Consider the following 230,686-nt stretch of genomic DNA (forward strand, 5'->3'; position numbering starts at 1 on the left):
GAAACGTTGTAGCGCCGATGGTAGTGTGGGGTCTCCCCATGTGAGAGTAGGGAACTGCCAGGCATTAAATAAGACGAGAAAGCCAACCCAATGGGTTGGCTTTTTTGCATTTAGAGTTTAGTGAATTTTAAGTACTATACTAAATTCTAAATATAAAAATGCCCTAATTTAGGGCATCTTTTATGATCTTTTAGCAAAAATTATGACGAGAAAATGCAGCAAGGACTGTTCTTTCTGATATTTCTAAATAGTCCTCCATTGCTGTTGCTGCTTCTTGGGCTTTTCCATCCATTAAAAGTGTTAAAATCTGTTCATTCTTCTCAATATACGGTGCATGTAGTAATTGAGGATCGTTTAATAAACCGAAGGCTAAACGTAACTCTGCTAAAATAAGTTGGTATTGTTTAAACAATCTAGGACTATCTGAAAGCTCAACAATCGCGGTATGAAAATGCATATTACAGGTTCCTACACCACTCCAATCTTGTTGTTCTTGAAAGACTTTTGCTTGGTTAACACTATCTTGCATTCTAACAATAGCTGGATGCATAGGATAAGAATGTCGCAGAGCATCACATTCAATTAATCGTCTTACACGATAAATATCCATAATACTTGCCATATCTGGCACAGAAACAAAAACACCACGATTAGGTTTATAAGTTAAAAGCCCTTCTTGGGTAAGAACGCGAAAAACCTCTCTTAAAGTATTACGCGATATCTCTAGCGTTTCGCTTAATGCAGTTTCTGACAATCTTTCACCAGGAGGTAATTCTCCAATAGTGATTTTTTGCCGAATAACATTTGCGACTTTTTGAGAAAGAATTTGTGGAGATGTTTTTTTCTGCATTATCTTCTGCTATTAGCTTAATAGAAGCGCCTATTCTATCAGTGTGTTTTGTAATATATAACCTCTATTGTGTCACTCTGTCGTACTTCTCACTGTATAAAGTATGACTTTCTGTTTATTTCCATCAAAAAAACTTAATTTTTTATCACGATATTTTAGTGATTAAACTTATTTTTCCTTCGATCTTGTGCACTATTTTTGTGCATCTCATCTTTTTATGCTGCATTTAGGTGCATATTCATTACTTACTAATTAATAATAATTGTCAATAAAATGTTAAAAATGCGATCTTCACTGCACTTTTATCATCCCATATTTAAATCTATTTGCTTATTTATTCATCTATTATTATTAATTGTTCAACAATCTAATATCAGGTGATTAACAATTACGTATTCATGCTCAACAATGGCATGCTAATTGCCTTAGTAATAATAATTAAAATAATGATGATAAAGGGGGTAGCTCATGGCTACACAAGATTCTGCAAACACAACATCAAGTTCGTTTATAAAAAATAGACGCTCTTCATTGATAGCTGCCATTTTTTTAATGGCGACATCAGCTATTGGTCCGGGTTTTATTACTCAAACTGCAACCTTTACTGCCACTATGGGGGCAGCATTTGCATTCGGTATTTTGGCATCAATCATCATCGACTATGTTGTTCAGCAAAGTATTTGGCGAGTGATCACAGTTACCAATATGCGAGCTTCAGACATTGCTAACAAAGCAATACCCGGTAGCGGTTACTTACTTGCGGTATTAGTTATTTTTGGCGGTTTAGTGTTTAACGTGGGTAACATTGCCGGTGCTGGTTTGGGGCTTAATGCAATGGTGGGGCTTGATCCTAAATGGGGTGGGATCTTAAGTGCTTTACTTGCGATCTATATTTTCTCATCACGCAAAGCCAGTAACTTTATCGATCGTATGATTATCGTTCTTGGCATTGTCATGATCTTACTGACTGTTTTTGTGATGTTTGCCTCTAATCCTCCAGTAGGTGAAGCATTAAGACAAACTGTTTTACCTGATGCGATTAACTTCGCAACGATCACTACAATTGTCGGTGGTACTGTGGGCGGCTATATCTGTTATGCCGGAGCTCACCGTCTTCTCGATAAAGGAACTACGGGCATTGAGAACATTGATGCTGTATCAAGCGCTGCAACCAAAGGAATTTTAGTGGTTGGATTAATGCGCTATATCCTGTTCCTTGCCATTTTGGGCGTAGTTGCCAGTGGCGTAACATTAGATATTTCTAGTCGCGCGGCTAACCCTGCATCTCAAGCATTTCAACACGCGGCAGGTTTAACTGGATTACGCATCTTTGGTCTTATTTTATGGGCAGCTGCATTAACAAGTGTAATTGGTGCTGCTTATACCTCAATGTCATTTATTACAGTATTTAAAAAAGGTGTTACTGAGCGTCAACGTAATATCGCAACCATTATTTTCATCGCTATTTCACTTGTCATTTATATGGTTATGGGAACAGCGCCGGCTGCATTATTAGTCTTCGCCGGTGGTTTTAACGGTCTGATTTTACCTATTGGTATGACACTATTTATTTTTGTTGCATGGCGTCGCCAAGATCTCATGAATGGCTATAAATATCCTGCATGGTTACTGTGGTCAGGTATTTTGGTCTGTGCGCTGACTTGGTATATGGGCATTATGTCCGTGGGTGCTATTTTCAACTACCTCAACATTGCTTAAGAGAACAATAATGATGATAAAAGCAGTCGATTTAAATAGTGATTTAGGTGAGAGCTTCGGTCAATGGACGATGGGCAATGATGATGCGGTGCTTGAAATTGTCAGTAGCGCTAATATCGCTTGCGGTTTTCATGCAGGTTCACCGGATGGAATTTTAAAAACATTAAAAGCGGCGAAACAGCGTAATGTCGCGATAGGTGCGCATGTTGCTTATCCTGACTTAGTCGGTTTTGGTCGTCGTAATATGGATATTGCCAGTGATGAATTAACCGCAGATGTAATTTATCAAATAGGTGCTTTACAAGGATTGGCTAAAGCAGTGGGTTTAAGTGTGACCTATGTTAAGCCTCATGGTGCGCTTTACAACACAATTGCTCATGATAAACGTCAAGCACTTGCTGTTATTGAGGCGATACTTGCTGTAGATCCTCAACTGACATTAGTTGCTTTAGCGGGATCACCTTTGATTACATTTGCGAAAGAAAAAGGTCTTCGAGTAATCGCAGAAGCCTTTGCTGACAGAGCTTATCATGCTGATGGTACGCTAGTTTCTCGTAAAAAAGAGGGAGCTGTTTTACATGATCCTGAACGTGTTGCTCAACGCATGTTGCAGCTTGTGCAAGAAGGTGGTGTTGAGTCCATAGAAGGCATTTTTACTACGATACAAGCCGATTCTATTTGTGTTCATGGTGACAGTCCAGATGCCGTAGCCCTCGCTAAAAGTGTAAAAGAAATTTTAATTAATCATGGTGTTAGCATTAAGCCTTTTGCACCTCTGCCTCTTAAAAAGGAGGTTCAAAAATGACTAATTTAATGCAAGCAACCGCGGATGCAATTGCTAATGCACAAGAAGCTCGATTAGCTATTCGCAATGGTTTAGCCATACCAACCGCCGGTATGGCTAAAGGTATGACGCAAGCTAATATGATTAGTTTACCTCGTGATTGGGCATTTGATTTTCTGCTCTATGCTCAACGTAACCCGAAAAGTTGCCCAATATTAGATGTTTGCGAATCAGGTAGTTATCACACTGTTTTAGCGAAAGACGCCGATCTGCGTACTGACATTCCTCTTTATCGTGTTTGGGAAAATGGCAAATTAACGGGTGAAATTACGGATGCCACCAAAATTTGGGCACAACATCCCGATCTTGTTACGTTTCTTATTGGTTGTAGTTTTACTTTCGAAACACCCATGTTAGAAGCGGGTATTGAAATTCGCCATATCACAGATAACTGCAATGTTCCGATGTATAAAACCAATCGTTTATGTCGCCCAGCAGGACGATTAGAAGGTGAATTAGTGGTTTCAATGCGCCCTATTCCAGCTGATAGAGTCGCTGATGCGGTGATGATCAGTGGTCGTTTCCCTTCTGTACATGGTGCTCCCGTACATATTGGCTCGCCCGACACTTTGGGTATTAAAGATATTATGTCGCCAGATTTTGGCTCACCAGTGAGAATTGAAAAAGGCGAGATCCCCGTCTTTTGGGCTTGTGGTGTGACGCCTCAAGCGGCAGTGATGCGTTCAGGTGTTCCTTTCGCACTTAGCCATGCTCCGGGGCATATGTTTATTACCGATGTGCCTGATGAAGCTTATCACGTATAAGGGAGGAAGATACTTTGCGCTTTTTACCCGTTAACCTATCTCATTTACTTGTTGAGCTTTCCTCTTTAAAAGAGACGCTCGCATTGTATGAATCCGTTAAACAAGCGGATATTGCTGCTATTCAAGATATTGTACCTGCGGCGAAAACACTCTTAATTCATTATACGCCGTGGCTAATCACAGCTGAAGAGCTTGTGCTTCAGCTTCGACAGTTAGAAGTTAAAGCGGTATCAGCACGTCAAATACAATCATTAACGATCCCCGTTCATTATCAAGGTGAGGATCTTAATGAGGTCGCTGAATTATTAGGGATCGCTACCAGTGAAGTGATCCGCAGACACACAGAACAAACCTATCAAGTTGCATTTACTGGTTTCGCCCCAGGCTTTGCTTATTTGATTGCAGATGAAACCCAGCTTTATGTGCCTCGTCGTAAAACGCCTCGTACACGTATCCCCGCAGGTTCGGTCGGATTAGCTGGCGAGTTTAGTGGTGTTTATCCGCAACAAAGCCCCGGTGGTTGGCAACTTATTGGTACCACTGAAATAAAGATGTGGGATCTCTCACGTGAACAACCTGCTTTTTTATTACCGGGTAATGAAGTGCATTTTGTTGATGCACAAAAGTCACCGATAACTGTTTCACTACCGGAGAAAAAAGCCGTAGTCGCTTCCTCGCTCTCATTGAATGATAAAGGGCTATATGTTATTTCAGCAGGACTACAAACTTTATTTCAAGATGAAGGGCGTATTGGTGCTGCATCAATGGGAGTATCTGCTTCTGGCGCACTTGATAAACCCGCTTTACATGCGGCTAATCGTTTAGTGGGTAATCCTGCAACCTTTGTTGCACTTGAGATAACCCAAGGTGGACTGACACTTAAAGCACGACAAGATTGTGTGATCGCTTTAACTGGGGCGGATTGTTCCATTACGCTAAGACATGAGTCGGGTGAGACTGAATTCTTATCTGGTTATCAACCTATCGATGTTCGCTGTGGCGATGAAATTATTTTAGGTATGCCAAAAACAGGTGTACGTAGCTATCTTGCCGTGAGAGGTGGGTTTGAATTACCAAAGGTGTTAGGGAGTTATGCATTTGATACCTTGGCACAAATTGGCCCTAATGCTTTGCAAGAAGGAGATGTACTTCATTTAAATAATGAAAGCACCTCAAACGGTATTCTTGCGGATGAACTGCCGACATCAACACTGCCAAAACAAGGTGATATCGTCACTCTTGATGTTGTTTTAGGTCCCCGCACTGACTGGTTTACTACTGAAGCTATAAAGACATTAGCCTCTCAATTATGGCAGGTGACACCACAATCTAACCGTATTGGGTTGCGTTTACTGGGCGAAACCCCTCTTGCTCGAGAACAACAACAAGAGCTATCGAGTGAAGGCACTTGCATCGGTGCAATACAAGTTCCGATTAATGGGCAACCTGTTTTGTTTCTTAACGATCACCCATTAACAGGAGGATATCCTGTTATCGGCGCTGTTGCTGAATATCACTTACCACTTGCAGGGCAGATCCCTGTTAACGCTAGAATTCGTTTTAATCCAATTACCGAATTTCAAGAATATTGATAGGAGAATGCCACTCATGACAACAATTAACCAAAAACAACGAGTGAAGCATAGAGTACTTATTGCAAACCGAGGTGAAATTGCGGTTCGTATTATTCGTGCTTGTCAGGATCATGGTGCGACTTCGATTGCCATTTACGCTAATGATGATATTGATGCGCTACACGTCCGTCTTGCTGATGAAGCTTATGGACTCAATGGTAATTTGCCGAAAGAAAGCTATCTAGATATTAAGAAAATTATTGATATTGCCCATAAAGCTAATGCCACAATGATCCATCCCGGCTACGGTTTTCTTTCCGAGCGAGCTGATTTTGCAAAAGCGGTACAAGACGCAGGATTTATTTGGATCGGCCCTAACCCAGAAACGATTGAAGTGCTTGGTGACAAAGTGAAAGCACGTAAAATTGCACAATCTGTTGGTGCACCTCTTGTAAATGGTACGTCTGATCCCGTTAATGACGCCAAAGAGGTTATCGATTTTGCTAAACAGCATGGTCTACCTGTTGCCATTAAAGCCGCTTTTGGTGGTGGTGGGCGGGGTTTGAAGATCGCACATAAAATGGAAGAAATTGAAGAGCTCTACCATTCTGCTGTACGAGAAGCCGTAACTGCATTTGGTCGTGGTGAATGTTATGTTGAGCAATTCCTAGATAAACCTCGCCATATCGAAGCGCAAATTATCGCAGACAAACTGGGCAATGTTGTTGTTGTCGGAACACGAGATTGTTCGTTACAGCGACGTAATCAAAAGCTTATTGAAGAAGCGCCGGCACCTTATTTGACAGACGAACAACGTGAACGTATTCACCAATCAGCTAAAGATATTTGTGCGAAAGCGGGTTATGTGGGTGCAGGCACCGTCGAGTTTTTATTAAGTGCAAATGGCACTATTTCATTTCTAGAAGTGAATACACGCTTACAAGTAGAGCACCCTGTTACTGAAGAGACGGCAGGTATTGATTTAGTGATCGAGCAGTTACGTATTGCTGAAGGTTTACCGCTAAGTATTGATAAAACACCTGTTCCTCGGGGACATTCTTTTGAATTTAGGATCAATGCAGAAGATCCTGCTAAAGGTTTTTTACCTACACCAGGTTTAATTACACATTTCTCTCAGCCTTCAGGCCCTGGAGTTCGTGTAGATAGTGGTGTTGCCGAAAATAACCAGGTTTCACGCCAATTCGATTCTATGATGGCAAAATTGATAGTGACAGGTGCAACTCGTGAACAAGCTATTGCCCGAGCTCGTCGAGCATTATCTGAATTTAAAATTGAAGGGGTAGCAAGTGTATTACCTTTCCATTGTGAAATGATGGAGCATGCCGATTTTACTGAAGATTTCAAAGTGCATACCCGTTGGATTGAAACAGATTTTCAGGCAAAAAATACACATTTTCCTCGTAGCACGCCTGCAAAAAATGAAGAGCTTGTTCGTACTTTTATTGAAATTGATGGTCGTCGTCATGAACTTGCTTTACCAGCTCAATTACTGTCACTCTCCGCGGTAATACCAACAGCAATTAATGCCAGTCATGAGAAAGAAGAGAATGAAAAAGCCGTCACGGCACCCATCTCTGGCGTATTACATAGCTGGATCTTAGCTGATGGCGATAAAGTCAAAGAAGGTGATGTTATTGCTATTATGGAAGCGATGAAGATGGAAGTTCAGGTAATAGCTTCTTGTGATGGAGTACTACTGCAAAAAGCGAAAACAGGTGATTATTTTTCAGCAGAATCGGTCTTAGCTGAAATAAATTAAATATATTAAAAGTATCATATTGATTAATAAAAATAATATCTATCATTAATATCGGCCCTTTAATATGAGGTAATTTCATATTAAGGGGCTTTTTTATAATAACTTTATTTATATTCCTATTTGTTATATCTAATTCCTTTTGGTTATAAGTTATTTTGCCTATAATCGAAGCTTGTTAAATTTTAACCCAAAAGGAAATAAGATGTTGCTTGTAACACAACTACTTATCGGCGCTGCAATCGGGTTAGTTATTACAACGACCGGTGTAGGTGGTGGTGTTATTTTATTACCTGTTCTTATTTATCTTTTTGGTATGAATGCATTAGCTGCGGTTGCGACAGCAAATTTACTCTCGATGCTAATGAAGCTCTCATCTTCTTATATTCATTTTCGGTTAGGTAATATCCCATTAAAACCCGCACTATTGATCTTAGGGATAATGTTTCCGGCAACATTTTTAGCGAGTTATGGTGTGACATGGTTGGGATCGCAACCTCAATATTACGATCGTGTTGAATCGGCGATTAATATTTTAATGATCGTTGCTATCGTGTTTTCATTGATCTTGTTTTTACAGCGAATGGTAAGAAGATCAGCAATTTCAGATCCCTTAATTTCTTTACCTCCGCCTTCTTCAGTGACTTTTTCTTCCCTATTTGTACCGGGAGTCAGTGCAGGTTTTGTACTTGGTGCGACGGGTGTTGGAGGGGGGTTAGTGGTGTTGCCTGTGTTAATGCGTTTTGCACAAATGGGTATTAAAGAGGCAATCGGCACATCTATTTTTATTACCACGATCCTTTCTGGTGGCTCTGCTATTGCTTATAGTGCTGGTGGTTATACCGATGTTCACACAGCACTTATTCTCTGCTTAGGCTCATTACTTTCCATTCCATTAGCTCGCTATTTACTTGTGTATTTATCAGAGCGTTTTTTCCAATATTTAACACTGTCTTTTATTCTGATCAGCATCATTATGATGAGTTGGAAGTTAATAAATTAACGTAATGGAATATCGAGTGAGTCAATCTTTCTCTTATTGCCTTTGGTTAGACTAAACTTATTCTATCATCATTAGATTAACTACTAAGAGTAAGTATAACGAGATGAATATTAAAACAGGTGATGAGTTTTTGGTTTATATGGCGCTGGGTGAAGAGAGCTATATGAAAGAGTATTACCGTGTGATTGAAATTGATTCAACACTTTCTCAAGTGACGGGTAAATTACTAAGAAGAACAACGGCTGATGACAAAAATATTGGATTAGGTCGTTGCGAGCTAGAAGGTGGTATTGAGCAATTTGCGTTAGAAGATATCTATCCTGTTAAAGAGTGATCCATTATTGGGATCACTCTCCTTACTTTATTTGTTGCTTAGGCTGCGGGTGCATTCTCAGGTAATGCAGATTTTGGTAAGCCAAAAATTTTGTCAAATACCCAGTTATAAACGAAGGTATAACAAGGGATGATGATGATCAGCGCAAAGTCCATAACTAATGCTTGCCACAATGAAACATTAAGCCACCATGCAATCAGTGGAATTAAATAGAGCACCAGTGTTAGCTGAAATCCAATTGCATGGACTAGACGGCGTCTAAACGTTCGAATTCTTGAAACCTGCCTACTCTCCCAAAATTCAAATATACAGTTATAAATAAAATTCCAACTTACTGCGATTGTTGTGATCACCAGAGCTAATGGACCTGTTACTGCTGTTGAGCTATCAGCCAAAAGTGCAAGCCCGACTGATGAAATAACCCAGCCAAAAATTTCATAAGCTGTCACGTAGACAATTTTTCGTTTGATACCTTGCATTGTGCTCTCTTTTTCTGTGGATCTGTGTCGTTAAGCATCGTAAGATAAATCAGCAAGAATGATAGAAAAAGTTAGCTAGTATCAATTTTATTGAAACATCAGGAGTGAACATGCAGTTCTCAAGTGAACATATTGCGATATTTTTAGCAGTGATGGATAAGGGATCTTTCTCTGCGGCTGCACGTTCATTAAAACGCGTTCCATCAGCAGTCAGCATGGCGATTGCTAATATGGAAGCTGAATTAGGTTATGCACTTTTTGAACGTTCATCACGAGAGCCTCAGCCAACTGAAAAAGCCAAAGCACTTGAGCCTCATGCCAGAATGATCGCAGAGCAATTAAAATTATTACAAGTGCATGCACAAGAGCTTTCAATGGATCTCGAAAGTGTCTTAAATATTGGTGTTGCGGCTGATATTAATCCTGATTATCTATTACCTGCGCTATCTGAATTAACGCAACGTTATCCATTACTTAATGTGAATGTGATAACCGCGGCACAAGATGACATTATTGAGATGTTGCATTCACATAAAATTCAATTAAGCCTAGTTTATGGTGGCTTGTATGTGAATGGCGATGAGCAATTTCAATATCTAGGCTCTGAGTCATTGGTCGCAACAATATCAGCAAGTCATATTGCATTGGCACATCCTGCAAGTGTGTTTATTGAAGATCTTGTGAATGTTCGCCAAATTATGATCGCAAGCCACACTAAAGAGCTAAGAGATGAACGCTCATTAGTGGCGACGAATTATTGGCAAACAGATAGCTTTCAAATGGCGTTGGGTATGGTTGAAGCAGGGATGGGATGGGGTAATTTACCGTATTCGTTGATTTATACTCAATTGCAAAAAGGTAAATTAAAACAGCTTCAGTTTAAGAATACGAAAAATGAATTACGATTGCCTATTCATGCCATGTGGCTAAAAGGGGAGTCGTTACAGAAAGGAGCAAAAGAGTTAGTTGAGCTGATGAGTACCCACCAGCCCATCGTACCTAACTTTAATTAATCGACACGTTGTTGATGAACCCAAACAGCAACTTCAACACGAGATTTTAGCTTCATCTTTTTCAGTAGATGTTTTACATGCACTTTGACTGTACTTTCTGTGATATCAAGCTTACGGGCGATCATTTTATTTGATAATCCTTGCGCTATCAGTTTTAAAATATCGCGTTCACGCGGGGTGAGTTGTTCAATATCACGCTCACCTTCAGAACGATCTTCACGTAAGGATTCGGCTAAAATAGGGGTTAACGCAGGGCTGACGACCATTTTTCCGGCAGCTGCCTGTTTTAGAGCCGCAAGTAATTCTTCAGGCTCCATATCTTTTAGAAGATAACCATCTGCACCACGTTTTAATGCTGTGACTAAATCATCACTATAATTTGATACACTGAAAACAACGATCCGACCTGATAATGACTTTAATCGCAGTTGATCGAGTGTTTCAAAACCATTCATTCCTGGCATATTCAGATCCAGCAAAATTAAATCAGGATCTAATTCTTCAGCTAGCTTCACACCTTGAATACCATCTCCCGCTTCCCCAACGACAGTTAGTGTTGTATCAAGACTTAAAAGTTGTTTTACACCATTGCGTAGCATCGGGTGATCATCAATGAGTAAAATTGTCGCTTTTTCTGTGGGGGAACCCATATTATTCATTACGACTTGCTCCAATTTAGACAGGGTCTTTATGAGTAGTTATTAATGGAAATTTAACAAACACTTGAGTACCGCCCTGTTCGCGTACTTTTATAGTATAAGAACCATTTAAGCTATTTGCGCGTTCACGCATAATAATAAGGCCATAATGATTTAATTTTTCAGGATTAGGGCTAATTCCTTCACCATTATCATTAATTTTTAGTTCGACCATGCCATTATTTAGAGATAAAGAGACTTCAGCCCAATTGGCATTGGCATGTTGCAAAATATTATTTAATGCTTCACGGACAATTTGAACAACGTGAATGCTTTGATGTGAATTTACACATTTTGCGGGTAATTGATAGTCAAAATTAATAGAGAAACCAAGGCGTTGATTAAATTCAGTCAGTGTACTTTCTAACGCGGCAAGTAAACCTGGCTCAGTGAGTTTTAAGCGAAATGTGGTTAACAGTTCTCTTAATTGGCGATAAGCGACATTCAGCTCTTCTCGCATCTCTTTTAGTAGCTTTTGGCAATTATCCGGTAAGGTTTCTGACTGCATCTGTAAATAGCTAACTTGCATTTTTAAACAAGAGAGCGATTGAGCAATAGAGTCATGTAATTCGCGTGCAATCGCCGAACGCTCATCCATTAACAAAAGTTGCTGTTGTTGTTCGTTTTGCTGTTCCATTGCCAGCATTGCTGAAATCTGTTTTGTCAGTAATAGCATTAAATTATTCTGTTCATCCGTTAGGGCGGTATGTTCAGGTAATTGCATAACAAATAATCCATAGCGATGGATCTGATCGGCTAATTCCCAATGCAATAGTTCACTGCGTAGTGGAATAGTGGCTGAAGCGGTTTCATCACAACGTTCACATTGTGGATCAGGACAATGTTCAGGGCGTGGTTGAGGTTCTAAACTGATCTCATTAAAGAGTGTGTGATGATTATCTTCATATAAACGTATCTGCAAATAGGCATCAGGAATGATTTGTTGAAGCTCAAATAATATTTGTCTTAATCGGGCACAAAGTGGCGCAGGAGAGTGTAATTGTTGGCTTGAATGATAGAGGTAAGAGAGCACTTTATTTTTCTGTTGTAAGTCGTGTGTTTTTTCAACCACTCTTTTTTCTAATTCGCTATACAGCGTAGAAAGCTCTTCTGACATGGTATTGAGTGCAATACCCAATGTGGCAATTTCATCATGGTGTGTACGCTGGTGGAAACGGGCTGAAAAATTACCATGACCAATCGAATTTGCCATTGCCATAAGTTGTTGCCAAGGATGTAATAAACGGCGACGGAAATGCCAAACAGAGCCAAACAGCAATAACAGTGTCAGTGCCGTAAAAATAAGCTGGGTATAAGCCACCAGCCTGATTTTTTGCTCTGTAAGTTGATCGATACTTAATACTAATTTATCTAGCTGTGAAACAAAAAAGGCAACTTCTTGTTTGGCTTCATCGCGTTGTTGCGCATAAAGTAAAGTTGGCTTTAAAGTATCCTTCCAATAAGTATTTAATTGAGCATATTGTGATTGCAGTGATTCATTGCTTAGGACTTGAAGTAACTCACCACTGTCTAAGTCGGTTTCTAACTCGTGAAGATAATAACGATGTTGCTCATCTAGGGGTAAAGCAGATAACAAGCGATAGCTTTGCATCCGTAGCGATCCAGACTTATTAATCGCATGAGCATTACCTTGTACACTCAAAATAATATGGTTAGAAATCGCCATTCCTACCACACCCAATAGAGTGAAAAGTAACATTAATATCGCTATCTGATTAATAATTGAAAAACGGTAGTGCCATTGGATTTTATTTGTACTCATCGTTATTTTTCCAAATTTATTCTGGCGCTATATTGCCTTAAAAAGACACCAAATGTCATATACCACTAAAGTATTACCTCCAAATATCTGACGGAGGTAATTTCACTTCTAAATTATAGCGTTTTTAATTTAACTCATTAATTTAAAATGAAAAATTAAGGATAATCCTATTAACACTTAGGTATAAAGAGTGACTTTAGCTTAAAAATCAAACAAATCTTTGCTTGATGCAGATCATGACTAATTAACAATTCTAATCGTACAAAGGTGCCAATCTAACCGTTAATCGAGGTTGTTATGGCACTCACTCAACACCCAGAAAAAATGAGAAAAGGGGTGATCGAAGATTGGCATCCTGAAGATAAAGCTTTTTGGGAAAAGACTGGTCAAAAGATCGCTTCACGCAATTTATGGATTTCTGTTCCTTGTTTACTTTTATCGTTCTGTGTATGGATGCTTTTTAGTGCCGTTGCAGTAAATTTGAACAAAGTAGGTTTTAACTTTACCACAGATCAGCTGTTTATGCTGACTGCACTGCCTTCAGTCTCAGGTGCTATTTTACGCGTTCCTTATTCTTTTGTTATTCCTATTTTTGGCGGTCGTCGCTGGACAGCAATCAGTACTGTCTTTCTTATCATTCCTTGTATCTGGCTTGGTTTTGCAGTGCAAGACACCACAACGTCTTACTCAACCTTTATTGTGATTTCACTGCTATGTGGTTTTGCAGGTGCAAACTTTGCATCCAGTATGGCAAATATTAGCTTTTTCTTCCCTAAAGCACGTCAAGGTGGTGCATTAGGATTAAATGGCGGATTAGGCAACCTGGGTGTTAGCGTTATGCAATTGGTTGCGCCATTAGTGATTGGTGTTGGCGTGTTTGCTATGTTTAGTGGCCCCGGTGTTGTTCAGCCTGATGGTTCACGTTTATGGCTAGAAAATGCGGCATGGGTTTGGGTTCCTTTCTTACTTATTCTGACCTTTGCTGCTTGGTTTGGCATGAACGATCTGGCGGCTAACAAAGCCTCTTTAAGCCAGCAATTACCCGTATTAAAACGGGGTCACCTTTGGTTATTAAGTATTTTATATCTGTGCTCTTTTGGTTCATTTATTGGTTTCTCTGCGGGTTTTGCAATGCTTTCTAAAACCCAATTTCCAGATATCGTCATTCTACATTATGCGTTCTTTGGACCTTTATTAGGTGCATTAGCTCGCCCTGTAGGTGGTGCTTTATCGGATAAATTTGGTGGTATTAGAGTCACACTGATCAACTTTATCATCATGGCAATTTTCTCTGCTCTGCTTTTCTTAACACTGCCTGTCAATGGTGCTGGTGGCTCATTTATTGCCTTCTTCGGTGTCTTTATGGTGTTGTTTTTAACTGCCGGTTTAGGAAGTGGTTCTACATTCCAAATGATTGCGGTGGTGTTTAGAAAAATCACGATTGATCGCATGAAAGCACAAGGTGCCACAGACGAAGCCGCTCAAAAAGAAGCGGTGACTGAAAGTGCAGCGGCGCTTGGCTTTATCTCTGCTATTGGTGCAATTGGCGGCTTCTTTATTCCTAAAGCCTTCGGTACATCATTGGCTATGACTGGCTCTCCTGCCGGTGCCATGAAAATCTTTGTTCTATTTTATATCGCCTGCGTCTTGATCACTTGGTTGGTCTATGGACGTAAACACAATAAACAATAATGACGAATTATACGCAATGTGAGAGCGCTCGCGCGCATTGGGAGAGTATCTGATGAGTAAGTTTCTCGATAGATTCCGCTATTTTAAGCAACTTGGTGATACCTTTTCAAAGGATCATGGCCAAGAGCTAAATGTTAACCGTGATTGGGAAGATGGTTACCGTAGTCGTTGGCAACACGACAAAATTGTTCGTTCTACTCACGGTGTAAACTGTACCGGCTCTTGTAGCTGGAAAATTTACGTCAAAAATGGGTTAGTGACATGGGAAACCCAACAAACGGATTACCCACGTACACGTCCTGATTTACCAGATCATGAGCCTCGTGGCTGTCCTCGTGGTGCAAGCTATTCATGGTATTTATATAGCGCGAACCGCGTTAAATACCCAATGGTACGTAAACGCCTAATTAAATTATGGCGTGAAGCAAAAGCACAACATAGCGATCCTGTTGATGCATGGGCTTCTATTGTTAGTTCACCAGAAAAAACTAAAAGCTATAAGCAAGCACGTGGGCGTGGTGGTTTTGTTCGCTCGTCATGGTCAGAAGTGAATGAAATCATTGCTGCTTCTAACGTGTTTACAGCAAAAGAGTTTGGCCCTGATCGTATTATCGGGTTCTCGCCAATTCCGGCTATGTCGATGGTCTCATATGCTGCGGGTGCGCGTTATTTATCTCTGATTGGTGGCGCATGTTTAAGCTTCTACGATTGGTATTGTGATTTACCACCTGCATCGCCAATGACTTGGGGTGAGCAAACCGACGTTCCTGAATCAGCAGACTGGTATAACTCTTCTTACCTGATTGCATGGGGTTCTAACGTACCGCAAACACGTACACCAGATGCCCACTTCTTTACAGAAGTTCGTTATAAAGGGACTAAAACAGTTGCGGTAACACCTGATTACGCTGAAATCGCAAAACTCTGTGACCAATGGTTAAATCCAAAACAGGGTACTGATAGCGCAATGGCAATGGCGATGGGACACGTTATTCTTAACGAATTCCACGTTAAACGCCAAACTGAATACTTTAGTAACTACGTGCGCACTTACACTGACATGCCAATGTTGGTGATGTTAGATAAACACGACTCAGGCAAGCTAGTTGCAGGTCGTATGTTGCGTGCTTCTGATTTAGTGAACAATCTGGATCAAGAGAAAAATCCAGAGTGGAAAACTGTTGCTATTGATGAAAAAACACAGCAATTGGTTGCTCCTCAAGGTTCTATGGGCTTTCGTTGGGAAGGTGCAGCTAAATGGAACCTTGAGCCTAAAGACGGCAAAAGTGGCGCAGATGTCACTTTACAATTAGGTCTTTTAGATAACCACGATGATATTGTTGATGTAGCATTCCCTTACTTTGGTGGGATCAAGAGTGAATACTTTGAAGGTGTTGCCCTTGATGATGTGATTGTTCATAAACTGCCTGCTAAGCGTATTACACTTGCGAATGGCGAAGAGAAATACATCACAACTGTTTATGATTTATTGTTAGCTAACTACGGTGTAGATCGTGGTTTAAATGATGAAAACTGTGCATCAAACTACGATGAAATCAAAGCATACTCACCAGCATGGGCTGAAAAAGTGACAGGTGTAGGTCGCCAAGATATCGCTCGTATTGCACGTGAATTTGCGGATAACGCAGAAAAAACACACGGTCGTTCGATGGTGATTGTGGGAGCCGGTATTAACCACTGGTACCACATGGATATGACTTATCGTGGCATTATCAATATGCTGATTTTCTGTGGTTGCGTCGGTCAAAGTGGTGGTGGCTGGGCACACTATGTTGGACAAGAAAAACTGCGTCCACAAACTGGTTGGTTGCCATTAGCCTTTGGTCTTGACTGGCAACGTCCGCCTCGCCATATGAACAGCACATCATTTTTCTATAACCACTCAAGTCAGTGGCGTTATGAAACCGTATCACCAACAGAGCTGTTATCACCATTAGCCGATAAATCTCGCTTTAGCGGTAGTTTGGTCGATATGAATGTGCGTTCAGAGCGTATGGGATGGTTACCATCAGCGCCTCAATTAAATCTAAATCCTCTATCTATTGCGAAAAAAGCGCAAGAAGCGGGTATTAGTGCCGCTGATTACACGGTTAATGCATTGAAATCAGGTGAAATTCGCTTTGCAGCTGAGCAACCGGATAATCCACAGAACTTCCCACGTAATTTATTTATTTGGCGTTCTAACTTATTAGGCTCTGCGGGTAAAGGGCATGAATATTTACTGAAATACTTGCTGGGAACTGAAAACGGTTTACAAGGTAAAGACTTAGGTGAGCAAGGCCAAGTTAAGCCACAAGAAGTGGAATGGCAAGATAAAGGCGGCGAAGGTAAAGTTGATTTAGTGGTGACTTTAGACTTCCGTATGTCAAGTACCTGTCTCTTCTCCGACATCGTTTTACCAACCGCTACATGGTATGAGAAAGATGATATGAATACTTCGGATATGCATCCATTTATTCATCCATTAACTGCCGCGGTTGATCCTGCTTGGGAATCTAAAACAGACTGGGAAATCTATAAAGGTATTGCTAAAACCTTCTCTAAATTGTGTGTTGGTCATTTAGGGGTTGAAACGGATTTAGTTACATTGCCTATTCAGCATGACTCTGCCGCTGAAATGGCACAGCCTTTTGATGTGAAAGATTGGAAAAAAGGTGAATGTGACCTTATTCCGGGTAAAACAGCACCACACCTTATTCCTGTTGAGCGTGATTATCCAAATACCTATGCTCGCTTTACCTCACTTGGCCCTCTGATGGACAAATTAGGTAATGGCGGTAAAGGGATCAGCTGGAATACACAGACAGAAGTCGATTTTCTGAAAAAACTCAACCGTGTCCGTCATGATGGTGTGGCAAAAGGTCGCCCTGCTATTGAAACGGCGATTGATGCAGCCGAAGTTATTCTCTCTTTAGCACCTGAAACTAATGGTCAGGTTGCTGTAAAAGCGTGGGATGCACTCAGTAAAGTGACAGGACGCGATCACACTCACTTAGCCAAAGTGAAAGAAGACGAAAAAATTCGTTTCCGCGATATCGTTGCTCAACCTCGTAAGATCATTTCAAGCCCAACATGGTCTGGTCTTGAAGATGAGCATGTCTCTTATAACGCCTGTTATACCAACGTTCACGAGATGATCCCTTGGCGCACTTTAAGTGGTCGCCAGCAGTTGTATCAAGATCACGAGTGGATGCGTGCTTATGGTGAAAGTTTAGTGGTCTATCGTCCACCGATTGATACCAAAGCTATTGATGCCGTTAAAGGTAAAAAACCAAATGGTTTCCCTGAGAAAGCACTGAACTTCCTGACTCCTCACCAAAAATGGGGTATTCACTCAACGTATAGCGATAACTTACTGATGTTAACGCTAGGTCGCGGTGGCCCTGTGGTTTGGCTGAGTGAAGATGATGCTAAAGAGATGGGAATTAGCGATAACGATTGGGTTGAAGCGTACAACAGTAATGGTGCGTTAACAGCAAGAGCCATTGTCAGTCAACGTATTCCTGATGGCATGATTTATATGTATCACGCACAAGAGCGCCAAATAAATCTGCCGGGATCGGAAATAACAGGAATGCGTGGTGGTATTCACAACTCAGTGACGCGTGTTTGCCCTAAACCAACGCATATGATTGGTGGATACGCTCAATTGGCTTATAGCTTTAACTATTACGGCACAGTGGGCTCTAACCGTGATGAGTTTGTTGTGGTGCGTAAAATGAAACAGATTGATTGGCTTGATGGTGAAGGTGATGCTTATCAACAGACCCTGAATGGACAGGAGAAGGCATAATGAAAATTCGTTCACAAGTCGGTATGGTACTGAACCTCGACAAATGTATCGGTTGCCATACCTGTTCAGTAACCTGTAAAAATGTTTGGACTAGTCGCGAAGGTGTTGAATACGCATGGTTCAATAACGTTGAAACAAAACCGGGTACAGGGTATCCACAAAATTGGGAAGACCAAGAGAAGTGGAAAGGTGGTTGGATCAAAAATATCAAAGGTAAATTAGTGCCAAGAATGGGTAACCGTGTTGGTCTATTATCGAAAATTTTTGCCAACCCTGATGTTCCTGCATTAGACGATTACTATGAGCCCTTTGATTATGACTACGAGCATTTAAAAAATGCTCCAGAAGGCTCGTTACCGACTGCACGTCCTCGTTCGTTGATCACAGGTCAGCGCATGACCAAAATCGAAAAAGGCCCAAACTGGGAAGACGATTTAGGGGGCGAATTTAGTAAACGTGCAGCGGACAAAAACTTCGCCAACATGCAAAAAGAGATGTATGGGCAGTTTGAAAATACATTCATGATGTATTTACCTCGTTTATGTGAACACTGCTTAAATCCTGCTTGTGTTGCGACATGCCCAAGTGGTGCAATTTATAAACGTGCTGAAGACGGTATTGTGCTTATCGACCAAGATAAATGCCGTGGATGGCGTATGTGTTTAACAGGATGTCCATACAAAAAAATCTACTTCAACTGGAAAAGCGGTAAGTCGGAAAAATGTATTTTCTGTTATCCACGTATTGAAGCAGGTCAGCCAACACTGTGCTCAGAAACTTGTGTAGGACGTATTCGCTATCTGGGTGTGATGTTATATGACGCAGATAAAATCTCACAAGCCGCCAGTGCGGATAATGAAAAAGATTTATACCAAAGCCAGTTAGATATCTTCTTAGATCCATTCGATCCTGAAGTGATCAAAGCCGCTGAAGAGCAAGGTATTCCGTTAAGTGTGATTGATGCAGCACAACGTTCACCTGTCTACAAAATGGCGGTGGATTGGAAGCTGGCATTACCACTGCACCCTGAATATCGCACCTTACCAATGGTTTGGTATGTGCCACCTTTGTCACCTATTCAGTCAGCTGCCGATGCGGGCGTGTTACCGCATACCGGTGTATTGCCTGATGTAGAAAGCTTACGTATTCCTGTTCAATATTTAGCTAACTTACTGACAGCGGGCGATACAGCACCCGTGTTATTAGCATTAAAACGAATGCTTGCGATGCGTCATTACAAACGCGCTGAAACCGTAGAAGGAAAAACAGACTTAAGTGCATTAGAGCAAGTCGGTTTGACTGAAGCACAAGCACAAGAGATGTATCGCTATCTGGCTATTGCAAATTACGAAGATCGCTTTGTTATTCCATCAAGTCATCGCGAACTCGCAAGAGAAGCTTTCCCAGAACGTAATGGTTGTGGTTTTAGCTTTGGTGACGGTTGTCATGGTAGTGATAGCAAATTTAATTTGTTTAATAGTCATCGTATTGATGCGATTGATATCACATCAAGAACACCTCAGGATGAGCGTCGTTCAGAGGAGAAAATATAATGATCTCTCTGAAAATCATTTCCCATCTCTTAGATTATCCCACACAAGAATTGTGGGATAACCGAGGCGAACTGCTCAATGCATTACAGGAAGCCGATGAGCTTCCTGTGACTCAAGTTGCTAAATTAATGGCATTTATTCATGCCTTAACGCAGCAAGAGTTGTTAGATGCACAATCCAATTACAGCGAACTTTTTGATCGAGGTCGGGCGCGATCACTGTTGTTATTTGAACACGTTCATGGTGAGTCTCGCGATCGTGGTCAGGCAATGGTTGATCTACTCAATCAATATCAACAAGCAGGGATCACATTAAGTAGTCGTGAACTTCCTGACTATTTGCCTACTTACCTCGAGTACTTAACACTTTTACCTACAACCGAGTGTATTGAAGGGCTAAATAACATTGCGCCTATTTTGGCTCTGTTAGGTGAGCGTTTAAAACAGCGAGGCAGCGATTATCACGCTCTCTTTGATGTGTTGCTTTGTCTCTCACAAAGTGAATTAGAAGCATCACAACTGACTGCTCAAGTAGAGAAAGAGCCTTTAGATGATACACCTGCTGCATTAGATGCTGTGTGGGAAGAAGAACAAGTGACGTTTCTTGGAGAAGGTACGCAATGTGGTAGTGGCAAGATCAGCCAACATCAGCGTCGTTTTGCACAAGAGACCGCAGTTCAATATCTCAACGTGGGGAATTCGTTGGATACGGGAGCACAAAAATGAATTACATCAATATGTTATTTTTTGATATCTATCCCTATATTGCTGGTGCCGTTTTTATTATTGGTAGCTGGTTACGTTATGACTATGGTCAATATACATGGCGTGCTGGCTCTAGCCAGATGTTAGACAAGAAAAACATGCGCCTTGCCTCTAACTTATTCCATGTGGGGATCCTCGGTATTTTTGCTGGCCACTTTCTGGGGATGTTAACACCGCATTGGATGTATGAATCTTTCTTGCCGATTGAATATAAGCAAATTATGGCGATGGTCGGTGGTGGTACTTGTGGTGTGTTAATGCTGGTGGGAGGTGTAATGCTATTAAAACGCCGTTTAACCAACCCACGAGTAAGAGCCACATCTTCATTTGGTGACATCATGATTTTAACGCTGCTGGTTATTCAAGTCGCGTTAGGTCTGCTGACTATTCCTTTCTCGGCCCAACATATGGACGGTAGTGAAATGATGAAGCTGGTGGCTTGGGCACAATCTATTGTGACATTCCACGGTGGCGCTTCAGCAAACCTTGAAGGTGTTGCATGGGTATTTAAATTGCACATCTTCTTAGGAATGACGATTTTCTTATTATTCCCATTCTGTCGCTTAGTTCATATTTGGAGTGTGCCAATTGAGTATTTAACTCGTCGCTATCAAATTGTGCGTAATCGTCATTAATGACTGCTCGATCTCCTGATAGTAACTTAGAGACCTTTTAGTTGCGCTTATCTCACCCCCGCCCGCGGGGGTTTTTTTATCTCTTTTTCCTCTCCTAAAACATCAACAAAATTTTTGAATGGTTAAAACAATAATCTTTAGATTCATTTAAGCAAGATTGTACTTATAATTCTTTTCAACAAAATGAATAAATTTATATAAACAAATAAGCAGTTAATTAAATATCGTGATATTTAATTAAATTTAAAGGTTTACAATCGATTATTTATTATTAATAAATACATTCAAATGTAAATTTAAAAGGTTCTGCGTATTGTCATATAAATTTGGTGCTATGATTTAATTGAGTCTTACCTCTATTATACTATCGGAGATTATTATGAGCTTTAAATATCATCGTATCGATAAAAATAATGCTGCTGTTCTGTTGGTAGACCATCAAGCTGGGTTACTTTCTTTAGTCAGAGATATCGAGCCTGATAAATTCAATAATAATGTATTAGCATTAGCTAACGCCGCTAAATACTTTAATTTACCTACCATTTTAACGACTTCTTTTGAAGATGGTCCTAATGGTCCTCTAATGCCTCAACTTGTTGAAATGTTTCCAGATGCGCCTTATATTGCACGTCCTGGTCAAATCAACGCGTGGGATAATGAAGACTTCGTCAAAGCGGTTAAAGCAACAGGTAAAAAACAACTGATTATTGCGGGTGTTGTGACTGAGGTTTGTGTCGCATTCCCTGCATTATCTGCACTTGAAGAAGGTTTTGAAGTCTTCGTGGTAACCGATGCTTCAGGAACTTTCAATGCCATTTCTCGTGACTCTGCATGGGATAGAATGTCAAAAGCAGGGGCACAATTAATTAACTGGTTTGGTTTAGCTTGTGAATTACACCGTGATTGGCGTAATGATGTCGAAGGATTAGGTACGCTCTTTGCAAATCATATTCCAGATTATCGTAATCTTATGACAAGCTATAATACTTTAACAAAAAAGTAAGCGGTTAATTTAAGTTTTATCTAAAAATAGGGCTTATATTATTTTTTGATAAATATAGTTTAATTGAATTTTGAATTTATTAAATTATAGATATAAGCCCTTAATTAATAAATGGATCTAAAATGAAAAGTAAAATATTAAAAACCACTGCTATTGCGATGGCATTAAGTGTGGGTGTTGCACAAGCAGCTGAATATAAAGCAAGTACCGCAGAAGGCCCAATAAAAATAGTTAACTTAAAGGCGATGGAAGCACAAGTTCAAGCGAATATGGATAAAGGGGCTTTCGGTTATATTCGAGGTGGTGCTGAAGACGAAAATAATTTACGTTCAAACACAACGGCATTTGATAAAAAATATATTATGCCTCGTTCATTACAAGGCATCGAATTTTCTGACTTAGATTTAAAAACAGAATTTTTGGGTATTAAATTAGATACGCCTATTATTCAGGCACCGATGGCAGCTCAAGGGCTTGCACATCAACAAGGCGAAGTCGCCACAGCAAAAGGTATGGCAAAAGCAGGCTCTATTTTTTCATTAAGTACTTATGGTAATAAAACCATTAAAGAAGTGGCAGATGCTCAACCGGGTTATCCTTTTTTCTTCCAGTTGTATATGAGTAAAAATGATGCCTTTAACGAGTATATTTTATCTCAAGCAAAACAGTATGGCGCTAAAGGTATCATTTTAACTGTTGATTCACCTGTCGGTGGTTATCGTGAAGATGATATTAAAAATAGCTTCCAGTTCCCACTAGGTTTTGCCAACTTAGAAGCATTTGCAAAAATTAGCGATGATAAATCTAAGACAGGTAAAGGTGCGGGTATTAGCGAAATTTATGCTCAAGCTAAACAAGCCTTCACACCAGCAGATATTCAGTATGTGAAAAAAATGTCTGGTTTACCTGTGATTGTAAAAGGTATCGAATCACCTGAAGATGCAGATATGGCAATTAAAGCAGGCGCAGATGCTATTTGGGTTTCTAACCACGGTGGTCGTCAATTAGACAGTGCGCCAGCAACGATTGATGTCTTACCTGCAATTGCTAAAGTGGTAAATAAACGTGTTCCTATCGTTTTTGATAGTGGTGTACGTCGTGGCTCACATGTCTTTAAAGCATTAGCCAGTGGTGCAGATGTTGTCGCTGTTGGTCGTCCAATTCTTTATGGATTAAATTTAGGGGGCGCTGAAGGTGTAAATTCAGTTATCCAACATTTAAATAAAGAATTAAAAATTAATATGATGTTAGGCGGGGCGAAAACAGTAAAAGATATTCAAGCCACTCAACTTTATACTGATGCCAGTTTTAATCAATAATTAGTTTATTTAAGTTAAAAATAATAAAAAACCCCATGCTTGATATTGAGCATGGGGTTTTGTCTATTGGTTATTACGAAAATTTAATTTTGGGTTGATGGCATATCACCAAAACAGAGGTTATTTTGATTATTAATACCGCCATCTGGAGAGGAATAACCCAAGCAACCTAACATCGAATCAAAAATATTATGATGATAGAACGTGCGCTCTGCATCTTGATTACGTTTTAGGTTATCAAATAATTGCTTATTTTCAGGCTCTGCTAAATAGCTATCTGACATCCAAACTAAGAAAGGCACTTTAAATTGTTCTGGTGGTGCAATTTCTTTTGGTGTTCCGTGTAAACCACCTTTCTCTGAAATAGATTCACCATGGTCGGAGGTATAAAACACAATGGCTTTTTTATCGCGTAATGTGTCGAGTATGCCATCAATAAAATAGTCGGTATAAAGAATAGAGTTGTCATAAGCATTTACTAACTGCTCTTTAGTACACTCATCATCCACATTTAAACATTCAGGTTGGTATTTTTTGAAGGATTCCGGGTAACGCTGTGAATACATAAAGTGTGAGCCTTTAGTATGTAAAATCACTAAATGATTTCCCTTTGGATGCTGAGAAACCGCATTCGCTGTTTCAGAAATTAATAAAGTATCATCAAGCTCTTTACCAAAGTTGCTGTTTTTGGCGGTCATCATCTCTTTCATTGCGTAGTTATCTAAATCAAGCTTATTGTAAAACCACAATTCGCTTTGCATTGAAAAGAGTTCTGATGACATACCTAGTTGGCTTAATACTGAGAAAATATTGTTCTCTTTTAATGTCCGCTGATCGTTACTTTCTGTTCCGTCTTCTCGTACAAACATACATTTTAAAGAGAGCTTTGTTGCGGTATCGCAAGAAATACCTTTAAAGGCTACGAGGTTTTTCTCTTGGCTTAAAAGAGGATTCGTTTGACGTTCATATCCTAACAATCCCATATGATCCCATCTTGCTGTTTCACCAATAATAAAGACGACATATACATCTTCATTAGCCTTTGAGGGCTGATAAGTGAAGTGATCGGCAGGATTAAAAATATTCTGGTTATTAAACGTATCGTCATATTGCGTTATTGCATATTGGAATAATGGAATAATCCAATTTGTAGGTAAATAAGCATAACTTAAGCCACCACTATAACTTGGCAAATCCAAATTATTTTTTATTTCATAGGCTTTTTGTCTTGAATCGAGTGTTTTCAAATAGGTAAAAACAGCCAGCGCAATCACCAGCATTTTGGCAGTGTTTTTTATCCAGATTTTTTTCTTTTGTTGAGTCGTTAGATTTTTCTCTGGTTTTTTACATAGCCAAATAAGCGCCAATGGCAAAATAGACAAACCAATAATCCAAAGAATGACATTTGGGCTAACTAGCTCTTTAGATAAATCCGTATCTGTAGTGAGTGTTGAAATGATAATGCCGTATCCAATGACAACGTCATAAAAAGAAATATAGTAACTAGCACAAACACTCACGACGAGAATAAAGGAGGCTACTATTTTAAAGAAGAGAGTGCCGAAGAAAGAGAGTAGTCGTAATAGAAAGAAGGTAAAGGCAATATTAACGGCAATTTCACCTAGAATATATAATGCATCAATGAGGGGGTTGTTTGTATTCTGTGTGCCGTATCGACCAATGTAAACGGAAAGATTAAGAAAAAAACCAAGGTAGACAGCTAAAAAAAGGGCAATATTTTCTTTCGAAAACCTTAAAAACTTTAATTTTTGCATGTTCAATTATTATCAAAATGTATGGTGTAGAGGTCTTTAAGACCACGAAGTTATTTTCAGGTTCAGTATTATGTGCTTTTTTTTATTGAAGTTTAAAAATTTTTTATTTGAATTGCATTAATATCAAAATTATTAATTTTAAATAGTTCTAGTAGATAGGAATATTGATAGAAATATTAGCAGGTTGTCATCATTATATACGGTAAGACTCTGATAAAGGCAGATAAGAAAGCGTATTTATTATTTTGATTTCTCAGATGAAATGAATAAGTATAATTACGTTATAAGTCTTAATTTATAACGAATTTTGATAGAAACACAAATCGACATAAATATCGTCATTAGTGTCGAGCACTTCCTATTGTTTTAGTTTTCATTGTTTTCTTACTCACTCAATGTTTTTTATTTTTCTTTATTTTTCATTGCGTTGTAGAAAAGTAAAAAAGCGTGCTTATTTGGCACACTCTCTGCATAGATAGAGGAGAGAATCAGGTAATAACCTGAAAGTTGATGAACACAGGAGCAATGTTGATGAAAAAAGTCATCACGGTCTGTCCGTATTGCGCCTCAGGATGCAAAATCTACCTGAAGGTGGAAAACGGTAAAATCATTGGCGCTGAAGGAGCCAATGGTTTAACAAACCAAGGTGAGCTGTGTCTGAAAGGGTATTATGGATGGGATTTTATCCATGATACTAAGATACTGACTCCACGTCTTAAAACACCTATGATCCGTCGTGAAAGAGGCGGAAAATTAGAATCGGTTTCTTGGGAAGAAGCGATTGAGTTTGCGAGTAGCAAACTTCTTGCTATCAAAGAGAAATACGGTGCTAAATCTATTATGACAACCGGCTCTTCACGAGGCCCAGGTAACGAAGCTAACTTCGTTATGCAGAAATTTGCTCGTGCGGTTATCGGAAATAATAATATAGATTGCTGTGCTCGTGTCTGACACGGCCCTTCGGTTGCAGGTCTGCAGCGTTCGGTCGGTAATGGTGCTATGAGCAACTCAATCGTTGAGATTGAGGATACCAAATGTCTATTTGTCTTCGGTTATAACGCCGCAGACTCGCATCCTATTGTTGCTCGCCGTATTGTTAAGGCGAAAGAAAAGGGTGCCAAAATTATTGTATGTGACCCTCGTTACATCGAAACAGCACGTTTAGCCGATTTACACTTAGGCTTAAAAAATGGCTCTAACATTGCGCTATTAAATGCAATTGCGCATGTGATTATTGAAGAAGGATTGCATGATAAATCCTTTATTGAAAATCACACCGAGCAATTTGAAGAATATTGTAAATTAGTTGAAAGCTATACACCTGAATCAGTTGAAGAAACAACAGGTTTAAGTGCTCAAATTATTCGTGAAGCTGCGCGTATGTACGCAAAAGCAGAAACAGCAACAATTCTTTGGGGAATGGGTGTCACTCAGTTCTACCAAGGTGTTGAAACAGTTCGTTCACTGACTAGCTTGGCATTATTAACCGGTAATTTAGGTAAAAAATATGTCGGTGTTGGCCCTGTTCGTGGTCAAAATAACGTACAAGGTGCGTGTGATATGGGTGCATTACCTAATACACTGCCGGGTTATCAGTACGTTACTGACGAAAAAGCGCGTGAGAAATTTGCTAAATTCTGGGGCATTGAATCCATGCCTGATGAAGTGGGCTATGCGTTAAGTGAAGTCCCTCATAATATCGATCACGGCTTATTAAAAGCTCACTATGTAATGGGTGAAGATCCACTGCAAACTGAGCCTGATTTAGCAACCATCCGTAGAACGTTTGAAAAACTGGATCTACTGATAGTACAAGATATCTTTATGACCAAAACAGCAGCGATTGCTGACGTTATTTTCCCTGCAACATCATGGGGTGAGCATGAAGGTGTTTATACTGCGGCAGACCGTGGCTTCCAACGTTTCTATAAAGCGGTTGAACCTGTTGGTGATGTGAAAACAGACTGGCAAATCATCAGTCTGATGGCAACAGCAATGGGTTATCCAATGCATTACAACAATACCAAAGAAATTTGGGATGAGTTGCGTGAGTTATGCCCAATTTATTATGGTGCGACTTACGAAAAAATGGCGGACTTGGCTTATATTCAATGGCCTTGCCCAACAGAAGATAGCCCAGGTACACAATATCTGTACGAAGGCAGTAAATTTGATACCCCTAACGGTAAAGGTCAATTCTTTACTTGTGAGTGGGCACCACCAATTGACAAACTGTCTGATGAATTCCCAATGGTACTGGCAACAGTCCGTGAAGTTGGGCACTACTCTTGCCGTTCAATGACAGGTAACTGTAAAGCATTGGCAGCATTAGCAGATGAGCCAGGTTATGTTCAGTTAAATACTGAAGATGCCAAACGACTGGGTATTAAAGATCAAGAGTTAGTTTGGATACGCTCTCGTCAAGGTAAAGTTATTACGCGTGCTGCGGTCAGTGATAGACCAAATAAAGGCGCGGTATATATGACTTACCAGTGGTGGATTGGTGCTTGTAACGAACTCGTTGCAGAAAACTTAAGCCCAATTACTAAAACACCTGAGTATAAATATTGTGCAGTATGTGTTGAGCCAATCAAGGAGCAGGCTCAGGCAGAACACTATGTGAAAACGGAATATAGCAATATTAAACGTCGTTTAAGAGAAGCCGCCGAGGGCTAATCTAACCTAATTAGTATTGTTTTTCTGCCTTAAGACCGAGTTTATTAACCTTGTGTTAGTAAGCTCGGTTTTTTTATGATTTTTTATTGTTGTCTGGACTTTTTCTCTTCTGCTTATCGTCGAAAAATCACTAAACTTTTGTCTGAATATTCACCATGCGTTGGCTCACAATAAAAAAAGTAACATGTTACTTTTAACGTAATCCGTTTCTAAATCAAGTGGATAAATTGCTTTTTATTTAATGCCAGCGCAGGATGCTGTCATGGAAATGAGTGTAAGAAAACAACAACGAGATACCGTATGAAAAAACTCATTAATGCCCTACAAGCGTTTGGTAAATCCTTATATGGGCCAGTCTTGATATTGCCTATTGTCGGTTTATATATCGCTTTAGGTAATGTCTTTGGCAATGGCAATCTTGCGGAATATATTCCGTTTTTAAATCACCCGGTTATTCAAAGTATTGGGCAATTGCTCGCAAAATCATCTGTTGCTATTTTAATCAATCTGGCACTGATTTTTGCTGTGGGTATTCCCGTTGGTTTAGCGAAAAAAGACAAAGGTTACGCTGGTTTAATTGGCCTAGTGGTGTTTGTTATTTTCACGAATGCCATGAATATTACGCTAACGCTACAAGGTAAACTGGTTAGCGCAGAAGAGATGCGAGCTGCTGGTCAAGGCATGGTATTAGGCGTCCAAGTCCTAGAGATGGGCGTATTTGCCGGTATTTTAACTGGGGCAATATCAGGGTGGCTTTATAATCGTTACTCAGGTCGTCAGTTTAACGGCATTATGGCTATCTACTCTGGTCACTGCTTTGTCGCCATTATTGCTATTCCATTCACCATTGCACTTGCTGTTTTAATGTGTGAAGTCTGGCCTTTTGCTCAGGCAGGTATTACTAAGATGGCGCTTGTTATTCATGATTCTGGTGCTTTTGGTGCACTGATTTATGGATTCTTAGAACGTATTCTTATCCCAACTGGATTACACCATTTAGTCTATACCCCATTTTTGTATACCGAACTAGGCGGTGTTGCTGATGTTTGCGGCACAACTTATCAAGGTGCAAGAAATATCTACTTTGCTGAAATGGCGTGCCCTGAGGTTAAACAACTCAGCAGCACTGTGATTTGGGATGCGCGCGGTATTGCTAAAATGTTCGGCTTAACTGCCGCAGCAGCTGCCATGATCTCTGTGGCTAAAAAAGAGAAAAAGCAGATGGCGAAGGCGATTTTAATTCCTGCGGCTGCGACCTCTTTCTTACTTGGTGTAACAGAGCCTCTTGAGTTTTCCTTCCTATTTGTTGCCCCTGTTTTGTTTTTAGTTCACGCCGTATTAACCGGTATTGGCATGATGTTGTTCTACCTATTAGGTGTTCATGCGATTGGTGCGAACGGTGTCATTGATTTCATTCTATATAACTTGCCGTTAGGCACTGAAAAATCAAATTGGCCTATGTATATCGTAGTGGGTTTGATTATGTCAGTTCTCTATTTCGTTATCTTTAGAACCTTGATTTTAAAACTTAATCTTAAAACACCAGGCCGTGAAGATGATGATGAAGAGACGCGTTTATACAGCAAAGAAGATTACAAGAAAAAAGCAGAAGCAGTTACTGCCTCTGAAGAAACTACTCAAACTATCAATGAGTTAGGTGAAGAGATTATTGAAGGACTCGGTGGACGTGACAATATTGAAGTGGTTGATAATTGTTATACCCGCTTAAGAGTCATTGTTAAAAATGTCGATGCAATTCATGAAGATATCTTGAAGAAAACCGGTGCTAAAGGCGTTGTGCGCCACGGTAATAATGTTCAAGTGGTTTATGGATTACATGTGAAAAAAATGCGTGAAGCGGTCGAAGCCGCACTTTAATAGGAGAAAGAAAGATGACTAAATCACCCTTTATCTTAAGTATTGCAGGCGGCGGAAGCACCTATACACCGGGAATTGTTAAAAGCTTAATGGTACGTTTAGAGGATTTCCCACTAAGTGAAATTCGTTTATACGACATCGATCAAGAGCGCCAAGATACCATCGCCCCTGTCGTTGAAAAAGTGATCCGTGATCATAGTGATACCATTAAATTTACAGTGACAACGGATGCAAAAACCGCATTTGATGGTGCTCATTTTGTGTTTGCTCAAATGCGTGTGGGTCAATACAAAATGCGTGAGCAGGATGAAAAAATTCCATTACGTCATGGTGTTGTAGGGCAAGAAACCTGTGGACCTGGCGGGCTTGCTTACGGTTTACGTACTATTTTACCTATGGTTGAATTAATTGATTTAGTTGAGGAATATGCCTCTCCTAAAGCATGGATTGTAAACTATTCAAACCCAGCGGCGATTGTTGCTGAAGGTGTACGTCGTTTACGTCCTAATGCTCGAGTATTGAATATCTGTGATATGCCTGTTGCGGCGATGCGTAATATGGCAGCCGTATTAAACGTTGATCGCCATGATTTAGATGTGGATTATTTTGGTCTAAATCACTTTGGTTGGTTTACTTCTGTACGTGTAAAAGGTGAAGAGAAACTGCCTGAATTACGTGAACATATCGCTAAATTTGGTCTTTTAACTGAAGATGCAGCTCAAACTGATCCACAACACTCTGATCCATCATGGGTGAAAACATGGCGTCATATTCAGCCATTAATGGAAGCATTCCCTGAATATATTCCAAACCCATATTTGCAGTATTACTTGATGCCAAATTATATCGTTGAGCATCAAGATCCAGATTACACCCGTGCGAATGAAGTGATGGATGGTCGTGAAAAACGCTTATTTGAAGCTGCGCGTGAATACAAAGAGACCGGTATTTTACCTGATGCTTTCCACGTTGGCGTTCATGGTGCCTTTATTGTTGATGTAGCATGTTCTTTAGCCTTTGATTTACGTCAGCGCCATTTAGTGATTGTTGAAAATAAAGGTGCGATTGCAGATTTACCTTATGATGCAATGGTCGAAGTGCCAGCATATATCACTTCTCACGGACCAGAGCCTATTCGTGTTGGCGACATCCCGCGTTTCCATCGTACTTTGTTAGAGCAACAATTGGCATCAGAGCAATTGTTAGTGGAAGCAACCCTTGAAGGTAGCTACGAGAAAGCACTTGAGGCGTTCACACTGAATAAAACAGTGCCAAGTGTGATCCACGCTAAGAAGATCCTCGATGATATGATTGAAGCAAATCGAGAGTATTGGCCTGAATTACGTAAAGCTTATGTAAATGGTAAGCGTGTTTGATCTCAAGACTTGCTGTTAATGAGTAATTGAATAAGAATGCTGTTCTATCACCAGAACAGCATTTTCCTTTTATGTTGGTAAGGACGATGTATCAATTAAGGTAACAGGTATGTCGGCACGATTATCATCTTTACTATCAAGAGCAGCAGAATTAACCCGTGCAGAATATCGCATCCTTTCCTATCTAATTGATAATCCGACACAAGTCGGCAAGCTTACCATTAGAGAACTTGCACAAGCCAATTTTGTTTCGACAACCACCATTATGCGTCTTTGCCAGAAATTAGGTTTTTCTGGTTATAGTGAGCTGGTGTATTACTGCAAACAGTTGTTATCTACGGCTGAAAAATCCCATCAACTGAAAAGTGATGAAAATGAGGTAGCAGAGCCTCTTTTTGATCAGTTTTTGGCGAACTATTTAAAAACTTTCACCTTAATTTCAGATGAACGAAGACAAGCTTTTGCTGATTTAATTAACAGTAAGAACTCATTTTTTATTTATGGTGCAGGTTTTTCTCATATATTTTCAGAATATATCAGTAAGCGGTTACAGTTGATTGGTAAAGATGCTTTTCTTTCTGGACTGAGTGACAGTAAGAATATCTTTATTAATAATGCGTCACGCTATACGGTTTTTATTGCGATATCTCGTAGCGGAGAGACAGAACAAGTTGTTGAAAAGGCGAGAATAGCCAAAAGTATTGGTATGAAGATTGTTGCCTTTACTCGAGCAAGTGCCAATCCGTTGGCTGAACTTGCTGATATTCATTTCCCCATTTATGACGATGCAGTGAATTATCATTGTGACACTATCGAGAGCTCGTCTTTTGAATCAAACCTTGTCTTGATGATTGATTTATTACTCAGCCGAGCTCAACGATTTTAATTTATGCGATGATGCTTTAACTAAGCGACTGACTGATTTAAATAAAGCGTTAAAGGTAAGTCAGGATGTGAATTCATCGAATCAAATTTATGTGATGGGTGAGAATCAACGGTTGGATAGCGAGATAACAAAACGATAAAATCTTGGTAAGCCTGATTTTTATTATCATGAGTAAAAATAGGTGTACCGCTATGATTTAATTCATTATCTGCAATTAATAGAACATCAAGATATTGCGCATTATTGTGTTCATAAAGCACATTTTTAGGGTTAATTTCTTGCCAAGGTGTTCCTATGGCTTCTTTCGGTGAATGAACACGCAAAGCACCTGTATTATCTTTAACGTTATTCTTATTCATCATCACAATCATGGTGTGATCAACGCCATCTTTATGAACTCCTTCAATTGAAAGTTCACTTAAAGAATCTGGTTGGGCAATTAACCTTAAATGGAAAACAGTAGATATTGATTTAGGCGAATTTTGATCTGTTAAGTGACGTGGTGTAAATGTATTACCCTGAATTAATAGCATTTTTAATTTTAATAACGCTTGATAAGCTGTATTGCTCTGCCAGCGATCATCAAGTGCTCTAAAATGCCGTTGAGCGCCACTATCTTCACGAATAAATCCATCTTCTTCAGTGAGAACAAAAGGTTGATACTCTAGTCTGGAGATCGTTGCTATATCATTATCAAAAAGGTAGCGTCCAGTTCGAGAATGACGAAATGAAAGCGTTGGATCTTGTGCTAAATAGTCACCATATTCCATTAGTGCATTAATATCTTTTTCTTCAGCACCTAATTGTTTTATTAAATCAATGACAATATCTTGAGGGATAAAAACATATTTATTATTTTTGTATTCTTTTCTTATTTCACTAATTTTATTTATAAGCAGGCTATTCATATAATATGCTCCATTGATGGTTTATATTATTAATAATTAATTAGAGGGATAACTAATAAAATATAATCAACTAGATTATAGATAGAGATTAATAAGTTTCAAATGGATAAAAAAAAGAGTGTAATTAATTTATTACACTCTTTTTAAATAAGTAATTATTTCAGAATTAAAGTATTTCTGGAATTGAAATGCCTAAACGTTGCATCCGTGATAATAACGTTGTTCTTTTTAATCCTAATTTTAAAGCAGCGCCTCTAGCACCAGCAACCACACCATTGGTTTCTCTCAATGCTTGAATTATCCTTTCTCGCTCCTCATCATCACTTTCTGGCGCACTAGTTTGCATACGCTTTTCAATAGATGAAGGTTGAGATAGCACCTGTTTTAAACGAGAGGGCTTATTAATATGAAGCTCTTTTAACTGAAGATTTAATGTTGATCCTCGCGTTAAGATAACTGCGCGTTCAATAATATTTTCAAGTTCACGAACATTACCCGGCCATGGATAAAGTGTTAATTGTTCCAATGCATTAGCTGGAATACAATCTATTTTTCTATCCATTCTTCGCGCAATTTTTTGCGTGAAATGTTTTGCTAAAAGCGGAATATCTTCAGGTCGCTCTCTTAGGGGAGGAATAATAATAGGAAAAACATTAAGGCGATAATAAAGATCTTCTCTAAATTCACCTTCATCCGTTAAATCATGGAGATCTTTATTGGTTGCCGCGATAAGTCTAACATCCACAGGAATAACTTTATTACCACCTAATCTTTCTATTTCACGCTCTTGAAGTACACGAAGCAATTTAGGTTGTAATTCAATGGGCATATCACCAATTTCATCTAAAAATAGCGTACTTTTATCCGCCATTTCAAATCGACCAATATGCGTATTTGTTGCACCTGTAAATGCACCTTTATCGTGACCAAAGAGATCGCTTTCTAAAAGACCAGAAGGTACTGCTGCACAGTTCATTTTTATCATCGTCTTATTTTTTCGCTGACTTAGACGATGAATAGCGCGTGCAATTAATTCTTTACCAGTACCCGTTTCACCTAATATAAGAACGGTACTATCACTTTGTGCTACTAACTCAATTTGTTCGAGCACATTATGCATAGCATCGCTTTGATAAATAATCTCACTAAAGCATGCATTATTATCTATCTGTTCATTAAGCCAAATATTTTCATTCTTTAAACTATCTTTTAAATGCGTTATCTCTTCATAAGCGGCGGCATTTTCAATGGCAATACCAATACGTGCCGCAATTTGTTGAAGCAATTGACAAGTATCGTTAGTAAAAACGCTTCCTATTTCATGCGCTAAAATTAATAAACCGAGAGGTTTATGATTAAAAGCCAGTGGCAATAACAAAGCCGTCTGCATATTTTGCTTAACTAGACGCTTAATCAAAACATCTTCCTGATCTTCTTTATTAATATCAATTAAGACAGGTTTATTCTGATTAATAATTTCTTCGGCTTTGTTATTCGCGCTACTAAATTTACGTTGTTGGCGAATGACAGATTTCCCAGTCTGATAACGACTAGAATAAAGAATACCTTCATTACTATTTTGTGATGAGGTACGGCATAACATAAGACTAATATGGTTCAGTCCAAAAAAACGATGTATTTCTTTAGAGACTTCAGAAATAAGACCATCCATGTCTAGATGAGCTAATACAGAATTTGTGATATCAACCAATATTCGATATTGGTTACGCTCATTACGAAGGCTCTCCATAGTTTCAGCATTGTTACTGCTTAATTTCATGACACCACCGATTGCCCTAAAAAATTAGCTATATTGTAGTAGGTTTATAATAAATTTATATCAATGACTGAATCATTTTTGATCCAACCCGCTATTTTTGTATATGTAATGAAACTTAAGAATATAAACGTATCAAATCACTATATAATCAAATATATAGCGATTTATTTTATCGTCAAAATTGTCGAATAATTTGACGAAGTGACTTATTTATTAATTAATAATCATTTTTATTTGAAAATTATTTAATTGAAAAATAAGGAATAGTTACATCAAAAATATATTGGCATGAACCGTGCTAGATTCATTCTATTGATACTCTAATTATTACTCTTAATTAGAATAACTCGTTGCATTTATCGCCATATATAACGGCTATATATAACAGCTATATATAACAAAAAGCAGGAGAATATGATGAACCGTTTCATCATTGCAGACCCTAAAAAATGTATTGGTTGCCATACATGTGAAGTGGCTTGTGTCGTATCACATCAGCAAGCAGACCAAGATAATTTAGCCATTGACCAAATTAGTGAGCAAAATTTCCAACCTAGAATTCATGTGATCAAAGGGTTCTCAATCAGTACAGCAGTTGTTTGTCACCAATGTGAAGATGCCCCTTGTGCCAATGTGTGCCCAAATGGCGCTATTATTCATAACAAAGATTATTACTATGTCGATCAGGAAAAATGTATCGGCTGTAAAACCTGTGTACTGGCTTGTCCTTATGGCACGATGGAAGTGGTTTCTCGTCCTGTTATGCGCAAATCAACTGCACTTAATGCGATTGAAGCATTTAAAGCAGAAGCAAACAAATGTGATTTATGTCACCACCGTGAAGCGGGCCCTGCATGTATTGAAGTCTGCCCAACTCACGCTTTAGTGTGTATTGATAGAGATGCACTTGAAGAAATGGTTAAAGAGCGTCGTCGTAAAGCTGCTTTTGACACCGGTGCTGAATTGTTGTTCTAAGATCAATAATAAAGCAACTATGTACTGATACTATAGTTGCTATTATTTATCCTGCTTCAATAAGGTATCGACATGCATGAAATCACGCTTTGCCAGAGCGCATTTGAGATAATAGATTCTCAAGCTAAATTAAATAATGCAAAAAAAGTAAAAAGCGTATGGATGGAAATTGGCGCATTATCTTGTGTTGAAGTCAGCGCACTTGAATTTTGCTTTGATATTGTTTGCAGAGACACCCTTGCCCAAGGCTGTGAATTACATATTGAGGTTATCCCCGCAAAAGCATGGTGTTGGGATTGTCATCAAGTTGTCACTGTTTCAACCTTTAATGCAGGTTGCCCATCTTGTGGTAGCCAGAATATGCGCGTTGAAAATGACGATGCAATGCGAATAAAGCAAATAGAGATCGAATAGGGGTTGTTATGTGTCTTGGTATTCCAGGTCAGGTTGTTGAAGTTGGAAAAACAATCACTGAAAATGCGATGGTCGATGTTTGTGGCGTTAAACGAGAAGTGAATATTGCGCTAGTCTGCGAAGGTGAGCCTCATACGATGATTGGCAAATGGGTGCTGGTGCATGTTGGTTTTGCCATGAGTATTGTCAACGAGGAAGAAGCAAAAGAGACTCTGGATGCTTTGATGGCAATGGGCGAAGTGGAAGATGATGTCTCTGCTTTTCTTTATGGTGAAGAGGGCGCACCGAAGAAAAACTGAGTTAGTTTTGTACTATTGCACGATTAATTTCTTTTTCTTATACTTGACCTTCATCTTTCGAAAGCTGGGACGACCCAGCTTTTTGTCTTTGTATTCAGGGGACGACCCCAACTTATCGAGTAGGGGAAGTTATGTCTTGGATTATTCTTTTTATCGCGGGTTTATTAGAGATCGTTTGGGCTGTTGGTCTTAAGTACACACACGGTTTTACGCGTCTAACACCCAGTATTATTACTATTAGTGCTATGGTTGTGAGCATGGGGATGTTGTCTTATGCCATGAAAGGCTTACCTGCGGGTACAGCTTACGCAATTTGGACGGGTATTGGTGCAGTGGGTACCGCAATCTTTGGTATTTTGGTCTTTGGTGAGTCTGCGAATATCTATCGTTTACTCAGTTTAGCCATGATTATTTTCGGTATTATTGGGCTGAAATTAGCGAGTTGATTGTAATTAGTTTTTCATAAAAAAACCCTCAATGTGGTGTTTAGCGTTGGGGGAATTTTGCTTATCCTTTCTTTTAGTTATTAATCATTAATGACTGAGCTACATTCTTAAATGAGGCAAAGCAGGTATCGAAATTAGGCCTTTCGGTATTAAACACCATTGGTATGACGAAATTTGTAAACCTTTGATAATGTAGTGGATTAAATTCTAACTCTTTCAAACCTAGTTGTAATTCTTGAATTGGGTTAATAACAAATTCTGAATGTTGATTGCCAAAACGCCTCACATCTTCTTGTAACACAATTTGAAAAAGAGGAACTAGGTCTTCAAAATCAAGATGTTGGTCTATATTAATACAATGTATATCGTAAATATGGCGTACTAGCGTCGGATCGTCTTTACGTTTAGGGTCGCGTTTAATTTGCATGGTACGTCGTAACATAGAAATAACTTTTTCAACTAATGTAGATTGTACTGTGACGCAGGCAAATTTGTGGACTTCTTGAGTCTGGCGATATAACTGTGAAACGAGTGATTGAATACTACGATATTCAGCTTGAAGTGGAAGAATAGTTTCTATTAGCTCTAGTTTGATTATCGGACGTAAACAGGGGGCTTGGTTAAATTGTTGTGGGTATCTTAATTGATATTCAATGTAGCGATATTCATCGCGAACTATTTTTTCTTCAATAGAAAAATTGCTTGATTGATGGGTAAGGAGATTTTCAATTTCTTCTGATAAAGCTTTACGTTTCGCTTTGCGTTTATCATGGGCAAGAGAATTAAAGATAGTCGTTGGAATAAGTTTGATGTCAACATCTTCCGACATCCTAAATATTCTCACATTGGATTTAGCGAGAGCTGTTCCGCCAGAAAAGACCATTTGGTGTGTGTCAAAATTAAGTGTGACTAATTGAGCTAATAAAGCTACTACCCAGTAATCCTTTTCAGGAATAGCTGGGTTTCCGAGTGATAAAGCATCGGAAACCTCTAAAAATTGATTTTTTAGTTTTTTCATTTATGACTTGATGAAGTAAGTACTCGATTACCAATAACTAGCTTACGATTAAATTGTTTTGGGTCCCACGAATACCTTATAGATGAAGGGATTTGTGTACTATTACCAGCAAGACTTTGCAAAGATAGGGCATCTATTTCAAAGTTGACACCTCTCATCTTAAGAATTTCACGTAAGAGTGCATCTGTACCACCAGGATTAGTGGGCATTAGACGACCAGTGAGGCTGTTTTTCTGCGCTTTGGTATAGAGACCATACCCGATTTTCATCAGGTTACCTTGTTTGATCAATTGATTAAGCGCGCGACCAATTTGGTCATAGCTGGCAATATCTTCAAAATCTTTACGTTCAAAGACATAGCGCCTTGAACGTTTTAATTTTTGGTTAATCTGATTTGCGGCTGTCATAGAACCTCCTTTTATGTACAGAAAGCATACACTAGAGAAAACTCTATGGGAAGAAATGCGGCATTTTTTAAATAATAAATGCGGCATAAAAATAAAATTAGTGTAAGTAATAAGTTGATAATAAATAATTATTTTATAATCTTTAATTATGAGCTCATTAATTTAAATGCAATGACCTATTTTGAGAGCGGAATCTACTAAACTTAGGACAAATGATTCGGATGCTTGCTTTATTAAAGAATTTTTTAATAAGATAGATGTAATTAAAAAAATTGTTGCCTACGGTATTGTGGTGATATAACTGTGATATAGCCTATTGTGTGGCTAAGGATTTCGAAGGGATAGAAGAATTTATAATGTATTACAATACCTAACGAATTAAGACTAAGTTAAAAAGACCAAATCCTAGTAAATATAAAATTAGCTCTAGCCAGTTAAACCTGAATTTTACCTATAAAAAAGCCACTCAATTTAAAAATTGAGTGGCTTTTTATCTTACGTATTAATCAATTACAGTGTAAATACACCAATGATAGCGATAACGCTGATAATTGCTGCTCCACCATAAAATACCCATTTGCTTGCAGGTACATGCACTTTAAAATCGTGCAGAGTATGGTGAATACGGTGTAATGCACACCAAACTGGTAGAACAATCATTAGCAGTAAGAACAGACGACCAATGATGCTTTGGCTAAATGCCATAATACGTTCGTAAGTAAATGCTTCTGGCGCAATACCCATAGGGATTAGGATACCGAGCAGGATGATGATTGCTGGAGAAACAATCGCACTCCACATACCACCTGCACCAAATAATCCCCAGAAAATAGGTTCATCAGAGCGCTTAGGAAGTTGATTCTGATTCATTATTTCCTCCTGGGTTAAATTAACGCCACTGCCAGAATAGCGGCAGTAACAACGATAGTGACACCCCAGAAACCACGAACGATAGGTTCTTGTGGCATTTTTTCATCTTTAACAACGATAACCACTGCTTTTGGTGCAAGTTTGAACCAAGTCGCAGAGTGGAAGACCGTTGCAATAAGGGTCACAATGTTAATCAGCATTACAATTGGGTTGCTCAGGAATCCAACGAAACCTGCCCAACTTTCTGGTCCATTTTTCAGTGCGAATACACCAAACAGTACAACCAGACTGAACCAAAGTTGTGGAAGACAAGTCCCTTCACGGGTGATGTAGAAACGATAGAATCCAAGTTTCGTCCACCAGTTTGGTTGCATGCCACGAACATAAGGCTTACGTTTTGTTGTCATGTCTTGTTTCCTCCTTAACGTGGTTTCAGCATCGCAATGACAAAGTCTTGCGCACTGGCTGCTTTACCTTGCTGAATAGCGGCAGCAGGGTCCACATGTTTTGGACAGACTTCAGAACAGTAGCCAACAAAGGTACAAGACCAGACACCGTTCTCACCATTTAACTGAGGCATACGCTCTTTTGCCCCATGGTCGCGACTATCTGTGTTGTAACGTTGAGCTAATGTAATCGCTGCTGGGCCAATAAACTCTGGGTTTAGACCAAACTGCGGACATGCTGCATAGCAAAGACCACAGTTGATACAACCAGAGAATTGGTGGTATTTCGCCATTTGAGCAGGAGTCTGTTTATTCGTCCCTTCTGAAGGCTTACGATCATTACCAATGATATAAGGTTTGATCGCTTCTAAGCTTTCAATAAAGTGAGTCATATCGACAACAAGGTCACGCTCAACTGGGAAGTTACCCAGTGCTTCAACTCTTACACCGTCTGGATATTCACGAATAAACGTTTTACAAGCTAATTTAGGCACTTTGTTGACCATCATGCCGCAAGAGCCACAAATCGCCATACGGCAAGACCAACGGTAAGAAAGATCAGGCGCTAAATTGTCTTTAATATAACCCAATGCGTCCAGTAATGAGGTTTGCTCATCATAAGGAACATCATAAGTGACGAAATGAGGCGCTTCGTCCGTTTCTGGGTTATAGCGCATGACTTCCATTTTAATGTGCTTCATGTCATCAGCCATTCGCTTTCTCCTTATTCTGCTTGTCTTGTGCAGTCGCTTCACCACCATAGACACGTTTAGCAGGAGCAGATTTCGTGATCTTCACATCGCTATATTCTAAACGAGGGGCACCTTCTGGGTTATAGAACGCCAGAGTATGCTTCAGGAAGTTCACGTCATCACGCTCAGTACAACCTTCGTCAAGACGTTGGTGTGCACCACGAGACTCTTTACGATTGATTGCGGAATGAGCCATACATTCAGCGACATCTAAACCAAAGCCAAGCTCAATTTTGTACAGTAAATCTGTATTAAAGACGCTACTGGTGTCTTTAATTTCAACGCGTTTGAAACGTTCTTTTAATTCAGCCAGTTTATCAACGGTTTTTTGCATTAATTCAGGTGTACGATAGATACCGCAACCTTCTTCCATTGATTCACCCATTTCATCGCGAATTTGTGACCAGCTTTCAGAACCTTTTTGGTTCATCAGTTTTTTCAGGCCATCTTCGATATCACGAGTACGAGCATCTAATGCTGATGCGTTAGCAGGCGCTGCTTCTTGTGCACAACGAACCGCTTCTTCACCTGCAAGACGACCGAATACAACCAGTTCTGCCAGTGAGTTAGAACCTAAACGGTTAGCGCCGTGTAAGCCAACAGATGAACATTCACCCACCGCAAACAGACCTTTAATACGAGTCTCAGTTTGTTGGTTAGTTTCGATACCACCCATCGTGTAGTGAGCAGTAGGACGAACAGGGATTGGTTCATTAACTGGGTCAACACCCACATACGCTTTTGCCAGTTCACAAATAAATGGCAGACGTTCATGAAGTTTTTTCGCACCCAGATGACGTAAATCAAGATAAACAACGTCACCACGGTGTGTTTTGATGGTACGGCCTGCGCGCCACTCATGCCAGAAAGCTTGAGAAACTTTATCGCGAGGACCTAATTCCATGTATTTATTTTCTGGTTTACCTAATGGGGTTTCTGGTCCTAGGCCGTAATCTTGCAGATAACGATAGCCATCTTTATTAACCAGAATACCACCTTCACCACGACAACCTTCGGTCATCAGGATACCTGAACCTGGTAGGCCAGTTGGGTGATATTGAACAAATTCCATATCACGCAGTGGAACGCCATGACGTAAAGCGATACCCATACCATCACCAGTAACAATACCGCCATTGGTATTGAAACGATAAACGCGTCCTGCACCACCTGTTGCCATAATGACAGCGTTAGCACGAATTTGAACTTTCGTACCTTCCATCATATTAATCGCAACAAGACCACGAGCGTGACCTTCATCAACAAGAATATCGAGAACGAAATGTTCGTCGAAACGTTGAATTTGTGGATATTTTAAGGATGTTTGGAACAGGGTATGTAGCATATGGAAGCCGGTTTTATCGGCTGCGAACCAGGTCCGTTCGATCTTCATCCCACCAAAACGTCGGACGTTGACTGACCCGTCTTCTTTACGGCTCCAAGGACAGCCCCAGAGTTCTAGTTGAGTCATCTCTGTTGGACAATGCTCAACGAAGTAATCTACGACATCCTGTTCACACAACCAGTCACCGCCTGAAACGGTATCATTGAAGTGGAAATCATAGGAGTCGTGAGCCTGAGTCACTGCTGCTGATCCGCCTTCTGCTGCCACGGTGTGGCTACGCATTGGGTAAACTTTTGAGATCAGAGCAATTTTCAGTTGAGGATTCGCTTCCGCTGCAGCTATTGCTGCTCGTAAGCCTGCGCCCCCGGCTCCGATTATCGCTATATCGGCATTAAAGGTTTGCACTGCGCTTCTCCATTGTTCAAGTGAAAATTGGAATAATTGTCTAGAATTCAATTCACTGACATTATTAATTTGTAATGCTATTTTTTTAAGCTATCCGTAACGAAATTGTTTCACTGCCTTGTGACTGCGCTTGATAACATCTTTATTATCATTGACTGTAATTTTAGTATAACGAAATGTAGGGCACCGAAATTTGATATGAATGATGGTTTTCCCGTATTTCGCAAAAAAAGTGTGATCCACACCAAGAATTCTGGGTTTTGATAATAAGCTGCCAGAGAAACTTGAAGATCAAATAGAATATATTTTTCTAAATTGAAAATTATAAATAGTAATGAATAACCTGTTTTGAAAGTATAGATAACTTTAATTGAAAATGACAATGATTTTTTATTAAATGTTGATTTTAAAGGGTAAATGTTTTTATCTTTCTTAAGTCTAATTTAAATTAATAAAAACACATTCCAAATTTTAAAATAAATTTTTTACTATTTATCTAAAACAAATCGGTTTGTCTTGTTAATTGTTAATAAAATATTAATAATATTTCTAAAGGTTTTTAATACTAATCAAAATACGTAGATTTAAATAGAAAGTTAACTTTGAAGTTTAGATGAATTTGGCTATTTAAATATAAGCATAGTGTTAGTTTATTGTTATTTGTAATTGAGAAAAAGAATTATTCCAATTAACTCTTATTATAAAAATAGCGAAAAATCACTGAGTTTCTTACTTTGAATTGATGTTTATTTAAACGATAAAAAGTGCCAAAAAATAGATGTTTTGTAGAATTACATTTATTTGTCTTATGTGTTTTTACTTAAAAAAAGAAAAGATTGGTGAAAAAATATAAAATAAAACCTCTCTTTATTAGGGGAAATTTGTCTGTTGAAGAGGATGCGAGTAAACTGCATGCTTTGTTTTCTGTTGGAGTTTTTCGTTCATGAGTGAAATCGCGGATTGGCAGCCAAGCGCCTCAATCGCCAACTTGCTAAAAAAGGCGAAAATAGTCAGTAATATTAGGCGTTTTTTCGCTGATCGTGGTGTGTTAGAAGTTGAAACACCTATGATGAGTCAGGCTACCGTTACCGATGTTCATCTTTACCCATTTGAAACCCAATTTGTGGGGCCTGGCGCTTCTCAAGGGCTAAAACTTTATTTGATGACAAGCCCTGAATACCACATGAAGCGTTTATTAGCTGCAAACAGTGGGCCAATTTATCAAATGGGGCGTTGCTTCCGTAATGAGGAAGCCGGTAGATATCATAATCCGGAATTTACGATGCTAGAGTGGTATCGCCCTTGTTTTGATATGTACCGGTTGATGAATGAAGTCGATGATCTACTGCAAGAAGTCTTAGATTGTGATGCATCAGAGTCACTCTCTTATCAACAAGCATTCCTGCGTTATCTCGATATCGACCCTTTATCTGTTGATAAAGAAAAATTACGTGAAGTGGCTGCAAAACTGGATTTATCAAATATTGCAGATACTGAAGAAGATAAAGATACGTTACTTCAGTTGCTATTTGTTTCTGGGGTTGAACCTCATATCGGTTTAGAAAAGCCAACCTTTATCTATCATTTCCCTGCATCACAAGCTTCATTAGCTGAAATTAGCTCTGAAGATCATCGTGTAGCAGAGCGTTTTGAAGTTTATTTTAAAGGTGTTGAGTTAGCGAACGGATTTCGTGAGCTGACGGATGCACAAGAACAACGCCATCGTTTTGAACGCGATAATCGTCAGCGAGTGGCAATGGGATTACCAGAGCAACCTATTGATGAGCGCTTTTTAGCGGCGCTTGAAGCCGGATTACCAGAGTGTTCTGGTGTGGCTTTAGGGGTTGATCGTCTCATTATGTTGGCGCTTGGTTTAGAGCATATTAGCGATATAATTGCGTTTCCTGTTTACAGGGCATAAGTTCATCTATCGATGAGAATTAAAAAAGAGAGCCTAGGCTCTCTTTTATTTTTTTGATTTTCGGTTTTGTCTTCGCTTTTCTTCTGCTTCAAGCGCTTTTTCTTGAAACTTCGCAAATTTATTCCCTGTTACGTCTTTCATATAGCGATAATTAATAAACCAATATGTAATACATGAAAATAAAATAACCCACCAGATTAAGAGTAGTTTTAATGCAGAATTAACACCGAGTATTAAATTAAAACTAATCAAGACCATTAAGCTGACAAATACCGAGCTAAATAACCCGCCTGCAATTTGTGGCATATATTTTTTTAAAGGAGTGATACTTATTAATGGCAAAATAATCGCCATTGAAAATAACGTACCAAATGTGGCAAGCATAATAATCATGATGGGATCACCAAGACCTAATATCCAATCGGTGATACCAAAAAATGAAAAAGGAATTTCTATCATAAAGTTGCCTCCCTACTTGGATAGAAAAGAGGGATGTCTTTAAAATTAAAAATCAATTTAAACAATACATTAGGAAAAATATGTATTTCAGTATTATAGAGTGTGACGGATTGATTAAAAAACTCTCGTCTATCTGCAATACACTCTTCTAATTCTTTAGCTTGTGCTTGTAATACGTGTAAGTTTTTTCCGCTGATAAGTTCTGGGTATTTTTCAGCAATGATAAGTGATTTTTTTATTTGAGGTAACAACTGATTAGCTAAATCAACTTTTTGGTCTAATACATCTGCGCATAAATAGTGTTCTCTATTTTCAGCTAATTTTTCAAATAAGACTTTCTCATGATCCATCGCTTTTTGTGTAATCACTATCAACATGGGGATCAAGTCGGCTTGTTTTTTTAATAAAACATCAATATTTGCAAAGGCTTTATAGCAATTGTTCTTTAGCATCACCATGTTGTTATAAATCATCACTAATTGGCGTATTAAAAAATAAACCAAAGCGAGAATAAAAATGATGAAAATAAGCCATTCCATATTAATCAATTACCAAGATGAAGAGGTGCTATTAAAATAAAGTGTTAGTATGCCGTTTTGGTAATCCATTGGTATCACGAGAATGGATAAGATAACAAAAAGAGCAATAATAACGATGATGGCCGAGTTACGACGAAAGGGGCGTGCTTTGTTCCAACTAACAACATAATCTTGTGGTGATAAACCTAATAGATAGTGAGGAGGACTGTGTGTGATAACAACTTCATCATTGATAGGTTCTGCATTCCCAATTAATAAATAAGTGGTATCAGCTTCTAAGATGTACTCCTTAAAACGTTTATTGTTATATTCCAGATCTTGGTGAGGATCGATACCAAGATGAATTAAAGGTTTGTCAGCTGCAAGAATTTGAACCGAACCGGTATCATCTGTCATCGTGAAATTGTTGATCTTTTTGTCACAGAGTGTTTGGCGATAGCTTTTCTTACCTTCTTTATTTGTGGATATGTCATATTCATAATAGCAGTAGCCATAGCACTCTTTTTTGCCTAGGCGACTTGTTAGTTTTTTGCCCGCAGTTATCTTGCCTTCAATTTCAACAAGCCCAATGGCTAAAGAACGAATTTTAGATGTCGCTAGAATTTTTTGAAAACGTAAAAAACGCTTTTCAGGTGTTTTTTTGGCAATTTGATAAACGAACATTAAAACGAAACTTAAAAAGAACAATCTATGGTCAATAAAAAAGCCAAAGCTTAAAAAGAGTAGCAAAAGGCTAATAAATACGGTGTTAACAAGTGCCGAAAACTTAGACTCACCTTCCATTTGTAATTGATGATAATTTTTTATCGCCTTTTCACCAATATTTCCAATATGATTTGAAATACCATAGGAAAATATCAAAATGACAGCGAATGCAATGCAGGAGATAAGATTAACAACAGAGTCTTCACCGCTAGGATAAAGGTCATTTCCTCGCGAAAAAAACAGATAATTTCCAGCAGCAAAAGCAATCCCTAAAAAGGGAACAATACCCAAATTGTTCTTCTTTTCTTGAGAGCGTTTACTGCGTAAAAAATAGATTAATGCGCCCACAGCACAGCCGATAAAAAAATAAATTAACACTGCAATTTATCCTTAATGCGGTTATTTAACTTATTGTTATTTAAATTTGATGCCTTCAAATTTCATTTCTTCTTTTGGTATTTCGAGTAATTGCATACGTTCAAAGCGGAAAAGACCGGCAATTAAGCTATCAGGAAACATCTCTATCGCAGTGTTGTAGTGAGTTGTTGCATCATTAAAACCTTCACGACGTTGAGCAATTTTATTTTCTACGTCACTAACGGCTGTTTGAAGTAATGCGAGTTGTTCACCTGAAATTAACGTCGGATAATTTTCAGCAAGGGCAATCATGCCTCGTAGTGCCGTATTCATCTCATTTGTAGCGCTAATTTTTTCATTAATATTTTGTGCTTTAAAATAGCGTTGTCTTGCGTCACTTAATGCAATAAATACACTTTTTTCGTGCTCCATTGCTTTTTCAGCTACCGCCATTAATTGAGGAATTTGGTCAGCTCTCTGTTTTAAAATAACGTCAATATTCGCAAACTGATTACTTACTTGATTACGTGTCGCAATAAGACGGTTGTAAATTGAAATTCCCCAACCAATAAAAAGAACGATAAGAATAAGTAAAATAATAGCCATTATTGTCATAGCGATCCCTTCCTCTAAATATTTAATAAATAATGATAGCTAAATTAAAAAGTAATTATGATTTTTAATTAAATTATCAGGATAAGTTAGAGAAAGATGAAGAAATATACAATCAGAAAGGGCGCAATTATCCTACTCTTTTACAAGAAAGAGCAGGATACTTGTCATATTTCAAGTTGCAGCGTTGTTGACTGTATTCATTCGCTCTCGTCACATACTTATGTATGTTTCTAGAGTCTCATTCATTTGTCGCCTAGCTGCACCTTGAATTATTTAGAGCATAAATAAAATGTTATGAATTATTTAGCCTGTTTTTGTAAGAACTTAACCCCTAAATCAGGGAAGTCTGTAAAGACACCTTCAGCACCTGCTTGGTTATAAATAATGTCGTAAAGCTGATCACCATCTTTTGCGTATTTAGGTAGTTTATCAATACGAACAGTAAACGGATGAATGGTCAGTTTATTAGCATGAGCATCAGCAGACATACCTGTTAAGGTGATTTTTTCTGGTGTTGAATCTTTTTCAACTAACATATGGTAATCAGGGCCGATAGCATCAGCATAAGTTGCAATTTCTTTCATTGCACCCGGCTTAAACATCCACTCATAGCTGTAGTTTGTCCATGTACCATCAGGCTGTTTCTCATACGTCTCATTCCAGTCGGTATAAGCAATTAACTGAACAAGTTTTAGATCCATGCCCATTTTTGGCATCAATTCTGTTTTGATGCGTTTTAGGTCGTTAGCATCAAATGATTGTAGATAAACATTGTCGGTTTTTTTCGTATAACCGTACTGTTTAAGCACTTCCAGTACTTTGGTGGTAATGTCTTTACCTTCTTGTTCATGGAACCAAGGTGCTTTGATTTCAGGGTAAATACCAATATCTTGGCCTGTTGATTTGTTTAGACCTTGGATAAATTCAATTTCTTCTTGGAAAGTATGTACACGGAAATCCGATTTACCCATAGGGAAACGGTTTGGATAACTTTGGACTTTTTTACCGTCGACAATGTCAAAACCTTCGGTAAATTTCAGTCCCTTAATTTCCTCAAGGGTAAAGTCGATAGCGTAGTAACGGCCATCTTTTCTTGCTCTATCAGGGTAACGATCGGCCACATCTGTTACACGATCAAGATAGTGGTCATGTAAAACGACTAATTCGTTGTCTTTGGTCATCACCAAATCTTGTTCTAGATAATCTGCGCCTTGGGCATAAGCTAATGCTTTGGCAGGAAGCGTATGTTCAGGCAAATAACCACTTGCACCACGGTGAGCGATAACGACCTTATCACTTGCCGCTTGTGCGATTGCACTTAAAGATAGAGTTAAAAGAACGCCTGCAACTAACGGTTTTATTCTAAAAGATGTACTCATAAAGCTGCTCCATTTTAATTCTACGTACAACAAAGTTATGTACAGTTGGCAATAAAAAAGCCACATCAAAACAGTTGATGTGGCTTGGTTTTTAGAGATGAGATTTAACTAATTTCATAAATAATCAGTTAGCGATTATTCGTACTTCTGAAGCATTTCACGTTTGTGTTTGGTTTCAGTAACCATCACGATAAGTAATAACACAACAGACAGTGCACTACCGCCGATCATGACCATAAAGCCACCATCCCAGCCGAAGTAGTCAACGGTGTAACCTACGATAGCACTCGCCGCAACAGAACCACCTAAGTAACCGAATAGACCGGTAAAGCCCGCTGCTGTACCCGCTGCTTTTTTCGGTGCAAGCTCAAGAGCATGCAGACCGATCAGCATAACAGGACCGTAGATTAAGAAACCGATGATTAACATACACGCCATATCAACATTCGGGTTACCCGCTGGGTTCATCCAGAATACGATAGTTGCGATAGTTACTAAGGTCATGAAGAACACACCTGTTGCACCACGGTTACCTTTGAACACTTTATCCGACATCCAACCACACAGCAGTGTGCCCGGAATACCTGCGTATTCGTATAAGAAGTAAGCCCATGATGATTTATCCATTGCGAAGTGTTTTACTTCACGCAGATAAGTCGGTGACCAGTCCAGTACGCCGTAGCGCAGTAAGTAAACGAACACGTTCGCGATTGCAATCATCCACAGAAGTTTGTTAGGGAACACATACTTCATAAAGATTTCTTTTGCAGTCAGTTCTTGTTCGTCAGTTTCTTTATAATCAGGTGGATAGTCGTTTTTGTACTCTTCAATTGAAGGTAAACCACATGATTGAGGGGTATCGCGCATTAATGCGAATGCAATCATTGCAACTAAGATTGCCGCAAATGCTGGCATATATAACGCTGCTTTCCAGTCGTTAAACCACGCCATACCTAATAAGAATAGTAATGGAGGTAAACCACCACCGACGTTATGCGCACAGTTCCAGATAGAAACGATACCGCCACGTTCTTTCTGTGACCACCAGTGCACCATGGTACGTCCACAAGGAGGCCAACCCATACCTTGGAACCAACCACAAAGGAACAACAGAACGAACATTACCATAATGCTCGAAGTTGCCCATGGTACAAAGCCCATAAATAGCATCACTAAAGACGCTAAAATAAGACCTGCGGGTAAGAAATAACGAGGGTTAGCGCGGTCAGAGAACGAGCCCATGATAAACTTAGAGAAACCGTAAGCAATCGAGATCCCTGATAAAGCAAAACCTAGGTCACCTTTAGAAAACCCTTCTTCTACAAGGTAAGGCATTGCTAACGCAAAGTTTTTTCTTACTAAATAATAAGCAGCGTAACCGAAGAAAATCCCCATAAAGATCTGCCAACGCAGACGACGATAGACAGGATCTATCTGCTCTTTTGGCAAACGCGCTTTATGTGGCGCAGGTCTAAACAGACTTAACATATTAGCCTCCGATGGCTTTTATTTTAATATGTTGATATTAAATAATGACAAAACGAACAGTGAAGTTATCAAAAAATTTTCTTTAACGAACTTAATAGTAAACTTATACAATCAAATTTACTGTGAGGTATTACTCAGTTGTCGAATAATTTTTCAAGATGTGCAATTTTGAGTGATATGTTAACTTTATCAAATACTTTTTGTTAAATAATTTGTGATTAGTATCACAGATGTGGTTTTAATTTTTCACTCGTGAGCGTTTCTCTTTCGTTTTTGCTCATTATCAAACATTAACCACATTTTTTGTGTATCTTATACACTATAATTAACGCTAAAGAATAAATAAGCGTTTGCTGAATGTAATGTGAGAGGGCATCTCTATGATGAGCGGTTCACCAGTGACAGAAACTGATGTCATTATTATTGGCGGGGGAGCAACCGGTGCTGGCATGGCAAGAGACTGTGCACGCCGTGGGTTACGTTGCGTCCTGCTAGAAAGACATGATATTGCAACCGGTGCAACCGGTCGAAATCATGGATTGTTACACAGTGGTGCGCGTTATGCAGTAACAGATCCTGAGTCAGCGCGTGAGTGTATTGAAGAGAACATGATTTTAAAAAGGGTCGCTCGTCATTGTGTTGAAAAAACGGATGGCCTTTTTATTACCCTACCTGAAGATTCTTTAGAGTTTCAACAGACCTTTATTCAATCTTGCCAAGCGGCAGGTATTGATGCTCAAGCGATTTCACCCGAAGAAGCTATTCGCTTAGAGCCTTCTGTTAACCCTAATTTAATCGGTGCAGTTAAAGTGCCAGATGGTACTGTCGATCCTTTCCGTTTAACTGCCGCAAATATGTTAGATGCCCGCGAACATGGCGCTCAAGTACTGACTTATCATGAAGTCGTTGGACTTATTCGTGAAGGTGACCGTGTTAAAGGCGTGAAAGTTTACGATCATCAAGCGAAAAAACTGTATGAAATTCGTGCACAAATAGTGGCGAATGCAGGGGGAATTTGGGGACAAAAAATCGCTGAGTATGGCGAGTTAAAAGTGCGTATGTTCCCAGCCAAAGGTGCATTGTTGATTTTAGGTCATCGTATTAACAATATGGTGATCAACCGTTGTCGTAAACCTGCGGATGCCGATATTTTAGTTCCTGGCGATACAATTTCATTGATTGGTACAACATCAACACGTGTACCTTACGATGAAATCGACAATATGTATGTGACCCCTGAAGAAGTCGATATTCTTATCCGCGAAGGTTCAATGTTAGCGCCAAAACTGGCTCAAACTCGAATTTTACGTGCTTATGCAGGTGTGCGTCCTTTAGTTGCCAGTGATGATGATCCATCTGGTCGTAATGTTAGCCGTGGTATTGTTTTACTCGACCATGCGCAACGTGATGGATTAGAAGGCTTTATTACCATTACTGGCGGTAAATTAATGACTTACCGTTTAATGGCTGAATGGGCAACAGATAAAATCTGCGAAAAATTAAATGTCTCTGCAAAATGTACAACAGCAGAAGAAGCCTTACCTGGCTCTCGTCAGTCAGCAGAACAAGCATTACGTAGCGTTGTTTCATTACCTGCGCCAATTCGTGGTTCTGCGGTTTATCGTCATGGTGATTTAGCCAATAAATTATTGAGCAATGAGCGTAGCGATAAGAGTTTAGTTTGTGAATGTGAAGCCGTTACTGCGGGGGAAGTTCGCTATGCTGTTAACTCTTTAACAGTCAATAACTTACTTGATTTACGTCGCCGTACTCGCGTGGGTATGGGAACATGCCAAGGTGAACTTTGTGCTTGTCGTGCAGCGGGTTTATTGAACCGTTTACAAGTCACTACTCCTCACGAGTCAGAACAACAGCTTGCCCATTTCTTAAATGAGCGTTGGAAAGGTATTCGACCAATCGCTTGGGGTAATGCATTACGTGAAAGTGAATTCACCAGTTGGGTTTACCAAGGTTTATGTGGTTTAGATGCTGATATGATTGAAAAAACAGCTTCAGCGGAGGCAGATAATGAAATTTGACGTCATCATTATAGGTAGCGGACTTGCAGGTTTAACCGCAGGTATTCGTCTTGCTGAAGCCGGTAAGTCTTGCGCAATTATCAGCAATGGTCAAAGCGCACTACATTTCTCATCAGGTTCTCTGGATCTATTAACTCATCTTCCTGATGGTTCATTAGTGACTCAGCCTAAGAAAGCTTTAGCAACATTGGCTGAACTTGCCCCTAAACATCCTTATAGCCGTATGGGTGAAACGCAGGTTTCAACTTTAATTGAGCAGGCTCAAGCATTACTGACTAGTACAAAAGGCCTTGAATATCAAGGTAATGGTGATGAAAACCATTATCGTATTACACCTGTTGGGCGTTCACGTATGAGCTGGATGAGTCCAAAACGTGTGCCAATTCATGGTGTTAATCAAGCACTGCCGTGGAAAAAGCTGGCGGTTGTTGGAATTGAAGGCTTCTTAGATTTTCAGCCACAATTTGCAAGCAATACGCTGAATGAGCAAGGTGTTGAGTCTATTCCTTATCATATTCACTTACCGTTATTAGATAGATTGCGTGATAACCCTAGTGAATTTAGAGCAGTCAATATTGCGCGCTATCTAGATAAGCCTGAAAACACCAAAGCGTTAGCAGAAGAGCTGAAAAAACATATTGATGACAGTGTTGAAGCAATTATTTTACCTGCATGTATCGGGCTAGATGCAGAAGAGCCTGTGACGCTACTTCAACAACTTGTAGGCAAACCTATCTGTTTATTACCGACATTGCCACCATCACTATTAGGTATTCGCTTACATCAAGCATTAAAACTGCGTTTCCAAAAAGCTGGCGGTTTAATTATGCCGGGCGATCGTGCAGAACAAGTTGATTTAATTGGTAATAAAGTTACAGGTATTCACACTCGAAACCATACTGATATTCCTATTCGTAGCGAACATGTTGTATTGGCAACAGGGAGTTTCTTCAATAATGGTTTAATCGCAGAGTTTGATCGTGTCTATGAACCTTTGATGGAACTTGATTTGCTAGAGATGTTACCACGCAATGAGTGGACACAAGTAAATGTCTTTGCAAAACAGCCTTATATGCGATTTGGTGTTGATACAGATAGCCAATTAAGACCGATGAAATATGGTGAAGTCTTAGAGAATGTTTACGCCGTAGGTGCTGTATTAGGTGGATTTGACCCGCTTAATGAAGGTTGTGGCGCAGGTGTTTCAATGCTCAGCGCACTTTATGCAGCGCAACAAATTTTACAGCACAATACATCAGAACAGACCACATCTGCGGTTGTGGAGGCAGCACAATGAGTTTACATGATAACAGTTTTGAAGCGTGCATTAAGTGTACTGTTTGTACTACTTACTGCCCAGTTGCAAAAGTAAATCCACTTTATCCTGGCCCTAAACAAGCGGGGCCTGATGGTGAGCGTTTACGTCTAAAAGATCCGATGCTTTATGATGAAGCATTGAAATATTGCACTAACTGTAAGCGTTGTGAAGTTGCTTGTCCGTCAGATGTGAAGATCGGTGACATCATTTCGCGTGCGAAACTGAACTACAATACGAAAACACCAAAACTTCGTGATGCTATTTTAAGTCATACGGATTTAATGGGAACATTATCAACGCCGATGGCGCCGATAGTAAATACTATTACAGGATTAAAACCTGTACGTAAGATCTTGGATAAAGCACTTAAAATCGACCATCGTCGCGAATTACCAAAATACTCTTTTGGTACATTTAGAACATGGATGAAAAAACAAGTTGAAGAGCAAGCGCGTTTTAAAGATCAAGTTGCCTTCTTCCACGGTTGTTACGCTAACTATAACCACCCACAATTAGGGAAAGATTTAGTTAAAGTATTCAATAAAATGGAGATTGGTGTTCAGTTATTAAAACGCGAAAAATGCTGTGGTGTTGCATTAATTGCGAATGGTTTTGTTAAACAAGCCAAAAAACAAGCCGCAGTAAACCTTGAATCGCTGACAGAAAAAATTGTTGAAAACAATATTCCAGTCGTTGCAACATCATCAACTTGTACTTTCACTATTCGTGATGAGTATGAACATATTCTTGATGTTGATACATCAAAAGTACGTGAAAATATTGAATTAGCGACACGCTATATTTATCGTTTATTAGAAGAAGGTCGTGAGTTACCACTGAAACATACTCCGTTAAAAGTGGCATATCACACACCTTGTCATATGGAAAAAATGGGATGGACAGCCTATTCCATTGATTTAATTAAACGTATCCCTGGTGTTGAGGTCATTGTTTTAGATTCTCAATGCTGTGGTATTGCCGGAACTTACGGTTTTAAATCTGAAAATTACGATGTTGCTCAAGGTATTGGCGCAGGCTTATTCCGTCAAATTGAAGAGAGTGGCTGTGATTTGGTGATTACAGACTGTGAAACCTGTAAATGGCAAATTGAGATGTCAACGACGAAAAAATGTGAACACCCCATTAGTTTATTGGCAAGAGCATTATAAGTATTGCCTATTAGATAATAAAAAAGTAATTGATTACTAAGATAACAAGCAGCTAGGGAATAAAAGAGGATCTTTTATTCCCTTTTTTTATTTTTAGTAAAAAAGGGATGAAATATAAGATAATAAGGAAATTAAATAACCTGACACTGTGGTTTACAGGTTATTTAAATACTCTTATTTTTAATGAGAGATATAGGTATTTTGATAAAGCCAAATATTTTGGACTTTTTTAAGTGTGATATTTTGCCCATCAGTCAGCGAAAGAGCTTGTCTTCCCGCCTCGTTAATAATTGGAATATCTAATGCATTAGCTAATACGGTGGTATTAGATAATGGGTTTCCATGACTTAATAAAATCCCTTTGATCTTGTTGGTATCGAGAGCCATTAATGTTGAAGGGTGAAGCTGTTTTGTCACTAGAATTGCATTTGCATAAGGAGGATGTGTGATTGGAGGGGGGGCAGAAGTTAAATAGCGTAGTAATCGAGATAAAATATCATCTAAATCACTTTCACGAGCACGCATATTATCATCATCCATTTGCGCGTAAGTATCTATTAAATCAATAAATGTCTGCTGTAAGGCAAATTCTGCATTGCAGTGATGTTTACTTATCATGCTACATACGGTCAGTTGTAATTCGGTATTTTCTAATAAGAAGCGATGACTCGAAAAAATATGGGCATATTGCTCTCCAATCTTGCGATAGGCTTCTTCAGTTAACCAGTCTATGTCCTTTTTGGATCGCTCAATCGCTTTAATGAGGCGTTTTTGCTCTTCAAGCAATAAATGAGAGGATATTTTTTTACGAGGGATCACGAAACGATGATAAGGGTATAGCCAAACAGGTGCGGTGATAATTCGGACGGGTTCGTAATTTGTATTTTTAGGGTGAATATTAAAATTAGGAAGATTTTCGCCTAATTGCAGTTTTTTAATTGTAATGGTTTTATGTGCTGCTTTTTCTGCTTCTTCAAGTGAAGCGCCTAGTGCAATACTATTGGCGGCAGCCAAGGTACCTTCAACAATCGGAGCCGAACTTAACGCGACATTTGTGGCAACGTTATGCTCAAGATTAGCGATGGCGAGTGCTGCATTTTGTGCTGAATGATAAGTATCGAGTAAAACGAGTACACCTTGCTTGCTATAACACTTTTTAATTGCTGAAAGTATGGTTTCTGGTGACACTTCATTAGCAAGATCAGAAGGTGTTTGATAGTTGGTCGCAATGGCAATTTTTACTTGGCGATCTACAGTCTGATTAACGAGCTCTTTGATACCATTGGCGAGCGTAAGGCTCTTTGAAACTAATACGATACTGACCATAAAACACCCTTTTTTGTAAATGCAAACAGGGAGATAGGCACTCCCTGTTTACTCAGGCTTTAATAAAGCCATTCCCGTCCTAATTGGTCGGCAGTTAAAATCGCGGCATAAACCTTATCGGAATCGATATCAAATGGCATGTTGTAAATTGTCTCACCTTCAGCACAACTTAACTCAGCAACTGCCATGATTTTTTCATTTAATTCATCGCCTGTTGCATTGATACCCAACTCTTCTAAAGTGACAGGTAGCCCGACTAAAATACAGAAATCAAGGAACTCTTCTAACTCTTCTAATGGGCTGTTTTCTAGTACTAATTGGACTAATGTACCAAAGGCAACTTTTTCACCATGATACATGTTGTGACACTCTTCTAATGCCGTAAATCCATTATGAATGGCATGAGCTGCCGCAAGACCTGCACTTTCAAAACCAATACCACTTAAGAAGGTATTTGCTTCAATAATATTTTCTACCGCAGTTGTACAAACACCTCGGCTTACTGCGAGTTTTGCTTTATAGCCATCTTCTAAAAGGGTGTTATAGCAAAGTTCAGCCAAAGCTAGGGCGGCAAGTGTCGATTTACCTCCTGCCATGGTCTGTTTTTGCGCATGGCTACACGCTCTTGCTTCAAAGTAGGTTGCTAAAGCATCTCCCATTCCTGCCACTAATAAACGAGCTGGTGCAGAAGCGATGATGTTGGTATCCATCACGACAACGTCAGGATTTGTTGGGTAGAAAAGATAACTATCAAATGCGCCTAATTCAGTATAAATCACAGAAAGTGCGCTTGTTGGTGCATCAGTGGAAGCAATGGTTGGGGAAATAACGACAGGAAGTTGGCATTTATAAGCAACAGCTTTGGCAGTATCAAGTGTTTTACCACCACCAACGCCGATGATCACAAGAGAGGCTTGTGCTTTTGCAAGTTCAGATAGTCGATTGATTTCGTTGTGTGTGCATTCACCATTAAAAAGTTCGAAGTGCCCATTAACTTCATATTGAGACATACTATCTTTAACGGTACTACCGACGAGTTCCATCACAAATTTGTCGGCAATAATCAGTGCTCTATCACCAAACGGCTTCGCGTATTTACCAATATGATATAGCGCGTCTGGCCCTTGAATATACTTAGCGGGGGATTGAATAACTTTTAACATAATAGACTCCTACTATTCGCAAAAGAGAGTAAAAAATCCTTATGGTGAGACTCGTCATCCCAACTGACATATAACAATATGGAGACGTTCTAAGAATACATTAACAGTTTAATGGGTGAATAAAATAATTTATTGTAAATAATTAAGACTTTTTATATTAGCATGTGAAAAACATCCTAATAATGATATTTAAGCAATATTTCGTGAGTTGTTTAACTAATCATGCTAATTAATTACCATGCGAAATATCTACGTAAAATAATAAATTATTCGAATCAGAATAAAGCTTCATAAAATTGGCTTATGAAGCTTTATTGTTTGAATTATGACATTTATGTCATTGTTTTTTTGCGAGGTGTGCCAGATTATGAGCGAATTTCAGCATAATCTTGTTTTTTGTTTTCTTGTGCGAAAAAGTGACGCAAAATAAAATTCAATAAGACACCATAAGCAGGTAAGAAGAACAGCATACAAATGGTTAATTTAAACACATAGTCAACTAATGCAATTTCAACCCAATTCTCCGCCATAAATGCGTCAGTACTACGATAAAATGCAATAAAGAAGAATGCGAGTGTGTCGAGTAAATTACCGAAGAACATTGCTGCACTTGGCGCTACCCACCATTTTTGTTGTTGTCTTAAACGATTAAAGACAGACACATCCATGATTTGACCTAACACATAAGCCATAAAGCTCGCTGTCGCAATTCTTGCCACCATGATATTAAAATCAGCTAATGAGGCAAAACCCTGCCAACTGCCTTGGAAAAAAAGCGTTGAGATCAGGTAAGAAATCGCTAATGCAGGTAGCATAACGGCGGTAATAATGCGTCTGGCAAGTGGTGCGCCATAAATACGAACCGTTAAATCTGTTGCCAGAAAAATAAACGGAAAGGTAAAGGCACCCCAAGTGGTATGGAAACCAAAAATGGAAATAGGTAATTGCACAAGATAGTTACTAGAGGTAATTATCAGGATGTGGAACAAAGAAAGCCATAACAGCGCCACCGCTTTTTGGCGGGGAGTAAACGTATACATAAATTGTACCTTTTTAGTGATTGGGGTGAGGGAACCCAATAAAACAGTGATTTCTCTCTTAAATGAGAGGATGCGCATAATACGCCTGTTGCGCAACAAAAGCAAAGGTTAGGGGGAATACCTTTGTGCTTAATGTGCCGTGATGTGAACACGAAAGCGAGATATAATAACGAAATCTGTCAGTGTAAGAAGAATGGTTAATAGAATGAATGCTCAATTTGATGATGCAACCAAGACATTAGATACGCTAGGACTACGTTGCCCTGAACCTGTGATGTTAGTACGTAAAACCATAAGAAATATGGCATTAGGTGAGACGTTGTTAGTGATTGCTGATGATCCTGCCACAGTGCGTGATATTCCTGGCTTTTGCCGATTTATGGAACATGATTTATTAAATCAAGAGACGCAATCTGCACCTTATCGTTATCTTATCCGTAAAAAAGAGAGCAATCTGTAATTTATACTGTAAATATTGCTTATCATCGCACTAAAAAATAACCCAAACCCCACATACTGAGGTTTGGGTTTTGTTATTTTAGTGTGCTTACTCTTTGTTTGAGGCGCTAATTTTTACTCTTAACAGTCTTACGGCATTGGCTGTTACCAGTGCTGTCGCTCCAGAGTCAGCAAGAACAGCAACCCAAAGCCCAGTAATTCCTAATAAGCTTGTTACTAAAAATATCGCTTTTAAACCAAGTGCTATCGTGATGTTTTCACGGATAATTTTACGTGTTGCACGAGATAACTTAATAATTTCAGGTAAGCCAGTTAAACGGTTATGCGTTAATGCTGCATCAGCTGTTTCAAGTGCAACGTCAGTACCGCTTCCCATCGCGACGCCAATGGTTGCTGCCTTCATTGCTGGTGCATCATTGATACCATCACCCACCATCATTGTGTTATGTGTTTTACTGATTTCCATTACTGAAGTTACTTTATCTTCAGGCAGTAATCCTGCTCGGAAATCCATACCTAATTTTTTCGCAATAGCCGCGGCTGCTCTTGGATTATCACCTGTTAGCATAACGGCATTGATGTTCATCTTTTTCAATAACTTCATTGATTCGACAGCATCACTGCGTAAGGTATCTTGCATAGCAATAACACCGATAAGCTGACTCTCTTTTAATACGACAACCACGGTTTTACCTTCATCTTCAAGGCGCGCAACTTCTTGTTGCCACTGAGAAGAGAGTGATGTGGCTTCTGATAATTGAGTAGGCGCACTTACCAGAATATGTTGGCTATTTAAATAACCTTCAATTCCTTTACCTGCTAGCGCTTTACGATCTTCCGCTTCAACAACAAGTACACCTTCATCTTGTGCTTTATTGATAATGGCTTTTGCTAATGGGTGATGAGAGCCAATTTCTACGGATGAAGCAAAAGTCAGTACCTCTTTTTCATTAAATCCGGTTTCAGCCACAACATCAGTAACTTGAGGTTTCCCTTCTGTTAATGTGCCTGTTTTATCTAATGCAATAGTATTAACTGTGCCTAATTGCTCTAATGCTGCGCCACCTTTGATAAGCGCTCCGCGTTTAGTTGCAGCCGCTAATGCTGACGTAATGGCGGCTGGTGTTGAGATAACCAAAGCACAAGGACAACCAATCAGTAATAGAGTCAAGCCGCGATAAATCCATGTTTCCCAAGGTTGTGAGAACAACAGTGGTGGAACAATGATAACCAGTGCAGAGAACAGCATAATCGCAGGTGTATAGTAACGACTAAAGCGGTCAATAAAGCGTTCAATTGGGGCTCTACGCTCTTCAGCCTCTTCAATCAATTGCAAAATACGGTCGATAGCGTTTTGCCCTTGTTCAGATACCACTTTCATCTGTACAGATCTATCGACAGATAAACAACCAGCAGCGACCTTTTCGCCTTGTAAACGCTCTACGGGTACGGATTCACCCGTTAATGCACTTTCATCAAAGCTTGCAAATGCACTAACTAGTTCGGCGTCTGTTGGTAAACGCGAACCCGGCGCAATTTCAATAATGTCGCCCGGACGTAATTGCGCAACAGGAACTATTTGTTTTTTACCGTCTTTGACTAATGTTGCTTCTTCCGGCACTAATGCCATTAATGCGCTCACACCTCGACGAGCACGTCCTGCGGCATAAGACTCCAGCATTTCACCAATCATAAACAGCAAGATAACCATTGCTGCTTCTTCGGTTGCATTAATAAATAGTGCGCCAATTGCAGCAACACTCATCAATGTTTCAATAGCAAACGGCGTACCACTGCGAATAAGTTGTAAGGACTTTTTCACAATGGGGAATAGACCAATTAAGGTTGTTGCAAGAAAGGCGGCTCGACCTGCTTGGGGATCAATAAACTCAGCACCCCAGCTAATCGCCATTAAAAGCGCCAGAACAATCACAAATGAGCTTTCTTTTAAGAAGCTCTGCTTCACCACTTTTTGGGATTGGGGGGATGAGAGATCAAAAAGCTCAAAACCAGCACTGTTAATGGCTGCAATCACATCAGCACGTAGATCGCTATCAGCATCAACGACTAATTTTTCGGTGGCAAAAAGGACTTTTGCTTGTTTTACACCTGTAACTTTGAGTGCTGCTGTTTCAATTTTTTGAGCGCAACTTGGACAATCCATACCTTGCACTTTCCAGCTAAAGCGCTGTTGTGCAATCTTTTCTGGCTCAATATTAGAGACAGGGGCGTTGATATCACAGCTTCCATGAGCGTGATTGTGCCCATCATGGCTATGGTCGTGGTCATCATGATCATGTTGGTGATCATGTTCGTGGGAGTGTCCGTGGTGGTGCTCATCCTCGCATTCAGGATCACTTTTATCTATTTTGGTGTGAGAATGTCCACTTTCAGTATGTGAGTGCGTACTATTCTCTGAGTGACCTGAACAGCATTGAGAGCTTGAGCAGCAAGCATCGGTATGTTTATGATTATCGTGTTGATGAGCATGTTTAGTCATAACTGGCTCTCCTTGTTCAACAAAGTAAAGTCTAAATTTATCTATCTGATAAGTACTTTACAGCTTGGAGTAGAGTCCAGAGTCAAGATACCGAAGGCATATTCATTGGCAAAAAGTGCGAATTAGGTCAAAAAATTAACCCCTTGATTTAAATGTTTAAAACAAGGGGCTGGATTTAAACTAAAGGAACAGAGCTCTGACAATAAAGAAATGGCCAATAAAATAACAGGCGCTGACAAGTCCTTTAGACGCTGAAAATGAGAAGCGGAAGCGGTTGATTAGCCATACTGAGTAAGCAATCACTAACAATAATGAGCCAATCATCACTGATAAGTTGTAATCATTACTTAAGTAGAAGAATTTTTCACCAGCAATCCAAAACATAGCAAATGCGGCTAGTAAAGTTAAAGAAGCTGGAATGGCTAATTTATCGAGCTTAGTCCAAACAATGGCTAGAATGATGATAAAAGCAAGAATCACGAACCCAAGTAAAGGAAGATAGAAAGAGAGTTGGAGTGGTAATAAAAAGCTCACCATATAAAGTATGTAGCTTAGAAAAACTAAGGCAAGAGAAGGTAGTAAATACTTACCATCAAACATTCTTAAAATATCAGAAAGCAAAGTCGCTAATAATGCACCTACAATTAGGTAACTATTAATATTGTGCTCGGGAACTTGCCATGCCCAGAGTAATAAAAGTAGTAGCGTGATAGGACGGAATAGCCATCGTTGCCAATTAGGACCTCGATATGCGGCGTCGATATAAAGCCATCCGGAGAATAATACGGCGAGAAAAGGCCAACTCATAATATCTTCCTTATATTCAGAACTGTTTTATTATTCATAACAGAAAGATTAATTTAAGAATAGCGGTTAATGACGAAACTGATGGACTTATTAAAATAATATAAAGCACACTGTTTTTTAATCCATATAACGATAGGAATTAATGTAATGAATAAAGCGGCTATTTTAGGAATTGCGGTACTGGTGATTATTATAGCGTCAGCAACTTATCGTTTCTTCGAACAAAGAAAACAGCGGATAAGTGACGATAATTCACCTGTTATACTCTATATGGTTGAAGTAATTGACAAAAAAGAAGTTGCAGCAAATGAACGGCGTTCAAGAGAAAATGATGTAAATGGCCCAGAAACAATACATTATTATCAAGTGACCTTTCGTTTAACCACTGATGATCGTAAAGACTTAGTGTTAAGAATGGATAAATCAGCTTATCAAGATATCGAACCTGAAATGAAAGGGCGTTTGTTTATGCAGGGTAGTCGTTTTGTAAAGTTTGAAACCGATATGCCAAGTGATGAGCCAAGTAATAAATAAGACCGAATATTTATTATTTGGCAACCTCTGGGGTTGATTATCGACCCCAGATAATTGCGAGGATATAACAATATTTACGGCTGTGGTTTAGTTTTATTCTTCTGTTTTTCTTCGTATTCTTTGCGCAATTCTTTTTGTATTTTTAACAGCTCAAAGATCCCAAAGAAGAAAATACGAAATTGTAATGCCGTTGATGGTTTTTGATCTTTAGGTTGTCCTGCTTTATACATAACAATTTGTAATCCATGCATAATCACCATAAAAATCAATGCAATATCCATAAAATATTTTAGAGGCTTAGGAAATGGGGAAATAATATTTAAAAACAGAAAGCCCCAAACACCGACCATTAAAAATCGGCCAAAAAAGATTAACATAGCAGCTCCATAAAAAATTAAGCAGATAAACTGCGAATATAAAGACGATACGCGACTTGCCCTGCGATCTTTTCTCTATGTAATGTCCAATGAGTCGGAATTGTATAAGTCTGTGCTTTAACTTCTTCCTCAATATAAATATAGCAATCTTGCGCTAACCAACCGTTATTTTCTAATAATTGGATAGTGTCTGACAACATGCCTTTATGAAAAGGAGGATCTAAAAAAACGACATTATAAGGCGAACCTTGTTTAACAAGATATGACAATGCACTGTCTTGAATGACATGCCCATTCTCGGCATTAAGTAAGGTTAAATTTGCGGTAATTTGTTGGGCAACTGCACGTTCATATTCGATAAACGTGGTTTCAAGAGCATAGCGAGAAAGGGCTTCAATGCCTAAACCACCGCTTCCTGCAAAACAGTCAAGGCAACGGGCATTTTGGATAACGGGCATTAGCCAATTAAAGAGCGTTTCTTTTACTCTATCCGTTGTTGGTCGTAATCCTTGGCTATCGAGAACCGGAAGTTTACGACCACGCCATTTTCCCCCAATTATTCTGATTTGTCCCATTGGGGCTTTTTGTGGTTTTTTGGCCATATTATTTTGATTTATATCGTTTAAACGTGAGTTTTGGAGTGTCTTTTGGAATAAGGAATTCGTGTCTGTTGTTATCTTGATGACTTCCCTTGATTTAATCCGGAATAATTTACCATAAAATTCGTATAAAAGATGCGTTTATCCATGATCAAATGATAGACTTCATTATTATTTTCAATATCGTCAATGTAATCGCGCCATGATTTAGTGCGAGGAGTTTAGTAGCTAATGGCAAAAGAAAAAAAAGGTTTTTTCTCGTGGCTCGGTTTTGGGCGTAACAAAGAAGAAAATATTGAGCAAGAGAAAGAACAGCAACGCTTAGAAGAAGAGCGTTTAGAACAAGAACGTTTGGCAAAAGAAGCCCAAGAAGATGCGGCTCGCCAAGCGCAATTACAAGCAGAGCAAGAACGTTTAGAAGCAGAGCGCCAAGAAGCGCAACGTGTTGTGCAAGATAGATTGGCACAAGAGGCTGAAAAACAACGTTTAGAGCAAGAACAAGCCCAGCGACAAGCAGAAATAGATGCAGAGCAAGCGCGTCTAGAGGCAGAACATGCAGAACAAGCTCGTTTAGCTCAAGAAGCACAAGCCCAACGCCTTGCGCAAGAAGAAGCTCAGCGTCAAGCTGAACTTCAAGCGGAGCAAGAACGTTTAGCTCAAGAAGCCGAAGCCCAACGCCTTGCGCAAGAAGAAGCTCAGCGCCAAGCTGAACTTCAAGCGGAGCAAGAACGTTTAGAAGCAGAGCGCCTAGAGCAAGAACGCTTGGCTCAAGAGGCCGAAGCTCAACGTTTAGCGCAAGAAGAGGAAAACGAACGTCTCGCTATTGCGCAAGCAGAAGCTGAAGATATTGAATCTTTACGCGAAGAAGTGCTGGCAGATAAAGTTGTTGAACAAGAGAAACCTAAAAAAGAAGGTTTCTTTAGCCGACTGAAAAAAGGCTTACTGAAAACTCGCCAAAACTTAGGTTCAGGATTCCTTGGTCTATTTCGTGGTAAGAAAATTGATGATGAGCTGTTTGAAGAGTTAGAAGAGCAACTCTTAATTGCTGATGTGGGCATGGAAACCACAACTAAAATCATCACTAGTCTGACTAAACACGCTACTCATAAAGATCTTAAAGATGCTGAAGCCCTTTACGGTAAATTACGTGAAGAGATGGGCGATATTTTAAGTAAAGTTGATAAACCATTAAATATTGAAGGTAAAAAACCTTTTGTTATTTTAATGGTTGGTGTTAACGGTGTTGGTAAAACAACCACAATCGGAAAATTAGCGCGACAATACCAAGCTGAAGGTAAATCTGTCATGTTAGCTGCGGGTGATACATTCCGTGCGGCAGCGGTTGAACAGTTACAAGTTTGGGGTGAGCGTAATAATATCCCTGTTGTGGCACAACATACTGGCGCTGATCCTGCATCTGTTATTTTTGATGCGATTCAATCAGCCCAAGCAAAAGGTGTCGATGTTCTTATTGCTGATACCGCAGGACGATTGCAGAATAAATCCCATTTAATGGAAGAGCTGAAAAAAATCGTTCGTGTTATGAAGAAATTAGACGAAGAAGCACCACATGAAGTGATGCTGACGTTAGATGCAAGTACCGGACAAAATGCAGTTAGTCAGGCAAAACTCTTTAATGAAACAGTTGGGCTAACTGGATTAACATTGACTAAACTCGATGGTACAGCAAAAGGGGGCGTTATCTTCTCCATTGCTGATCAGTTTAGTATTCCTATCCGTTATATCGGGATAGGTGAAGGTATTGAAGATCTACGTCCGTTTAAGGCCGACGATTTTATTGAGGCTCTGTTTGCCCGCGAGGAGTAGTTTTAATGATCCGCTTCGAACACGTCAGCAAGGCTTATTTAGGTGGAAGACAAGCATTACAGGGGGTTGATTTTCATCTTCGCCCTGGTGAAATGGCTTTTTTAACGGGTCACTCTGGTGCCGGTAAAAGTACATTGCTTAAGTTAATTTGTGGAATAGAACGCCCAAGTGATGGTGCTATTTGGTTTGCTGGTCACGATATCAGTAGACTAAAAAATAGTGAGATCCCTTTTCTGCGTCGTCAAATTGGGATGATCTTCCAAGATCACCACTTATTGATGGACAGAACGGTTTATGACAACGTTTCTCTTCCCCTGATTATTGCTGGCGCGAGTGAAGAGGATATTCGGCGAAGAGTTTCCGCTGCTTTAGATAAAGTGGGGCTATTGGATAAAGCTAAAAATTATCCTATTCAACTCTCTGGTGGTGAACAACAGCGTGTCGGTATTGCGCGCGCTGTTGTGAATAAACCGACTGTTTTACTCGCAGATGAACCAACAGGTAACCTTGATGGCGAGCTTTCAGAAGGTATTATGCGCCTTTTTGAAGAGTTCAACCGTGTTGGCGTAACCGTGTTAATGGCGACGCACGATATGTCGCTGATAGAACGTAGAAATTATCGCATTCTTACATTAGGGCAAGGCAGAATGGTGGGAGGACAAAATGGCTAAAGCAAAAAGTTCCCGTAAATCAATGCCAACGCCGGGTGCAAAAACCAAGGCGCTAAAAGGGGGAAGACGCGAACAGTGGCGTTATGCATGGCGTAACACGATGGCAGATTTTTTACGCCAACCGCTCTCCTCTTTTTTAACGGTAATGGTTGTCGCGATATCTCTTACCTTGCCTAGCATCTTTTATATTGTGTGGAAGAATGTCTCAACAGCGGCAGAACAATGGTATCCAACACCACAATTAACTGTTTATCTCGATAAATCACTTGATGATTCATTAGCTGAAGCCACAATCAAAAAAATTGAAGCCTTAGAAAAAGTCGAAGGTGTTAACTACCTTTCACGACAAGATTCGCTGGTGGAATTTCGTTCTTGGGCTGGCTTTAGTAGTGCGTTAGATATGTTAGAAGAAAATCCATTACCTGCTGTGGCGATTGTGACACCCGTTATGGAGCCTAGCGATCAACAATTAATGGTAAATCTGCGTGATACAGTAGCGAAAATACCTGGTGTTGATGAAGTCAGAATGGATGATAGCTGGTTTTCTCGGCTTTCAACGTTAACGTCATTAGTTGGGCAAATTGCCTTGGTGATTGGTACATTGATGGTTGTTGCTTTGTTACTGGTGATTGGTAACAGTGTGCGTCTCAATATTTTCAGTCGCCGTGACACCATTAATGTGATGAAGCTAATTGGTGCAACTGACGGCTTTATTATGCGTCCTTTCCTTAATTGGGGATTAATTCTAGGCTTTATTGGCGCTGTATTTGCTCTGATTTTTTCAGCTTTACTGGTGTGGAAACTCTCTGATGTAGTTACTCAAGCCGCGACCGTGTTTGGGACTTCATTTTCTATTTCAGGATTAGGTTTTGATGAATCTATCATTCTTATTCTTGTTGCTATGACAATTGGTTGGCTTGCTGCATGGTTGACGACAATGCAACATTTACGTCAATTCACACCAGAATAATCAATTAGAGCACTTTTGTACTTATCCTCTAAATAATGAGAAGATATTTTTTATCAGGCTGGGTTACGTTAATATCGTCACCCAGCCATTTTATCAACGCCCCGTCTCTGGCATAATAATGCGCGCACTCTTTTCTACGGTAAGGCAACTGTCATATTTGCTTCAGTGATAGAAAAGTACAAAGATATGTAAACATAGATGCGAGATGAACCTTTAGTCTTTATGCTGGTCGAATAGTCGTTATGATAAAAATACATCGTAAAAAACCTTCACTGACTTCCTATTTAAGCTATATTTAGAAGGCTCATCTACTTTCCCTTACAGCGATAATTTTAATTATTTATTTGATTTTCATGAGGATTTGAATGACAAAAGAAATGCAATCCTTAGCATTGGTTCCGCAAGGCAGCATCGAAGCGTATATACGTGCAGCCAATTCCTATCCGATGTTAACCGCAGAGGAAGAAAAGGAACTCGCTGAACGGCTGCATTACGATGGTGACTTGGATGCGGCAAGAACGCTTATCCTTTCACATCTGCGCTTCGTTATTCATGTTGCTCGCAGCTATTCAGGTTATGGCTTACCACAAGCAGATCTTATCCAAGAAGGTAATATTGGTTTGATGAAAGCGGTTCGTCGTTTTAACCCAGAAGTGGGTGTTCGACTAGTCTCTTTTGCTGTGCATTGGATCAAAGCTGAAATTCACGAATATGTGCTACGTAACTGGCGTATCGTGAAAGTGGCGACCACAAAATCACAACGTAAACTGTTTTTTAACCTGCGAAAAAATAAAAAGCGTTTAGGTTGGTTTAATCAAGATGAAGTGGAACTTGTTGCAAGAGAATTAGGCGTATCAGAAAGTGATGTCCGAGAAATGGAGTCACGAATGTCAGCACAAGATATGGCATTTGATATGACGGCTGATGATAGTGATGATTCACATCCTATCGCCCCTGTACTCTTCTTAGAAGATAAATCTTCTGACTTTGCCGACGGCATCGAAGAAGATAACTGGGATAATCATGCAACGGATAAACTAACATCAGCAATTGAAACCCTTGATGAACGTAGCCAAGATATTATTCGTGCTCGTTGGTTAGATGATGATAACAAATCGACATTGCAAGACTTGGCGACAAAATACGGTGTTTCTGCTGAACGTGTTCGCCAATTAGAAAAAAATGCGATGAAGAAATTGCGTTTAGCGATTGAAGATTAATCACATTTCAGACCAAGCACACTCTCTCATAAAGTAGAGTATGTTATAAAAGCGATATGAAAATATCGCTTTTTTATTGCTTGGAGAAAAGAATGTGAAAATAGTTATCGCCCCTGATTCTTTTAAAGAAAGTTTAAGTGCAAAAGATGTTGCGATGGCAATAAAACAGGGTTTTTCACGTTATTTACCCAATGCGCAATATTGTTGTATTCCTATGGCTGATGGTGGCGAAGGAACGGTGACATCGCTGGTGGATGCAACGCAAGGCCGTTTTATATCGACACAAGTGTGTTCACCTTTAGGTAAACAAGTGACTGCAACTTGGGGGCTTTTAGGGGATAACACCACTGCCGTGATTGAAATGGCACAAGCTTCTGGTCTTCATCTTATTCCTTCATCTCAACGCAATCCCAATTTAACGACCAGTTATGGTACGGGTGAATTAATTAATGCTGCACTAGAAATGGGCGTTAAAAAAATCATATTGGGATTAGGTGGAAGTGCTACAAATGACGCGGGTGCAGGAATGATGCAAGCGCTTGGTCTAGGTCTTAAAGATAAGTTTGGTACATCTCTGCCTTTTGGGGGACTTGCCTTAGCACAACTTCACTCTATCGATATGACAGCCCTTAATCCTAAACTAAAAAATGTTGAAATTGAGATTGCCTGCGATGTAACAAATCCGTTGTGTGGAGAAAGAGGGGCATCCACTATTTTTGGTCCTCAAAAAGGAGCGACTAAAGACGATATTACGCAACTTGATAACGCATTACATCATTTTGGTACTTATCTTGAGAAAATGACGCAACGTAGTCTTATCAATATTGTAGGAAGTGGTGCTGCAGGTGGATTGGCTTTACCTTTGCTTGCATTTACGCAAGCAACACTTTCTCAAGGTGTTGAATTGGTGGCTAATGCTGTTGAATTAGAAAAACAGTTAATTGATGCGGATTTGGTAATAACTGGTGAAGGTCGAATGGATAGCCAATCGGCACAAGGTAAAACTCCAACGGGCGTAGCCTTGCTCGCAAAAAAATACCATCTTCCTGTCATTGCTTTGGTTGGTGGTTATTTACCTGATTATGATGTAGTTCATCAGCAGGGTATTGATGCTGTTTTCTCTATTGTGCCGGGTGTTTCTACACTGGCTGATGCTCTTCATAATGCGCAAAAGAATCTTAGTGAGACGGCTTATAATGTGGCTAGACTTTATACTATTCGTTCTCGTCATACTTCAAGTTGTAGCGTTGTTGACTAATATTCACTCGCACTAGTCACATACTTATGTATGCTCCTAGCAGAACGGCTGACACACTAGATTCAGCGACAGGAGCAGAATCGAAGTCGGGATTTCTGTATCGGTTTCTAATGTTAAGAATGTTGATTTGTGACCACAATGGGTGCACAATAACTGTAATTTAACAGGAGTTTCGGTATTAACTCCTGATTATTTGGGAGGTTATTACTATGATAGCTGATGCCACAGTTAAAGCCCGGATCCCGCAGGATGTTAAAGACCGTGCGGTACAGGCACTTGAAAAGATGGGACTGAATACTTCGGATGTGATCCGTATGGTCATGATACGTGTTGCTGACGAGGGTAAACTTCCTTTTGAGGTAAAAACACCGAATAAAAAAACGCAAATCGCCATGTCTGAATTAGATTCAGGAAAAGGTCAGCATTTTGATTCTGTTGATGATCTTTTTGATGATTTGGGTATCTGATGCTTATCCCTGTACAGTCCAGTGCCTTTAAGTCGGATGTAAAGAGACAAAAGAAACGCGGTAAGGATATGGGGAAGTTAAAAACACTTATTGAATTACTGGTTAATGAGGACAATATACCACCGGAGTATGTTGACCATCCTTTGTCAGGGAACTGGCGGGGGTACCGTGATGCTCATATTGAAGGTGACTGGTTACTGATTTATAAGGTTGATGGTGATGAATTAAGGCTTGCCAGAACTGGTACGCATCAAGACATTTTTAGTAATTATTAACGCTCCTCTGAGAGCGTTTTTTGTTCTCAGGAGAAGCCACAAACAAGTTTGCGAGTTGCAGATCGGCAGGCGTGATACCAACATAGCGATTTATTCGCTTGTTGTTGAATTATTTAGAGTAAGAACACTGTCAAATATTTAGGGTATAAATATTTGACAGTGGTGATGCACTAAATTGATGGTGTGCTAAAAAAGCATGAGCAATATCATACCCGCTTTCTTCCGCTGATAAGCTTATTGCCTGCCAATGGTGAATATCAGGATAGGCAGATAAGCATTGTGTCAGTAAATAATGTCCAACACCGCGACGGCGTGTTACTTCTCTTACCATAAAATCAGAGATAACAGCTTTCTCATTCGATAATTTCACCCAGCAAGCGGCTAACAATCGTTCGTTAAATCTTGCCACAAAGAGTACATTCTCGTTGCTGATCTCATTTTTTAGGGCTGATTGATAACGTGCATCTTGCCAAATTTTGCCTAAATCAATACGGTCTTGTTCAGAGGGCTGTGTCAGTTTTTCAATGGTCAGTTTCATTAAATATCCTGTTAGTTTGCAGTTTGTTTTTTTTCTTTTAATGAAGACATTAAGGTCTTAATGGTGAAACACAATGCCAAACTCGTTAAGATCACACAAGAATAAAAGACATATTCATAATTATTGCCAGTCACAAAATAGACTGAAATCATAGGTCCCGCAGCCATTCCACAATAACGAATAAAGTTATAAATCCCCATTGCCGTTGCTCTCATCGAGCCAAAATAACTTGCCAATAATGTCGTGTGCGTTGGCATGGTTAAACCTAAAGAAAACCCATATAACACGGTTAAACCAAGCATTATCGGTAGTGAGATTTGCCAAAGTAGTGCAAATAACATCAACATAATCAAATTGATACAAGAGGTGAATATCACTCCATATTCAACACTAAATAGATGGCAAACTTTACGATAGAAATAGCTACCTAAAATAAGTGCAATCGACATTGGTACATATAATCCGCCAATTTCAGTACTGTTTAATTGATAGAGGTGAAAGGCAATCAAGGGTAAAAATACCAAGAGGCAAAAATAGTTATAAAACACCATAAAACTTATTACAAAAACGGATTTACCCGCAGGTGCAGTGAGCACTTGTTGCATTGCAGATAAGCTTTTAAAGGGATCTTTTTGCTCAGGACGTGTTTCTGGTAAATAAAAGAGATGGGTAATAAGCAATATGACACCTATAACCGCCAAGAAAATAAAGATGCCTTGATATTGGTAGTGTTGCGCTAAATATCCCCCTAATAAAGGACCACAAGCCGGCGCTAGCGCTAATAGCATTTGATACGATCCCATTGCTTTAGCACGATCGTTTCCTTGATAAAGATCGCCAAGAATAGTGGCGGCAACCACAGGGATAGCGGCGATACCTATAGCTTGGATCACACGCCAAAAAATTAATAAATTTATAGAATCAGACCAAACACAACCCAATGCACCCACAATAGAAACAGCTAATCCACTGAGTAAAATCGGTTTTCTTCCCCATTTATCAATCAATGAACCATAAAATAGTTGCATAACAGCCATCGCAAAAGTAAATGCAGATACCGTTAAATTAACCAATGATAACGTGGTATTAAATTGCTGCTGGACCAAGGGAAGTACAGGGGTATAGATATTTTGTGCCAAAGAGCCTAATAGTGCGCTAAAGCAAATAAGATAAAACAGACTGCGGATTGATAATTTCATTATATTGCCTCTCATTATTTTTGTTTCCATGGAAACAAAATAGATAATAGCGATATTTTGATTGTTGTAAATACTTTTGGTACTATTTTATAAAATATTTTTTCCAAGGAAACAAAATGGCAAAAGAGAGTGTAACAACACAAGATTTACTAAAAGGGTTAAGTGATTTTTTGCATCTTAAAGATGAGCGCACAGATAGCAGCCATAAAAAAGTATTAGAAGAGAATGGGTTAGATAATTATTCACTTACTGAACTGCATGTGATCCATTGTATTGGTGAAGAGAGTATGAGAAATCTCACAACCATCAGTGAATATATGTCTATGACACGAGGGGCTGTCTCAAAAATTTGTAGTCGCCTACAAAAGAAAGGAGCTATTGAAAAAATAAAGTTAGCAGATAATCAAAAAGAAATATTTTTTATCTTAACTGCTGAGGGAGAGCGTCTTTTTCATGCTCATGAGGTGTTGCATCAACAATCTCAAGCAAAATGGTCTGCACTATTTGAGCAATATGATCAGCAAGAAAAACAGGCAATTAAACGCTTTTTTAGCGATGTTGTGGATAGTTTTCGTCAGTCGCAATAAATAAACCTGAAAAGAAAACCCCCATACCATGAGATATAGGGGCAAGATAATTATTTCTTATCTTCAGCGATGCGATTACGCATATTATCCGCACGCTCTTTTGATGGTGGGTGAGAAGAGAACATACTTGATTCTCCGCCACCTAATTTAGCGAGCTTATCAAAAGCTGTGACTAAACCAGCAGTATTCACACCGCGTTTTTTCAGCAGATCGTAAGAGAAATTATCAGCTTCTGATTCTTGATGTTGAGAGAACTGGGCGTTAATTAATTTTTGACCCATTTCTGCTAATTGAGAGCTACTTAATTGTGCCGCTACGCCACCTGCTGATGCCGCTGCTGTACGTGCAGCAACTGTTGCGTGAGCAACTTGGATTGCTTTACGAGTATGACCTAAGGCAACGTGACCCATTTCATGACCTAAAACGCCTTCTACTTCGTTATCTGTCATCAGATCCATTAAGCCACTGTAAACACGCACACAACCGTTAGCCATTGCCCATGCATTCACTTCTTTATCCATATAAACTTTATAGTTTACAGGTGTACCATTAACTTCATTACCTAATGCTTTAGCGATGTTATTTAAGCGTTTGGTGTAGTTGCTATTTGCAGGAGCAACTTTATTTTGTGCATCCATTTCTTTACAAGCATCATTCGTTAACGCTTTGATATCGTCATCACTTAATGTCGCTGCTTGGAAAAGTTGAGTTCCTGATTTGGTCAGCATATCCGTATTCATGTTTTGGCAACCAGAAAGTAGCGCTGCTGATACCATCACCGTAGCAAGTAATTTAATTTTCATTTTTAATTAAGTCCTTTTCTGCTTTGCAGTTTATATAATTGCAGATTAAATTCGAGCAGAAGAATAACAGCGCTTATCTATCGGTGCAATATAAGCATTTTATGTGAGAAATATTATCTCAATATATATTCTTCGGTTTTCAGTAGAATTGAATTATTTTTTATCTCCTTAATAGAAAATAAAAAATGAATTAATAATTTTAACTTCTTTAAATTTAAGAGAATTAATTGATAAGTTAAACTTGGAAAGGTAAGTTTTCTTGATATAAATATTATATACATCATTTAATTGTACTTACTTTAAGAGTGAGTGATCTTGTTTTTAATTTATTTGGAATAATATAAAAGCAACAGTCTGTTTAGATATAGTTTTTATTTGTTTAATTCTGACAAATTTTATATTTTTAATATTTATTGCTTAATGGTAAATAAATAGCGACGTTTAAAACATCGCTATTCAGATTAAACCGAAAATGAATCAAGCGATATCAGCACGTTATGACACCATTAATTCACTGATGAGCATAAAAGGGCGATTAATACGCTTCCCTGATTGTTGATTAAAGAAATGAAGATTTTCTGGGTGAATGGTAAGACCTATTCTATTACCAACTTTCACACCATGATCGTTTGGTGCACGAATAACGAGTGGTTGTTTCTGTTTATCGCAAGTAGTGGCATAAATCAAAACATCTGCACCAAGTGCTTCAATAAATTCCACATCAACATGAAAAAGAGGATGTTGATGACTAATAATCAAATGTTCAGGACGTAAACCCAATTTAATAGCTTGATAAGAAAAATGCTGAGATGAAACGGCAATATGCCCATCAGCGACTTCAATCACACCATGATTAATCGGAGTATCTAAGATATTCATTGCTGGCGAGCCCATAAATGTAGCTACAAACACAGAGGCTGGGCTTTCATAAATATCTAAGGGTGTGCCTACTTGCTCTATATTTCCTTGATTTAAAACCACCAGCTTATCGGCTAATGTCATTGCTTCCACTTGATCGTGTGTTACATAAATAGAGGTTGTGGAGAGTTTTCGCTGTAATTTTTTGATCTCCAGACGCATCTGTACCCGTAATTTAGCATCAAGGTTAGATAGAGGTTCATCAAATAAAAAGACTTTAGGATCACGAACGATGGCTCTTCCCATTGCGACACGTTGGCGTTGCCCACCTGAAAGCTCTTTAGGTTTTCTATTAAGCAAATGGCTGATTTCTAGCATTTGGGCGGCATTGGTAACGAGTTCTTCAATCTTTGCTTTGGGTGTTTTTCGATTACGTAAACCATATGCCATATTGTTATAGACCGACATATGAGGGTAAAGAGCATAGTTTTGAAACACCATGGCAATATCACGTTCACTAGGTTCATGCTCATTAACCCGTAAATTATCAATAAATAAATCACCTTGTGTAATGGTTTCTAACCCTGCAATCATTCGCAGTAAAGTCGATTTACCACAACCACTTGGGCCGACTAACACCACCATTTCACCTTGCTCAATAGAAAGATTTAATTTTGAAATAGCTTGATGACCATTTGGATAACACTTTTCTAAATTTGTGAGAGTGACGGTTGTCATGTTATTTCTCCGTATCAATAAAGCCTTTTACAAAGGCTCTTTGCATCAAAATGACAATAAGGACGGGAGGCAACATTGCAATTAACGTGGTTGCCATGATCTTATTCCACTCAACAACACCATCAGAAACCGCAACCATCTGTTTAATGCCCATGACAATGGTGTAGTAGTGAGTATCGGTTGTGATCAACATTGGCCAAAGATATTGGTTCCAGCCATAAATAAAAGTGATAACAAATAAGGCGGCTATATTGGTGCGAGAAAGAGGAAGTAAGATGGTGAAAAAGAATTTAATAGGGCCTGCTCCATCAATTTTAGCGGCTTCAATTAATTCAGGAGTGATAGTAAGAAAAAATTGGCGGAATAAAAAAGTGGCTGTGGCGCTAGCAATTAATGGAATAGTTAAACCTGCATAAGAGTTCAACATATTGAGATTAGTGACAACCTCAAATGTAGGCATAATGCGAACTTCAACAGGTAGCATTAACGTAAAAAAGATAGTCCAAAAGGCGAGCATTCTTCCCGGAAAACGAAAAAAAACGACGGCGTATGCCGATAAAATCGAGATTGTTAATTTCCCTATGGTGATAACTAACGCCATAATCAATGAATTCAATAACATGCTGTTAATTGATATGGCGCTATTTTGTGTGGTTCCTGCCTGTGAAAATATCGATTTAAAAATATTGAAGCCTTCAGTGCCGAACCAAAGAGGAGAGCCAGTAGCAAATTCAGTGTTTTGATGTGTTGTTGCCACAAGTGCAATCCAGACAGGGAATGCAACAGAGAGAATGCCGACAATAAGAACAAAGTGGCAAAAAGCATGAAATAAAGGTCTATGTTCAACCATCAGTAAGCCACCTTTTTCTCAACATAGCGAAATTGAATAATGGTTAAGATCGCGACAATAAACATCAAAATAACGGATTGTGCGGCGGAAGAGCCTAAATCTAATCCCACAAAACCATCGTTATAGACCTTATAAACCAGTGTTGATGTGCTACTTCCGGGGCCACCTTGTGTCATCGCGTGAATAATGGCGAAAGTATCAAAGAAGGCATAAGCAAAATTAACCACGAGTAAGAAAAAGGTGGTAGGAGAAATTAAAGGAAAACTGATCGTTATAAAGCGCTTAATCGGACCACTACCATCGATAGCCGCCGCTTCTAAAAGCGATTTAGGTACAGATTGTAAGGCGGCGAGAAAAAACAGAAAGTTATAACTCACTTGTTTCCATGTTGCCGTTAAAATCACCATCCACATAGCATGATGTGTATTAAGTACAGGGTCCCAATTAATGCCTATTTTCTTTAATTGTTGGCTTAATACGCCAATCGTGGGATCAAGCATAAATAACCAAAGAAAGCCTGCAATAACTGGCGCAATGGCATAGGGTGAAATTAAAATGGTGCGATAAAAAAGTTTACCTCGCAAAATTTGTTCGGCAATGCCAGCCAAAACCAGCGCTGATAACATAGATAAAAATACAACGCTGGTACTGAAAATAAGCGTCGTGATCAAACTATCAAAATAATAACGATTGCTAAAAAGTCGCTGAAAATTTTCAAAGCCAACAAATTCTCGACTCAGTCCAAATGCATCTTCTAATTGAAATGACTGAAAAAAAGCTTGCCCAGCTGGCCAAATAAAAAAGATAAGTGTGATAGCCAATTGAGGAAAAATCAGCGCTAGAGGTAACCATTTTTGTTTGAAATAAATGGATTGAGAAGCCATACAATATCCAGTAAATCGATAAAAATAGAAGGCGAGCTATTTTGCTCGCCTAATACAAGTGACTATTGTTGAGTACGTTCAAAACGGCGTAACTGCTCATTTCCTCGTGTAACCGCATTATCTAACGCAACTTGAGCACTCTGTTTTCCTGACCACACTTTCTCTAACTCTTCATCAACGATTTCTCGAGTTTGTAGGAAATTACCAAAGCGTAATCCTTTTGAGTTTGCAGTAGGCTCTGAGGTTGTCATTTGTAATATTGCAGTGTCAGCCCCCGGATTTTGCTGATAAAAACCCTGTTGCTGTGTTAATGCATAAGCCGCTTTAGTAACTGGCAAATAACCCGTTGCTTGGTGCCAATCGGCTTGAACTTCAGGACTTGAAAGATAGGTGAAAAATTTGGCAACACCGTTATATTCGGCATCTGGTCGCCCAGACATAACCCATAATGATGCCCCGCCAATAATGGTATTTGCTGGTTTTTGTACAAGAGTATCGTCGTAAGGCAATTGGCTAACGCCAATATCAAGACCTTTCATGTTCTCTTTAATACCCGCAAAGCCCGCGGATGATTCCATCACCATGGCACACTCTTGGGTATAAAATAGAGGCATTGCATCTGATTGGCGTCCACCATATTTGAAAATACCGGATTTCGACCAATCTGCCATTTGTTGAATATGCGCGACGAAAGGTGCCTTATTAAATAAGAAGGTGGTATCAAAACCATCGAAACCGTTATTTTTTGTCGCTATAGGTAAATTATTGCGTGCGCCAAAGTTTTCGATTTGTGTCCACGATTGCCATGTAGTGGTAAATCCACATTTAACACCAGAATCGAGCAGCTTTTGAGACACGGTTTCCATCTCTTTCCATGTCTTTGGTGGTTGTTCTATGCCTGCTTTTTTAAAGAGTGTTTTGTTGTAGTAAAGCACCGGAGTCGAACTATTAAATGGCAACGACATCATTTTGCCGTCGCTGGTGGTGTAATAACCCGTGACAGTTGATAAATAACTATTAGGATCAAAAGGCTCGTTAGTTTTTTCCATTAATTGATAAACAGGAAAAACAGCTTTTTTAGCCCCCATCATACTGGCTGTACCCACTTCAAATACTTGCACGATAGCGGGTTGGTTTTTAGCACGAAATGAAGCCACAGCACTGGTCATCGTTTCAGCGTAAGTGCCTTTATAAACAGGTTTTATCTCATATTCAGATTGACTGGCGTTAAAATCAGAGGCGATTTGATTGACTTTCTGACCAAGCGCGCCTCCCATTGCATGCCACCATTCAATTTGTGTTTTTGCGTGTGTAGGAGAAGTAAATAACGCCATCGCAACAGCAAGACCTGTTATTGATTTTATCGACATGCAGAATTTCCTTTTTAATCGAAAGTTAAAGGTGCAATCTAATCTGTGAATTACCCTAGATGTTATTTATGACAAATGGGTGACAATTAAATGAAGATATATTGATGGCATGACTGTCAAATTGCTGTCATAAATGGTTGTCATGATGTCGGCACAAATGAAAAGGAGAGAGAAATGAAGATAGCTGCTCACCGAGGTTTTTCTGGAAAAGCCCCTGAAAATACACTGGCTGCGTTTAAAATGGCGATTGATTTCGGATGCGAATGGATTGAAACGGATGTGCAATTAACCGCGGATCATGTTCCTGTGCTTATTCATGATAAAACAGTTAATCGTTGCACGAATGGGCAAGGTGCTGTGCGTTTTCATACCTTAGACGATTTACATCGCCTTGATGCAGGAAGTTGGTTTAGTTCACTCTATCAAGGTGAGAAAATTCCTTCTTTAAGACAAGGATTGCAGCTCATTAAGCGTTCAGGAACAAAGCTTAATATTGAGCTGAAAACGTGGCCCGATGATGATGTTGAGCGTTTATGTTTAGCGGTTTCTGACATGATAAAAAGTGCAGATATTCCGAATGAGCAAATTCTATTTTCTTCTTTTGATACACATGCTCTTATCGTTATGAAACGATATTTGCCTTTTATTCGTAGAGGGCAATTATGGGATGAGATCCCTGATAATGCGCTAGAAACGCTAAAAGCAATTGATGGTTTTAGCGTGCATTGTAATTATAAGTACCTTACGCAAGAACAAGCGCAATGGTTAAAACAAGCAGGCTATGAAATTTATTGTTATACCCCGAATGATCCTGAAGAGGTGAAAGATTTTGAGCAATGGGGTGTTGATATGCTAATTACTGATATGCCTGATGTTTATCAACCGGATGTTTATCAAATAGCAAAATGAAAAAGTACTAACTATCCCACTTATTTGTACTGAATAAGGCGTTATTGATGTGTTTGATGACGCCTCTCATCTCCTTTCTTCCTTATTCCATTTACAGAAATTAAATAAGAGGATCGTTGAGTAATAGGTGTTTTATTTACATTCTCTGCTATTATCCTGCGCAATTAATGAATAGATATTGTTCAACACAATAATGTTTATCTCATTAAAAATAAAAATGGGGAAAATGGTTAGCGAATATGGCGACCTTATCAACCCAACCTCTAAGAGTAGAGGCGTGTTATTTCTACTTTAATTGCCAATAATATAATTGAGAGTGAAATATGAAAGAACTCGTTGTTGTTGCCATTGGAGGCAACAGTATTATTAAAGACAATGCTAGCCAGTCTATCGCTCATCAAGAACAAGCAGTACAAGAGGTTGCAGCCCATATTAGTGATATGGTGGCTGAAGGGTATAATATTGTTTTAACACATGGTAATGGGCCACAAGTAGGGCTTGATTTACGTCGCGCTGAAGTGGCACATGTGCAAGAAGGTTTACCGTTAACACCATTAGCCAATTGTGTTGCAGATACACAAGGCGGTATTGGTTATTTAATACAACAAGCGTTAACGAATAAGCTTCGTGTTCAACATAATAAACAAGCAATCACCCTTATTACACAAGTTGAAGTCGATAAAAACGATCCAAATTTTGTTTCTCCAACAAAACCTATTGGTGCATTTTTCTCAGAACAAGAGATGCTGCAATTAAAGCAAGAAAATCCTCAATGGCATTTTGTTGAAGACTCAGGTCGTGGTTATCGCCGTGTTGTTGCCTCTCCAATCCCACAACATGTTATTGAATCTAAGGCAATTAAATCACTATCAGAATGTGGCTATGTTGTGATTGCGGTAGGCGGTGGCGGTATTCCAGTTATCAAAAATGAACATGGCAATTACCAAAGTGTTGATGCAGTTATTGATAAAGATCTGTCATCGACATTGCTCGCAAAAGAATTACATGCAGATATTCTTATTATCACAACGGGTGTTGAAAAAGTCTGTATTCATTTCGGTAAACCAGAACAAAAAGCATTAGGTGAAACGTCGGTTGAAGAAATGACACAATATATGCATGAAGGGCATTTCCCTCCGGGCAGCATGCTTCCTAAAATTGAAGCTAGTCTCTCATTTTTAGCTGCTGGTGGAAAAAGAGTGATTATCACAACGCCAGAAAAATTGGCTTCAGCCTTAAAAGGTGAAACCGGAACACATATCGTTGCTTAATTATCTCCATCAGTAATATTCGATTATCTCTTTAATAAGCGCCTTATCTGTAAAAAGTAAGGCGCTTATTTTATATGAGTCTTAAATATAGGGCGTTATTGCGTAGGATGATTTGCGGGATAGGCTTTCGCATAATGACGAGGATTTAATCGTGCAAATAATCCTATAGTCACAATTACTAAAATGGCATGAAATGCCCATGCATAAGTAAAACTTCCATCAGGCTGGCGTAATAGCACTGCAATTAATGGGCCGAAAGCAGCAATAATAAAGCCACCGCCTTGCATTAATGCTGACAGAGCACCAGCTTGTGCTGGATCAGGAATATGATCGAGAGCGACAATCATCATCATGGAAAAACATCCCCCCAAACCACAGCCTAAGAAAATACTCCAAAGATAAGGGGCACTCATCGGAATAGTCATGATTGCGCCGAAACCGATAAATTGGCTTATTAATGTTATCGTAAGCCAAAAACGCCTGTCGTGATTTTTAGCTGCTAAGAAAGGAATAATTAAAGCGGCAGAAGCTTGGAAAAGAGAAAGAATAGCGACAAGTGAGCCACTTTGGGCGCTTGGCATTCCTAAAGATTGGTAGAATGGCGCTAACCATGTCACAACAGAGGCATAACCTGCATTAACGCAACCAAATCCTAAGATAAGCAATCCTGTTCTAGGACGCCAAATTAAGGCATTTAGTGATATTTTATTTGCAGATGAGGCACTGTTTTGAATTGAAAAAAGAATAGCGATAAATGCAAAGCCTGCGGGGAGAGCAAACCACGCTAAAGCGCTTTGCCAATGTCCATAATTCGCAGTAAGAAGAGGGGATAATTGCGCCCCGAGTGCGCCTCCACCCATTAGCATAGCGGAATATAAACCCATCATGATAGGCGTTCGATTTCCAAACCACCCTTTAATAATGCCGGGAAATACTGCTTGAATATAGGCGACGCTTAAACCACAAAAGAGTGCTGTCAGTAATAGCTGGTTGCCATCAGAAACATAAGCTCGAGAAAAAGAGCCCATCAGAAGCATTAGCATTGCGACTAAAAGCCCTTTACGTACTTGAATATAAGGCTGTAAGAAGGGAACGATTAATGCGCCTATTCCCATTAAAAGCATGGGTAATAGTGTGAGTAATGAGACTTGGCTATAACTCATTCCTGTTGAAGCAATAATATTGTCAATAACAGGACCGGGACCCGTTAAGAAAGGGCGTAAATTTATCCCAACTAAAATAATAGTGAGGACAATCTGCCATGTTTTTTTTCTTGGTAAGGCAGTCATTGTAATTCCCTGATAAACATAAATATTGTCTATTGTATAGACAATATCTGTATAAACAAATGGCTATATTAATAATTTAGGTTTTATTTACTGCAATTGAATGTGGGCTAGATGCATTGTTAGGAACATCAACTCAGAATATTGGTAGCGTATCTAATCGAAGATAAAGAGGCTCAATCATAAAATAAGGCAATGCACAGATTTAAAATATGTGCACTGCCTTAATAAGAAAACGAGAAAATAACGATGGTTATGAAAGACAGCTAAATTCACGAATAAGTTGCGCTATTTTTTCTGCGCCTTTATTCGATTGAGTCAGTGTAATGGTATAAATTTCGTTATTTTTATCAGTAATAACAATCTCTTTAGAAATTTTTCCTTTTACAATTACATTCTCAATATCATCATAAGGAAGGTAAAAGGAGTCATATAATTTACTTAAAACGCAGTAAACGCCATCTTCAGTTAAGACAACGCCGTGATCACCTTTACCAAAAACCGTTTCATCAAAATAGTAACGAATATCATTTTTATTGAATAAAGGCTCACCCAATACATTCATGGCTTTTTGAAAGAAGTGGGTGATTTTTTTATTATCTAAATCACTATGATGATAAAAATGCTGGTCTTTATTAGTTTCAAATTCAGTGACTTTAGCAAGAGACATATAGGTCACTTCAGGTAACTCTGGTGATGTGGTGTTTTGCTGTTTAGGTGTGAGATTGCCTGCAACAGATGCAGTCATCGCGCCAGCCCCCGGCAATATCGAGGTTGTGGTAGTGGTAATTGTTCTGGAGACTTCACGAGTGTAATTACTGACAATAGTGTCACCACGTACATAGCCTGAGACGTTTTGGGTAACTCGGATAGGTGATGTCGTTGTGCTGATCACGGTTCTAAAGGCTGAACGTACCGCAGAAACAATGGTGATAATTAATATGGCGATAAGAGGCGCAGAGATCCACATTAATGAAAGTTTAAAGAGTTGGTCTTTGGTTGATGAAGCTTGTTTTTTTAATCGATTATTGTAGTTAAATGCGACAACAACATAAATAAGCCCCGCGATTATACGAGGAATATAATTAACTTCATGGCGAGTTGCTAAGAAATCAATTAAGGGATAAGCCAAGCAAGCATAGAGAATGATGCTAAAAATAGCTTCAGGGAAAAGACTTTTTATACTGTCTACTGCTTTAGCAATATTATAGATTATCCAGCCAATCAGGATAATCGGGCCAATAAAAGGAATAATGCTGGCAATAATAATGATCAAAAAGCCTTTTAATATTCCCCATACTATCTCTGATGCATGACCTTCAGAAATAAGAAAATAGATAAAATAGGCAGCGGACGAAAACATGATAATAGGTAGAGTAATAAATGAAAACTCTGGCGCGATAAAGCTAGGTGCCCCTATTAATAGCATGATATAAAAACAGATATTTTTTGATTCATTATTGGAATAGTCAATTTCTGAATTGCTAGACATTATAGTACCTAAGGGGAGGATAATAATGGCAAAGATAATACATGATATTGGCTTTTAATAGATACTGTTTAATTACGTATTTTTTAAACCATGATTTAAGTAATAAATATCTAATATAAATAAAATATAATTTTTATTATTTGAAAATTATAGGTGATAAATATTTTTAATAACATAACAGAGATAAAATGTGAGTCATGACTTTATATCACTGATTATTCTCTGTATATCTTATAAAAGATAATGCTAATTATAACTAATTGATAAAGATAAACATTGCCTGTTATTAAAGGAATGTTTATCTAAATAGAATATTGATGCCAGTGTTAGGCTTAGGTGATTTTACGGTTGAGTCTCACCTATATAACTCAATTTCCACTGTTTTATTTGGCTTTGGGGGTTAATTAATGTGAATTCATAGTGTTCAAAATGAGAAAGCACTTTTTTAAATTCAACCGTCGCTTTATCTAAATCCCATGTTTTAGGGAAATAAAAACCATCAAAAGAAATATTTTCTAATCTTGCAATAAATTGATGGATAAACTCATCAAATCCACCATAAGTTAGTGCGATTTTTCCACTCCAATTAATGTGATAAGTGTTATTTTGTTGACGCTGGAAGTGAATTTGATGATTTTTACACTCATCATGTCCTAATAAATAAATACTGAATGCGGAGATTTCTGTTGGCTCATCCTCATCCTCAGAATGATTTATTTGTGGTGCAGTATCAAGATTAAATTGGTGCGTGATAAAATTGTCAAAATCAAAAGGAACTTCGCCTGTACTCAGTAAAATACCTTTTTCATCTGACCAAAATGTTGAAGAGAGAGTGCAACGATGATAATTATCCCAGACAATCCTAGATTGCCAATCAACAAGACTGGTATATTCTTCCTCATCATCTAGCTCATCTTCATCTATATCATCAGGATAATCCTTACCTTCACTTAAATAGTAGCTGGCACTTCTAAGATGCAGATCAAACCAAAGTTGGCCATGTTTATCTAATCGCCCAGACCAGACAAATTCTTCAATGTTATGAGGTTTAGGGTAAGCGCTATCAATAAATGTAATGGTATGTGAAGGTGTTGTCATGATTATCGTCTTGTTGGTATCGGATTTTTATCACGTATCTAGAGTGATAGAAATTAGCGAAGTTATGATAAAAATAAGGTAAAGATAAAATACCATAAATTGAGCGATAAAATGGAAATCAAATCAGAGAGGATAGAATGTTAACAACATTAAATCAGTGGCTACCAATACCTTTATGTCAGATAGAACGAGGAGAAGATAAGGAATGGCTGCTTATTGATAATCGATACACCTTTCCTCAAGACTATATTGAATTTGTCACGCAATATGGTTCAGGGCACATAGCCAATTTTATTACGTTATTTAATCCATTTAGTGAGAATGAATATCTTAATTTCTTTCAGCAAAAAGAGGCAATCCTTAAGGATTTTGATTCGTTAATACAGGACGATCCTGATTATTATACTTTTCATCTGTACCCTAAAGATAATGGACTTTTGCCTATTGGAGTGACAGATAATGGAGATACTCTGTTTTGGGTTGTTTCATCCAATGATAGCAGTTTATGGACAATAGCAATTATTCCATCCAGAGCCTCTGAAGTAGAATTTATTGCAGAAAATCTGACAGGGTTTTTAGAAGGAGTGCTATCAAAACGAATCCGTTGTCAGTCATTTCCAGCAGGGTTTCCATCAGAGAATATAACGTTTATTTCAGACAGTTGATGGGTTATTTGCCTATGGGTAATTGAGTTACCAGGTATGTTATGGCAAGCCCAGTAAGGATGGAGATGCTAAAGCTAATAAGTGTACCCAACATAACATATTCTGTTAGTTTTTTATCTTGGTCATTTTGTAACTCACCAAATCTAAATATAGATTTGGCTGCTAATAAAAAACCAATTGCTGCAAATTGGTTTAAAAGAATGAAAGTTAAAATAAGCATTCTTTCCAAATAACCAATAGATTGACCAGCAGAAACGAGTGTTGAGCCTTCTTCTGCGACAGGTGTCCATTTTTTGAGTAACATATAAATAAGGATGGAAATCGGCTTTAAAATAATGATGTAGGAAAGAATAACAATCAAATATTTATAGTTAATGTTTTTAAAACTAAGATCATGGAATATCTGAGTATTTTGATCAATCAATATTATCCATAAAAAGGTAATTACGAATAAATGAAGAGCTTGATCAGTAATAAACCATCTTAAAGAGTTATCAGTATAGGATTTTCCAAGATCAAAAAGATAGTGTGTTATTAATACAGTTACACTGTAAATAAAAATAGAACCAAAACTTAGCTCCGTCATTAAAACTAGAATAATAAAGGTTATCCCACCTTGCAGTAGCGAGTGCAAGTAAAGCTCTTTAGATTTGTAATGTAGAGTATTTCGCGCTTCTATCCATGCTTTAGGTTGTAAATAAAAATCAAAAGCAATATGAGCAATATAGAGAGAAATAAGAAGTGTGAAATTATACATATAAATAAGCCTTGTTAATTAAATAATTAAAGTATTGAATATATTCATCTATTAACTGGTAGTGGCTAGCATTTAATAATCTAGTAATATTACTTCTCGATTTTTTTAATTCATCAGCGATAGCATAGTGAGATTTATCTTTATTGACCATGTATTTAAGTAAAACTTGCGCTTGTGCTCGAGTAATTTCTTTGAGTTGTATATTTAAATACTTAGTGACTAAGGTAATATTTTGTTGAAAGTCTGAGCTAGATGCCGATATTGTCAAAATTTCACCTTTCATTTTATCGAGTCCTTCGCCAGATAAAATAAAGGCCTCGCCAATTGAGGTTCTTACATCATTACGCAATGAGTCAATTTTGCCGATGCCAATACTTTGACGAGCACTGATTTCTAGATTTGACGTTTTTAGTGCTAATTGGATGACGATAGCGACTTTGATAGCATCCCCTGCTTGTAAGCAAACAATCTGGAAAGAATCACCGCGGTATCGATCATATTTAATGGGTAACTGTTCTGAGAGTAATTGAACTGTCTGCTCCAAAGTGTAGAGCATAAGGTCATAGTTTGGGACGGGGATATTTTTAGAATCGATAATATCGCCTGTAATGACACTTACGATGTCTTTATTCATCTTTTGGCTCTTATGGTTTTATGGGAGGAGTATCATGTTACCAAATTTGGTAACATATCACTATGTTACCAAATTTGGTAACATGCACATTAACTTTATAGAGAAAGTATGAAAAATAAGCAACAAAAAAGCCTTTTCTGGAAAACCAGAAAAGGCTTTTTATAAAAATAGACTTAACTGACTAGGATCAGTTCATGCCGTATTTTTTCAGTTTCTTACGCAGTGTGCCGCGGTTAATGCCCATCATTTGCGCTGCACGCGTTTGGTTGCCACGGGTGTACTGCATTACCATGTCCAACAATGGCTGTTCAACTTCAGCCAATACTAGCTCATATAAGTCATTAACATCTTGACCGTTTAATTGAGCAAAATAGTTCTTCAGTGCTTGTTTAACTGAGTCACGTAAAGGTTTTTGGGTCACCTGATCTTGTGAATTTACGGTGGCAACTGTTAGTACGTCTGAATTTACGCGTTGTTCGAACATAGTTCTGTCAGCTCTTTTATTTATTTACGCAAAAAATTTTCGAAATATGCTTCCAACGCCTCCAGCTGTTCGCTGGCATCCTCTATGGCGTTGAAGGAGCGCCGAAACTGGTCATCAGGGGCATGTTCCTTGAGATACCAAGAGACATGCTTGCGTGCAATGCGAGTTCCTTTGCCTTGACCGTAAAAGTCGTGCAACTCACGCACATGCTTTTGCATTATTTGTTGTACCTCTGCAATCGGCAGAGGGGGCAACAGTTCACCTGTGTCCAGATAGTGCTGGATTTCCCGAAAGATCCAGGGTCTTCCCTGAGCAGCGCGACCGATCATCAAAGCATCGGCTCCAGTGTAGTCTAATACTGCTCTGGCTTTTAGCGGGTCTGTTATGTCTCCATTCGCAATAATGGGAATAGAAACACTCTGCTTAACTGTCCGAATGCTGTCGTATTCGGCTTCCCCTTTGAACAAACACTCGCGTGTACGCCCATGAATAGTAAGAGCCTGAATACCACAACGTTCAGCCAATTTGGCAATCTCTACACAGTTACGTTCATCAGGTGACCAGCCAGTACGGATCTTGAGAGTAACAGGAACATCTACCGCGTTAACCACAGCAGAGAGGATCTCTGCGACAAGGTCGGGATGACGAAGTAGTGCTGAACCGGCTAGCTTTTTATTCACCTTTTTTGCAGGGCAACCCATGTTAATGTCGATAATTTGAGCGCCACTATCTGCGTTTATTTTCGCAGCTGCCGCCATATCAACGGGATCACTTCCTGCAATTTGTACGGAGCGGATCCCCAATTCATCACTATGTACCATTCGTAACCGAGACTTGTCTGTCTGCCAAACCTGAGGGTTGGAAGAAAGCATTTCAGAAACTGTCATACCCGCACCCATATCATAGCAAAGCGACCGAAAAGGTCGGTCTGTAACGCCAGCCATGGGAGCCGCGATAAGGCAATTTTTTAACTGATACTGTCCGATTCGCATAGATGAAAAGAGGGCCAAACTGTGACTGCAAGGGCGCGTATATTACGCATTTTTTGCCAGATATGAAAGGACAAAGTTTAACCAAATTGCGAAAAAAAGTTACTTTTTTACACTTGATTTTTTATAAATTCATTATTTAATCAATAAAAACATAATGTTATGTGTTTTTAAAAAAATAAAAATTGATGATATAGAATTGATAAACAAGTGAAACTAAGTAGAGTTTATCAGGCAAAAATGTGATTAATGCCTGATAAACAATAATTAAGTGAAATTTTAACGCAATGAGATCATCTCATTTTGGTTAATATTTGTTCAGTGTTATTTTTTCACACCGGTAATACGACACCACTCTTCTTTTTCAGCAACAGGATCTAAGTTAAATAATCCTTCATAGGCGGCTGCTACACCTTCTGCTTGTGTCGCCAACACACCTGAAAGACCCAGATGTCCACCTTGGCGAGGCAGTGTGCTGATAACAGGTGCTAGTTCACGTAATGGACCCGCTAAAATATTGGCGACTACAACATCAGCACTGAGGTTATCAGGCTGGTCTTTTGCAAGATACAGTGTGAGTGCGTCAGAAACACCATTACGCTGTGCATTATCACGACTTGCTTGGATAGCTTGAGGATCGATATCAATACCAATCGCTTTTGCTGCACCCAGTTTTAATGCCGCAATAGCTAAAATGCCAGAGCCACAACCGAAGTCGATAACCGTTTTACCCACTAAATCTAAACCATCAAGCCACTGAAGGCATAATGAGGTGGTAGGGTGGGTACCTGTACCAAATGCAAGGCCAGGGTCTAGCATGACGTTAACAGCGTTAGGATCAGGTACTTCACGCCAGCTTGGGCAAATCCATAAACGCTCGCCAAAACGCATCGGGTGGAAGTTATCCATCCATTCACGTTCCCAATCTTTATCTTCGAGTTGTTCAATTTTGTGCAGGAAACCTTGACCGAGTAATGGCGTATTTTCTAACATCGCCACAACGATTTTCATGTCAGTTTCTGCATCATATAAACCGATAACGTCAGTATCACCCCAAAGACGAGTTTCACCCGGTAAAGGTTCAAAAATAGGGGTATCGTGACTATCTTGGAAAGTCACTGAAACGGCACCGCTTTCAACCAATTCATCACCAATAGCTTCTGCATTAGCGGCGGTTGCATTAAGTCTTAATTGTATCCAAGGCATAATTAGTCTCTTTAAAAACGAATTCACTGTAATGATGCTGATTGGGGCAGAGTATGCTCTCCAAATCGATTAGCCACAAGAAACGCAACTAAGCTCAATAACAGTGATGGAACAATGGGGTGGAATCCAGCTATCTGGATATTAAATGTCGCAAGGGTGGCATAGAGTGTGGCACCAGTGATCATGCCCGCAATCGCGCCATAACGGTTGGCTTTTTCCCAATAAAGCCCAAGAACTAAAGGCCATAAGAAAACCGCTTGTAAGCCACCAAAAGCCAGTAAGTTAAGCCAAATAATCATTGATGGTGGGTTCCATGCTGCAAACAGCAGTAACACACCTAAAATCAAAGTCGAAAGGCTCGATAAACGAGAGATACGTTTCTCATTTGTGATCGCATGTGGGACGATATTGAGATAGAGATCTTTGACCAACGTTGCTGACGATTGTAACAGCTGCGCATTAATCGTTGACATAATGGCAGCCATAGGTGCCGCAAGAAAAATACCTGCTGCAATAGGCGGTAATACTTCAACCATCAGTGTTGGAATAACCTGATCAGGAACAGTCAGATCAGGAATGATCGCCCGACCTAATGCGCCAGCAAAGTGCATACCAAACATCAATAATGACATCACAATGGTGCCAATGATGATCCCTTTATGCATGGCTTTACTGTCTTTGTAAGAGATGCAACGTACCGCAGTATGTGGCAAGCCGATAACACCAAAACAGACCAGTACCCAAAATGAAGCCATAAATGGACCACTTAAAATACCATCTGCCCCCTGTGAGGATGTTAATGCAGGATCGATAGCATTGAGTTTTTGTATTGCAACATCTAATCCGCCTGCTTTATAGATAATGGCAAACAAGAGAATAAATGTCCCAAGTAGCATGACAAGGCCTTGTAAGGCATCGTTTAACACGCTGGCTCTAAATCCACCAATTGCAGTGTACAGTGCAATAGAGATCCCAAAGATCAGTAAGCCGAATTCATAGGGAATGCCTGCCGCGGTTTCTAATAAACGCGCTCCACCAATAAATTGCACTGTCATAGCGCCGACAAAAGCGACTAACAGGCTTAAACTGGCAAACCAGACCAGAAAACGGCTTTTGTAACGCGCATAAAGCATATCGTTTAAGGTAACAGCATTATAACGGCGCGCTAAAATGGCAAATTTTTTCCCTAAAACACCCAGAGAGAGCCAAATAGCGGGAAGTTGGATCATCGAAAGTAATACCCAACCAATACCGTATTTATAGGCAGCACCCGGTCCGCCAATAAAGGAGCTAGCGCTGACATAAGTGGCAGTGATAGTCATGGCTAGCACGAAACCACCCATTGAGCGGTTACCAAGAAAATATTCGTTAAGAAACTCGCCTTTTTCGCGCTTACGATAAGCATAAGCCGATAGCAGAAAGACCAGAAGAAGGTAGCCAATCAATGGCACTATGACCTCAGTTTGCATCGTCATGCTCATCTCCTAACGGCATATCTTTGAAAAAGTAGCGCACCATCAGATAGCACAACAGAAAAAACAAAACAGGTAGGAATAAGCATGAAAGCTCAAACCAAAGAGGTAAACCAGTAATGCCCAGTGTGTTATCAGGTAAATAGGCGGTCATTAACCAACCTAACAAATACATAAAAGTTAAAATTAGGGCCCAAAGGGCTTCTTTGTGGGCCTGAACAAAACGTTTGTCCATCTGTTCTCCCAATCTTAATAGGGTTAAAAATGAATGGGAGGATTGTACGGGAAAGTGAGTATTGATTCAGTGAAAATTAATCACAAAGTCATAAGGGAGTATTAAAAATAGATTATCTTATTGTTTTAAAAGGATTAGTGATGGGTTTCTATTTAATGGAATAATAAAAATAGAGATGAAATTTTATATTATTCAACCAATAAACTGTTGAAATAATCGCCACAAATAGGATGCTTAAGGTAATGGAAATAGGAAAAAAGAAGAGCAGACACTGAAATAAATTAATCAAAAGTGGTGCTCTTCTTTGTTTTACTCATCTCATAAATTAAAAATTAAAGTGCATTCTTTATTCTTTCTAAGCCCTCTTTGATAATGGCGCGAGGGCAAGCAAGGTTAATACGAATATAGTTATCGCCATTACTTACAAACATATTTCCACCTTCTAATAAAATGCCCGTTTTATTAGCAAAATAGAGTGAAAGTTGTTGGTTATCGACATCTTCAGGTAAATAATCTACCAAATTAATCCATGCTAAATAGGTTGAATCAGGTATTTTAAAGTTTGCTTTTGGAAAATGAGTCTGAGTAAACTCTTGTACTAATTTAAAGTTATCATCGAGATAGTTTCTTAGCTCTTTTAACCATTCATCACATTGAGAATAAGCCGCTTTTGTTGCAACTAAACTTAATGGTGAAATAAAGTCATCATAAAGACGAAGCCACTCTTTTTTTACTTCTGCATCTTTAATAAAAATATGAGACATCAGATTACCTGCAAGATTAAATGTCTTGCTTGGAGCCATGCAGGTAACAATTTTCTCATAATGAGGAAAGAGTTTAGCGATAGGGGTGTGCGTCACTCCGTTACGTAATAAATCGCAATGTATTTCATCTGATATCATCCAAATATCATTTTCAACACAGAGTTTCCCCATCTTAATTAGCTCTTCTTCAGTCCATACTTTACCGGTTGGATTTTGAGGATTACATAAAATAAAGAGCTTAATATTAAGTGAGTTATCTTTAATTTTGCGTTCCATATCGGCAAAATCAACAGCGTAATCACCGTCTTTTTCTAATAAATCAGAGTAGATCACTTGGCGAGAGTTATAATCTCCTGCTTGTTTAAAGGGGGTATAAGAAGGTGTTTGAATAAGAATACTTTCATCTTCTTTTATTAATAAAGGCACTAGGCGATTTAATGCAGGAATAATACCCGGTGATAATACGATTTCATGTGGATTAATTTCCCAATCATAATGTCTTTGGCACCAATCTTTAAATATTTGGTAATACTCGTCATCATACACTTTGGTATAACCTAATATTTTTCTATCAAGGCGCGCTTTAATGGCATCAAGCACTTCAGGTGGAGTAGAGAAATCCATATCTGCAACCCACATTCTAATAAACTCATTATCAGCGAAGGCAAATTGAGCGTCTTTCTCTGCTTTAAAAATATACTGACGCCAACCATCATAATTTAACGCATCGGTATCTTTTCTATCTATAATTTCATCAAAGTTATATTTCATGGTTAAGCCTTTAATACATCTAATTTAATTAAATAAATTTTAAGAAAGGAGAAATACAAAGCAGGATGCCCGTAAAAATAATTAAATACAGTGATCCACCTTTATAGCGGTGCAATGAAGGTACTTTGTAAACTAAATAAGCGGGAATAAGACAACCTACAATCCCGAAAATAGGGCTACATATTGAAGTGAACATCAATACTGGAAGATTAAGAACAATAGCTCCCCACGCAATAACGACAGTGAAAATGACAATACAGAGCGAGAGGACTTTCTGATTGATTTTTTCTGCAGGAATAATACGAGTAAGAGCATTCATGACTAAGCCTTGTACTGCTTCTTTAAAGCCAAGATAGACACCAAAGAATGCGGTCATTAATGCAAATATATTGAGTGCCACACCGACGGGAGTCACGTATTTAGCCGCATCACCTTCAATAAATTGTGCCGCGATCGCTAGTGCAGAAATATTCTGCTCATAGGCTTTAACTGCTTCATCATGTCCAATGGCAAAAGTAAAAGAAATAGCATAGAAGAAGACAACACAAAATAGTGTACCAAAAGAGATATTCATGGCTCTTAGGGCTTTGTAGCGAGCGACTTCAATCGACTTATTTTTAGCACGATAAGAAATTACCATTGGGCTAAGGGATTGAATAAAGAGTATAGAAGTGAGTGTAAAAGGTAGGGTAATAATAGCGTTTTTAATTAATAGGCTAAAAGGCGGGAAGGTATCGATATTTTTCGACAGATCCCACATGCTGATCATCATGACACCCAGCGCAAACACAACCAATAATTTAGATAACACCATAAAGCTTGAGATTTTAAATAACAGCTCTTCGCTTCGCGATGCAATTAATACGAGAAATGAGATAAGAATTAGGCCATAGAATGGATTTTCTGACAGTAATCCTTCTGTGACACCAAAGGTGTGTAGATAAGAGGCAGTATCATTGGTAAGTGCAGTCGGATAAGCAAAAATCCATATCACCAACATTAAGAAATAAAGTAAACCTAAAAACATTCCCCAGTTTTTACCAAGATAGCCTTCGATAACACTTGGGTAGTCTTTACATTCTTTAGAGTCGGCAAGGGTATTGATAAATAGGCGTTGAAAGAGGTACATGGCAGGGTAGCCAATAATAGAAGAGAGTAAAAATACCCATAACCCAATTAAGCCAACTTGTACGGGTAAAAAAACAATACCTGCACCAATTGCCATACCGATACTGATAATAATCCACCCCATATCGGTATTATCAAATCGAGTTAATTTTTTCCATTCTTCTTTTGAGAGAGAGGCCCTATCAACTTTTTGTTCTAATAAGGTCATACATGTAATCCCATGTGAAAGTAAAATTTATAGTATTTGTTTTGTTAAGTTTATTTTTGGAACATGATTTCTAATCATTTTGTATTAGCTGAATAACGATACTTCGAGGATGATTTTAGCAATTAGTGTGATTAATTATTTCTTCATATTGGAAGCAATACAGACTTATTTATTAATAAAATTCGCTAAAATTGAGCTATAAATTAATTATCTTTGATAAAAACGTTATTTTGATTAATGTCACAGAGGTGCAAATAGGATGGATCTTGACAAAACGGATATGGGGATACTTAAGTTGTTACAAGAAGAAGGGCGATTAAATAATGCGGAAATTGCTAAGCGTGTTTTTTTATCCCCACCGGCTTGCTGGAAGCGACTTAAGGCATTAGAAAAGGGAGTGATAAAGAATTATCGAGCAATAATTGAACCTAAGCATTTAGGGTTTAATTTTTATGCATTTATGAATATCACGTTAGATCTGCATTCTGAAGATAATATGGCGCATTTTGAACAAGAAATAATGAAAATTGATAATGTGATTTCTTGTCATAATATCTCAGGACGATATGACTATATACTGCAACTGGTCGTTAAAGATATGGAAGATTTTCATAACGTTTCAATGATGAAAGTGCGAGCCATTGGCAATATTAAAGAGATGAACACCAGTTTTAGTATTCGAGAAATAAAACCTTTTAAAGGGTTTCCTATTAAATAAATACCCATCAGAAAATCTGCAATAAAAAAGGCATAGTGAATAAACTATGCCTTTTCTTGTTAAGCGAGAACGATTATTTCTCAGCTAAACCTAAACGTTTTTCAAGGTAGTGAATGTTTGTACCACCTTTTTGGAAATTCTCATCATTCATAATGAACTGGTGCAGTTCAATATTGGTTTTAATACCATCAATGATAAGTTCCGCCAACGCATTTTTCATGCGAGAGATCGCGATTTCGCGTGTTTCACCGTAAGTGATCAATTTACCAATCATTGAATCATAGTGAGGTGGAACAGTATAACCAGCGTAAATATGCGATTCCCAACGTACACCAAATCCACCTGGTGAGTGGAAGCGAGTGATTGTACCCGGGCTTGGCATGAAGGTTTTTGGATCTTCTGCGTTGATACGACATTCAATTGCATGACCATGAACGTTAACTTGATCTTGCGTTACTGATAAAGGTAAGCCAGATGCAATGCGTAACTGTTCTTTGATTAAGTCGATGCCAGTGATCATTTCTGTTACTGGATGTTCAACCTGAATACGGGTGTTCATCTCAATAAAGTAGAATTCACCATTTTCATACAGGAATTCGAATGTACCTGCACCACGATAGCCGATTTCAATACATGCGTTCGCACAGCGTTCGCCGATATTTTTACGGATCTCAGGGGTAATACCCGGTGCTGGTGCTTCTTCAACCACTTTTTGGTGACGACGTTGCATTGAGCAATCACGTTCAGCCAAATAGATTGCATTACCTTGACCATCAGCCATGACTTGAATTTCAACATGGCGTGGGTTTTCAAGGTATTTTTCCATGTATACCATGTCGTTGCTAAATGCCGCTTTTGCTTCCGCACGCGTCATTGTAATGGATTGTTCTAGATCTTTTTCAGAACGAACAACTCGCATACCGCGTCCACCACCGCCACCAGAGGCTTTGATGATAACTGGGTAGCCAATACGTTTAGCAATTTCAATATTTTTCGCAGTATCGTTACCTAAAGGACCGTCTGATCCTGGTACACAAGGAACACCTGCTTTTTTCATCGCTTCAATAGCAGAAACTTTGTCACCCATTAGGCGGATGGTTTCAGCTTTTGGGCCGATAAAAATAAAGCCTGAGCGTTCAACTTGCTCTGCGAAATCAGCATTTTCAGACAGGAAACCGTATCCTGGATGAATGGCTTGTGCGCCACTGATCTCAGCCGCTGCAATAATTGCAGGGATATTTAGGTAACTTTTTGCTGAAGCAGCGGGACCAATACAGATAGTCTCGTCTGCCAGCAGAACGTGTTTTAAATCACGGTCTGCCGTGGAGTGAACAGCGACTGCTTTAATCCCAAGCTCTTTACATGCTCTTAGGATACGCAGTGCTATCTCACCACGGTTGGCAATGAGGATTTTTTCTAGCATGGACCTGCCTCGTTATTCGATAACAAAGAGTGGAGCGTCAAACTCAACGTTGTCGCCGTCTTGGCAAAGGATAGATTTAACAACACCCGCTTTGTCAGATTCAATCTGGTTCATCATTTTCATTGCTTCAACGATGCACAGAGTATCGCCTACATTGACTTGCTGACCGACTTCAACAAATTTCTTAGCTTCAGGGCTTGGTGAGCGGTAGAACGTTCCGACCATTGGTGAACGAACAACATGACCGCTGATTTCTTGCGCTGGTGTAGCTGCTGGTGTTTCTGGCGCTACAGGCGCAACTGCATTTGCTAATGCAGGTTGAGGTGCCACTGGTGCCGCAAAATATTGCTGAGGAGCCATTTGACCCTGAAGACCAGAGTTACGACTAATACGTACTGACTCTTCACCTTCAGAGATTTCCAGTTCAGAAATGCCAGACTCTTCGACTAGCTCGATCAGTTTTTTAATTTTACGAATATCCATGAGTTGATTCCGTACTCTTTTTGATGTTTTTTATTAAGACAAGCGGCTGACCGCTGCCTGTAAAGCAAACCGATAACCTTCTGCACCTAATCCACAGATTACGCCTGTTGCGATATCAGAGAGATATGAATGGTGACGGAAAGGCTCCCGACTGTAGACATTGGACAGGTGAATTTCAATAAATGGAATATTCACCCCTAATAATGCATCACGCAGTGCAACACTGGTATGCGTGAAAGCTGCAGGGTTGATTAATATATAATCGACATTACCCCGAGCTGCATGAATTTTATTTATCAGCTCAAATTCAGCGTTAGACTGAAAATGACTGAGTTTCACATTTAATGCCTGAGCATCTGCTGACAAACTTTGAACGATATCATCCAGAGTTAAGTGTCCGTAGGTTTCCGGCTCTCTTGTTCCAAGCAGGTTTAGATTCGGACCATTCAGGAGCAAAATATGAAAATTTTCCGACATTATGCTTCTATCTCCGTCAATTCGTCAACGAAATGACAAAATAACCTGTGCTTTTCGTTTTGTCATCTTTTATTGTATCCAATGCTACGATACATATCACAAAGTCCGACATTATAGACATTTCACAGAAGATAACAGCAAAATACTGGTCTAATCAGGGAATGAAGGGTTTATTTTGATGAAAAGTTAAAAGTTTTTACAAGATTGTAAACGCGAGAAAGCAAAATAAACAGGTGTCTAAAAAATAATCATAACACTACGTTATTTATTGATGTCACTGGAAATCTGAGCTTCTTTGAGACTAATCATCAATATATATCATAAATGTGATCTGCATCACAATTCAATATCACTTTCACACACAAAGAAGCTTATTCTGGCACTAAATAAGGTGAGTTAATGCCAGAAATAAGCAGATAAAAACCGAAATTTAGAGTTTTACTAAGGTTCTGCCTGTTACCTGATTATCCATAATCATTTGGGCATAACGAGGAACCTCATCAAGGGTAATTTCTGTTGTCGCTTGTTGATAGAACGTTTCTGGCAGTAATTTTAATAAACGTTGCCAAACTTGAGCGCGTTTTTCTGCTGGAAAATAAACAGAATCGACACCCTGTAAGCGAACATTACGTAAAATAAAAGGCATGACTGTCGTTGGTAAAGAGAAACCACCTGCTAATCCACAAGCCGCTACGGTTCCGTTATAGTTTGTTTGTGACAGAATATTGGCAAGAATTTGCCCACCTACGGTATCAATTGCACCCGCCCAGCGTTGTTTATCTAAAGCTCTACCCGCAGGTTCAAACTCTTCACGAGTGATAATATTTTTGGCACCGAGTTTGCGTAAATAATCATGGTTACTTGCTCTGCCACTTAATGCGGTAACTTGGTAGCCTAATGCCGTTAGTAAACTAATAGCGGTACTTCCGACACCACCACTGGCTCCTGTGACTAAAATATCACCGCTTTCAGGAGTGATACTGCCTTGTTCTAATGCCATTACACAAAGCATGGCAGTAAAACCGGCAGTCCCAATTGTCATGGCATTTTTTAAAGAGAGCCCTTCTGGCACTACAGTTAGCCAATCACCTTTTACACCCGCTTTTTGTGCAAGACCACCCCAGTGGTTTTCACCTACACCCCAGCCAGTTAATAAAACATGTTGACCAATATGGAAGCGAGGATCTTCGGTGTGATGAACAACACCAGAAAAATCAATACCCGGCACCATTGGGAATTGGCGCAGGATTTTTCCTTTACCTGTGATCGCGAGTCCATCTTTATAGTTAAGCGTTGAGTAATGGATGTCGACAATAACCTCATGAATAGGCAGTGTTTTCTCATCAACACTTTGTACGCTGGCACTGAGTTTATTGTCATTTTGTTCTACTAATAATGCTTTCATCTTGACCCCTCATCGATTTCTATTTGTGTCATGATAGGTGATTTTTTAGATCTCGTCGTGATTGTGCACAATATCTATTGTAATAATGAGACAAATAATCCTTTTTTAGTGTATAAACGGGGGTTCTACGTTTATTGGTGCAGAGATTATTCTGAGTTTTATATCTTGGTTATTAGATAACACCGTTAATGGTTTACGATTGGATAAAAATTAGCATTTCTCTTTATTGCTCGAAATAAAGATAATGTGTTGCCTTAGAAGTATTCGAGGTGGGTACTCTGGTTGTTATCTCAGTCAAATTCTGCCGGTGAAACACCATTTAATATCAATAGAGTGATTGTGCTTATTCAAATGAATAAATTTTATTTGAACTTGCAACGAGACTTTTGAGTCACAGTTTGGCAACGAAGTGAGATTTTTCTTTATTGATGTGAACGTTGTTTGTATTGTTACATAACTTAAATATGAACAGCGTAGGATCGAAATTATGCGTTAATCGTTCTAATTAGCCCATTTTTATGCAGTTTTTTTCTGCTCCAATTGGGAAAAGTAACGTAGAATATTGTGCCTTTATGATTATTTACGTGTCCACTTTAATTTAAGTAGTGAATCGCGCCTTGTCGCTGCTTATTGTGGTTGATAGAGTAGACGGATTTTTCCGTCCCGGCTTGCAGGATTATCCTTTCGTATGTTTAAAAAATTTCGTGGCATGTTTTCCAACGATTTGTCTATTGACTTGGGTACCGCCAATACCCTTATTTATGTCAAAGGACAGGGTATTGTTCTCGATGAACCCTCCGTTGTCGCTATTCGTCAAGATCGCGCTGGCACATCAAAAAGTGTTGCAGCTGTAGGGCATGAAGCCAAACAGATGTTAGGGCGTACACCTGGGAATATCGCTGCTATCCGTCCAATGAAAGACGGTGTGATTGCTGATTTTTATGTAACCGAAAAAATGCTTCAGCACTTCATAAAACAGGTTCATAACAATAGCTTTATGCGTCCAAGCCCTCGTGTATTAGTCTGTGTACCAGTAGGGGCAACTCAAGTAGAACGCAGAGCTATCCGTGAATCAGCATTAAGTGCAGGTGCTCGCGAGGTGTTCTTAATTGAAGAACCTATGTCTGCGGCAATCGGTGCAGGTCTACCTGTTTCTGAAGCAACAGGCTCAATGGTGGTTGATATTGGTGGTGGTACAACAGAAGTTGCCGTGATCTCATTAAACGGTGTCGTTTACTCTTCTTCTGTTCGTATCGGCGGTGACCGTTTTGATGAAGCTATCATTAACTATGTGCGTCGTAACTACGGCTCACTGATTGGTGAAGCAACCGCAGAACGTATCAAACACGATATCGGTTCAGCTTACCCTTCTGATGAAGTCAATGAGATTGAAGTTCGCGGTCGTAACCTTGCAGAAGGTGTACCTCGTAGCTTTACATTAAACTCTAATGAAATTCTTGAAGCCTTACAGGAACCATTAACAGGTATTGTAAGTGCGGTCATGGTTGCATTAGAACAATGCCCGCCAGAGTTGGCTTCTGATATTTCAGAGCGCGGCATGGTATTAACCGGCGGTGGTGCGTTATTACGTAACCTAGACCGTTTATTAATGGAAGAAACAGGTATTCCGGTGATTGTGGCTGAAGATCCACTGACTTGTGTTGCACGTGGTGGTGGTAAAGCATTAGAAATGATCGATATGCACGGTGGCGATCTGTTTAGCGAAGATTGAGATTAATTCTAACAAGGGAGAATGGATTCCCCCTTGGTGAGAATATTAACACCTGTTCTTTTACTTCTCCGTGTGAGTGATCTTAGAGTTTATGAAGCCAATTTTTAGCCGGGGCCCTTCCCTGCAACTAAGATTAATAATCGCCGTGGTTGTCGCTATCTCTTTATTGATTGCAGATAACCGTATTGGCGCATTTTCTAAAGTCCGCCAGTATCTTGATACTGCTGTTAGCCCCTTCTATTTTCTTGCAAATGGTCCACGCCGTTTCCTTGATCAAATTTCAGAAACATTTGCCACGCGTGAGCGTTTACAATTTGAGAATCAAGCGTTAAGAAAAGAGTTGTTAGTTCGCAGCGGAGAAAGCCAATTACTTGAACAATTTAAGCAAGAGAATGCCCGTTTACGAGAATTACTTGGTTCACCACTGCGCCAAAATGAACAAATGACAGTGACACAAGTGCTGTCTGGTAATAGTACGCCTTATCGAGATCAAGTGGTTATTGATAAAGGAACCAATGATGGCGTCTATGAAGGACAACCTGTTATTAGTGATAAAGGTGTTGTAGGACAAGTTATTGCCGTAAGTGAGCTTACGAGTCGTGTTCTATTAATATGTGACACTTCTCATGCATTACCAGTACAAGTTTTACGTAACGATATTCGTGTTATAGCTTCTGGTGCGGGTTGTGCCGATGATTTATTGTTAGAAGCATTACCTGCCAATATTGATATTCGTGTAGGCGATGTTTTAGTGACATCAGGATTGGGCGGTCGTTTTCCTGAAGGTTATCCGGTTGGTGTGGTGTCTTCCATCAAAGTGGATAATCAACGGGCTTATTCCGTGATTAATGTTCGTCCATCAGCTGAGCTACAACGTTTACGCTATTTGCTTTTATTATGGAATGCATCAGATAAAACGGGAGAGCCCCCTCTGCCTTCAGAGGTTTATCACGCCGCCAATGAGCGTTTAATGCAACTGATGCCTCAAGTTTTACCTAATTATGAACAAGCAGGGCCACCGCTTCCTCGTTCTATGTCTCAAGAGCCGTTAGATAATACGGCTGAAGGAACTAACGGAACTGAGACACCAGCGACAACGCCTGCTACAACAAATACACCTGCAAATACCAATAGAAGTAGGTAGACACGATGAATCCATATCAAAGTCGTGGGCGTTGGGTAGTTTGGCTCTCTTTTCTTGTCGCATTAGTTTTACAAATTATGCCGTGGCCAGAACAGTTAGCAGTGTATCGACCTATTTGGCCTATGCTGTTTCTTATTTATTGGATAACAGCTATTCCTCATCGTGTCAGTGTCGGAACTGCATTTGTCTTGGGGATGATTATGGACTTAGTCCAAGGAACGACCTTGGGTGTCAATGCACTGGCTTATACTTTAGTGAGTTATGTCATCGCCTTTAAATATCAGCTTTTTTGTAATTTAGCGTTATGGCAACAAGCCTTAGTGGTGATGTTAAGTGTTGTCGTTGTTGATCTTACTGTATTCTGGGCGGAATTTTTACTTTCACCTGTGACTTTTCACCCTCAAGTATTCTGGAATAGCCCAGTCAGTGGTATTCTTTGGCCATGGCTTTATTTTTTGCTTCGCAAAATCCGTCACCAGTTTTTAGTTCACTAAGTTATTGGATCATGGCGGTCACTTTTGCGTTACCGTCATGAGGACATTATTTGTGACCACGCTTTACCTTGCTTCCAGCTCACCAAGAAGACGTGAACTTCTCGCGTTATTAGATATTGAATTTAGTATTATCACGCCAGCAATTGATGAAATTTGGCAACAAGGTGAAAAGCCAGAAGAGTATGTTCTTCGTTTGGCAAAAGAAAAATCACAAGAAGGTGTAAGACAAGCACCTCATGATTATCCCGTTTTGGGCTCTGATACGATTGTGGTTCATGATGGTCATATTCTTGAAAAGCCCCGTGATAAAACTCATGCCGCGCAAATCCTACGTTCACTTTCAGGCGCAACACATCAAGTGATGACGGCAATTGCTATCTCTAATAGAACACGTACATTGAGTCAATTAGTCGTCACACACGTCACTTTTAGAGAGATGACAGAGAGTGAGATTAGCGCGTATATTGAGTCAGGAGAGCCAATGGATAAAGCTGGCGCTTACGGTATTCAAGGAAAAGGAGGCCGTTTTGTTCAACGGATTGAGGGGAGTTATCATGCTGTTGTCGGATTGCCTCTTGTTGAAACCGAAGCGTTGATAGCTCAATTTTCGTCTCTAGCTAATGAGAAGGAGATTTCATGACAGCTGAGTTATTAGTGAATGTGACGCCATCTGAAACTCGTGTTGCCTATATTCGTGGCGGCATACTTCAAGAAATTCATGTCGAAAGAGAAGCGAAACGAGGTATCGTCGGAAACATCTACAAAGGTCGGGTAAGTCGCGTATTACCCGGGATGCAAGCTGCATTTATTGACATCGGGCTGGATAAAGCCGCTTTTCTACATGCTTCTGATATTATGCCTCACACTGAATGCATTGCGGGTGAAGAGCAGAAAAAATTTAATGTTCGTGATATTGCGCAATTGGTGCATCAAGGACAAGACTTAATTGTACAAGTGGTTAAAGATCCTTTAGGAACTAAAGGCGCTCGCCTTACCACTGATATTACATTGCCTTCTCGTTATTTAGTGTTTATGCCTGGTGCATCTCATGTGGGCGTTTCTCAGCGAATTGACAGTGAAGAAGAGCGTGAGCGTTTAAAACAACTCGTTGAAGAGTATTGCGATGAAAATGGCGGTTTTATTATTCGTACAGCCGCTGAAGGTGTTGGCGAGAATGAAATTAAGCAAGATGCCGCTTTTCTTAAACGCCTATGGAATAAAATCATCGAGCGTAAGAAAAGAAATAAAACTCGCATTCAAATTTATGGCGAACTGGCTTTAGCACAGCGTATTTTACGTGATTTTGCGGGTTCTGAGTTAGATAGCATACGAGTTGATTCTAAATTAACCTACAATCAATTGCAGGAATTTATTGGTGAATATATTCCTGAATTAACCGCTAAACTTGAATTACACCAAGGCAATCAGCCTATTTTTGATCTCTATGGTGTAGAAAGTGAAATTCAACGGGCTTTAGAGCGTAAAGTTGAATTGAAATCAGGTGGTTATCTAATTATCGATCAAACTGAAGCAATGACCACTATTGATATCAATACAGGGGCATTTGTTGGTCATAGAAATTTAGAAGAAACGATTTTTAATACTAATATTGAAGCAAGCCAAGCCATTGCTCGTCAATTACGGTTACGTAATTTAGGCGGTATCATCATTATTGACTTTATTGATATGAATAATGATGAACATAAACGCAGAGTATTGGCATCACTTGAACAAGCACTAAGTAAAGATAGAGTGAAAACAACGATTAATGGCTTCTCTCAACTTGGCTTAGTGGAAATGACTCGTAAAAGAACTCGAGAAAGTCTCGAACATGTTCTTTGTGATGACTGCCCAACTTGCCAAGGGCGAGGTACGGTAAAATCAGTTGAAACGGTTTGTTATGAGATTTTACGTGAAATAGTGCGCGTGCATAAAACGATTGATGCAGATCGCTTCTTGGTTTACGCCTCTTCAGCAGTGGCAGACACATTAAAAGGCGATGAATCACATGCATTAGCAGAGGTTGAAATTTTTGTCGGTAAACAAGTGAAAGTGCAAACTGAGCTACTCTATAGTCAGGAGCAATTTGATGTGGTGATGATGTAATGGATTCGCCTTCCTAATGAATATGATGGCAGAAAGGAGACAAAAATGAAGCGGCTGCCTAAATACCTGTTAGTGATAACAGTTTTTTGCCTCATCGTTTTTGCCTTGGTATTAAGCGGATTTCGTTACTTTCTGCCTCGCTTAGATAGTTATCGTCCTGAAATAGAATCGTATCTTACGAAGCAACTCAATAGCCCTGTTTCCATGACAAAAATCATGGGGGAGTGGCAGAATTTTGGTCCTGATATTCAAGTTGAAGGACTGAATATTACCAATAAAGATGTGAACGTTACGGCAGAAAAAGTGACTTTTTCTTTTGACGTTTGGCGTTCATTATTCGCTTTTCGCCTTCATTTTCGTGAACTGACCTTTGAACAGTTATATGTTAATTACCATAGCCCTATTTTTACTGGGCAAAGTGGGGATATAACGTTAACTAAACCTGATGATATTTCTTCCATTTTCCTTGAACAGTTTGATCGCTTTAAACTGATTGAAAGCCGTTTTGTTTTTTTAACCCCTTCAGGAGACACCAGTACATTACATGTGCCTGAATTGATGTGGTTAAATCAAAAAAATCGTCATCGTGCTCAAGGCGAAGTCACTCTTGATACACCGATTAATCATTATGGTGGCTTAAAGGTACGTCTTGATCTCTATACCTCAGAGAACGGTTTAATCGATAACGGTAAGGTATTTCTTACCGCAGATGATATTGATATCTCTCCTTGGCTTAGTCAGTGGGTAAAAAATAATAGTGGGGTAGGCGAAGCCAAAGCGAGTTTATCTAACTGGATTGAAATTACGCAAGGGCGTATTACCGGAAGTCAGTTGCAAATTCATCAAGGTGAAATGGACTGGAGTAGTGATGGAACCTCGCATGCATTAAAAGTTGAAGACTTAATATTGCGGATGAGAAGGCAAGAAAATGGTTGGCTTGCAGATATTCCTTATACTCGAAAAATTGTAATGGATGGTGAAGAGTGGCCTGATGGTTATTTAGCTGTTCTTTATCAACCAAAAGAAAAACAACATGACGAAGCATGGCGTATTCGTGCCAAAAATATTGAGTTAGATAGGCTATATGCTGTATTGCCATTATTCTCTTTTTTAACACCTGATTTTGTTCGTCAATGGCAGTATCGCCAATTCTCTGGGGTAGTTAATGATTTTGCATTAGATCTCACACCTGAGCATTTCGAGCAAAGCGCGATTAATCTCTCTTGGGAAAATGTGGGTTGGAAGCGTTGGCAAGAGATCCCTTCCGTACAACATTTCAGTGGGCAATTAAAAGGCAGTATGCAACGCGGTGAGCTTAATTTCACTCTAGCAAACAGTGAAATAGATACTGGCGAATTGTTTAAAGCGCCGCTGAATATTGAGAAAGGGAAAGGAGCAGTTTATTGGACTCATTCTGGAGATGACTTATCTCTTTGGAGTGAAGGATTAGATGTTCAAGCTACATCAGCATGGGTTGCGGGTGATTTTCGTTATGAGAAACAAGGTGAAGATCAGCGCCTTTCTATACTCTCAGGTGTAAGAGTTACAAATGCAGGAGATGCATGGCGCTATCTGCCAGAAGAGTATGTTGGTAAAGAGCTGACACAATACCTCTCAGAGGCGATTATTGCGGGTAATATCGATAATGGTACCTTTATTTTCCATGGCGATCCCGCCGATTTTCCTTTTGATAATCACAAAGGGTGGTTCCAAGTTTATGCTCCTGTCAAACACGCCACCTTTAAATTTGATAGCGAATGGCCTGCATTATTCGATCTAGATATTAATTTAGATTTTAAAAATGATGGGCTATGGATGTCTTCTGCACAAGCGAAAGTGGGTAAAGCTACTGCCACAAATTTAAGTGCGGTGATTGAGAGCTATCGACAAGAGAAGATCTTAATTAATGCGGATATTCAAGCCACAGGCGACGAGCTGAAAGAGTATTTCTTAGATTCTCAAATGGCGAGTATTGGTCATACACTTGAAGAGCTTAAAGTCGCAGGGAAAATCAATGGTACATTGAAATTAGATATTCCTTTGGGTGGTGAAGATGTGGTTGCTTCAGGTGATATTAATTTAAAAAATAATGATGTCACATTGAATTTTATGGATACCACCTTAAAAGACGTTAGTGGACAATTTCGTTATCACAATGACAAACTTGAGAGTGATACATTAACGGCTAATTGGTTCGGGCAGCCTCTCGCTTTCTCATTTACAAGTCACAATGATACGGATAATTATCAGGTCGATGTCGGCTTGAAAGGTCAATGGGATATTCAAAAAATTCAAGGATTGCCTAGCGATATTCAACAGAAATTTAGGGGTGTATTTCCTTGGAGTGGCAACGTTAATGTTAAGATCCCCGAAAAAGGCGATGTTGATTATCAAGTTGATTTAACCGGGAATATCAATGCATTAAGTAGCAAATTAACCGCGCCTGAAACACTAGATTTAAAAAATTCACCGCCTATTGTTATTTCTGCAAAGGGTAACAGTGAAACCTTAAGCGTGAATGCAAGTGCTGAGAAACAGTGGAAGCTTAATAGTCAGTGGGCATTAGGAAAACAGTTACGATTATTACAAGGTAACCTTGTTTCTTCTTCTCTTAAATTGCCAGAATTGAGTTCACAACAACGCTTAACTATTGCCCTTAAAGGATTAGAAGGTGATAAATGGTTGCCAACATTAATGGCTTTTTCGTCTTTAACGCCGTCTGAAAATGAAGTCACTTTTCCTGATAATGTGCATATTAGTTTGCCTGATTTAAATTTTGCAGGGCAAAAATGGCGTGATCCTCAAACTGAAATTATGCGCATTAGTGAAGGTGTAAAATTTGCATTTTCAGGAAATGAATTACGAGGCGATGTGTTTATTCCTGAAGCATCAACACCTTGGCAAGTGAATATTAATTATCTCTATTTTAATGGTGTCTCTTCTACCCAAGAAGAAAAAACGTTAAAAATGGCGAACACTACTGATCCTAATGCATTGAAATTTTCTGTAAAAAACATCCCTTCTATTGATTTTGAATGTCGAGAATGTTGGGTAAATGGTCTGCTTTTAGGACAAATTCAAGGTTCATTAAAGCAAAGTAATGGCACATTGCTTTTAACTAACGGTAAATTAGTAAATAGTAGCGGTGAGCTACATGTTAATGGCGAATGGTCGGACGATATCGCAGGAAACAACACCACAAAGCTACAGGGTAAGCTAAAAGCAGATGAAATTGATGAAATGGCAGCTTACTTTGGTTATATCGTTCCTATTTTGCAATCTCCTCTTTCTGCTGATTTTTCATTACAATGGCATAATACACCGTGGAATTTTGATCTTGCGACCTTAAATGGCGATATCAAATCTACTTTAGGTAAAGGGCGGATAGAAGAAGTGAATGTCGGACAAGCCGGTAAGTTACTTCGCCTTGTGAGTTTCGATGCACTTTTACGTAAATTACAGTTTGATTTTAGAGATACTTTCAGCGAGCATTTTGAGTATGACTCGATTAAGAGTGAAATTACGATTAATCAAGGTATTATGAATGCTGATAGTGTCCGAGTTGATGGTGTTATTGCCGATATTGCAATCAGTGGGAAAGTTGATTTACTTGAACGTAAAATGGACCTACAAGTTGTGGTAACGCCAGAGATTTCAGCAACAGTCGGTGTTGCTACTGCATTCGCTATAAACCCAATTGCAGGCGCCGCAGTGTTTGCGGCATCAAAGGTTCTGGGGCCACTTTGGAGTAAGATTTCAGTTATCCGTTATCATGTGACCGGAACTATGGAACAACCCAAAATTGACGAAGTACTGCGTCAGCTTAAGGAGAATCAGGCGTTATGAAAAAAGTTAATGTCGCACTTTTGCAACTTTGTAGCGGTAAAAACACAAAAAATAATCTGGCGCAAATTGAGCAACAGATTAAGCAATTACCCGATTCAGTGAAGCTTGTATTAACACCTGAGAATGCGTTACTTTTTTCAAACTCTAAAGATTACCATAAACACGCTGAAATTCAGGGCGATGGGCCTTTACAAAATGCTATCGCTAAAATGGCTCAGCGTTACAAAGTATGGATCTTAGTCGGTTCTATGCCATTGATTAGTCGAGACTCTCCAGATCAAATTACCAGCAGTAGCTTGGTGTTTGATGATGAAGGTGTTATTCGCGCTCGTTATGACAAAATCCATATGTTTGATGTCAGTATTGATGATGAGCAAGGCGAATATAACGAGTCTTCTATTTATCAACGTGGTGAGCGCCTAACCGTCGTTGATACTCCCGTTGGAAAATTAGGCTTAACTATTTGTTATGACTTACGCTTCCCAGGTATTTTCCAAGCATTAAGAGAAAAAGGAGCAGAGATAATCTCTGTGCCAGCTGCTTTTACCCGTTTAACAGGAAAAGCACACTGGGAACCTTTATTACGTGCTCGTGCCATTGAAAATCAGTGTATTATCTTAGCGCCAGCACAAGTGGGTACACATGATACGCGCCGGACTTGGGGCCATACCATGGCGATTGATGGTTGGGGTAAAGTCTTGAAAAAGAACCCAGATGCTGTCAGTGCGCTAACGCTGAATGTTGGCGTCGAAAGTTTACACGGTATGCGTGAACAGATCCGAGTTGTAAAACATAACCGTTTTCGCCCGAAACTGACCCACTTAATCAAAAAAGTTAAGGATAAAGAAGAATTATGAGTTTAGCTGTTGTCAGCGAAAGTCTGTTGGAAGCAAACAAACTTAGTTTAGATGATTTAGCATCAACACTAGAGCAGCTTGCACAGCGTCAAATTGATTATGGTGATCTTTATTTTCAGTCAAGTTATCACGAGGCTTGGATCCTCGATGACCAGATCATTAAAGATGGCTCTTACAATATTGATCAAGGTGTTGGCGTTAGAGCAATTTATGGTGAAAAAACCGGTTTTGCTTATGCTGACCAACTAACGCTTAACGCACTTAACCAAAGTGCTCATGCTGCACGAAGTATTGTTCAGGCTAAAGGTAATGGTCGTATCCATACTTTAGGTGCTATTCAACATTCTCCGCTATACAGCTTAAATGATCCTCTGCAAAGCCTCTCTCGTGAAGAGAAAATTGCATTATTGCATGAGGTAGATAAAGCCGCTCGTGCTGAAGATAAACGCGTTAAACAAGTTAATGCGTCATTAACGGGTGTTTATGAGCATGTGTTGGTTGCAGCAACCGATGGTACGTTAGCCGCTGATGTACGTCCTTTAGTTCGCCTTTCTGTCAGTGTGCTGGTGGAAGAAGATGGCAAACGTGAGCGTGGCGCAAGTGGTGGCGGTGGTCGCTTTGGTTATGACTATTTCTTAACTAAAGCAGATGGTGAAAGCCATGCAGTTACTTATGCTCGTGAAGCGGTACGTATGGCATTAGTGAATTTATCAGCGATTGCAGCGCCAGCGGGAACAATGCCTGTAGTATTAGGCGCAGGATGGCCAGGTGTATTATTGCATGAAGCTGTGGGTCATGGTTTAGAAGGTGATTTCAACCGTCGTGAAACCTCTGTATTTTCTGGTCGCCTTGGTGAGAAAGTCACTTCCGAGCTTTGTACTATTGTTGATGATGGCACTCTTGAAGGTCGTCGAGGCTCTGTTGCTATTGACGATGAAGGTGTTCCGGGTCAATACAATGTCTTAATCGAAAACGGCATCTTAAAAGGCTATATGCAAGATAAGATGAATGCTCGTTTAATGGGGGGTGCACCAACAGGAAATGGACGTCGTGAGTCTTATGCGCATCTTCCTATGCCTCGTATGACAAACACCTATATGCTAGCAGGGAAATCTTCACCTGAAGAGATTATTGCCAGCGTTGATCGCGGTATTTATGCACCAAACTTTGGTGGCGGTCAGGTTGATATTACATCGGGTAAATTTGTTTTCTCAACCTCAGAAGCTTATTTAATCGAGAATGGAAAAATAACAAAACCAATTAAAGGGGCAACTCTAATTGGTTCAGGTATTGAAGCTATGCAACAGGTCTCTATGGTGGGTAATGATCTCGCTTTAGATAAAGGAGTTGGCGTTTGTGGTAAAGAAGGACAAAGCCTCCCTGTTGGTGTGGGTCAACCTACGTTGAAGCTTGATAAGATCACCGTAGGCGGTACTGCTTAATCTTTGTTATAGTTATTTATACGTATTAATTAAACTCCATCTTTTGATGGAGTTTTTTATCTCAGCGACAGTGAAGGTGCTAATTTATGGGTAAACGTTTATTACCAGTTATTATTGTTATTGCTGTTTTATTTGGTGTTCTCTATAAAGGTTTACTTCCTGAAGCGAATGTATCGTCCTCTTCATCGCCAGTTTCTGTTCCAACATCATCAAGTAATAGCAGCAATAAACCAGCACAACTTCCTCTTTCTATTGATGAAAAAACACAAGCCAATGCAGTGGCTAATTATTTACAACGTCATCAACAGCTACCAAGTTTTTATCTCACTAAAAAACAGGCAAGAGAACAAGGTTGGAATGCGAAAGAAGGTAACTTATGTGAAGTTTTGCCGGGAAGAGCAATTGGTGGTGATCGCTTTATGAACCGTGAAAAACAGCTACCAGAAGAAGCAGGACGCCAGTGGTATGAAGCTGATGTGAATTATCACTGTGGTCATCGTGGTAGCGACAGATTGCTCTATTCGAATGATGGGTTGATTTATGTCACCACTGATCATTACCGCACAATGACAAAGGTTGCTCCTTAATGAAACAGGTTATCTTCGATTTTAAGACGCTAGTAGATAGAGATGCTTTTTATCAGGATTTTGCACTGCAATTTCAGTTAGATGATAATTTTGGCGATAACCTAGATGCATTGTGGGATGCGTTAGTAGGAGAAATAGAATTGCCTGTCAGTATTGTTTTTAAGCATCTACCTCATCATTCCCGTGATTTTCAGCCTTTAGTGGAAGTGATGCAAGAAGCACAGAATGAACTTGGTAAAGAGGCATTGAGCTTTCATTGTGAGCACAAAGCGAAAAAGTAATTAAGCGCAAAAAGTACGCCCTGAAAATCGCAGTGATACTGAATTTACACTGCGTTTTCAGGATGATCAGGTTTTATGCTGATTCTGATAAATCTTTTAGATATTGAAATAGTAAGCGGAATGATTTTGGTGGCTTATTCGCTTCTTTTTCTTTTTTCGCATTACGGATAAGTGTGCGTAATTGTTGGCGATCTGCCATTGGATAAAGCGCCACGACTTCTTCAATCACTTCATTACCACCTTCGACAAGGCGAATTCGCAGATCTTCAAGTTTATGTAACACTAAGATCTGTTGGTTATGGCGGTTTTTCAGTTTATCAAGCGCTTGGCGGATCGGATCTTCGTCCACATTGCGCAGTAGTTTTCCAATATATTGAATTTGGCGACGGCGTGCTTCACGCTGTACTTTTTGTGCTAATTGAATAGAGGCTAATAATTTCTCATCTAATGGCACGCGCTCTAATTCTTGTGCACTTAATTCAACTAATTCAGTACCCAGTTTTTTGAGTGCTTCAGCATCACGTTTAATTTCGCTTTTGCTGACCCAGATGATTTCGTCCTCTTCTTCCTCTTCTGACGATGTATCGTCAAATTCAGGGTTGAGGTAATGCCACTCTTCAGGCTGCTTTGCCATAATAAAAATTCCTGTTGCAGAGTAAGCCGGGAGTGTGATTTGGTGAATGACCAAAAGCCCGACGGGTGATAACATTCATATATCTTCTATTGTAACTGGGAAAATCGCTTGTTGACCACCTGTCAATTGATTTACTTTGCTAAAAATAAGTAAAAAGTGGTGTTCTCCTTAGGAAAAATGGTTCTCAATGAATAATTCAGATCAGGTAAAACAGCTTGAAGACGCCGTCTCGCTTGCATTAGAGCTGGCTGCTAAACAGTGTGATAGTGCTGAAGTCGCTATTAATAAATCGACGGGCATTAGTGTGAGTACGCGTTACGGTGAAGTTGAAAATGTTGAATTTAACAGTGATGGTGCTTTAGGCATTACGGTTTACCAACAACAACGTAAAGGTAGTGCATCTTCAACAGATTTAAGTCCTGATGCAATTAAGCGTGCTGTACAGGCCGCTGTGGATATTGCACGCTATACTTCAGTTGACCCCTATGCAGGGCCTGCTGATCAAGAGCTATTAGCCTTTGATGCGCCTTTCCTTGATCTTTACCATCCTACCGAGGTAACAGCAGATAAAGCGATTGAATTAGCATCAAGAGCAGAAAAAGCCGCTTTAGATAGCGATAGCCGTATTATTAATACAGAAGGGGGTAGCTTTAATAGCCACAGTGGAACCCGTGTATTTGGTAATAGCCTTGGCTTATTAAAAAGCTATTCATCTTCACGCTATTCTATGTCGAGTTGTGTTATTGCTCGTGATGGTGACGATATGGAGCGCGATTATGCCTACACCATTAGTCGTCGTTTTGATGATCTAGAATCACCTGAATGGGTAGGTCAAGAGTGTGCTCGTCGTACTTTATCTCGCCTTGCACCTCGTAAACTCCCAACCATGAAAGCTCCCGTTATTTTTGCAGCCGATGTTGCGACAGGTATTTTTGGTCATTTGGTGGCGGCAATCAGTGGTAGCATGATTTATCGTGAATCTTCTTGTTTACTCGATAGCTTAGGTAAGCAAATTTTCCCTCAATGGCTAAATATTCAAGAGCGTCCTCACTTAATGAGAGGCCTAGCATCAACACCGTTTGATAGCGAGGGTGTGCGCACAACCGATGCCGAAATCATTAAAGATGGCGTGTTACAAGAGTGGCTATTAACCACTTATTCAGCAAGAAAACTGGGCTTAAAAAGTAATGGTCATGCTGGTGGTATTCATAACTGGTATATCCCAGGGCAAGGTTTATCGTTTGATGCACTGTTAAAAGAGATGGGAACAGGGCTAGTTGTTACAGAATTGATGGGACAAGGCGTCAGCACAGTAACAGGTGATTATTCTCGTGGCGCGAGCGGTTTTTGGGTTGAAAACGGTGAAATTCAATATCCTGTAAGTGAAGTCACTATTGCGGGTAACTTAAAAGATATGTGGGCAAATATTGCCACTATGGGTGATGATATCGAGATGCGCAGTAATGTTCAGTGTGGATCGTTGTTATTACCAGAAATGAGTATTGCAGGTGAGTAAATTTTAGATACTGATCGCAACCTTTAATCTCAGCCCGTAATGGGCTGAGATATCGCGTTTATCAGTGTGCTTTTCAATTTGAGAAGATAAAAATAAGACGCGAACCTTCAGCTCTGCTTAACGGTGTAATTCACCCGCAGCTTCAGGTTGGTATAGAATTTCTAATACTTTAACCTTAGTTTCAAGGCCATTTGGCAGCTTCCAACTGATCTCATCATCAATCGCTAAACCCAGTAGCGCAGCACCCATTGGTGCCATAACGGAAAGTTCAGTAGTGCTGTCTTTTAATGAAGCAGGATACACTAATGTACGAGTACGCTCTTCATTATTTTTTAAGTCCATAAAACGGACTTTGCTGTTCATTGTGACAATATTAGCAGGGATATCAGCTGGTGTAACAATGTCAGCACGATCTAACTCTTCATTCAATGCTTCAGCAATCGGGCTATCTGCAAATGCCGGTTGTTCAAGTAATGAATCTAAACGTTCTGCATCAAGTTCGTTGATGATAATTGTTGGCTTTGTCATACCACACTCCAATTTATTCCAATGCAAAACAACACCCCCACGGGTGAGGTGGGGGTGTTGTTAAACTCATATAAGAGATAATAGGCGGTTCTGTATAAAAAAGAAAGAGACAGTGATCACAGTCTCTTTCGGGTTATTTAGTTAAGAAATGCTAATCTATTGTTTTCTATTACGATTATTCTTCATCAAACCCCGATTCAAATAATGCGATAATAGCATCAATAGCTTCATTTTCATCACTACCAGTAACTTCTATATCAATTTGACTGCCTTGCTCTGAATCTAACATCAGCATAGCAATCACACTATCCGCTTGTGCTTCAACCCCTTCGTTGTTGCGTAAAATGACGGTTGATTGAAATGTTTTTACTAAATCAAACAACTTCATTGCAGGTCTTGCATGCATACCGAGTCGATTTTTAATCGCAACTTGTCGATATTGGGTCATTTGCGTTTTTCTAGTGTTCTGTGACGTGATTGTACGTTTTTCCCTCTAGAGCGGAAATAATCTGCGAGTTGCTCTGCAACATAAACAGAACGGTGTTTACCACCGGTACAACCAATCGCAACCGTCAAATAACTACGGTTATTGGTTTCTAACATCGGCAACCAAAGTTCAAGGTAGCTTCTAGTTTGATAAATAAAGTTATGAACTTCAGTGTGTCTATCTAAAAATGCCGCGACAGGGCGATCAAGACCTGTCATTGGACGCAGTTTAGGATCCCAATGTGGATTTGGTAAGAATCGCACGTCAAAAACATAGTCTGCATCAATAGGAATACCATGTTTAAAGCCAAATGATTCAAAGACCATTGTCAGCTCACGTTCGCGCTTACCTAATAAGCGAGTACGCAGCATTTCTGCGAGCTCATGAACTGACATCTCAGAAGTATCAATGATGAGATCAGCGCGTGATCGCAATGGCTCAAGCAGATCACTTTCGGTATCAATTGCCATTTCTAACGAAAGGTTCTTGGTCGAAAGAGGGTGAAGACGTCGAGTATCACTATAACGACGAATTAAGGTATTTCTATCAGCGTCTAAAAATAAGAGTTGTGGAGAATATTCAGCGGGTAAACTTTCCAGCGCTTTTTCGAAGATCTCCGGCGACTCTGGCATATTTCGGACATCAATACTGACTGCGGCAGCAGAAGCATCACGTTCAGCCAGTGTTTTTGCGAGCTCAGGTAAAAGATCAACAGGTAAGTTATCAACACAATAAAATCCCATATCTTCAAGCGCACGCAAAGCGACTGACTTACCTGAACCAGAGCGTCCGCTGACTATCATCAGCACCATGAGGTAGCTCCCCTATAATTTCCCAGTGATGAATATCATTCCACTGTATGCTATTCGCGTCCTACTAAACCCGTAGGGGTTATTCTGTGATAATCTGATAAAGCTCTTCATCACTTTGTGCGGAGCGTAGTCGGCGACATAAATTTTTGTCTGCCAACTGTTTTGCAATCAAAGACAGTGTGTGTAAATGTTCCTTACATTGTGTCGCAGGAACGAGTAATGCGAACAACAAGTCGACAGGTTGATTATCAATAGCGTCGAAGGCAATAGGTTCGCTTAGGTGAAGAAACACACCAACTACTTTTTCTGTTTCATCACTTTCAATACGTCCATGAGGGATAGCTAACCCCCCCCCAATCCCTGTTGTACCGACTTTTTCACGCGTTAATAAAGCTTCAAATATCAGTGTTTCGGGTAAATTAAGTGCTTTAGCTGCATTTTCACTGATAATTTCTAACGCGCGCTTTTTACTCGTGCAATGTACATCATTATGCGTACATGCCAGAGAAAGTACGTCGCTAATATTCATCTTTGTATCGTTGTTCATTGTCTTATTCACTTAGACCAGCAAACCAGATGCCACAAGGTGACATCTGGTTTTTTGTTACTGATATTGATTAGGCGTTGGCTTAAACCGAGTCATAAACAACGCAGTAACTTCGCCGATTGTATCCCCATTTTACAATGGGAAATGAATTAATGTTGTCTCAGTTTATCTTTGTGTTTGGTTAATTGACGAGCCAGTTTATCCATTAATCCATCAATTGCTGCGTACATATCTTCTGCTTCTGCAGAGGCATGCAATTCACCGCCGTTAACTTGAATGGTCGCTTCCGCGATTTTATTAACTTTCTCGACTTTCAGGATCACCTGAACGTTATTAATTTTGTCAAAGAACTGAGGTAATTTCGCGCTTTTTGCTTTGACGGTATCACGCAGAGCATCGGTTAATTCAATATTATGACCAGTGATTTGAAGTTCCATAGTGTCTTCCTTCTCAATTATGCTCAAACCAACTCTTTGCGTTGATTTGAAGGCGGGATGGATAATGACTCTCTATACTTCGCAACAGTGCGTCGAGCAACCTGTATTCCAAGTTCTCCGAGCATATCAGCCAGTTTACTATCACTAAGTGGTTTCGCTGGATTTTCTGCTGCGATTAGTTTCTTCACTAAAGCCCTGATTGCTGTTGAAGAGGCTTCGCCTCCGCTATCAGTATTCACATGGCTAGAGAAAAAATACTTCAATTCGAAAATTCCTCTTGGGCAATGCAAAAATTTTTGCGTTGTCACTCGAGAAATGGTGGATTCGTGCATTTCAACCTGTTCAGCAATATCTGCTAACACAAGGGGTTTCATATGCTCTTCACCCAATTCGAAAAATGCCTGCTGTGTGTCAACAATGCAATGAGCGACTTTTAATAATGTCTCATTACGGCTTTCTAAACTTTTTATCAGCCATTTGGCTTCTTGTAAATTGTCACGAATAAATTTTCCATCGCTCTCATTTTGAGTCGATTGACCCAATGCCGCATAGGTCTCATTTATTCGTAGGCGAGGAATGCTATCTGTATTTAACTCAACTTGCCAGCGTTCACCTGATTTTTTTACCAGTATATCTGGAATAACATACTCTGATTCGCCTGTATCAATACTTAATCCGGGCTTAGGATCAAGAGACTGGATCATCTCAATAACCGATTTAAGTGTTTCTTCTCGTAACTTCGTTTGACGCATCAATTGGCGAAAGTCACGGTTACCTAGCAACTCTAAATATTGGCTGATCACTAACTGCGTTTCTTTAAGATAAGGTGTTTCTGTTGAAAAAGCGGATAGCTGAATCAAAAGACACTCTTTTAAATCACGCGCAGCAACACCAATAGGATCAAAGCGTTGAATACGTTTTAATACGGCTTCGACTTCATCAAGCTCTAACTCATCATCGCCCATTCCAGTAAGGATGTCATCTGTTGTGACAGTTAAATATCCTGTTTCATCAATCGCATCGATAATACTTATCGCTATTGCTCTGTCTGTTTCTGAAAATGGAGTGAGATCAGCCTGCCATGTCAGGTAATCTTGCAATGAAGCAGTTGTTTCGCCTTGATACAGTGGAAGTTCATCATCAGTATAGTCATTGCTGGTGCCAGAAGGTGTGCCTGCGGTGTAGATCTCTTCCCATTGGGTATCTAAAGGAAGATCATCAGGCATCTCTTTTTGCTCTAAAGCATCCAGCGTGTCGAACTCTTCAACTTCGTTTTCAGTTGTTGTTTCTGTTGTAGAGTCTGACTGATTTTCTGTATGAGAGATATCATCTGAAACGGGATCTTGTTGATCCTCGTCTTGTTCTAGAAGTGGATTAGACTCAAGCGCTTGCTGAATTTCTTGTTGCAATTCAAGCGTCGAAAGTTGCAACAAACGAATAGCCTGTTGTAGCTGTGGCGTCATTGCCAGTTGCTGACTAAGACGAAGTTGCAGACTTTGTTTCATAATAATGCGATGAGTCCTTTGCTGTTGTCATCCATGACAGAGTAAAAGTGAATCAAAGATTACAGGCGGAAGCCTTCACCTAAGTAAACACGTTTAACTTGCTCATTTTCAAGAATTTCTTCTGGTGAACCATGAGCGATAAGGTGACCTTGGCTGACGATATAAGCACGTTCACATACATCTAATGTTTCACGAACGTTATGGTCAGTAATCAGTACACCTAATCCATAATCACGTAGATGCTGGATAATTTTTTTAATATCTAATACCGAAATAGGGTCAACACCCGCAAAAGGTTCATCTAATAAAATGAATTTGGGGTTTGCTGCCAATGCCCGCGCGATTTCAACACGGCGGCGTTCACCCCCTGATAATGATTGCCCTAAGCTGTTACGCAAGTGGCTGACATTAAACTCTTCTAGTAGCTCTTCTGCACGGTCTTTTCGTTCTTCAGGCGTTAGATCATGGCGAATTTCTAAGATCCCCATAATATTGTCATAAACGCTTAAGCGTCTAAAAATAGACGCTTCTTGAGGAAGATAGCCAATGCCTTTACGTGCTCGTTCATGTAACGGTAACAGCGTAATGTCTTCATCATCAATTGTAATACTACCTGCATCACGAGCTACAATGCCAACAACCATATAGAATGTGGTTGTTTTACCTGCACCATTAGGTCCAAGTAAGCCGACAATCTCACCTGAATTAACGTTCAGGCTCACATCACCGACAACGGTGCGCCCTTTGTATGCTTTCGCTAAATTTTCAGCTTTTAACAGCGCCATAAAGTGTTACTTACCTTTGTTGTTAACACCAGGGCCTTTCTCTTGCAACTGGGAAGGCAGTAAAACAGTAGTCACTTGTTTACCTTTACCGCTAAACGCTTCCATTTGCTGAGTTGGGACGAGATAAGTGATCTTATCACCGGTGATATTACTGTCTAATTGTTCAAGATAGGCTTTACCCGTTAAGGTCATTAACTCTTTATCCATTTCATAGGTCATTTTCTCGCCACGACCTTTGATTGGTTTGCCATCATCTTGTAACTGATAAAAAGTCACAGGGTTACCAAACGCTTCTATTACGATCCTTTTTGAGTCACCACCCGGGCGTGTGACAACAACTTTATCAGCACGAATATCGATAGAACCTTGTTTGATCACAACATTTTGTGTAAAGGTTGTAACGTTTTTTTCTAGATCAAGCGACTGTTTCTCTGAATTCACAACAATAGGCTGTTGCGTGTCATCTTTAAGCGCCATCGCAGGTACACTTATCGCTAAAAGTGTACCGATAATCAGTGTATTACGGATTTTTTGATTCATTAGGGATCTCATAATAGGTGTTTACCTTTTCAATCAGCTCTGCACGTTTCTCGCGCAGATTGCCTCGCATTTTTAAGCCGACTGATTTCAGTCCGACGCCGATAATAGTCACTTCATCATCAGAGGAAACATCCTGTGTATCCAAATTTGCGATAGCATTGTCTGTGCTTATTCTCTGTAGTTGAGAATCATCCGTTAAGCTATCAATTTGAACATCGCCATAAAGATAGAGCATTTTACTGTTTGTTAGCTTGGCTTTATTTGCGCGTACTGTCCATGTTGCATCCCCTGTCGGTGAATAGGTAGTTAAGACAGGGTTAGTAAACCATGTAAACTTTTGCTGAGCATAGTTTTTAACATCATCAGCAACAAGTTTATATCCGAGTATACCCGTTGGTTCATAAACAAAAGATATCGATGATTTGGATTGATAGGTTGGCTGACCATCATCAACAATCTCACCATCACCGAATTCAGTGTTATTAGTATAGTTCCAGCCAATCAGCCCAAGGGCGATAATGGCAAGAATTAAGGTAAACCAGGATTTTAATTTATTCATTCTGTATCGTTATACGTTATATCGAAAGACCTTTAGCTTCTTCAAGCCGACCTTGCGCTAAAAGGATTAAATCACACAATTCTCGTACTGCACCACGACCACCCGAAATGCGGGTTACATAATTAGCACGAGGTGTAAGTAATGGATGAGCATCAGCCACGGCGACAGAAAGTCCTACTTTTTCCATTACAGGTAAATCAATCAGGTCGTCACCAATATAGGCTGTTTGTTCAGGTTTAAGGTTTAGTGTATCTAACAGTTGTTGATACGCCAAAAGCTTATTATGCTGACCTTGGTAAAGATATGTAATGCCAAGGGTTTTAGCACGATCTTCTAACAGTTTAGACTGACGACCTGTAATGATAGCAACCTCAATGCCGGATGTAAGCAAACAACGGATGCCATACCCATCACGAACGTTAAAGGCTTTTAATTCTTCGCCATTATTGCCCATGTAAATGAGTCCGTCCGACATCACACCATCAACATCACAAATCAGCAATTGGATTTTTTCTGCTTTTTTGATGATTTGCTCGCTTACTGCACCATAACAAGTTTCTATCATTGTATTCATTTTTATCCTTCGAACGTTATGACTATCTTATACAACACCAGCCTGTAATAAATCATGCATATGTAAAACACCTAACAGGATATCACTATCTTGTTCTGTTACTAATAGCGAGGTGATATGTTTTGCTTGCATTAAATTCAGTGCTTCAACTGCCAAACAATCTGGGCGAATACGAATACCGCCTTTTGTCATAACATCTGAAATTTTGGCATTGTTCAGATCTATCCCTAAATCAAATATTCTTCGTAAGTCACCATCAGTAAAGATACCGTTGATCAGCATACTATCATCGCAAATGACGGTCATACCTAATTTTTTACGGGTTATCTCGACAAGTGCTTCACGTAAAGTGGCATCTTTAGTGACGCGAGGGATATCTGCCTCTTTATTCATTAAATCACTGACATGAAGGAGTAATTTACGACCTAATGCCCCTCCGGGATGAGAGAGAGCGAAATCTTCAGCAGTAAAACCACGGGCACGTAACAGTGCTATTGCTAGTGCATCCCCCATTACCAAGGTTGCCGTTGTACTGGTTGTTGGTGCAAGACCTAAAGGACAGGCTTCTTTAGGTACTTTGATACAAAGATGAATATCAGACGCTTTCCCCATTGTACTTTGAGGAGTGCGTGTCATACAAATCAGTGTTATCTGTTTACGTTTAAGTACTGGGATCAGCGCAAGGATTTCGCTGGCTTCACCTGAGTTTGAAATCGCCAAAACAATATCTTTTTCTGTCACCATGCCTAAGTCGCCATGGCTTGCTTCACCGGGATGAACGAAGAAAGAAGGTGTTCCTGTGCTGGCGAATGTAGCCGCAATTTTATGTCCAATATGGCCAGATTTACCCATACCCATAACAATGACTCTACCTTGGCAGTGGAAAATTTTTTCACAGGCTAGAGTGAAGTCATCATTGATGTATTGTTCTAGTTCAGCTAACCCATCACGTTCAATATGAAGGACTTTTTTACCCGCTTGCTGAAAATCAAACTCGGTCATTTTTTTGTACCATTTATTTTAGGTTAAGAGAGAATGTGCGACGCACAACACCGTAATATAAACAATAAAGCAAACTAACAAGAATATCCCTTTTCCTCGATTAAGACGTCGTTTACGCCCTAATGAAAAGAGAGAAAACAGTAAACTGGCGACACCAAGTACAGCAAAGCTAAAATAAAATGCGTTGATATTAAATGTGCTTGGTGAGAGTAATGCTGGCATTCCTAACACAAAAGTGAGATTGAAAATATTAGCACCTATAATATTCCCTAATGCTAATTCATTCTCGCGTCTTAGTGCTGCCACAATGGTTGTTGCTAATTCAGGTAGGCTTGTTCCAATCGATAGCAAGGTTAAACCAACAAAAAAGCCACTAAGATGATACTGTTGCATTAAAATAAAGACATTATCCAATATCATTTGGGTTGCAACTGGAATAATAAGTAAAGCAATAACAACCCAAAAAAGTGCAACAGAATTACGGGGATTTGTCTGTAATTCAAAACGCGTTAAGGTTTCTAAAGGTAATACATGACGCTCTTGTGTTAGTGTTTTATGCATCGTTTTTATCATTAGAAATATGGATGCAAAACCAATAAAAAAGAGCAGAGTGCCTTCTCTAAGCCCTAAGTTTCCGCTAGAAACGATAATGCCAACAAGCATGATGACTATAATCATCAAGGGAAGCTCTTTTTTTAGCACTGCGGATTGAATGTTCATAGGATAAATCATCGCGCCAATACCAGCGATGAGGAGAAGGTTGGTGAGTGTAGAGCCAATGGCTGTCCCGATAGCAATATCAGGTAAATTATGAACAGCAGCATCGGTTGAAACAAAAAGCTCAGGCAGTGAAGTACCTGTGCCTACAATTAAGATACCAATAACGGCAGGTGGGATTTTTAACGATTGCGCAAAAACGCTCGCACCATAAACTAATCGGTCTGATGCATAAACGAGTAACATCAACCCAAAAATTAAAAGAGACAAAGTAATCAACATGCCATCAGTTTTCCAACAATGAGCGAATAAAGAAAAAACCAATAAGACAGGGCTGATAAAAAAACATATTGTCAAAAGGTTTTGCTAATTAACCATATTTTGACTAGCCAAGCACGAAAAGTAAAATTAACCGTGCAATAAATTGCTAAATAGTGGTGATTTCTTTGTAACATAACGAATGACCTGCCAAAATAGCGTAAAAATTCGTTTATGCAGACAGGCTTGAGGATGTTTTATTCATGAACGCACAATCTGACAATCTAATTGAAGTGCGCAATATGAACTTCACTCGCGGTAGCAGAAAGATTTTCTCTGAGATCAATCTTGTTGTACCAAGAGGAAAAGTGACTGCGATTATGGGCCCTTCAGGGATTGGTAAAACAACCTTGTTACGCCTAATGGGAGGACAAATCCTTCCAGATAGTGGTGAAATTTGGTTTGATGGCGACAATATTCCTGCGCTATCACGCTCTGCGTTGTATCAGGCAAGAAAGAAAATGAGTATGCTTTTTCAATCAGGCGCACTGTTTACAGACATGAATGTATTTGAAAATGTGGCATTTCCACTAAGAGAGCATACAAATTTACCTGAAGCATTGATCCGTACAACGGTGATGATGAAACTTGAAGCCGTGGGTTTACGTGGTGCAGCAAGTTTAATGCCTTCTGAATTATCAGGAGGCATGGCGAGAAGGGCGGCATTAGCAAGAGCTATTGCGCTTGATCCTGAACTGATTATGTTTGATGAGCCATTTGTTGGGCAAGATCCTATCACCATGGGTGTACTTGTTAAATTAATTGATGAATTAAATCATGCGCTTGGCGTAACTTGTGTTGTGGTTTCCCATGATGTGCCTGAAGTGTTAAGTATTGCCGATTATGCCTATATTGTTGCAGAGCAGAAAGTCATTGCTCAAGGTAGCGCACAAGAATTACAGGACAATCCAAATAGGCAAGTAAGACAGTTTTTAGATGGTATTGCTGATGGCCCTGTACCATTCCGTTTTCCTGCGGGAGATTATCAGGACGACCTATTAGGACGAGGAAATTAGTACGTGGTAAATTTATTATCTCGCATTGGCGTTAGAGCGTTAGCGATTTTTGCAACCTTCGGTAGAGCAGGCATTATGCTCTTTCGAGCATTAGTCGGTAAGCCTGAATTTCGTAAACAGTGGCCTCTATTATTGAAGCAACTGTATAACGTCGGCGTTCAATCCTTATTAATTATCATGGTGTCTGGCTTATTTATTGGCATGGTGTTGGGATTACAAGGCTATCTTGTTTTAACAACCTTTAGTGCTGAAGCGAGTCTTGGCATGATGGTCGCACTTTCATTGTTAAGAGAATTAGGCCCAGTCGTGACGGCATTATTATTTGCGGGTCGTGCGGGCTCTGCTTTAACAGCTGAAATCGGCTTGATGAAAGCCACAGAACAAATTTCTAGTTTAGAAATGATGGCAGTCGATCCTTTAAGACGTGTCGTTGCGCCTCGTTTTTGGGCAGGTCTTATTAGTATGCCATTGCTTTCACTTATTTTTGTTGCCATCGGTATTTGGGGTGGTGCAATTGTGGGTGTGGATTGGAAAGGGATCGATGAAGGCTTTTTCTGGGCATCTATGCAAGGTGCCGTTGAATGGCGACTCGATTTAGTAAACTGCTTTATTAAAAGTGTCGTTTTTGCCATTACCGTCACTTGGATAGCGCTCTTTAACGGGTATGACGCAATCCCAACATCAGAAGGGATTAGCAGAGCAACAACACGTACCGTTGTTCATTCATCGTTAGCCGTATTGGGTTTAGATTTTGTGCTAACAGCACTGATGTTTGGGAACTAAGTCATGCAAAGTAAAAAAATTGAAGTTTGGGTTGGTCTATTTGTTCTGATTGCGTTAGCTGCCGTGATTTTCTTATGCCTTAAAGTAGCTGATATTAAAGAAATGGGTAATCAACCAACTTATCGTGTTTATGCCAGCTTCGGTAATATTGGTGGGTTAAAAGAACGTTCCCCAGTTAAGATTGGTGGTGTGGTGATTGGTCGTGTTTCTTCTATCACTTTAAAAGAAGAAGATGAAGGGAACTATCGACCTGAAGTCGCGCTCGATATTCTGAGCATTTATGACCACATTCCAGAAAGTAGCTCACTGTCTATTCGTACATCGGGTTTATTAGGTGAACAGTTCCTTGCATTGAATTTAGGTTTTTATGATGAAGCATTAGATTCTACTCTGCTCAAAGACGGAGGACGGATCACAAACACCAATTCAGCAATGGTACTAGAAGATCTTATTGGTCAATTCCTTTATAAAACGGGTGATGGTGATGATTCAGCAAAATCTGAAACTCAACCAACGCAAGAACACTCTGCATTACCTTAATCATTAATTCCTATACGATGCACTTATACATTTAGCTAGATCTAGCGTCATAAATGCATCGTATTATTAAAACCCTATTTGAGGAGAAGCGAACGTATGTTTAAACGCTTATTGATGGTCGCACTATTAGTGATAACGCCTTTTGCAATGGCAGTAGATAAAACTAATCCTTACGCATTGATGGAAGATGCTGCGCAAAAGACCTTTAGTAAATTAAAAAATGAACAACCTGAAATTCGTAAAAACCCTGAAGTTTTACGTCAAATTGTTCAGCAAGAATTATTGCCTTATGTGCATATTAAATATGCGGGTGCATTAGTGTTAGGACCGCATTATCGTAATGCAACACCTGCACAACGTGATGCTTATTTCACTGCATTTGAAGCGTATCTAGCTCAAGTATATGGTCAAGCATTAGCGATGTATGAAGGCCAAGAGTACCGTATTGAACCTGCAAAACCTTTCGCAGATAAATCAACGCTAACTATTCGTGTCACTATCATTGATACAAATGGTCGCCCACCAGTTCGCCTTGATTTCCAATGGCGTAAAAACAGCAAAACAGGCGAATGGCAAGCTTATGATATGATTGCTGAAGGTGTCAGCATGATCACAACAAAACAGAATGAATGGTCAGATATTTTAAATTCTAAAGGTGTTGATGGTTTAACAAAACAGTTAGAAATCAGTGCTAAAACACCAATTACACTGGATGAGAAAAAATAACATGTCAGCTTCGTTAAATTGGGAAAAAAAGGAGGGTGTCCTCTATTTCCAAGGAACGCTAGATCGTGAAACGTTATTGCCTGTTTGGCAGAAACGTAAAACATTATTAGCTGATATTAATATCATTGATATTTCTGCCTTAGGACATATTGATTCAACTGGGTTGGCACTTTTTGTTCACTTAAAAGCAGAAATGGAAGAGCAAAATCGTCAATTTATTATTCAAGGTGTAAGTGAGCGTTTTCAGACCTTAATTACACTCTATGATCTTGATGAAATTATGAATATTGCCTAATACAGATTTTGAGTAAAGGTATTAAAAAGCCCCCTTCGTGATACTTTTATCATTAAGGGGGTTTTTGATGGTTTAAGAGTAGAGCGGATTCCATTAGGATAGACGACTGATTATTATTTTAACGTTGAGATTGAGCAATTATGGATACAAATGAAATCAAACAAGTATTAATGGACAGCCTGTCTTTAGATGAAGTCATCGTCAATGGTGATGGTAGTCACTTTCAAGTTGTCGTTGTTGGCGCAATGTTTGAGGGAATGAGCAGAGTAAAACAACAACAAACCATTTATGCCCCTTTGATGGAATATATCGCAGATAACCGTATTCACGCTTTGTCTATTAAAGCCTACACACCTGAAGAGTGGAAGAGAGATCGTAAACTTAACGGGCTTTGATTCAGTAGGTATACAGCGTACAGCAAAATAAAAAAGAGAGTTCTACAGATGGATAAATTTAGAGTACAAGGGCCAACCTGTTTATCAGGTGAGGTCACTATTTCAGGCGCAAAAAATGCCGCACTACCAATCCTGTTCGCTGCGATCCTTGCCGAAGAGCCAGTAGAATTAACGAATGTTCCTAAATTAAAAGATATCGATACCACGATTAAGTTACTTAATCGCTTAGGAACTAATGTTGAACGCAATGGCTCTGTTTTCGTTGATGCTCGTAACATTAATGAATTTTGCGCTCCTTACGAATTAGTAAAAACCATGCGTGCTTCTATTTGGGCTTTAGGTCCGCTGGTGGCGCGTTTTGGCCAAGGTCAGGTTTCTTTACCGGGTGGCTGTGCTATTGGTGCTCGTCCTGTTGATCTTCATATTACAGGTTTAGAGCAATTAGGCGCTGAGATCACGCTGGATGAAGGTTATGTGAAAGCACGCGTTGATGGACGTTTAAAAGGCGCACATATCGTCATGGATAAAGTGAGCGTGGGCGCCACTATCACTATTATGACTGCTGCGGTATTAGCTGAAGGCAAAACCATCATTGAGAATGCGGCAAGAGAGCCTGAAATTGAAGATACTGCAAACTTCCTTAATACATTAGGCGCCAAAATCAGCGGTGCAGGCACAGATAGTATTACTATTGAAGGCGTAGAGCGTCTTGGTGGTGGTACTTATCAAATCCTACCTGATCGTATTGAAACAGGTACTTTCTTAGTTGCTGCTGCGATTTCTCGTGGTCGTGTTGTTTGCCGTAATGCTAAACCTGACACATTAGATGCAGTGTTGGCAAAATTACGTGAAGCAGGTGCTGATATTGAAGTTGGTGAAGATTGGATAAGCCTTGATATGCATGGTAAACGCCCTAAAGCGGTGACATTGCGTACTGCGCCACATCCAGGTTTCCCTACCGATATGCAAGCACAATTCAGCCTTTTAAACTTAGTTGCTGAAGGCGCAGGAATGATCACTGAAACTATTTTTGAAAATCGTTTTATGCACATTCCTGAGTTAATTCGTATGGGTGCTCACGCTGAAATCGAAAGTAATACTGTGTTATGCCACGGTGTTGAAAAACTTTCAGGCGCACAAGTAATGGCAACGGATTTACGTGCTTCCGCAAGCTTAGTACTTGCAGGTTGTATTGCTGAAGGCACAACCATTGTTGATCGTATTTATCATATCGATCGTGGTTATGAAAATATTGAAGCTAAATTACAGGGATTAGGGGCAAAAATAGAACGTTTGCGCTCTAATGACTAATTAATTTTAGTCATCTTTTTTAGCCATTTAAAACCATAGCACATTGTTGTGCTATGGTTTTTTTTACGCATTATTTTAATAGGGCTCTCAATAGAATAGGATAATTCATAAGGCATTTCTTTCGTGGCAAGATACAGTAAGAAAAACAGACCTGTGTTATAAAAATCACTATGAGCTAAAAGGAAAGAATATATATGCAGGTAACAAGGAAACAAGAGCGCCTAGTTCGTCAAGCACTGGATGAATGGCAACAATCTGGTGAGATTTCAGAACAAGAATATCAGCAATTAGGAAGTACATTGCACCGAATTCCCTTTGATTGGAAACGGTTGAGTCGCTATGCATTTTGGATAGCAATGGTGTGCTTGATTATTGCTGCTGGCAGTATCTTTAGTGATAGTGCTTTAATTTATTATCTCATTGAGATTTTTAGTGTTTCTGAAATTATGCGAGTGATATCTCCTGCACTTATTGCTTCAGCACTTTATTTTTGGGGATTTAAACGTCAGCGAAAAGAAACACAATGGCATTACAGTACTGAGTTTATTCTCTTTTTAGGTGTGATGTTTACGGCTATTTTTCTTTGGCAACTGGGAGAATTGTTGGATACAGGAAGTGGCCATATTGCACCTCTCTTTTTAATTGGCTGTGTCATTTATGGTGCAATTGGATTTATTAGTCGCTCCTCATTGGTGTGGTTATTCTTCTTGTTGATGTTAGGAAATTGGTTTGGTGCTGAAACAGGCTATGTTTCTGGTTGGGGCGCTTATTGGTTAGGAATGAACTATCCTATCCGTTTTGTCTTCTTTGGCGCGATGTTATTAGCAGGCTGTTATTTCCTACAAAATGTGTTGGTACGCCGTCGTTTATTTACCATGACAAAAATAATGGGGCTGACTTATCTGTTTATTGCGTTATGGATAATGTCTATTTTTGGTAATTACGATCCTGATACTTGGTATCGTACTTCAAGTGTGAATTTGTTACCTTGGGCACTGTTATTTGCTGTCGTTTCAGTTATCTGTATTTATATTAGCCTTAAAACCGATGACGGTATGTTAAGAGGTTTTGGTCTAACATTCCTTGGTATCAACCTTTACACCCGATTCTTTGAATATTTCTGGGATAGTTTACACAGTGCGATTTTCTTCTTTATTTTGGCGGTTTCACTGATTTTTATTGGACGAAAAGCGGAAAAGATTTGGCATACTGTTGAAAATAACTCAGTTGCCAATAAAGAGAGTAAGAGCGAATAGTATCATTAATAATGTGATAGGAGAGCCCATCCTATGGAAAAGCGAAGTTGTCATCTTCCTTTAGAAGTGAGTTGTGTTGCGTGCCATTATTTTGTTTTCAAAGATAAAGATGAGGCATTTTTTGAGATCTGCCCTGTATGTGGTTGGCAAAATGATGGTACTAAAGAAGGACAATATAGCGGTTGTAATCACTGCACATTAGAGGACTATCGCAACACTGAAAGCTTTAAAGAAAATTGCTTACAAAGTGCGACGTTTTATATGAAATCTCCCTACTAGCCAAGTATAGGGAGATTTTTTGTTAGTTATGATTCAGGCTGGTATTCAGAAATAGTTACATCAACATTGATCTCATTGCCTTCGCGTAATACCGTGACAGGTAATACCGTACCGGGGCGCGTTTCTGCAATATAGTCCATCATTTCCATCGCGGAAGTCGCTGGCGCATGATTAATACTAAGGATGATATCGCCTGTTTTGATCCCAGCTTTATCTGCGGGACCATTTGGGGTGATCCTAAAAATACGCAACCCTTGAATTTGCTTAATATCGGTATTAGATGAGCGAATTCGTGGTAATTCTTTTGCTGTAATACCAATAAATCCACGGATAACACGACCATCACGAATAAGTTTATTCATGATTTTTACAGCCAGTTCGGTCGGAATAGCGAAGCCGAGACCTTCAGCGCTTGGGCGATACCCATTGTAGGTTCCTGAGTCAAACGTCATAGTATTAATACCCACAAGTTCGCCCTCTGTATTAATGAGTGCTCCACCTGAGTTACCTTCATTAATCGAGGCATCTGTTTGCAGGAAATTTTGGTAACGTGTTGGACTTAATCCAACGCGACCCGTAGCACTGATGATCCCTTGCGTAATAGTTTGCCCAATATTAAATGGGTTACCAATAGCCAGTACAACATCACCAACATGAGAAACTCGCTTAGTATTAATGGGGATCGTCGGGAGTTTATCGGCATCTATTTTTAATACTGCAAGATCGGTTAACGGATCGGAGCCAACAAGTAAGCCTTCATAAAGATCACCATTTTGGAGTGCGATAAGGATCTGATCCGCATTATTAATAACATGTTGATTCGTCAGAATATAACCACGACCATCCATAATGACGCCGGCACCTAAAGATGTCAGTTCACGACCTTCTTGAGAAAAACTTCCCATCGTACTGCTATAAACATTAACAACCGCAGGGGCAGCTCGTCGTACCGCAGTGTTATAGCTAAAAGGCGCATTGAGAAAATCACCATTAAGTAGGCGTTCAATAAAAATAGGGCGAATTGAAGGGACTGCAATCAAGAGAATTGCTGCTGTGAGAAGACCAATGAGTGTTGATCGCAGTAACTTAGTTAACATAAAAATCCTGTATTTATGTCTGACTGTAAAATTATTCGCGTAGGAGCGGTGAGAATAGCATAGTTTAACTTATGAAAGCATCGCTCAGCGCATAAAATCCCCTTTTAAGCCAATGACTCTTATCAAAAATAGGGATAAAAAAAGCCCTATAATGGAAATTATAGGGCTAAAGAAATCAATAAATTAGATAGGTGAAAAGCTTACTTCTTAGCGCGGTGTATTACGTAACAGCAGGTAAATTTCTTCATTACCACGCTGAATATTCAATGCAAGAACAGGCGGTTTAGCGTCAATTGCTTTACGTAAATCGCCTAATGAGGTAATTGGCGTATTATTGATACCAATAATAAGGTCGCCTTTCTGTAAACCAGATGCCGCAGCCGCAGAATCTTTCTCAACAGAATCAACAGCGACTGCTTTAACTTGTTTGTTTAAGTAGTTACTTAATGTGGCACCTTGTAGTGCAGGAGAGAAGTTATCTGCACGAGTTGCATCTGCCGATTGTTTCTCTAATGTCACTTTAACATCCATTGGTTTACCTTGACGGATCAAGCCAATTAGGATCTCTTTACCCGGCGGTGTAGTACCCACTTTAGCTCTCAATTCAGCAAAGCTATTGATACGTTTTCCATCAACTGAAATTAAAACGTCACCGGGTTTAATGCCTGCTTTTGCAGCGGATGAATCTGGCATGACTTCGCTAACAAAAGCACCGCGTTGTGCATCAATATTAAAGGATTTCGCCAGATCAGAATTCATTTCTGTACCACGAATACCTAAGATGCCACGTTTAACTTCACCATGAGAAATCAGTTGTTGGCTAAGATCACGCGCCATATTGCTTGGGATAGCAAAGCCGATACCAATGTTGCCACCACCCGGTGCTAAAATAGCGGTGTTAATTCCGATTAATTCGCCATTTAAGTTAACGAGTGCACCACCAGAGTTACCACGGTTGATTGAAGCATCAGTCTGGATAAAGTTCTCTAAACCTTCAAGATTTAAACCGCTACGACCTAATGCGGAAATAATGCCGGATGTTGCTGTTTGGCCTAAACCAAATGGGTTACCTACTGCAACAGCAAAGTCACCAACACGTAATTGGTCAGAGTCTGCCATTTTAATTGCGGTTAAGTTAGTTGGTTTTTCAATTTGCAGTAATGCGATATCTGTTTGTGGATCGCTACCAATTAATTTTGCACTAAATTCACGGCCATCATTAATTTGCAGTTGAATTTTATCTGCACCATCAACAACGTGGTTGTTTGTTAATACGTAGCCTTTTTGTGCATCAATAATGACACCTGAGCCTAAGCCTTCAAAAGGGCGAATACTTTGTTGTTGTGATGGAAAGTTTGGACCAAAGAAGAATTTGAACTCTTCAGGCACTTGCTGGCTTTGTACTCGTGTTCCTGAAACGTGCACACTGACAACAGCAGGTAACACTTTTTCTAACATCGGTGCAAGGCTTGGCAGTTGTTCGCCTGATGGCATAACCGCTGGCAGTGCCGCCATACTGGTTGCTGGAATAGTAGAGAGTGAAAGTCCGACACTCATTGCTAACGCACTAAGTAATAATTTTCTTTTTTTAGTCAACATGAATTAGAGTCTCTTGATACAGTTATCAAAATAAAAGTTATTGCTCAAAATGAGCTCGATGTCACTAAGACCTGTACTGACAAAGGAAAGTTCATTAAGACATGATGTGCTTTGCTTCCTTTTACATGGATTTACAAGACAAAAGCTATCTTTAAAACCATAGCAAATAATTGTCATTTTATGATATTTAGTAGAAAGAAAAACGCCACAATAAATGTGGCGTTTTAATATTAACTGTCTTTTTTCTCTGTGGGTCTGAACAATCCAGATGCCCCTTCGGAGTAATCACGAGGTGGCATTTTTATTGGAGATTGATCATTAGCCGCTTCTGACTCACTTAATCGGTAATTAAATGGATTTTCTTGAGCAGGCATATCAGGCATAAGCTCATTAGAGCTTTTTGCCATATGTTGATAAAGCTGACGGTAATCTCTCGCCATGTTATCTAATAGTTCAGCACTTCTAGCAAAGTGGCTGACAAGTTCATTGCGATAAGTATCAAGTTCTTCTTTTTTCGTGTCTAACTCTGCTTTGATAGCATCTTGTTGGCGAAGGGTGCTGTTACCGTAACGCATTGCAAGTGCGCCGATAATAAGACCGACAACTAATCCAATCAGTGCATAAACCCAAACCATGGCAACTCCTTTTCATCTAATAGTGAGGACGATGGATTCTTATAACATCATAACCGCTAAAAGGCATGGGTGGAATAATATCCTTAAGCTTAATATAAAATTCGTGTGTTACGTTGATGTTAAAACAATTCTTAATGCTTATAATAGAGGCATTCGACAGACACAAATCAGTATGTCAGAAAATTAAGGATAAGAGGGCATTCATGACTGTTAGTACGCCGTTATCACTTTATGAAGCCGCATTGAAGCAAGGTGATTATCAACCCGATGATGTTCAGAGAAAAACTGTTCTTCACCTTCAACAGATATACCATGCATTATTAAAAGAGACTCCACCAGAAAAAAATTCGCTAACACAGCGATTATTCGGGCGAATTCGCACAAAAAAACAGATTGTTGCACCAGAACGTGGTTTATATATGTGGGGCGGTGTTGGACGAGGTAAAACATGGTTGATGGATATGTTTTATCAAAGTTTGCCAACAGAGCGAAAACTTCGCTTACACTTCCATCGCTTTATGTTACGTGTTCAAGAAGAGCTAAAAAACTTACAAGGGCATGAAAATCCGTTAGAAATTATTGCTGATGGGTTTAAAGCACAAACCGATGTCCTCTGTTTTGATGAGTTTTTCGTTTCTGATATTACTGATGCAATGATTTTAGGTACTTTGCTTGAAGCGTTATTTGCCAGAGGTATCACGCTAGTGGCAACATCAAATATCCCACCTGATGAGCTTTACCGTAATGGATTACAACGTTCCCGCTTTTTACCTGCAATAGAACAAATCAAACTTCATTGTGACATTTTAAATGTAGATGCAGGTATTGATTACCGTCTTAGAACATTAACGCAAGCGCATCTTTTTTTATCTCCGCTTAACGATGAAAATCGCCAGGAGATGGATAGAATTTTCATGCACTTGGCAACCAGCGAACCGCAAATTGATTGTACATTAACCATTAATCATCGCCCTATGAAAGTAAGAAAAGCATCTAATGGTGTGCTCGCTGTGAATTTTTCAACCTTGTGTATGGAGCCGCGTAGTCAGCTTGATTACATTGAGCTTTCTAAGCATTATCACTCTGTTTTGCTATATGACATGGAGCAAATGGGGACATTACATGAAGATGTTGCGCGTCGGTTCCTAGCGCTTGTTGATGAGTTTTATGAGCGTAAGGTGAAACTTATTATTAATGCAAATGTAGAAATGAACGAGATTTACCAAGGTGATTTTTTACGTTTTGAATATCAACGTTGCCTATCTCGTTTACAAGAGATGCAAAGTGAAGAATATTTAGTGCAACCTCATCTCGCTTAATTTTTAATTCTTGAAGAAAGTCATCTTTCATTATGATAGGATGGCGCAGGTTAAGTTGCTTGATGTTTTTTTCTATGAAAATAGAAAGTATTAAGCAGCTTACAAGCGCTCTGGAAAGGAACAATTCTTCTCTTCAGGTAGCAAGAATTTATCAGTCAAATCAGAAAAAAGTGCCAGATTCGTTTTTTTCGCTGAAATATTGAAAAAGAATTCAATTGTTTTTCAATTATGACTCGATTTTTTTTTCTGACTTCTCTATAATCTTGCGACCCCACGTTGCAGCAAGTTTTTTATTTCCCAAAAAACTCGCATTTTAGAGTCAGCAGTGCTACTCGAAGGGGTAGGTTTGCTGGACACAAGAGTCGTGTGAACCTCAATAGTATTTGAACCGAGCGTTCACCAACGTGTAACTAAACATTGGGTAATTTTCAATAATGAAAACTTTTACAGCTAAACCAGAAACCGTAAAACGCGACTGGTACGTTGTTGATGCAGACGGCAAAACTTTAGGCCGTTTAGCAACTGAAATTGCTAGCCGTTTACGCGGTAAGCACAAAGCGGAATACACTCCGCACGTTGATACTGGTGATTACATCATCGTTTTAAACGCTGAGAAAGTAGCGGTAACTGGTCATAAACGTACTGACAAAGTTTACTACCGTCATACTGGTCACGTAGGTGGTATCAAACAAGCGACTTTCGAAGAGATGATCGCCCGTAGTCCTGAGCGTGTAATCGAAATCGCGGTAAAAGGCATGCTGCCAAAAGGGCCTCTGGGTCGTGCGATGTATCGTAAACTGAAAGTTTACGCAGGATCTGAGCACAACCACGCGGCACAACAACCGCAAGTTCTGGACATTTAATCGGGATAATAGGCAATGGCTGATAATCAATACTACGGCACAGGTCGCCGCAAAAGTTCTTCCGCACGTGTCTTCATTAAGCCAGGTAGCGGTAATATCGTAATCAACAAACGTAGCCTAGAAGTTTACTTCGGCCGCGAAACAGCACGTATGGTTGTTCGTCAACCGCTGGAATTAGTTGATATGCTGGGTAAATTAGATTTATACATCACTGTTAAAGGTGGTGGTATTTCTGGTCAAGCTGGCGCGATCCGTCACGGTATCACTCGTGCACTGATGGAATATGATGAGACTCTACGTTCTGATCTGCGTAAAGCTGGTTTCGTAACCCGTGATGCGCGTTCTGTTGAACGTAAGAAAGTGGGTCTGCGTAAAGCACGTCGTCGTCCACAGTTCTCTAAACGTTAATTTGTTATCTTTTAGATATCAATTTGATGTTGAAAACCCGTCTTCACAGGCGGGTTTTTTATTTTTGACTTATTTGTGTTTATTAATAATAAAAACATAATGTTGCTAAAGCATGATGCTGTTACTCATAAAACAGGCTTTATGTAAGATAACGCTAGTATTAAAAAGCGTATTTTTTAGATGTTATCTCTAAATAATTTCATTTTTTGATATTATAATCTTAGTTTTAAGGTAGTGTGGCATATTGTGTTGAATTATTTGCATTAGCCCCCCTAAGTAACATGAATTCTGGTAGAATAGCGAGCTTTGGTGTCTTTCTTTCTATGACTTCACAATGTTGCTAATGGGTATATCGATAGTAATACCTGTAATGAGTTTGAAAGTCATACCAAAATTATTATGACAATAATGATTGTTGAATGATTATTTTGGTATTACTTGATAATGATATGTGCCGCAAAGACAGGTGAGTTTTTAACCCTGTAAAATATGATTATCCCACGATAACACTGTTATACAGGTAGTTACCCAATGCAGTTAATAACTTAAATGTTTATTTAGGTCTACTGCGTTTGTGTGCTTGTCTTTTAGGAATGGGGAAATGGAAGGGGCATTGTGCTAATTCATTTCTTTAATTGATTAACTTGGAGGTTTTCATGGCTGTCGCTGCCAACAAACGTTCGGTAATGACTTTGTTTTCCGGTCCGACTGATATTTTCAGCCATCAGGTCAGAATTGTCCTAGCGGAGAAAGGTGTCAGTGTTGAAATTGAACAGGTTGAAGCTGGTAATCTTCCACAGGATCTTATCGATCTAAACCCTTACCAAAGTGTACCGACTTTGGTTGATCGTGAGCTGACTCTGTATGATTCACGCATCATCATGGAATACCTTGATGAACGCTTCCCTCATCCTCCTTTAATGCCAGTTTATCCTGTTGCTCGTGGTAGCAGCCGTTTAATGATGCATCGTATCGAGCATGATTGGTATTCTTTAATGAACACCATCGAGAAAGGAACAGAACAGCAAGCAAATGCTGCTCGTAAACAGTTAGCAGAAGAATTACTGGCTGTATCTCCTGTGTTTAAAGAATATCCATACTTTATGAGTGAAGAGTTCAGCTTAGTAGATTGCTACTTAGCTCCTCTGTTATGGCGTTTACCAGTACTTGGTGTAGATTTAAGTGGCGCTGGCGCTAAAGATGTACAAATTTATATGCAACGTGTTTTTGAGCGTGATTCTTTCCTCGCGTCACTAACCGAAGCAGAGCGTGAGATGCGCTTACCTTCAAGAGGGTAATAAAGTATGGAGATTATGGATATGTCTCCGCGTCGTCCGCATTTATTACGTGCGCATTATGATTGGATCATCGAAAACGATTTAACACCACATTTAGTTGTTGATGTGAATATCGTTGGTGTCCAAGTCCCAATGGAATATGCGCACGATGGTCAAATTGTACTAAATATTTCATCTCGTGCAGTAGATAACTTAGAGTTAACGCCGTATCAGGTTTTATTTAGTGCAAGCTTTGGCGGCATACCTCGTAAAGTACGAGTGCCTATGGCTGCTGTTATGGCTATTTATGCGAGAGAAAACGGTGCGGGAATGATGTTTGAGCCAGAGCCTGCTTATGAATCTGGTGCATCATTACAGTTTGCTGAAGATGATAGTGAAGAGAACGATATAGCTCCGGCTAGCGAAGGTTTGTCTCTCGTCACTGATGAAGCTGTTGAAGCTGATACCTCTTCACCAGATGATGATCCAGAACCACCTCGCCCAACGGGTCGTCCAGCACTGCGCGTTGTGAAATAAGAGATTATCTTATTAGTATGAATGAAAAGCCCAGTTCAACCGAACTGGGCTTTTTTATACACAAAAAAAAGCGCCCTATATTGCTATAGAGCGCTTTATTGGATTATGTTACCGATAAATTATTTCAGTAGTTCTTCTAAACATCCAGTGTAAAGATTAACCGCAGTCATTAATTGTTTTTCATCGAAATCAAAGCCTGCTTGGTGGTGACCAGCCGTTCTGTCCGCACCAACAACGAAGTACAGTGATTTACCACCACAACGTTGTACACGTTTTGCTAATACTGTCGCATCTTCACTACCACCGAATGGGCGCGTTGCAACCGCAGTTAGCTCAGAATGTTTACCAACAACTTTGGTCATAACATCAATCAGTTCTTGGTCATTTGTCAGGTCAACGGCTTCACCCATGATCTCGCTTTCCATTTCTAACTGGAAGCTATGTGCTGCGCCTTCAGCCATACGTACTGCATTTGCAGCCATAAAGCTGTTGATCTCTTCGTTTTCACCGCGAACTTCAATTTGCATCTCTGCATTAGCTGGGGTGACGTTACGGCCTTCACCGGCTTTTAATACACCGATGTTGATACGTGACATCCCTTTACCATGACGAGAAATACCCAGCATTTGTGTTGCTGCATGGCAAGCACCTGCTAATGCATTACGACCTAATTCAGGCTCTGCACCTGCGTGAGATGGCGCACCTTTAAAACGGAAGTCATATTTAGTGGTACATAAGAAATGTGTTGGGTTAATAACAATTTCACCACTGTTTGCGATAAAGCCTAAGTGTGCACCTAAGAAGTAATCTGCATCATCAGCGATACCGCTTTCAGCCATTGCACGAGCGCCACGAACACCTTCTTCTGCTGGTTGGAATAAGATTTTAACTTTACCAACGACTTTATCTTTATTCTCAACTAACCAGTGAGCAACACCTAAACCGATAGAAATGTGTCCATCGTGACCACAAGCGTGCATTTCGCCAGCGTGACAAGAAGCAAAGTTCTCAGCATGAGGGCGGTGTTTAGTTTCGGTTGCTTCGTTAACACCAACACAGTCGATATCAAAACGTAGTGCTACGGTTGGACCTGCTTTGCCACTATCGAAGATAGCCACGCAACCCGTTAGCTCTTTCATTTCATCAAGCAGAGCTTCATCAACTTTATGCTCTCTTGCAACAGCGAGGCCTTTTTCAACGACTTGACGACGACGACCAAAAGCAAATTCTTGATTGATAACGTCAGGACCAACTTTAACTTCTAAACCTAAGCTACGTAATTCTTTGACGATTTTTGCTGTGGTTAAAAATTCTGACCAACCAATTTCTGGATATTGGTGAAACTCACGACGCCATTTAATTAATTTTTCTAGTGTAATTGCTGACATATTCATTTCTCCACTTATAACATGAATAACGCAACAGCGATGACGCCGATAATCATACCTGGTGCAGTACGTTTTGCGATTTCCATAGGGTTAACATTTGCAAGGCCAGCACAAACAATTGCTGCACCTGCCAGTGGTGACATAGTACGACCTAACGCGCCAGATAATGCCGCTGCCATACCCATATCAGGGATTTCATAACCGAATTGTGCAGCATGAGGTGTTACTGTTTCGTTGAATGCGAATGCTGCTGCGTCACCAGAACCTGTGATAATACCCATTAAGAATGGCCCTAAAGTACCACCCCAGCGAGCAAATTCAGGAGAATGAGTTAAGAAGTTGATGAACGCGTCGATTAAACCAGATGCTTTCAGACCTGCTGCGAATACTGCAGCTGCAATGATGATACCTAATACATCACCATAAGCATTACCCATACCTTTAAAGAACTCTTTCGTAATTTGAGCAGGGTTAGTTAATGTGATGAACAGGGCATAGATAGAACCGATTAACATTGCCGCAGGAACAGACAGTTTAAATGTACTGAAAGTCTCGAAGAATGGTAGAATTAACAGGATTAATGGAATGAAAGGTGCTGTTGCATATAAATAGTTAGGACGAACAGCTTCTGGCGTTGCTTGTGCTGATGAAGATGATGCATCACCCGTAGCAGAAGCCATTTTGAACTCTTTTTTCACTAAAGCGACAACGGCAAGAGAAACTGCTGCGATACCACCAGCCATTAAGCTGTATGGGCTATGGCGAGCGATTAAATCAACCACTTCCATATTTGCCATGTTAGCAACGAAGGCGTTATGCGACATACCAGGGCTTAGCATTGAGCCGATAGTACCACATAAGACTGCACCACCTGCGATAGCTGGGTGAATACGTGCTGCGATTAATAACGGAATGAGTGTTGCACCTACCGCAGCCGCACAACCTGCTGCTGATGGGATTGCGATATTAATAAAGTATGTTACGACAACAGTGGCTGGAATAAGGAAGAAGCCCAGACGAGTCATTACTTTTGATAAAACATGAACCAGATGCATGTCGCATTTGGTGTATTTCATAACATAAGCAAAACCCATACTCGAACAGATTGCTTGAATTAATGATGAAGACACCATGCGCTCACTAAATGCGGCAAACGCATCTAATGGGCTTAGGCTTAAAATACAGAGTAATAAGCCCGCACCAATTAGCACCATTCGGGTTTCATATTTTTTTATTAGCAAATAGACAGTTACGATAATAACGGCTACTGCTATAAGTTGCATCACCATAGTGATCCCCTAGTTAATTATGACAATACTATTAATTGTGAAAACGAACCTAACATCAATAAATTATATTTTTCTGTAAAGTTATTAGGTGACTCCATTATGAAGTTGGTAGATTGACAATATTTGATTGTTATCAAATTTAATAGCCGAAATAAAATCTATTTTTTTAGACTGTGATGTTATTAACAAATGCTGTAAAACAATTATCATTAAAAGATGACGGAAAGGTTAAATAAAAAGAGATAAAGTAAAAAATACGAAAATAAATTATATTTACTATAGATCAAGAGTGTTATTTTGATACAAAAAAGAATATCGATTTTTATCAAACTATTATTCTAGAAATTACATTAAATGGTAATGAGAATGATTATTTAGTCAGATATCTTGATGATCCTTAAATACTATTTATTAATTTCACAGATAATATTAAAAAATTATCCCACTTAAATTAAATGGGATAATAAACAAGAGAAATTGTTATTTTAAATAACGAAAATAAAAAATATTTAACATGATAAATATCGCAATATACCTTCAGCTGCCTCTCTTCCTTCTGCTATTGCAGTAACAACAAGATCAGAGCCTCGTACAATATCACCACCTGCAAATACTTTAGGGTTTGTTGTTTGATTTTGTATTTCTTGATTATCTGAAATAATAATTCTGCCTGAAGAGGCATATTCAATATTATTTTCATCTAACCATGGGTAATGTGCAGGTTTAAAACCAAATGCCAGAATAACCGCATCAGCAGATAACACATGTTCACTTCCTTCAATCGGCATTAATGTTTTATCGCTTTGAGTTTTAATAACGCGAATACCAACCACTTTATTTTGATTATCGACTTCAATATCGATAGGTTGAAGATTAAATAAAAATTCTCCACCTTCTTCTTTGGCATTTTTTACTTCACGTTTTGAACCTGGCATATTGCTTTCATTACGGCGATAAACACAAGTGACTTTATTTGCACCTTGTCGAATGGCAGTGCGTACACAGTCCATTGCGGTATCTCCTCCTCCTAATATCACGACATTTTTATCTTTAAGATCGCTATAAGGCGCTTGAGGATCTTCATCATAACCCATTAAATAACGTGTATTCCCAATTAAATAAGGTAGTGCGCTATAAACTCCATTAGCATTTTCATTAGGAAAATGGCCACTTAAACTGTGATAAGTGCCCAATCCTAGAAATACAGCGTCATATTGTGTTATTAGGGTATTTAGGGAGATATCTTTACCTATTTCCGTATTGAGGCAAAACTCGATACCCATTTCACTAAATAATTCACGGCGTCGGATCATCAGTGATTTTTCGAGTTTAAAAGAAGGTATCCCAAACGTAAGTAATCCTCCAATTTCTGGATGTTTATCATAAACAACGGGTTTCACACCTTGTCGAATAAGAACATCTGCACAGGCAAGACCTGCGGGACCTGCACCGATAATCGCGACCTTTTTATCGGTCATTGTGACGTGAGAAAGATCAGGACGCCATCCTTGTGCTAAGGCGGTGTCATTGATGTAACGTTCAATATTGCCAATTGTGACAGCACCAAAATCATCATTCAGCGTACAAGCGCCTTCACACAGCCTATCTTGAGGACAAACGCGGCCACAAATTTCAGGCAAACTGTTTGTTTGATGAGAAAGCTCAGCAGCCTCAATAATACGTCCTTCGTTTGCCAGCTTTAGCCAATTAGGAATGTAATTATGAACAGGGCATTTCCATTCACAATAAGGATTACCACAGCCTAAACAGCGATCGGCTTGTGCGGAGGCTTGTTGCGGTGAAAAAGCTTCATAGATTTCAACAAATTCAATTTTGCGGATTGCTAATGGCTTTTTGGTCGGCTCAACACGATTTAAGTCGATAAACTGATACACATTCTGACTCATAATATTCTCCTATTGTGCCTGAACGCGTAATTCAGCAGATGAACGACGAGGATGACCAAGCAACGCATTAACATCACTGGATTTTGGTTTCACCAATTTGAAATGTTGTGACCAATATTCCCATTGTGACAGTAATTTTTCACCTTGTTGTGAACCAGTTAGTCTGACATGTTCTGCGATCATGCCACGTAGATGTTCAGCGAGAATGGCAAAGGATGCAACAGGAAGCAACTCGATTGATGAAGTGTTGATCCGTTGTGATAATGTGAGATCTTCATCTAATAGATAGGCAAATCCACCCGTCATTCCTGCACCAAAGTTAATCCCTGTTTTACCCAGAACACAGACAATACCACCGGTCATATATTCACAACCGTTATCGCCAACGCCTTCAACAACAGCAATTGCACCGGAGTTTCTGACAGCAAAGCGCTCCCCAGCCAAGCCAGAAGCATAAAGTTTTCCGCCTGTTGCGCCATAAAGGCAGGTATTTCCCATAATGGTTGCGTGATGACTTTTAAATGCAGAGCCAACAGGAGGCGAAATTACAATGCGACCTCCTGCCATACCTTTACCAACATAATCATTGGCATCACCCACTAAGGTTAATTCAACGCCTTGTGCATTCCATACACCAAAGCTTTGACCTGCGGTTCCCGTAAAATAAAGTTTAATTGGTGTGGTAGATAAGCCACTTTCACCATATTTCTTGGCGATAATACCTGATAATGTTGCTCCCACAGAGCGGTCTGTATTACGAATATTAAAATAGTGTGTTTGGCTTTTTTGCTGTTTAACAGCATCGCAAGTTTGAGTAACAATTTGTTGATTTAACTCGCCTTTATCATAAGTATGATTATTTTCCTGACAATAAAGTGCATTACCTGATGGTGACGTTGCTGTTTCTAACAATCCACCTAAAGAGAGTTTTTGCTGTTTACTGCTAACACCTTCAAGGCATGAAAGCAGATCAGTTCGACCGATTAAATCGGTGATTTTTTTCACGCCGAGTAGTGCCATTAATTCACGGGTTTCTTGCGCAATAAAACGGAAGTAGTTAATAACACGTTCAGGTAATCCATGATAATGGTTACGACGAAGTGTTTCATCTTGGGTTGCAACACCCATCGCGCAATTATTTAAATGGCAGATGCGTAGATATTTACAGCCTAACGCCACCATTGGCGCAGTACCAAATCCAAAGCTCTCTGCGCCTAAAATCGCCGCTTTAATAATATCTAGACCTGTTTTTAATCCACCATCGACTTGTAAGCGAATTTTATGGCGTAAATTATTTGCCACTAATGCTTGTTGAGTCTCAACTAAGCCCAATTCCCACGGGCTGCCAGCATATTTTACGGAAGTTAAAGGGCTTGCACCTGTACCACCGTCATAACCCGCAATAGTGATCAAGTCTGCGTAAGCTTTAGCAACACCCGTAGCAATAGTACCCACTCCAGGCTCTGACACTAATTTTACAGAAATCAGTGCAGTTGGATTGATCTGTTTTAAGTCGAAAATAAGCTGTGCTAAATCTTCAATAGAGTAGATATCGTGATGAGGAGGCGGTGATATTAGGGTAACACCGGGTACGGCATAACGCAGTTGCGCAATATAAGGTGTCACTTTATCGCCGGGAAGTTGTCCGCCTTCACCGGGCTTCGCCCCTTGTGCGACTTTGATTTGTAAAACATCCGCACTCATTAAATAAGAAGGTGTTACGCCAAAACGACCAGAGGCAATTTGTTTAATGCGTGAGACTTTATCTGTACCGTAACGAGCTGGATCTTCGCCTCCTTCTCCTGAATTTGAAAAACCTCCCAATGTATTCATCGCTTGCGCAAGAGCTTCATGAGCTTCTCGGCTTAATGCCCCAATTGACATAGCGGCAGTATCAAAGCGTTTAAATAACTCGGTTTCAGGTTCGACTTCTTCAATCGAGATAGGTGTTGTTTTGTTATTGAGAACTAACATATCGCGCAAGGTGGTGATTGGGCGCTGTTGCACAAGGCTTGCGTAATGCTGATAGTCTGTATATTCCCCACTATTTACAGCTTTTTGTAGCGCTTGAACGACATCAGGATTATAAGCGTGGTATTCCCCTTTATGGGCATATTTTAATAATCCACCTGTTTCTAAAGGATAACGAGTTAACCAAGCTCGCTTAGATAGATTAAATAAATCCTGTTCAAAATCGCTAAAATCAGCACCATTAATCCGATTATCAACGCCCGCAAAACAGCGATTAACAACGTTATCGTTTAATCCGACCGCTTCAAAAAGTTGAGAGCAACGGTAAGACGCTACGGTTGAAATGCCCATTTTGGACATGATCTTATACAACCCTTTGTTTATGCCATTGCGGTAATTAAGCATCACTTGGGCATAGCTTGCTTGCAGAATTTTTCTATCAACACGTTGAGCTAAAGATTCATAAGCAAGGTAAGGATAAATAGCGGTAGCACCAAACCCAAGTAATACAGCGAAATGGTGTGGATCACGGGCGCTAGCGGTTTCGACAATGATATTGGCATCACAGCGTAAATTATTATCTACCAACGCTTTTTGTACTGCACCAACTGCCATAGGGGCAGGAATAGGCAGCCGCTCTTTAGTGATATTTCTATCGGATAAAACCAATAACACCGCACCATTACGAACTTCCTGTTGCGCTTTTGCACATAATTGGCGCAACGCAGTTTCTAAGTTGCATTCTATTGGCTGATAAGTGATATCAAGATGAACGGGGCGGTAATAAGGACTTTCTTGATTAATAAGCTGTTGAAAGTCGCTATAAAGCAAAATAGGCGATTTAAAACTCAGCCGATGTGCTTGACCTTCCGCTTCACAAAACACATTCATCTCGCGTCCAATACAGGTCGCTAAAGACATGACATGGGCTTCTCTTAATGGATCTATGGGAGGGTTTGTGACTTGCGCAAATTTTTGTCTAAAATAGTCATAAATAAGGCGAGGACGTTGAGAAAGTACAGCAAATGGGGTGTCATCGCCCATTGAACCTGTTGCTTCTTGCCCATTTTCTGCAAGCACATGCAAAATGCTTTCAAGCTCTTCTTGGCTATATGCAAATTGTTTTTGATAAGTAGCTAATAAGGTGTCATCAAAGGCGCGTTGTCCTGTGGCTTGCTGCTCTGGCAACTCTTCAAACGGTGTTAAGCGTTTGACATTGCGCTCTAGCCATAGTTTATAAGGATGGCGTCTTTTTAAATCCTCATCGGTTTCGGCAGAGTGGAGAATACGTCCATGATGAGTATCGATAACCATTAGCTCGCCGGGACCGACGCGCCCTTTTTCTTGTACTTCATCTGGCTGATAATCCCAAATACCAATTTCAGAAGCACAAGTTATGATGTTATCTGTGGTAATAACATAGCGAGCAGGACGTAAACCGTTTCTATCTAGCGTACACGCAGCATAACGACCATCTGATAACACGATGCCCGCAGGGCCATCCCAAGGCTCCATATGCATTGAGTTAAAATCAAAAAATGCTCGTAAGTCATCATCCATCTGTGGATTATTTTGCCATGCTGGTGGCACTAACAACCGCATTGCACGAACAATATCCATTCCGCCATTGAGAAAAAGCTCTAGCATATTGTCGAGTGAACTTGAATCTGAGCCACTTTCATTCACAAAAGGGGCGGCACTTTGTAGATCAGGAATAAGAGGTGTATGGAATTTATAGGCACGAGCTCTAGCCCATTGGCGATTGCCGGTAATGGTATTAATTTCACCGTTATGCGCTAAATAACGAAAAGGTTGTGCAAGAGGCCATCTGGGAGTGGTGTTAGTTGAAAAACGCTGGTGGAACAAACAAATTGAAGATTCCATGCGTAGATCAGCGAGATCGGTAAAAAAGCGTGGCAGATCGATTGCCATACAAAGGCCTTTATAAATCGTCACCAAATTAGAAAGACTGCAAATATAAAAATCACTATCAGTAATACGTTTTTCAATACGTCTACGAGCAACAAAGAGTCGTCTTTCAATATCACTTATCCGCCAACCTGCGGGAGCATTAACAAAGACTTGTTCAATTAAAGGAAGAGAAGAAAGGGCGATACTGCCTAGAATATCGGTGTTAATAGGAACTTTACGCCAGCCCACAATAGAGAGTGTTTCACGTTGAAGCTCTTCTTCAATAATAAGGCGACATTGTGCCGCGATATTAGGATCTTGGCTTAAAAATAGCATTCCGACAGCGTAGTTTTTAGCTAAATGCCAGCCTTTTTCCTCAGCAACCAATTGGAAGAAACGATCGGGTTTTTGTAAAAGTAATCCACAACCATCGCCCGTTTTACCATCAGAAAGAATGGCTCCTCGATGTTGCATTCTGGCGAGGCCATGGATCGCGTTTCTGACAATTTTATGACTGGCTTGCCCTTCAATATGCGCGATCAACCCAAATCCACAATTGTCTTTTTCCTGTGTCTTTTGATAGAGCATTTTTTGCTTCCTACTTAGTTTACTGGGCACCTCAAAACAGAGCGCAAAAGGAACGTTTTGGCTCAAAGTATGTAGGTAAATTTATGGGTGCTCATCGGGTGATGTTGTGTTTGCCTAGCTTGGAGTGTTTTTTATATTGCTACGCAATGCCTTTTCAACTTATCGATAAATAAAAATGAGGTCAATGTATGAGGAGATTTGACTAGAATAAGATGAATAAGAAATTTTTTATTTTAATTTATTGATAAATAAATAAAATATCCTATTTTGTTAGGAGGTGGATACCTATTTTTAGTGTGAGTTATATCACTTTATTTAAGCCATTTCGCTTTATCACATCCTTTAATGATAAAAACGAGTAGTTAGTTATTCTAATGATTATAACAAATTTAGTTTTTTATTGTTTTTATACAATTTGTATAAAAAAAGACAAATTGAATTTTTTCTAATAAGGTCTATTTATCGTTGATATCGCTATCGTTTATGCAATTAGGTTTTGTATTATTTTTATGAATACATATATCGGAGAGGTTCTTGTTGAGAGAAAATAGAGGGTTAAATCAAACAAAGTAATGAGAAATAACCACTCTTAGCAAGATTTCTGAATGTTCGCCACTGCGCCAATTCATTTTTGGGTTATCATTCCATAGATTCAATATATTGGAGTTTTCAATGAAATTGCTCAAAGGGCTTGCCCAATACTACGTTGACTTAATGATGAGGCTGGGGCTAATTCGCTTCTCATTATTGTTGGCTTCTGCATTAGTTGTTTTAGCGATGGTTGTTCAAATGGCGGTGACATTCTTGCTTGCAGGTGATGTTACCAGTATTGACCTTGTTCGCTCTATTTTCTTTGGGCTGATTATTACGCCTTGGGCTGTCTATTTTCTTTCTGTTGTGGTTGAACAACTTGAAGAGTCACGACGCCGTTTATCTCGTATGGTGGATAAACTGGGTGTAATGCGACAGCGCGACTTAGAGCTTAACTCTCAATTAAAAGAGAATATTGAGCAATTAAACTTGGAAATTCAAGAGCGTGAAAAAGTTGAAAAAGCGCATCTTGAACTACTCGAAAAACTAAAAAGCGAAATGAAGCGTCGTGAATTGACGCAAATCGAGCTTGAACAACAATCCTCACTTTTACGATCATTCCTCGATGCCTCTCCTGACTTAGTTTATTACCGTAATGAAGATAATGAATTTTCAGGGTGTAACCGCGCGACAGAATTACTAACAGGTAAAAGCGAGAAGCAACTTATCGGTTTAACACCACTTGATGTGTATGACGAAGATATTGCGATAAAAGTGATGGAAACAGATGAAAAAGTCTTCCGTCATAATGTGTCACTCACTTATGAGCAATGGTTAGTTTATCCTGATGGGCGCAAGGCTTGTTTTGAACTGCGCAAAGTGCCGTTTTATGATCGTATTGGTAAACGTCATGGCTTAATGGGCTTTGGACGTGACATTACAGAGCGTAAGCGCTATCAAGACGCGTTAGAGAACGCGAGCCGTGATAAAACCACCTTTATCTCAACAATCAGCCACGAATTGCGTACACCGCTAAATGGTATTGTTGGATTAAGCCGTATTTTATTGGATACCGAGCTTTCGCCAGAACAACTCAATTACTTAAAAACCATCCATGTGAGTGCGATTACGTTAGGGAATATTTTTAATGACGTGATTGAAATGGATAAAATTGAGCGTAGAAAAATTCAGTTAGATAACCAGCCAATTGACTTTACTGAATTTATTTCTGATTTAGAAAACCTGTCTGGACTGTTAGTACAGCCAAAAGGATTGAAATTCACACTGGAAGCAGAAGAAACGCTACCGCATAAAATAACCTCTGATGGAACTCGATTACGCCAGATCTTATGGAACCTTATCGGTAATGCCGTGAAGTTTACCCAAGAAGGCGAAATCAAAGTACGTATTTGGCAAGAAGCGCCAGATAAGTTGTTCTTTGAAGTGAAAGATAGCGGAATTGGTATTCCAAAAAGTGAGCTGGAGAAGATCTTTGCCATGTACTATCAAGTCAATGATAGTCAAGGTGGTCGTTCTGCAACGGGAACGGGTATCGGACTTGCTGTCTCAAAACGCCTAGCACAGCATATGGGCGGTGATATTCGTGTTGAGAGTGAGTTAGGTAAGGGTTCTACCTTTACTCTCTCTATCGTCGCTCCTGCGATTGAAGAGCATCACGATATCGAAAATGATGATGAGCTCTTATTACCAGCTTTAAATATTCTGCTTGTGGAAGATATTGAGCTAAACGTAATTGTTGCTTGCTCTGTTTTAGAAAAACTGGGCAATACTGTTGATGTAGCAATGACAGGGCAAGAAGCGTTATCGATGTTTAAGCCTGATGAATATGACTTAGTGCTATTAGATATTCAATTACCGGATATGACAGGATTCGATATTTCAAGAAAATTACGTCAAGAATTCGACAGTAATGAACTACCTCCTCTTATTGCTTTAACAGCAAATGTTTTGAAAGACAAAAAAGAGTATTTGGATGCGGGAATGAATGATGTGCTAAGTAAACCACTTTCTGTGGATGCACTTACCGCGATTATCAATAAATTCTGGGGTGATGGTGCGGTTTCTGTACCATGTAATGAGTCATCGGAATTGTTGAATAAAAATGAAGAATTATTAGATATAGACATGCTGAATCAATACATCGAACTTGTCGGACCTCAATTAATCACTGATGGTCTAGATGTTTTTGAAAAGATGATGCCAAGTTATATGTCAGTCCTTGAATCTAACCTAACAGCTCGTGATGAGAAGGGGATTTCTGAGGAGGGACATAAAATTAAAGGTGCAGCGGGTTCTATTGGTTTAAAACATTTACAACAACTCGCTAAACAGATCCAATCATCAGAATTACCTGCTTGGTGGGACAATGTGCAAGAGTGGGTGGATGAGCTAGAAAGAGATTGGAGAAAGGATGTGGAAAGTTTAAGAAACTGGTTATCAGACACTAGAAAAAAATAACCCCAACCGAAGGTTGGGGTGCGCGAATACTGCGCCAACACCAGGGAAACTTTTCTATCCGCTTTTTTTGATTCTCATTACATAGGCGAATAGGATGAAACTATTCCATACATCATACAAGCAACAAAATAGCAAAGATAAGTTTTTTTGTTACAAGAAACATTTAAATATGTGATGCCGATTGGTGTTTACACCTATAAATGGGTAACTAGTAATCTACTACAAACGGAGAAAGATATGAAATCAATTGCGGTAATTTTAAGTGGCTGTGGTGTGTTCGATGGGAGTGAAATCCATGAATCAGTGCTCACAATGCTTGCTTTAAGCCAAAATAATGCTGAGGTTCATTATTTTTCACCTAATGATTTACAACCAACTGTAATTAATCATATTACAGGGGAAGAAAAATCAGAAAAAAGGAATATGATGGAAGAATCTTCTCGTATTTCTCGTGGAAAAATATCCCCTTTATCAGAGGCAAAGGCTGAAAACTTTGATGCTGTCATTATTCCTGGTGGTTTTGGTGCGGCGAAGAATTTATGCAATTTCGCAACAAAAGGGAGTGACTGTGAAATTAACAAAGATCTCTTAAGATTTGTACAAGCGATGCATCAGCAAAATAAACCATTAGGACTAATATGTATTGCACCTGTAATGTTACCAAAAATGTTAAATTCTCCAGTAAAATTAACAATTGGAAATGACGCAGAAACAGCACATGCAATCGAAAAAATGGGTGGCATCCATGTGGATTGCCCTGTTGATGATATTGTTGTTGATGAAAAATATCGTGTTGTCACAACTCCTGCGTATATGCTTGCACAATCTATTGCACAAGCACAGGTAGGTATTGAGAAACTGGTTAAGAAAGTCCTTGAGATGGCATAAATAGTAGGTAAAACAGCAGATGGTACTGGTGAGAAAGTTAAAGAAACTATTAATTATTTTAATTGCTTTATGGCTGTTAACAGTTGTGCTGTTTTCTTTTTTACCTGTACCTTTTTCTGCTGTTATGGTTCAGAGACAAATTTCTGCTTGGAGTGAGTTTGATTTCTCTTATGTATCACATTCCACTTGGGTGAGTGAAAAAGAGATAGCATCAGTGATGTATTTAGCCGTGATTGCTTCTGAAGATCAAAATTTTCCCAAACATTGGGGCTTTGATTTTGATGCTATTGAGAAAGTTTTCAAAAAAAATCATAACAACGGGAAAACATTACGTGGCGCATCGACTATTTCTCAGCAAACGGTCAAAAATCTTTTTTTATGGGATGGTCGTAGTTGGATAAGAAAAGGGCTTGAGACGGGAATGACGCCCGTTGTCGAGCTTATTTGGTCAAAAAAGCGTATTTTAACTGTATACCTGAATATTGTTGAGTTTGGTGATGGGATCTTCGGTGTAGAGCAGGCTTCCCAACACTATTTTAGAAAGCCAGCGAAACAACTCACAAGTCATGAGGCTGCACTATTAGCCGCAGTATTACCTAATCCGCATGTTTATCACGTAAATAAACCTTCTGCTTATACTCTAAAGCGGCAACAGTGGATCTTAAATCAGATGCGGCTAATGGGGGGAATTAGCTTCTTAAAGAAAAATAATTTGTCATAACTCTATAAGGTTTGAAATATCTTTCTATTAGGCTCAGCAATCTTCTCTGATAGTTTTGTTATCGCAGAGGGATCGTTAGATTGGCGAGACTGAATACGAAATTGTGAAGGCGTCATGCCGTATTTACGTTTAAAAGCATCGCAAAAATAGGCATTACTGCCAAAACCACAGCGATGACTTATTTGAAAAACAGAGTAATTGGAAAATGTCAGGTAATTTAAAGCAATCCCCATTCTGACATCCAGTAATAGCTGGCAGAACGAGACACCTTCTTTACTTAAATGCCGACGTAACGTTGATGGTGTTGTGAAAAGCGTTTTAGCCACATCTTCTAAATGCCATTTTCTTTGCGGATCTTGCGTAATTAAATGTGTAATTGCCTGATTTTTAGGCTCATCATAGTTAAATCGGAAGATATTTAAAATATCGATACCTTCTTGATACACCGCCATCAAAATAAAAAATAAACATTGCTGCATAAACATGGTTTCTTGAGATGGAGAGCCATGTGGAAGTGGTAAGCACTGTTTTAAAATTCCAAAATTGCTTTTTATCACTTCAGGAGTCGATAAATGGTAAGCAGGAAGGTGGCTTGTTAGTGGTGAACTAGATTTAATTAAAGGCTTTAGTAAAGAGAAAACAGATTGAAGCTCTGTTTCACATAAAACAAGAGTGTGCAGTTCAATCGATTTATGCGTAAATTGGCTGACTATATCGCAAGAGATTTGACTATATTTCGGAATAATAAGCGTTAAATGGCTAGATACATCAATAGTTTGCCCATTGATGCAAATCGTACCTTTTGCGCCACTAACCATCGCTATCATCGGGTTTTCGATGTAAAACGTTTTTAAAGACATTTGGTTAGAGGACAGGATATGTTTGTATTCCATGATCTCCGATATACCGTAGGCAAGTTAAGCATTAATCTTGCTTAAATGAACAATACTCAAAATTAGCTCATTTGTTGTATAAACTGATAAGCCACGTCTAGAATAATAAATAGAGAGATTATTCTAATTTAAATTAGTGTTGTCATGCAAAGCAGAATGAGAGTGAAGCAGAATATAATCTTGTTGGTAAAACATGACAATATAGATATCTGCTCATTTTTTACATTTATTTTAAACAGTGTCATTTTTTCTAAATAAATTGTTATTTATTCAAAACGCATTTTTCGTAATAAGGTGTAGAATCGCGCGTCACAGACGAAGGAGATTATCCTGTTCTTAGGATATCACTGTTTGTCTTTTATCCACACCCTATCCAACATTCATTAGCTTATTTTCTATTTGATTTTGAATGACTCAATCTTATGGATAGCGCTGTATGTATTCACGTATTTTCCTGATTTATTGATAATTTTGCCGAGTTGGCAGGAGTGAGTATGTCTGACTTTTCAGGGAAGGGTTGGCTTGCTGAAATCGTTTTACGTTATGAAGTAAAACGAGAAATAACACGTCTTACAGAAAAGCGCCATATCGGCCCATTAATGGTTCAGCGTCCTTTTTATCCTGAGCAAGGTATTGCACACACTTATTTGCTTCACCCCCCTGGTGGTGTGGTTGGTGGCGATAACCTATTGATTAATATTGATGTGCAACCCCAAGCACATGCATTGCTCACAACACCCGGAGCCACTAAATTTTACCGTAGTGCTGGCGGTGTTGCTCGGCAAGTTCAAACCTTAAAAGTGGCAGATAATGGTTTTTTAGAGTGGTTACCTCAAGAAAATATCTTTTTTCCTGAAGCCCAAGTTCGCTTAGAAACACATATTTATATTGCACCTACTGCCAGATTTATAGGTTGGGAAATCCAATGTTTTGGTCGTCCCGTTTTAAATGAATGGTTTGAAGATGGCAATGTAAAAGGACGTTTAAATTTCTATATTGATGAAAAACTGACATTAACTGAGTCGCTTTTTGTCGATGGTTTACAAAAAAGATCGGCTGCCATGCGTGAGTTTCCGATGCTGGGATCACTTTATATTTATCCCGCAACGGGCGAATTAAAAAGCCTTATTCAACAAAGTATCGAGGCTTTCTCAGCTTCTTACGATCATAATGTCGAATATGGTTTAACGGATGTAGACAGTATTTTAGTTTTACGGTTATTAGGCTCGCAAACAGAGCCGATGATGGCGTGTTTTGCTCAAGTTTGGCAAACCGTCAGACAACACTGGTTAGGGTATTGCCCTGAGCCGCCTCGTATATGGGCGACATAATCGTTAATTTTAGGAGCAGAAATGGAATTAACACCAAGAGAAAAAGATAAATTACTGCTTTTTACAGCGGGTCTTGTTGCTGAAAGACGTTTAGCGAAAGGGCTCAAGCTTAATTATCCTGAAGCGGTTGCACTTATCAGTTGCGCCATTATGGAAGGGGCGAGAGAGGGTAAAACCGTTGCCCAATTGATGAGTGAAGGGCGCACTGTTTTGACGGCGGAGCAAGTCATGGAAGGTGTGCCAGAAATGATCAAAGACATCCAAGTGGAATGCACATTCCCAGATGGTACAAAACTTGTTTCTATTCATGATCCTATTGTGTAGGTAATAACATGATACCCGGTGAAATTAGAGTTAACCAAGCATTAGGCGATATCGAACTTAATGCAGGTCGAGAAACAAAAACAATACAGGTTGCCAATCATGGCGATAGACCCGTGCAAGTCGGCTCTCATTATCATTTTTATGAAGTGAATGAGGCGCTGAAATTTGAACGAGAAGGCACATTAGGTTTTCGTTTAAATATTCCAGCGGGCATGGCGGTTCGTTTTGAACCGGGTCAAAGCCGTACGGTTGAATTAGTGGCTTTTGCTGGAAAGCGTGAAATTTACGGCTTTCATGGCAAGGTGATGGGTAAATTGGAGAGTGAGAAAAAATGAAAACTATCTCACGTCAAGCTTATGCAGATATGTTTGGCCCAACAACGGGTGATCGTCTGCGATTAGCCGATACTGAGCTTTTTCTTGAAATTGAAAAAGACTTCACCACTTATGGCGAAGAGGTCAAATTTGGTGGCGGTAAAGTTATTCGCGATGGTATGGGGCAAAGTCAGGTCGTCAATGCTGAATGTGTCGATGTGCTTATCACAAACGCCATTATTTTAGATCATTGGGGTATCGTAAAAGCAGATATCGGTATTAAAGATGGTCGCATTGTGGGTATCGGTAAAGCGGGTAATCCTGATGTTCAACCTAATGTGGATATCGTTGTGGGACCTGCCACAGAAGTAGTTGCGGGTGAAGGCAAAATTGTTACTGCTGGTGGCGTTGATACGCATATTCACTTTATCTGCCCTCAACAAGCACAAGAAGGTTTAGTGTCTGGTGTCACCACGTTTATTGGTGGTGGTACAGGACCCGTTGCAGGAACAAATGCAACCACAGTAACGCCGGGTATTTGGAACATGCACCGCATGTTAGAAGCCGTTGATGAATTACCTATCAATGTGGGTTTATTCGGTAAAGGTTGTGTGAGTAAACCTGAAGCGGTTCGCGAGCAAATTGAAGCCGGTGCTATTGGTCTAAAAATTCACGAAGACTGGGGCGCAACACCAATGGCAATTCATAACTGCCTTAATGTTGCCGATGAAATGGATGTGCAAGTCGCTATTCACTCTGACACCTTAAATGAAGGTGGTTTCTACGAAGAAACTGTAAAAGCGATAGCAGGTCGTGTGATCCACGTTTTCCATACAGAAGGCGCGGGTGGTGGGCACGCACCTGACGTAATTAAGTCAGTTGGTGAGCCGAATATTCTACCTGCTTCCACTAATCCAACAATGCCTTATACCATTAACACTGTTGATGAGCATCTTGATATGTTGATGGTTTGCCATCACCTTGATCCGTCTATTCCTGAAGATGTGGCTTTTGCTGAATCTCGTATTCGCCGTGAAACCATCGCAGCAGAAGATATCTTACATGATATGGGTGCTATTTCTGTTATGTCGTCAGACTCACAGGCAATGGGACGCGTAGGTGAAGTTATTCTTCGTACTTGGCAATGTGCGCACAAAATGAAATTACAGCGTGGCACATTAGAAGGTGATACCGCTGAAAGTGATAACCATCGCATTAAGCGTTATGTGGCGAAATACACTATCAATCCTGCTTTAGCACATGGTATTGCACACGAAGTCGGCTCTATTGAGAAAGGTAAATTAGCGGATCTGGTTTTATGGGACCCAGCTTTCTTTGGTGTGAAACCAGCGTTGATCATGAAAGGTGGCATGGTGGCTTATGCGCCAATGGGTGATATTAATGCGGCTATTCCAACACCTCAGCCTGTGCATTATCGTCCAATGTATGCTTGCTTAGGTAAAGCGAAATATCAGACGTCGATGATCTTTATGTCAAAAGCGGGTATCGACGCAGGTGTACCTGAAAAACTAGGCTTAAAGAGTTTAATTGGTCGTGTTAAAGGCTGTCGTAATATCACTAAAGCTTCGATGATCCACAATAGTTATGTGCCACATATCGAGCTTGATCCTCAAACCTATATTGTGAAAGCTGATGGCGTGCCATTAGTGTGTGAACCTGCAACGCAATTACCAATGGCACAACGCTATTTCCTCTTTTGATTAGTGTTTTACCGAGACTGTAGAGAATGAAAAGATTTACTCAACTTATTGATAAGCAAAAAGCACTTCAAATAGTAACGCCAGAAACACAGGCTCTTACTTTATGCCTAACGATGGATGAAAGAACCAAAAGTCGTTTAAAAGTGACGTTAAGTGATGGGCAAGAAGCAGGGCTATTTTTGCCTCGCAGTACGGTGCTAAAAGAGGGTGATATCTTACTGTCAGAAGATAATACGCTAGTCACAATTGAAGCGGCAAAAGAGCAAGTTTCAACAGTATATAGTGACGATCCGCTGTTGTTGGCTCGTGTTTGTTACCACTTAGGTAATCGTCATGTTCCATTACAAATCGAAGCGGGTTGGTGTCGTTATTTTCACGATCATGTTTTAGATGATATGGCGAGAGGTTTAGGTGCCAATGTGGTTGTGGAGTTAGAGAAATACCAGCCTGAGCCGGGCGCTTATGGTGGATCGTCAGGTGGTCATCATCATCATCACTCTCATGACGATCATCACCATCATCACTAATTATTTGAACAAGGGAGCTTATTGATGCTTGCAGATCTACGCTTATATCAATTAGTCAGTCCTTCTTTACCAGTGGGATCGTTTACTTATTCTCAAGGGTTAGAGTGGGCGATTGAAAAGGGCTGGGTTTGTTGTCCTCAAACATTAGCGGACTGGCTAAGTACCCAAATGGCCGGCACTTTAGCAACGTTAGAGCTCCCTATCTTACGGCGATTACAAGAAAATTTGGCTCAAGCCAAAATGAGTGAAGTGAAGTATTGGTGTGATTTTATTGTCGCAAGCCGTGAAACTAAAGAGTTGCGACAAGAAGAGCGCCAACGAGGAATTGCTTTTGCTCGTTTACTTCCTCAATTAGATATTGAGTTAGATGAAACCTTACAAGCTTGTGTAAAACAGACACAACTCATGGCATTTGCGTTAGCTGCCGTGAAATGGAATATTTCTGCTGAAAAGTTATGTTGTGCTTACGCTTGGGGTTGGCTTGAAAATACGGTGATGTCAGGAGTAAAACTGATCCCTTTAGGGCAAAGTGCGGGACAGAAACTATTGTTTACATTAGCAGAGCAGATCCCTGTAATTGTTGAGCAATCCGCACATTGGCCCACTGAAGATATTGGAAGTTTTACACCTGCGCAAATTATTGCCAGTAGTCGCCATGAAACACAATACACTCGACTTTTTCGTTCATGAGAAATCTATATGCAAGAATATAATCAACCACTCCGTATTGGTGTTGGTGGCCCTGTTGGATCAGGAAAAACGGCACTGTTAGAAGTTCTTTGTAAAGCGATGCGCGACACCTATGAAATCGCGGTTGTGACTAATGATATTTATACTCAAGAAGATGCCAAGATCTTAACGCGTGCTGAGGCATTAGATGCGGATCGTATTATTGGTGTTGAAACGGGCGGTTGTCCTCATACTGCTATTCGTGAAGATGCATCAATGAACCTTGCCGCGGTTGAAGAATTAGCAATGCGCCACAAAAATCTTGATATCGTTTTTGTGGAAAGTGGTGGTGATAACTTAAGTGCGACATTTAGCCCAGAGCTTGCTGATTTAACCATTTATGTGATTGATGTGGCTGAAGGGGAAAAAATTCCACGTAAAGGTGGTCCCGGTATTACACACTCAGATCTATTAGTCATTAATAAAATCGATCTGGCACCTTATGTTGGCGCATCATTAGAAGTGATGGAAGCAGACACCGCAAGAATGCGTCCAGTGAAGCCTTATGTTTTCACAAATCTAAAAGAAAAAGTCGGCTTGGAAACTATTATCGATTTTATCATCGATAAAGGCATGCTAAGACGCTAATAGCTTGCTGAGTAAAGGTGAGTTTTAATCGAGAAAGAAACAGTCAGTATCGGTCATTTTATAAAGACCGATACTGTCAGGATAATATAAAAACGATATTAGTAATCAGATTAGTTAAGGTAGGTAAATGCAGTGGTTACTTTTACTACACCTTTGGTTTCACTGGCAATTTTCGCAACCGCGGCCCCTTCTTGGCGAGTCAAAATACCAAATAAGAACACTTCACCATTTTCAGTGATCACTTTTACAGAAGAAGATTTTACTGAATCACTGCCTAAAATCTGAGAGCGAACTTTGGTTGTTAACCATGTATCTGAAGATGCTGTACCTAATGTCACAGGCTCGCCTTGGCGCACTTCGTTGTAGACGTTATTTACGCCTTCAACCTTACTTGCAACTTGTTTTGCAGTATTCGCAACAGACATATCAGGGCTTTGACCGGTTAACAGGATATTGCCTTGATAAGCCGTAGCTACGATACGTGAATTGCTTTTCTTGATCTGTTCGTTTTTGTTTAGAGCACCAGAAACACGTGCTTCCAAAGTACCATCGTCAACTTGTTGCCCTAATGAGCGAGGATCGGTTGCAGTTTTACCCGCAACTGCGGCAGTGCCGACAACCGCTGCGCCGATACAACCTTGCAGTAAAAGTGCAGAACACAGCACTGCGGTGATAGGAAGCAATTTCATAGTAACTCCTTAGTCATCCTGATGTGGGAATAATGTATTATCAATTAAATCACAGAGACAATTGACTGTTAGCATCTGAACTTCCTGTATTCTGACGGTGCGTTGAGATGGAATACGAATTTCAACGTCTTGAGGGCCTAATAATCCGGCAAGCTCTCCGCCATCATAGCCTGTTAATGCAACAATGGTCATATCTCGTGTAACAGCGGCTTCAACGGCTTTAATAATACTTCTACTGTTACCGTGAGTTGAGATAGCAAGTAGCACATCTCCAGCTTGTCCTAATGCACGCACTTGTTTTGCATAGATTTCATCGTGCTGCTGATTCCCCATAATTGCAGTCATCACAACGCTATCTGTGTTTAACGATAATGCAGGTAAGCTTGGGCGCTCTGTTTCAAAACGATGGATCATGCTTGCGGCAAATCGCTGTGCTGTTGCTGCTGAGCTACCGTTTCCACAGCTTAATACTTTATGGCCGTTTAACAAAGATTGAACCATCATCATGGCGGCTCTGGAAATGGCATCTGGTAATGCTTCTGCTGCTGCAATTTGAGTTTGAATACTCTCTGTAAAGCAGACTTTGATTCTATCAAGCACGTTAAGACCTATATAATCTAATTTAACGAATAAATTCCGTATAATCGAGAATGTTTTTTAACCATATTAACTGGCGTTGATTAAATGCACAAATATCAAAACGACAGTCTGATGTCTCGATGCTTTCTTGGCGTTGTGCTAACCAACATTTTGCTGTACGCCATAAGCGACGCCGTTTTGAGGTGGTAATAGAGCTTATTGCATCACCAAATAAGATGTTACGTCTAAAACGAACCTCAACAAATACCCATGTCCTCTTTTCCTGCATAATAAGATCAATTTCTCCACAGGGAAATCGGACATTACGCTCAATCAATACTAATCCTTGTTGGCGCAAATATTTTAGCGCTTTTTGCTCATAGTATAGCCCTAAAAAATAAGGGCTTTTAGAAAAAATCATCCATGATTTCCTTCTTTATCTCACTCATAAAATAAACCGCCATTATGGCGGTTTATTTTAATGATAACTAAATGCGTGTATTACTGTGCAACAGGTTCAATCTTACCTTGTTTAAATTGCATCCAAGGAAGTTGTCTATAAACAGTACAGTTATTTTCAACACGTAATGAGCCTGAAATACCATTAAAACGCAATGTGCCTTTTGTCAGATCATTGTAATTGTTTGCTAATGACCATGCATCAATTCCCATAGCATAAAGACGCATTAATGAGTAATCGTTCGCAAATTTGCTTGATGCTTTTTGCATTAACGGCAAATTAGCGCCAGTCATCAATGGAATATCACTAAACTGAATACCATCCATTTCCATACGGAAATCAGGACCTGTTCCACCTTGGTTACTGCGTGAACTCACATAAATTGGTGGACGTTTTTGGGTGCTGATTGCCATATCAATCATTGGCTTAATTAAGGTTAATTCATCGCTAGTCGCAATGATATAAACAGAATCAATGGCACCACCTGCTGATGGAATAGATTGAGTCTCTAATGGTAAAGGTGCATTAGCCGTTGGTAGAACAGGCGTACCTGTCATGCGAATACCTACACCACGGTTGATAGAGGCTTTTAAGCTTTCAACAGAACTAAAAGTTTGTTGTAAAACGGTGCCACCACCAGTGCGTTGCCACTCATCAGCAAATGTTTGTGCCATTCTTTGACCAAATTTATTATCAGGAACAATAATTAATGGATTTGATTTTTGTTGCTGACGTAAATGTTGTGCCGCATTACGGGTTTCATCTTCTGGTGAAAGAGAGAAGAAACAAACGGTTGTTGCTGAAGGAACACTGTCTAATTCATTTAATGCTAATACAGGTAAGCTACTTTGAAGTTCAATCGTCTTCATGACTTCAGGTTTTAGCAGAGGGCCGACAATTAAGTTAGCACCATCTTGCTGTACTTTCTTCAGTAAAACGTCGATAGATTGGCTATTGGTATCATAAACAATCACTTGGCGAGAGTTTTGTGCAACAGGATCTAAGCGTAATGTCGTATCACCAGAAAATGTTGAGCTCTCTTTTTCTTGATCTTGAGTCGCTGGCGTATTTTCTGTTGTTTCTTTTGCCGTATCTGTTGTTGCTGTATCAGTTGTTGGTGTTTCAGTATTTTTGATACCTAATTCTTCTAAAATTGAATTAAGGCTATCGTCATTTTTAGGCGCTTGTGGCGCTGGCATTGCTTGAGGCTGTGGTAAACCACTTTGCGCATCAAGGAAGCCTTGACGAATAGCTTCACCAAAAACTTTTGCTTGCCCAGTTAAAGGTAACAATAATGCGATTTGGCTACTTGCACTCACAGAAGGCTGTGAAAGACGTAATAATGATGCTGGAAGTGTTAATGCAGCTGGATTACGAGGATAGCGAGTTTGCCACTCTCTGACCGCTGTTGATAACTTATCAGCATCGTCTTTGTTGTATTCATAGGTATTCAGTAAGTCTAACCAACCTTGCAGCGTATTTTCATCTGCTTTGATAACAACACCACGGCGTTGTTCTGGTGTAAGTTTGGTTAGCGTGAGCCATGTATCATCAATATTTTTCTGATGCAGTTGAGGATCAGTAATTAATGTTTCTAACCCAATATAGGCTCTAATAACATCTAAAGATGCCAGCCCTTGAGCGTCATCAATCACTTTTTGAAATTGTTTCATCTCCATTTCTGCTTTTGCAGCGGGAGTGAGAGGTTGTTCTTGTTGCCCCGTCAGGGTACAACCTGACATAATCAGCGCAGAGAGTATCGCAGTATAGGATAAACCTGTTTTAAAACGCACAAAAATTGAGGAAAGCATACTGTACCCAGTGATGTTTTATAATTATGCTCAATTTTAAATCGGTCATTCGGAATAAACAATGAATCAACCTAATCGAGCAGCGGTAACGACATCCACACTGTACATAGTACCCACACCTATTGGTAATCTGGGCGATATCACCCAGCGGGCACTTGATGTGCTGTCTCATGTCGATTTAATTGCTGCAGAAGATACCCGTCATACAGGGCTTCTATTACAGCATTTTGCCATTAACGCACGTTTGTATGCGTTACATGATCATAATGAACAGCAAAAAGCAGATCAATTAATTAGCAAATTACAACAGGGGCTAAGTATCGCATTAGTCTCTGATGCAGGTACACCATTAATTAACGATCCTGGCTATCATTTAGTCAATCAATGTCGTAAGAATGGCATAAATGTCGTGCCATTACCCGGCGCTTGTGCAGCTATTACGGCACTGTCTGCGGCAGGGCTTCCTTCAGATCGTTTCTGCTACGAAGGCTTTTTACCTGCAAAAACCAAAAGTCGTCAGGACTGTTTACGTGCATTATCAGAAGAGCCTCGTACATTGATTTTTTATGAATCAACACATCGGCTGTTAGATAGTTTAGCTGATATGGTGACAGTTTGGGGTGAAGATCGCTATGTAGTATTAGCGAGAGAGCTCACAAAAACGTGGGAAACTATTCAAGGCATGCCTGTTGGTGAATTACTTAAATGGGTTCTTGAAGATGAAAACCGCCGTAAAGGTGAAATGGTATTAATTGTTGAGGGTTATGACAAACCTGTTGATGACGATTTTTCTCCAGAAGTATTACGGACATTGGCGATTTTACAAAAAGAGTTACCACTGAAAAAAGCAGCCGCAGTCACTGCTGAAATTTATGGTGTGAAGAAAAACGCACTCTATAAGCATGTCATTGAGCAAAATGGTGAAGCTCAAGACGAGTAAAGTGATTTTTTAGCTTCTTTTGCTATACATTTTCTACCAAAATCCCTATAATCCGCACCCTGAGTTGACTAGACAACCGCTGCTTTATCGTTGTCCCTTCGGGGGAGACGGATAGAGGGGAGGAAAGTCCGGGCTCCACAGGGCAGGGTGCCAGATAACGTCTGGGAGGCGCGAGCCTACGACAAGTGCAGCAGAGAGTAAACCGCCGATGGCCTGTTTACAGGATCAGGTAAGGGTGAAAGGGTGCGGTAAGAGCGCACCGCGCAACTGGTAACAGTTTGTGGCATGGTAAACTCCACCCGGAGCAAGACCAAATAGGGGTTCTTATGGTGCGGCCCGCATTGAACCCGGGTAGGTTGCTGGAGCCAGCGCGCAAGTTCTGGCCTAGATGAATGGTTGTCCACGACAGAACCCGGCTTAACGGTCAACTCACCTCATAAAAAACCCTCGATTCACATTGTGTTTCGAGGGTTTTCTGTTTTTAAGCCCATCTAAATTGATTATCACGAGATAATATCAATAAATAAGCCACGAAACTCAGCCGAGCTTTTCAATGTAATACTCTGGCTATCTTGAATAAAAGCCCCATCACCACACTGAATTTGCCCATTTTCTTGTGTTGATGTTTGCAAATAGGTGCCACCTTTTATGGATTGCAAAAAGCCTTTCTGTCCTTTTATTGGCAGTGTAATTTCATCACCTGCTTGCAAATGAATATGATAAAGCCAGATGGTTTGCCTTAACATTAACGAGCCATCATCACCGGTAGGTGAGGCTAATAATTGATATTTTAAATTTTCATCTAATACCAATTTTTGTGAGGCGACGCTTTCTTGTTGTGGACACGCATTTAACCACAACTGGATACGAGTTAATGGCGTATCAGGACTACTGTTTTTCTCTATATACGTATCAGTATTATGCGGTGAAATAAGTAAGCACTCATTTTCTTTTGCCGTTACTGTACGCCCCATATTATCAAGGTATGTTGCTTCCCCTTGAAGAATAAGGTTAACCACATCCACATGAGGATAGGTCTTTGCTTTAAATTCAGAATTTGGGGCAAGCACTTCTTGGTTGAGTACTCTTAGCGTGCCATAGTCTAAAAAATGAGGGTCAAAGTAGTGGCCAAAGGAAAATGTGTAGCGAGCTTGTAGCCAACCATAATCCGCTTTACCACACTGTTGTGCTGTTCTGTATTTTATCATAGCGGTATTTTTCGAGTAGATTATCAATATATTTATCATAGAGGTATGGACTGTCTATTGTTAGCAAGTTAATCTGGTGCCTATAATCAAATTATTTGATAGAGATAAGTATAATGAGTAAAGACAAAGCAATTACGTTGGAATCTTTACGAGTCATGGATGCCATTGATCGTAGAGGGAGTTTTGCAGCTGCGGCTGATGAACTAAATCGAGTTCCATCGGCACTCAGTTATACCATGCAAAAATTAGAAGAAGATTTAGATGTTGTCCTTTTTGACCGTTCTGGCCATAGAACTAAATTTACCAATGTTGGTAGAATGCTTCTTGATAGAGGGCGCATATTACTTGAGGCTGCTGACAAATTAACGTCAGACGCAGAAGCCTTAGCAAGAGGCTGGGAGCCACATATCACTATTGTTTGTGAAGCGCTCACTCCTGCATCTCGACTCTTTCCGTTGGTCGATAAATTAGCTGAAAAATCCAATACGCAACTCTCTTTAGTAACCGAAGTCTTAGCGGGCGCTTGGGAAAGCTTAGAAAGCGGTAAATGTGATATTGTGATTTCACCCGATATGCATTTTCGTACTTCGTCTGAAATCAACTTTCGCCCTTTATACAATACCACCAGTGTTTACGTTGCCAGCCCAGATCACCCAATTCATAACGAACCAGAGCCATTAGCAGAAGAAACTCGCTTAAAATATCGGGGTATTGCGATTGCAGATACCGCAAGAGAGCGTCCTGTATTGACAGTATTGCTGTTAGATAAACAGCGCCGTTTGACGGTCAGTTCTATTGAAGATAAACGCCGAGCATTAATTGCAGGTTTAGGTGTGGCGACAATGCCGATTGATTTAATTGAAGATGATATCAAAGAAGGGCGTTTACGTGTTGTTGGCCCTGAATATCACCATGAAAATAATATTATTATGGCATGGCGAAGAGATAGTATGGGCGAAGCTAAATCGTGGTGTCTGCGTGAAATACCTAAACTCTTTGCAAGCGATAAAAAATAATTAAAAAAATATAAATAATGAGTAAGTTTTATTTTAAGCAAACAAAAAAGATCCCCTAGGGGATCTTTTTTATTTCTAAATTCGTTATTACCAGTTTTTATTGAAAATACGATCTAAGCTCCATTTACCCGGGCCTGTCACAACCAGTAATAAATATCCGCCTGCAATTGTCATGTTTTTCATAAACATTAATTGGTTCATGCCTTCAGCAAAATTACTGTGGAACAGTAATGCGGTTAAGAGAGTAAAGACCGCGGTAAAGATTGCTGTGGTGCGAGTTAAGAAACCAAATAAGATGGCTAATCCACCGCCTAATTCTAATAAAATAGTTAGTGGTAATAAGAAACCGGGAACGCCCATTGCTTGCATATATTGCTGTGTACCTTCGTAACCACCAATTTTTCCGTAGCCTGCGCTGATAAATAAAATCGGCATTAAAATACGGGCAACTAATAACGCAATGTCTTCAAATTTTTTCATGATGTTTATTCCTAATTAAACTCTATTATCTGCAATGTATATCTGTTTATATTTGTATTTTCGTTGGTTAATTTTCTATTTTTAGAATTAATAACCACGGCTACGGTGTGAGATATACAATAATGGCAAATTGAAAAAGAGGATATTAAGAAGAATTAACATTCTTAGACAAAAAAATTGATGTTCAATCTGAGGTTTTTTTGAATGACTTCTGTATTGCTCGAATGAGGCCAATTGCACCGATGGCACGTTGTCCTAACCGTATGATTTTTTTAGGATGTTTAATACTGTAAAGCGAGATAACACTAGCACCGACTAGAAATACGGGTTTTAAAGAGACTAACATTCGCCACGCTTTATCATAAGGTTCTGTCACATCAAGCCAAGTTTGTGTGCTTTGCCCTAAATCAGAGCGCTGTTGCTGAATTTTATTCAACAACAGCTTTTTACGTCTTGCGAGGATCGCTTGTTTATTTTGTCTGTTCATCATGATATTGCTCCAAAAGACGTTTATCTAATTCCAATTGCTGGCGAGTATCGCCCAACAAGGTGGAATTTCGTGCTTTTCTTAATGTCATGATGGCACCAATCAGTGCACAGAAAAGTAAAGTAGCGGTTGTGATGGCTAAAGCATAGACTCGATATTCAGGTGGAATAACCCAAAAAATCAGTATAAGCAGGCTCATTAGGCCAAAGGCAGTGAGTAACAGTGTGACACCAGCCATTAAAATAAGCTGGATCAGGGTCGTTTTTTCTTCTTCCAGTTCAATGGCGATTAGCCGTAGGCGAGTTTCAACCATGCCTATCATAATCGCGCCAATTTTACTGAGAGAATTCAGAACCCCGGATGCGGGGCCCTGTGGTCTTTGAGTATCACTCATTATAAATTAGCGTTTTGCTAGTAGAACACCAAGAACAACACCAACAGCCGCACCAATACCGACACCTGTCCATGGGTTTTCACGAACATAGTTATCCGCTTTTCCGGCAATTTCTTTGGTGTTATCGACAATTTCTCGACCTGCATCGCTAAGTTTTGCACGAGAGCCTTTTATCGCCGATTCTGCTTTTGCACGCAGGCTTTGGATTTCTTCTTTGGATTTATCTGCAGAGGAGTTCAGCACTTCTTCTAGAGTATCAGCAAGAGATTTTAATTCACCGCGCAGATCTTCATTTGAACGTTGATGAGACATAATTAACTCCTTTAATAGAGATAGATGTGATACTTATAACAATAGACTAATTTTACCGCTTAATGAAATTAAATAACGACTTATTGGTAAAAAAAAGAGATAAATCTTAATAGATATCCGCAGTTAAAAGAGTGAGAGGGGGTTAAGGCGAGTGTATAGCGAAATAAAATAAAGGCCTGTTCAATTAAATGAAACAGGCCTTTGTCATTTTTTCTTACTGCTTTTTATGGTAGTCGGAATATCTTTATATTATTTGAATATCTTACACTTTCGCTTTTTTCTTTTTAATAACAACCCAGATGCTACCAATTAATCCCATCACCAATAGGCAAACAGGTAATAGCATAAGGATATTCATTAAATGGTGTTCGTACTGACGAAATAGTGGGCTGTTACCTAATATATAACCCAATGTGGTCAGTATACCGACCCATAAAAGTCCACTTAACCAATTGAAAATTTGAAAGCGAGTATTATTTAACCCAGCAAGGCCGGCAATTGTTGGTAACAATGTTCTAACGAACGCTAAAAAGCGACCAATAAGTAATGCAGCTAAGCCATGACGATGAAAAAGCCCATGTGCACGTTGGTGATAATGTTCTGGTAGATGCGATAGCCAACTGCGTACTAATTTCGTATTACCAAGCCATCGCCCTTGAAGATAGCCCAACCAACAACCTAGGCTCGCTCCTGCGGTCAAAATAAGTAAGGTCAATGGAAAATCCATTGTATCTTTAGCAATTAACACGCCCACTAAAATTAATAAGCTATCTCCTGGTAAGAAAGCTGCGGGCAATACTCCGTTTTCTAGGAATAGTATGGTGAATAATAAAATGTAGATAATCCATATTAATGAAGGATTAGCTAAGGTTTCGTAATCTTGATGCCATAGCGCCAAGAATAGCTCTCTTACGATTTCCATATAAAAGGCTTCCTAAAACTGAGTCATTTGGGGGTAAATATAAAATCAATAGGTGTTGTAATCTATTTACCCGTTTTCTACTTCATAGGGTCTATTTTTCATTGTTTAAAACAGCAACACTCTAACAAAATCAGGAAAAACTAGACAGAAAATTTTTCAACTCGATGACTACACGAGTTACACATAGGTATTGAGTCTTCAAAAATAGACATCTAATCTCTTTTTGAGTTCAGAGTAGGGAATTTTTTAAAAGAAAACCTTAAGACAATGGATAATAAAAAACGGCGTTTCATGTCTTATTTAGATGATAAAAGATAAATTTTTAATATTAATTGAGAGAAAATAAAACGTTATCTTGTTTATATTGTTCGTCTTTTACTGTTTATTATTTATTCAAAATAAGGGTGATTAGAGCGGATAATTGTTAGTTATAATGTTAACAAAAAAGACTATCAGTTGATTAAAAAAACCAAAAAGAAAAGAAATAAAATAAAAAGTAAGTAAGATAACGAAGTATAACTTACTGATAATAATAATTTCTTTCATTTCGCGTTGGTATACTAAAAAGAACAAAATCCTATTATGATCACAGTTATGTTATTTTATTGTTAACAAAAACGGTTAATGCTGTATATTTTGCATAATCAGCTTTTCAGCGCGATTCAATTCCTTATACTGGCATTGCAAACACTCAATAATGCCTTTTTTAAATATTATTTTAAGTAATGGAATAGCTATGGATAAACAACAATCCAGAGTCTTCAGCCTGTTCTTTAAGGGAAGCCTCGTCAAACAAATACTCATTGGTTTAGTTGCAGGGATCTTACTTGCTTGGTTAGCACCAGAAGCTGCCAAGATGATGAGCTTACTAGGTACCCTGTTTATTAGTGCATTGAAAGCTGTAGCACCTATCTTAGTATGGGTACTGGTTATGGCTTCGATTGCTAATCACCGTCAAGGGCAAAAATCGAATATTCGCCCAGTATTAATATTATATCTGTTAGCAACGTTCTTTGCTGCGTTAACCGCAGTTGTTGCAAGCTTTATGTTCCCATCTGTTTTAACGCTGGTTGTTAATGAATCACAACTGTCACCACCTGAAAATATTGCTGAAGTGCTTAAAGGCGTATTAATTAATGTGGTTGCAAACCCTGTTGATGCACTTATCAATGGTAACTATATGGGTATTCTAGCGTGGTCTATCGGGCTGGGCTTAGCATTACGCCATGCAAAAGATACCACTAAAGCCTTAACGCAAGATTTAGCTGACGCAGTAACGAACGTAGTACGTGTTGTTATTCGTTTAGCACCTATCGGTATTTTTGGTTTAGTGTCATCAACTATCGCAACAACAGGCTTTGAAGTTCTCGCAGGTTACTTACAAGTTCTTGTGGTACTACTTGGCTGTATGCTGTTTGTTGCTTTAGTCGTGAACCCATTGATTGTATTTTGGAAAATTCGCAGTAATCCATATCCATTAGTGTGGGCATGTCTGCGTGAAAGTGGTGTAACAGCCTTCTTTACACGTAGCTCAGCAGCAAACATTCCTGTGAATATGGCAATGTGTCGTCGTATGAATTTAAACGAAGATACTTATTCTGTTTCAATTCCATTAGGTGCAACCATCAATATGGGTGGTGCGGCGATTACTATCACTATTTTGACATTAGCCGCAGTAAATACACTGGGTATGCCTGTTGATGTACCAACGGCATTGTTATTAAGCCTTGTTGCTGCAATTTGTGCATGTGGTGCATCGGGTGTTGCTGGTGGTTCTTTACTGTTAATTCCACTGGCTTGTAGCATGTTCGGTATTAGCAATGATATCGCTATGCAAGTGGTTGCAGTAGGTGTGATGATTGGTGTATTACAAGATTCAGCAGAAACGGCACTTAACTCATCAACAGACGTTCTCTTTACTGCAACAGTCTGTATTGCTGAAGATAATCGTATTTCAGATAATCCATTAACTGAAAAAAATAATGGGTAAAAAGGGTAAGTAGTAAGACAGGAAGATGCTGTAAAAATAATAATCAATAATAAAAAATAGAACCCCACATTTATGTGGGGTTTCTTTTTGTTATTTTATCGTCATGTTAACGGTTTAAATGGCGAGTGCTAGCTCAGTTCCTTGTCTAATAGCGCGTTTTGCATCTAATGCACTGGCATCTTTCGCTCCGCCAATAAGATGAACTGTTTTGTTTTCTTTTTCTAAAGGTGCAAATAAAGGGTGATAAGCGCGTTGCCCTGTACACAATATAATATTATCAGCCATAAGAAATTGTTGTTTTCCATCTTGTTCAACCACAAGACCTTCTGGCGTAATTTTTTGATAATGACAGTGTGTTAAGAATTTAACGCCTTTTTTCTCTAATGTTAGCCTGTGTATCCAACCTGTTGTTTTACCCAAACTTAAACCTATCTTTCCGGCTTTACGCTGTGTCATCACAATGTGTTTAGTATCGTCTTTAAAGTGATCTGTGGGCTTGATGCCACCACGAGATGAAAGCGTCGGATCAATGCCCCATTCTTTGTTAAAAGCACAAGGACTTAAGCTACTGCATTGCCCTTTTTGCGTAAGATAAAGACCGGTATCAAAGCCAATACCTCCGCTACCAACAATCACCACATTTTTACCCACAGGTTGATGGTGTTTTAAAACATCAAGGTAAGTTTTAACTATCTCATTATCTTGCCCTTCAATGTCTGGGCTGTGAGGAGTAACACCACTGGCTAAAATAACCTCGTCAAAGTTTTTAAGATGATGAGGAGTGGCTTCAGTATTATTTTTAACAATGACACCCGTGAGTTGTAGTTGCCGTTTAAAGTAACGTAGGGTTTCTTGAAACTCTTCTTTACCGGGGATTTGGCTAGCAATGTTCAGTTGCCCACCAATAACATCTTCTTTTTCAAACAGCGTGACATGATGACCACGTTTCGCAGCAGTTACTGCAAAAGATAATCCCGCAGGACCAGCACCAACAACCGCTAATTTTTTAGGCTGTTGGGTTGGAATAACCAGAAGTTCGGTTTCTCGGCAAGCAAAAGGATTAACCAAACAAGAGGCTGTTTGACCTGAAAATATTTCATCAAGGCACGCTTGATTACAAGCAATGCAAGTATTGATTTCATCTTCACGTCCTTGTTGAGTTTTAAGCACGAATTCAGGATCAGCAAGAAAAGGGCGAGCCATAGAAACCATATCAGCACAGCCTTCTGCTAAAATAGCTTCTGCGGTTTGTGGTGTGTTAATACGGTTTGATGTAATAAGAGGGATATTCACTTTTCCCATTAATTCGCGTGTTACATTCGCAAATTGACCTCTTGGTACCATCGTGGCAATAGTTGGAATTCGCGCTTCGTGCCAACCGATCCCTGTATTGATCATTGTAGCACCTGCCTTCTCTACGGCTTTGGCAAGATAAAGTACCTCTGATGCATCTGAGCCATCTTTAATTAAATCCAACATAGAAAGACGGTAAATAATAATAAACTGCTCACCGACTGCTTTTTTTATACCTTCAAGAATATGTAGAGCGAAACGACAACGATTTTCAATATTTCCACCCCATTGATCGTCTCGCTGATTAGTATGTCTGACTAAAAACTGATTAATTAAATAGCCTTCAGAGCCCATTATCTCAACGCCATCATAGCCCGCTTTTTGGGCTAATTGAGCACAGTGAATGTAGTCATCGATAGTTTGTTCGATTTGTTCATGACTCATTTCTGTTGGCATAAAAGGGGTTATTGGAGATTGAATAGCAGAAGGGGCAACTAAGTTCGGTTGGTAACTATAACGACCAGTATGCAAGATCTGTAAAGCAATTTTACCTCCTTGCTGATGAACTGCATTAGTAACAAGCTGATGAGTCGCCAGTTGGCTTTCGGACATCAATGTCGCAGCATGTGGCAATAACACACCTTGTTTATTGGGAGAGATCCCTCCAGTCACTATTAGTGCAACACCTGCTGCTGCACGTTGGGCATAAAACTGTGCAAGTTTTGGAGCATCATTTATATTTTCTTCGAGTCCAGTATGCATAGAGCCCATAAGAATACGGTTTTTAAGTACAGTGAACCCCAAATCAAGCGGTGAAAATAGATGAGAATAATGTGCCATCAGATACCCTTTTTAGACTGGTCAGATGAGATATCTATAGCATAACGAGAAGTGAGTGATTAAGAGTTTATTATGTTAAAAAGTTGTGATCTTAATCATGGAAAAGGTGAATAGCACGTTATAAAGCAATAATAATCTAAGTGATTAGTTAATGAGAACAAATAGTGATAATAAAAATCACACTCATTCATAATATTTCATCATATAATGTAGTGTACCTATTAATACGTATTAAAAACATACATCACTATTTTGAATTTGGAGACGTTATGATTAATAAATTTAATCAACTTGTTGACTGTTCTGACTTGGGTAAACTTGTATTACGTGTTTCTCTTGGCGTTTTAATGTTATTACATGGGCTTCATAAAATGGAACCGGGTGGATTAGCTGGTATTCAGGGCATGTTGGCTAATTTTAATCTACCTGCCTTTATTGCCTATGGTACGGTGATTGGGGAAGTGGTTGCACCTATCTTGCTGATTATAGGTCTATTTACTCGTGCATCAGCACTTGTTTTAGCAGGTACAATGTTTGTTGCTGTCTTAATGGTTCACTCTGGTGATTTATTTGCGTTAAACCCTAAAACAGGGGGATGGGCACCAGAAAGCGCTGGCTTTTACCTATTTGCTGCGATTGCAGTGATGTTTTTAGGTAGTGGCCGTTTTGCAGTGAAAAAAGATTAATAAATTTAATAATCAATAAATTTGAATATTATTGCTGTAACTTGATTAAAATAGATGAATAAACGCCCAGATCTCACGCTATATGCAGGCTCGATCTGGGCGTTTTATTTTAAGCAACTTTATGGCTTATTTTTGAGTTGCTGGCGTTAACTTAAAGACCTTTTCATTTTCACCTAACCATTGGCGAGCTACTTGGTTTATATCGTTAACACTTAATGTTTTTATAATGGCAGGATCAGTGAGTAAACGCTGATACTGTTGGTCATCCGTTGCAACTTGAGCAAGAGCCTCTGTCCAATAACTTGCACTGTCATTCACCTGTGAATTTTCAGTTAGCCAGATATTTTTAGCCTCTTGTAACTCTTTATCTGTAATGCCTGATTGCTTAACTTCATTCACGACTTTGCGAGCGAGAGTGATTAATTCATCTGCACGTTCAGGTGATGCTGTAAAGTTTAAACGACCGGTATAGTAGCTTGTAGGCACTTTCGTTAACATTTCAGAGAAACCAAGTGAATAAATACCGCCTGCTTTTTCACGTAGGTTGAGTCTTAAACGTTGGCTGATCACCGTATCCAGTAAATTTAGCGCTAATACTTGTTGCTGTGACCATTGAGCAGGTGCCGCATATTGAATGCTAATCATGCTCTTATCACTACTTGCAATAGGATATGTTTTGCTAAATGAAGTGAGTTTAGGATTAATGGCGGGATCTGCCCAAAATAAGCGTTGCTCTGAACGTGTTGGCAGACTCGCAATCCAGCGTTCAACCAGAGGTTTAACTTGATTTAGATTGACAGGACCACTGATAACTAATGTCATATCAGCAGGTTGACCTAAGATCATTTGGTTTGTTTGCTGTAATTGTTGAGCAGTAAACTGTTTCCAAGCACCTTGTGGAGAAACCACTAAGCGATCGCCATTTTGATAGCTTTCTTTATTGATATTATCCAAGAAAGTACGTTCAACAGGTGTTTTTGAAATACCTAATGCCATGGCTTGCTTTTGTTGCTCTAATTTCTCGCCGTTAAACTGTGGCGACGTAATTTTTAGATGCATCAGTGTTAGCAAGGTTTCTAATTCATCAATTGGCGCTTCACCACGAAAACCATGAAATAACAGTTCGCTATAAGGGCGCAAGCTGATCTGGTGTTGCTTGGTAAATAACGCTAATTCACGCGCATTATAATTACCATATCCGCTTACTTCTGGTAATTTTAATGCCCATTGAACCATACCTAAGCTTTGATTTGTTTCAAGTGAAGAGCCGCCTGGAATACGCAGTGAAACTTGAATATTATCTTTGAGATAACTGTCATTTTTCACAATCACTTTTACATTATTGCTCAGTGTCCATTCTTGCGTTTTTTCAATCGGAAGTGATTGCGTTGAAACGACTGAACCTGTGAGCTCAGGTTTAATATCGAGTACAACGGCTTGCGTTTTTAGGGTAAATGCGCCCGGATTTGATTGTCTAATTTCTTGCCAACGTTGCGCAGCTTTAGTTGCATTAAACACATTAGCATCATTATCAGGGCCAATCACAGCAACTCGTGGTGATGATTGTTTTAGATATTGAGCAAAATAAGCTGACAATGTTTCAGGAGTCACTTTATTGATTAATTGATAGCTTAAATTTAGCGCCTGTTTTTTCGTTTGAATTGGCATATCCAATTCAATAGCTGTTGTGATTTGATTGGCTAAATAATCGTGCTCGTAACGCTCTTCACCAGCTGCTTGTTGGCTTAGACGTTTTAGCATCGCGTTGCGAGCATTATCTAACTCTTCTTGAGTTACTGGAACAGAAGCGAGGCGTTGAACTTCTGTAAATAAGATATCTAATGCACCTTGGTAATCATTACCTTTAGGGTGAGCAATCATCAATTGTTGTGAACGACGAGAGTCTAACATTGCACCTTGAGCATTGGCGCTAATAGAAGCCATTAATCCATTATCAACGATAGTGGAGAAACGTTGATTTAAAATAGATAGCCATAATGAATCCATTAAATCTTCATATTGGCCTTGGCGACTGTTTAAAGGGGCTGGCAAAGTACGTTGCAAGGTGAACTGTAAAATACGCGAACCTTGCTCTTTGTCGAAAATCGTTTTGACCAGTAGATCTTTATGATCGATAAAGTTGTGCCAAGATGGATCATCAATCCCTTTATTCTCGCTATTTTTAGCATTAAACAGTTGCTTTATATCAGCAATAGCATCGCCCTGATTAAAGTTACCGACCAGTACTAATGCCATTCTTTCTGGTTGATACCAAGTATCGTAATAACGCTTTGCATCTTTCACATCGCCATGTTTAACAATTTCTAAATCGCCAATAGGATCACGATCCAGATAACGGCTACCGTAATAACGCAATTCTTCTAACTGGCGATTAATACGAAAACCAATGCCTTGACGTAATCGCCATTCTTCAACAATAACTGGACGCTCTTTATCAAACTCAATCGGGTCAAATGTCATTTCAAAAGCCCAGTCTGATAAGATTTTTAACCCTGTTTTAATTTGGATCGGATTTGCATTCGGTAATGACAGTTTATACGTTGTCGCATTTAAACTTGTCGCGGCATTAACGTGACTACCTAATTTCATGCCTAGGCTTTCAAGCTGTTTAAAGCCCGTTGTACCCGGAAAATGGGTTGTACCTTTAAACGCCATATGTTCAGTAAAGTGTGAAAAACCGAGCTGTTTTTCATCTTCTTGAACCGAGCCACTTTTTACTAGGAGGCGCATTTCAACACCGGTTTGTGGGCGTTGTAGTAAGTAGACGTCTAAACCATTATCTAGCGTAAAATGGCGAACATCAGGGCGCAGTAATAGCGTATTCTTTTCATTTTGATTAGGGGTGCTTGCTGCACACCCTAAAAGTGAAAGACTGACTGAAACAATCAGTAATTTACGATACATATTCGGTAGCTCCAGCAGGTTGAGAGGAGGACACGGTAGGGGCTTTAAGTGAAATCACATTATCTGCAATCACATGTGTAAAGCGCTGGTGGCTGACTAACGCAATACCCGCGGTTGGCAGATGTTGTTTTAGTAACTGCAACATGTTTAATGCATTTTGTTCATCAAGTGCAGAGGTGGTTTCATCTAATAAAATAAGTTCAGGTTTATTGAGTAATAAACGAGCAAAAATAAGGCGTTGTTGCTCACCACCGGATAGGCGTGTTGTCCAATCAGTTTCTAGTGAAAGTTGATTTTTTATTTTGTCTAAGCCCACTAAATGAAGCACTTCTTCGTACTCTTTGGCGGAGAACTGATTAGGCTGACAAGGATAAGCGAGCAAACTGTCTAAACGTGCAAAAGGCAGATACATACGTTGTGGGACCCAACATACATTTGGCGAGCGTTGAATATCCCCTTTGAAATAAGGCCAATGTCCACTTAATGCTCTAAGCAATGTTGATTTGCCTAAACCAGAGCAACCTTCAATAACAGTTAACTCACCCGCTTTTACCGAGAAGTTAATGTCTTGGATTAACAAGCTATCATCTTGCATAAATAGGGAAAGATTGGCTTTTAATTTAGTCTGTTTATCATTTAAATCTGCGACTTCCGGTTCATGATCGTGTTCTAACAGCACCACAAAATTATAAAGACGTGTCACTGTTGCTTGCCATGCGGCAATCTCTTTATACGAGAAAATAAACCAACTCAATGCACCTGCAACACTAGAGAATGCTTGTCTCAACTGCATTAATCCCCCTAGCATTAATTCACCAGCAAGGAATTTAGGTAAGGCAAAAATAATTGGCGCCATTGCAGTAGCTTGTTGATAGCCCACCGTAAAGAATGCGAGATTTCTTTCGTAGCGAATAAGGTTATTCCAGTTATGAATAACCCCTAGAAAACGGCTCATTAATTCGTTGCGATCACTGATTTCGCCACGTTGACCTGCAATCGCATCGCCATGTTGTTTTCGGGTGATGAGCGCAGTACGGTAATCAGCTTCTTTGCGCTGTTTATCCATATTAATTTTACGCAATGGTGAACCAATTAATTGCGTAATGGTGATCCCGATAATGGTATAGATAATACAAGCCCAGAACATATAGCCGGGAATTGTCCACTCGCTACCTCCTAATGTAAAAGAGATAGCGCCAGACAGTGACCAAAGAATGGTAGCAAAAGAGATAAGCGTGAGTAACGAGTGCAAAAATGTCACGGTTAAACGCATTGTTGATTCAATTAGTAAACGAATATCTTCTGCAATACGCTGATCCGGGTTATCAGGCTCTTGAGAAGTCAGTCTTAACATGTAGTGCTTACTGTTTTTTGATAACCAGCGATCAAGCACTTGTTCAGTCATGCCTTCTCGCCAGCGAATAACCATTTTTTGGCGTAAGAAATCGCCCATTACCACAACAGTAATTAATCCCGCAATGATAATGACAAATTGTTGAAGAAGCTTGTAAAGCGCTTGCCCATCAAGTTGTTGTAATGCGTTATAAAAACCACCATTCCATTCATTCATTTTGACGTTAAACCAGACGGATGACAGGGTTAAGGTCAAAGAGACAATCAATAGAAACCAGCAGTAAAGGGCGGCACGCCGCCCCCAAAAAGGTGAAACTAAATAGAAAAATTGTTTTATTGTTTTCATTGCTTATCGGTCATATTTTTATTGTGTATCGACTTGGTTGCTCACATTAACTTCGCCAATTTATTAATAGTCGTAGCTGACTTGTAACCAGAACTGACGACCTGGTTCATACGATTTGTAATCTTTATCTTGATAAGTGAAGTAGTCAGTTACATTTTTAGTGTTAAGGACGTTATTCACTTCAACAGAGATACCTACGCCATAAGCAAATTCAGGTTTCCAACCCAATTTGGTATCCCAAGAAAAACGACTGCTGTAATTACGTTTTTTGTATTCGAATAATGGGCCATATTCACTTGGTCTTGGGGAGCCATTATTGGCTTTCTCCGCTTGTGAACGAGCGCCATTCCATTGAAGGCGGTTATACCAAGTCAAATCCAAATCATCCCAAACACTAGTAAGTTCAGCGGTGACTTTTAATGGTGAGTTAAAGTTGCCAGAAGGTAAGTCTTTGGCATTGATGATTTTTCCGTCATACCATACTTTGTCGTAGTTCATCCCTTGTGCACTAGGATCGAAGTTGGCATAACCAGAGTCTTTAGGCGTATTTGTTTTACTTTTTTGCCAGCTAATAGAGGCATTAAAAACATGATCGGCGTGTGCTAATTCCCAAGGCTGACTGTTTTTCACAGAAAGCGTTAAGGTGTCGTGAGTACTGCGTCCATTATTATTAAAATGGCGAATTCTTATTTTATCTTTGTCATTTGGATATTTGGTATCACTACGAACTTCATCACGACCTTCACGATGAACGTATTGTAAACGCCAAGTGGTTGATGCAATTTCTTGTTGCAAGCCTAGTGTCAGTTCATCGTTATAAGGTGTTTTTAGTGAATCAACACCTTCAAAGTCGGTACGGTTTTCCCAATCATTTGGATTATCGTTATCACAAGAGTAGTAGCAATGCTGTAAGCCTGCGTTCTGTGCGCCATAAAGTGCATAAGTCAGCATTGAACGGCCATAATAACGGTTTATACCACCAATAATTAAGGTATTCCCTGTACCCCAGATATCATAGGTACCACTTAAACGTGGAGAGATATTATTTTTTTGAACAAAATCATCACGATCCAAACGAATACCTGGGCGCAGTGTTAAGCGCTTATATTGGAGATTATCGTCAACATAAATTGCGTAGTTGGTATATGAAGCATCATGTGTACCCGCTAAGAAACGGGTTGTTTGTTGTAATGAACCCATCCACTGATCATCCCATGTGGAGCCAGTATAGGTATGGTTGTAATAGGTTTTGTCTCGAACATAAGAGCCTTTGGTACGGCTAATTTCAAAACCAGTTGTTGGCTGATGGCTAACTGGACCCCATTCAATTGGGTTAAATCGCATAATACTTTTGGCATTGTAGGTTTCTTGTTTGCTCTTCAAATCGCCTTGACCACCACTGCTTATCTGCTGTGGGTTTTGCCAATCGGTATAGTCTTTTATGGTGACAAAGTAGTCTTGATCATTAGAACGCTTGTCTTCAAGGTTTTGATAACCCGCAGTTAATTCTAATGAACCAAGATCAAGCTGATGCTTATAGAGTGCAGTAAAACTTAAACCATTATGCTCATTATCATAGCCTGAGTTATAGACTGAACCTGAGAATAAATAGCTTTTGTATCGTGCGATATTTGTTGATAAATCAAAGGTTTGTTTTTCTGAAATATCCCATGAATATTTAATAAAATAGTTATCGGAAGTACGGGTCTGGTCACGATAGTGTGGAGTTTGTTCAACTTGTTCTAACTGGCCATCTGGCGTAAGGATAATTCCGCCCTCTGCACTAATCATCATCGGAATGGTTGATTCACGACGTGATGCAGAGAAAATTAGCCCCGTATTGTCAGTTAGACTCGTTTCAAACCAACCACCAAAGTTTTGTTTATCATATTTTTTCTGGAAACGAGCAGGGTTACTAAAATCATTATTAGCTGTATCAAAATTCAGCTTTGGATCAGTAAAAATATTGTTCCAGCTTGAGCGCGTTGTGCGGTAATAGGCATTGGCATGAGTTTCGCCTGACCAGCGACGGCTTTGTACTTCGACAGTCCCGCCAGTAAAACCACCAAACTCAACAGGAATGTTGTTATCGTAAACCGCGACGCTATCAATTAAGCGACTATCAAGATACATACCTTGCTCATCACTACTAATACGAGTGTTGGTTTCTCCATTACCTGAGTTTGCTGGGTCAAAGTCATTATTAAAACTGACACCATCAAGCTTATAAGAGTTTTGATAACTGCTAGAGCCATGAATAGAAATACGTGAAGGTTTAATTTCACCCTGATTCATTGATGTGCTGTCATTATTGGAAAATTGAACAGCAGGGTTACTTTTCAGTAAGTCAGTTACGTTTCCATCACCGGTATTACGCTGTTTTATCTCTTCTGCGGTGATGTATTGTGGTGCGGAAACGACATCGGTAGCTGGGTGATAAGTACTACCAACACCTGTGACTTTAACTTCAGGAATAACAATCGCGTTAGTTGTTGCAAGGGGACGAATAACAAATCCACTACCTTGTGGAATAATTTCTAACCCGCTACCAATTAAGACTTTTTGTAATGCAGTTTGAGTTTCAAATTGACCTGAAAGTGCTGGAGCACGCAGGTTTTTGACCGAACTTGCATCAAATAAAATTTGTACTTGCCCTTGTTTTGCAATGGCACTTAATGAATCAGCCAAAGACTGTTCTGGTAAAGCCACCGAAACTGTAGATGCATAAGCACAAGGTGCGGCAATAGTCGTACTTATTAGCAATGCTAGTAGAGACCTCTTAAGGGTCCCTTTTTTGTTATTCATTTTCATTTCACCAATCCCATTCACTAACTTAATAATTGTTGTTACTAGGGAAGAGGGTGAAATGAGAATTATCCTCACCTGTAAAAAAGAATATTTTTCATATTTCTTTTTACTTGTTGATAATTAACGCATTATTTTTATCGGTAAAAACGACATTAACTGGCAATATAAGTGGAATTGCGGTAATAAAGTCTTTGGCATTATTTATATTAGCGATCCCCGAGACTTTCATTTTGGCAATTTCGGGTGAGGAAATTTGAATATTGATATCAAGATAAGGTTTGAGTTTGGCTATCACTTCATTCAATGGACGCTCAAAAAAATGCAGTTGACCAAAACGCCAACTTCCCACGGAATCAATGTTGACCGAAGAGATAACAAAACTGTCATTTGCTAATGTGCTGGTGGCTTGAGAGCCTGCATACAAATAGGCTGGGGAAGATTTTGGTGCTGCTTTTACTTCAACAATCCCTTCATGGACAGCAACGTTAACTTGGTGGTTATCATAGCGACTAACTTCAAATTCAGTGCCGACAACTTTAATTAATCGAGTATCCGCATGAACATAAAAAGGGCGATAAGGATTTGATTTAACTTTGAAATAGGCTTGTCCTTTATCTAGCCATAGCCGTCTTTCTTCTTGCACATAAGCCACTCTTACCTGTGTGTTTCTGTCTAAATAGACTTTAGAGCCATCAGCTAAGGTCATTTCTTTTGGTAAGTCGCTGGTTGCAAGCGTCATATTATCCATCAGTAATGCAGGTAAATGACTATAAGGAAGATATAAAACAGTGAGCAAACAAAGAGTAGCAGAGGTGTGGATCATTGGACGCCAAGGAGAGCGTTTTTTCTTTTCAACTGTGGCTATCGTTGGTCGTGGTAATGCATCGCATTGACGCCAGATCCCCGCAATATCTTGATACGCTTGCCGGTTTACATCATTTTCTATCCATATTTTAAATGCTTGGCGTTGTTTGGGAGTCATCCTTTGGCTGTGTTGTCGGGTGAACCAAAGGGCTGCTTGCTCATCAGTCGATTCATTGAGTAATTCATCATTAGTCTCCAAAAAATGGGAGTCTAGATCCTCATCTGTGTGAGGTTTCGTTTCCGGTATGTTTTTCTCCGGCTTACTCATCATTCGTGCATTTCTCCTTTCCTGCATCGACATATCTTTTGCAATGTAATAGGGCAGCAGCAATATGTTTTTCCACCATGCTGATTGAGATTTCCATTTGCTCTGCAATTTCGCTTTGTGATAGTCCATCAAAACGATAAAGAACAAATGCTTCTCGACGGCGTGGAGGTAATGTTTCAATTGCTTCGCTAAGTAGATCTAAACGCTGTTGATGCTCAAGGACATATCCCGGATCAAGCTCCGTGGTATAGCTTTGAGCGGCGTCATCTAGTTCACAATCATCCTGATAGATATCTTTTTGCTTTTGATTTTTTCTCCAATGGTCAATCAAAACGTGGTTCGCTATTTTAAACAGAAAAGCACGCTGTTCTTGTACAGGTGTTTGTTCTTTTCTGTTTAGCCATAGTGTAAACACATCTTGAGACAAATCATCTGCGTCATGGTAATTACCCGTACGTTTGTGGAAAAAACGCACAAGTTGTCCATAGGTTGATTGATAGGCACAACTAATTTTTTGTGCCAATGATTTATCGCTAGCCATAATCTCTGGTGTCTAAAAAAGAGTGAAATAATAAGCTCTTACTGCTTCTCATGCGAACAAGTTATGATAATTATCAAGCTAATTTTTTATTGTATTATTAATAATAAGCAATATCATTTGTGTTTATATTATGCCTATAATTCACAAGAAAGAAAATCAGAGGCAAGAATTATGAGTAGTATGTCGGCGACTTTTTCACGCCGTGGTTCATTTTCTATTGGTGGATTAACCGCCAGTATTTTATTTCATGCAACGTTAGTTGTTGTTGCTATTGGCTGGATAACATCTAAAGATGAACGCCATGGCGTTTTACCACCCGCGATGACAATGGATCTCGGTATCTATCAATTAGCACAGGCAGAAACAAAAGAAGTTCCTGTTGGGCCTGAGAAAGTGATGTCGGTTCCTGAGCCAGCAGAGACAGAACCTGAACCTATCAAAGAAGTGTTAGATTTGCCTAAAATGCCAGTAGTAGCACAAGGCACTTATGAGCGCATTCCAGAAAAACCGAAAGTAAAGCCCGTGGTTAAACCCAAACCGGTTGCGGTAAAAGTCCCTGATGATCTTCCTGTCTCAGAAGCACCATCAGATGTAACAAGCGCACCTGTTTCTGGCTCGAATACAAGCAGTAGTGCTCAATTTAATAGTTTATCTTCCTCTTCTGTAAGTGGGCAAATGGGATGGGAAAGCTTGGTTCATAGCCATATTAATGCCTATAAACGCTATCCTCGAACAGCATTGCGCTTTAAAGCAACGGGCGTGACACAAGTTTCTATTGTGTTAAATGCAAAAGGTGAGTTATTAGATGCGAAAGTGGAAACATCATCAGGTAATCGCCTTCTTGATAAAGAGGCTTTAAATACAATTAAACGCGCTTCGCCATTTCCTGCACCTGAGAGCTATCGTTTAGAAAATGGTAATATTTCATTTACAGCGCCTTTAAGTTTTGATTATAGGCAAGAGAGTTAAGTTACTATTTATAATTATTTACTACATAATGAACTAACTATTAAAAATAAATAATTTAAAGAAACAGAAACTAAAAAACCACCGTAAGGTGGTTTTTTAGTTTTAATCTTTGTGTTCGTCGGCATCGCGATTTTTCAGCGTCGCGGGGAAGATTGCCGCCTCTTTTGTCCCCACCAACGAAATAAGATTATCATGTTAAAAATATAACAGCAATATAATTATTCAATAGAGTTTTTGTATGATAATATCTCATTATCAACCTCATCAATATATAATGCATTGCTTTCATTGGTATACATATACATTTCTTTTAATATCAATAAGTCATTTTTTAAAGAATATAACTCTGATTCTAAATTTTTATTTGTTTTTCTTAGTTCTTCAATTTCTGTATATAATTTATTTTTTGATATTGATGATAGTAGTCCTTTATCTAATAATTTTTTATCTCTACGACAAAGTGAGGCTCGATAGTCCTCATTTCTATAATACTGATTGTATCCTTTTAATTTAAATAAAGGAGGAAGTATTCGCGTTACACAAACAGTCTGGATCATATCACATAAAGCATAAGTTTCTTTTTTAGCAAGATCACCAATGTTTTTTATTGATTCATCTGATAATTTAAAAATAGAGGTATTAACGGCTAAGTCATGAGGCTTTTTTGATGTGAGTGGAATGACTTTAACTCCTCTGTCATCAGCTTTTACTACAATCGCAGGTCTTCTTTTATGCATTTCACCCTGCTGAATATTATCAGGGTAGCGTTTATTTGTTTTTATATCTGCATCCAAAGTGACACATGAGAATATATGCCCAAACTCAACAATAATAATTTTACCAAGATATAATATTGATTTGGCACTTTTATAATTTTTATTTTTTAATGTTTGAGATAAATAAATATCATCTGAAACATTTTTTGGAGATAGCCAAATATTTATAATAAGATTATTTCTAGATAGAGTTTGAATTTTTGAACTTTTTATTTCCCATCGGTGCTCTTCTCTGCCTATAAATGATTTTGTGATAAAAACAGGATGGAAATTTTCTTTATCAATATTATCTTTAAATAAAGGAGTAATGATTTCATTTATATCATTTAGAATAACATGACCTAATAATACTTTAGTGCGATAATTATAAAATTCAAAATAATTAATTCTTATCATAATATAATCCGTTAAGTAATGGTGAAGCATATCTGTGTTTTCTGGATTATTTTAAATTAATGTGATTTTATTTTTTCTATTTTAAACTTTAAATATATTTATTAAATTTCAAATTATTTAGCTATATAACGATAAAAAAAGCAGAGAATAATCTCTGCTTTTTTAGTATCGAATATCGTAAATAAACTCGATTATTTACTCATACGTTTGTACTTCATGCGACGAGGCTGAATAGCATCGTTACCTAATGTACGTTTTTTGTATTCTTCATATTCGGTAAAGTTACCTTCGAAGAATTCCACTTTACCTTCATCTTGGTAATCGATGATATGTGTGGCAATACGGTCAAGGAACCAACGGTCATGGGAAATGACCATTGCACAACCTGGGAACTCTAACAGGGCATTTTCTAATGCACGTAAAGTTTCAACGTCGAGGTCGTTGGTTGGTTCATCGAGCAGTAACATGTTGCCGCCAACTTGCAGCAGTTTAGCAAGGTGTAAACGACCACGTTCACCACCAGACAGTTCGCCAACACGTTTACCTTGGTCAACGCCTTTAAAGTTAAAGCGACCAACATAGGCACGGCTTGGAATTTCAAAGTTACCAATACGCATAATGTCTTGGCCACCTGAAACTTCTTCCCAAACCGTTTTACTGTCGTCCATACTATCGCGGAACTGATCAACCGATGCCAGTTTAACAGTATCACCAAGTGTTAAGGTGCCTGAATCAGGTTGTTCTTGACCTGAGATCATACGAAAGAGTGTTGATTTACCCGCACCGTTAGGACCGATAATACCGACAATCGCCCCTTTAGGAATAGAGAAGCTTAAATCATCAATCAGAACGCGATCACCATAAGATTTTGTTAGATTATTAATTTCTAACACTTTATCCCCTAAACGTGGTCCAGGTGGAATAAAGAGTTCACTGGTTTCGTTACGTTTTTGATAATCAACGTTATTAAGTTCTTCAAAGCGAGCAAGACGAGCCTTACCTTTTGCTTGACGACCTTTAGGATTTTGGCGGATCCACTCAAGTTCTTTCTGAATAGATTTATGGCGAGCAGCTTCGGTTGCGGCTTCTTGCTCAAGACGTGCGTCTTTTTGCTCTAACCATGAAGAGTAGTTACCTTCCCATGGAATACCTTCACCACGGTCAAGTTCTAAGATCCAACCAGCTACGTTATCAAGGAAGTAACGGTCGTGCGTGATCGCCACAACAGTACCTTCATAATCGTGTAAGAAGCGTTCTAACCAAGCGACAGACTCTGCGTCTAAGTGGTTAGTTGGTTCATCTAATAACAGCATATCTGGTTTTTCTAAAAGAAGACGACAGATAGCAACACGACGGCGTTCACCCCCTGAAAGTTTCTCAATTTTAGCGTCCCATTCAGGTAAACGCAGCGCTTCTGCTGCACGCTCTAATTGGTTTTCAAGGTTATGACCATCATGAGATTGAATAATCGCTTCTAACTGACCTTGTTCTTTTGCTAATTTATCGAAATCAGCATCAGGATCGGCATAAGCCGCATAAACTTCATCAAGGCGGTTTAATGCGTTTTTCAGTTCGCTAACGGCTTCTTCAACGGCTTCACGTACGGTATGCTCAGGGTTTAATTTGGGTTCTTGTGGTAAGTAACCAATTTTAATACCTGGTTGTGGACGTGCTTCACCTTCGATATCAGTATCAATACCAGCCATGATGCGTAGTAATGTTGATTTACCTGCACCATTAAGACCAAGCACACCAATTTTCGCGCCCGGGAAGAAGCTGAGTGAAATGTTTTTAAGGATATGTCGCTTAGGTGGGACAATTTTCCCGACACGCAACATACTATAAACGTATTGAGCCACTATAATTACCCTTTGATTATAAAAGAGATTTTATCTGAGGTGCCACTTTTTGCGCTAAAAACAAATTTTTTGTGATTAAGCCGCGTGTTTATGGCACCAAAATGAACAATAGCAAAGTCAATGTCAGTATTTGCCAAAGACCCGAAAATGATGAAAGTCGCCAGTATACCCGATTTATAAAAGAAAACCTTAGTCAAAAGAGAGGTTTTTATCTACCTTTCGTACTTCCTCTGAAAGTAATGAAAATTTCTCTTAAAGAGGGGAACTTACATTGTTAATGATTATCATATTAGCTAATGTATTCAGTCTTTGGTGGTTCTATTTGAAGTGGGAGAAATTACGTGGTGAAGCAAACATGGTCATTAGCAGTAGCAATAGGCGCATTGTGTTTTTCTACATGGGCACAAGCGGATTCATTAAGTGAACAACGTGTTCGTTATCAAGAAATTAAAGCTGCATGGGATCTTAAAAAAACAGATGAAGTAGAAAAATTACTCCCAACATTGCAAAGTTACCCACTTTATCCCTATTTAGAATACCGTCAAATTACGGACAATCTAGATGTGATTGCACCTGCTGTGGTCACTGAATTTGTTGCTAAATATCCTACATTACCGCCAGCGAAAGCACTTCCTTCGCTATTTGTGAATGAATTGGCAAAACGCCAAGAGTGGCAAAACTTACTGACTTTTAGCCCAAACCCTCCTAACCCTAAAGCGGCAAGATGTAATTATTATTATGCAAAATGGGCAACAGGCGATGTTCAAACCGCATGGGTAGGCGCTAAAGAAGCATGGCTAAATGGCACCTCAATGCCATCAAGTTGCGATGCTCTTTTTGATGAATGGCAAAAGGCGAATCAATTAACTCCAGAATTAGTGTTAGAGCGAATTAATTTAGCGATTAAAAATGGTAATACGGGACTTGCTGCTTATTTGGCTCGTCGCCTTCCTCAGAATTATCAAACCATTAGCGATGCCTTAGTTGAATTACAAGACTATCCAAACTTAGTAGGGCGTTATGCAACCGCGCTTTCACCGACGGATTTTACTCGCTCAATCATACAATCTGCATTTTCTCGTTGGGCAAGAAAAGACGCAGATGCTGCTCGAGCACAGATTGATAATATCGCACATGCCCAAAAAATGACGGCGAGTGAACGCCAGTTAATGCGTGATACTGTGGCGTGGCAATATATGCCTTATGCGACACCAGAGCAGGTAAAATGGCGTGATAGCGTTATTCAAGATACGGCATCAGATACATTGCGTGAGCGTCGAGTACGCCTAGCATTAAGCCAAAACCAACCAGCTGAATTGGCATTGTGGTTAGAAAGACTCTCACCTGAAAGTAAAAATAAGGAAGAGTGGCGTTATTGGCGCGCAATGGTGTTGCAATCACAAGGTAAAAACAGTGAAGCACAAGCTATTTTAGAAGCGCTGACACAAAATCGTGGTTTTTACCCAATGGTTGCAGCGACTAAATTAGGTAAGCCTTATGTGATGGTGATAGATAAAGCACCAAGTGTTTCATCAAGTATCCCTAATCAGCCAGAAATACAGCGCGTTCGTGAATTAATGTATTGGCAGATGGATAACTTAGCGCGATCAGAGTGGGCAAACTATGTTGCTTCACAGCCAGCGCAAATGCAGTCTGAATTAGCGCGTTATGCGTATGAGCAGAAATGGGCTGATTTAGCGGTACAAGCCACGATCACAGGGAAAATGTGGGATCATCTAGAAGAACGTTTCCCTCTTGCTTGGAAAAATGAATTTGAGCAATACACGAAAGATAAATCGATAGACCGCAATTATGCGATGGCAATTGCTCGTCAAGAAAGTGCGTGGAACCCTCAAGCTCGCTCTTCAGCAGGTGCAACTGGTTTAATGCAAGTAATGCCAAAAACAGCAGAATTTACGGTAAAACAAGCAGGTATTACAGGATATGTAAGTAGTGCTCAGTTAACAAATCCTGTGAAGAATATTGAGATTGGTACGGCTTATCTTGATTCTGTCTATCAACGATTTAACCAAAACCGTATTCTAGCAAGCGCTGCGTATAATGCGGGACCTGCACGTGTTGATCGTTGGTTATCTGATGCAAATGGTCAATTAGATGCGATAGCGTTTGTTGAAAGTATTCCTTTTGCTGAAACGCGAGGTTATGTCAAAAATGTACTCTCTTTTGCTGTTTTCTATAGCTACTTTGCGGGTGAACAGCAGCCAGTATTGACTGAAAATGAGTGGAATAGTCGTTATTAAGAGAGAATAACGCGGATTTATCGTCGGAGCCTCTTTGTACATTAGCAAAGTATGTTATATTGTGTACTAGTTAATGAGTGTGGCAAAAAGAGGTTCCCACGATGCAAGATCCTGCATTATCACCTGAAGAGAATGAGCACTGGCTAAGATTTGTTGCGTTATTACAACATGCTTTTGAGCAAGATGTGCAATTTCCTATTTTACAACTTTTAATGACACCCGATGAACGTAGTGCTTTGGCAACGCGAGTCCGCATTGTGCAAGAGCTAATGCGAGGCGATTTAAGTCAGCGTGAGTTAAAAGAAGAGTTAGGCGTTGGTATTGCCACCATCACTAGAGGCTCTAATAGTTTAAAAACAGCGCCACATGACGTGAAATTATGGCTTGAAAAAGAGCTAATGACGAAAAAATAGTCGCGTTGTTATGATGTAAACTAGAGTAATAAAAAAGCCATTTAATTATTTGATTAAATGGCTTTTTTGTTTCTTTTTTATCTACAAAAACGTATCAGATTAATTATTAATCTTCTTTTTGATTGAGTTCTTTATAGATATCATGAGTGACAGGCACTAATGCCAGCACTAATGCTTGTTGATACACAGAAGTACGACTGAGTAGGCCATCAGTAAAATAACCAATTGCACCACCGCGCTGTTTAATATTGTCAATCTTTGTTAAGAAAGCCATTTCATCGCCAAGCTCGCGACCTTCACGGATACCTTTTAAGATCTGTTCTGGTAGCATAAGGCTTGCAGAGCGTGATTCTCCACGAATTTGACCATGTTCGACAACAATCCAAGCAAAGGTCATATCATCTTCAATACCGGCTTCGACGCCAACCCAAAAATCAGCTTCAGGGCGAACTTGACGAGCCGCCATCACACGTTGACGTGCGCCAGTTCTCGTTTCTGTATTTCCGATAGGTTGCTGTGGAACACGGCTATCGACATTAATATCTTCAATATCAAAGGTATCTTTACCGAATACTTGCTCAAAGGCGAGTTTTATCGCGTTGATTTTTGCTGGATTCGTAGTGGCTGCAATGACATGATACATAATGAATTAATCATCCTTTGAAAAATTAGAGCAGTATAACGGAAAAAATGTATGTTACAGGTCTATCTTGTTCGCCACGGTGAAACTGAATGGAACGTGGCGAGACGTATTCAAGGGCAATCTGATAGCCCACTAACCGCAAATGGCGTGCGTCAAGCACAGCAAGTTGCTGAAAAAGTAAAATCAGCAGGCATTACCCATATTATCTCAAGCGATCTTGGCCGCACTCGTCAAACGGCAGAAATCATTGCACAAGCCTGTGGCTGTGAAGTGATAACTGACCCACGTTTACGTGAACTCAATATGGGCGTTCTTGAACAACGAGAGATCGCAACATTAAAGACACAAGAAGAGGCTTGGCGCAAGAGTTTGATTGATGGTACACCTGATGGGCGAATTCCCCAAGGAGAATCAATGGCAGAATTAGCAAGTCGTATGCAGGCTGCGCTAAATCAATGTCTTGATTTACCCGAAAATAGCCGTCCACTCTTAGTCAGTCATGGTATTGCTTTAGGGTGCTTACTGAGCACCGTGTTGGGATTACCTGCATATGCAGAACGCCGTTTAAGATTGCGTAATTGCTCAATTTCACGCGTTGATTATCAAAATAGCCCTTGGCTTGCCAATGGTTGGGTGATTGAAACGGCAGGTGATGTAAGTCATCTTACTGATACTGCACTAGATGAAGTTCAGCGCTAAAAAATAAAAGCTCTCTTTTTCATATCACAAAGAGAGCTTTTTATTATGCAGTTACATCTTCACGTTTAATGGGAATGTAATATTCAAAACGTTCGATATGATCTTGTGGTTCAGTCACCATCTCATTGCTGTAACGCACATTTTTAAGATAGTATTTTTCAACGTCATAGCCTTTACGGCGTGTTAATCCCATATTAGGTAAACAGACACCATAAATTAGGAATAAAAACTCCTGCATTGCGCCTCGTTTCGCCTCACCTTCAAAATCAAAGCGAATATAATCACCGCCAGCGAGAGAGACTTCATTTGCTGCATCATCATCAATAAACGTTGCGTAATCTGGCTCAACGGCAGTGGTATAAAGTACACGCTGTTCGTCTTCATGCTCATCGCTATGCTGGGCGTGATGAAGCCCATACACTTGATGAGGAACGGCACTTATCTTACTCATATAGTAGCGCCAGAAGGTTTGACGCATGTCAGAGCAGGCTTCAGCCCATTGCTCAAGGGTATGGCTGCAAGTTTGCTCAATGCCAATTAATTTCTTCTCAGATAGCGTTACAAATTCCCATTTAGGTAAATTTTGAGGATCTAAGGTAATTGGTGGACAAATTCCTACCGCACACCATTCATCAGTACGGCGATACAGAGCGGGTGTTCTATCAAATTGCTTTTTAAAAGCGCGGGTAAAAGTCTGTTGAGAATCAAAACGATATTGCAAAGCAATGTCTAAAATAGGGCGGCTCGTTAAACGTAATGCAACGGCTGCACGGGATAGACGCCTTGAACGAATATAAGAACCAATCGCTTGTCCTGTAACTTCTTTAAACATGCGTTGTAGATGCCACTTGGAGTAACCCGCTTTAGTTGCGACATTATCGAGGGATAATGGCTTATCTAGGTTACTGTCAAGCCAAGCGAGCAAATCACGTATGATGTTGGTTTGATCCATACATCTCCCTTAGTCATATTCGTTTATTTATTGTTGTAGATGGTAAATAGCCTGAACATCTATAACAAGTTATATTGTTAGACAATCGTAAAATATAGTCTTTTTCATCGACTAATGTACACAAATTCTTCTATCAGTTAGTAATGGATTGTTTTATTCTAGACGGAATTATTTTCTCATCTTTTCAATGGAACAAGGTAAATATGTTAAATTTCAAAAAGATGCTAGCAGTATCTATCTTACTCCCTTTTTCTTTGATGGCAAAAGCGGAAGAAATTGGATACGTAGATACGGTATTTAAGTTTTTTGGCGCTAACCATAAAATTGTAATTGAAGCATTTGATGATCCTGAAGTTAAAAATGTCACATGTTATTTAAGCCGAGCAAAAACTGGGGGCATTTCAGGAAGTTTAGGTCTTGCTGAAGATACTGCTGATGCGGCTATCTCTTGCCAGCAAGTGGGGCCTATTGAACTAAGTGAAAAGGTTATTAAAGGAAAAAATAATGGTGATGTTGTTTTCCAGAAAAGAACATCACTTGTATTTAAAAAGCTTCAAGTTGTGCGTTTTTACGATAAACAGCGCCACGCTCTGGTTTACCTGACTTACTCAGATAAAGTCATTGATGGTTCGCCAAAAAATGCGATTAGTGCAGTACCTATTATGCCGTGGAAAGAGTGATTTTTATTTACTAGAGAAATTAATGGTTAATAAAATTAATACAAATAAGGTTAAAAAAATTTTTTAAAAAGAAGTTATATTTTTTTTCAAAACAGTTGCTGAGATCAATTTTCACCTTTTGTGATTTTATTAACCTTTCTTTAGATAAAAGAAAACCCCCGAATATCATTCAGGGGTTTTTTATTAGTTAAGTGTTTGAGGTTGGATCAAATCACTCGTCTAAATCACCACAGAAGCGATAACCTTCACCATGAATTGTTGCAATGATTTCTGGTGTATCTGGTGTTGATTCAAAATGCTTACGAATACGACGGATGGTTACGTCAACAGTACGATCATGAGGTTTCAGTTCACGGCCTGTCATTTTCTTCAGTAATTCTGCACGAGTTTGGATTTTTCCTGGATTCTCGCAGAAATGTAGCATCGCACGAAATTCACTGCGTGGTAATTTATATTGTTCACCAGCAGGGCTGATTAGTGAGCGACTGTTAATATCAAGCTCCCAACCATTGAATTTATAGCTTTCAACTAAACGACGTTCTTCTGTGCCATTAACTAAATTCATGGTACGTGACAGTAAGTTACGTGCACGAATCGTTAATTCACGAGGGTTAAATGGTTTAGTAATGTAATCATCGGCACCAATTTCTAGGCCTAAGATTTTATCCACTTCATTATCACGACCCGTTAGGAACATTAATGCAACACTTGCCTGTTCACGTAATTCACGAGCAAGTAATAGCCCGTTTTTACCAGGAAGATTAATGTCCATAATGACCAGATTAATATCATGATCAGATAGAACATTGTGCATTTCGTTGCCATCAGTGGCTTCGTGTACGATATACCCTTCAGCTTCGAATATGCTTTTCAGGGTATTACGAGTAACAACTTCGTCTTCAACAATCAGAATGTGCGGGGTTTGCATATTTGCTACCTAAAATTACCAAAAATAGAAAAAGGAAATCTGTGTTTAACTTCTGTGTGCATTTGTGTGGTTATTCATTTTTGTTATTAGCACGTAAAAACTAGACCCAGATTGAAATTCGATAAATAACCATCACGTTATTACAAAACTTGCAATTTTAATCGACAATGAGCGCTAAAATCAGAATGCAAAACGCCCATAGTCTATTAACAGCAATATAACACCAGTTGTATTAAATACCATCTAAAAAGCTAACTTTTGTTGACACATATCAAAATCAAGATAACAGCTTAACCTTGATTTCAATAGTTAACTATATAATTTGATTTATGTAATGTAAAAGAAAAATATATGTTAAATATAGTGGGGTTTATTTTTTTTTCCAGTTTTGTTACACAATTTAAAGTAGCATAAAATACCTTATTCCTTATAAAAGTACAAATCCCCAAATAACCCTAAAATGGTAGCTTTATTTTCTTTGTTTATCCCTTTGTGATAGCAATATCTATACTACAATAGGGGTAAGGATCGAATATATTTTATTTAAGTTGAGTTTATTTTTCGGTGAAAAAAAAGAAAAAATTTGACATCTCTCTCGCTTTGCTTTAACCAGTATATAGTCAAACTAAATTTGAGACAGACAGGATAGTTATGCGTATTTACAGCCCAGCTAAAATGACAATTATTACCACCACCACCGGAATCTTATATTGCGGGGCGGGCTGTCGCATATAAAAAACGAAAATCGAAAAAGCCCGCATTGAGAAATGCGGGTTTTTTTTTGGGTGAAAAATCAGGAGAGCTGTATGCGAGTGTTAAAATTTGGAGGAACTTCAGTTGCCAACGCAGAGCGTGTGCTGAATGTTGCTGATATCGCTGAGAAAAAAAGAGAGCAGGGACAAGTCGCTCTCGTATTATCAGCACCAGCCAAGATAACTAACTACTTGGTTGCAATGATTGAAAAAACGGCAGAAGGCGAAGATCCTCTCACTCAAGTACGAGAAGCCGAGCAAATTTTTGCCAACTTATTACAAGGTCTAAGAGAAAAACAGCCTGGTTTCGATTATGAAGGCTTAAAAGATAAAGTTGAGCGTGAATTTGCAGAGATCAAACATATTCTTCATGGGATCTCTTTATTAGGTCAATGCCCTGATAGCATTAATGCTGCAATGATTTGTCGTGGTGAAAAGCTTTCTATCGCCATTATGGGATCTGTTTTACAAGCTCGTGGCTATAATGTCACTGTAATCGATCCAGTCAAAAATCTACTCGCGCAAGGTCATTATTTAGAATCTACCGTTGATATTCCTGAATCTACTCGCCGCATCTTAGAACTCAATATCGCAAAAGACGATATGATTTTAATGGCAGGTTTTACTGCGGGTAATGAGAAAAATGAACTCGTGGTATTAGGCCGTAATGGTTCAGATTACTCGGCTGCTGTATTAGCCGCTTGCTTACGTGCAGAGTGTTGCGAAATTTGGACTGACGTTGACGGTGTTTATACTTGCGATCCTCGTTTAGTTCCTGATGCACGCCTGTTAAAAGGCATGTCATACCAAGAAGCGATGGAACTCTCTTACTTTGGTGCTAAAGTACTTCACCCTCGTACAATTGCGCCTATCGCCCAATTCCAAATTCCTTGTTTAATAAAAAACACAGGCAATCCAGATGCTCCGGGTACATTAATTGGTGATGGTCAAAAAGACGATAGTACACCCGTTAAAGGGATCACCAACCTTAATAATATGGCGATGATCAATGTGTCTGGCCCCGGTATGAAAGGTATGGTGGGGATGGCTGCTCGCGTGTTCTCTGTTATGTCGAGAGCGGGTATTTCTGTTGTTCTTATTACACAATCTTCTTCTGAATACAGCATCAGCTTTTGTGTGCCACAAAAAGAACTTATTAGAGCGCAAAAAGCATTATCAGATGAATTCTATTTAGAATTAAAAGATGGTGTACTTGATCCTTTAGATATCATGGAAAACGTCGCTATCATCTCTGTTGTCGGTGATGGTATGCGTACTTTAAAAGGGATCTCAGCGCGATTCTTCTCTGCATTAACTCGTGGCAATATTAATATTGTTGCTATTGCACAAGGTTCTTCAGAACGCTCAATTTCAGCCGTTATTGCTAATGATTCAGCAACCAATGCTGTGCGTTTGTGCCATCAAATGCTTTTCAACACCAATCAAATTGTTGAAGTCTTTATTGTTGGTGTTGGTGGTGTGGGTAGCGCATTAATTGAACAGATCCATCGCCAACAAGCATGGTTGAAAAATAAGCATATCGATCTTCGTGTATGCGGTATTGCTAACTCAAGAGCCATGCTGACTGATATGCAAGGTATTGATTTAGATAATTGGCAACAAGCTTTAAAAGAAGCGAAAGAACCTTTTAGCTTTAGCCAACTTATTCGTTTAGAAAAAGAGTACCACTTCTTAAATCCTGTGATCGTTGATTGCACATCTAATGAAGAAATTGCGCAACAATACGCAAATTTCTTACAAAACGGCTTTAACGTGGTTACACCAAACAAAAAAGCGAATACGCTGTCGATGGATTATTACTATCAAATTCGACAAGCAGCAGAAGCTTCGCGCCGTAAGTTCTTATATGACACTAACGTGGGTGCTGGTTTGCCAGTTATTGAGAACTTGCAAAACTTGTTAAATGCAGGCGATGAGTTAGTTCAATTTAATGGTATCCTTTCAGGCTCGTTATCTTACATTTTTGGTCAATTAGATGAAGGTAAAAGCTTATCTGAAGCGACTCTTTCAGCAAAAGATAAAGGTTTTACAGAACCTGATCCTCGTGATGACCTTTCAGGTATGGATGTTGCACGTAAGCTGCTTATTTTAGCGCGTGAAGCGGGTTATAAATTAGAGCTAAGTGATATCGATGTAGAGCCTGTACTGCCTATTTCATTTGATAGCTCAGGTGATGTAGCAAGCTTCTTAAATCGTTTACCTCAAGTTGATGTTGAATTTGATGCTAAAGTCGAAGAAGCACAAAAATCAGGTAAGGTATTACGTTATGTTGGCATCATCAATGAAGGTAAATGCCAAGTTAAGATAATGGCAGTTGATGCGAATGATCCTCTGTTTAAAGTGAAAAATGGTGAAAATGCTTTAGCCTTTTACACTCGCTACTATCAACCTATTCCATTGGTATTACGTGGATATGGTGCTGGTAATGATGTTACTGCTGCTGGGGTGTTTGCAGATGTATTACGTACCTTATCATGGAAATTGGGAGTTTAAGCGTGGTTAAAGTTTATGCACCAGCATCAATAGGCAACGTGAGTGTCGGATTCGATGTCCTTGGCGCGGCAGTTTCACCTATTGATGGGCAATTACTGGGTGACTGTGTCACTGTTGAAGCGGCTTCGGCATTTACACTTGAAAGTAAAGGACACTTTGTTAGCAAATTACCTTCAGATCCTAAGCAAAATATTGTGTATCAATGTTGGCAGTTGTTTTGTGAAAAGTTAGGCAAAGAACTTCCTGTTGCAATGACACTTGAGAAAAATATGCCAATTGGTTCTGGTTTAGGATCAAGTGCCTGTTCTGTGGTTGCGGCATTGGTTGCACTTAATGAATTTGCTCAAAAGCCTTTTGGTGAAAGGCAATTGCTGCTGATGATGGGCGAGCTTGAAGGACGTATTTCAGGTAGTGTTCACTATGATAATGTTGCGCCTTGTTATTTAGGTGGACTACAACTTATTTTGGAACAAAATGGCACTATTTGTCAGTCTGTACCAACTTTTGATGATTGGTATTGGGTTATGGCATATCCGGGCATTAAGGTTTCTACGGCAGAAGCTAGAGCGATTTTACCAAAACAATATTCTAAAGCTGACATTATTAACCACGGTCGTTATTTATCTGGCTTTATTCATGCCTGCCATACTCAGCAATCAGGATTAGCCGCTAATTTGATGCAAGATGTGATTGCTGAGCCTTATCGCACCCAACTTCTTCCGGGATTTGAAAAAGCCAGAGAGGCTTCGCAGAAGAAAGGCGCATTAGCTTGTGGCATTTCAGGCTCAGGGCCTACCATTTTTACGATTAGTGATTCATTAGAAATCGCACAAGAGATGGCCGAATGGCTGAAACAAAACTACGTACAAAACAGTGAAGGTTTTGTACATATCTGCCGTATAGATACGCGTGGCGCAAGACAGATAGGGTAAGTCATGAAATTATATAATTTGAAAGATAATCAAGAGCAAGTCAGTTTTGCTCAAGCAGTAAAACAAGGTTTGGGTAAACAGCAAGGGCTCTTTTTTCCACAAGACTTACCTTCGTTTTCTAAAGCTGAAATTGATGAACTATTAGCACTTGATTTTGCAACACGCAGTAGCCGCATTTTAACGGCCTTTATTGGTGATGAAATTCCTGCTGATGTATTAGCAAAACGTATTAGCACAGCATTTGCATTCCCAGCACCAGTAACCCAAGTTGAAGATGACGTGAGTTGTTTAGAGCTTTTTCATGGTCCAACACTGGCATTTAAAGACTTTGGTGGTCGCTTTATGGCGCAAATGTTGTCAGAAGTTGCTGGCAACCAACCTGTGACTATTTTAACGGCAACATCAGGTGACACGGGTGCCGCTGTTGCTCATGCTTTCTACAAATTAGAAAATGTACAAGTTGTTATTCTTTATCCTGAAGGCAAAATTAGCCCGTTACAGGAAAAACTGTTCTGTACATTAGGTGAAAATATTCACACTGTTGCAATTAAAGATGATTTTGATGCTTGCCAATCATTAGTAAAACAAGCTTTTGATGATGAGTTCTTAAAGAAAACAATGTATTTGAACTCAGCGAACTCGATTAATATCAGCCGATTACTTGCTCAAATTTGTTATTACTTTGAAGCTGTTGCACAAATTCCTGCTGAAAAACATCAGCAGCTAGTGATATCTGTACCAAGTGGTAACTTTGGTGATCTAACTGCAGGCTTATTGGCCAAATCCATGGGATTACCGGTTAAGCGTTTTATTGCAGCAACTAACGTGAATGACACTGTTCCTCGTTATTTAGATAACGGTAAATGGGAGCCTCATCGTACTGTTGCAACACTTTCTAATGCGATGGATGTTAGTCAACCAAATAACTGGCCTCGTATTGAAGAATTGTATCGCCGTAAAGGTTGGGATCTTTCTGATCTTGCTCATGGTTCAGTGAGTGACGAAACAACCGAAGAAACAGTGCGTGAACTTGCGAAGAAAGGCTATATTTCAGAACCTCACGCTGCGATTGCATATCGTTTACTGCGTGATGAGCTTCAAGAGGGTGAGTACGGTTTATTCTTAGGCACTGCACATCCTGCGAAGTTTAAAGAAAGTGTAGAGCGTATTTTGGGCGGTGAATTGCCACTTCCTAAAGAGCTTGCGGAGCGCGCAGATAAAGAGTTACTCTCACATTTCTTACCTGCTGATTTTGCTCAATTACGTGCATTTTTGCTTGAACGAGCTCCTAAATAATAATCACATTAAATAATTAGATACGTATTTAATTAAATAGCTCAACAAAGTGTTGGGCTATTTTTTTTATCTGAAATAGGAAAATCAGTATTTAAAAAAGGTAAAAATAAATTTATATATTTTATTTCCAGTAAGCGAATTAATTAGGATAAAGGAAATTAAATATGAATGGATTCAAAAAAATAACGTTTAAAAATAATATTAATAGCATTGTATTAAAAATAGAAAATCATATAAAAGAAAATAGGTCTGAATTATTTTTCAAGATAAAGTCTGTAAAAAGAATATTAACTGAGAATTATATTTCTATTTTTATTTCTAAAAATGAATACGCTGCAGATGAATTTTTAGAAAAAATAGAGAATAATTTCTTGCTGTATCATAAGAATGATTTTACAAAAAATATTGATTTTATTAGAAAAGAAATTAATTCAAGTATAGAGGCTTTGTTTTTGAATAGCGCTAAATTAGCATGTAGAGAATCCAGTAAAATTCAAAAAGAACGATTGAAACTACTAATTCAGAATAATTTATCTGGTGATTACTATTTGGAATTTGAAGATAATAAGCTATTTATACAAATAGATAGTGAAAATAATGATTTTAAAATTATTAACTTTGATGGATATGCTGATTTTTTTTATAATAAGAATGAGCTAATAAATAAAATTTATAATATTATAAGTGAGAACAGTAATAGTGATTTTTTATATTACCGTTTTTATAATAGGAAGGAATATATTAGCTATTTTAATAATATAGAAAATTGGAAGATAAATAATAAAGATATTCTTAGGGAAATAATTAATGATATTAAGAAAAAGAAACAAATAAATGTTAATGAATACATATCTATTGAATTAAATGAAAGTTATTCATATAAAAATATTTTTATTATCAGAGATAAATTAGAAAATACAGAAAAAGTACTACATATTTATGTCGATGATATAGAAGAAGCATTTACAATTGCAAAATCTAAATACGGTCAGATAAAAGAGAGTGGAGAACATTTACTTTATAAAGTGGGTACGGGTTGGTTTATTACTAAAATAAAAAATAATATTATGAAGCGATTTTCACAATATACCGATCTATTAAAGCCTTTAGAAAGAGTTATGAGTCGAGTTAATCTGATTGCTTCTACTGAAACTAATTATGATTTTAGTCATGTTCATACTTTAGCTGGATTATGTTATGGGTTGAGTTTAAATTATTTAGTTGAAGTTAGAAATAATGGCTTAGAAGGAGGAAATAAATATTTATTCTGGTTAAAAGAAAATATACGCTCTTATCAAAATGAAAAAGAATCTATAGTCGATAAACTGGATTCTATATTATTTAATAGTATACAAGAGTATGAGATATTAAACCTAATTAAAGAAATTAAGAGTATTATAATTTCTCAACACTTTCAAATGGAGAGATTAGGTGAAAAATTACAATACTTTGTTTTTGATGCACTAAAATCACTTGAATATAGTCAAATACTAGAGCATCGGGGACTAAAAAGATCGCAGGTTAAAAAAGTAGTCTTTAATAAAGATAATATTAATAAACACTTAGTAGATGTTATGAAGAATTATGATGATTATTATTCTATTATTGCCTTTAAAGATCATGCCATTGCTATTTCTTATAAAAAATATTCTGAGAATAATTATAAATTTTCTTTATTTGATTCTAATAGTGAGTTATTAGAATATTCGAGTATTACGTCTATAAAAGAAGTGCTAGATAATAAAATGGACTTTTATGGCTCGCATGAAATTGATAATGAGAAATATATTATCTTTGATGAGTATAAAAAAAGTGAAGTTTCAAATTACCAAAGTGTTTGGGATTATAATAATGTAGAGATAAATAAAGGTGTTGCAGAAAATATAAAGAAAATAGGTTTTTCATTACCTTTCAATGACAACATTACAGGGCGTATTATTCATTATAATGAACAGCGAGATCTTATTGTTGAGCTTAAAAGAGATAATAAAATTATAGAAGTTATTGTAAAAGATTTAAATGTCGATGAAGGAATTTATTTAATAAAAAATTATCTTTCTGAAATAATAAAAAATAATAAAGCTAGTAAGATTATCTTAAATAAAAATGATAATGGTGATATAAATATTCAAGAATCTGAATTTGATAATTTTCAAGAAATAAGAAGAGATAAGAATTATGTTGAGTTTAGTGATATATACTATCGTGAGTTGATTAAAATTAATAGTTATTTATTAAAAGGGAATAAATCTGTTTTATTAAATAAAATAATTTCTTTAATAGATGTCTTAGAAGGAAATATATACTTTGATAAATTATCAGCAAGTTTCTCTCTTATTAATAAAATAGAATATTTTAATCATGATAATGAAAATATGTCTCTTATTAATATATTAAATAAAGTAAAAGAAAAGTTAGAAAGTAAATTATTTTATGATGAGTTAATTTATGGGAAAGATAAATTAATAGCCTTATCTAAAAAGAATAGTTCAGTTGCTGCAAAATTTTATCAATTAATGATTAATGAAATTAATGGTGGGAGAAATGGCGTTAGTAATTTTATTTACAATAATATTATTGAAAGCCCTTATTTACTATTGGATAAAAATAGAAGCGTGGGTATCAATGGATATGATTATACAATTGAATTTAAAGAAAATTACCAATACTTAAATGAAATAATTAAAGGAATTGATATTCCTGAGTTAAAAAATACATTTTTGATAGAAGATCAAAGTAAACTACATTTAAAAGAAAATTATAAAAAATTATTAGAATATAAAGAACATGATAATGTAAATAAATTAATCAGGTTTATTGAAAATAAAATAGACTTGAAAAGAGAGGGAAGCTTAAATTCTTATCATGATTTATATTTTGATCTTTTTATAAATCATCAATTTGCTAATAGAATGATTATTCATGAAATAACTCAATTAGAAAATTATTTTCTTAATAACTATCGTGAAAAAAACTATGATTATCATCAAAATAATTTCTATCTTAATGAAGATGATCCTCGTACTCTTTTAGAAAAGTCATTAAATAAAAACAAGAATAAAATAGATTGTAGCTATTTATTATTTGATGATAATAAAGAAACGTTTAAATTTTTATTTTCTGAAAATACGATTTTTACTGATAAAGAGATAGACAATATTATTGTTGATAATATAGACTCTGTTTATCAAGATGATATTATAAATTATTTTTATAATGGTATTAAAAGTGAAGAATTAATGTCTTATCTAAAAGATAAGTCAGAAGTAAGTCATTTTCTCGATTATTGTATAAAAAATAAAATACGGATTATAGTAGCTGGAAATAGTGATAAGGTTTTTTTTAATCAAGATTTTATTAAACAGAAAAATGAAGTTGAAAAATTATATAATATTATTTTAGAAAATCAGTTTTTTAATGAAAGAACCATTGTGTTTGCCAAAAGAGAGAAGTTGCTAAGTTATCAATATGGTGATTTTTTTATTGAAGGTATTGCTCAACGACTAAATATGCCAATTTATCAAATTAGTGATAATATGGTTTCACTTTCAAAAGAAAGTGTCATTATTAAACCTATTATTGAAAAGCAATATATTGATAAACCTTTGCTAACAAGCGTAGCACTATCTAATGTCATTATTCCTGAACTGGAACATAGTCGTTTTATTCCTATCTCAATAGAAGATAAGGTAACGAGTGAAAATAAAATTTCAACAAAAAAATTATACCGATTTACTTCCGATTTATATCCTAATTATCGTGATAATGACAAATTTAATATAGGCTATAAAAAAGAGATTAAAACGGTAATTTATGATTATTCCGATAATATAACAATATTAGATATTTTTAATTATATCAAAAATAATCGTTATCAACTTACGATTGAACAGATTGGAACATTAATTAATAAAGTAGATATTATTAATGCTGAACAGCATAGAGTAATCTTAAAAGAGTTAAGTGATAAAATAATTAATAATAATATTTCTATGCATGATGCACTTTTAATATACTCAGATGAATTATCTGCTGTTTTTAATGCTTCAGAAAAAAGCATGATTAAAAGTAAGTTACAGCAGGCAATATATGATCCATTGATTAATAAAAAATTTAATCAATATTTAATGGGGGAAGTTTCTTTTGATGATGTCTTTTTTACTTTTCAATATAAAGATAACGCTCTCTCTTTAACAGAAAAGGCAAATAAAGCTATTGAGGTTGTGCATGCTATATATGATAATCCTAAGTTAATAAATAACTTAAGTTTACTATCAAAAGAGTTACTTTCTTCATTTTTTGATGAAAATAAAAAAGGCACTTTATATCGAGTATTACTTGATAATATTTCTACATTTGAAAACTATAAAGGCTTAATCGACACTCTTCAGAGTGTTATTTGTATAGAGAATAATAAAAAAGGTGTTGAAGGATACTCACCCACTAAAGTACTTGATAAAACAAGTAATTTAAATATTTTGGATTTCTTCGATAGCAGAAATAATATTGCCTCTAATAAAAATAAAGAAATAGTAAAAATAAATGATATATCTTTTGATAAAAGATTATTAATTAGCTTAGGTGCGAAAATAAATAATGAAAATATAGATTCAATCTCGCTGAATAGTTTAGCTAAATGGGAAGAAAAATTAACATTTTTCCCCCATCATCTTAATGATTATTTTTTTCACTCTCAGGTAGTGAAGAAGATAAGAAAGTTATTTCACTTTTTAGAACTTTATTGAATAACAAACAAAACAAAATTAAGTACCTACTTTCTAATGATACAAGTAGGATTGACTATTTAATGGCATCTGAAAGGCTCTCTGAAATTATTAAATTAGGTAGTAAAAACTATGATATTACTGATTGGAATACATTGAGAAAAAATTCGTTAAATATCCCTCGACATATGCGAATCATTAGCAAAATCGGCTACGCTAATATTACGTTTGGTATGTGGCAATCAATTAACGCTACATTTATGCTTGCTGAACAGCTCAATAATCCATCATTAGCCGCAAAAGAACGTAAAGAGATCATTAATAATCTAGCCATTATGTGGTCTGAAATGGCTTACAATGGCATTTCCGAAATGATTGAAATTACTTTAGCTAAAGGGTTACTAAAATATAGACATAATCCATTAGAATACGTCAATAAAATAAGTACAAGAATTGGCATTGGGCTTAATGTGCTTTCTATTGGATTCGATATTTATAATGCTTACGATAATTTTAGCCAAATTTCAGTTGAAACTAGTGAAAAACAACGCATCGACTATATTGTCAATGGCTCTTTTGCCGTTGTTTCAGGATTAATCACATTGGGGGTTTCTATTGCGATGCTTGCAGGCTCCACTATTGCAGGCCCTATTGGTATTGTTGCTGGCGCTGTTATCGCTTTAGCAACTTCAATTTATAATGCGGCAAGGCTTATCGAAGAAGCAAAAACAAAAGTTCATTTTACACCACTAGAAGAGCTTAATAACGGGTTTTATGCCTTTTTAATGGGGGATCTTGTTCCTGATAAAAAAAATGAAATAATCTATTTAGAAACAGAAAATCAATTAGAAGCAATGATTGATAAGAAAGCGATTAGTTATCTTGAGGAAATAAAAAAACAATCTCACCTTAGTCGTTATTTTTACACTAATGAAAAACAAATTTATCAAGAATATTATTACTATAAAGTTATACCTAACCTAATGGGAAAAACATTAGATTCAATTTTAAATCCTTTAGGAGAATATATTGCTCAACGAATATCATTAAATATAAGCCAAGAAGAAGCAGAAACAATAGCTTCGCTTTCTTATCATTTACGCGCAGAAAAAACAGAATATAAATACTATCTTCCTAAAGAAGCAATAGCGACGAATGAAACACTTATTTTTGATATTGATTTTTATGTCGATGAATTAAAACGTTATACTCTAGATATTATTTCTGACAATGACTCACCTGTTTTTGATAATATTGTTGATGATGATTTTATTAAAAAGATGAAAACAACGAGAGAAAACAGTATCTTATTATTTGATGAAAATAAAATAATAGAAGATTTAATTAAATCTAATCAGAGTGGAAAATATTATTCATCTGGCTGGAGTGAGAATGAAGATTTTTATTTTAACACTCATAATGGTAATGATATTATTGCTGCTCCTTCAAATACTAAGAATACCTTTGATATTTATAATGGAACTAAGCGATTAAGTGGAGGAAATAAAAATGATATATTTAATTTATTTACCTCAGAGTCTCCACTTTATGCGAGTCGTTTTTATGGGCGAGGAGGGAATGATACCCTTCGTATTGTAAAAATAACAAATAAATATCAAGGATATGAAATTAGTTTGTTAGATAATTACGTCAAATTTAAGCATTCATTAGATCAAACAAATAGTCAAAATTTTCATTCTAAACTTTTTCTTTACCAAGAAAATGAGCATCTTTATTCAACGAAAATAACTGATACTATGCCTAATATTGTATTGCAAGATCACGAAGTTATTGCTTATTTAGACAGTATTGAAAATATTTTTGGTAGCGAATTTGGCAACGACACTATTTATGGTAATCAAGAAGATAATTATTTAGATGGTGTTGGTGGTGCTGATTTATTATATGGATTAGATGGAAATGATACTTTAGTTTTACAAGAGGGATACGCAGAAGGTGGTGATGGAACTGATAATTATCTTATTTTAAGAGCTTCTTTAAAGAATAGTTATAATATTCAGTTTGAAACAATTGTTAATGAAAAAAGTGAAAATGAATCTAGTATTGTAAGGTTAAACTATCATTTTGATGAAATATCTTCTATTCGTCGTCAAGGGAAAGATATTATTTTTTATATTAAAGTGAATGATGGGAATCAATATAACGAACCAATTTATCATTTAATAACTCTGAGAAATGTGTATTCTGGTAGAGAAAGTTATTCATTAGCTCATCAATATACTTTAACAACAATGGATGGTTTTATATTAGCAGTGAATGAAAATAAAGCTATTAAAGATAATATATTATATGATTTTAGTTATATAGATAAATATGATAACACTGAAGAAAAGCTTCAATTATTATATCTTGATGAAAATAATAGTTCTTTATCTCTTTCATATTTGAATAAAAATAAAACAATTAGCTTGTTGCCACAATTAAAATACAGCGGATTTTCTGCGGGAGAGAACTTACGGTTTGGTTTTCAGGGTAATTCTCGGGATAATCATTACTTTGGTATCACAAAAAATTCGTTTATTGCACTAAGTTCAGGCAACGACAGTTATCAAATTAAAACATTTTTAGCTTCTAACAAAAACGACAAAATTAATATTTTATTTCCTGATAATAGCGAAAAACTATCTCATCACGATACCAGTAATTTCTTTCTATCTGATATTAGCGGTTTTGATTTAATGCTTCATAATAATGTTCTATTACATCGTTATCGCCCAGATGCTCATTTAAAGTTGGCTTTTGAACCTTCTCACATTAATGCTATTTGGGGTTCAGGAATGCAGGTTCGCTTTATTGATAAAGATAATATAGTTTTTACTCTTCCTACAAAAGAGAGTCGGCAACGTTTGCTTGTTCCTATTGCTGATTTAAATTTAGCGATAACAGCAGAAGATGATGTACTTATGATCCCTGAATCACTCTCTTTAAATAAAGAGACATTATCTGCATATTCTCTTTCTCATTCGTCATTTTATTCACTTGCTTCTCAAAAAAAATCGAATCAGGCAGTTGACTTATTATCAATTATTGAGCCTATGGAAGGGAATGATATTGTTGTTAATCGTAATAAAAATAGTTCGGTCATTAATGGTGGAAAAGGGGATGATCATATTGTCGTTAACCACGGACATCATATTTTAATTGCTGGAGAGGGAAATGATAATCTCAATGCAGGAAGTGGAAATGACTTATTAATTTCCGAATCAGGCAATGACTATTTAAGTGGTGGTACGGGTAATAATGTTTATATTGTGAAAAAGCGTTATGGTGAAGTAACTGTTTATGATGAGGGGAACAATAGTCATCTTTTTATTTCAGGATTATCAGAACACGATAAGCTTATTGCTTCTCAAGTAGGCGATGATATGCAGTATAAAACACAGGATAATCAGTTTGTTTTAACTGTAAAAAGACCGCAAGATGAAGCAGATAAAACCATTTCTATTATTGAGAAACAAAGTGTGATTTCAGCGCAGTCTCTTGCTGCGGTTATTCAAGAAATGGCACAGTTTAATGAGCAACAATTAACGATAATGCAAGGTAGCGAATTTACTCCACCATCAGTATGGTCGCCATTATCAGTGGTGGTAAAGTCTTGGGAGTATTAAGGGTTAAAAAAATAGCCCTTTAATTAGGGCTATTTAATTATTGAATATTCAATTTAAACGATATCTATTTCGCCATAGATTCAGCGCGTTTAAATACTAGGGTATTGCCCTCTGATCCTGCTGAATTAAATTGATAGCCTTCAAGATCAAACTCTTTAAGTTGTGCTTTGTTAGTCAGTTTTTCTTGAATAATAAAACGGCTCATTAATCCACGGGCTTTTTTAGCGTAGAAGCTGATAACCTTATATTTGCCATTTTTTTCATCAAGGAAAACAGGCTTAACAATTTCAGCATTGAGCGTCTTCGGGTTCACTGATTTAAAATACTCATCAGATGCTAAATTGATTAAAACATTATCACCTTGTTCTTCCAGTGCTTTGTTTAATGCTTCTGTAATGGTATTTCCCCAAAATTGGTATAAATCGCTGCCTTTGTTATTTTTTAGCTTTATTCCCATTTCAAGGCGATAAGGTTGCATTAAATCAAGAGGGCGAAGTACACCATATAAACCAGAAAGCATGCGTAAATGCTGTTGTGCAAACTGAAAATCATCTTCAGAAAAAAGCTCAGCTTGCATTCCAGTATAAACATCACCTTTAAACGCCAAAATAGCTTGGCGTGCATTTTCTGGTGTGAAATTAGGTTGCCATTCACCAAAACGAGCAGCATTTAATCCTGCGAGTTTATCGCTTATTTTCATTAAGCTTGCGATGTCGCTGGATGATAATTTTCGACATTCTTCGATAAGTTGTTGGGAATATTTTAGCAATTCAGGTTGGGTGAAGTGCGTTGTTGCTAAAGGCGATTCGAAATCCAGTGTTTTAGCTGGTGAAATGGTGATTAGCATAATTCCCTCGATACGTTATTTTAATGTTGACCAAATATAGCAAATTCTTTTGATTAAAGACTAAATTATAGTAATAGGAAAAAACAATGGTTTCTCTTATTTGTCGTAAAATTCGACAATTTAAACGATTCAGCCTGTGATTATCTTCTGTTTTTTTCCGCTTTTGTTTTGCGAAAACGTTTGGCATTCAAATAATTGCTTTGTATGAATCTAAGCGTCTTGTAGTGTGAGCAGTCCATGTTATTATCAATAGATATCCGCAGGTGACTGCAAACAGATTTACCTAGTAGATGAGATAAACAAAATGACCAACAAATTGACTTCTTTGCGTAAGCTGACAACTGTTGTTGCTGACACTGGTGACATCGCAGCAATGAAACTGTATCAGCCACAAGACGCAACTACCAACCCATCTTTAATTTTAAATGCAGCTCAAATTCCTGAATATCGTAAATTAATTGATGAAGCGATTGAATGGGCTCGTTCACAAAGCGATTCTCGTGAACAACAAATCGTTGATGCTTGCGACAAACTGGCAGTAAATATCGGTTTAGAAATTTTAAAACTGATCCCTGGTCGTATTTCAACAGAAGTTGATGCACGTCTTTCTTACGACACACAAGCGTGTATCGAAAAAGCACGTCATCTAATGAAACTTTATAATGATGCCGGTATCAGCAACGACCGTATTCTTATCAAATTAGCATCTACTTGGCAGGGTATCCGTGCCGCAGAGCAATTAGAAAAAGAAGGTATCAACTGTAACCTGACTTTACTGTTCTCTTTCGCTCAAGCGCGTGCATGTGCTGAAGCAGGTGTTTACCTGATTTCTCCATTTGTTGGTCGTATCATGGATTGGTATAAAGCCAATACAGATAAAAAAGAATTTGCTCCTGCTGAAGATCCAGGTGTGATTTCTGTTACTGAAATCTATAACTATTACAAACAACACGGTTATAACACTGTTGTTATGGGCGCAAGCTTCCGTAATATGGGTGAGATTTTAGAATTAGCAGGTTGTGACCGTCTGACTATTGCTCCAGCTCTGTTAAAAGAATTATCAGAAGCTGAAGGTGAAGTTGAACATAAATTATCTTACAAAGGTGAAGTGAAAGCACGTCCAGAAGCTATCACTGAAGCTCAATTCTATTGGGATCACAACGCTGACCCAATGGCAGTAGATAAATTATCTGACGGTATTCGTAAATTTGCTGTCGATCAGGAAAAATTAGAGAAAATGATTGCGGATTTATTATAATTCGTCGTTAAATTCTTATAAAAATCTTAAATACCCATCTTATATAGATGGGTATTTTCATTTTTTTTCTCTCAAAATAACATTTAAGTAAATTTTAAGATTAAATTGATTGGAATATATTATTTATCCGGTAATAATTATAAAAATATATTATTAAAATACTCTATTTATTATTGGTGAATTATGAAAAAGATTGTCTTGGCAACGGTACTTGCATCGTTATTTTTTAGTGGCGCTGCAATGGCAGAAAGCAAAACGGCATTCTCTTTACCTGCAATTGAAAAAAGTGCTGAAAGTGGAAACTCAGCATCTCAGTATCAATTGGGCGTAAAATATGAGAATGGAGAAGGTGTTGAGCAGGATGCACAAAAAGCACTGGAGTGGTATACCAAAGCGGCAGAGCAAGGCCATGCTGAAGCACAGTTAAATTTAGCACTTATGTATGACATGAGTGATGATATTGACCGTGATGCAGAAAAAGCGGTTTATTGGTATAACAAAGCGGCTGTTCAAGGTGTCTCTTTAGCGCAATACAATCTTGCTGTTTCTTATGATGATGGTGATGGCGTAGAGCAAGATCATGAGAAAGCAGTATATTGGTATACTAAAGCCGGTGAACAAGGTGATAGTGATGCACAATACAACCTTGGTATCTCTTATGATGAAGGCATCGGTGTAGCACAAGATCATGAAAAAGCAGTAGTTTGGTATACCAAAGCGGCAGAACAAGGCCATTCTGATGCACAATATAATCTTGCTGTTTCTTATGATGATGGTGAAGGTGTAGAACGTAACGGTACTAAAGCAGTTTTCTGGTATACCAAAGCAGCAAACCAAGGTAATCGTGATGCGCAAAATAACTTAGGCGTAATGTACGACGAAGGTGATGGCGTTGCTAAAGATGCGCGTAAAGCGGTTGAATGGTATAGAAAATCAGCTGTACAAGGTAATGGTCTGGCACAAAATAACCTTGCTTTAAACTATTACTACGGTAAAGGCGTTAAACGCGACCTGAAAGAAGCTTATGCATGGTTCTCTGTTGCTGTTGAAAATGGTGATGGTGATGAAGCTATGTTAAAACGTACTGCTCGTGCATTAAATGCAGCACAATTAGCTGAAGCGAAAAAATTGGCAGCTTCTTATATTACTAAATATATTGATGAATAATATTCATTAATATTGTTCAATATTAAAGAGAGGGAGCTTATGCTCCCTTTTTTAATTTCAGTTAAAGCCAAATAAAAATAGATTGTTATCATTTCTTTATTATCTATTCTCAATAATCCAATATTAAATATCAGTAATATATTGAGATTCTTTTTAATTCTCTTGTGTTCTCATGATAATATCTGCGCGCAAGTTAGATGGTTATTGATTAATTGAGGTTTGATATGAACGAATTACGCATAGGGTTAGTTTCTGTTTCTGATCGTGCATCAAGTGGGGTTTATGAAGATAAAGGCTTACCCGCTTTAGAAGCTTGGCTAAAAGCTGCATTAACAACGCCTTTTCATATCGAATCACGCTTAATTCCTGACGAACAACTTATGATTGAACAAACACTGTGTGAGCTTGTTGATGAAGTTGGCTGTCATTTAGTGTTAACAACAGGGGGGACAGGTCCCGCGCGTCGTGATGTCACTCCTGATGCTACATTGGCTATCGCAGACAGAGAAATGCCTGGTTTTGGCGAACAAATGCGCCAAATTAGTCTGAAATTTGTGCCTACAGCTATTTTATCTCGCCAAGTTGGTGTTATCCGTAACCAAGCGTTAATTCTAAATCTGCCGGGGCAACCTAAAGCCATCGCAGAAACGCTGGAAGGGTTAAAAGATAACAATGGCAATGTGATTGTGAGTGGTATTTTTGCCAGTGTACCGTACTGCATTCAACTGCTTGATGGCCCTTATGTCGAAACAAATGAAGCTATTGTTGCTGCCTTTAGACCTAAATCAGCTCGCCGTTCTACTTCAGCATAAATGAGGTAAGAGGTTATTTTTGCCATCAAACTTCTGGCTAGGAAATGTTCTGACTTAGTTTGGATAACGCAAAAGTAACCTTATATTTATTTGATATTTTTATTACGAAAAATAAAAAGTGTTATTTTTCAATTGATTATGTTCTTATTTTAAGCCTAGTCTTAAAAAAGCATTTCAGATAAGTCATAATGCTATTTGTAACCAATCTAACATTATGAAAAATAACAAGTTTTAATCCTCTCTTTATTCTCAGATATAAATTTTTCGCATTTTTTGCATTTTTTTTCATTATTCCCCTTGATGAATGTATTTATGACCCCATCTTCTTTTCAACTGCAATTACCACTATTGAGTTGCGTTGATTTTATATCCGCTTCGAGATGATGTTGTTAAGTCTATTAATTTGTGACTTGAAAAATGAATATTCATCCTCATATAGATTGGTAGTCAAATTGATAAAGAATTCTCTTTGGAGGCGTTTAAATGGGTAAAATTATTGGTATTGACCTGGGTACAACTAACTCTTGTGTTGCTGTAATGGATGGCAAAAATGCCCGGGTTATTGAAAACAGTGAGGGCGATCGTACTACTCCTTCAATCGTTGCTTATGCACAAGATGGTGAAATCTTAGTTGGTCAACCTGCAAAACGTCAGGCTGTGACTAACCCACAAAATACTTTATTTGCCATCAAACGTTTAATTGGTCGTCGTTTTGAAGATGACGAAGTTCAGCGTGACGTTGCTATCATGCCTTACAAAATTGTAAAAGCTGATAACGGTGATGCTTGGATTGAAGCGCGTAACGACAAAATGGCTCCACCACAAGTATCTGCTGAAGTCCTGAAAAAAATGAAGAAAACAGCAGAAGACTATCTAGGTGAAGCGGTTACTGAAGCAGTTATTACTGTTCCTGCTTACTTTAACGATGCTCAACGTCAAGCAACTAAAGATGCGGGTCGTATCGCAGGTCTTGAAGTTAAACGTATTATTAACGAACCAACAGCGGCTGCTCTGGCTTACGGCTTAGATCGTGAAGTGGGCAACCGTACTATCGCGGTTTACGACTTAGGTGGTGGTACATTCGATATCTCTATCATCGAAATTGATGAAGTTGATGGCGAAAAAACCTATGAAGTTCTGTCAACCAATGGTGATACTCACTTAGGTGGTGAAGACTTCGATAGCCGTTTAATTAACTATTTAGTTGATGAATTTAAGAAAGAGCAAGGCATTGATCTGCGTAACGATCCATTAGCAATGCAACGTCTGAAAGAAGCAGCAGAAAAAGCGAAAATCGAATTATCTTCTGCACAACAAACAGATGTTAACTTGCCATATGTCACGGCAGATGCGACTGGCCCTAAACACTTAAATATCAAAGTAACTCGTGCAAAACTGGAATCTTTAGTTGAAGATTTAGTTAAACGTTCAATGGAACCAGTACGTGTTGCATTAGAAGATGCTGGCCTGAAAGTTAGCGAAATTAACGACGTTATTCTGGTTGGTGGTCAAACTCGTATGCCAATGGTTCAAAAAACCGTTGCTGATTTCTTTGGTAAAGAGCCACGTAAAGACGTTAACCCAGATGAAGCTGTTGCAATGGGTGCGGCTGTTCAAGGTGGTGTATTAGCGGGTGATGTTAAAGACGTTCTGTTACTTGATGTAACACCACTGTCTTTAGGTATCGAAACAATGGGTGGTGTAATGACTTCCCTGATCGGAAAAAATACCACAATCCCAACTAAACATAGCCAAGTGTTCTCTACTGCAGAAGACAATCAATCTGCTGTAACTATTCACGTATTGCAAGGTGAACGTAAACGTGCAAGTGATAACAAATCACTGGGTCAGTTTAACTTAGATGGTATTCAAGCAGCACCTCGCGGTATGCCACAAATCGAAGTTACTTTTGATATCGATGCTGATGGTATCTTGCATGTATCAGCGAAAGATAAAAACAGTGGTCGTGAGCAAAACATCACAATCAAAGCTTCTTCTGGTTTAAATGAAGATGAAATCCAAAAAATGGTTCGTGATGCAGAAGCAAACGCAGAAGCTGACCGTAAGTTTGAAGAATTAGTACAAACTCGTAACCAAGCTGACCAATTAGTTCACGGTACTCGTAAACAAATTGAAGAAGCGGGCGATAAATTACCAGCGAACGATAAAGAAGCTATCGAAAAAGCGGTAAGCGAGTTAGAAATTGCTTCTAAAGGCGAAGATAAAGACGCTATTGAAGCAAAAATTAAAACATTAGTTGAAGCTTCTGAAAAACTGCTAGAAATCGCACAACAACAAGCTCAAGCAGGTGCAGCAGGTGCTGATGCAAGTGCGAAGAAAGATGACGACGTTGTCGATGCAGAATTTGAAGAAGTTGATGGCAAAGACAAGAAATAATGCCCTTAACGGGCCGCGGTAACTCACCTGTGAATAGTTACTGATACCGAACACGGGCGTCGAGGAAACTCAACGCCCGTGTGCTTATGTCAAGGGTAATCTAGAATGGCGAAAAGAGATTTTTACGAAGTACTCGGTTTAAGTAAAACTGCCGACGAAAAAGAAATTAAACGCGCATATAAGCGTTTAGCAATGAAATATCACCCAGACCGAAATCAAGGTGATAAAGAGTCAGAATCAAAATTCAAAGAAATCAAAGAAGCTTATGAAATCTTAAGTGATGCTCAAAAGCGTGCTGCTTATGATCAGTATGGCCATGCTGCATTTGAACAAGGTGGATTTGGTGGTCAAGGTGGCGGCGGCTTCGGCGGTGGTGCTGACTTTGGTGATATCTTTGGTGATGTATTTGGCGATATTTTTGGTGGTGGTCGCCGTCAACAACGCGCAGCGCGTGGTTCTGACTTACAATACAACATGGATCTAACGCTTGAAGAAGCGGTTCGTGGTGTTGCTAAAGAAATTCGTATACCTACACTAGAAACATGCGACAAATGCCATGGTAGCGGTGCTAAAGAGGGCACATCAGCAGAAACATGCTCTACTTGTCATGGTGCTGGTCAGGTTCATTTACGTCAAGGTTTCTTCACTGTACAGCAAGCATGTCCAACTTGTCATGGTCGCGGTAAAGTGATTAAAGAGCCTTGCTCTAAATGTCATGGTGATGGTCGTGTTGAACGCTCTAAAACGCTATCTGTCAAAATTCCAGCCGGTGTTGATACCGGCGACCGTATTCGCTTAAGCGGCGAAGGTGAAGCCGGTGAAAATGGCGCACCAGCAGGTGATTTATACGTACAGGTTCATGTTCGTCAGCATCATATTTTTGAACGTGATGGCAATAACCTTTACTGTGAAGTCCCTATTAACTTCGCTATTGCTGCTTTGGGCGGTGAAATTGAAGTCCCAACACTTGATGGCCGTGTGAAACTTAAAATTCCAGCAGAAACACAAACTGGTAAAATGTTCCGCATGAAAGGTAAAGGTGTTAAATCAGTACGCAGTAGTAGTATTGGTGACTTAATGTGTCGCGTTGTAGTTGAAACACCTGTTAAACTCAATGAGAAACAAAAAGAGTTAATGCAGCAACTGGGTGAATCATTCGGTGGCAAGAGTGGTGAGAAAAACACTCCTCGCTCTAAAAGTTTCTTAGATGGTGTGAAAAAATTCTTTGATGATTTAACCAAATAATTTTTCTTACCACCTTCAAAAAGGCCTGATGATAAAGACTGTCATCAGGCTTTTTTATTTGAAGTTACCCTATCTTGATAGCAACAATACCCGCTAAAATCACTAAACACGCTAATAGCTGTTTACGGTTAAATTGCTCTTTTAACAGATAGACAGATAAGATCATGGCAAATAACACGCTGGTTTCTCTTAACGCAGCCACAAGTACGATTGACGCATGACTCATCGCCCATATCACAATGCCATAGCTTACCAATTGCATGATCCCACCCCAAAATGCGGGTTTCCAATAATCTTTTATTTTGGCTTTTAAATGTTGGCGATAACGAAGCCAAGCAAGTAAATACATTGCAATACCATTTAAAAAGAAGAGCCATAAAATATAAGCAAAAGGTGTTTCACCTACACGAGAGCCATTACCATCGGATAGGGTATAACTGGCGGTAAATAATGCGGTAAGCAGCGCAAAAAAGAGTGCATCTTTACGTAAATTAAACTCTGCTATTTTCCTACTGCGTGAGATAAGGATAATACCCAAAATGATAAATAAAATGCCTAGCAAGCCAGCTATTGGTAGTGTTTCATGAAAGAGAAAGAAACCAAGAAAAGCGGTCATTAATGGCGCACTACCGCGAGAGATAGGATAAACCTGATTAAAATCAGCCAAGGTATAACAACGGCTTAAAGAGAGTGTGTAACCAATATGAAATAAAACAGAAAGGGCAAGCCACTTCCATGCACCAACATCAGGTAGCCCAACCCAAAACAGGGCGGGTAGTGTTACAACACCAGAAAAGAAAGTCAGTAATGAGATCCCTAAAAATCGATCATTGCCTACTTTAACCAATGCGTTCCAGCATGCATGAAAGATAGCAGCAAATAAAACGGCAATAAAAACAGTAATCGACATATTGATAGAAACCTTAATATGGAAAGGGTAATTTTTTATAAAACAATAGCACAGTGGTTAAACAGTAAATACGCCACTATTTCTTTTTTATCATTTGAGATGATTTTAAGGGTGGGGAGTAAACGCCATTTTTTCAGTAATAAAAATTAATACGTTTTAGCTATTTTATCAATTGGCATCATTTATTAAAAAAGACGCTTGTTTTTACTGAATAATGAAAAATAATATTAATATTCAATTAGTTATCATTGTAACTCTTAATTATTATCTTTTTTTCACTATTGAAAAACTATGTTGATGAATTGATCTTATTCATCTTGTTTTTCTTAATATTTCTTATTTAGCTCGGATAATCCGAGTTATTATCCATAAATAATCTGTTTTTTACGAATCCATGATTAGCATATTATTAACAAGATTAGTGATTCTGAGGTTAATATTATGACGGCAATTATTAGACAATTTTTGAGATTAGAGGCATCAGGCGGTATTCTTCTGATTATTGCTGCTATTATCGCATTGATTATGGCGAATACACCTCTAAGTGCTTTGTATAATGAGTTTTTATCTATTCCCATTATGATCAAATTCGGTGCATTCGAACTTGATAAACCATTATTACTTTGGGTAAACGATGCCTTGATGGCAATCTTTTTCTTAGTAGTGGGATTAGAAGTTAAACGCGAATTAAAAGAAGGCTCTTTGGCTCAGCGTGATAGAGCAATTTTCCCTGCGATAGCTGCGGTGGGTGGTATGTTAGCTCCAGCATTGGTTTATTTGATGTTTAATCATACTGATGCCGTTGGACAGCAGGGTTGGGCAATTCCAGCCGCGACAGATATCGCTTTTGCATTGGGTGTTATGGCGTTACTTGGCAAGCGTGTTCCTGTTGAATTAAAAGTCTTCTTATTAGCATTGGCTATCATTGATGACTTAGGTGTGATCGTTATTATTGCACTCTTTTATTCAAAGAGTATTGCACTAATGCCTCTTGCTTTGGCAGGTTTAATCGTGATTGCTCTGGGCATAATGAATTGGCGTAAAGTGGGTAATACGGCCGCTTATTTAATTCTTGGGTTCATCTTGTGGGTGTGTATTTTAAAATCAGGTATTCATGCGACGATTGCGGGTGTGATTGTTGGATTCCTTATCCCATTAAGAAATAAAGAAGGGGATTCTCCTTCTGAAGAATTAGAGCATGTGTTGCACCCTTGGGTTGCCTATTTTATTTTACCGCTGTTTGCATTTAGTAACGCAGGGGTTTCTTTAAATGGTGTAACGCTTGATGGTATGTTGTCTGCCTTACCATTAGGTATCGCGTTAGGTCTATTTTTAGGTAAGCCGATTGGAATATTCCTCTTTAGTTGGGTTTCGGTAAAACTAGGCATTGCAAAATTACCAGATGCGATTAACCTTAAACAAATATTTGCAGTATCTGTGCTATGTGGTATCGGTTTTACTATGTCTATCTTTATCGCAGGATTGGCATTCGATGGCGCGGATGAAGCTTATAATACCTACGCTAAGCTTGGTATTTTAGTTGGTTCAACGGTAGCCGCTGTTGTGGGATATTTGTTACTTCGCTCTGTTTTACCGAAGTTAAAAACAAAGTCAATATAGGGAAGTTCATTACGGATTTGAGTTTCTCAACACAATAAATACCGAGCTATATATTTAAACCTACGGTGCAATACAGTGTATTGTGCCGTAGGTGTTTTTATGAGGATTGGATGCAAGGAAAGCCAATCGTAAACTAATGCGTTATTACATAGTCTGTGTTTGAAGCACAGAAGTTGAAAGGAAGATAACTATGCGGGTGTCACATCTCAATTTTAACCATCTTTATTATTTTTGGCATGTGTGTAAAGAAGGCTCTGTTGTGGGTGCAGCGCAAGCGCTGTATCTGACACCTCAGACAATTACAGGGCAAATTAAAGCATTAGAAGAAAGATTGGGTGGCAAATTATTTAAACGCCAAGGAAGAGGGTTGGTTCCGTCAGAATTGGGGCAGCTCATTTTTCGTTATGCTGATAAAATGTTTATGCTTAGCCAAGAAATGCTGGATATCGTCAACTACAGTCGTGAATCGAATTTACTGTTTGATGTCGGTGTTGCGGATGCATTATCAAAACAATTAGTCAGTCGCGTATTAGAAACAGCTGTTATTGATAATGAACAAATTCATCTGCGTTGTTTTGAATCGACTCATGAACTATTACTCGAACAATTAAGTCAGCATAAGCTGGATATGATCCTATCCGATTGCCCTGTGGATTCATCACAACAAGAAGGTCTGTTCTCTGTAAAACTTGGCGAATGTAATATGAGCTTTTTTTGCAGTCATCCTCTTCCTGAAAAACCATTTCCTGAATGTTTAGAAGAGAGAAAGCTCCTCATTCCGGGCCGCCGATATATGTTAGGTCGCCATTTGTTAACATGGATACGTAACAAAAACCTTCAAGTGGAAATACTGGGTGAGTTTGATGACGCGGCATTAATGAAAGCATTTGGTTTAAATTATAATGCTATTTTTGTAGCGCCTTCACTGTATACCGATGAAACTTTTGCCCATAGTAATATCGAAGAGATTGGGATGCTTGATACGGTAAAAGAAGAGTATTACGCGATTTTTGCAGAGCGAATGATCCAACATCCAGCCGTTCAACGTGTTTGTAATACTGATTTTTCAGAACTCTTTAATGGAGATAAGAAGAGTGTTGTAAACCCATAAGTGAGTTGCGGTTAAAAAGTAGAAAATAAAAAACCGGCATAAGCCGGTTTTTTATAACACAAGAAAGCAATATTACATTGCTTTGATTTGTGCTTGCAGATTAGCTTTATGACGTGCAGCTTTATTCTTGTGAATTAAGCCTTTAGTTGCCTGACGGTCAACAATTGGTTGCATGTCATTAAATGCTTTTTGTGCTGCTTCTTTATCACCTGAAGCAACTGCTGCGTATACTTTTTTGATGTAAGTACGCATCATAGAACGACGGCTTGCGTTGTGCTGACGACGCTTTTCAGACTGAACCGCACGTTTCTTAGCTGATTTGATATTAGCCAAGTTCCAACTCCCAAATATATTCTAGCGAGGACAAATACAAAGGTGAAGGAATATGCCTTTTCAACCTAAGTTTGTCAATGGATTTATACAAAATTAGCGTCGTTGTACGCGACACTTGTTTCGTTGTGATGGCGCAAGATTTTATCAGTTAAGACGGGTAGAATACAGTCTTTTGAGTGAAAAAATCATCAAAATCGTGTATATGAGTAATAAATAATAGATTCTAATAGGATCTACGTTGGATTTTATGCGATTTTATAACCAAGAAGTGAGTGATAGTCCATTTTTTGTTTGATGTGAGCAATCAAATTTAAGAATAACAGTGAATCGACTTGTCGAGATATTACTCATCAATAAACATTGATATATTGGGTTACTCTCAAGCCTTTGACAAGGTATAATCCAATAATTTCCACGGTATTGAGCCAGTTATGGAGCTAATTCGCGGTATACAAAATATTAGAGCGCTACACCACGGTTGCGTTCTGACGATTGGGAATTTTGATGGTGTCCATAGAGGCCATCAGGCATTATTGAAACACTTGAAGCAAGAAGCGTCACAGCGAGGGTTACCTACAGTTGTGATGACATTTGAGCCTCAACCACTTGAGTTCTTTTTGCCAGAAAAAGCGCCAGCACGTCTGACTCGCTTACGAGACAAGATAAAGTATTTGGCTGAATGTGGTATTGATTACCTTTTGTGTGTCAAATTTGATAAACAATTTGCAGCGCAAACCCCAGAAGAGTTTGTTTCATCACTATTGGTGAATAAATTAGGGGTGAAGTTTCTTGCTATTGGCGATGATTTTCGCTTTGGCAAAAACCGTGAAGGTGATTTTCACTTTTTACAACAAGCTGGTGCAAGATATGGATTTGAAGTCGCTAATACCGAAAGTTATTGCGATAAAGGATTGCGTATCAGTAGCACTGCGGTACGAGAAGCGTTACTCAATGATGATTTAGTCCTTGCTGAATCACTATTAGGACACCCTTACAGCGTTTGTGGGCGTGTTGTTCATGGTAATGAATTGGGTAGAACTATTGGTTTTCCGACAGCCAATATTCCTATGAAACGCTTAGTTGCACCCGTTAAAGGCGTTTATGCCGTTGATGTCTATTTATCAGATAATCAATCACCTTTACCCGGTGTGGCAAATATCGGAAGTCGTCCTACTGTACAAGGGAGGGGCGTACAATTAGAAGTTCATTTAATCGACGTTAATATGGATTTATATGGACGTCGTATTGATGTTGTGTTACGAAAGAAATTACGTAATGAACAGCGATTTGCATCATTGGATGCATTGAAGCAGCAAATCGCAGATGATGTGGCTACTGCTAGGGATTTTTTATCGCAGCGGTCGGAGTCATAAACTAGCGGAAAATTGGAACTGAGAATCGAATGAGTGACTATAAAAATACCCTGAACTTACCAGAAACAGGGTTCCCTATGCGCGGGGATTTAGCAAAGCGCGAGCCAGAGATGTTATCACGTTGGTACAAAGAAGGTTTGTATCAAGCAATTCGTCAGGCTAAAAGTGGTAAGAAAACATTTATTTTGCACGATGGCCCTCCATACGCCAACGGCAATATTCATATTGGTCACTCAGTAAACAAAATTCTCAAAGATATTATTATTAAATCCAAAGGGCTGTCAGGCTTTGATTCTCCGTACATTCCAGGATGGGATTGTCACGGGTTACCTATCGAACTAAAAGTTGAACAAATTGTAGGTAAACCAGGAGAGAAAATATCTGCAGCGCAATTCCGCGAGGAATGCCGTAAATACGCTTACGAGCAAATTGAAGCACAGAAAAAAGATTTTATTCGTTTAGGTGTTCTAGGAGATTGGGAAAAACCTTATCTTACAATGGACTATAAAACTGAAGCGAATACTATCCGTGCATTAGCGCGCATTATCGCAAATGGTCACCTGTTAAAAGGGGCTAAGCCTGTTCACTGGTGTACAGCGTGTGGCTCATCATTGGCAGAAGCTGAAGTTGAATATTACGACAAAACTTCACCTTCTATCGATGTGCGTTTCACCGCCGTTGATCCAAGTGCTGTTGCTGCCAAATTCCATGCAACAACGGATAAACCAGTTTCTTTGGTTATCTGGACAACGACGCCTTGGACATTACCTGCTAACCGCGCTATCGCATTAAATGCAGAATTTAATTATGTCTTAGTCTCTTTTAACGATGAATGCGTGATTTTAGCCGCTGATCTTGTTGAAGGCGTAATGAAGCGTATTGGCGTAACAAGCTGGACTGTTTTAGGTGAATGTAAAGGTGCTGATTTAGAGCTACTGCGCTTTAATCATCCATTTATGGGCTTTGATGTACCTGCAATTTTAGGTGATCACGTTACGTTAGAAGCGGGTACAGGTGCTGTTCATACTGCACCAGGCCATGGTCCTGATGACTTTGTTGTTGGTCAAAAATACGGTTTAGAAGTTGCAAACCCAGTTGGACCAAATGGTTGCTACTTAGCAGGTACTTACCCAACATTAGATGGCGTTTTTGTTTTTAAAGCGAACGATGTCATTGTTGAATTGCTAAAAGAAAAAGGCGCGCTGTTACATCACGAAGCCTTACAGCATAGCTATCCTTGCTGTTGGAGACATAAAACACCAGTTATTTTCCGTGCAACACCACAATGGTTTATTGGCATGGATAAAAACGGTTTACGTCAACAATCATTAAAAGAGATCAAAAGTGTTAAATGGATACCTGATTGGGGTCAAGCACGCATTGAATCAATGGTTGAAAACCGCCCTGACTGGTGTATTTCTCGTCAACGTACTTGGGGTACGCCAATGTCTCTGTTTGTTCACAAAGAGACTCAAGAGCCGCATCCACGTACTTTAGAGTTGATGGAAGAAGTTGCAAAACGTGTTGAAGTGAGCGGCATTCAAGCATGGTGGGATTTAGATATCCGTGAAGTGCTGGGTGATGAAGCTGACGATTACATGAAAACGCCAGATACACTGGATGTTTGGTTCGATTCAGGATCAACCCACTCAACGGTTGTTGACGATCGTCCAGAATTCCACGGTAATTCAGCAGATATGTACTTAGAAGGCTCTGACCAACATCGTGGTTGGTTTATGTCTTCACTGATGATCTCGACTGCAATCAAAGGTAAAGCGCCTTACCGTGAAGTTTTAACACACGGTTTTACCGTAGATGGACAAGGTCGTAAAATGTCTAAATCTATCGGTAACACAGTCAGTCCTCAAGATGTAATGGATAAACTGGGTGCTGATATCCTGCGTTTATGGGTTGCATCAACAGACTACACCGGTGAAATCGCTGTATCTGATGAGATCTTAAAACGTTCTGCGGATACTTATCGTCGTATTCGTAATACTGCACGTTTCTTCTTAGCGAACTTAAATGGTTTTGATCCTGCAAAACACCAAGTTAAGCCAGAAGAGATGGTGACACTTGATCGCTGGGCAGTAGGTCGCGCGAAAGCAGCACAAGCAGAGATCCTAAAACACTATGAAAATTACGATTTCCATAATGTTATTCAGCGCTTAATGCAGTTCTGTTCAGTGGAAATGGGTTCTTTCTACTTAGATATCATCAAAGACAGACAGTACACCGCGAAAAGCGATAGTGTTGCTCGTCGTAGTTGTCAAACTGCGTTATTCCATATCAGCGAAGCATTAGTTCGTTGGATGGCGCCAGTTATGTCATTCACAGCAGATGAGATCTGGAATGAGTTACCGGGTGAACGTGCAAAATATGTCTTAACGGAAGAATGGTATACCGATTTATTTGGCTTAGATGCATCAGAAACCTTAAATGATGACTACTGGGCTGAATTACTTGCCGTTCGTGGTGAAGTCAACAAAGTATTAGAGCAAGCTCGTACAGATAAACAACTGCGTGGCTCTTTAGAAGCATCAGTAACTCTGTATGCAGATAAAGCTTTAGCAGATAAGTTAAATGCGTTAGGTAACGAACTGCGTTTTGTTTTATTAACTTCTCAAGCGAAAGTGGCAGATATTAATGAAGCACCAGAAACAGCATTAGCTTCTGATATGGCGGGTTTAAAAATCGCCTTTAACAAAGCAGATGGTGAAAAATGTCCTCGTTGCTGGCATTATGCGACAGATATCGGTCAAGTAGCGGAACACGCTGAATTGTGCGGACGCTGTGTTACTAACGTAGCCGGTAACGGTGAAGAACGTAAGTTTGCTTAATTAATGAAGAAAACACTTTGCTCTACAGGTTTACGCTGGCTATGGCTGGCCGTCGCCGTAGTGGTGTTGGATTTAGGAACGAAACAGTATTTCATGCAGACATTTCGTCTGTATGAATCTGTTGCCGTGATGCCTTTTTTCAATTTCACTTACGCCCATAACTATGGTGCTGCCTTTAGCTTTTTAGCAGATAAAGGGGGATGGCAACGTTGGTTTTTTGCACTGATTGCATTGGCAATCTGCATTACGTTATTGGTAATGATGTATAAAAACAAAGCGAGTGCCAAACTAAGTAACGTTGCTTATGCGCTAATTATTGGCGGAGCATTGGGTAATCTCTCTGATCGTCTGATCCATGGGTTTGTTATCGATTTTCTTGATGTTTATATCGGAGATTGGCATTGGCCTACCTTTAATATTGCTGATATGGGGATTTGTATTGGTGCAGGGCTTATCATTATTGAGAGCTTTTTTCCTGATAAAAATGTCAGTCCTCAAGATGCAAAAAAGCAAAAGTAATCAGACAAGAAGTTAACTAAAATAACCCCTGCCTTATGGCGGGGGTTACGCTTAATAGAAGGTATTAGTATGGTTATGCAGGTACTCAATGACAGCGCAGTGTTGCTGAATTTCACTTTAAAGTTAGCAGATGGCTCTGTTGCTGAATCTACACAAGCACATGGTAAACCCGCCCTTTTTCGTTTAGGTGATGAAAGTTTATCGCCAGCCTTAGAAGCTGAATTATTGGGATTATCAACGGGAGATAAAAAAACCTTTACGCTTGCGGGTGAACATCTTTTTGGTAAATACAATCCTGACTTGATCCAATACTTTATGCCTTCTGACTTTGCAGAGTCTGGTGTGCCTGAAGCAGGTACTATCATGTTATTTACAGCAATGAATGGCAGTGAAATGCCGGGCATTGTTAGAGATGTCACTGAAGATTCTGTGACGGTTGATTTTAATCATCCGTTAGCATCAGAAGAAGTGACATTTGATATTGAAGTCGTTGGCATTAATCCTGAGGAGGAAACAACACATGCAAATACTGCTGGCTAACCCACGAGGCTTTTGTGCGGGTGTTGACCGAGCTATCAGCATTGTTGACCGCGCTCTGGAAATCTATGGCGCACCTATTTATGTTCGTCACGAAGTCGTTCATAACCGCTATGTCGTTAACGATTTACGTGAGCGTGGCGCTATCTTTATTGAAGAAATTTCAGAAGTCCCTGATAACGCGATTTTAATTTTTTCTGCTCATGGTGTTTCTCAAGCGATTCGCCAAGAAGCTCGTTCACGTAATTTAACCATGCTTTATGATGCAACTTGCCCATTAGTAACTAAAGTTCATATGGAAGTGGCAAGGGCAAGCCGTAAAGGCAAAGAAGCGATTTTAATCGGTCATGCAGGACATCCTGAAGTTGAAGGCACAATGGGGCAATACAATAACCCTGAAGGGGGAATGTATTTAGTTGAGTCACCTGCTGATGTTTGGAAATTAGAAGTAAAAGATGAAGATAATCTTTGTTTTATGACTCAAACAACGCTTTCTGTTGATGATACATCTGAAGTAATTGATGCTTTAAATGCACGCTTCCCAAAAATCATTGGGCCTCGTAAAGATGATATCTGCTACGCAACGACTAATCGCCAAGAAGCAGCAAGAGAACTTGCAGAAAAAGCAGATGTTGTATTTGTAGTGGGTTCTAAGAACTCATCAAACTCTAATCGCTTGGCAGAGCTTGCACAGCGTGCAGGTAAGCCTTCTTATCTTATCGATAGCTTTGAAGATATTGATGAATCATGGGTCGCTAATGCAGATATTGTTGGCGTTACCGCTGGGGCTTCAGCTCCAGATATTTTAGTTCAACAGGTATTAGAGCGTTTAAAAACCTTTGGTGCTGATGAAGTTGTCGAATTATCAGGGCGTGAAGAAAATATTGTCTTTGAAGTCCCTAAAGAGCTTCGTCTAGATTATAAAGTTATCGAATAAGACAATCTAGAAAGCGTGATTTTTAAAAGCAGAGTTTAAATCTCTGCTTTTTTTATACCTAAAGTTAAATGAATAATCATGCTGTTCATCTCTTTTACTGATAATGACTACGGTTTTGTGTGTTTTTCTTATCTCGAACGTTAAATGCTGGCATCAAGCGGATGACATCGCTAATCTGTAAACAATAAATAGAGATAATAAGTATCGTTAAGGAGAAATTTAGTTATGTCTGCAAAAGAACTTCGTCTTGCTGTCGTTGGTGCTGGTGGTCGTATGGGACGCCAATTAATTCAGGCAATTTCTCAACAAGAAGGAACCGTTTTAGGTGCTGCTTTTGAGCGTACTAATTCTTCATTGATTGGCGCTGATGCCGGAGAATTAGCGGGTGTCGGGCATATCGGTATCACAATCACTGATAACTTGTTGGCTCAAGCGGATGAATTTGATGTATTAATTGATTTTACGCGTCCAGAAGGAACACTTTCTCATATTGCATTTTGTGTAGAGCAGAAAAAAGGCATGATCATTGGTACGACAGGCTTTGATGATGAAGGCAAAAAAGCCATAGATGATGCAGCGAAAATCATCCCTATTGTGTTTGCGGCTAACTTTAGTGTTGGTGTTAACTTAGTGCTTAAATTACTCGAAAAAGCGGCTAAAGTGATGGGATCTTACACTGATATTGAAATTGTAGAAGCTCACCATCGTCATAAAGTTGATGCGCCATCCGGTACTGCATTAGCAATGGGTGAGTCTATAGCAGATGCATTAGGTCGTGATCTTAAACAGTGCGCAGTGTATGAGCGAGTAGGGCACACGGGAGAGCGTGATCCTCAAAGTATCGGATTCGCGACTATTCGAGCAGGTGATATTGTAGGAGAACACACTGCAATTTTTGCTGATATCGGTGAGCGAGTAGAGATAAGTCATAAGGCTTCTAGTCGAATGACATTTGCAAATGGCGCTGTTAAGGCATCACTTTGGCTAAGTGATAAAAAAGCAGGTCTTTATAATATGAAAGATGTGCTTTCATTAGAAGATTTATAATTTATAAAAAATATAATTTATTGAAAACTCATAAGTATTTTTATATTTATGAGTTTTTTGCTTTATTTGTGATGTTATTTAATTATTTATCTTATTTTTATTTATTATCTCTGATTTTTCTTCGTGTTAGCCTCTAAAAATACAAAAAAACCTCATTTTATTTCTTCTTTTTTCTATTTTTAAATTATCTTGGTAAGCAAACGGTTAAATTTGTAAGATTGATTGTATAAATTGTCACTTGGTTAACTAAATTGCTAATGAATGATATTTTTTAAATTAAAAAGGTGTTTTTTCTAGACATCTGCCTATTCGATCTTTAGAATGCGCCCAATTTGCCAAAAATTTGCCCAATTTTATGTTTTTGGCATTGATTTAGAGTCTTAAATCTGAATTAATATGCATAAAATATGATTTATTATTCTCTGGAGGGCGTTTTGATTAAATCAGCTATACTGGTTCTAGAAGATGGGACCGAATTCCACGGCAAGTCGATTGGCGCAGAAGGCGCCGCCATCGGTGAAGTCGTTTTTAATACTTCAATGACCGGTTATCAAGAAATACTAACCGACCCTTCTTACTCCCAACAAATAGTTACTCTCACTTATCCCCACATTGGCAATACCGGCGTTAATCGTTCAGACGAAGAATCAGAAACTATCCATGCTCAAGGCTTAATTATTCGCGACTTGCCATTAGTGATGAGCAACTATCGTGCACAAGAAACGTTATCTGATTATCTTAAACGCCAAAATATTGTCGCTATTGCGGACATTGATACACGTAAGTTAACTCGTTTGTTGAGAGAAAAAGGCGCACAAAACGGTTGTATCATCGTCGGTGAACATCTTGATACCAAACTTGCTCTTGAAAAAGCCAAGGCCTTTCCTGGCTTAAAGGGAATGGATTTAGCCAAAACAGTAACCGTCAAGCAGCCTTACCAATGGACTCAAGGTAGTTGGACGCTAGAAAATGAATTACCAGCAGCAAAATTAGCGACTGAATTGCCACTGCATATTGTGGCGTATGATTTTGGTGTGAAACGTAATATTTTACGTATGCTGGTGGATAGAGGGTGTCGAGTCACCGTTGTACCAGCACAAACGCCAGCTCAAGATGTTTTAGCCCTTTCTCCTGATGGTATTTTCCTTTCCAATGGCCCTGGGGACCCAGAGCCCTGTGATTACGCCATTAACGCCATTCAAACTTTTTTAACCACTGATATTCCAGTATTTGGGATTTGCTTAGGGCATCAATTACTAGCATTAGCCAGTGGTGCAAAAACCATCAAAATGAAATTTGGTCACCACGGTGGTAATCATCCTGTTAAAGATCTAGATAAAAATACTGTGATGATCACGGCGCAAAATCATGGATTTGCTGTTGATGAAACATCACTTCCTACTAATTTACGAGTGACACATAAATCTCTGTTTGATGGTTCTTTACAAGGTATTCATCGCACAGACAAACCAGCATTCAGTTTCCAAGGTCACCCAGAAGCTAGCCCGGGACCACATGATGCCGCACCTCTTTTTGATCACTTTATCGAACTTATCGCGCAATATCGTCAAAACCTGCAATCAGTGACAACAAAATAAATCAGGAGCGAAAGAAAATGGCTAAAAGAACAGATATCAAAACAATCCTGATTTTAGGTGCAGGGCCGATTGTTATCGGGCAAGCGTGTGAATTTGACTATTCAGGCGCTCAAGCATGTAAAGCGCTACGTGAAGAGGGATATCGAGTTGTTTTGGTAAATTCAAATCCTGCAACCATTATGACCGATCCTGAAATGGCCGATGCAACGTACATCGAGCCGATTCACTGGCAAGTTGTGAGAAAAATTATTGAAAAAGAGCGCCCTGATGCGGTATTACCAACAATGGGCGGGCAAACAGCACTGAACTGCGCTTTAGAATTAGAGCGCCAAGGTGTTTTAGCTGAATTTGGTGTCACCATGATTGGTGCAACAGCTGATGCAATTGATAAAGCAGAAGATAGACAACGCTTTGATAAAGCGATGAAAAAAATCGGCTTAGATACTGCTCGTTCAGGTATTGCACATAACCTCGATGAAGCTTTTGCTGTTGCTGAACAAGTTGGTTTCCCTTGTATTATTCGTCCTTCATTCACGATGGGGGGAACAGGTGGCGGTATTGCCTATAATCGTGAAGAATTTGAAGAAATCTGTACCCGAGGTTTAGATTTATCACCAACCAATGAACTGTTAATTGATGAATCACTGATTGGTTGGAAAGAGTATGAAATGGAAGTTGTGCGCGATAAAAACGACAACTGCATTATCGTCTGTTCTATCGAAAACTTTGATGCAATGGGAATTCATACGGGAGATTCCATTACTGTCGCACCAGCACAAACCCTTACCGACAAAGAATATCAAATCATGCGTAATGCCTCGATGGCGGTATTACGTGAGATAGGTGTTGAAACTGGCGGTTCTAACGTTCAGTTTGCGGTTGATCCTAAAACAGGGCGCTTGATTGTTATCGAAATGAATCCTCGTGTTTCGCGTTCATCCGCGCTTGCCTCTAAAGCAACAGGTTTCCCAATTGCGAAAGTCGCTGCAAAATTAGCAGTAGGTTATACCCTCGATGAGCTGATGAATGATATCACTGGCGGGAGAACGCCAGCCTCTTTTGAACCATCCATTGATTATGTTGTGACAAAAATCCCTCGTTTTAACTTTGAAAAATTTGCGGGAACAAATGACAGATTAACTACGCAAATGAAATCTGTGGGTGAGGTGATGGCAATTGGTAGAACACAACAAGAGTCCTTGCAAAAAGCATTACGAGGCCTTGAAGTTGGGGCGACAGGCTTTGATCCTAAAGTTGATTTAGACGACCCTGAAGCATTAACGAAAATTCGCCGTGAGCTAAAAGAAGCCGGTTCTGACCGAATTTGGTATATCGCGGATGCTTTCCGTGCTGGACTATCCGTTGATGGTGTTTTTAATCTCACTAATATTGACCGCTGGTTCTTAGTTCAAATTGAAGAAATCGTTCGTCTTGAAGAAAAAGTCAGTGAAGTCGGTATCAAAGGGTTAAGCGCTGATTTATTGCGTCAGTTAAAACGTAAAGGCTTTGCAGATGCACGCTTAGCTAAAATACTTAACGTAAAAGAGCACGCCATTCGCCAATTACGTGAGCAATATCAACTCCATCCTGTCTATAAACGTGTTGATACTTGTGCGGCAGAATTTGCTACTGATACTGCTTATATGTACTCGACTTATGAAGAAGAGTGCGAGGCAAATCCACATCAAGATAAACCTAAAGTGATGATCTTAGGTGGTGGACCAAATCGTATAGGGCAAGGAATTGAGTTTGATTATTGCTGTGTTCATGCTGCGCTTGCGTTGCGTGAAGACGGTTACGAAACCATCATGGTGAACTGTAACCCTGAAACGGTTTCAACGGATTATGACACCTCTGACAGACTCTATTTTGAACCTGTTACGTTAGAAGATGTGCTTGAAATTGTACGTATCGAAAAACCGAAAGGGGTGATCGTGCAATATGGTGGACAGACACCATTAAAATTGGCCAGAGCGCTAGAAGCTGAAGGTGTGCCAGTCATTGGGACAACGCCAGATGCTATCGATAAAGCTGAAGATCGTGAACGTTTCCAAAAAGCGGTTGATAAGTTAGGGTTAAAACAGCCTGAAAATGCCACTGTAACGGCGTTAGAAGAAGCGGTAGAAAAAGCACAACAGATAGGGTATCCGCTGGTGGTTCGTCCTTCTTATGTCCTTGGTGGACGCGCAATGGAAATTGTTTATGACGAAGTTGATTTACGTCGTTATTTCCAAACCGCGGTTAGTGTGTCAAATGATGCACCTGTTTTATTAGATCGTTTTCTTGATGATGCGATTGAAGTCGATATTGATGCGATTTGTGACGGTAAACAAGTCGTGATTGGTGGCATTATGGAGCATATCGAACAAGCGGGTGTTCACTCTGGTGACTCGGCTTGCTCATTACCTGCTTACACCCTAAGCAAAGAAATTCAAGATGTGATGCGTAAACAAGTCCGTGAGCTCGCTTTTGAATTAGGTGTAAAAGGGTTGATGAATGCACAATTCGCGGTGAAAGGTGATGATGTTTATCTTATTGAAGTTAATCCTCGTGCTGCTCGTACCGTCCCTTTTGTGTCAAAAGCCACCGGCGTACCATTAGCCAAAGTTGCTGCGCGTGTCATGATTGGTCAAAGTCTTGAAGAGCAGGGCGTAACAAAAGAAGTTATTCCGCCTTATTACTCTGTAAAAGAAGTGGTTTTACCTTTCAATAAGTTTGCAGGTGTTGATCCAATTTTAGGGCCAGAAATGCGTTCAACAGGTGAAGTGATGGGCGTTGGTGCAACCTTTGCACAAGCCTTTGCTAAAGCGATGTTAGGCAGCAGTTCTACTATGAAGAAAAAAGGTAGAGCCCTTCTTTCTGTGCGTGAAGGTGACAAAAAGCGTGTTGTTGATTTGGCGACAAAATTACTAAAAAGTGGATTTGAATTAGATGCTACACATGGTACAGCCATTGTATTAGGTGAAGCAGGAATAAATCCACGTTTAGTCAATAAAGTGCATGAAGGGCGGCCGCATATTGAAGATAGAATTAAAAATGGTGAATATGACTATATCGTTAATACCACATCTGGTCGTCAAGCCATTGAAGATTCTAAAATTATTCGTCGCAGTGCATTAAGATATAAAGTCCATTATGACACGACGTTAAATGGCGGATTTGCAACAACACTATCATTAACGGCAGATCCGACGGCGAGTGTTATTTCAGTTCAAGAAATGCATAAAAAGATAAATAAAGCTTAAGTTTATTTGTTGCCGTAATAATGATCCCGAATATGAGGAAACTTGTATTCGGGATTTTTTGTTTTTTTATCGCTATTTAAAAAAAGAAAATTTTACGGAAAAAAGAAAGCCCCAAATAAATTTATTTGGGGCGATTGCAAAACAAAGAGGTGGGTGCGGATCTTTTTTTCAAATAAGGAGTCAAGAAAATAAAACAAGTTAATTTCTTTGTTTTAGCGAATTTATTTTGTCTTTTTTTGGCGTTTGAGTCAATAGTAAATCATTTTACGCAATCGGCTAACATATTGTTTTAATTTGATTAAATTTGTAATTTACCACTGATAAGGTATAGGGGATAGAGAAATTTCTGTTACTATATTGGTGGGTGCTTGGATCATTTTGGTTCAAGCATTTTGCAAGAGCCAGAAAGAGAAAAGCCCCGAATTTTATTCTCATAAAATCCGGGGACAGACTCAAACCTGAACAACTTGATTCTGTCTCCTTTTCACAAAGGAGTCAATAAAATTGACTAAAATAACCTTATTTGGAATTACTGTTATTTGTGCGACCGTTCTTTCTTTCACAATGATTGTAGGTGAACGATTATGTTCTCTTAACATTAGTGATGGAAGCACTGTAGTTCAAGCTATTTTGATGTGCAATAAATAGTTTGGTGGGGGAGGTTTTCTCCCCCCAATTTTTCTTCAAGTTGTTAGATTTGTGGTACAAGCACCCTGTCTTTAAAATAGGCTATTCGACATAAATGATAATGATTGCTATTTCGTTGAATGTTTGACAATATAGCTGACAACATAGGTGATTATTTACTCTGCTGATATCTTTCTATTATGTCTCAACACTCTTCATTCTATTCATACATTGGTTATCAACCTAAGCATCAGCAGGTTGAAGAATATCGCTTTCAAGACCAAATTCTATTGCGCCAAGGTGTATTAGAAACCACGGAAGATCTGCAGATTGAAGAGACTTATCAAGCCGGCTTTAATTTAGTGGCTGTTCATAGTGGAAGTGTGATTAGTGAAAGTGTCAATGGGCAGAAAATAGAGATAGCAACACCAAGTATTTTTATTGCTAATAGTGTTGAACGCTATTCTTTATTGAATCAATTTAAATCTGGCGATCCCCTAAGATACACATTATTGCAATTATCATCTCAGTGGCTTGAGCAACAACATATTTTGTTGCCCCCTATACTGCAACAAAACCAATCACTCATGCTGCATCATCTGATTATGGATAACACTTTTTTGGCGTTAACCATGCAGTTATTTCAAAACCCAGTTCATGACTCTTTAAAACCACTTTATTACTCTGGCAAAGCGTGTGAATTTGCTTCATTAAGTTTGCAATATTTATGTCATGCGCAAGAGCCTGCGAATCGACCATTAAGTCAGCGTGAAAAAAACAGCTTAAAACAGGCGAAAGAGATCTTAATTGCTGAAATGGAAACACCACCGAAACTTGAAATATTAGCGGCACGCGTGGGATTAAATACACGAAAACTCACCCAAGGATTTCGTCAATTATTTGGTAATTCTGTTTATGGTTGGCTACAAGAATATCGCTTACAAACCGCATATAATATGTTGCTAAATGAAGGGGAATCTATCTCAAGTGTTGCCTATTATGTTGGGTATACGCCAGCTCATTTTTCCGTCGCATTTCGCAAACGTTTTGGTATATTACCGGGTGATGTACGCAAAGGGCATTTTACACCTTAATTGATTTTATTAAGTTTATGGGTAATATTGATATTCTTTCAATGTTAATTACTACACCTTAAACAGGTAATTAATTTCACTTCTCTCTATCTTGCTTAGTAAATAAGCAATTTGCTTCTAAATCGAAAGTAATAGTCACGCAATCTAAAGCCTTGTCGCTAGAGGGTAAATACCCTTTTCGTTATAGTGCCACAATATGTTGTGGAGATTATTATGCATAATGAATTATGGGCGTTATTACGTCCTTATCGCCCTTTATTAATAGGTGCCTTGTTGCTACAAGTAGTTGCAGGTTTTAGCTCTTTAGTTCCGTGGTTAGCACTTTATCAGCTTCTTCTTTCTTTCCCTTCTAGTAATACGTTGTGGTTAACCATTGCTGTTATTGGTGGCGTTGTATGGCTAATATCACAAACCATTGCATTTCATTTAACACATTTAATGGATGCCAAATTAACCTACCAATTACGATTAGCATTATCAGAAAAAATGCAGAAATTACCGTTAAATTGGTTTGTTAGCCAAGGAAAAAATGGTATCAACCAATATGTTCAGCGCGATATTAAAGCACTGCATCAATTAATTGCTCATGCGCCTGCTGATATTGTGCAATTTATCGTTGTACCTGTTATTGCCATTATTGTGTTATCAACAATTAATCTTTTTTTACTACTTTTTGCTCTTATTCCTCTTATCATCGCTTATTTTTGTTTTAAACAAACCCAATCTTCACGTTATCAAGTCTATTGTGAACAGCGTGACAGTGCGATGAAAACACTCTTTGAAGATTATCAACTCCTTGCAGAAAACCCGCTTGTTGCACGTCAATTTCCACATAAAGGCATTATCAGCAAAACAGAAAAAGCCTTATTTAATTTTGTTTTTCATTTTCAAAATTGGGTTAAACGAGTTGGACTATTGGGATCACTAACCCAGTTATTATTAAGTGCAACTTTACTTACAGGGTGGTTATTACTAGGAGCGGTCACTTTTGAACAAAGGCTGCCCTTGGCAGATTTACTCCTGTTTATTTTATTACTAAGACGTATTGCTGAGCCTGTCATGGCAATGGGACATGGTGGCGATGCATTACGTATTGCAAAACAATCCGCACAGCGGACCCAACAATTATTACAGCAATCTGAAATGCAATATGGTGAGCAATCTGTAGAAGGAATTTCTCATCAGGTAGCGTTAACGGCAGATTCTGTTTGTCTCTCTTATGGTGATAAAAAGATCCTCAATAATATTAATTTTGAAATTAAAAAAGGAGAGTTTATTGCCATCGTCGGGCCTTCTGGCGCAGGTAAAAGCTCGTTATTGCAACTTATTGCTCGATTTATGGATGCAACATCAGGTGAGATCTTAATTGAGAATAAGCGCTTACAAGCATATTCACGTCATGCATTAAACCAAATCACCACAGTGGTAATGCAAAATAGTCAACCATTGCCTTATTCGATTAAAGATAACCTATTGTTATTTAATCCAAATTGTAATGAAGAACAACTGCAATCTGTAATTAATGAAACGCATTTTGCTGAAGTCATTGAGCTTCTACCTCAAGGTTTATCAACAATCATCAATGATGAAACGCCACTTTCTGGCGGTGAAGCACAACGCTTAGCGATAGCTCGCGCTTTTATTGCCAATAGTCCGCTGTTATTGGCTGATGAGCCATCTTCAGCGCTTGATCCTGATAATGCACAACATATTTTTAATGCATTGAAAAATAAAACAATGACACGAATTGTTGTGACACATTCTTTGGCGTTAGCACAGCAGGTGAATAGAGTGATATTTATGGCTGATGGGAGGTTAGTAGCAATGGGAAATCATGATGATTTGCTACTTGAGAGTGAGCGATATCGTGATTTTGTTCAGAAACAAGGAGAGCAAAATGAAGACTAATCCCTTTGTTTCATTACTCTTATCTTTAAAATTTCCCCTTAGTTTTATGGTTTTTAGTGCCATTTTAGAAGGGCTATGTGGATTATTGTTATTACCTATTATTATTTATTGGCATCAAGACCCAAGCCAATATTTATGGATGTTAGCGGGATTAACATTAATTACATTGGTTTTTCAGTACATTGCGATATTAAATGGTTTTCTTGCGGGGACGACGGTGATGAAAATCTTGGTTCAAGCCTTGATCCACCATTTACCTCGCAGTTTAACGTCACCTCCCCAA

At 38.9% G+C, this 230,686-nt stretch carries 203 protein-coding genes and 1 other RNA gene (1 of these 204 cut by a window edge); 110 read left to right on the top strand and 94 right to left on the bottom strand.

The features are described 5' to 3' along the window. Positions 1-190: 190 nt before the first annotated feature. A complete protein-coding gene (locus AB4J89_RS13800) occupies positions 191-850 on the bottom strand; it encodes a GntR family transcriptional regulator (protein WP_088493892.1) in 660 nt (219 codons plus the stop codon). 468 nt (positions 851-1,318) lie between these two features. Here AB4J89_RS13800 and AB4J89_RS13805 point away from each other — a divergent pair, with 468 nt between their 5' ends. The 7 genes from AB4J89_RS13805 to AB4J89_RS13835 all read left to right on the top strand — a co-directional run bounded on the left by AB4J89_RS13805 (position 1,319) and on the right by AB4J89_RS13835 (position 8,865). Further along, positions 1,319-2,569, top strand: a complete 1,251-nt coding sequence (locus AB4J89_RS13805; protein WP_194951722.1) for an NRAMP family divalent metal transporter — start codon at positions 1,319-1,321, stop codon at positions 2,567-2,569. Positions 2,570-2,582: 13 nt separating this feature from the next. After that, positions 2,583-3,374, top strand: a complete 792-nt coding sequence (locus AB4J89_RS13810) for a LamB/YcsF family protein (protein ID WP_368469786.1) — start codon at positions 2,583-2,585, stop codon at positions 3,372-3,374. Continuing rightward, positions 3,371-4,177, top strand: coding sequence for a putative hydro-lyase (locus AB4J89_RS13815; RefSeq protein WP_368469628.1), 807 nt, complete (start codon positions 3,371-3,373; stop codon positions 4,175-4,177). Before AB4J89_RS13810 ends, AB4J89_RS13815 begins: the two co-directional genes overlap by 4 nt. A gap of 14 nt (positions 4,178-4,191) precedes the next feature. Beyond that, positions 4,192-5,769 carry a 5-oxoprolinase/urea amidolyase family protein gene (locus tag AB4J89_RS13820; RefSeq protein WP_368469630.1) on the top strand — a complete coding sequence of 526 codons (1,578 nt, stop codon included), beginning with the start codon at positions 4,192-4,194 and terminating at the stop codon, positions 5,767-5,769. 16 nt (positions 5,770-5,785) lie between these two features. After that, a complete protein-coding gene (locus AB4J89_RS13825) occupies positions 5,786-7,531 on the top strand; it encodes a biotin carboxylase N-terminal domain-containing protein (RefSeq protein ID WP_368469632.1) in 1,746 nt (581 codons plus the stop codon). 202 nt (positions 7,532-7,733) lie between these two features. After that, positions 7,734-8,531: a sulfite exporter TauE/SafE family protein gene (locus tag AB4J89_RS13830; RefSeq protein WP_088493887.1), complete on the top strand. Its 798-nt coding sequence runs from the start codon at positions 7,734-7,736 to the stop codon at positions 8,529-8,531. A gap of 103 nt (positions 8,532-8,634) precedes the next feature. Then, complete coding sequence (locus AB4J89_RS13835) at positions 8,635-8,865, top strand: hypothetical protein (RefSeq protein ID WP_075672928.1); 231 nt, start codon at positions 8,635-8,637, stop codon at positions 8,863-8,865. Positions 8,866-8,903: 38 nt separating this feature from the next. Here AB4J89_RS13835 and AB4J89_RS13840 read toward each other — a convergent pair whose 3' ends face one another. Then, entirely contained in the window at positions 8,904-9,344 is a 441-nt protein-coding gene (locus AB4J89_RS13840) for a PACE efflux transporter (protein WP_088493886.1), read from the bottom strand. Between the two features lie 110 nt (positions 9,345-9,454). Between AB4J89_RS13840 and AB4J89_RS13845 the strand changes: the two genes are divergently transcribed. Beyond that, positions 9,455-10,357: a LysR family transcriptional regulator gene (locus AB4J89_RS13845; RefSeq protein ID WP_023583674.1), complete on the top strand. Its 903-nt coding sequence runs from the start codon at positions 9,455-9,457 to the stop codon at positions 10,355-10,357. On the opposite strand, the gene narL is transcribed toward AB4J89_RS13845, so the two are convergent. Continuing rightward, positions 10,354-11,007: a two-component system response regulator NarL gene (gene narL / locus AB4J89_RS13850; protein WP_082239485.1), complete on the bottom strand. Its 654-nt coding sequence runs from the start codon at positions 11,005-11,007 to the stop codon at positions 10,354-10,356. The genes AB4J89_RS13845 and narL overlap by 4 nt on opposite strands. A gap of 25 nt (positions 11,008-11,032) precedes the next feature. Continuing rightward, entirely contained in the window at positions 11,033-12,838 is a 1,806-nt protein-coding gene (gene narX / locus AB4J89_RS13855; RefSeq protein WP_088493885.1) for a nitrate/nitrite two-component system sensor histidine kinase NarX, read from the bottom strand. 297 nt (positions 12,839-13,135) lie between these two features. On the opposite strand from narX, the gene AB4J89_RS13860 reads away from it, so the two are divergent. The 7 genes from AB4J89_RS13860 (at position 13,136) to AB4J89_RS13890 (ending at position 23,618) form a co-directional block, all read left to right on the top strand. Beyond that, the gene (locus AB4J89_RS13860) at positions 13,136-14,530 is read left to right on the top strand and encodes a NarK family nitrate/nitrite MFS transporter (RefSeq protein WP_088493884.1); all 1,395 of its coding nucleotides are present in this window, start codon (positions 13,136-13,138) and stop codon (positions 14,528-14,530) included. A gap of 52 nt (positions 14,531-14,582) precedes the next feature. Beyond that, positions 14,583-18,344: a nitrate reductase subunit alpha gene (locus AB4J89_RS13865; protein WP_368469636.1), complete on the top strand. Its 3,762-nt coding sequence runs from the start codon at positions 14,583-14,585 to the stop codon at positions 18,342-18,344. Continuing rightward, positions 18,344-19,897 carry a nitrate reductase subunit beta gene (narH, locus tag AB4J89_RS13870; protein ID WP_088493882.1) on the top strand — a complete coding sequence of 518 codons (1,554 nt, stop codon included), beginning with the start codon at positions 18,344-18,346 and terminating at the stop codon, positions 19,895-19,897. Before AB4J89_RS13865 ends, narH begins: the two co-directional genes overlap by 1 nt. After that, positions 19,897-20,622, top strand: a complete 726-nt coding sequence (gene narJ / locus AB4J89_RS13875) for a nitrate reductase molybdenum cofactor assembly chaperone (protein WP_311755421.1) — start codon at positions 19,897-19,899, stop codon at positions 20,620-20,622. Before narH ends, narJ begins: the two co-directional genes overlap by 1 nt. Beyond that, positions 20,619-21,296 carry a respiratory nitrate reductase subunit gamma gene (gene narI / locus AB4J89_RS13880; protein WP_088493880.1) on the top strand — a complete coding sequence of 226 codons (678 nt, stop codon included), beginning with the start codon at positions 20,619-20,621 and terminating at the stop codon, positions 21,294-21,296. The genes narJ and narI overlap by 4 nt, the downstream gene beginning before the upstream one ends. Before the next feature lie 379 nt (positions 21,297-21,675). Next, complete coding sequence (ycaC, locus tag AB4J89_RS13885) at positions 21,676-22,299, top strand: isochorismate family cysteine hydrolase YcaC (protein ID WP_023583682.1); 624 nt, start codon at positions 21,676-21,678, stop codon at positions 22,297-22,299. 122 nt (positions 22,300-22,421) lie between these two features. After that, complete coding sequence (locus AB4J89_RS13890; RefSeq protein ID WP_270756858.1) at positions 22,422-23,618, top strand: lactate oxidase; 1,197 nt, start codon at positions 22,422-22,424, stop codon at positions 23,616-23,618. 83 nt (positions 23,619-23,701) lie between these two features. On the opposite strand, the gene eptB is transcribed toward AB4J89_RS13890, so the two are convergent. Next, positions 23,702-25,393, bottom strand: coding sequence for a kdo(2)-lipid A phosphoethanolamine 7''-transferase (gene eptB, locus AB4J89_RS13895; RefSeq protein WP_368469639.1), 1,692 nt, complete (start codon positions 25,391-25,393; stop codon positions 23,702-23,704). A gap of 531 nt (positions 25,394-25,924) precedes the next feature. Between eptB and fdhF the strand changes: the two genes are divergently transcribed. From fdhF to AB4J89_RS13915, 4 genes are all read left to right on the top strand, one after another. Beyond that, positions 25,925-28,069, top strand: a complete 2,145-nt coding sequence (gene fdhF, locus AB4J89_RS13900; protein ID WP_368469641.1) for a formate dehydrogenase subunit alpha — start codon at positions 25,925-25,927, stop codon at positions 28,067-28,069. A gap of 300 nt (positions 28,070-28,369) precedes the next feature. Next, positions 28,370-29,947 (top strand): PTS transporter subunit EIIC, encoded by a 1,578-nt coding sequence (locus AB4J89_RS13905; RefSeq protein WP_311755423.1) that lies wholly within the window; start codon positions 28,370-28,372, stop codon positions 29,945-29,947. Positions 29,948-29,961: 14 nt separating this feature from the next. Next, positions 29,962-31,323, top strand: coding sequence for a 6-phospho-alpha-glucosidase (locus AB4J89_RS13910; RefSeq protein WP_099660037.1), 1,362 nt, complete (start codon positions 29,962-29,964; stop codon positions 31,321-31,323). A gap of 109 nt (positions 31,324-31,432) precedes the next feature. Beyond that, positions 31,433-32,209 carry a MurR/RpiR family transcriptional regulator gene (locus AB4J89_RS13915; RefSeq protein ID WP_088493874.1) on the top strand — a complete coding sequence of 259 codons (777 nt, stop codon included), beginning with the start codon at positions 31,433-31,435 and terminating at the stop codon, positions 32,207-32,209. Positions 32,210-32,229: 20 nt separating this feature from the next. On the opposite strand, the gene AB4J89_RS13920 is transcribed toward AB4J89_RS13915, so the two are convergent. Both AB4J89_RS13920 and AB4J89_RS13925 read right to left on the bottom strand, forming a co-directional pair. Beyond that, positions 32,230-33,117 carry a 2OG-Fe dioxygenase family protein gene (locus AB4J89_RS13920; RefSeq protein WP_088493873.1) on the bottom strand — a complete coding sequence of 296 codons (888 nt, stop codon included), beginning with the start codon at positions 33,115-33,117 and terminating at the stop codon, positions 32,230-32,232. Positions 33,118-33,283: 166 nt separating this feature from the next. Then, positions 33,284-34,897 (bottom strand): sigma 54-interacting transcriptional regulator, encoded by a 1,614-nt coding sequence (locus AB4J89_RS13925; protein WP_088493872.1) that lies wholly within the window; start codon positions 34,895-34,897, stop codon positions 33,284-33,286. Between the two features lie 417 nt (positions 34,898-35,314). Here AB4J89_RS13925 and hydN point away from each other — a divergent pair, with 417 nt between their 5' ends. From hydN to sugE, 4 genes are all read left to right on the top strand, one after another. Beyond that, a complete protein-coding gene (gene hydN, locus AB4J89_RS13930; protein ID WP_088493871.1) occupies positions 35,315-35,872 on the top strand; it encodes an electron transport protein HydN in 558 nt (185 codons plus the stop codon). 72 nt (positions 35,873-35,944) lie between these two features. Continuing rightward, positions 35,945-36,286, top strand: coding sequence for a hydrogenase maturation nickel metallochaperone HypA (gene hypA / locus AB4J89_RS13935; RefSeq protein ID WP_088493870.1), 342 nt, complete (start codon positions 35,945-35,947; stop codon positions 36,284-36,286). Positions 36,287-36,294: 8 nt separating this feature from the next. Further along, the gene (gene hybG, locus AB4J89_RS13940) at positions 36,295-36,585 is read left to right on the top strand and encodes a hydrogenase maturation factor HybG (protein ID WP_036933156.1); all 291 of its coding nucleotides are present in this window, start codon (positions 36,295-36,297) and stop codon (positions 36,583-36,585) included. 131 nt (positions 36,586-36,716) lie between these two features. Beyond that, positions 36,717-37,031 carry a quaternary ammonium compound efflux SMR transporter SugE gene (sugE, locus tag AB4J89_RS13945; RefSeq protein ID WP_069368216.1) on the top strand — a complete coding sequence of 105 codons (315 nt, stop codon included), beginning with the start codon at positions 36,717-36,719 and terminating at the stop codon, positions 37,029-37,031. 73 nt (positions 37,032-37,104) lie between these two features. On the opposite strand, the gene AB4J89_RS13950 is transcribed toward sugE, so the two are convergent. The 6 genes from AB4J89_RS13950 to frdA all read right to left on the bottom strand — a co-directional run bounded on the left by AB4J89_RS13950 (position 37,105) and on the right by frdA (position 42,274). Beyond that, entirely contained in the window at positions 37,105-38,049 is a 945-nt protein-coding gene (locus tag AB4J89_RS13950; protein ID WP_368469647.1) for a nucleotidyl transferase AbiEii/AbiGii toxin family protein, read from the bottom strand. After that, positions 38,046-38,456: a DUF6088 family protein gene (locus AB4J89_RS13955; RefSeq protein ID WP_088493868.1), complete on the bottom strand. Its 411-nt coding sequence runs from the start codon at positions 38,454-38,456 to the stop codon at positions 38,046-38,048. Before AB4J89_RS13955 ends, AB4J89_RS13950 begins: the two co-directional genes overlap by 4 nt. A gap of 510 nt (positions 38,457-38,966) precedes the next feature. Beyond that, positions 38,967-39,326, bottom strand: a complete 360-nt coding sequence (gene frdD, locus AB4J89_RS13960) for a fumarate reductase subunit FrdD (protein WP_088493867.1) — start codon at positions 39,324-39,326, stop codon at positions 38,967-38,969. Between the two features lie 14 nt (positions 39,327-39,340). Then, a complete protein-coding gene (gene frdC / locus AB4J89_RS13965) occupies positions 39,341-39,733 on the bottom strand; it encodes a fumarate reductase subunit FrdC (protein WP_088493866.1) in 393 nt (130 codons plus the stop codon). Between the two features lie 14 nt (positions 39,734-39,747). Further along, complete coding sequence (locus AB4J89_RS13970; protein WP_075672948.1) at positions 39,748-40,485, bottom strand: succinate dehydrogenase/fumarate reductase iron-sulfur subunit; 738 nt, start codon at positions 40,483-40,485, stop codon at positions 39,748-39,750. Beyond that, the gene (gene frdA, locus AB4J89_RS13975; RefSeq protein ID WP_088493864.1) at positions 40,478-42,274 is read right to left on the bottom strand and encodes a fumarate reductase (quinol) flavoprotein subunit; all 1,797 of its coding nucleotides are present in this window, start codon (positions 42,272-42,274) and stop codon (positions 40,478-40,480) included. Before frdA ends, AB4J89_RS13970 begins: the two co-directional genes overlap by 8 nt. 943 nt (positions 42,275-43,217) lie before the next feature. Here frdA and epmA point away from each other — a divergent pair. Beyond that, entirely contained in the window at positions 43,218-44,195 is a 978-nt protein-coding gene (gene epmA / locus AB4J89_RS13980) for an elongation factor P--(R)-beta-lysine ligase (RefSeq protein ID WP_088493863.1), read from the top strand. Between the two features lie 45 nt (positions 44,196-44,240). Here the strand turns inward: epmA and AB4J89_RS13985 are convergent, their stop codons facing one another. From AB4J89_RS13985 to glpT, 6 genes are all read right to left on the bottom strand, one after another. Next, complete coding sequence (locus AB4J89_RS13985) at positions 44,241-44,654, bottom strand: hypothetical protein (RefSeq protein ID WP_088493862.1); 414 nt, start codon at positions 44,652-44,654, stop codon at positions 44,241-44,243. Further along, on the bottom strand, positions 44,651-45,193 hold the full coding sequence (locus tag AB4J89_RS13990) for a LemA family protein (protein ID WP_368469651.1): 543 nt from the start codon (positions 45,191-45,193) through the stop codon (positions 44,651-44,653). The genes AB4J89_RS13985 and AB4J89_RS13990 overlap by 4 nt, the downstream gene beginning before the upstream one ends. 9 nt (positions 45,194-45,202) lie before the next feature. Next, complete coding sequence (locus AB4J89_RS13995; protein WP_368469654.1) at positions 45,203-46,276, bottom strand: metallophosphoesterase family protein; 1,074 nt, start codon at positions 46,274-46,276, stop codon at positions 45,203-45,205. A gap of 36 nt (positions 46,277-46,312) precedes the next feature. After that, complete coding sequence (locus AB4J89_RS14000; protein WP_088493860.1) at positions 46,313-46,870, bottom strand: LemA family protein; 558 nt, start codon at positions 46,868-46,870, stop codon at positions 46,313-46,315. Positions 46,871-47,169: 299 nt separating this feature from the next. Continuing rightward, positions 47,170-48,249: a glycerophosphodiester phosphodiesterase gene (gene glpQ, locus AB4J89_RS14005; protein ID WP_088493859.1), complete on the bottom strand. Its 1,080-nt coding sequence runs from the start codon at positions 48,247-48,249 to the stop codon at positions 47,170-47,172. Positions 48,250-48,384: 135 nt separating this feature from the next. Beyond that, entirely contained in the window at positions 48,385-49,737 is a 1,353-nt protein-coding gene (gene glpT, locus AB4J89_RS14010; protein ID WP_088493858.1) for a glycerol-3-phosphate transporter, read from the bottom strand. A 380-nt stretch (positions 49,738-50,117) separates the two neighbouring features. Between glpT and glpA the strand changes: the two genes are divergently transcribed. The 3 genes from glpA to glpC are packed head-to-tail and all read left to right on the top strand — an operon-like array spanning position 50,118 to position 54,263. Then, entirely contained in the window at positions 50,118-51,776 is a 1,659-nt protein-coding gene (glpA, locus tag AB4J89_RS14015; protein ID WP_171455253.1) for an anaerobic glycerol-3-phosphate dehydrogenase subunit A, read from the top strand. Then, positions 51,766-53,073: a glycerol-3-phosphate dehydrogenase subunit GlpB gene (gene glpB / locus AB4J89_RS14020; RefSeq protein WP_088493857.1), complete on the top strand. Its 1,308-nt coding sequence runs from the start codon at positions 51,766-51,768 to the stop codon at positions 53,071-53,073. The genes glpA and glpB overlap by 11 nt, the downstream gene beginning before the upstream one ends. Next, positions 53,070-54,263: an anaerobic glycerol-3-phosphate dehydrogenase subunit GlpC gene (glpC, locus tag AB4J89_RS14025; RefSeq protein ID WP_088493856.1), complete on the top strand. Its 1,194-nt coding sequence runs from the start codon at positions 53,070-53,072 to the stop codon at positions 54,261-54,263. The genes glpB and glpC overlap by 4 nt, the downstream gene beginning before the upstream one ends. 180 nt (positions 54,264-54,443) lie before the next feature. Here the strand turns inward: glpC and AB4J89_RS14030 are convergent, their stop codons facing one another. The 3 genes from AB4J89_RS14030 to AB4J89_RS14040 all read right to left on the bottom strand — a co-directional run bounded on the left by AB4J89_RS14030 (position 54,444) and on the right by AB4J89_RS14040 (position 57,792). Further along, a complete protein-coding gene (locus tag AB4J89_RS14030; RefSeq protein WP_088493855.1) occupies positions 54,444-55,589 on the bottom strand; it encodes a phosphoenolpyruvate-utilizing N-terminal domain-containing protein in 1,146 nt (381 codons plus the stop codon). Between the two features lie 59 nt (positions 55,590-55,648). After that, complete coding sequence (locus tag AB4J89_RS14035; protein WP_088493854.1) at positions 55,649-56,752, bottom strand: glycerol dehydrogenase; 1,104 nt, start codon at positions 56,750-56,752, stop codon at positions 55,649-55,651. Positions 56,753-57,117: 365 nt separating this feature from the next. Further along, positions 57,118-57,792, bottom strand: coding sequence for a 7-cyano-7-deazaguanine/7-aminomethyl-7-deazaguanine transporter (locus tag AB4J89_RS14040; protein ID WP_088493853.1), 675 nt, complete (start codon positions 57,790-57,792; stop codon positions 57,118-57,120). A 205-nt stretch (positions 57,793-57,997) separates the two neighbouring features. Between AB4J89_RS14040 and tusA the strand changes: the two genes are divergently transcribed. Next, on the top strand, positions 57,998-58,252 hold the full coding sequence (gene tusA / locus AB4J89_RS14045) for a sulfurtransferase TusA (protein ID WP_036933135.1): 255 nt from the start codon (positions 57,998-58,000) through the stop codon (positions 58,250-58,252). 87 nt (positions 58,253-58,339) lie between these two features. On the opposite strand, the gene AB4J89_RS14050 is transcribed toward tusA, so the two are convergent. Both AB4J89_RS14050 and AB4J89_RS14055 read right to left on the bottom strand, forming a co-directional pair. Beyond that, complete coding sequence (locus AB4J89_RS14050; RefSeq protein WP_368469659.1) at positions 58,340-60,751, bottom strand: zinc/cadmium/mercury/lead-transporting ATPase; 2,412 nt, start codon at positions 60,749-60,751, stop codon at positions 58,340-58,342. Between the two features lie 180 nt (positions 60,752-60,931). Then, complete coding sequence (locus AB4J89_RS14055) at positions 60,932-61,558, bottom strand: lysoplasmalogenase (RefSeq protein WP_194951748.1); 627 nt, start codon at positions 61,556-61,558, stop codon at positions 60,932-60,934. 147 nt (positions 61,559-61,705) lie between these two features. Between AB4J89_RS14055 and AB4J89_RS14060 the strand changes: the two genes are divergently transcribed. After that, entirely contained in the window at positions 61,706-62,092 is a 387-nt protein-coding gene (locus AB4J89_RS14060) for a DUF2500 domain-containing protein (RefSeq protein ID WP_311755429.1), read from the top strand. Positions 62,093-62,166: 74 nt separating this feature from the next. Here the strand turns inward: AB4J89_RS14060 and AB4J89_RS14065 are convergent, their stop codons facing one another. Both AB4J89_RS14065 and rsmD read right to left on the bottom strand, forming a co-directional pair. Further along, the gene (locus AB4J89_RS14065) at positions 62,167-62,469 is read right to left on the bottom strand and encodes a DUF1145 family protein (protein ID WP_075672964.1); all 303 of its coding nucleotides are present in this window, start codon (positions 62,467-62,469) and stop codon (positions 62,167-62,169) included. A gap of 17 nt (positions 62,470-62,486) precedes the next feature. Continuing rightward, positions 62,487-63,071, bottom strand: a complete 585-nt coding sequence (rsmD, locus tag AB4J89_RS14070; protein ID WP_088493849.1) for a 16S rRNA (guanine(966)-N(2))-methyltransferase — start codon at positions 63,069-63,071, stop codon at positions 62,487-62,489. 228 nt (positions 63,072-63,299) lie between these two features. On the opposite strand from rsmD, the gene ftsY reads away from it, so the two are divergent. From ftsY to AB4J89_RS14105, 7 genes are all read left to right on the top strand, one after another. Further along, the gene (gene ftsY, locus AB4J89_RS14075) at positions 63,300-64,895 is read left to right on the top strand and encodes a signal recognition particle-docking protein FtsY (RefSeq protein WP_368469663.1); all 1,596 of its coding nucleotides are present in this window, start codon (positions 63,300-63,302) and stop codon (positions 64,893-64,895) included. A gap of 5 nt (positions 64,896-64,900) precedes the next feature. Continuing rightward, positions 64,901-65,566, top strand: coding sequence for a cell division ATP-binding protein FtsE (gene ftsE, locus AB4J89_RS14080; RefSeq protein WP_023583735.1), 666 nt, complete (start codon positions 64,901-64,903; stop codon positions 65,564-65,566). Next, the gene (gene ftsX / locus AB4J89_RS14085) at positions 65,559-66,536 is read left to right on the top strand and encodes a permease-like cell division protein FtsX (protein ID WP_194951752.1); all 978 of its coding nucleotides are present in this window, start codon (positions 65,559-65,561) and stop codon (positions 66,534-66,536) included. The genes ftsE and ftsX overlap by 8 nt, the downstream gene beginning before the upstream one ends. A 365-nt stretch (positions 66,537-66,901) precedes the next feature. After that, complete coding sequence (gene rpoH, locus AB4J89_RS14090) at positions 66,902-67,756, top strand: RNA polymerase sigma factor RpoH (protein ID WP_023583733.1); 855 nt, start codon at positions 66,902-66,904, stop codon at positions 67,754-67,756. Positions 67,757-67,850: 94 nt separating this feature from the next. Then, the gene (locus AB4J89_RS14095; protein ID WP_088493846.1) at positions 67,851-69,014 is read left to right on the top strand and encodes a glycerate kinase; all 1,164 of its coding nucleotides are present in this window, start codon (positions 67,851-67,853) and stop codon (positions 69,012-69,014) included. Positions 69,015-69,223: 209 nt separating this feature from the next. Then, positions 69,224-69,481, top strand: coding sequence for a type II toxin-antitoxin system RelB/DinJ family antitoxin (locus AB4J89_RS14100; protein ID WP_088493845.1), 258 nt, complete (start codon positions 69,224-69,226; stop codon positions 69,479-69,481). Further along, positions 69,481-69,756, top strand: coding sequence for a type II toxin-antitoxin system YafQ family toxin (locus AB4J89_RS14105; RefSeq protein WP_088493844.1), 276 nt, complete (start codon positions 69,481-69,483; stop codon positions 69,754-69,756). The genes AB4J89_RS14100 and AB4J89_RS14105 overlap by 1 nt, the downstream gene beginning before the upstream one ends. 130 nt (positions 69,757-69,886) lie before the next feature. Here the strand turns inward: AB4J89_RS14105 and panM are convergent, their stop codons facing one another. Then, positions 69,887-70,294, bottom strand: coding sequence for an aspartate 1-decarboxylase autocleavage activator PanM (gene panM, locus AB4J89_RS14110; RefSeq protein ID WP_088493843.1), 408 nt, complete (start codon positions 70,292-70,294; stop codon positions 69,887-69,889). Between the two features lie 11 nt (positions 70,295-70,305). Continuing rightward, positions 70,306-71,493, bottom strand: coding sequence for an MFS transporter (locus tag AB4J89_RS14115; protein ID WP_102949416.1), 1,188 nt, complete (start codon positions 71,491-71,493; stop codon positions 70,306-70,308). A 116-nt stretch (positions 71,494-71,609) separates the two neighbouring features. Here AB4J89_RS14115 and AB4J89_RS14120 point away from each other — a divergent pair, with 116 nt between their 5' ends. Continuing rightward, positions 71,610-72,080: a MarR family winged helix-turn-helix transcriptional regulator gene (locus tag AB4J89_RS14120; protein WP_088493841.1), complete on the top strand. Its 471-nt coding sequence runs from the start codon at positions 71,610-71,612 to the stop codon at positions 72,078-72,080. A gap of 50 nt (positions 72,081-72,130) precedes the next feature. On the opposite strand, the gene AB4J89_RS14125 is transcribed toward AB4J89_RS14120, so the two are convergent. From AB4J89_RS14125 to ugpB, 5 genes are all read right to left on the bottom strand, one after another. Further along, positions 72,131-72,883, bottom strand: coding sequence for a M48 family metallopeptidase (locus AB4J89_RS14125; RefSeq protein WP_088493840.1), 753 nt, complete (start codon positions 72,881-72,883; stop codon positions 72,131-72,133). Between the two features lie 495 nt (positions 72,884-73,378). Beyond that, positions 73,379-74,479: a sn-glycerol-3-phosphate ABC transporter ATP-binding protein UgpC gene (ugpC, locus tag AB4J89_RS14130; protein WP_088493839.1), complete on the bottom strand. Its 1,101-nt coding sequence runs from the start codon at positions 74,477-74,479 to the stop codon at positions 73,379-73,381. Position 74,480: 1 nt separating this feature from the next. After that, on the bottom strand, positions 74,481-75,329 hold the full coding sequence (gene ugpE, locus AB4J89_RS14135; RefSeq protein ID WP_088493838.1) for a sn-glycerol-3-phosphate ABC transporter permease UgpE: 849 nt from the start codon (positions 75,327-75,329) through the stop codon (positions 74,481-74,483). Continuing rightward, positions 75,329-76,213, bottom strand: a complete 885-nt coding sequence (ugpA, locus tag AB4J89_RS14140; protein ID WP_088493837.1) for a sn-glycerol-3-phosphate ABC transporter permease UgpA — start codon at positions 76,211-76,213, stop codon at positions 75,329-75,331. Before ugpA ends, ugpE begins: the two co-directional genes overlap by 1 nt. A gap of 62 nt (positions 76,214-76,275) precedes the next feature. Beyond that, positions 76,276-77,583 carry a sn-glycerol-3-phosphate ABC transporter substrate-binding protein UgpB gene (gene ugpB / locus AB4J89_RS14145; protein WP_194951762.1) on the bottom strand — a complete coding sequence of 436 codons (1,308 nt, stop codon included), beginning with the start codon at positions 77,581-77,583 and terminating at the stop codon, positions 76,276-76,278. Positions 77,584-77,757: 174 nt separating this feature from the next. Between ugpB and AB4J89_RS14150 the strand changes: the two genes are divergently transcribed. Both AB4J89_RS14150 and AB4J89_RS14155 read left to right on the top strand, forming a co-directional pair. Further along, positions 77,758-78,492 (top strand): glycerophosphodiester phosphodiesterase family protein, encoded by a 735-nt coding sequence (locus tag AB4J89_RS14150; protein ID WP_088493835.1) that lies wholly within the window; start codon positions 77,758-77,760, stop codon positions 78,490-78,492. 323 nt (positions 78,493-78,815) lie between these two features. Next, positions 78,816-79,763, top strand: coding sequence for a carbamate kinase family protein (locus AB4J89_RS14155; protein WP_088493834.1), 948 nt, complete (start codon positions 78,816-78,818; stop codon positions 79,761-79,763). A gap of 95 nt (positions 79,764-79,858) precedes the next feature. Here AB4J89_RS14155 and AB4J89_RS14160 read toward each other — a convergent pair whose 3' ends face one another. The 3 genes from AB4J89_RS14160 to AB4J89_RS14170 all read right to left on the bottom strand — a co-directional run bounded on the left by AB4J89_RS14160 (position 79,859) and on the right by AB4J89_RS14170 (position 83,639). Continuing rightward, positions 79,859-81,052: a cyanate transporter gene (locus AB4J89_RS14160; RefSeq protein ID WP_088493833.1), complete on the bottom strand. Its 1,194-nt coding sequence runs from the start codon at positions 81,050-81,052 to the stop codon at positions 79,859-79,861. Between the two features lie 250 nt (positions 81,053-81,302). After that, positions 81,303-82,541: a hypothetical protein gene (locus AB4J89_RS14165; RefSeq protein ID WP_368469672.1), complete on the bottom strand. Its 1,239-nt coding sequence runs from the start codon at positions 82,539-82,541 to the stop codon at positions 81,303-81,305. Between the two features lie 342 nt (positions 82,542-82,883). Next, positions 82,884-83,639, bottom strand: coding sequence for a hypothetical protein (locus AB4J89_RS14170; RefSeq protein WP_368469674.1), 756 nt, complete (start codon positions 83,637-83,639; stop codon positions 82,884-82,886). A 137-nt stretch (positions 83,640-83,776) separates the two neighbouring features. Between AB4J89_RS14170 and AB4J89_RS14175 the strand changes: the two genes are divergently transcribed. Next, entirely contained in the window at positions 83,777-84,304 is a 528-nt protein-coding gene (locus AB4J89_RS14175; protein ID WP_088493830.1) for an SMI1/KNR4 family protein, read from the top strand. Between the two features lie 4 nt (positions 84,305-84,308). On the opposite strand, the gene AB4J89_RS14180 is transcribed toward AB4J89_RS14175, so the two are convergent. The 9 genes from AB4J89_RS14180 to AB4J89_RS14220 all read right to left on the bottom strand — a co-directional run bounded on the left by AB4J89_RS14180 (position 84,309) and on the right by AB4J89_RS14220 (position 92,952). Next, entirely contained in the window at positions 84,309-85,061 is a 753-nt protein-coding gene (locus AB4J89_RS14180) for a DUF3307 domain-containing protein (protein ID WP_368469676.1), read from the bottom strand. Next, on the bottom strand, positions 85,054-85,695 hold the full coding sequence (locus tag AB4J89_RS14185; RefSeq protein WP_368469678.1) for a hypothetical protein: 642 nt from the start codon (positions 85,693-85,695) through the stop codon (positions 85,054-85,056). The genes AB4J89_RS14180 and AB4J89_RS14185 overlap by 8 nt, the downstream gene beginning before the upstream one ends. Positions 85,696-85,882: 187 nt before the next feature. Continuing rightward, a complete protein-coding gene (gene fis, locus AB4J89_RS14190; RefSeq protein WP_004245342.1) occupies positions 85,883-86,179 on the bottom strand; it encodes a DNA-binding transcriptional regulator Fis in 297 nt (98 codons plus the stop codon). Between the two features lie 20 nt (positions 86,180-86,199). Then, entirely contained in the window at positions 86,200-87,171 is a 972-nt protein-coding gene (gene dusB, locus AB4J89_RS14195) for a tRNA dihydrouridine synthase DusB (RefSeq protein WP_069368388.1), read from the bottom strand. A gap of 321 nt (positions 87,172-87,492) precedes the next feature. Continuing rightward, positions 87,493-88,374, bottom strand: a complete 882-nt coding sequence (gene prmA / locus AB4J89_RS14200) for a 50S ribosomal protein L11 methyltransferase (RefSeq protein WP_088493827.1) — start codon at positions 88,372-88,374, stop codon at positions 87,493-87,495. 23 nt (positions 88,375-88,397) lie between these two features. After that, a complete protein-coding gene (panF, locus tag AB4J89_RS14205) occupies positions 88,398-89,843 on the bottom strand; it encodes a sodium/pantothenate symporter (protein ID WP_088495964.1) in 1,446 nt (481 codons plus the stop codon). Beyond that, complete coding sequence (locus AB4J89_RS14210) at positions 89,833-90,081, bottom strand: YhdT family protein (protein ID WP_088493826.1); 249 nt, start codon at positions 90,079-90,081, stop codon at positions 89,833-89,835. Before AB4J89_RS14210 ends, panF begins: the two co-directional genes overlap by 11 nt. Before the next feature lie 332 nt (positions 90,082-90,413). Next, entirely contained in the window at positions 90,414-91,616 is a 1,203-nt protein-coding gene (locus tag AB4J89_RS14215; protein WP_368469682.1) for a MalY/PatB family protein, read from the bottom strand. A 28-nt stretch (positions 91,617-91,644) separates the two neighbouring features. Next, a complete protein-coding gene (locus AB4J89_RS14220) occupies positions 91,645-92,952 on the bottom strand; it encodes an aromatic amino acid transport family protein (protein ID WP_088493824.1) in 1,308 nt (435 codons plus the stop codon). A gap of 259 nt (positions 92,953-93,211) precedes the next feature. Between AB4J89_RS14220 and AB4J89_RS14225 the strand changes: the two genes are divergently transcribed. Continuing rightward, entirely contained in the window at positions 93,212-93,670 is a 459-nt protein-coding gene (locus tag AB4J89_RS14225) for an Lrp/AsnC family transcriptional regulator (RefSeq protein ID WP_088493823.1), read from the top strand. A 73-nt stretch (positions 93,671-93,743) separates the two neighbouring features. Here the strand turns inward: AB4J89_RS14225 and accC are convergent, their stop codons facing one another. From accC to AB4J89_RS14245, 4 genes are all read right to left on the bottom strand, one after another. Further along, positions 93,744-95,093 (bottom strand): acetyl-CoA carboxylase biotin carboxylase subunit, encoded by a 1,350-nt coding sequence (gene accC, locus AB4J89_RS14230; RefSeq protein WP_088493822.1) that lies wholly within the window; start codon positions 95,091-95,093, stop codon positions 93,744-93,746. 12 nt (positions 95,094-95,105) lie between these two features. Further along, positions 95,106-95,576, bottom strand: coding sequence for an acetyl-CoA carboxylase biotin carboxyl carrier protein (gene accB / locus AB4J89_RS14235; protein ID WP_075671489.1), 471 nt, complete (start codon positions 95,574-95,576; stop codon positions 95,106-95,108). A 33-nt stretch (positions 95,577-95,609) separates the two neighbouring features. Then, entirely contained in the window at positions 95,610-96,053 is a 444-nt protein-coding gene (aroQ, locus tag AB4J89_RS14240) for a type II 3-dehydroquinate dehydratase (RefSeq protein WP_006535378.1), read from the bottom strand. A 430-nt stretch (positions 96,054-96,483) separates the two neighbouring features. Beyond that, the gene (locus AB4J89_RS14245; RefSeq protein WP_368469685.1) at positions 96,484-97,458 is read right to left on the bottom strand and encodes an MDR family oxidoreductase; all 975 of its coding nucleotides are present in this window, start codon (positions 97,456-97,458) and stop codon (positions 96,484-96,486) included. Positions 97,459-98,146: 688 nt separating this feature from the next. On the opposite strand from AB4J89_RS14245, the gene mreB reads away from it, so the two are divergent. The 10 genes from mreB to AB4J89_RS14295 all read left to right on the top strand — a co-directional run bounded on the left by mreB (position 98,147) and on the right by AB4J89_RS14295 (position 109,947). Then, on the top strand, positions 98,147-99,190 hold the full coding sequence (gene mreB / locus AB4J89_RS14250; protein ID WP_023582893.1) for a rod shape-determining protein MreB: 1,044 nt from the start codon (positions 98,147-98,149) through the stop codon (positions 99,188-99,190). 91 nt (positions 99,191-99,281) lie between these two features. Continuing rightward, positions 99,282-100,334, top strand: a complete 1,053-nt coding sequence (mreC, locus tag AB4J89_RS14255) for a rod shape-determining protein MreC (protein ID WP_088493820.1) — start codon at positions 99,282-99,284, stop codon at positions 100,332-100,334. A 5-nt stretch (positions 100,335-100,339) separates the two neighbouring features. After that, positions 100,340-100,828, top strand: a complete 489-nt coding sequence (mreD, locus tag AB4J89_RS14260; protein WP_088493819.1) for a rod shape-determining protein MreD — start codon at positions 100,340-100,342, stop codon at positions 100,826-100,828. Positions 100,829-100,880: 52 nt separating this feature from the next. After that, the gene (locus tag AB4J89_RS14265; protein ID WP_088493818.1) at positions 100,881-101,468 is read left to right on the top strand and encodes a nucleoside triphosphate pyrophosphatase; all 588 of its coding nucleotides are present in this window, start codon (positions 100,881-100,883) and stop codon (positions 101,466-101,468) included. Beyond that, on the top strand, positions 101,465-102,934 hold the full coding sequence (gene rng / locus AB4J89_RS14270) for a ribonuclease G (protein ID WP_088493817.1): 1,470 nt from the start codon (positions 101,465-101,467) through the stop codon (positions 102,932-102,934). The genes AB4J89_RS14265 and rng overlap by 4 nt, the downstream gene beginning before the upstream one ends. A gap of 45 nt (positions 102,935-102,979) precedes the next feature. Next, the gene (gene yhdP / locus AB4J89_RS14275; protein ID WP_368469689.1) at positions 102,980-106,780 is read left to right on the top strand and encodes an AsmA2 domain-containing protein YhdP; all 3,801 of its coding nucleotides are present in this window, start codon (positions 102,980-102,982) and stop codon (positions 106,778-106,780) included. Next, on the top strand, positions 106,777-107,637 hold the full coding sequence (gene nit1 / locus AB4J89_RS14280; protein WP_088493815.1) for a deaminated glutathione amidase: 861 nt from the start codon (positions 106,777-106,779) through the stop codon (positions 107,635-107,637). The genes yhdP and nit1 overlap by 4 nt, the downstream gene beginning before the upstream one ends. Continuing rightward, the gene (gene tldD / locus AB4J89_RS14285; RefSeq protein WP_368469691.1) at positions 107,634-109,079 is read left to right on the top strand and encodes a metalloprotease TldD; all 1,446 of its coding nucleotides are present in this window, start codon (positions 107,634-107,636) and stop codon (positions 109,077-109,079) included. The genes nit1 and tldD overlap by 4 nt, the downstream gene beginning before the upstream one ends. 86 nt (positions 109,080-109,165) lie before the next feature. Continuing rightward, a complete protein-coding gene (locus AB4J89_RS14290; RefSeq protein ID WP_088493813.1) occupies positions 109,166-109,666 on the top strand; it encodes a ribonuclease domain-containing protein in 501 nt (166 codons plus the stop codon). After that, complete coding sequence (locus tag AB4J89_RS14295) at positions 109,666-109,947, top strand: barstar family protein (protein WP_088493812.1); 282 nt, start codon at positions 109,666-109,668, stop codon at positions 109,945-109,947. Before AB4J89_RS14290 ends, AB4J89_RS14295 begins: the two co-directional genes overlap by 1 nt. 73 nt (positions 109,948-110,020) lie before the next feature. Here the strand turns inward: AB4J89_RS14295 and yjgA are convergent, their stop codons facing one another. Then, complete coding sequence (yjgA, locus tag AB4J89_RS14300) at positions 110,021-110,581, bottom strand: ribosome biogenesis factor YjgA (protein WP_088495963.1); 561 nt, start codon at positions 110,579-110,581, stop codon at positions 110,021-110,023. Positions 110,582-110,768: 187 nt separating this feature from the next. Here yjgA and pmbA point away from each other — a divergent pair, with 187 nt between their 5' ends. After that, a complete protein-coding gene (pmbA, locus tag AB4J89_RS14305; protein ID WP_311755440.1) occupies positions 110,769-112,097 on the top strand; it encodes a metalloprotease PmbA in 1,329 nt (442 codons plus the stop codon). Positions 112,098-112,214: 117 nt separating this feature from the next. Here pmbA and rnk read toward each other — a convergent pair whose 3' ends face one another. From rnk to AB4J89_RS14365, 12 genes are all read right to left on the bottom strand, one after another. Further along, complete coding sequence (gene rnk / locus AB4J89_RS14310) at positions 112,215-112,625, bottom strand: nucleoside diphosphate kinase regulator (RefSeq protein WP_075671465.1); 411 nt, start codon at positions 112,623-112,625, stop codon at positions 112,215-112,217. A gap of 175 nt (positions 112,626-112,800) precedes the next feature. Beyond that, positions 112,801-113,073, bottom strand: coding sequence for a PTS phosphocarrier protein NPr (gene npr, locus AB4J89_RS14315; protein ID WP_006535359.1), 273 nt, complete (start codon positions 113,071-113,073; stop codon positions 112,801-112,803). Continuing rightward, positions 113,070-113,924 carry an RNase adapter RapZ gene (rapZ, locus tag AB4J89_RS14320; protein WP_023582880.1) on the bottom strand — a complete coding sequence of 285 codons (855 nt, stop codon included), beginning with the start codon at positions 113,922-113,924 and terminating at the stop codon, positions 113,070-113,072. Before rapZ ends, npr begins: the two co-directional genes overlap by 4 nt. A 79-nt stretch (positions 113,925-114,003) precedes the next feature. Continuing rightward, complete coding sequence (gene ptsN / locus AB4J89_RS14325; protein WP_023582879.1) at positions 114,004-114,471, bottom strand: PTS IIA-like nitrogen regulatory protein PtsN; 468 nt, start codon at positions 114,469-114,471, stop codon at positions 114,004-114,006. A 149-nt stretch (positions 114,472-114,620) separates the two neighbouring features. After that, positions 114,621-114,908 carry a ribosome hibernation promoting factor gene (gene hpf / locus AB4J89_RS14330; protein ID WP_036913954.1) on the bottom strand — a complete coding sequence of 96 codons (288 nt, stop codon included), beginning with the start codon at positions 114,906-114,908 and terminating at the stop codon, positions 114,621-114,623. Between the two features lie 23 nt (positions 114,909-114,931). Then, positions 114,932-116,413, bottom strand: a complete 1,482-nt coding sequence (rpoN, locus tag AB4J89_RS14335) for an RNA polymerase factor sigma-54 (RefSeq protein ID WP_368469695.1) — start codon at positions 116,411-116,413, stop codon at positions 114,932-114,934. Positions 116,414-116,472: 59 nt separating this feature from the next. Continuing rightward, positions 116,473-117,198, bottom strand: a complete 726-nt coding sequence (gene lptB / locus AB4J89_RS14340) for an LPS export ABC transporter ATP-binding protein (RefSeq protein ID WP_006535352.1) — start codon at positions 117,196-117,198, stop codon at positions 116,473-116,475. A 6-nt stretch (positions 117,199-117,204) separates the two neighbouring features. Then, on the bottom strand, positions 117,205-117,738 hold the full coding sequence (gene lptA / locus AB4J89_RS14345; protein WP_075671459.1) for a lipopolysaccharide ABC transporter substrate-binding protein LptA: 534 nt from the start codon (positions 117,736-117,738) through the stop codon (positions 117,205-117,207). Continuing rightward, on the bottom strand, positions 117,719-118,297 hold the full coding sequence (lptC, locus tag AB4J89_RS14350; RefSeq protein ID WP_075671457.1) for an LPS export ABC transporter periplasmic protein LptC: 579 nt from the start codon (positions 118,295-118,297) through the stop codon (positions 117,719-117,721). The genes lptA and lptC overlap by 20 nt, the downstream gene beginning before the upstream one ends. 16 nt (positions 118,298-118,313) lie before the next feature. Next, positions 118,314-118,871 carry a 3-deoxy-manno-octulosonate-8-phosphatase KdsC gene (gene kdsC, locus AB4J89_RS14355; protein WP_088493809.1) on the bottom strand — a complete coding sequence of 186 codons (558 nt, stop codon included), beginning with the start codon at positions 118,869-118,871 and terminating at the stop codon, positions 118,314-118,316. A 27-nt stretch (positions 118,872-118,898) separates the two neighbouring features. Then, positions 118,899-119,873, bottom strand: a complete 975-nt coding sequence (gene kdsD / locus AB4J89_RS14360) for an arabinose-5-phosphate isomerase KdsD (protein ID WP_109393140.1) — start codon at positions 119,871-119,873, stop codon at positions 118,899-118,901. A gap of 18 nt (positions 119,874-119,891) precedes the next feature. Next, a complete protein-coding gene (locus tag AB4J89_RS14365; RefSeq protein WP_088493808.1) occupies positions 119,892-120,872 on the bottom strand; it encodes a calcium/sodium antiporter in 981 nt (326 codons plus the stop codon). 239 nt (positions 120,873-121,111) lie between these two features. Between AB4J89_RS14365 and mlaF the strand changes: the two genes are divergently transcribed. From mlaF to AB4J89_RS14410, 9 genes are all read left to right on the top strand, one after another. Next, positions 121,112-121,924: a phospholipid ABC transporter ATP-binding protein MlaF gene (gene mlaF, locus AB4J89_RS14370; RefSeq protein ID WP_072063774.1), complete on the top strand. Its 813-nt coding sequence runs from the start codon at positions 121,112-121,114 to the stop codon at positions 121,922-121,924. 3 nt (positions 121,925-121,927) lie between these two features. Next, positions 121,928-122,707 (top strand): lipid asymmetry maintenance ABC transporter permease subunit MlaE, encoded by a 780-nt coding sequence (gene mlaE / locus AB4J89_RS14375; protein WP_075671447.1) that lies wholly within the window; start codon positions 121,928-121,930, stop codon positions 122,705-122,707. Positions 122,708-122,710: 3 nt separating this feature from the next. Continuing rightward, positions 122,711-123,247 carry an outer membrane lipid asymmetry maintenance protein MlaD gene (mlaD, locus tag AB4J89_RS14380; protein ID WP_088493807.1) on the top strand — a complete coding sequence of 179 codons (537 nt, stop codon included), beginning with the start codon at positions 122,711-122,713 and terminating at the stop codon, positions 123,245-123,247. A 96-nt stretch (positions 123,248-123,343) separates the two neighbouring features. Continuing rightward, the gene (gene mlaC / locus AB4J89_RS14385; protein WP_075671443.1) at positions 123,344-123,973 is read left to right on the top strand and encodes a phospholipid-binding protein MlaC; all 630 of its coding nucleotides are present in this window, start codon (positions 123,344-123,346) and stop codon (positions 123,971-123,973) included. 1 nt (position 123,974) lies between these two features. After that, positions 123,975-124,268, top strand: a complete 294-nt coding sequence (gene mlaB, locus AB4J89_RS14390) for a lipid asymmetry maintenance protein MlaB (protein WP_088493806.1) — start codon at positions 123,975-123,977, stop codon at positions 124,266-124,268. A 140-nt stretch (positions 124,269-124,408) separates the two neighbouring features. Then, complete coding sequence (gene ibaG, locus AB4J89_RS14395) at positions 124,409-124,663, top strand: BolA family iron metabolism protein IbaG (RefSeq protein WP_006535338.1); 255 nt, start codon at positions 124,409-124,411, stop codon at positions 124,661-124,663. Positions 124,664-124,711: 48 nt separating this feature from the next. After that, positions 124,712-125,974 carry a UDP-N-acetylglucosamine 1-carboxyvinyltransferase gene (gene murA, locus AB4J89_RS14400; protein ID WP_088493805.1) on the top strand — a complete coding sequence of 421 codons (1,263 nt, stop codon included), beginning with the start codon at positions 124,712-124,714 and terminating at the stop codon, positions 125,972-125,974. Between the two features lie 194 nt (positions 125,975-126,168). Then, positions 126,169-127,230: a DUF2157 domain-containing protein gene (locus AB4J89_RS14405; RefSeq protein WP_088493804.1), complete on the top strand. Its 1,062-nt coding sequence runs from the start codon at positions 126,169-126,171 to the stop codon at positions 127,228-127,230. Between the two features lie 33 nt (positions 127,231-127,263). Then, positions 127,264-127,509, top strand: coding sequence for a CPCC family cysteine-rich protein (locus AB4J89_RS14410; protein WP_088493803.1), 246 nt, complete (start codon positions 127,264-127,266; stop codon positions 127,507-127,509). 26 nt (positions 127,510-127,535) lie between these two features. Here the strand turns inward: AB4J89_RS14410 and degS are convergent, their stop codons facing one another. The 3 genes from degS to zapG all read right to left on the bottom strand — a co-directional run bounded on the left by degS (position 127,536) and on the right by zapG (position 130,840). Beyond that, the gene (gene degS / locus AB4J89_RS14415; protein WP_088493802.1) at positions 127,536-128,606 is read right to left on the bottom strand and encodes an outer membrane-stress sensor serine endopeptidase DegS; all 1,071 of its coding nucleotides are present in this window, start codon (positions 128,604-128,606) and stop codon (positions 127,536-127,538) included. Positions 128,607-128,813: 207 nt separating this feature from the next. Further along, complete coding sequence (gene degQ / locus AB4J89_RS14420) at positions 128,814-130,205, bottom strand: serine endoprotease DegQ (RefSeq protein WP_088493801.1); 1,392 nt, start codon at positions 130,203-130,205, stop codon at positions 128,814-128,816. A gap of 230 nt (positions 130,206-130,435) precedes the next feature. Then, positions 130,436-130,840, bottom strand: coding sequence for a Z-ring associated protein ZapG (gene zapG, locus AB4J89_RS14425; protein WP_075671429.1), 405 nt, complete (start codon positions 130,838-130,840; stop codon positions 130,436-130,438). A 203-nt stretch (positions 130,841-131,043) separates the two neighbouring features. Here zapG and zapE point away from each other — a divergent pair, with 203 nt between their 5' ends. From zapE to sspB, 5 genes are all read left to right on the top strand, one after another. Further along, positions 131,044-132,159: a cell division protein ZapE gene (gene zapE / locus AB4J89_RS14430; RefSeq protein ID WP_368469703.1), complete on the top strand. Its 1,116-nt coding sequence runs from the start codon at positions 131,044-131,046 to the stop codon at positions 132,157-132,159. 434 nt (positions 132,160-132,593) lie between these two features. Then, a complete protein-coding gene (rplM, locus tag AB4J89_RS14435; RefSeq protein WP_006535327.1) occupies positions 132,594-133,022 on the top strand; it encodes a 50S ribosomal protein L13 in 429 nt (142 codons plus the stop codon). Between the two features lie 15 nt (positions 133,023-133,037). After that, a complete protein-coding gene (gene rpsI / locus AB4J89_RS14440; RefSeq protein WP_004245284.1) occupies positions 133,038-133,430 on the top strand; it encodes a 30S ribosomal protein S9 in 393 nt (130 codons plus the stop codon). 656 nt (positions 133,431-134,086) lie between these two features. Beyond that, on the top strand, positions 134,087-134,728 hold the full coding sequence (gene sspA, locus AB4J89_RS14445; protein WP_023582862.1) for a stringent starvation protein SspA: 642 nt from the start codon (positions 134,087-134,089) through the stop codon (positions 134,726-134,728). A 6-nt stretch (positions 134,729-134,734) separates the two neighbouring features. After that, positions 134,735-135,244 (top strand): ClpXP protease specificity-enhancing factor, encoded by a 510-nt coding sequence (gene sspB / locus AB4J89_RS14450; protein ID WP_088493799.1) that lies wholly within the window; start codon positions 134,735-134,737, stop codon positions 135,242-135,244. Between the two features lie 119 nt (positions 135,245-135,363). Here the strand turns inward: sspB and AB4J89_RS14455 are convergent, their stop codons facing one another. The 4 genes from AB4J89_RS14455 to gltB all read right to left on the bottom strand — a co-directional run bounded on the left by AB4J89_RS14455 (position 135,364) and on the right by gltB (position 144,298). Then, positions 135,364-136,632: an amidohydrolase gene (locus AB4J89_RS14455; RefSeq protein ID WP_088493798.1), complete on the bottom strand. Its 1,269-nt coding sequence runs from the start codon at positions 136,630-136,632 to the stop codon at positions 135,364-135,366. A 14-nt stretch (positions 136,633-136,646) separates the two neighbouring features. Further along, the gene (gene dcuC / locus AB4J89_RS14460; protein ID WP_088493797.1) at positions 136,647-137,921 is read right to left on the bottom strand and encodes a C4-dicarboxylate transporter DcuC; all 1,275 of its coding nucleotides are present in this window, start codon (positions 137,919-137,921) and stop codon (positions 136,647-136,649) included. Positions 137,922-138,430: 509 nt separating this feature from the next. After that, on the bottom strand, positions 138,431-139,828 hold the full coding sequence (locus tag AB4J89_RS14465) for an FAD-dependent oxidoreductase (RefSeq protein WP_102949415.1): 1,398 nt from the start codon (positions 139,826-139,828) through the stop codon (positions 138,431-138,433). A gap of 9 nt (positions 139,829-139,837) precedes the next feature. Beyond that, positions 139,838-144,298, bottom strand: coding sequence for a glutamate synthase large subunit (gltB, locus tag AB4J89_RS14470; protein ID WP_368469707.1), 4,461 nt, complete (start codon positions 144,296-144,298; stop codon positions 139,838-139,840). Positions 144,299-144,970: 672 nt separating this feature from the next. Between gltB and arcB the strand changes: the two genes are divergently transcribed. From arcB to mtgA, 3 genes are all read left to right on the top strand, one after another. Continuing rightward, complete coding sequence (arcB, locus tag AB4J89_RS14475; RefSeq protein ID WP_088493795.1) at positions 144,971-147,307, top strand: aerobic respiration two-component sensor histidine kinase ArcB; 2,337 nt, start codon at positions 144,971-144,973, stop codon at positions 147,305-147,307. Positions 147,308-147,544: 237 nt separating this feature from the next. Beyond that, entirely contained in the window at positions 147,545-148,195 is a 651-nt protein-coding gene (elbB, locus tag AB4J89_RS14480) for an isoprenoid biosynthesis glyoxalase ElbB (RefSeq protein WP_311755446.1), read from the top strand. 19 nt (positions 148,196-148,214) lie between these two features. Further along, positions 148,215-148,916: a monofunctional biosynthetic peptidoglycan transglycosylase gene (gene mtgA / locus AB4J89_RS14485; protein ID WP_088493793.1), complete on the top strand. Its 702-nt coding sequence runs from the start codon at positions 148,215-148,217 to the stop codon at positions 148,914-148,916. A gap of 2 nt (positions 148,917-148,918) precedes the next feature. On the opposite strand, the gene AB4J89_RS14490 is transcribed toward mtgA, so the two are convergent. Beyond that, positions 148,919-149,809: an AraC family transcriptional regulator gene (locus AB4J89_RS14490; RefSeq protein ID WP_088493792.1), complete on the bottom strand. Its 891-nt coding sequence runs from the start codon at positions 149,807-149,809 to the stop codon at positions 148,919-148,921. A gap of 494 nt (positions 149,810-150,303) precedes the next feature. Between AB4J89_RS14490 and AB4J89_RS14495 the strand changes: the two genes are divergently transcribed. Genes AB4J89_RS14495 through ureG form a run of 7 tightly spaced genes read left to right on the top strand, consistent with a single transcriptional unit; the run spans position 150,304 to position 155,343 of the window. After that, entirely contained in the window at positions 150,304-151,140 is an 837-nt protein-coding gene (locus AB4J89_RS14495; RefSeq protein WP_368469710.1) for an urease accessory protein UreD, read from the top strand. Positions 151,141-151,161: 21 nt separating this feature from the next. Next, entirely contained in the window at positions 151,162-151,464 is a 303-nt protein-coding gene (locus tag AB4J89_RS14500; RefSeq protein ID WP_023582851.1) for an urease subunit gamma, read from the top strand. Positions 151,465-151,472: 8 nt separating this feature from the next. Further along, positions 151,473-151,799, top strand: a complete 327-nt coding sequence (locus AB4J89_RS14505; RefSeq protein WP_088493790.1) for an urease subunit beta — start codon at positions 151,473-151,475, stop codon at positions 151,797-151,799. Beyond that, positions 151,796-153,499 carry an urease subunit alpha gene (gene ureC / locus AB4J89_RS14510; protein ID WP_349473573.1) on the top strand — a complete coding sequence of 568 codons (1,704 nt, stop codon included), beginning with the start codon at positions 151,796-151,798 and terminating at the stop codon, positions 153,497-153,499. Before AB4J89_RS14505 ends, ureC begins: the two co-directional genes overlap by 4 nt. A gap of 26 nt (positions 153,500-153,525) precedes the next feature. After that, positions 153,526-154,026, top strand: coding sequence for an urease accessory protein UreE (ureE, locus tag AB4J89_RS14515; RefSeq protein WP_368469713.1), 501 nt, complete (start codon positions 153,526-153,528; stop codon positions 154,024-154,026). A gap of 24 nt (positions 154,027-154,050) precedes the next feature. Next, the gene (locus AB4J89_RS14520; protein WP_193775130.1) at positions 154,051-154,716 is read left to right on the top strand and encodes an urease accessory protein UreF; all 666 of its coding nucleotides are present in this window, start codon (positions 154,051-154,053) and stop codon (positions 154,714-154,716) included. A 9-nt stretch (positions 154,717-154,725) separates the two neighbouring features. Then, positions 154,726-155,343: an urease accessory protein UreG gene (gene ureG, locus AB4J89_RS14525; RefSeq protein ID WP_006535303.1), complete on the top strand. Its 618-nt coding sequence runs from the start codon at positions 154,726-154,728 to the stop codon at positions 155,341-155,343. Between the two features lie 110 nt (positions 155,344-155,453). On the opposite strand, the gene dolP is transcribed toward ureG, so the two are convergent. From dolP to AB4J89_RS14545, 4 genes are all read right to left on the bottom strand, one after another. Continuing rightward, positions 155,454-156,032, bottom strand: a complete 579-nt coding sequence (gene dolP, locus AB4J89_RS14530) for a division/outer membrane stress-associated lipid-binding lipoprotein (RefSeq protein ID WP_036933029.1) — start codon at positions 156,030-156,032, stop codon at positions 155,454-155,456. Between the two features lie 9 nt (positions 156,033-156,041). After that, positions 156,042-156,632 (bottom strand): DnaA initiator-associating protein DiaA, encoded by a 591-nt coding sequence (gene diaA / locus AB4J89_RS14535; protein ID WP_088493786.1) that lies wholly within the window; start codon positions 156,630-156,632, stop codon positions 156,042-156,044. A gap of 22 nt (positions 156,633-156,654) precedes the next feature. Then, positions 156,655-157,032, bottom strand: a complete 378-nt coding sequence (locus tag AB4J89_RS14540; protein WP_088493785.1) for a YraN family protein — start codon at positions 157,030-157,032, stop codon at positions 156,655-156,657. A gap of 80 nt (positions 157,033-157,112) precedes the next feature. Next, a complete protein-coding gene (locus tag AB4J89_RS14545; protein WP_311755450.1) occupies positions 157,113-158,882 on the bottom strand; it encodes a penicillin-binding protein activator in 1,770 nt (589 codons plus the stop codon). Between the two features lie 61 nt (positions 158,883-158,943). Here AB4J89_RS14545 and rsmI point away from each other — a divergent pair, with 61 nt between their 5' ends. Then, entirely contained in the window at positions 158,944-159,822 is an 879-nt protein-coding gene (rsmI, locus tag AB4J89_RS14550; protein WP_194951798.1) for a 16S rRNA (cytidine(1402)-2'-O)-methyltransferase, read from the top strand. 60 nt (positions 159,823-159,882) lie between these two features. Continuing rightward, an RNA gene (rnpB, locus tag AB4J89_RS14555) (RNase P RNA component class A) lies at positions 159,883-160,258 on the top strand. 67 nt (positions 160,259-160,325) lie between these two features. Here the strand turns inward: rnpB and AB4J89_RS14560 are convergent. After that, a complete protein-coding gene (locus tag AB4J89_RS14560; protein ID WP_088493782.1) occupies positions 160,326-161,030 on the bottom strand; it encodes a pirin family protein in 705 nt (234 codons plus the stop codon). 113 nt (positions 161,031-161,143) lie between these two features. Between AB4J89_RS14560 and AB4J89_RS14565 the strand changes: the two genes are divergently transcribed. Beyond that, positions 161,144-162,046 carry a LysR family transcriptional regulator gene (locus AB4J89_RS14565; RefSeq protein ID WP_036933024.1) on the top strand — a complete coding sequence of 301 codons (903 nt, stop codon included), beginning with the start codon at positions 161,144-161,146 and terminating at the stop codon, positions 162,044-162,046. 87 nt (positions 162,047-162,133) lie between these two features. Here the strand turns inward: AB4J89_RS14565 and AB4J89_RS14570 are convergent, their stop codons facing one another. From AB4J89_RS14570 to AB4J89_RS14590, 5 genes are all read right to left on the bottom strand, one after another. Further along, entirely contained in the window at positions 162,134-162,526 is a 393-nt protein-coding gene (locus tag AB4J89_RS14570; RefSeq protein WP_088493781.1) for a DoxX family protein, read from the bottom strand. Positions 162,527-162,710: 184 nt separating this feature from the next. Beyond that, the gene (locus tag AB4J89_RS14575) at positions 162,711-163,016 is read right to left on the bottom strand and encodes a YqjK-like family protein (protein ID WP_311755451.1); all 306 of its coding nucleotides are present in this window, start codon (positions 163,014-163,016) and stop codon (positions 162,711-162,713) included. Then, positions 162,997-163,407, bottom strand: a complete 411-nt coding sequence (locus tag AB4J89_RS14580; protein WP_088493780.1) for a phage holin family protein — start codon at positions 163,405-163,407, stop codon at positions 162,997-162,999. The genes AB4J89_RS14575 and AB4J89_RS14580 overlap by 20 nt, the downstream gene beginning before the upstream one ends. A 6-nt stretch (positions 163,408-163,413) precedes the next feature. Further along, a complete protein-coding gene (locus AB4J89_RS14585; RefSeq protein ID WP_088493779.1) occupies positions 163,414-163,719 on the bottom strand; it encodes a YqjD family protein in 306 nt (101 codons plus the stop codon). Between the two features lie 262 nt (positions 163,720-163,981). After that, positions 163,982-164,641, bottom strand: coding sequence for a DedA family protein (locus tag AB4J89_RS14590; RefSeq protein WP_088493778.1), 660 nt, complete (start codon positions 164,639-164,641; stop codon positions 163,982-163,984). A 736-nt stretch (positions 164,642-165,377) separates the two neighbouring features. On the opposite strand from AB4J89_RS14590, the gene sstT reads away from it, so the two are divergent. Further along, the gene (gene sstT / locus AB4J89_RS14595; RefSeq protein WP_088493777.1) at positions 165,378-166,631 is read left to right on the top strand and encodes a serine/threonine transporter SstT; all 1,254 of its coding nucleotides are present in this window, start codon (positions 165,378-165,380) and stop codon (positions 166,629-166,631) included. Positions 166,632-166,745: 114 nt separating this feature from the next. Here the strand turns inward: sstT and AB4J89_RS14600 are convergent, their stop codons facing one another. Then, positions 166,746-168,764 carry an FAD-dependent oxidoreductase gene (locus AB4J89_RS14600; protein WP_368469720.1) on the bottom strand — a complete coding sequence of 673 codons (2,019 nt, stop codon included), beginning with the start codon at positions 168,762-168,764 and terminating at the stop codon, positions 166,746-166,748. Between the two features lie 269 nt (positions 168,765-169,033). On the opposite strand from AB4J89_RS14600, the gene AB4J89_RS14605 reads away from it, so the two are divergent. Continuing rightward, the gene (locus AB4J89_RS14605) at positions 169,034-169,450 is read left to right on the top strand and encodes a DoxX family protein (protein ID WP_075671373.1); all 417 of its coding nucleotides are present in this window, start codon (positions 169,034-169,036) and stop codon (positions 169,448-169,450) included. A gap of 126 nt (positions 169,451-169,576) precedes the next feature. Here AB4J89_RS14605 and AB4J89_RS14610 read toward each other — a convergent pair whose 3' ends face one another. From AB4J89_RS14610 to AB4J89_RS14630, 5 genes are all read right to left on the bottom strand, one after another. Beyond that, positions 169,577-172,375, bottom strand: coding sequence for a M16 family metallopeptidase (locus AB4J89_RS14610; protein ID WP_368469721.1), 2,799 nt, complete (start codon positions 172,373-172,375; stop codon positions 169,577-169,579). After that, positions 172,365-174,074, bottom strand: a complete 1,710-nt coding sequence (locus AB4J89_RS14615) for an ABC transporter ATP-binding protein/permease (protein ID WP_102949414.1) — start codon at positions 174,072-174,074, stop codon at positions 172,365-172,367. Before AB4J89_RS14615 ends, AB4J89_RS14610 begins: the two co-directional genes overlap by 11 nt. Positions 174,075-174,137: 63 nt before the next feature. Beyond that, on the bottom strand, positions 174,138-176,885 hold the full coding sequence (locus AB4J89_RS14620) for a secretin and TonB N-terminal domain-containing protein (RefSeq protein WP_368469722.1): 2,748 nt from the start codon (positions 176,883-176,885) through the stop codon (positions 174,138-174,140). Between the two features lie 103 nt (positions 176,886-176,988). Next, entirely contained in the window at positions 176,989-178,017 is a 1,029-nt protein-coding gene (locus AB4J89_RS14625) for a FecR domain-containing protein (RefSeq protein ID WP_227718950.1), read from the bottom strand. Beyond that, positions 178,007-178,555, bottom strand: a complete 549-nt coding sequence (locus AB4J89_RS14630) for an RNA polymerase sigma factor (protein ID WP_088493774.1) — start codon at positions 178,553-178,555, stop codon at positions 178,007-178,009. Before AB4J89_RS14630 ends, AB4J89_RS14625 begins: the two co-directional genes overlap by 11 nt. 171 nt (positions 178,556-178,726) lie before the next feature. On the opposite strand from AB4J89_RS14630, the gene AB4J89_RS14635 reads away from it, so the two are divergent. After that, entirely contained in the window at positions 178,727-179,524 is a 798-nt protein-coding gene (locus tag AB4J89_RS14635; RefSeq protein WP_088493773.1) for an energy transducer TonB, read from the top strand. Positions 179,525-179,742: 218 nt separating this feature from the next. Here the strand turns inward: AB4J89_RS14635 and AB4J89_RS14640 are convergent, their stop codons facing one another. Both AB4J89_RS14640 and ettA read right to left on the bottom strand, forming a co-directional pair. Further along, positions 179,743-180,696, bottom strand: coding sequence for a hypothetical protein (locus AB4J89_RS14640; RefSeq protein ID WP_368469723.1), 954 nt, complete (start codon positions 180,694-180,696; stop codon positions 179,743-179,745). A gap of 191 nt (positions 180,697-180,887) precedes the next feature. Beyond that, a complete protein-coding gene (gene ettA, locus AB4J89_RS14645) occupies positions 180,888-182,555 on the bottom strand; it encodes an energy-dependent translational throttle protein EttA (RefSeq protein WP_036911774.1) in 1,668 nt (555 codons plus the stop codon). A 341-nt stretch (positions 182,556-182,896) separates the two neighbouring features. Between ettA and sltY the strand changes: the two genes are divergently transcribed. Both sltY and trpR read left to right on the top strand, forming a co-directional pair. Continuing rightward, on the top strand, positions 182,897-184,816 hold the full coding sequence (gene sltY / locus AB4J89_RS14650; RefSeq protein WP_088493771.1) for a murein transglycosylase: 1,920 nt from the start codon (positions 182,897-182,899) through the stop codon (positions 184,814-184,816). Between the two features lie 101 nt (positions 184,817-184,917). Further along, complete coding sequence (trpR, locus tag AB4J89_RS14655) at positions 184,918-185,229, top strand: trp operon repressor (protein ID WP_075671359.1); 312 nt, start codon at positions 184,918-184,920, stop codon at positions 185,227-185,229. Between the two features lie 106 nt (positions 185,230-185,335). Here the strand turns inward: trpR and yjjX are convergent, their stop codons facing one another. Beyond that, on the bottom strand, positions 185,336-185,872 hold the full coding sequence (gene yjjX, locus AB4J89_RS14660) for an inosine/xanthosine triphosphatase (RefSeq protein WP_023580954.1): 537 nt from the start codon (positions 185,870-185,872) through the stop codon (positions 185,336-185,338). Between the two features lie 51 nt (positions 185,873-185,923). Between yjjX and gpmB the strand changes: the two genes are divergently transcribed. Continuing rightward, positions 185,924-186,571, top strand: coding sequence for a 2,3-diphosphoglycerate-dependent phosphoglycerate mutase GpmB (gene gpmB, locus AB4J89_RS14665; protein WP_088493770.1), 648 nt, complete (start codon positions 185,924-185,926; stop codon positions 186,569-186,571). Positions 186,572-186,614: 43 nt separating this feature from the next. Here gpmB and robA read toward each other — a convergent pair whose 3' ends face one another. Continuing rightward, complete coding sequence (robA, locus tag AB4J89_RS14670) at positions 186,615-187,523, bottom strand: MDR efflux pump AcrAB transcriptional activator RobA (protein ID WP_088493769.1); 909 nt, start codon at positions 187,521-187,523, stop codon at positions 186,615-186,617. A gap of 203 nt (positions 187,524-187,726) precedes the next feature. Between robA and creA the strand changes: the two genes are divergently transcribed. Further along, positions 187,727-188,203 carry a protein CreA gene (gene creA, locus AB4J89_RS14675; protein ID WP_023580951.1) on the top strand — a complete coding sequence of 159 codons (477 nt, stop codon included), beginning with the start codon at positions 187,727-187,729 and terminating at the stop codon, positions 188,201-188,203. A gap of 211 nt (positions 188,204-188,414) precedes the next feature. Here the strand turns inward: creA and arcA are convergent, their stop codons facing one another. Continuing rightward, a complete protein-coding gene (gene arcA, locus AB4J89_RS14680; RefSeq protein WP_006535263.1) occupies positions 188,415-189,131 on the bottom strand; it encodes a two-component system response regulator ArcA in 717 nt (238 codons plus the stop codon). 806 nt (positions 189,132-189,937) lie between these two features. Here arcA and thrA point away from each other — a divergent pair. The 5 genes from thrA (at position 189,938) to AB4J89_RS14705 (ending at position 202,978) form a co-directional block, all read left to right on the top strand. Next, positions 189,938-192,397 (top strand): bifunctional aspartate kinase/homoserine dehydrogenase I, encoded by a 2,460-nt coding sequence (gene thrA / locus AB4J89_RS14685; protein ID WP_311755457.1) that lies wholly within the window; start codon positions 189,938-189,940, stop codon positions 192,395-192,397. Continuing rightward, complete coding sequence (thrB, locus tag AB4J89_RS14690; protein ID WP_088493767.1) at positions 192,379-193,329, top strand: homoserine kinase; 951 nt, start codon at positions 192,379-192,381, stop codon at positions 193,327-193,329. Before thrA ends, thrB begins: the two co-directional genes overlap by 19 nt. Before the next feature lie 3 nt (positions 193,330-193,332). Further along, complete coding sequence (gene thrC / locus AB4J89_RS14695; protein ID WP_088493766.1) at positions 193,333-194,625, top strand: threonine synthase; 1,293 nt, start codon at positions 193,333-193,335, stop codon at positions 194,623-194,625. 164 nt (positions 194,626-194,789) lie between these two features. After that, entirely contained in the window at positions 194,790-199,370 is a 4,581-nt protein-coding gene (locus tag AB4J89_RS14700) for a hypothetical protein (protein WP_368469724.1), read from the top strand. Between the two features lie 62 nt (positions 199,371-199,432). Beyond that, on the top strand, positions 199,433-202,978 hold the full coding sequence (locus AB4J89_RS14705) for a hypothetical protein (protein WP_368469725.1): 3,546 nt from the start codon (positions 199,433-199,435) through the stop codon (positions 202,976-202,978). 64 nt (positions 202,979-203,042) lie between these two features. Here the strand turns inward: AB4J89_RS14705 and yaaA are convergent, their stop codons facing one another. Further along, positions 203,043-203,825 (bottom strand): peroxide stress protein YaaA, encoded by a 783-nt coding sequence (yaaA, locus tag AB4J89_RS14710; RefSeq protein ID WP_088493765.1) that lies wholly within the window; start codon positions 203,823-203,825, stop codon positions 203,043-203,045. Positions 203,826-204,129: 304 nt separating this feature from the next. On the opposite strand from yaaA, the gene tal reads away from it, so the two are divergent. From tal to dnaJ, 5 genes are all read left to right on the top strand, one after another. Then, entirely contained in the window at positions 204,130-205,083 is a 954-nt protein-coding gene (gene tal, locus AB4J89_RS14715; protein WP_088493764.1) for a transaldolase, read from the top strand. Between the two features lie 183 nt (positions 205,084-205,266). Continuing rightward, complete coding sequence (locus AB4J89_RS14720; protein WP_088493763.1) at positions 205,267-206,250, top strand: tetratricopeptide repeat protein; 984 nt, start codon at positions 205,267-205,269, stop codon at positions 206,248-206,250. A gap of 224 nt (positions 206,251-206,474) precedes the next feature. Then, positions 206,475-207,062 carry a molybdopterin adenylyltransferase gene (gene mog / locus AB4J89_RS14725; protein WP_368469726.1) on the top strand — a complete coding sequence of 196 codons (588 nt, stop codon included), beginning with the start codon at positions 206,475-206,477 and terminating at the stop codon, positions 207,060-207,062. A gap of 483 nt (positions 207,063-207,545) precedes the next feature. Then, positions 207,546-209,459, top strand: coding sequence for a molecular chaperone DnaK (gene dnaK / locus AB4J89_RS14730; protein ID WP_368469728.1), 1,914 nt, complete (start codon positions 207,546-207,548; stop codon positions 209,457-209,459). Positions 209,460-209,564: 105 nt separating this feature from the next. After that, on the top strand, positions 209,565-210,704 hold the full coding sequence (dnaJ, locus tag AB4J89_RS14735; RefSeq protein ID WP_088493760.1) for a molecular chaperone DnaJ: 1,140 nt from the start codon (positions 209,565-209,567) through the stop codon (positions 210,702-210,704). Between the two features lie 64 nt (positions 210,705-210,768). Here the strand turns inward: dnaJ and AB4J89_RS14740 are convergent, their stop codons facing one another. Next, positions 210,769-211,614 (bottom strand): DMT family transporter, encoded by an 846-nt coding sequence (locus tag AB4J89_RS14740; protein ID WP_088493759.1) that lies wholly within the window; start codon positions 211,612-211,614, stop codon positions 210,769-210,771. A gap of 441 nt (positions 211,615-212,055) precedes the next feature. On the opposite strand from AB4J89_RS14740, the gene nhaA reads away from it, so the two are divergent. Beyond that, positions 212,056-213,234, top strand: a complete 1,179-nt coding sequence (nhaA, locus tag AB4J89_RS14745) for a Na+/H+ antiporter NhaA (RefSeq protein WP_165125969.1) — start codon at positions 212,056-212,058, stop codon at positions 213,232-213,234. 190 nt (positions 213,235-213,424) lie between these two features. Beyond that, positions 213,425-214,345 (top strand): transcriptional activator NhaR, encoded by a 921-nt coding sequence (gene nhaR / locus AB4J89_RS14750; protein ID WP_088493757.1) that lies wholly within the window; start codon positions 213,425-213,427, stop codon positions 214,343-214,345. A gap of 72 nt (positions 214,346-214,417) precedes the next feature. Here the strand turns inward: nhaR and rpsT are convergent, their stop codons facing one another. Then, positions 214,418-214,678, bottom strand: coding sequence for a 30S ribosomal protein S20 (rpsT, locus tag AB4J89_RS14755; RefSeq protein WP_004248964.1), 261 nt, complete (start codon positions 214,676-214,678; stop codon positions 214,418-214,420). Between the two features lie 431 nt (positions 214,679-215,109). On the opposite strand from rpsT, the gene ribF reads away from it, so the two are divergent. The 12 genes from ribF to AB4J89_RS14815 all read left to right on the top strand — a co-directional run. Then, positions 215,110-216,051, top strand: a complete 942-nt coding sequence (gene ribF, locus AB4J89_RS14760; RefSeq protein WP_088493756.1) for a bifunctional riboflavin kinase/FAD synthetase — start codon at positions 215,110-215,112, stop codon at positions 216,049-216,051. Positions 216,052-216,080: 29 nt separating this feature from the next. Beyond that, positions 216,081-218,891: an isoleucine--tRNA ligase gene (gene ileS, locus AB4J89_RS14765; protein WP_368469732.1), complete on the top strand. Its 2,811-nt coding sequence runs from the start codon at positions 216,081-216,083 to the stop codon at positions 218,889-218,891. 3 nt (positions 218,892-218,894) lie between these two features. Then, a complete protein-coding gene (gene lspA, locus AB4J89_RS14770) occupies positions 218,895-219,410 on the top strand; it encodes a signal peptidase II (protein ID WP_088493754.1) in 516 nt (171 codons plus the stop codon). A gap of 69 nt (positions 219,411-219,479) precedes the next feature. Further along, complete coding sequence (gene fkpB / locus AB4J89_RS14775; RefSeq protein ID WP_088493753.1) at positions 219,480-219,950, top strand: FKBP-type peptidyl-prolyl cis-trans isomerase; 471 nt, start codon at positions 219,480-219,482, stop codon at positions 219,948-219,950. Then, complete coding sequence (gene ispH / locus AB4J89_RS14780) at positions 219,931-220,884, top strand: 4-hydroxy-3-methylbut-2-enyl diphosphate reductase (protein ID WP_088493752.1); 954 nt, start codon at positions 219,931-219,933, stop codon at positions 220,882-220,884. Before fkpB ends, ispH begins: the two co-directional genes overlap by 20 nt. Before the next feature lie 225 nt (positions 220,885-221,109). Then, positions 221,110-221,931, top strand: a complete 822-nt coding sequence (gene dapB, locus AB4J89_RS14785) for a 4-hydroxy-tetrahydrodipicolinate reductase (protein WP_368469735.1) — start codon at positions 221,110-221,112, stop codon at positions 221,929-221,931. Positions 221,932-222,365: 434 nt separating this feature from the next. Next, positions 222,366-223,529 (top strand): glutamine-hydrolyzing carbamoyl-phosphate synthase small subunit, encoded by a 1,164-nt coding sequence (gene carA, locus AB4J89_RS14790; protein WP_311755463.1) that lies wholly within the window; start codon positions 222,366-222,368, stop codon positions 223,527-223,529. Between the two features lie 17 nt (positions 223,530-223,546). Next, positions 223,547-226,774: a carbamoyl-phosphate synthase large subunit gene (gene carB / locus AB4J89_RS14795; RefSeq protein WP_368469737.1), complete on the top strand. Its 3,228-nt coding sequence runs from the start codon at positions 223,547-223,549 to the stop codon at positions 226,772-226,774. Between the two features lie 504 nt (positions 226,775-227,278). After that, on the top strand, positions 227,279-227,422 hold the full coding sequence (locus tag AB4J89_RS14800; protein WP_088493748.1) for a Hok/Gef family protein: 144 nt from the start codon (positions 227,279-227,281) through the stop codon (positions 227,420-227,422). A gap of 179 nt (positions 227,423-227,601) precedes the next feature. Then, positions 227,602-228,495, top strand: a complete 894-nt coding sequence (locus AB4J89_RS14805) for an AraC family transcriptional regulator (RefSeq protein WP_088493747.1) — start codon at positions 227,602-227,604, stop codon at positions 228,493-228,495. A gap of 213 nt (positions 228,496-228,708) precedes the next feature. After that, positions 228,709-230,403, top strand: coding sequence for an ABC transporter ATP-binding protein (locus AB4J89_RS14810; protein ID WP_368469740.1), 1,695 nt, complete (start codon positions 228,709-228,711; stop codon positions 230,401-230,403). Further along, positions 230,393-230,686, top strand: partial view of an ATP-binding cassette domain-containing protein gene (locus tag AB4J89_RS14815; RefSeq protein ID WP_368469742.1) — the 5' portion only. 1,347 nt of this gene lie beyond the right edge of the window; only the first 294 of its 1,641 coding nucleotides appear in the window; it begins with the start codon at positions 230,393-230,395; the stop codon falls past the right edge of the window. The genes AB4J89_RS14810 and AB4J89_RS14815 overlap by 11 nt, the downstream gene beginning before the upstream one ends.

The sequence above is a fragment of the Proteus sp. STS61-E genome, assembly GCF_040932335.1.
Taxonomy (GTDB): Bacteria; Pseudomonadota; Gammaproteobacteria; order Enterobacterales; family Enterobacteriaceae; genus Proteus; species Proteus mirabilis_B.

Bases quoted from the DNA above. Each gene is read 5' to 3' on its own strand.
- rplM (WP_006535327.1), top strand. From the start codon at position 132,594: ATGAAAACTTTTACAGCTAAACCAGAAACCGTAAAACGCGACTGGTAC.
- arcB (WP_088493795.1), top strand. From the start codon at position 144,971: ATGAAATTGCTCAAAGGGCTTGCCCAATACTACGTTGACTTAATGATG.
- rpoH (WP_023583733.1), top strand. From the start codon at position 66,902: ATGACAAAAGAAATGCAATCCTTAGCATTGGTTCCGCAAGGCAGCATC.
- AB4J89_RS14175 (WP_088493830.1), top strand. From the start codon at position 83,777: ATGTTAACAACATTAAATCAGTGGCTACCAATACCTTTATGTCAGATA.
- fkpB (WP_088493753.1), top strand. From the start codon at position 219,480: ATGGTTATGCAGGTACTCAATGACAGCGCAGTGTTGCTGAATTTCACT.
- AB4J89_RS14625 (WP_227718950.1), bottom strand. From the start codon at position 178,017: ATGATGAGTAAGCCGGAGAAAAACATACCGGAAACGAAACCTCACACA.
- dusB (WP_069368388.1), bottom strand. From the start codon at position 87,171: ATGCGAATCGGACAGTATCAGTTAAAAAATTGCCTTATCGCGGCTCCC.
- lspA (WP_088493754.1), top strand. From the start codon at position 218,895: ATGAAGAAAACACTTTGCTCTACAGGTTTACGCTGGCTATGGCTGGCC.
- AB4J89_RS14180 (WP_368469676.1), bottom strand. From the start codon at position 85,061: ATGTATAATTTCACACTTCTTATTTCTCTCTATATTGCTCATATTGCT.
- AB4J89_RS14055 (WP_194951748.1), bottom strand. From the start codon at position 61,558: ATGAGTTGGCCTTTTCTCGCCGTATTATTCTCCGGATGGCTTTATATC.
- AB4J89_RS14185 (WP_368469678.1), bottom strand. From the start codon at position 85,695: ATGAATAAAGACATCGTAAGTGTCATTACAGGCGATATTATCGATTCT.
- panF (WP_088495964.1), bottom strand. From the start codon at position 89,843: ATGCAAACTGAGGTCATAGTGCCATTGATTGGCTACCTTCTTCTGGTC.
- ftsX (WP_194951752.1), top strand. From the start codon at position 65,559: ATGGCTAAAGCAAAAAGTTCCCGTAAATCAATGCCAACGCCGGGTGCA.
- elbB (WP_311755446.1), top strand. From the start codon at position 147,545: ATGAAATCAATTGCGGTAATTTTAAGTGGCTGTGGTGTGTTCGATGGG.
- thrA (WP_311755457.1), top strand. From the start codon at position 189,938: ATGCGAGTGTTAAAATTTGGAGGAACTTCAGTTGCCAACGCAGAGCGT.
- tldD (WP_368469691.1), top strand. From the start codon at position 107,634: ATGAGTTTAGCTGTTGTCAGCGAAAGTCTGTTGGAAGCAAACAAACTT.
- AB4J89_RS14220 (WP_088493824.1), bottom strand. From the start codon at position 92,952: ATGACCTTATTAGAACAAAAAGTTGATAGGGCCTCTCTCTCAAAAGAA.
- AB4J89_RS13800 (WP_088493892.1), bottom strand. From the start codon at position 850: ATGCAGAAAAAAACATCTCCACAAATTCTTTCTCAAAAAGTCGCAAAT.
- tal (WP_088493764.1), top strand. From the start codon at position 204,130: ATGACCAACAAATTGACTTCTTTGCGTAAGCTGACAACTGTTGTTGCT.
- tusA (WP_036933135.1), top strand. From the start codon at position 57,998: ATGAATGCTCAATTTGATGATGCAACCAAGACATTAGATACGCTAGGA.
- AB4J89_RS14570 (WP_088493781.1), bottom strand. From the start codon at position 162,526: ATGAAAAAATTTGAAGACATTGCGTTATTAGTTGCCCGTATTTTAATG.
- mreB (WP_023582893.1), top strand. From the start codon at position 98,147: ATGTTTAAAAAATTTCGTGGCATGTTTTCCAACGATTTGTCTATTGAC.
- nhaR (WP_088493757.1), top strand. From the start codon at position 213,425: ATGCGGGTGTCACATCTCAATTTTAACCATCTTTATTATTTTTGGCAT.
- AB4J89_RS13970 (WP_075672948.1), bottom strand. From the start codon at position 40,485: ATGGCTGATGACATGAAGCACATTAAAATGGAAGTCATGCGCTATAAC.
- ftsE (WP_023583735.1), top strand. From the start codon at position 64,901: ATGATCCGCTTCGAACACGTCAGCAAGGCTTATTTAGGTGGAAGACAA.
- narX (WP_088493885.1), bottom strand. From the start codon at position 12,838: ATGAGTACAAATAAAATCCAATGGCACTACCGTTTTTCAATTATTAAT.
- yjgA (WP_088495963.1), bottom strand. From the start codon at position 110,581: ATGGCAAAGCAGCCTGAAGAGTGGCATTACCTCAACCCTGAATTTGAC.
- AB4J89_RS13860 (WP_088493884.1), top strand. From the start codon at position 13,136: ATGGCACTCACTCAACACCCAGAAAAAATGAGAAAAGGGGTGATCGAA.
- kdsC (WP_088493809.1), bottom strand. From the start codon at position 118,871: ATGAATACAATGATAGAAACTTGTTATGGTGCAGTAAGCGAGCAAATC.
- rpoN (WP_368469695.1), bottom strand. From the start codon at position 116,413: ATGAAACAAAGTCTGCAACTTCGTCTTAGTCAGCAACTGGCAATGACG.
- AB4J89_RS14505 (WP_088493790.1), top strand. From the start codon at position 151,473: ATGATACCCGGTGAAATTAGAGTTAACCAAGCATTAGGCGATATCGAA.
- eptB (WP_368469639.1), bottom strand. From the start codon at position 25,393: ATGCAAAAATTAAAGTTTTTAAGGTTTTCGAAAGAAAATATTGCCCTT.
- AB4J89_RS13920 (WP_088493873.1), bottom strand. From the start codon at position 33,117: ATGAATAGCCTGCTTATAAATAAAATTAGTGAAATAAGAAAAGAATAC.
- glpA (WP_171455253.1), top strand. From the start codon at position 50,118: ATGATGAGCGGTTCACCAGTGACAGAAACTGATGTCATTATTATTGGC.
- rapZ (WP_023582880.1), bottom strand. From the start codon at position 113,924: ATGGTGCTGATGATAGTCAGCGGACGCTCTGGTTCAGGTAAGTCAGTC.
- AB4J89_RS14495 (WP_368469710.1), top strand. From the start codon at position 150,304: ATGTCTGACTTTTCAGGGAAGGGTTGGCTTGCTGAAATCGTTTTACGT.
- dnaK (WP_368469728.1), top strand. From the start codon at position 207,546: ATGGGTAAAATTATTGGTATTGACCTGGGTACAACTAACTCTTGTGTT.
- AB4J89_RS14540 (WP_088493785.1), bottom strand. From the start codon at position 157,032: ATGATTTTTTCTAAAAGCCCTTATTTTTTAGGGCTATACTATGAGCAA.
- arcA (WP_006535263.1), bottom strand. From the start codon at position 189,131: ATGCAAACCCCGCACATTCTGATTGTTGAAGACGAAGTTGTTACTCGT.
- degQ (WP_088493801.1), bottom strand. From the start codon at position 130,205: ATGTTGACTAAAAAAAGAAAATTATTACTTAGTGCGTTAGCAATGAGT.
- creA (WP_023580951.1), top strand. From the start codon at position 187,727: ATGTTAAATTTCAAAAAGATGCTAGCAGTATCTATCTTACTCCCTTTT.
- pmbA (WP_311755440.1), top strand. From the start codon at position 110,769: ATGAATAATTCAGATCAGGTAAAACAGCTTGAAGACGCCGTCTCGCTT.
- zapG (WP_075671429.1), bottom strand. From the start codon at position 130,840: ATGGTTTGGGTTTATGCACTGATTGGATTAGTTGTCGGTCTTATTATC.
- gltB (WP_368469707.1), bottom strand. From the start codon at position 144,298: ATGCTCTATCAAAAGACACAGGAAAAAGACAATTGTGGATTTGGGTTG.
- zapE (WP_368469703.1), top strand. From the start codon at position 131,044: ATGACTGTTAGTACGCCGTTATCACTTTATGAAGCCGCATTGAAGCAA.
- nit1 (WP_088493815.1), top strand. From the start codon at position 106,777: ATGAAAAAAGTTAATGTCGCACTTTTGCAACTTTGTAGCGGTAAAAAC.
- dapB (WP_368469735.1), top strand. From the start codon at position 221,110: ATGTCTGCAAAAGAACTTCGTCTTGCTGTCGTTGGTGCTGGTGGTCGT.
- AB4J89_RS14615 (WP_102949414.1), bottom strand. From the start codon at position 174,074: ATGAAAACAATAAAACAATTTTTCTATTTAGTTTCACCTTTTTGGGGG.
- murA (WP_088493805.1), top strand. From the start codon at position 124,712: ATGGATAAATTTAGAGTACAAGGGCCAACCTGTTTATCAGGTGAGGTC.
- sspB (WP_088493799.1), top strand. From the start codon at position 134,735: ATGGAGATTATGGATATGTCTCCGCGTCGTCCGCATTTATTACGTGCG.
- AB4J89_RS14565 (WP_036933024.1), top strand. From the start codon at position 161,144: ATGAGTAAAGACAAAGCAATTACGTTGGAATCTTTACGAGTCATGGAT.
- AB4J89_RS14700 (WP_368469724.1), top strand. From the start codon at position 194,790: ATGAATGGATTCAAAAAAATAACGTTTAAAAATAATATTAATAGCATT.
- AB4J89_RS14585 (WP_088493779.1), bottom strand. From the start codon at position 163,719: ATGTCTCATCAACGTTCAAATGAAGATCTGCGCGGTGAATTAAAATCT.
- AB4J89_RS14405 (WP_088493804.1), top strand. From the start codon at position 126,169: ATGCAGGTAACAAGGAAACAAGAGCGCCTAGTTCGTCAAGCACTGGAT.
- ugpE (WP_088493838.1), bottom strand. From the start codon at position 75,329: ATGGTTGAACATAGACCTTTATTTCATGCTTTTTGCCACTTTGTTCTT.
- AB4J89_RS14000 (WP_088493860.1), bottom strand. From the start codon at position 46,870: ATGACAATAATGGCTATTATTTTACTTATTCTTATCGTTCTTTTTATT.
- robA (WP_088493769.1), bottom strand. From the start codon at position 187,523: ATGGATCAAACCAACATCATACGTGATTTGCTCGCTTGGCTTGACAGT.
- AB4J89_RS14720 (WP_088493763.1), top strand. From the start codon at position 205,267: ATGAAAAAGATTGTCTTGGCAACGGTACTTGCATCGTTATTTTTTAGT.
- AB4J89_RS13905 (WP_311755423.1), top strand. From the start codon at position 28,370: ATGAAAAAACTCATTAATGCCCTACAAGCGTTTGGTAAATCCTTATAT.
- thrB (WP_088493767.1), top strand. From the start codon at position 192,379: ATGGAAATTGGGAGTTTAAGCGTGGTTAAAGTTTATGCACCAGCATCA.
- mlaD (WP_088493807.1), top strand. From the start codon at position 122,711: ATGCAAAGTAAAAAAATTGAAGTTTGGGTTGGTCTATTTGTTCTGATT.
- AB4J89_RS14365 (WP_088493808.1), bottom strand. From the start codon at position 120,872: ATGTTGATTACTTTGTCTCTTTTAATTTTTGGGTTGATGTTACTCGTT.
- AB4J89_RS14225 (WP_088493823.1), top strand. From the start codon at position 93,212: ATGGATCTTGACAAAACGGATATGGGGATACTTAAGTTGTTACAAGAA.
- frdC (WP_088493866.1), bottom strand. From the start codon at position 39,733: ATGACAACAAAACGTAAGCCTTATGTTCGTGGCATGCAACCAAACTGG.
- degS (WP_088493802.1), bottom strand. From the start codon at position 128,606: ATGTTAACTAAGTTACTGCGATCAACACTCATTGGTCTTCTCACAGCA.
- accC (WP_088493822.1), bottom strand. From the start codon at position 95,093: ATGCTAGAAAAAATCCTCATTGCCAACCGTGGTGAGATAGCACTGCGT.
- ugpB (WP_194951762.1), bottom strand. From the start codon at position 77,583: ATGTCGATAAAATCAATAACAGGTCTTGCTGTTGCGATGGCGTTATTT.
- AB4J89_RS13825 (WP_368469632.1), top strand. From the start codon at position 5,786: ATGACAACAATTAACCAAAAACAACGAGTGAAGCATAGAGTACTTATT.
- kdsD (WP_109393140.1), bottom strand. From the start codon at position 119,873: ATGACCGAGTTTGATTTTCAGCAAGCGGGTAAAAAAGTCCTTCATATT.
- AB4J89_RS13840 (WP_088493886.1), bottom strand. From the start codon at position 9,344: ATGCAAGGTATCAAACGAAAAATTGTCTACGTGACAGCTTATGAAATT.
- AB4J89_RS14035 (WP_088493854.1), bottom strand. From the start codon at position 56,752: ATGTTAAAAGTTATTCAATCCCCCGCTAAGTATATTCAAGGGCCAGAC.
- AB4J89_RS14125 (WP_088493840.1), bottom strand. From the start codon at position 72,883: ATGAAAATTAAATTACTTGCTACGGTGATGGTATCAGCAGCGCTACTT.
- mlaF (WP_072063774.1), top strand. From the start codon at position 121,112: ATGAACGCACAATCTGACAATCTAATTGAAGTGCGCAATATGAACTTC.
- ibaG (WP_006535338.1), top strand. From the start codon at position 124,409: ATGGATACAAATGAAATCAAACAAGTATTAATGGACAGCCTGTCTTTA.
- AB4J89_RS14290 (WP_088493813.1), top strand. From the start codon at position 109,166: ATGGGTAAACGTTTATTACCAGTTATTATTGTTATTGCTGTTTTATTT.
- AB4J89_RS14155 (WP_088493834.1), top strand. From the start codon at position 78,816: ATGAAAGAACTCGTTGTTGTTGCCATTGGAGGCAACAGTATTATTAAA.
- AB4J89_RS14030 (WP_088493855.1), bottom strand. From the start codon at position 55,589: ATGGTCAGTATCGTATTAGTTTCAAAGAGCCTTACGCTCGCCAATGGT.
- accB (WP_075671489.1), bottom strand. From the start codon at position 95,576: ATGGATATTCGTAAAATTAAAAAACTGATCGAGCTAGTCGAAGAGTCT.
- carB (WP_368469737.1), top strand. From the start codon at position 223,547: ATGGCTAAAAGAACAGATATCAAAACAATCCTGATTTTAGGTGCAGGG.
- AB4J89_RS14580 (WP_088493780.1), bottom strand. From the start codon at position 163,407: ATGAGTGATACTCAAAGACCACAGGGCCCCGCATCCGGGGTTCTGAAT.
- ispH (WP_088493752.1), top strand. From the start codon at position 219,931: ATGCAAATACTGCTGGCTAACCCACGAGGCTTTTGTGCGGGTGTTGAC.
- dnaJ (WP_088493760.1), top strand. From the start codon at position 209,565: ATGGCGAAAAGAGATTTTTACGAAGTACTCGGTTTAAGTAAAACTGCC.
- AB4J89_RS13955 (WP_088493868.1), bottom strand. From the start codon at position 38,456: ATGACAGCCGCAAATCAGATTAACCAAAAATTAAAACGTTCAAGGCGC.
- prmA (WP_088493827.1), bottom strand. From the start codon at position 88,374: ATGCCTTGGATACAATTAAGACTTAATGCAACCGCCGCTAATGCAGAA.
- fis (WP_004245342.1), bottom strand. From the start codon at position 86,179: ATGTTCGAACAACGCGTAAATTCAGACGTACTAACAGTTGCCACCGTA.
- AB4J89_RS14410 (WP_088493803.1), top strand. From the start codon at position 127,264: ATGGAAAAGCGAAGTTGTCATCTTCCTTTAGAAGTGAGTTGTGTTGCG.
- glpC (WP_088493856.1), top strand. From the start codon at position 53,070: ATGAGTTTACATGATAACAGTTTTGAAGCGTGCATTAAGTGTACTGTT.
- AB4J89_RS13805 (WP_194951722.1), top strand. From the start codon at position 1,319: ATGGCTACACAAGATTCTGCAAACACAACATCAAGTTCGTTTATAAAA.
- AB4J89_RS14520 (WP_193775130.1), top strand. From the start codon at position 154,051: ATGCTTGCAGATCTACGCTTATATCAATTAGTCAGTCCTTCTTTACCA.
- glpQ (WP_088493859.1), bottom strand. From the start codon at position 48,249: ATGAGTACATCTTTTAGAATAAAACCGTTAGTTGCAGGCGTTCTTTTA.
- AB4J89_RS14635 (WP_088493773.1), top strand. From the start codon at position 178,727: ATGAGTAGTATGTCGGCGACTTTTTCACGCCGTGGTTCATTTTCTATT.
- rpsI (WP_004245284.1), top strand. From the start codon at position 133,038: ATGGCTGATAATCAATACTACGGCACAGGTCGCCGCAAAAGTTCTTCC.
- AB4J89_RS14640 (WP_368469723.1), bottom strand. From the start codon at position 180,696: ATGATAAGAATTAATTATTTTGAATTTTATAATTATCGCACTAAAGTA.
- AB4J89_RS13810 (WP_368469786.1), top strand. From the start codon at position 2,583: ATGATAAAAGCAGTCGATTTAAATAGTGATTTAGGTGAGAGCTTCGGT.
- hybG (WP_036933156.1), top strand. From the start codon at position 36,295: ATGTGTCTTGGTATTCCAGGTCAGGTTGTTGAAGTTGGAAAAACAATC.
- ftsY (WP_368469663.1), top strand. From the start codon at position 63,300: ATGGCAAAAGAAAAAAAAGGTTTTTTCTCGTGGCTCGGTTTTGGGCGT.
- ycaC (WP_023583682.1), top strand. From the start codon at position 21,676: ATGAGCTTTAAATATCATCGTATCGATAAAAATAATGCTGCTGTTCTG.
- AB4J89_RS14575 (WP_311755451.1), bottom strand. From the start codon at position 163,016: ATGATGAACAGACAAAATAAACAAGCGATCCTCGCAAGACGTAAAAAG.
- AB4J89_RS14810 (WP_368469740.1), top strand. From the start codon at position 228,709: ATGCATAATGAATTATGGGCGTTATTACGTCCTTATCGCCCTTTATTA.
- AB4J89_RS13950 (WP_368469647.1), bottom strand. From the start codon at position 38,049: ATGAAAAAACTAAAAAATCAATTTTTAGAGGTTTCCGATGCTTTATCA.
- ptsN (WP_023582879.1), bottom strand. From the start codon at position 114,471: ATGAACAACGATACAAAGATGAATATTAGCGACGTACTTTCTCTGGCA.
- lptB (WP_006535352.1), bottom strand. From the start codon at position 117,198: ATGGCGCTGTTAAAAGCTGAAAATTTAGCGAAAGCATACAAAGGGCGC.
- rsmI (WP_194951798.1), top strand. From the start codon at position 158,944: ATGAATCAACCTAATCGAGCAGCGGTAACGACATCCACACTGTACATA.
- dcuC (WP_088493797.1), bottom strand. From the start codon at position 137,921: ATGGTGATGCAACTTATAGCAGTAGCCGTTATTATCGTAACTGTCTAT.
- aroQ (WP_006535378.1), bottom strand. From the start codon at position 96,053: ATGTCGGAAAATTTTCATATTTTGCTCCTGAATGGTCCGAATCTAAAC.
- AB4J89_RS14805 (WP_088493747.1), top strand. From the start codon at position 227,602: ATGTCTCAACACTCTTCATTCTATTCATACATTGGTTATCAACCTAAG.
- rnk (WP_075671465.1), bottom strand. From the start codon at position 112,625: ATGACAAAGCCAACAATTATCATCAACGAACTTGATGCAGAACGTTTA.
- yhdP (WP_368469689.1), top strand. From the start codon at position 102,980: ATGAAGCGGCTGCCTAAATACCTGTTAGTGATAACAGTTTTTTGCCTC.
- sstT (WP_088493777.1), top strand. From the start codon at position 165,378: ATGGATAAACAACAATCCAGAGTCTTCAGCCTGTTCTTTAAGGGAAGC.
- AB4J89_RS14120 (WP_088493841.1), top strand. From the start codon at position 71,610: ATGGCAAAAGAGAGTGTAACAACACAAGATTTACTAAAAGGGTTAAGT.
- nhaA (WP_165125969.1), top strand. From the start codon at position 212,056: ATGACGGCAATTATTAGACAATTTTTGAGATTAGAGGCATCAGGCGGT.
- ugpA (WP_088493837.1), bottom strand. From the start codon at position 76,213: ATGGCTTCTCAATCCATTTATTTCAAACAAAAATGGTTACCTCTAGCG.
- AB4J89_RS14455 (WP_088493798.1), bottom strand. From the start codon at position 136,632: ATGTCAGCAATTACACTAGAAAAATTAATTAAATGGCGTCGTGAGTTT.
- AB4J89_RS14630 (WP_088493774.1), bottom strand. From the start codon at position 178,555: ATGGCTAGCGATAAATCATTGGCACAAAAAATTAGTTGTGCCTATCAA.
- trpR (WP_075671359.1), top strand. From the start codon at position 184,918: ATGCAAGATCCTGCATTATCACCTGAAGAGAATGAGCACTGGCTAAGA.
- gpmB (WP_088493770.1), top strand. From the start codon at position 185,924: ATGTTACAGGTCTATCTTGTTCGCCACGGTGAAACTGAATGGAACGTG.
- sspA (WP_023582862.1), top strand. From the start codon at position 134,087: ATGGCTGTCGCTGCCAACAAACGTTCGGTAATGACTTTGTTTTCCGGT.
- panM (WP_088493843.1), bottom strand. From the start codon at position 70,294: ATGAAACTGACCATTGAAAAACTGACACAGCCCTCTGAACAAGACCGT.
- AB4J89_RS14245 (WP_368469685.1), bottom strand. From the start codon at position 97,458: ATGAAAGCATTATTAGTAGAACAAAATGACAATAAACTCAGTGCCAGC.
- AB4J89_RS14465 (WP_102949415.1), bottom strand. From the start codon at position 139,828: ATGAGTCAGAATGTGTATCAGTTTATCGACTTAAATCGTGTTGAGCCG.
- lptA (WP_075671459.1), bottom strand. From the start codon at position 117,738: ATGAATCAAAAAATCCGTAATACACTGATTATCGGTACACTTTTAGCG.
- AB4J89_RS14165 (WP_368469672.1), bottom strand. From the start codon at position 82,541: ATGTCTAGCAATTCAGAAATTGACTATTCCAATAATGAATCAAAAAAT.
- hpf (WP_036913954.1), bottom strand. From the start codon at position 114,908: ATGGAACTTCAAATCACTGGTCATAATATTGAATTAACCGATGCTCTG.
- hydN (WP_088493871.1), top strand. From the start codon at position 35,315: ATGAACCGTTTCATCATTGCAGACCCTAAAAAATGTATTGGTTGCCAT.
- AB4J89_RS14610 (WP_368469721.1), bottom strand. From the start codon at position 172,375: ATGTATCGTAAATTACTGATTGTTTCAGTCAGTCTTTCACTTTTAGGG.
- AB4J89_RS14060 (WP_311755429.1), top strand. From the start codon at position 61,706: ATGAATAAAGCGGCTATTTTAGGAATTGCGGTACTGGTGATTATTATA.
- AB4J89_RS14160 (WP_088493833.1), bottom strand. From the start codon at position 81,052: ATGACTGCCTTACCAAGAAAAAAAACATGGCAGATTGTCCTCACTATT.
- npr (WP_006535359.1), bottom strand. From the start codon at position 113,073: ATGACCCAATATCGACAAGTTGCGATTAAAAATCGACTCGGTATGCAT.
- mreC (WP_088493820.1), top strand. From the start codon at position 99,282: ATGAAGCCAATTTTTAGCCGGGGCCCTTCCCTGCAACTAAGATTAATA.
- AB4J89_RS13830 (WP_088493887.1), top strand. From the start codon at position 7,734: ATGTTGCTTGTAACACAACTACTTATCGGCGCTGCAATCGGGTTAGTT.
- narI (WP_088493880.1), top strand. From the start codon at position 20,619: ATGAATTACATCAATATGTTATTTTTTGATATCTATCCCTATATTGCT.
- yaaA (WP_088493765.1), bottom strand. From the start codon at position 203,825: ATGCTAATCACCATTTCACCAGCTAAAACACTGGATTTCGAATCGCCT.
- AB4J89_RS14500 (WP_023582851.1), top strand. From the start codon at position 151,162: ATGGAATTAACACCAAGAGAAAAAGATAAATTACTGCTTTTTACAGCG.
- mtgA (WP_088493793.1), top strand. From the start codon at position 148,215: ATGGTACTGGTGAGAAAGTTAAAGAAACTATTAATTATTTTAATTGCT.
- AB4J89_RS14050 (WP_368469659.1), bottom strand. From the start codon at position 60,751: ATGACTAAACATGCTCATCAACACGATAATCATAAACATACCGATGCT.
- ureC (WP_349473573.1), top strand. From the start codon at position 151,796: ATGAAAACTATCTCACGTCAAGCTTATGCAGATATGTTTGGCCCAACA.
- AB4J89_RS14115 (WP_102949416.1), bottom strand. From the start codon at position 71,493: ATGAAATTATCAATCCGCAGTCTGTTTTATCTTATTTGCTTTAGCGCA.
- AB4J89_RS13985 (WP_088493862.1), bottom strand. From the start codon at position 44,654: ATGATAGAAATTCCTTTTTCATTTTTTGGTATCACCGATTGGATATTA.
- AB4J89_RS14295 (WP_088493812.1), top strand. From the start codon at position 109,666: ATGAAACAGGTTATCTTCGATTTTAAGACGCTAGTAGATAGAGATGCT.
- AB4J89_RS13910 (WP_099660037.1), top strand. From the start codon at position 29,962: ATGACTAAATCACCCTTTATCTTAAGTATTGCAGGCGGCGGAAGCACC.
- AB4J89_RS13925 (WP_088493872.1), bottom strand. From the start codon at position 34,897: ATGAAATTAAGCAGTAACAATGCTGAAACTATGGAGAGCCTTCGTAAT.
- AB4J89_RS14545 (WP_311755450.1), bottom strand. From the start codon at position 158,882: ATGCTTTCCTCAATTTTTGTGCGTTTTAAAACAGGTTTATCCTATACT.
- mlaC (WP_075671443.1), top strand. From the start codon at position 123,344: ATGTTTAAACGCTTATTGATGGTCGCACTATTAGTGATAACGCCTTTT.
- AB4J89_RS14600 (WP_368469720.1), bottom strand. From the start codon at position 168,764: ATGGCACATTATTCTCATCTATTTTCACCGCTTGATTTGGGGTTCACT.
- ileS (WP_368469732.1), top strand. From the start codon at position 216,081: ATGAGTGACTATAAAAATACCCTGAACTTACCAGAAACAGGGTTCCCT.
- AB4J89_RS13835 (WP_075672928.1), top strand. From the start codon at position 8,635: ATGAATATTAAAACAGGTGATGAGTTTTTGGTTTATATGGCGCTGGGT.
- AB4J89_RS14705 (WP_368469725.1), top strand. From the start codon at position 199,433: ATGGCATCTGAAAGGCTCTCTGAAATTATTAAATTAGGTAGTAAAAAC.
- AB4J89_RS13915 (WP_088493874.1), top strand. From the start codon at position 31,433: ATGTCGGCACGATTATCATCTTTACTATCAAGAGCAGCAGAATTAACC.
- hypA (WP_088493870.1), top strand. From the start codon at position 35,945: ATGCATGAAATCACGCTTTGCCAGAGCGCATTTGAGATAATAGATTCT.
- AB4J89_RS14590 (WP_088493778.1), bottom strand. From the start codon at position 164,641: ATGGAAATCGTAAGAGAGCTATTCTTGGCGCTATGGCATCAAGATTAC.
- narJ (WP_311755421.1), top strand. From the start codon at position 19,897: ATGATCTCTCTGAAAATCATTTCCCATCTCTTAGATTATCCCACACAA.
- thrC (WP_088493766.1), top strand. From the start codon at position 193,333: ATGAAATTATATAATTTGAAAGATAATCAAGAGCAAGTCAGTTTTGCT.
- AB4J89_RS13815 (WP_368469628.1), top strand. From the start codon at position 3,371: ATGACTAATTTAATGCAAGCAACCGCGGATGCAATTGCTAATGCACAA.
- sugE (WP_069368216.1), top strand. From the start codon at position 36,717: ATGTCTTGGATTATTCTTTTTATCGCGGGTTTATTAGAGATCGTTTGG.
- AB4J89_RS14490 (WP_088493792.1), bottom strand. From the start codon at position 149,809: ATGGAATACAAACATATCCTGTCCTCTAACCAAATGTCTTTAAAAACG.
- AB4J89_RS13865 (WP_368469636.1), top strand. From the start codon at position 14,583: ATGAGTAAGTTTCTCGATAGATTCCGCTATTTTAAGCAACTTGGTGAT.
- AB4J89_RS14100 (WP_088493845.1), top strand. From the start codon at position 69,224: ATGATAGCTGATGCCACAGTTAAAGCCCGGATCCCGCAGGATGTTAAA.
- epmA (WP_088493863.1), top strand. From the start codon at position 43,218: ATGAGTGAAATCGCGGATTGGCAGCCAAGCGCCTCAATCGCCAACTTG.
- ugpC (WP_088493839.1), bottom strand. From the start codon at position 74,479: ATGACAACCGTCACTCTCACAAATTTAGAAAAGTGTTATCCAAATGGT.
- AB4J89_RS14150 (WP_088493835.1), top strand. From the start codon at position 77,758: ATGAAGATAGCTGCTCACCGAGGTTTTTCTGGAAAAGCCCCTGAAAAT.
- AB4J89_RS14170 (WP_368469674.1), bottom strand. From the start codon at position 83,639: ATGACAACACCTTCACATACCATTACATTTATTGATAGCGCTTACCCT.
- mlaB (WP_088493806.1), top strand. From the start codon at position 123,975: ATGTCAGCTTCGTTAAATTGGGAAAAAAAGGAGGGTGTCCTCTATTTC.
- glpT (WP_088493858.1), bottom strand. From the start codon at position 49,737: ATGTTAAGTCTGTTTAGACCTGCGCCACATAAAGCGCGTTTGCCAAAA.
- ureE (WP_368469713.1), top strand. From the start codon at position 153,526: ATGAAAAGATTTACTCAACTTATTGATAAGCAAAAAGCACTTCAAATA.
- AB4J89_RS13890 (WP_270756858.1), top strand. From the start codon at position 22,422: ATGAAAAGTAAAATATTAAAAACCACTGCTATTGCGATGGCATTAAGT.
- glpB (WP_088493857.1), top strand. From the start codon at position 51,766: ATGAAATTTGACGTCATCATTATAGGTAGCGGACTTGCAGGTTTAACC.
- AB4J89_RS14105 (WP_088493844.1), top strand. From the start codon at position 69,481: ATGCTTATCCCTGTACAGTCCAGTGCCTTTAAGTCGGATGTAAAGAGA.
- AB4J89_RS13845 (WP_023583674.1), top strand. From the start codon at position 9,455: ATGCAGTTCTCAAGTGAACATATTGCGATATTTTTAGCAGTGATGGAT.
- AB4J89_RS14040 (WP_088493853.1), bottom strand. From the start codon at position 57,792: ATGTATACGTTTACTCCCCGCCAAAAAGCGGTGGCGCTGTTATGGCTT.
- rsmD (WP_088493849.1), bottom strand. From the start codon at position 63,071: ATGGCCAAAAAACCACAAAAAGCCCCAATGGGACAAATCAGAATAATT.
- AB4J89_RS14210 (WP_088493826.1), bottom strand. From the start codon at position 90,081: ATGGACAAACGTTTTGTTCAGGCCCACAAAGAAGCCCTTTGGGCCCTA.
- dolP (WP_036933029.1), bottom strand. From the start codon at position 156,032: ATGAAATTGCTTCCTATCACCGCAGTGCTGTGTTCTGCACTTTTACTG.
- AB4J89_RS14740 (WP_088493759.1), bottom strand. From the start codon at position 211,614: ATGTCGATTACTGTTTTTATTGCCGTTTTATTTGCTGCTATCTTTCAT.
- narH (WP_088493882.1), top strand. From the start codon at position 18,344: ATGAAAATTCGTTCACAAGTCGGTATGGTACTGAACCTCGACAAATGT.
- narL (WP_082239485.1), bottom strand. From the start codon at position 11,007: ATGGGTTCCCCCACAGAAAAAGCGACAATTTTACTCATTGATGATCAC.
- rng (WP_088493817.1), top strand. From the start codon at position 101,465: ATGACAGCTGAGTTATTAGTGAATGTGACGCCATCTGAAACTCGTGTT.
- frdD (WP_088493867.1), bottom strand. From the start codon at position 39,326: ATGAATCAGAATCAACTTCCTAAGCGCTCTGATGAACCTATTTTCTGG.
- AB4J89_RS14560 (WP_088493782.1), bottom strand. From the start codon at position 161,030: ATGATAAAATACAGAACAGCACAACAGTGTGGTAAAGCGGATTATGGT.
- yjjX (WP_023580954.1), bottom strand. From the start codon at position 185,872: ATGTATCATGTCATTGCAGCCACTACGAATCCAGCAAAAATCAACGCG.
- AB4J89_RS14215 (WP_368469682.1), bottom strand. From the start codon at position 91,616: ATGAAATATAACTTTGATGAAATTATAGATAGAAAAGATACCGATGCG.
- AB4J89_RS14065 (WP_075672964.1), bottom strand. From the start codon at position 62,469: ATGTTAATCTTTTTTGGCCGATTTTTAATGGTCGGTGTTTGGGGCTTT.
- ribF (WP_088493756.1), top strand. From the start codon at position 215,110: ATGGAGCTAATTCGCGGTATACAAAATATTAGAGCGCTACACCACGGT.
- AB4J89_RS14620 (WP_368469722.1), bottom strand. From the start codon at position 176,885: ATGAAAATGAATAACAAAAAAGGGACCCTTAAGAGGTCTCTACTAGCA.
- mreD (WP_088493819.1), top strand. From the start codon at position 100,340: ATGAATCCATATCAAAGTCGTGGGCGTTGGGTAGTTTGGCTCTCTTTT.
- ureG (WP_006535303.1), top strand. From the start codon at position 154,726: ATGCAAGAATATAATCAACCACTCCGTATTGGTGTTGGTGGCCCTGTT.
- AB4J89_RS14605 (WP_075671373.1), top strand. From the start codon at position 169,034: ATGATTAATAAATTTAATCAACTTGTTGACTGTTCTGACTTGGGTAAA.
- mog (WP_368469726.1), top strand. From the start codon at position 206,475: ATGAACGAATTACGCATAGGGTTAGTTTCTGTTTCTGATCGTGCATCA.
- AB4J89_RS13990 (WP_368469651.1), bottom strand. From the start codon at position 45,193: ATGGAATGGCTTATTTTCATCATTTTTATTCTCGCTTTGGTTTATTTT.
- lptC (WP_075671457.1), bottom strand. From the start codon at position 118,297: ATGAATAAATTAAAATCCTGGTTTACCTTAATTCTTGCCATTATCGCC.